This window comes from Stenotrophomonas sp. 86156_Sma, assembly GCF_056481625.1.
This window is the reverse complement of sequence record NZ_CM151157.1, coordinates 3,502,676-3,732,220: the sequence shown is the minus strand read 5'-3', so window position 1 is coordinate 3,732,220 and position 229,545 is coordinate 3,502,676. Positions and strand designations below refer to the sequence as shown.

General features: G+C 66.5%; 197 protein-coding genes, 4 tRNA genes, 2 pseudogenes and 1 riboswitch (2 of these 204 only partly in view). Of the genes and pseudogenes, 120 read left to right on the top strand and 83 right to left on the bottom strand.

The features are described from left to right. The 4 genes from hflC to ACZK33_RS17320 all read left to right on the top strand — a co-directional run. Positions 1-443 carry the 3' portion of a protease modulator HflC gene (gene hflC / locus ACZK33_RS17335; RefSeq protein ID WP_010482785.1) on the top strand. 421 nt of this gene lie to the left of the window's left edge, so the window shows 443 of its 864 coding nt (coding positions 422-864); its start codon lies off the left edge, out of view; the stop codon is at positions 441-443. 68 nt (positions 444-511) lie between these two features. After that, positions 512-697: a DUF2065 domain-containing protein gene (locus tag ACZK33_RS17330; protein ID WP_005410640.1), complete on the top strand. Its 186-nt coding sequence runs from the start codon at positions 512-514 to the stop codon at positions 695-697. A 382-nt stretch (positions 698-1,079) separates the two neighbouring features. Continuing rightward, entirely contained in the window at positions 1,080-2,372 is a 1,293-nt protein-coding gene (locus tag ACZK33_RS17325) for an adenylosuccinate synthase (RefSeq protein WP_014038120.1), read from the top strand. Between the two features lie 117 nt (positions 2,373-2,489). Further along, positions 2,490-3,158 carry a hypothetical protein gene (locus ACZK33_RS17320; RefSeq protein ID WP_423174783.1) on the top strand — a complete coding sequence of 223 codons (669 nt, stop codon included), beginning with the start codon at positions 2,490-2,492 and terminating at the stop codon, positions 3,156-3,158. On the opposite strand, the gene ACZK33_RS17315 is transcribed toward ACZK33_RS17320, so the two are convergent. Together ACZK33_RS17315 and ACZK33_RS17310 are read right to left on the bottom strand one after the other, a co-directional pair. After that, entirely contained in the window at positions 3,094-3,768 is a 675-nt protein-coding gene (locus ACZK33_RS17315) for a M23 family metallopeptidase (RefSeq protein ID WP_423174782.1), read from the bottom strand. The two genes, ACZK33_RS17320 and ACZK33_RS17315, sit on opposite strands and share 65 nt — an antisense overlap. A gap of 4 nt (positions 3,769-3,772) precedes the next feature. Then, positions 3,773-4,735: a L,D-transpeptidase family protein gene (locus ACZK33_RS17310; RefSeq protein ID WP_423174781.1), complete on the bottom strand. Its 963-nt coding sequence runs from the start codon at positions 4,733-4,735 to the stop codon at positions 3,773-3,775. A 235-nt stretch (positions 4,736-4,970) separates the two neighbouring features. On the opposite strand from ACZK33_RS17310, the gene ACZK33_RS17305 reads away from it, so the two are divergent. After that, positions 4,971-7,094, top strand: a complete 2,124-nt coding sequence (locus tag ACZK33_RS17305) for a methyl-accepting chemotaxis protein (RefSeq protein ID WP_423174780.1) — start codon at positions 4,971-4,973, stop codon at positions 7,092-7,094. 63 nt (positions 7,095-7,157) lie between these two features. On the opposite strand, the gene ACZK33_RS17300 is transcribed toward ACZK33_RS17305, so the two are convergent. After that, complete coding sequence (locus ACZK33_RS17300) at positions 7,158-7,955, bottom strand: hypothetical protein (RefSeq protein WP_423174779.1); 798 nt, start codon at positions 7,953-7,955, stop codon at positions 7,158-7,160. Positions 7,956-8,032: 77 nt separating this feature from the next. Then, positions 8,033-8,437 (bottom strand): hypothetical protein, encoded by a 405-nt coding sequence (locus tag ACZK33_RS17295; protein WP_121504627.1) that lies wholly within the window; start codon positions 8,435-8,437, stop codon positions 8,033-8,035. Positions 8,438-8,543: 106 nt separating this feature from the next. On the opposite strand from ACZK33_RS17295, the gene ACZK33_RS17290 reads away from it, so the two are divergent. From ACZK33_RS17290 to ACZK33_RS17280, 3 genes are all read left to right on the top strand, one after another. Further along, entirely contained in the window at positions 8,544-9,266 is a 723-nt protein-coding gene (locus ACZK33_RS17290) for a helix-turn-helix transcriptional regulator (RefSeq protein WP_423174778.1), read from the top strand. 82 nt (positions 9,267-9,348) lie between these two features. Beyond that, the gene (locus ACZK33_RS17285) at positions 9,349-10,716 is read left to right on the top strand and encodes an amino acid permease (protein WP_014038111.1); all 1,368 of its coding nucleotides are present in this window, start codon (positions 9,349-9,351) and stop codon (positions 10,714-10,716) included. 103 nt (positions 10,717-10,819) lie between these two features. Next, the gene (locus ACZK33_RS17280; protein WP_005418291.1) at positions 10,820-11,230 is read left to right on the top strand and encodes a VOC family protein; all 411 of its coding nucleotides are present in this window, start codon (positions 10,820-10,822) and stop codon (positions 11,228-11,230) included. 92 nt (positions 11,231-11,322) lie between these two features. On the opposite strand, the gene gcvP is transcribed toward ACZK33_RS17280, so the two are convergent. After that, positions 11,323-14,190 carry an aminomethyl-transferring glycine dehydrogenase gene (gcvP, locus tag ACZK33_RS17275; RefSeq protein WP_049443034.1) on the bottom strand — a complete coding sequence of 956 codons (2,868 nt, stop codon included), beginning with the start codon at positions 14,188-14,190 and terminating at the stop codon, positions 11,323-11,325. A 62-nt stretch (positions 14,191-14,252) separates the two neighbouring features. Further along, a riboswitch (glycine riboswitch) is annotated at positions 14,253-14,355 on the bottom strand. 299 nt (positions 14,356-14,654) lie between these two features. Here gcvP and ACZK33_RS17270 point away from each other — a divergent pair. The 3 genes from ACZK33_RS17270 (at position 14,655) to ACZK33_RS17260 (ending at position 17,393) form a co-directional block, all read left to right on the top strand. Beyond that, the gene (locus ACZK33_RS17270) at positions 14,655-15,881 is read left to right on the top strand and encodes a multidrug effflux MFS transporter (protein WP_049421272.1); all 1,227 of its coding nucleotides are present in this window, start codon (positions 14,655-14,657) and stop codon (positions 15,879-15,881) included. 141 nt (positions 15,882-16,022) lie between these two features. Then, on the top strand, positions 16,023-16,919 hold the full coding sequence (locus ACZK33_RS17265) for a siderophore-interacting protein (protein WP_423174777.1): 897 nt from the start codon (positions 16,023-16,025) through the stop codon (positions 16,917-16,919). A gap of 81 nt (positions 16,920-17,000) precedes the next feature. Continuing rightward, positions 17,001-17,393 carry a hypothetical protein gene (locus tag ACZK33_RS17260; RefSeq protein ID WP_423174776.1) on the top strand — a complete coding sequence of 131 codons (393 nt, stop codon included), beginning with the start codon at positions 17,001-17,003 and terminating at the stop codon, positions 17,391-17,393. Positions 17,394-17,512: 119 nt separating this feature from the next. Here the strand turns inward: ACZK33_RS17260 and ACZK33_RS17255 are convergent, their stop codons facing one another. The 4 genes from ACZK33_RS17255 to ACZK33_RS17240 form a co-directional block, all read right to left on the bottom strand. Further along, positions 17,513-19,477: a M2 family metallopeptidase gene (locus ACZK33_RS17255; RefSeq protein ID WP_423174775.1), complete on the bottom strand. Its 1,965-nt coding sequence runs from the start codon at positions 19,475-19,477 to the stop codon at positions 17,513-17,515. Positions 19,478-20,096: 619 nt separating this feature from the next. Further along, positions 20,097-21,746, bottom strand: coding sequence for a phosphoethanolamine transferase (locus ACZK33_RS17250; protein WP_423175136.1), 1,650 nt, complete (start codon positions 21,744-21,746; stop codon positions 20,097-20,099). Then, on the bottom strand, positions 21,743-22,510 hold the full coding sequence (locus ACZK33_RS17245) for a phosphatase PAP2 family protein (RefSeq protein ID WP_071229549.1): 768 nt from the start codon (positions 22,508-22,510) through the stop codon (positions 21,743-21,745). The genes ACZK33_RS17250 and ACZK33_RS17245 overlap by 4 nt, the downstream gene beginning before the upstream one ends. A 111-nt stretch (positions 22,511-22,621) precedes the next feature. Continuing rightward, the gene (locus tag ACZK33_RS17240) at positions 22,622-24,325 is read right to left on the bottom strand and encodes an ArnT family glycosyltransferase (RefSeq protein ID WP_423175137.1); all 1,704 of its coding nucleotides are present in this window, start codon (positions 24,323-24,325) and stop codon (positions 22,622-22,624) included. 130 nt (positions 24,326-24,455) lie between these two features. Here ACZK33_RS17240 and ACZK33_RS17235 point away from each other — a divergent pair, with 130 nt between their 5' ends. Next, the gene (locus tag ACZK33_RS17235) at positions 24,456-25,169 is read left to right on the top strand and encodes a response regulator transcription factor (RefSeq protein WP_071229551.1); all 714 of its coding nucleotides are present in this window, start codon (positions 24,456-24,458) and stop codon (positions 25,167-25,169) included. Then, a complete protein-coding gene (locus ACZK33_RS17230; protein WP_032129860.1) occupies positions 25,156-26,442 on the top strand; it encodes a sensor histidine kinase in 1,287 nt (428 codons plus the stop codon). The genes ACZK33_RS17235 and ACZK33_RS17230 overlap by 14 nt, the downstream gene beginning before the upstream one ends. 266 nt (positions 26,443-26,708) lie before the next feature. Here ACZK33_RS17230 and ACZK33_RS17225 read toward each other — a convergent pair whose 3' ends face one another. Then, entirely contained in the window at positions 26,709-27,098 is a 390-nt protein-coding gene (locus tag ACZK33_RS17225) for a VOC family protein (protein ID WP_032129859.1), read from the bottom strand. Between the two features lie 133 nt (positions 27,099-27,231). On the opposite strand from ACZK33_RS17225, the gene ACZK33_RS17220 reads away from it, so the two are divergent. After that, positions 27,232-28,482, top strand: coding sequence for a DUF819 family protein (locus ACZK33_RS17220; protein WP_049421249.1), 1,251 nt, complete (start codon positions 27,232-27,234; stop codon positions 28,480-28,482). A gap of 204 nt (positions 28,483-28,686) precedes the next feature. Here ACZK33_RS17220 and ACZK33_RS17215 read toward each other — a convergent pair whose 3' ends face one another. Further along, positions 28,687-28,911: a YbdD/YjiX family protein gene (locus ACZK33_RS17215; protein WP_005410613.1), complete on the bottom strand. Its 225-nt coding sequence runs from the start codon at positions 28,909-28,911 to the stop codon at positions 28,687-28,689. After that, positions 28,911-30,992: a carbon starvation CstA family protein gene (locus ACZK33_RS17210; protein WP_032129857.1), complete on the bottom strand. Its 2,082-nt coding sequence runs from the start codon at positions 30,990-30,992 to the stop codon at positions 28,911-28,913. The genes ACZK33_RS17215 and ACZK33_RS17210 overlap by 1 nt, the downstream gene beginning before the upstream one ends. 215 nt (positions 30,993-31,207) lie before the next feature. Here ACZK33_RS17210 and ACZK33_RS17205 point away from each other — a divergent pair, with 215 nt between their 5' ends. Continuing rightward, a complete protein-coding gene (locus tag ACZK33_RS17205; protein WP_032129856.1) occupies positions 31,208-32,059 on the top strand; it encodes a pirin family protein in 852 nt (283 codons plus the stop codon). Between the two features lie 128 nt (positions 32,060-32,187). On the opposite strand, the gene ACZK33_RS17200 is transcribed toward ACZK33_RS17205, so the two are convergent. From ACZK33_RS17200 to ACZK33_RS17185, 4 genes are all read right to left on the bottom strand, one after another. Beyond that, on the bottom strand, positions 32,188-32,646 hold the full coding sequence (locus tag ACZK33_RS17200; protein ID WP_032129855.1) for a hypothetical protein: 459 nt from the start codon (positions 32,644-32,646) through the stop codon (positions 32,188-32,190). 196 nt (positions 32,647-32,842) lie between these two features. Next, complete coding sequence (gene aqpZ / locus ACZK33_RS17195; protein ID WP_032129854.1) at positions 32,843-33,562, bottom strand: aquaporin Z; 720 nt, start codon at positions 33,560-33,562, stop codon at positions 32,843-32,845. Positions 33,563-33,683: 121 nt separating this feature from the next. Beyond that, on the bottom strand, positions 33,684-34,547 hold the full coding sequence (locus ACZK33_RS17190) for a pirin family protein (RefSeq protein WP_032129853.1): 864 nt from the start codon (positions 34,545-34,547) through the stop codon (positions 33,684-33,686). 669 nt (positions 34,548-35,216) lie between these two features. Further along, positions 35,217-37,280: a 3-hydroxyacyl-CoA dehydrogenase NAD-binding domain-containing protein gene (locus ACZK33_RS17185; protein WP_423175138.1), complete on the bottom strand. Its 2,064-nt coding sequence runs from the start codon at positions 37,278-37,280 to the stop codon at positions 35,217-35,219. Between the two features lie 235 nt (positions 37,281-37,515). Here ACZK33_RS17185 and rpoE point away from each other — a divergent pair, with 235 nt between their 5' ends. From rpoE to recO, 9 genes are all read left to right on the top strand, one after another. Continuing rightward, positions 37,516-38,136: an RNA polymerase sigma factor RpoE gene (gene rpoE / locus ACZK33_RS17180; protein ID WP_010482816.1), complete on the top strand. Its 621-nt coding sequence runs from the start codon at positions 37,516-37,518 to the stop codon at positions 38,134-38,136. Further along, positions 38,133-39,017, top strand: a complete 885-nt coding sequence (locus ACZK33_RS17175; protein ID WP_423175139.1) for a sigma-E factor negative regulatory protein — start codon at positions 38,133-38,135, stop codon at positions 39,015-39,017. The genes rpoE and ACZK33_RS17175 overlap by 4 nt, the downstream gene beginning before the upstream one ends. Before the next feature lie 74 nt (positions 39,018-39,091). Then, entirely contained in the window at positions 39,092-40,627 is a 1,536-nt protein-coding gene (locus ACZK33_RS17170; RefSeq protein ID WP_423175140.1) for a DegQ family serine endoprotease, read from the top strand. A gap of 180 nt (positions 40,628-40,807) precedes the next feature. Continuing rightward, entirely contained in the window at positions 40,808-42,601 is a 1,794-nt protein-coding gene (lepA, locus tag ACZK33_RS17165; protein WP_032129849.1) for a translation elongation factor 4, read from the top strand. Between the two features lie 54 nt (positions 42,602-42,655). Further along, positions 42,656-43,450: a signal peptidase I gene (gene lepB, locus ACZK33_RS17160; RefSeq protein ID WP_032129848.1), complete on the top strand. Its 795-nt coding sequence runs from the start codon at positions 42,656-42,658 to the stop codon at positions 43,448-43,450. Between the two features lie 52 nt (positions 43,451-43,502). Next, positions 43,503-43,886: a DUF4845 domain-containing protein gene (locus tag ACZK33_RS17155; RefSeq protein WP_010482821.1), complete on the top strand. Its 384-nt coding sequence runs from the start codon at positions 43,503-43,505 to the stop codon at positions 43,884-43,886. Further along, a complete protein-coding gene (gene rnc / locus ACZK33_RS17150) occupies positions 43,876-44,556 on the top strand; it encodes a ribonuclease III (RefSeq protein WP_032129847.1) in 681 nt (226 codons plus the stop codon). Before ACZK33_RS17155 ends, rnc begins: the two co-directional genes overlap by 11 nt. After that, the gene (era, locus tag ACZK33_RS17145; RefSeq protein WP_010482823.1) at positions 44,553-45,449 is read left to right on the top strand and encodes a GTPase Era; all 897 of its coding nucleotides are present in this window, start codon (positions 44,553-44,555) and stop codon (positions 45,447-45,449) included. The genes rnc and era overlap by 4 nt, the downstream gene beginning before the upstream one ends. A gap of 18 nt (positions 45,450-45,467) precedes the next feature. Next, positions 45,468-46,187, top strand: coding sequence for a DNA repair protein RecO (gene recO / locus ACZK33_RS17140; RefSeq protein ID WP_032129846.1), 720 nt, complete (start codon positions 45,468-45,470; stop codon positions 46,185-46,187). A gap of 706 nt (positions 46,188-46,893) precedes the next feature. Here recO and ACZK33_RS17135 read toward each other — a convergent pair. Continuing rightward, positions 46,894-47,622, bottom strand: coding sequence for a response regulator (locus tag ACZK33_RS17135; RefSeq protein WP_032129364.1), 729 nt, complete (start codon positions 47,620-47,622; stop codon positions 46,894-46,896). A gap of 127 nt (positions 47,623-47,749) precedes the next feature. Between ACZK33_RS17135 and rlmD the strand changes: the two genes are divergently transcribed. The 9 genes from rlmD to ACZK33_RS17090 all read left to right on the top strand — a co-directional run bounded on the left by rlmD (position 47,750) and on the right by ACZK33_RS17090 (position 55,082). Then, a complete protein-coding gene (gene rlmD / locus ACZK33_RS17130) occupies positions 47,750-49,084 on the top strand; it encodes a 23S rRNA (uracil(1939)-C(5))-methyltransferase RlmD (RefSeq protein ID WP_125895832.1) in 1,335 nt (444 codons plus the stop codon). A gap of 33 nt (positions 49,085-49,117) precedes the next feature. Further along, on the top strand, positions 49,118-49,603 hold the full coding sequence (locus ACZK33_RS17125) for a CYTH domain-containing protein (protein WP_049421258.1): 486 nt from the start codon (positions 49,118-49,120) through the stop codon (positions 49,601-49,603). A gap of 114 nt (positions 49,604-49,717) precedes the next feature. Further along, positions 49,718-50,413 (top strand): DsbA family oxidoreductase, encoded by a 696-nt coding sequence (locus tag ACZK33_RS17120; protein ID WP_049421259.1) that lies wholly within the window; start codon positions 49,718-49,720, stop codon positions 50,411-50,413. Positions 50,414-50,576: 163 nt separating this feature from the next. Then, positions 50,577-51,584 (top strand): beta-N-acetylhexosaminidase, encoded by a 1,008-nt coding sequence (gene nagZ / locus ACZK33_RS17115; RefSeq protein WP_032129343.1) that lies wholly within the window; start codon positions 50,577-50,579, stop codon positions 51,582-51,584. Further along, positions 51,584-52,138, top strand: coding sequence for a hypoxanthine-guanine phosphoribosyltransferase (locus ACZK33_RS17110; RefSeq protein ID WP_005410592.1), 555 nt, complete (start codon positions 51,584-51,586; stop codon positions 52,136-52,138). The genes nagZ and ACZK33_RS17110 overlap by 1 nt, the downstream gene beginning before the upstream one ends. A gap of 82 nt (positions 52,139-52,220) precedes the next feature. Then, positions 52,221-52,967, top strand: a complete 747-nt coding sequence (locus tag ACZK33_RS17105; RefSeq protein WP_010482830.1) for an S-methyl-5'-thioinosine phosphorylase — start codon at positions 52,221-52,223, stop codon at positions 52,965-52,967. Positions 52,968-53,055: 88 nt separating this feature from the next. Further along, positions 53,056-53,262, top strand: coding sequence for a cold-shock protein (locus ACZK33_RS17100; RefSeq protein WP_005410590.1), 207 nt, complete (start codon positions 53,056-53,058; stop codon positions 53,260-53,262). Positions 53,263-53,364: 102 nt separating this feature from the next. Then, positions 53,365-54,633, top strand: coding sequence for an FAD-dependent oxidoreductase (locus ACZK33_RS17095; RefSeq protein ID WP_423175141.1), 1,269 nt, complete (start codon positions 53,365-53,367; stop codon positions 54,631-54,633). Between the two features lie 179 nt (positions 54,634-54,812). Next, positions 54,813-55,082: a hypothetical protein gene (locus ACZK33_RS17090; RefSeq protein WP_032129345.1), complete on the top strand. Its 270-nt coding sequence runs from the start codon at positions 54,813-54,815 to the stop codon at positions 55,080-55,082. A gap of 1 nt (position 55,083) precedes the next feature. Here ACZK33_RS17090 and pdeM read toward each other — a convergent pair whose 3' ends face one another. Genes pdeM through ACZK33_RS17070 form a run of 4 tightly spaced genes read right to left on the bottom strand, consistent with a single transcriptional unit; the run spans position 55,084 to position 60,773 of the window. After that, positions 55,084-55,725 (bottom strand): ligase-associated DNA damage response endonuclease PdeM, encoded by a 642-nt coding sequence (pdeM, locus tag ACZK33_RS17085; protein ID WP_032129346.1) that lies wholly within the window; start codon positions 55,723-55,725, stop codon positions 55,084-55,086. Further along, positions 55,715-58,174, bottom strand: a complete 2,460-nt coding sequence (locus ACZK33_RS17080; protein WP_478453631.1) for a ligase-associated DNA damage response DEXH box helicase — start codon at positions 58,172-58,174, stop codon at positions 55,715-55,717. Before ACZK33_RS17080 ends, pdeM begins: the two co-directional genes overlap by 11 nt. Beyond that, complete coding sequence (locus tag ACZK33_RS17075) at positions 58,171-59,778, bottom strand: ATP-dependent DNA ligase (protein WP_423175143.1); 1,608 nt, start codon at positions 59,776-59,778, stop codon at positions 58,171-58,173. The genes ACZK33_RS17080 and ACZK33_RS17075 overlap by 4 nt, the downstream gene beginning before the upstream one ends. Continuing rightward, the gene (locus tag ACZK33_RS17070; protein ID WP_423175144.1) at positions 59,775-60,773 is read right to left on the bottom strand and encodes a ligase-associated DNA damage response exonuclease; all 999 of its coding nucleotides are present in this window, start codon (positions 60,771-60,773) and stop codon (positions 59,775-59,777) included. Before ACZK33_RS17070 ends, ACZK33_RS17075 begins: the two co-directional genes overlap by 4 nt. Before the next feature lie 113 nt (positions 60,774-60,886). Between ACZK33_RS17070 and ACZK33_RS17065 the strand changes: the two genes are divergently transcribed. Continuing rightward, positions 60,887-62,524: an acyl-CoA dehydrogenase family protein gene (locus ACZK33_RS17065; RefSeq protein WP_423175145.1), complete on the top strand. Its 1,638-nt coding sequence runs from the start codon at positions 60,887-60,889 to the stop codon at positions 62,522-62,524. A gap of 308 nt (positions 62,525-62,832) precedes the next feature. Here the strand turns inward: ACZK33_RS17065 and ACZK33_RS17060 are convergent, their stop codons facing one another. The 3 genes from ACZK33_RS17060 to ACZK33_RS17050 form a co-directional block, all read right to left on the bottom strand. Next, complete coding sequence (locus ACZK33_RS17060; protein ID WP_014647982.1) at positions 62,833-63,243, bottom strand: hypothetical protein; 411 nt, start codon at positions 63,241-63,243, stop codon at positions 62,833-62,835. A 156-nt stretch (positions 63,244-63,399) separates the two neighbouring features. Next, positions 63,400-63,741, bottom strand: a complete 342-nt coding sequence (locus ACZK33_RS17055; protein ID WP_004153024.1) for a hypothetical protein — start codon at positions 63,739-63,741, stop codon at positions 63,400-63,402. A gap of 124 nt (positions 63,742-63,865) precedes the next feature. Then, a complete protein-coding gene (locus ACZK33_RS17050) occupies positions 63,866-65,041 on the bottom strand; it encodes a thiolase family protein (protein ID WP_010482849.1) in 1,176 nt (391 codons plus the stop codon). A gap of 183 nt (positions 65,042-65,224) precedes the next feature. On the opposite strand from ACZK33_RS17050, the gene ACZK33_RS17045 reads away from it, so the two are divergent. Beyond that, entirely contained in the window at positions 65,225-68,065 is a 2,841-nt protein-coding gene (locus tag ACZK33_RS17045) for a S8 family serine peptidase (protein ID WP_182266504.1), read from the top strand. A 44-nt stretch (positions 68,066-68,109) separates the two neighbouring features. Here the strand turns inward: ACZK33_RS17045 and ACZK33_RS17040 are convergent, their stop codons facing one another. Then, positions 68,110-69,207: a Glu/Leu/Phe/Val dehydrogenase dimerization domain-containing protein gene (locus ACZK33_RS17040; protein WP_423175146.1), complete on the bottom strand. Its 1,098-nt coding sequence runs from the start codon at positions 69,205-69,207 to the stop codon at positions 68,110-68,112. A gap of 278 nt (positions 69,208-69,485) precedes the next feature. Here ACZK33_RS17040 and ACZK33_RS17035 point away from each other — a divergent pair, with 278 nt between their 5' ends. Next, complete coding sequence (locus ACZK33_RS17035) at positions 69,486-70,562, top strand: HDOD domain-containing protein (RefSeq protein ID WP_032129353.1); 1,077 nt, start codon at positions 69,486-69,488, stop codon at positions 70,560-70,562. A 3-nt stretch (positions 70,563-70,565) separates the two neighbouring features. On the opposite strand, the gene ACZK33_RS17030 is transcribed toward ACZK33_RS17035, so the two are convergent. The 3 genes from ACZK33_RS17030 to ACZK33_RS17020 all read right to left on the bottom strand — a co-directional run bounded on the left by ACZK33_RS17030 (position 70,566) and on the right by ACZK33_RS17020 (position 73,471). Further along, a complete protein-coding gene (locus tag ACZK33_RS17030; protein ID WP_423175147.1) occupies positions 70,566-72,131 on the bottom strand; it encodes a phospholipase D family protein in 1,566 nt (521 codons plus the stop codon). Between the two features lie 93 nt (positions 72,132-72,224). Next, a complete protein-coding gene (locus ACZK33_RS17025; RefSeq protein ID WP_423175148.1) occupies positions 72,225-72,923 on the bottom strand; it encodes an RNA pseudouridine synthase in 699 nt (232 codons plus the stop codon). Positions 72,924-72,970: 47 nt separating this feature from the next. Further along, positions 72,971-73,471, bottom strand: a complete 501-nt coding sequence (locus ACZK33_RS17020; RefSeq protein ID WP_423175149.1) for a M48 metallopeptidase family protein — start codon at positions 73,469-73,471, stop codon at positions 72,971-72,973. A gap of 63 nt (positions 73,472-73,534) precedes the next feature. Here ACZK33_RS17020 and ACZK33_RS17015 point away from each other — a divergent pair, with 63 nt between their 5' ends. Further along, entirely contained in the window at positions 73,535-74,092 is a 558-nt protein-coding gene (locus ACZK33_RS17015) for a DUF2058 domain-containing protein (protein WP_032129357.1), read from the top strand. A 170-nt stretch (positions 74,093-74,262) separates the two neighbouring features. Next, entirely contained in the window at positions 74,263-74,529 is a 267-nt protein-coding gene (locus ACZK33_RS17010) for a DksA/TraR family C4-type zinc finger protein (protein ID WP_423175150.1), read from the top strand. 147 nt (positions 74,530-74,676) lie between these two features. On the opposite strand, the gene ACZK33_RS17005 is transcribed toward ACZK33_RS17010, so the two are convergent. The 3 genes from ACZK33_RS17005 to ACZK33_RS16995 form a co-directional block, all read right to left on the bottom strand. Continuing rightward, positions 74,677-76,028, bottom strand: a protein-coding gene (locus ACZK33_RS17005; RefSeq protein WP_423174462.1) for an IS3-like element ISStma2 family transposase whose coding sequence is annotated in 2 segments (ribosomal slippage) — positions 74,677-75,581 and positions 75,581-76,028 — 1,353 coding nt in all. Because the reading frame shifts where the segments join, the coding sequence is not laid out codon by codon here. A gap of 444 nt (positions 76,029-76,472) precedes the next feature. Then, entirely contained in the window at positions 76,473-77,066 is a 594-nt protein-coding gene (locus ACZK33_RS17000; protein ID WP_080291803.1) for a mechanosensitive ion channel family protein, read from the bottom strand. A 35-nt stretch (positions 77,067-77,101) separates the two neighbouring features. After that, complete coding sequence (locus ACZK33_RS16995; RefSeq protein WP_049398314.1) at positions 77,102-77,281, bottom strand: hypothetical protein; 180 nt, start codon at positions 77,279-77,281, stop codon at positions 77,102-77,104. A gap of 126 nt (positions 77,282-77,407) precedes the next feature. Here ACZK33_RS16995 and ACZK33_RS16990 point away from each other — a divergent pair, with 126 nt between their 5' ends. The 3 genes from ACZK33_RS16990 to ACZK33_RS16980 are packed head-to-tail and all read left to right on the top strand — an operon-like array spanning position 77,408 to position 79,408. Next, the gene (locus tag ACZK33_RS16990; protein WP_032129359.1) at positions 77,408-77,986 is read left to right on the top strand and encodes an RNA polymerase sigma factor; all 579 of its coding nucleotides are present in this window, start codon (positions 77,408-77,410) and stop codon (positions 77,984-77,986) included. Beyond that, on the top strand, positions 77,983-78,516 hold the full coding sequence (locus ACZK33_RS16985; protein WP_032129360.1) for a hypothetical protein: 534 nt from the start codon (positions 77,983-77,985) through the stop codon (positions 78,514-78,516). Before ACZK33_RS16990 ends, ACZK33_RS16985 begins: the two co-directional genes overlap by 4 nt. Positions 78,517-78,526: 10 nt before the next feature. Next, entirely contained in the window at positions 78,527-79,408 is an 882-nt protein-coding gene (locus ACZK33_RS16980) for a DUF4097 family beta strand repeat-containing protein (protein ID WP_049421040.1), read from the top strand. Between the two features lie 49 nt (positions 79,409-79,457). On the opposite strand, the gene ACZK33_RS16975 is transcribed toward ACZK33_RS16980, so the two are convergent. From ACZK33_RS16975 to ACZK33_RS16965, 3 genes are all read right to left on the bottom strand, one after another. Further along, a complete protein-coding gene (locus ACZK33_RS16975; protein WP_005410566.1) occupies positions 79,458-79,640 on the bottom strand; it encodes a hypothetical protein in 183 nt (60 codons plus the stop codon). An 11-nt stretch (positions 79,641-79,651) separates the two neighbouring features. Further along, positions 79,652-79,903 (bottom strand): YkgJ family cysteine cluster protein, encoded by a 252-nt coding sequence (locus tag ACZK33_RS16970; protein ID WP_005410565.1) that lies wholly within the window; start codon positions 79,901-79,903, stop codon positions 79,652-79,654. 271 nt (positions 79,904-80,174) lie between these two features. Continuing rightward, positions 80,175-81,536, bottom strand: coding sequence for an Hsp70 family protein (locus ACZK33_RS16965; RefSeq protein ID WP_071228695.1), 1,362 nt, complete (start codon positions 81,534-81,536; stop codon positions 80,175-80,177). A gap of 191 nt (positions 81,537-81,727) precedes the next feature. Here ACZK33_RS16965 and ACZK33_RS16960 point away from each other — a divergent pair, with 191 nt between their 5' ends. Further along, the gene (locus tag ACZK33_RS16960) at positions 81,728-82,063 is read left to right on the top strand and encodes a zinc ribbon domain-containing protein YjdM (RefSeq protein ID WP_010482882.1); all 336 of its coding nucleotides are present in this window, start codon (positions 81,728-81,730) and stop codon (positions 82,061-82,063) included. A gap of 6 nt (positions 82,064-82,069) precedes the next feature. Here the strand turns inward: ACZK33_RS16960 and ACZK33_RS16955 are convergent, their stop codons facing one another. Next, positions 82,070-83,224, bottom strand: coding sequence for a tetratricopeptide repeat protein (locus ACZK33_RS16955; protein WP_423175076.1), 1,155 nt, complete (start codon positions 83,222-83,224; stop codon positions 82,070-82,072). A gap of 228 nt (positions 83,225-83,452) precedes the next feature. Between ACZK33_RS16955 and ACZK33_RS16950 the strand changes: the two genes are divergently transcribed. The 4 genes from ACZK33_RS16950 to ACZK33_RS16935 all read left to right on the top strand — a co-directional run bounded on the left by ACZK33_RS16950 (position 83,453) and on the right by ACZK33_RS16935 (position 86,318). Then, entirely contained in the window at positions 83,453-84,055 is a 603-nt protein-coding gene (locus tag ACZK33_RS16950) for an HD domain-containing protein (protein ID WP_049421037.1), read from the top strand. A gap of 50 nt (positions 84,056-84,105) precedes the next feature. Next, positions 84,106-84,279, top strand: a complete 174-nt coding sequence (locus ACZK33_RS16945) for an oxidoreductase-like domain-containing protein (protein ID WP_049398321.1) — start codon at positions 84,106-84,108, stop codon at positions 84,277-84,279. After that, positions 84,276-84,893, top strand: coding sequence for a DUF998 domain-containing protein (locus ACZK33_RS16940; RefSeq protein WP_423175077.1), 618 nt, complete (start codon positions 84,276-84,278; stop codon positions 84,891-84,893). The genes ACZK33_RS16945 and ACZK33_RS16940 overlap by 4 nt, the downstream gene beginning before the upstream one ends. A 78-nt stretch (positions 84,894-84,971) precedes the next feature. After that, a complete protein-coding gene (locus ACZK33_RS16935; RefSeq protein WP_275943022.1) occupies positions 84,972-86,318 on the top strand; it encodes a virulence factor family protein in 1,347 nt (448 codons plus the stop codon). 922 nt (positions 86,319-87,240) lie between these two features. Here ACZK33_RS16935 and mprF read toward each other — a convergent pair. Then, on the bottom strand, positions 87,241-89,805 hold the full coding sequence (gene mprF / locus ACZK33_RS16930; protein ID WP_423175078.1) for a bifunctional lysylphosphatidylglycerol flippase/synthetase MprF: 2,565 nt from the start codon (positions 89,803-89,805) through the stop codon (positions 87,241-87,243). A 192-nt stretch (positions 89,806-89,997) separates the two neighbouring features. Here mprF and ACZK33_RS16925 point away from each other — a divergent pair, with 192 nt between their 5' ends. Next, the gene (locus ACZK33_RS16925; RefSeq protein WP_005410556.1) at positions 89,998-90,345 is read left to right on the top strand and encodes a RidA family protein; all 348 of its coding nucleotides are present in this window, start codon (positions 89,998-90,000) and stop codon (positions 90,343-90,345) included. 149 nt (positions 90,346-90,494) lie between these two features. On the opposite strand, the gene rnfB is transcribed toward ACZK33_RS16925, so the two are convergent. From rnfB to ACZK33_RS16875, 10 genes are all read right to left on the bottom strand, one after another. After that, the gene (gene rnfB, locus ACZK33_RS16920) at positions 90,495-90,908 is read right to left on the bottom strand and encodes an Rnf electron transport complex subunit RnfB (RefSeq protein WP_080291848.1); all 414 of its coding nucleotides are present in this window, start codon (positions 90,906-90,908) and stop codon (positions 90,495-90,497) included. Positions 90,909-90,934: 26 nt separating this feature from the next. After that, positions 90,935-91,525 (bottom strand): HAD family hydrolase, encoded by a 591-nt coding sequence (locus ACZK33_RS16915; RefSeq protein ID WP_075677000.1) that lies wholly within the window; start codon positions 91,523-91,525, stop codon positions 90,935-90,937. Between the two features lie 78 nt (positions 91,526-91,603). Further along, positions 91,604-93,688: a methionine--tRNA ligase gene (gene metG, locus ACZK33_RS16910; protein ID WP_423175079.1), complete on the bottom strand. Its 2,085-nt coding sequence runs from the start codon at positions 93,686-93,688 to the stop codon at positions 91,604-91,606. Positions 93,689-93,789: 101 nt separating this feature from the next. Further along, on the bottom strand, positions 93,790-94,233 hold the full coding sequence (locus ACZK33_RS16905; RefSeq protein WP_014038046.1) for a DUF2147 domain-containing protein: 444 nt from the start codon (positions 94,231-94,233) through the stop codon (positions 93,790-93,792). A gap of 225 nt (positions 94,234-94,458) precedes the next feature. Beyond that, positions 94,459-95,810 (bottom strand): IS3 family transposase gene (locus tag ACZK33_RS16900; RefSeq protein WP_423175080.1). Its coding sequence is split into 2 segments (ribosomal slippage): positions 94,459-95,363 and positions 95,363-95,810, totalling 1,353 coding nucleotides; the frame shifts between segments, so codons are not numbered across the junction. Positions 95,811-96,032: 222 nt separating this feature from the next. Next, positions 96,033-96,437, bottom strand: a complete 405-nt coding sequence (gene gloA2 / locus ACZK33_RS16895; RefSeq protein ID WP_049463208.1) for an SMU1112c/YaeR family gloxylase I-like metalloprotein — start codon at positions 96,435-96,437, stop codon at positions 96,033-96,035. Beyond that, complete coding sequence (locus ACZK33_RS16890) at positions 96,434-97,504, bottom strand: serine hydrolase domain-containing protein (RefSeq protein WP_423175081.1); 1,071 nt, start codon at positions 97,502-97,504, stop codon at positions 96,434-96,436. The genes gloA2 and ACZK33_RS16890 overlap by 4 nt, the downstream gene beginning before the upstream one ends. 16 nt (positions 97,505-97,520) lie before the next feature. Then, positions 97,521-99,461, bottom strand: a complete 1,941-nt coding sequence (locus ACZK33_RS16885; protein ID WP_423175082.1) for a DUF885 domain-containing protein — start codon at positions 99,459-99,461, stop codon at positions 97,521-97,523. A 94-nt stretch (positions 99,462-99,555) separates the two neighbouring features. Then, entirely contained in the window at positions 99,556-100,341 is a 786-nt protein-coding gene (locus ACZK33_RS16880) for a queuosine precursor transporter (RefSeq protein ID WP_049437362.1), read from the bottom strand. Further along, positions 100,338-101,033 (bottom strand): DUF502 domain-containing protein, encoded by a 696-nt coding sequence (locus tag ACZK33_RS16875; protein ID WP_005414135.1) that lies wholly within the window; start codon positions 101,031-101,033, stop codon positions 100,338-100,340. The genes ACZK33_RS16880 and ACZK33_RS16875 overlap by 4 nt, the downstream gene beginning before the upstream one ends. 76 nt (positions 101,034-101,109) lie before the next feature. On the opposite strand from ACZK33_RS16875, the gene ACZK33_RS16870 reads away from it, so the two are divergent. Continuing rightward, positions 101,110-102,426: a hypothetical protein gene (locus ACZK33_RS16870; protein WP_423175083.1), complete on the top strand. Its 1,317-nt coding sequence runs from the start codon at positions 101,110-101,112 to the stop codon at positions 102,424-102,426. 7 nt (positions 102,427-102,433) lie between these two features. Here ACZK33_RS16870 and ACZK33_RS16865 read toward each other — a convergent pair whose 3' ends face one another. Continuing rightward, a complete protein-coding gene (locus ACZK33_RS16865) occupies positions 102,434-102,886 on the bottom strand; it encodes a DUF4442 domain-containing protein (RefSeq protein ID WP_088026717.1) in 453 nt (150 codons plus the stop codon). Between the two features lie 223 nt (positions 102,887-103,109). Between ACZK33_RS16865 and ACZK33_RS16860 the strand changes: the two genes are divergently transcribed. Further along, a complete protein-coding gene (locus ACZK33_RS16860) occupies positions 103,110-103,562 on the top strand; it encodes an REP-associated tyrosine transposase (protein ID WP_049421051.1) in 453 nt (150 codons plus the stop codon). A gap of 52 nt (positions 103,563-103,614) precedes the next feature. On the opposite strand, the gene ACZK33_RS16855 is transcribed toward ACZK33_RS16860, so the two are convergent. The 3 genes from ACZK33_RS16855 to trxA form a co-directional block, all read right to left on the bottom strand. After that, on the bottom strand, positions 103,615-105,237 hold the full coding sequence (locus ACZK33_RS16855; protein ID WP_049398692.1) for a CHASE2 domain-containing protein: 1,623 nt from the start codon (positions 105,235-105,237) through the stop codon (positions 103,615-103,617). Then, positions 105,234-106,934: a FecR family protein gene (locus tag ACZK33_RS16850; RefSeq protein WP_423175084.1), complete on the bottom strand. Its 1,701-nt coding sequence runs from the start codon at positions 106,932-106,934 to the stop codon at positions 105,234-105,236. Before ACZK33_RS16850 ends, ACZK33_RS16855 begins: the two co-directional genes overlap by 4 nt. 107 nt (positions 106,935-107,041) lie before the next feature. Next, positions 107,042-107,899 (bottom strand): thioredoxin, encoded by an 858-nt coding sequence (gene trxA, locus ACZK33_RS16845; protein WP_423175085.1) that lies wholly within the window; start codon positions 107,897-107,899, stop codon positions 107,042-107,044. Positions 107,900-108,024: 125 nt separating this feature from the next. Between trxA and ACZK33_RS16840 the strand changes: the two genes are divergently transcribed. The 8 genes from ACZK33_RS16840 (at position 108,025) to ACZK33_RS16805 (ending at position 114,918) form a co-directional block, all read left to right on the top strand. After that, positions 108,025-108,627, top strand: a complete 603-nt coding sequence (locus tag ACZK33_RS16840; RefSeq protein ID WP_154264112.1) for a DUF998 domain-containing protein — start codon at positions 108,025-108,027, stop codon at positions 108,625-108,627. Between the two features lie 105 nt (positions 108,628-108,732). Further along, positions 108,733-111,375: a leucine--tRNA ligase gene (leuS, locus tag ACZK33_RS16835; protein WP_032128983.1), complete on the top strand. Its 2,643-nt coding sequence runs from the start codon at positions 108,733-108,735 to the stop codon at positions 111,373-111,375. A gap of 136 nt (positions 111,376-111,511) precedes the next feature. Then, positions 111,512-112,096, top strand: a complete 585-nt coding sequence (locus tag ACZK33_RS16830; RefSeq protein ID WP_032128984.1) for an LPS-assembly lipoprotein LptE — start codon at positions 111,512-111,514, stop codon at positions 112,094-112,096. A gap of 9 nt (positions 112,097-112,105) precedes the next feature. Next, positions 112,106-113,143, top strand: coding sequence for a DNA polymerase III subunit delta (holA, locus tag ACZK33_RS16825; RefSeq protein ID WP_423175086.1), 1,038 nt, complete (start codon positions 112,106-112,108; stop codon positions 113,141-113,143). Between the two features lie 3 nt (positions 113,144-113,146). After that, the gene (gene nadD, locus ACZK33_RS16820) at positions 113,147-113,812 is read left to right on the top strand and encodes a nicotinate-nucleotide adenylyltransferase (protein ID WP_423175087.1); all 666 of its coding nucleotides are present in this window, start codon (positions 113,147-113,149) and stop codon (positions 113,810-113,812) included. Between the two features lie 58 nt (positions 113,813-113,870). Continuing rightward, on the top strand, positions 113,871-114,281 hold the full coding sequence (rsfS, locus tag ACZK33_RS16815) for a ribosome silencing factor (protein ID WP_005418109.1): 411 nt from the start codon (positions 113,871-113,873) through the stop codon (positions 114,279-114,281). A 64-nt stretch (positions 114,282-114,345) separates the two neighbouring features. After that, the gene (gene rlmH / locus ACZK33_RS16810; protein WP_478453621.1) at positions 114,346-114,819 is read left to right on the top strand and encodes a 23S rRNA (pseudouridine(1915)-N(3))-methyltransferase RlmH; all 474 of its coding nucleotides are present in this window, start codon (positions 114,346-114,348) and stop codon (positions 114,817-114,819) included. A 22-nt stretch (positions 114,820-114,841) separates the two neighbouring features. Beyond that, positions 114,842-114,918, top strand: a tRNA-Asn gene (locus ACZK33_RS16805). A gap of 132 nt (positions 114,919-115,050) precedes the next feature. Here ACZK33_RS16805 and ACZK33_RS16800 read toward each other — a convergent pair. After that, entirely contained in the window at positions 115,051-116,472 is a 1,422-nt protein-coding gene (locus tag ACZK33_RS16800; RefSeq protein WP_423175088.1) for a basic amino acid/polyamine antiporter, read from the bottom strand. Between ACZK33_RS16800 and ACZK33_RS16795 the strand changes: the two genes are divergently transcribed. Next, positions 116,471-117,694, top strand: coding sequence for a hypothetical protein (locus tag ACZK33_RS16795; protein WP_423175089.1), 1,224 nt, complete (start codon positions 116,471-116,473; stop codon positions 117,692-117,694). The genes ACZK33_RS16800 and ACZK33_RS16795 overlap by 2 nt on opposite strands. A 76-nt stretch (positions 117,695-117,770) precedes the next feature. Here the strand turns inward: ACZK33_RS16795 and ACZK33_RS16790 are convergent, their stop codons facing one another. The 3 genes from ACZK33_RS16790 to ACZK33_RS16780 form a co-directional block, all read right to left on the bottom strand. Continuing rightward, the gene (locus tag ACZK33_RS16790; protein ID WP_032128988.1) at positions 117,771-120,605 is read right to left on the bottom strand and encodes a TonB-dependent receptor; all 2,835 of its coding nucleotides are present in this window, start codon (positions 120,603-120,605) and stop codon (positions 117,771-117,773) included. Between the two features lie 191 nt (positions 120,606-120,796). Then, positions 120,797-121,447 carry an energy transducer TonB gene (locus tag ACZK33_RS16785; protein ID WP_285303054.1) on the bottom strand — a complete coding sequence of 217 codons (651 nt, stop codon included), beginning with the start codon at positions 121,445-121,447 and terminating at the stop codon, positions 120,797-120,799. 216 nt (positions 121,448-121,663) lie between these two features. Further along, entirely contained in the window at positions 121,664-122,401 is a 738-nt protein-coding gene (locus tag ACZK33_RS16780; protein ID WP_006382138.1) for an SIMPL domain-containing protein, read from the bottom strand. A 131-nt stretch (positions 122,402-122,532) separates the two neighbouring features. Here ACZK33_RS16780 and ACZK33_RS16775 point away from each other — a divergent pair, with 131 nt between their 5' ends. From ACZK33_RS16775 to tldD, 4 genes are read left to right on the top strand one after another with little or no spacing between them, the layout of a single operon-like run. Then, a complete protein-coding gene (locus ACZK33_RS16775) occupies positions 122,533-123,141 on the top strand; it encodes a Maf family nucleotide pyrophosphatase (protein ID WP_032128990.1) in 609 nt (202 codons plus the stop codon). Continuing rightward, positions 123,134-124,621: a ribonuclease G gene (rng, locus tag ACZK33_RS16770; protein ID WP_010482960.1), complete on the top strand. Its 1,488-nt coding sequence runs from the start codon at positions 123,134-123,136 to the stop codon at positions 124,619-124,621. The genes ACZK33_RS16775 and rng overlap by 8 nt, the downstream gene beginning before the upstream one ends. Before the next feature lie 30 nt (positions 124,622-124,651). Beyond that, positions 124,652-128,506: a YhdP family protein gene (locus ACZK33_RS16765; RefSeq protein ID WP_423175090.1), complete on the top strand. Its 3,855-nt coding sequence runs from the start codon at positions 124,652-124,654 to the stop codon at positions 128,504-128,506. A 60-nt stretch (positions 128,507-128,566) separates the two neighbouring features. After that, the gene (gene tldD / locus ACZK33_RS16760) at positions 128,567-130,012 is read left to right on the top strand and encodes a metalloprotease TldD (RefSeq protein ID WP_049398683.1); all 1,446 of its coding nucleotides are present in this window, start codon (positions 128,567-128,569) and stop codon (positions 130,010-130,012) included. Between the two features lie 41 nt (positions 130,013-130,053). Here tldD and yjgA read toward each other — a convergent pair whose 3' ends face one another. Beyond that, entirely contained in the window at positions 130,054-130,641 is a 588-nt protein-coding gene (gene yjgA / locus ACZK33_RS16755; RefSeq protein WP_369353856.1) for a ribosome biogenesis factor YjgA, read from the bottom strand. Between the two features lie 68 nt (positions 130,642-130,709). On the opposite strand from yjgA, the gene pmbA reads away from it, so the two are divergent. Both pmbA and ACZK33_RS16745 read left to right on the top strand, forming a co-directional pair. After that, positions 130,710-132,077: a metalloprotease PmbA gene (pmbA, locus tag ACZK33_RS16750; RefSeq protein ID WP_121504581.1), complete on the top strand. Its 1,368-nt coding sequence runs from the start codon at positions 130,710-130,712 to the stop codon at positions 132,075-132,077. Positions 132,078-132,164: 87 nt separating this feature from the next. Continuing rightward, positions 132,165-132,536, top strand: a complete 372-nt coding sequence (locus ACZK33_RS16745) for a DUF4870 domain-containing protein (protein WP_423175091.1) — start codon at positions 132,165-132,167, stop codon at positions 132,534-132,536. Between the two features lie 92 nt (positions 132,537-132,628). Here the strand turns inward: ACZK33_RS16745 and ACZK33_RS16740 are convergent, their stop codons facing one another. From ACZK33_RS16740 to ACZK33_RS16720, 5 genes are all read right to left on the bottom strand, one after another. Then, a complete protein-coding gene (locus ACZK33_RS16740; RefSeq protein ID WP_423175092.1) occupies positions 132,629-133,507 on the bottom strand; it encodes a polyprenyl synthetase family protein in 879 nt (292 codons plus the stop codon). Further along, positions 133,497-133,757: an exodeoxyribonuclease VII small subunit gene (locus tag ACZK33_RS16735; RefSeq protein WP_005410522.1), complete on the bottom strand. Its 261-nt coding sequence runs from the start codon at positions 133,755-133,757 to the stop codon at positions 133,497-133,499. Before ACZK33_RS16735 ends, ACZK33_RS16740 begins: the two co-directional genes overlap by 11 nt. A gap of 36 nt (positions 133,758-133,793) precedes the next feature. After that, complete coding sequence (tilS, locus tag ACZK33_RS16730) at positions 133,794-135,092, bottom strand: tRNA lysidine(34) synthetase TilS (protein WP_478455099.1); 1,299 nt, start codon at positions 135,090-135,092, stop codon at positions 133,794-133,796. Between the two features lie 693 nt (positions 135,093-135,785). Next, a complete protein-coding gene (locus ACZK33_RS16725; protein ID WP_423173764.1) occupies positions 135,786-136,331 on the bottom strand; it encodes a WG repeat-containing protein in 546 nt (181 codons plus the stop codon). Continuing rightward, positions 136,328-138,034 carry an alkaline phosphatase gene (locus tag ACZK33_RS16720; protein ID WP_032128997.1) on the bottom strand — a complete coding sequence of 569 codons (1,707 nt, stop codon included), beginning with the start codon at positions 138,032-138,034 and terminating at the stop codon, positions 136,328-136,330. Before ACZK33_RS16720 ends, ACZK33_RS16725 begins: the two co-directional genes overlap by 4 nt. A gap of 154 nt (positions 138,035-138,188) precedes the next feature. Between ACZK33_RS16720 and ACZK33_RS16715 the strand changes: the two genes are divergently transcribed. Further along, positions 138,189-139,523, top strand: coding sequence for a dicarboxylate/amino acid:cation symporter (locus ACZK33_RS16715; RefSeq protein ID WP_046988032.1), 1,335 nt, complete (start codon positions 138,189-138,191; stop codon positions 139,521-139,523). A gap of 296 nt (positions 139,524-139,819) precedes the next feature. Here ACZK33_RS16715 and ACZK33_RS16710 read toward each other — a convergent pair whose 3' ends face one another. Then, a complete protein-coding gene (locus ACZK33_RS16710) occupies positions 139,820-140,593 on the bottom strand; it encodes a C40 family peptidase (RefSeq protein ID WP_005414115.1) in 774 nt (257 codons plus the stop codon). Between the two features lie 131 nt (positions 140,594-140,724). Continuing rightward, positions 140,725-141,303 (bottom strand): C40 family peptidase, encoded by a 579-nt coding sequence (locus ACZK33_RS16705; protein WP_423173765.1) that lies wholly within the window; start codon positions 141,301-141,303, stop codon positions 140,725-140,727. 73 nt (positions 141,304-141,376) lie between these two features. Here ACZK33_RS16705 and ACZK33_RS16700 point away from each other — a divergent pair, with 73 nt between their 5' ends. The 4 genes from ACZK33_RS16700 (at position 141,377) to gorA (ending at position 145,812) form a co-directional block, all read left to right on the top strand. Beyond that, positions 141,377-141,859 (top strand): FKBP-type peptidyl-prolyl cis-trans isomerase, encoded by a 483-nt coding sequence (locus tag ACZK33_RS16700; protein ID WP_049398704.1) that lies wholly within the window; start codon positions 141,377-141,379, stop codon positions 141,857-141,859. 99 nt (positions 141,860-141,958) lie between these two features. Next, the gene (locus tag ACZK33_RS16695) at positions 141,959-143,203 is read left to right on the top strand and encodes a DUF418 domain-containing protein (RefSeq protein WP_423173766.1); all 1,245 of its coding nucleotides are present in this window, start codon (positions 141,959-141,961) and stop codon (positions 143,201-143,203) included. Positions 143,204-143,206: 3 nt separating this feature from the next. Next, a complete protein-coding gene (locus ACZK33_RS16690) occupies positions 143,207-144,457 on the top strand; it encodes an NAD(P)/FAD-dependent oxidoreductase (protein WP_329894401.1) in 1,251 nt (416 codons plus the stop codon). Next, positions 144,454-145,812: a glutathione-disulfide reductase gene (gene gorA / locus ACZK33_RS16685; RefSeq protein WP_423173767.1), complete on the top strand. Its 1,359-nt coding sequence runs from the start codon at positions 144,454-144,456 to the stop codon at positions 145,810-145,812. The genes ACZK33_RS16690 and gorA overlap by 4 nt, the downstream gene beginning before the upstream one ends. A 72-nt stretch (positions 145,813-145,884) precedes the next feature. Here the strand turns inward: gorA and ACZK33_RS16680 are convergent, their stop codons facing one another. Further along, positions 145,885-146,790, bottom strand: a complete 906-nt coding sequence (locus ACZK33_RS16680) for an IS110 family transposase (RefSeq protein WP_478453614.1) — start codon at positions 146,788-146,790, stop codon at positions 145,885-145,887. Between the two features lie 413 nt (positions 146,791-147,203). Here ACZK33_RS16680 and ACZK33_RS16675 point away from each other — a divergent pair, with 413 nt between their 5' ends. The 3 genes from ACZK33_RS16675 to ACZK33_RS16665 all read left to right on the top strand — a co-directional run bounded on the left by ACZK33_RS16675 (position 147,204) and on the right by ACZK33_RS16665 (position 149,227). Next, positions 147,204-148,124 carry a DMT family transporter gene (locus tag ACZK33_RS16675; RefSeq protein WP_423173769.1) on the top strand — a complete coding sequence of 307 codons (921 nt, stop codon included), beginning with the start codon at positions 147,204-147,206 and terminating at the stop codon, positions 148,122-148,124. Next, entirely contained in the window at positions 148,031-148,459 is a 429-nt protein-coding gene (locus ACZK33_RS16670) for an MGMT family protein (RefSeq protein WP_423173770.1), read from the top strand. The genes ACZK33_RS16675 and ACZK33_RS16670 overlap by 94 nt, the downstream gene beginning before the upstream one ends. A gap of 93 nt (positions 148,460-148,552) precedes the next feature. Continuing rightward, positions 148,553-149,227, top strand: coding sequence for a rhomboid family intramembrane serine protease (locus ACZK33_RS16665; protein WP_005410509.1), 675 nt, complete (start codon positions 148,553-148,555; stop codon positions 149,225-149,227). Between the two features lie 281 nt (positions 149,228-149,508). Here the strand turns inward: ACZK33_RS16665 and ACZK33_RS16660 are convergent, their stop codons facing one another. The 8 genes from ACZK33_RS16660 to ACZK33_RS16625 form a co-directional block, all read right to left on the bottom strand. Then, positions 149,509-151,092 carry a phytoene desaturase family protein gene (locus ACZK33_RS16660; RefSeq protein ID WP_336684131.1) on the bottom strand — a complete coding sequence of 528 codons (1,584 nt, stop codon included), beginning with the start codon at positions 151,090-151,092 and terminating at the stop codon, positions 149,509-149,511. A 77-nt stretch (positions 151,093-151,169) separates the two neighbouring features. Beyond that, positions 151,170-151,664 carry a VOC family protein gene (locus tag ACZK33_RS16655; RefSeq protein WP_032128230.1) on the bottom strand — a complete coding sequence of 165 codons (495 nt, stop codon included), beginning with the start codon at positions 151,662-151,664 and terminating at the stop codon, positions 151,170-151,172. Between the two features lie 127 nt (positions 151,665-151,791). Further along, a complete protein-coding gene (locus ACZK33_RS16650; protein WP_125893991.1) occupies positions 151,792-153,798 on the bottom strand; it encodes a M13 family metallopeptidase in 2,007 nt (668 codons plus the stop codon). A 308-nt stretch (positions 153,799-154,106) separates the two neighbouring features. Further along, positions 154,107-156,209, bottom strand: coding sequence for a M13 family metallopeptidase (locus tag ACZK33_RS16645; protein WP_049398732.1), 2,103 nt, complete (start codon positions 156,207-156,209; stop codon positions 154,107-154,109). 190 nt (positions 156,210-156,399) lie between these two features. Next, positions 156,400-159,252 (bottom strand): TonB-dependent receptor plug domain-containing protein, encoded by a 2,853-nt coding sequence (locus ACZK33_RS16640; RefSeq protein ID WP_121504576.1) that lies wholly within the window; start codon positions 159,250-159,252, stop codon positions 156,400-156,402. Between the two features lie 186 nt (positions 159,253-159,438). Beyond that, a complete protein-coding gene (locus ACZK33_RS16635; RefSeq protein ID WP_423173771.1) occupies positions 159,439-161,466 on the bottom strand; it encodes an alpha/beta hydrolase family protein in 2,028 nt (675 codons plus the stop codon). A gap of 168 nt (positions 161,467-161,634) precedes the next feature. Next, positions 161,635-164,442 carry a TonB-dependent receptor domain-containing protein gene (locus ACZK33_RS16630; RefSeq protein ID WP_049460709.1) on the bottom strand — a complete coding sequence of 936 codons (2,808 nt, stop codon included), beginning with the start codon at positions 164,440-164,442 and terminating at the stop codon, positions 161,635-161,637. Between the two features lie 342 nt (positions 164,443-164,784). Continuing rightward, positions 164,785-167,574 (bottom strand): TonB-dependent receptor plug domain-containing protein, encoded by a 2,790-nt coding sequence (locus tag ACZK33_RS16625; RefSeq protein ID WP_329893969.1) that lies wholly within the window; start codon positions 167,572-167,574, stop codon positions 164,785-164,787. 214 nt (positions 167,575-167,788) lie between these two features. On the opposite strand from ACZK33_RS16625, the gene apbC reads away from it, so the two are divergent. Both apbC and dcd read left to right on the top strand, forming a co-directional pair. Further along, positions 167,789-168,643, top strand: coding sequence for an iron-sulfur cluster carrier protein ApbC (gene apbC / locus ACZK33_RS16620; protein WP_026347084.1), 855 nt, complete (start codon positions 167,789-167,791; stop codon positions 168,641-168,643). 77 nt (positions 168,644-168,720) lie between these two features. After that, entirely contained in the window at positions 168,721-169,293 is a 573-nt protein-coding gene (gene dcd, locus ACZK33_RS16615) for a dCTP deaminase (protein ID WP_010483020.1), read from the top strand. A 96-nt stretch (positions 169,294-169,389) separates the two neighbouring features. Here the strand turns inward: dcd and ACZK33_RS16610 are convergent, their stop codons facing one another. From ACZK33_RS16610 to ACZK33_RS16600, 3 genes are read right to left on the bottom strand one after another with little or no spacing between them, the layout of a single operon-like run. Further along, positions 169,390-169,557 (bottom strand): LiaI-LiaF-like domain-containing protein, encoded by a 168-nt coding sequence (locus ACZK33_RS16610; RefSeq protein ID WP_005418011.1) that lies wholly within the window; start codon positions 169,555-169,557, stop codon positions 169,390-169,392. Between the two features lie 15 nt (positions 169,558-169,572). Continuing rightward, on the bottom strand, positions 169,573-169,995 hold the full coding sequence (locus ACZK33_RS16605; RefSeq protein WP_010483023.1) for an HIT domain-containing protein: 423 nt from the start codon (positions 169,993-169,995) through the stop codon (positions 169,573-169,575). After that, positions 169,992-170,663 carry a dienelactone hydrolase family protein gene (locus ACZK33_RS16600; RefSeq protein WP_154264097.1) on the bottom strand — a complete coding sequence of 224 codons (672 nt, stop codon included), beginning with the start codon at positions 170,661-170,663 and terminating at the stop codon, positions 169,992-169,994. Before ACZK33_RS16600 ends, ACZK33_RS16605 begins: the two co-directional genes overlap by 4 nt. A gap of 203 nt (positions 170,664-170,866) precedes the next feature. On the opposite strand from ACZK33_RS16600, the gene rimO reads away from it, so the two are divergent. Both rimO and ACZK33_RS16590 read left to right on the top strand, forming a co-directional pair. After that, on the top strand, positions 170,867-172,228 hold the full coding sequence (rimO, locus tag ACZK33_RS16595) for a 30S ribosomal protein S12 methylthiotransferase RimO (RefSeq protein WP_049398716.1): 1,362 nt from the start codon (positions 170,867-170,869) through the stop codon (positions 172,226-172,228). Next, positions 172,225-173,061, top strand: coding sequence for a DUF3025 domain-containing protein (locus ACZK33_RS16590; RefSeq protein ID WP_423173772.1), 837 nt, complete (start codon positions 172,225-172,227; stop codon positions 173,059-173,061). Before rimO ends, ACZK33_RS16590 begins: the two co-directional genes overlap by 4 nt. 158 nt (positions 173,062-173,219) lie before the next feature. Here the strand turns inward: ACZK33_RS16590 and greB are convergent, their stop codons facing one another. Beyond that, positions 173,220-173,726: a transcription elongation factor GreB gene (greB, locus tag ACZK33_RS16585; RefSeq protein WP_032128239.1), complete on the bottom strand. Its 507-nt coding sequence runs from the start codon at positions 173,724-173,726 to the stop codon at positions 173,220-173,222. 78 nt (positions 173,727-173,804) lie between these two features. Continuing rightward, entirely contained in the window at positions 173,805-175,310 is a 1,506-nt protein-coding gene (locus tag ACZK33_RS16580) for a helicase HerA-like domain-containing protein (RefSeq protein WP_279912817.1), read from the bottom strand. 122 nt (positions 175,311-175,432) lie between these two features. Here ACZK33_RS16580 and ACZK33_RS16575 point away from each other — a divergent pair, with 122 nt between their 5' ends. Then, entirely contained in the window at positions 175,433-177,037 is a 1,605-nt protein-coding gene (locus ACZK33_RS16575; protein ID WP_071228772.1) for a transglycosylase SLT domain-containing protein, read from the top strand. A 24-nt stretch (positions 177,038-177,061) separates the two neighbouring features. Then, on the top strand, positions 177,062-177,409 hold the full coding sequence (locus ACZK33_RS16570) for a ribonuclease E inhibitor RraB (protein WP_032128242.1): 348 nt from the start codon (positions 177,062-177,064) through the stop codon (positions 177,407-177,409). Positions 177,410-177,500: 91 nt separating this feature from the next. Here ACZK33_RS16570 and asd read toward each other — a convergent pair whose 3' ends face one another. Further along, positions 177,501-178,343, bottom strand: coding sequence for an archaetidylserine decarboxylase (gene asd / locus ACZK33_RS16565; protein ID WP_006381472.1), 843 nt, complete (start codon positions 178,341-178,343; stop codon positions 177,501-177,503). After that, complete coding sequence (locus ACZK33_RS16560) at positions 178,340-178,990, bottom strand: SCO family protein (protein ID WP_423173773.1); 651 nt, start codon at positions 178,988-178,990, stop codon at positions 178,340-178,342. Before ACZK33_RS16560 ends, asd begins: the two co-directional genes overlap by 4 nt. 122 nt (positions 178,991-179,112) lie before the next feature. Between ACZK33_RS16560 and prmB the strand changes: the two genes are divergently transcribed. The 10 genes and pseudogenes from prmB (at position 179,113) to ACZK33_RS16510 (ending at position 190,190) form a co-directional block, all read left to right on the top strand. After that, entirely contained in the window at positions 179,113-180,042 is a 930-nt protein-coding gene (prmB, locus tag ACZK33_RS16555) for a 50S ribosomal protein L3 N(5)-glutamine methyltransferase (RefSeq protein WP_032128243.1), read from the top strand. Beyond that, on the top strand, positions 180,039-181,142 hold the full coding sequence (aroC, locus tag ACZK33_RS16550) for a chorismate synthase (protein ID WP_423173774.1): 1,104 nt from the start codon (positions 180,039-180,041) through the stop codon (positions 181,140-181,142). Before prmB ends, aroC begins: the two co-directional genes overlap by 4 nt. Beyond that, positions 181,135-182,172 (top strand): 2-hydroxyacid dehydrogenase, encoded by a 1,038-nt coding sequence (locus ACZK33_RS16545; RefSeq protein WP_423173775.1) that lies wholly within the window; start codon positions 181,135-181,137, stop codon positions 182,170-182,172. The genes aroC and ACZK33_RS16545 overlap by 8 nt, the downstream gene beginning before the upstream one ends. A gap of 92 nt (positions 182,173-182,264) precedes the next feature. Then, entirely contained in the window at positions 182,265-183,293 is a 1,029-nt protein-coding gene (locus tag ACZK33_RS16540; RefSeq protein WP_012511725.1) for an aspartate-semialdehyde dehydrogenase, read from the top strand. A 148-nt stretch (positions 183,294-183,441) separates the two neighbouring features. Continuing rightward, positions 183,442-185,496 carry a FimV/HubP family polar landmark protein gene (locus ACZK33_RS16535; RefSeq protein ID WP_423173776.1) on the top strand — a complete coding sequence of 685 codons (2,055 nt, stop codon included), beginning with the start codon at positions 183,442-183,444 and terminating at the stop codon, positions 185,494-185,496. Positions 185,497-185,522: 26 nt separating this feature from the next. Next, positions 185,523-185,885, top strand: coding sequence for a VOC family protein (locus ACZK33_RS16530; RefSeq protein WP_423173777.1), 363 nt, complete (start codon positions 185,523-185,525; stop codon positions 185,883-185,885). A gap of 32 nt (positions 185,886-185,917) precedes the next feature. Continuing rightward, entirely contained in the window at positions 185,918-186,688 is a 771-nt protein-coding gene (gene truA / locus ACZK33_RS16525; protein ID WP_049398724.1) for a tRNA pseudouridine(38-40) synthase TruA, read from the top strand. Then, complete coding sequence (locus ACZK33_RS16520; protein ID WP_019660598.1) at positions 186,685-187,341, top strand: phosphoribosylanthranilate isomerase; 657 nt, start codon at positions 186,685-186,687, stop codon at positions 187,339-187,341. Before truA ends, ACZK33_RS16520 begins: the two co-directional genes overlap by 4 nt. Positions 187,342-187,966: 625 nt before the next feature. Further along, positions 187,967-188,285 (top strand): annotated as a pseudogene (locus tag ACZK33_RS16515) (hypothetical protein). Positions 188,286-188,333: 48 nt separating this feature from the next. After that, complete coding sequence (locus ACZK33_RS16510) at positions 188,334-190,190, top strand: C40 family peptidase (protein WP_423173778.1); 1,857 nt, start codon at positions 188,334-188,336, stop codon at positions 190,188-190,190. 48 nt (positions 190,191-190,238) lie between these two features. Here ACZK33_RS16510 and ACZK33_RS16505 read toward each other — a convergent pair whose 3' ends face one another. Beyond that, entirely contained in the window at positions 190,239-191,126 is an 888-nt protein-coding gene (locus ACZK33_RS16505; RefSeq protein ID WP_329810636.1) for a LysR family transcriptional regulator, read from the bottom strand. Between the two features lie 97 nt (positions 191,127-191,223). On the opposite strand from ACZK33_RS16505, the gene trpB reads away from it, so the two are divergent. From trpB to glmM, 5 genes are all read left to right on the top strand, one after another. Further along, positions 191,224-192,441, top strand: coding sequence for a tryptophan synthase subunit beta (gene trpB, locus ACZK33_RS16500; RefSeq protein ID WP_014647880.1), 1,218 nt, complete (start codon positions 191,224-191,226; stop codon positions 192,439-192,441). Beyond that, positions 192,438-193,118 carry a hypothetical protein gene (locus ACZK33_RS16495; protein WP_423173779.1) on the top strand — a complete coding sequence of 227 codons (681 nt, stop codon included), beginning with the start codon at positions 192,438-192,440 and terminating at the stop codon, positions 193,116-193,118. Before trpB ends, ACZK33_RS16495 begins: the two co-directional genes overlap by 4 nt. 1 nt (position 193,119) lies before the next feature. After that, positions 193,120-193,929, top strand: a complete 810-nt coding sequence (trpA, locus tag ACZK33_RS16490) for a tryptophan synthase subunit alpha (protein WP_478453604.1) — start codon at positions 193,120-193,122, stop codon at positions 193,927-193,929. A 219-nt stretch (positions 193,930-194,148) separates the two neighbouring features. Then, positions 194,149-195,024, top strand: coding sequence for an acetyl-CoA carboxylase, carboxyltransferase subunit beta (gene accD, locus ACZK33_RS16485; protein ID WP_005410473.1), 876 nt, complete (start codon positions 194,149-194,151; stop codon positions 195,022-195,024). After that, on the top strand, positions 195,024-196,385 hold the full coding sequence (gene glmM / locus ACZK33_RS16480; RefSeq protein ID WP_423173780.1) for a phosphoglucosamine mutase: 1,362 nt from the start codon (positions 195,024-195,026) through the stop codon (positions 196,383-196,385). The genes accD and glmM overlap by 1 nt, the downstream gene beginning before the upstream one ends. A gap of 79 nt (positions 196,386-196,464) precedes the next feature. Here the strand turns inward: glmM and ACZK33_RS16475 are convergent, their stop codons facing one another. The 3 genes and pseudogenes from ACZK33_RS16475 to ACZK33_RS16465 all read right to left on the bottom strand — a co-directional run bounded on the left by ACZK33_RS16475 (position 196,465) and on the right by ACZK33_RS16465 (position 200,366). Next, entirely contained in the window at positions 196,465-197,322 is an 858-nt protein-coding gene (locus ACZK33_RS16475) for a polysaccharide deacetylase family protein (RefSeq protein ID WP_032128254.1), read from the bottom strand. Continuing rightward, a complete protein-coding gene (locus ACZK33_RS16470) occupies positions 197,315-198,460 on the bottom strand; it encodes a glycosyltransferase family 4 protein (RefSeq protein WP_423173781.1) in 1,146 nt (381 codons plus the stop codon). Before ACZK33_RS16470 ends, ACZK33_RS16475 begins: the two co-directional genes overlap by 8 nt. A 20-nt stretch (positions 198,461-198,480) precedes the next feature. Beyond that, positions 198,481-200,366: pseudogene (locus ACZK33_RS16465) on the bottom strand (DUF3413 domain-containing protein). A 195-nt stretch (positions 200,367-200,561) separates the two neighbouring features. Here ACZK33_RS16465 and ACZK33_RS16460 point away from each other — a divergent pair. From ACZK33_RS16460 to pnp, 27 genes are all read left to right on the top strand, one after another. Next, complete coding sequence (locus tag ACZK33_RS16460; RefSeq protein WP_032128257.1) at positions 200,562-201,497, top strand: isopenicillin N synthase family dioxygenase; 936 nt, start codon at positions 200,562-200,564, stop codon at positions 201,495-201,497. Positions 201,498-202,353: 856 nt separating this feature from the next. Further along, positions 202,354-203,109 carry a triose-phosphate isomerase gene (gene tpiA, locus ACZK33_RS16455; protein WP_423173783.1) on the top strand — a complete coding sequence of 252 codons (756 nt, stop codon included), beginning with the start codon at positions 202,354-202,356 and terminating at the stop codon, positions 203,107-203,109. A gap of 31 nt (positions 203,110-203,140) precedes the next feature. Then, entirely contained in the window at positions 203,141-203,578 is a 438-nt protein-coding gene (gene secG, locus ACZK33_RS16450) for a preprotein translocase subunit SecG (protein ID WP_010486424.1), read from the top strand. A gap of 51 nt (positions 203,579-203,629) precedes the next feature. Continuing rightward, positions 203,630-203,714, top strand: a tRNA-Leu gene (locus ACZK33_RS16445). Between the two features lie 111 nt (positions 203,715-203,825). Continuing rightward, positions 203,826-204,182 (top strand): NADH-quinone oxidoreductase subunit A, encoded by a 357-nt coding sequence (locus ACZK33_RS16440; protein ID WP_008265012.1) that lies wholly within the window; start codon positions 203,826-203,828, stop codon positions 204,180-204,182. After that, positions 204,173-204,727 carry a NuoB/complex I 20 kDa subunit family protein gene (locus tag ACZK33_RS16435; protein WP_005410463.1) on the top strand — a complete coding sequence of 185 codons (555 nt, stop codon included), beginning with the start codon at positions 204,173-204,175 and terminating at the stop codon, positions 204,725-204,727. The genes ACZK33_RS16440 and ACZK33_RS16435 overlap by 10 nt, the downstream gene beginning before the upstream one ends. A 33-nt stretch (positions 204,728-204,760) precedes the next feature. Next, the gene (locus ACZK33_RS16430; RefSeq protein ID WP_005410462.1) at positions 204,761-205,510 is read left to right on the top strand and encodes an NADH-quinone oxidoreductase subunit C; all 750 of its coding nucleotides are present in this window, start codon (positions 204,761-204,763) and stop codon (positions 205,508-205,510) included. Continuing rightward, the gene (locus ACZK33_RS16425; RefSeq protein WP_423173784.1) at positions 205,507-206,814 is read left to right on the top strand and encodes an NADH-quinone oxidoreductase subunit D; all 1,308 of its coding nucleotides are present in this window, start codon (positions 205,507-205,509) and stop codon (positions 206,812-206,814) included. Before ACZK33_RS16430 ends, ACZK33_RS16425 begins: the two co-directional genes overlap by 4 nt. Before the next feature lie 97 nt (positions 206,815-206,911). Continuing rightward, positions 206,912-207,439, top strand: coding sequence for an NADH-quinone oxidoreductase subunit NuoE (nuoE, locus tag ACZK33_RS16420; protein WP_006381132.1), 528 nt, complete (start codon positions 206,912-206,914; stop codon positions 207,437-207,439). 4 nt (positions 207,440-207,443) lie between these two features. Next, positions 207,444-208,784, top strand: coding sequence for an NADH-quinone oxidoreductase subunit NuoF (nuoF, locus tag ACZK33_RS16415; protein WP_006381131.1), 1,341 nt, complete (start codon positions 207,444-207,446; stop codon positions 208,782-208,784). Next, entirely contained in the window at positions 208,781-211,015 is a 2,235-nt protein-coding gene (gene nuoG, locus ACZK33_RS16410) for an NADH-quinone oxidoreductase subunit NuoG (RefSeq protein ID WP_006381130.1), read from the top strand. The genes nuoF and nuoG overlap by 4 nt, the downstream gene beginning before the upstream one ends. Then, positions 211,012-212,106 (top strand): NADH-quinone oxidoreductase subunit NuoH, encoded by a 1,095-nt coding sequence (nuoH, locus tag ACZK33_RS16405; RefSeq protein WP_006381129.1) that lies wholly within the window; start codon positions 211,012-211,014, stop codon positions 212,104-212,106. The genes nuoG and nuoH overlap by 4 nt, the downstream gene beginning before the upstream one ends. A gap of 3 nt (positions 212,107-212,109) precedes the next feature. Next, positions 212,110-212,598: an NADH-quinone oxidoreductase subunit NuoI gene (nuoI, locus tag ACZK33_RS16400; protein WP_006381128.1), complete on the top strand. Its 489-nt coding sequence runs from the start codon at positions 212,110-212,112 to the stop codon at positions 212,596-212,598. A gap of 9 nt (positions 212,599-212,607) precedes the next feature. After that, entirely contained in the window at positions 212,608-213,264 is a 657-nt protein-coding gene (locus ACZK33_RS16395) for an NADH-quinone oxidoreductase subunit J (protein WP_032128645.1), read from the top strand. Beyond that, a complete protein-coding gene (gene nuoK / locus ACZK33_RS16390) occupies positions 213,261-213,566 on the top strand; it encodes an NADH-quinone oxidoreductase subunit NuoK (protein ID WP_005417921.1) in 306 nt (101 codons plus the stop codon). Before ACZK33_RS16395 ends, nuoK begins: the two co-directional genes overlap by 4 nt. A 7-nt stretch (positions 213,567-213,573) precedes the next feature. Next, a complete protein-coding gene (gene nuoL, locus ACZK33_RS16385) occupies positions 213,574-215,751 on the top strand; it encodes an NADH-quinone oxidoreductase subunit L (protein ID WP_423173785.1) in 2,178 nt (725 codons plus the stop codon). A 23-nt stretch (positions 215,752-215,774) separates the two neighbouring features. After that, positions 215,775-217,283, top strand: coding sequence for an NADH-quinone oxidoreductase subunit M (locus ACZK33_RS16380; RefSeq protein WP_032128647.1), 1,509 nt, complete (start codon positions 215,775-215,777; stop codon positions 217,281-217,283). Between the two features lie 15 nt (positions 217,284-217,298). Then, positions 217,299-218,759 (top strand): NADH-quinone oxidoreductase subunit NuoN, encoded by a 1,461-nt coding sequence (gene nuoN / locus ACZK33_RS16375; protein WP_032128648.1) that lies wholly within the window; start codon positions 217,299-217,301, stop codon positions 218,757-218,759. Between the two features lie 127 nt (positions 218,760-218,886). After that, a tRNA-Met gene (locus tag ACZK33_RS16370) sits at positions 218,887-218,963 on the top strand. Between the two features lie 82 nt (positions 218,964-219,045). Next, a tRNA-Met gene (locus tag ACZK33_RS16365) sits at positions 219,046-219,122 on the top strand. A gap of 356 nt (positions 219,123-219,478) precedes the next feature. Then, positions 219,479-220,069, top strand: a complete 591-nt coding sequence (gene rimP, locus ACZK33_RS16360; protein ID WP_423173786.1) for a ribosome maturation factor RimP — start codon at positions 219,479-219,481, stop codon at positions 220,067-220,069. Positions 220,070-220,073: 4 nt separating this feature from the next. Next, positions 220,074-221,585 carry a transcription termination factor NusA gene (gene nusA / locus ACZK33_RS16355; protein ID WP_005410449.1) on the top strand — a complete coding sequence of 504 codons (1,512 nt, stop codon included), beginning with the start codon at positions 220,074-220,076 and terminating at the stop codon, positions 221,583-221,585. Between the two features lie 92 nt (positions 221,586-221,677). After that, positions 221,678-224,323, top strand: a complete 2,646-nt coding sequence (gene infB / locus ACZK33_RS16350; RefSeq protein WP_032128650.1) for a translation initiation factor IF-2 — start codon at positions 221,678-221,680, stop codon at positions 224,321-224,323. 129 nt (positions 224,324-224,452) lie between these two features. Continuing rightward, positions 224,453-224,836: a 30S ribosome-binding factor RbfA gene (gene rbfA, locus ACZK33_RS16345; protein WP_005410447.1), complete on the top strand. Its 384-nt coding sequence runs from the start codon at positions 224,453-224,455 to the stop codon at positions 224,834-224,836. A gap of 104 nt (positions 224,837-224,940) precedes the next feature. Further along, the gene (gene truB, locus ACZK33_RS16340) at positions 224,941-225,852 is read left to right on the top strand and encodes a tRNA pseudouridine(55) synthase TruB (RefSeq protein WP_423173872.1); all 912 of its coding nucleotides are present in this window, start codon (positions 224,941-224,943) and stop codon (positions 225,850-225,852) included. A gap of 173 nt (positions 225,853-226,025) precedes the next feature. Then, on the top strand, positions 226,026-226,286 hold the full coding sequence (gene rpsO / locus ACZK33_RS16335) for a 30S ribosomal protein S15 (protein WP_005410445.1): 261 nt from the start codon (positions 226,026-226,028) through the stop codon (positions 226,284-226,286). Positions 226,287-226,437: 151 nt separating this feature from the next. Then, positions 226,438-228,546, top strand: a complete 2,109-nt coding sequence (gene pnp / locus ACZK33_RS16330) for a polyribonucleotide nucleotidyltransferase (protein ID WP_032128652.1) — start codon at positions 226,438-226,440, stop codon at positions 228,544-228,546. A gap of 134 nt (positions 228,547-228,680) precedes the next feature. On the opposite strand, the gene ACZK33_RS16325 is transcribed toward pnp, so the two are convergent. Continuing rightward, a protein-coding gene (locus ACZK33_RS16325; protein ID WP_423173787.1) for a tetratricopeptide repeat protein crosses the window boundary here: on the bottom strand, positions 228,681-229,545 show its 3' portion. It continues 122 nt past the right edge of the window; 865 of the gene's 987 nt are visible here — the last part of the coding sequence; its start codon lies beyond the right edge, outside the window — the gene reads right to left on this strand; the stop codon is at positions 228,681-228,683.

Here is a 229,545-nt window from a genome sequence, read left to right as displayed (position 1 = left end):
TGATCGCCGAGCAGCTGAAGGGGATCAACGAAGCGGTGGCCGGCCTCGGCATGCAGATGATCGACCTGCGCATCAAGCAGGTGGACCTGCCGACCGACAGCCAGGTGATCAATGATGTGTACGAGCGCATGCGCGCCCAGCGCAAGCAGGAAGCGGCCAAGCTGCGTGCGGAGGGCGAGGAGCAGTCGTTGACCATCCGCGCCCAGGCCGACCGTGACAGCACCGTGCTGATCGCCGAAGCCGAGCGTGATGCACAGCGCCTGCGCGGTGAAGGCGACGCCGATGCGGCGCGCATCTACGGCAAGGCCGGCTCGGCCGACCCGTCGTTCTATGCGTTCTACCGCAGCCTGGAGGCCTACCGTGGCTCCATGACCGACGGCAACGGCGTGATCGTGCTCGACAAGAACGACCCGTTCCTGCAGTACCTGAAGAACGACCGCTGAGGTCGCAGGGCAGTACCCCACGGGGCCCGGCCAGATGCCGGGCCCCGTGCTTTTTCCGGAGTCCCCCCATGAAAGATCTGTTCGCCGCCGTCTGCCTGGTGGCGGTGCTGGAAGGCCTGTTCCTGTTCGTCGCCCCGTTCGCCTGGAAGCGCATGGCCGAGCGCCTGCTGGACCTGCCCAGCCCAGCCCTGCGCAGCTTCGGCGGGCTGGTGCTGCTGGCCGGCCTGAGCCTGCTGTGGTGGGCGCGGCATTGAAAGGGTAGTGCCGGCCGGTGGCCGGCAACCTGGGATTGCCGGCCAGCGGCCGGCACGACCGGGAGGTGCCTGACCGGCCGGTACATGCGTGACCCGGCTCTGGTAGATGCCAACCTTGGTTGGCATTGCCGGCCAGCGGCCGGCACGACCGGGAGGGGCGGCTGACCGGCCGGTGAAGCCGTCCGTCGGAAAGGTGGCACCCGACCCCGGAAACCCGGATAATGCACAAAAGCCGGACGGGCCTCCCCGTTCGGCTTTTTCCGTGTCTGGGCCTTCCATCGCCGGCTGCTCCCCGTTTGGAGCCGCCCTCCAGGTGCTGGCCAGCCCCGCCACGGTTCAACCGTCCGCGGCCCCGATGGCCGCAACATATGAGGAGCCCGTCATGGGTCAGTCTGTCGTAGTGTTGGGTGCCCAGTGGGGCGATGAAGGCAAGGGCAAGATCGTCGATCTGCTCACTGAGGAAATCGGCGCCGTCGTGCGCTTCCAGGGCGGCCACAACGCCGGCCACACCCTGGTCATCAACGGTAAGAAGACCGTCCTGCACCTGATCCCGTCGGGCATCCTGCGTGACGATGCGCTGTGCCTGATCGGCAACGGCGTGGTGATCTCGCCGGCCGCGCTGCAGAAGGAAATCGCCGAGCTGGAAGCCTCCGGCGTGGAAGTGCGTTCGCGCCTGAAGATCTCCCCGGCCGCGCCGCTGATCATGCCGTACCACATCGCGCTGGACCAGGCGCGCGAGCGCGCTGCCGGCGGCAAGGCGATCGGCACCACCGGCCGTGGCATCGGCCCGGCCTACGAAGACAAGGTGGCGCGTCGCGGCATCCGCATCGCCGACCTGCATTACCCGAAGCAGCTGGAAGAACTGCTGCGCACCGCGCTGGATTACCACAACTTCGTGCTGACCAAGTATCTGAACACCGATGCGGTCGATTTCCAGAAGACCTTCGACGAAGCGCTGGCCTTCGGCGAATACGTGCAGCCGATGAAGTCCGACGTGGCCGGCATCCTGCACGACCTGCGCAAGCAGGGTAAGCGCGTGCTGTTCGAAGGCGCGCAGGGTGCGCTGCTGGACATCGACCACGGCACCTACCCGTACGTCACCAGCTCCAACACCACTGTTGGTGGTGCACTGGCCGGTTCCGGCGTCGGCGCCGATTCGATCGACTACGTGCTGGGCATCGCCAAGGCCTACGCCACCCGCGTCGGCGGCGGCCCGTTCCCGACCGAGCTGGACGACGAAGTCGGCCAGGGCATCCGTGACCGCGGCGCCGAGTACGGTGCCTCGACCGGCCGTCCGCGTCGCTGCGGCTGGATGGACATCGTCGCGCTGAAGCGCGCCGTGGCCATCAACGGCATCAGCGGCCTGTGCATCACCAAGCTGGACGTGCTGGATGGCATGGAAAAGCTGAAGGTCTGCATCGCCTACGAATACAACGGCAAGCGCACCGAGTACGCGCCGCTGGACGCGCAGGGCTGGGAAGACTGCACCCCGGTGTACCTGGAGTTCCCGGGCTGGAGCGAGAACACCCACGGCATCACCAACTGGGACGACCTGCCACCGGCCGCACGTGCCTACCTGCGTTCGCTGGAAGAGCTGGCCGGTTGCCCGATCAGCATCGTCTCCACCGGCCCGGACCGCGACCACACCATGGTCCTGCAGGATCCGTTCGCCTGAGGTAGCGCCGGGCGCTGCCCGGCGTAGGTGACAGGAAGAGCCCCGCGAAAGCGGGGCTTTTTCGTTACTGTGTCGGCACGGCCAGCAGGGAAATGACGTGATGACCCGGATGTCAGCGTGAAGGGCGTAACGGTGGTGCGGATCACCCTGTGGGTGCTGTGGAGCCTGTGGGCGCTTGCCTGCGCGGTGCTGGTGCTGGGAGCGATCGCCAACCACATGGCCTCACGCACGCAGGTGCTGCCTCTGGTGCTGAGCCCGGGTGCGACGGCCGAGGTCACGGTCTACCGCTTCATCGATGACCAACTGCGGCTGCGCCTGCGTTACGCGGATGACGGTACTTCCACGACGATCGATCCTGAAGTGCGCCTGCGCGTGGAAACCCCGACAGATCAGACCGACTTCCGCGCCGAAACGCGTTCGGGCGTGCCGGGTTCCGGCATCACCCGCGCGCTCGAGTCGGTTGAACCTGCTGGATTTGCCGCCTCGTATTTCGGTTATGGCCGGGGGGATGCGCTGCCGCGCGGGCGTTCGTGGCTGCGGGTGACCGTTCTGGAGGTCGAGCCCGCGCTGGCGGGGCGCGTGGCCTCGGTGGAACTGCTACCACCGATGGACGTGCTGAAGCTGACCGACCTGGACTACGCGTGGCTGTGGCCGTTCTTCTTCTGGAAGGTGGCGGCGTTGTTCCTGCTGATTCCGGGCGCTGCGCTGGTGGTATTCACCATCACCTTGCGGCGCTGGCAGCGTCGGGCGTCGATGCCGCCTGTTTCAACAGCGGATACGGATTGATCGACTCTCCCTTCCACCACTGTTTTTCCGGGCCCAGCACGTGCACTTCAAAGTGCAGGTGCGGGGCCTCGGCGCTGGCGTTACCGGTGCTGCCCACGTAACCGATCACCTCTCCGCGCTTGATCACCTGCTTCTCCGCCAGGCCATCGGCGTAGCGCTGCAGATGCGCGTAGTAGTAGCACCAGCGCCCGCTGGGCTCGAACTGGTAAATCGTCAAGCCGCCGCGCTCGCTGTCGAACAGTTTTTCAACCGTTCCATCGGCCACCGCCAGCACCGGCGTACCGGTATCGGCCATGATGTCGATGGCATCGTGTACGCGGCCCTCGCTGCGTGCATCGGTGAACGTATCGCGCAGCTGGGACGCATGGATACCCTGCACCGGCAGCAGCAGACCGGATGGTGCATCCGCAGTCTGCGCGGCCGACGGCGCGGTGTTGGCGGGTGGGGCTGTTGCGGGTGTCGCTACAGATTCCTTCGCCGGCGCCGCTGCCAGTGCCGATTGCGCTTGCGGCAGCGGGGCGGGTACCGGATCACCCGCATCGCGGTGCAGCCACCAGCCTGCACCCAGCCCCAGCAGAACGCCCAGCACGATCAGTTGCGAAAGGCGCATCGGCTCACTCCTGCATCACCACGGGTACCGAGGTATCCACGGCATCGGCCACGCGCAGCGCATCCCAGTTGGTCATGCGCACGCAGCCATGCGATTCGGTCTTGCCCACATGGCCGGGTTCGGGCGTGCCATGCAGGCCGTAATGCGGCTTGGACAGATCGATCCAGACCCGCCCGACCGGATTGTTCGGGCCCGGTGGCAGGGTGGCCTTCTTTTCGCCCCTGCGGGCATCCCAGAACAGTTTCGGGTTGTAGTGGAACGGCGGGTCGCGGTAAACGCCCAGGATCTTCCATTCGCCGATCGGTAACGGGTCGTGCTGGCTACCCGACGACACCGGCACCTGTGCGATCACCTTGCCCTGCGCATCCAGCAGCTGCAGCGTGGAATCGGATTTGTCGACCACGATCTTCGCCGCCTTCGGCAATGCGGCCAGTGCGATGTTGGGTACCTGGATGCGGCTGCCAGCCTTGGTCAGGTCCACGCCGGGATTGAGCACTTTCATCAGCTCAGGGGAGGCATGGAAGCGCTCGCCGAGGGCTTCTTCCACACTGCCGTAGCCCAGCGATGTGAGCTTGGCCTGGGCGGCGGGCCCTTTCGGAGTGGCCTGGAACGGACCGGCGACATCCTCAGCAGTCAGCGTGTAGCTGGCCAACGGCCCAACGGTATCGGCCTGCAGGGCCTTCCAGGTGGTGTCGTCCAGTTCACCCGTTACGTCCAGCCCATGCGCTGCCTGGAAACCCGACACCGCGCGTCGCTGGTTGCTGCCCACTTCGCCATCGATCTGGCCAGGGGAGAAATTCGCGCGATCCAGCAGCACCTGGGCGTGCAGGGCGGAGTGGGGTGCCACATCCGGCCCGGCTTTCTCGGCAATGGGGGCAGGTAGTTCGGGCGGCGTCGCCTGCGCGAAGGCTGGCGACGCCAGCAGCGAGAGAGCGAGCAGGGTGGATCGGGACACGGGCAAGGGCATTGGGATCTCCAGCAGGTCACGCCACCACCTTGCCCGCAGCCGCCGCCGAGCCACCGTGAAAGGGATCTGATGCCCGCATGAGCAGCCATGGGTATTGCAGCTGTGTCCAGCGCGCAGGTGCTGCTGCGCCGGGGGCTCACCAAGGTGAACGGTGGCCGACGCCGTCGACGGATGGCGATCAAGATTGCCTGCCGGGCCGCCGATAAGGGCGCATCCCCCCGTTTTGGATACCCCCATGAACTACTTGAGGAACGTCAGGGTTGCCTGGCGTCTTGGGCTGGGCTTTGGCCTGTTGCTGCTGCTGGTTGCCGCCGTGGTGGCCACCGGCGCCACCGCCAGTGTCGTGCAGAAGCGCGCGATGCAGCAGGTGGTCGACGTCAGCGTAGCCAAGGTGCGCCTGTTGTCGCAGATGCTCGATGCCAACAACCAGATGATGGTGGTGCGTCGCGAGATGCTGATCCGCCAGGGCGACGACCGTGGCCACGACGAGCAGCGCATCGCCGATCTGGTGAAGCGCTACGAGGCCAGCTGGACCGCCTATCAGGCGCTGCCCAGCGACGCCGACGGCAAGGCCATTGCCGAAACCATCGCCGCCAAGCGTGCCATTGCGCGCCCGCTCAACAAGCAGACCAGCGAACTGATGGAGCAGGGCGACTACCCGGGCGCCGTGGCGCTGACCCTGGGCCCGGTGCAGGAAGCGGCAAACGGCTGGAACAAGGCGCTGTCCGATGGCGTGGACTTCGAAGAGAAGGAAAGCCGTGATGCCGCCGCCGAGGCGATCCGCCTGGGTGAGCGCAGCCTGCTGCAGCTGCTGGTGCTGGGCGGCGTCGCGCTGCTGGTGGGCATTGGTGCCTCGGTGATGATCGGCCGCAGCCTGACCGGTCCGCTGGCCCGCGCGGTGAACCTGGCCGAGCGCCTGTCCAAGGGACAATTGGACCAGGAGTTCCGCCTTGGCGGCCGTGACGAACTGACTCAGCTGGGCGAGGCGATGGCCAGCGTCCGGCAGAGCGTGCAGGCGGCGATCGGCGCACAGCTGCAGATGGCTGAGCAGCATGAGGCGGGCGCGATCCGCTATCGCATGGACGCCACGGCGTTCCCCGGTGACTTCGGCCGCATGGTGCAGGCCACCAACAGCCTGGTCGAATCGCACGTGCAGGTGGAGCTGCTGATGGCCGAAGTGATGCAGCGCTACGCCATCGGCGACCTCAGCCGCGACCTGCCCGACTACCCCGGCGAGAAGGGCACGCTGACCCGTACGTTGGCCGCGGTGAAGCAGAGCCTGATGGCGATCAACGCGCAGATCGATGAACTGGCCCGCGCCGCACGCGCTGGTGATTTCAGCATGCGTGGTGATGCCGCTGCGTTCCAGTTCCAGTTCAAGGCGATGGTCGAGCACCTCAACGGCATGATGGCCAGTTCACAGGCCAGCATCGCCGATGTTTCCGACGTGCTGCGCGCGATCTCGCACGGCGACCTGACCGCACGCATGGATGGCGAGTACGACGGCGTGTTCGCACGCATGCGTGACGACGCCAACACCACCACCGCACAGCTGACCGGCATCGTGCGTGGCATCCAGGTGGCTGCCGACAGCATCAACAACGCGGCGCAGGAACTGGCCGCCGGCAACAACGACCTGTCGCGCCGTACCGAGCAGCAGGCAGCCAATCTGGAAGAAGCGGCCGCATCGATGGAGGAACTGACCTCCACCGTGCGCCAGAACGCCGAGCTGGCGCGTCAGGCCGACAGTGAAGCGCATGCGGCCGGTGCCGCCGTGCGCGAGACCGAGCAGGCGATGGCACAGATGGCCTCGGTCATGGGTGAGATCGACCAGTCCTCGGCACGCATCTCGGAAATCTCCACGGTGATCGACGGCATTGCGTTCCAGACCAACATCCTGGCGCTGAATGCTGCGGTGGAAGCGGCGCGTGCAGGTGAGCAGGGCCGTGGATTCGCCGTGGTCGCCAGTGAAGTGCGCACGCTCGCGCAGCGTGCCGGTGTCGCCGCCAAGGAGATCAAGGAGCTGATCGAAGACGCCGCTGCCAAGGTGAAGAGTGGCCTGGCAGTGACCGTTGAATCCGAAGCCGCGATCGCGCGCGTGGCACAGGCAAGTTCGCGCACGACCCAGCTGATGAGCGATATCGCTGCGGCCAGCAAGGAACAGGCCGCCGGTATCGAGCAGGTCAACCAGGTGGTGGTGCAGATGGACCAGGTGACCCAGCAGAACGCCGCGCTGGTGGAAGAAGCCACTGCCGCCAGCCGCGCGCTGGAGGAACAGGCGCATGCATTGACCACGTCGGTGTCGGTGTTCAAGGTGGAAGGCGACACAGCTTCGGTTGTGCCGCGTCGCGCAGCCTGAGCTGCTGCGCGGTAAGCGTTGTGGTGCCGGTCACACCATGGGCGTCCATGGTGTGACCGGATGTCAGTCCACGACTTTGCTGATATGTCCGTTCTCAATCTTCCAGATCACGTCCTTGGCCGTACTCACGAACAGTGGCGCGCGTGCCCAGAGACTCCAGTAAACGTGGACCTCGGTCGGCGTTGGATCGAGTAGGTGGGTCACCATCATGGCACCCTTCCGCGGTGGACGCTGCAGCGTGATGCAGGAGAGGGTGTAAGGCCGGCTGGAAGTGATCTTTTCATCCGCGATTTCCACGCGATGGCTTCCCCCCAGAGGCACCGCTGCAGGATCGAATGTGCCGGGAAGCAGGTAGACACTCCAGGCATTTGCCGTGCCGTCCACGTTCGGTAGCACGACCGTGTTGTAGTTCTTCGAGCACGCTTGAAACTTGCTGCTCAATGCCAGTGCACGCGCAGCTGCCGCGCCGGCCTCATAAGGCGATAGTGGCTCGGGTGGCGACAGGGTCTGTACAGGACCGGCAAGCGTTCCCTTGTCGTCGGTGACTACCCGATACAGCACGCTACTGTCACCTCCGAGGATACTGACGACATAGCGGTTGTCGCGTTGTTCGGTGACCCATCCAGCAACGCGGTCATCCTTGCGCATTCCCTTCGCTACGAGTGCGTCGGTTGCGCGTTCGGCGGCAAGATCATGTTCGAACAATGACCGGCCGAGAGATTCGATCCGCGCAATATCGGCGTCCGCAGTCGCGGTCGCAGCCTGACGGGATTCGTGGGGTGGGTCAGAGGCGGTGAACGCATGCGCAGCGGGTGCCATCGATAGCAGGGCTGCCAAAGCTGTGGAGCATTGGACATTCATGGATGATTCCTCTTTGCCGCGTCCAGCGGCTTGGAGAAGTATGGCTGATCTGCGGGCGTCAATCCCGATTGACGGGCTCAGCTGCTGGCGCGGGTACGTGCCGCCTTCTTCGCCGCCACCTTTCGCGCGGTCTTCCTCGCCGCACGGGTCTTCGCCGCTTTCTTCGCGGCAGCACTACGCGATGCAGGGGTGGTGGCCTTCTTCGCCACCGTCTTCTTTGTTGCCTTCTTCGTGGCCGTCTTGCGGGCCGGCGCCTTCTTCGTAGCAGTCTTCTTGGCAGCCACCTTCCTGGTGGTGACCTTCTTTGCCACCTTGCGCCCACTGCCACTGCGCTTGCCGCCGCCGTCCTGCTTGTTCACAGTGGCCCATGCTATGCGCTCTGCGGTGCTTTCGCTGGCACCGCGCTCGCGCTCGCTCTCTTCGATGTGCTCGGCCTGGCGCTTCTGCTTTTCGGTATAGGCGGACTTGTCACCGCGGGGCATGGCCGGTTCTCCGGTGGGGGCTGGCCCCACGGTGGGCCTGGCGGCGTTAAGCGCAAGTCCCGCAAGGGTGATCGCACCGGCAAGGGGCCTCGGCTATGCTTGTGGCATGCGAGTCGAGCCCGCCGACATCGAAGCCCTGTTCGACGCCATCCCGGATGTGCTGTTCTTCATCAAGGACCTTCAGGGGCGTTACACCCACGTCAACCAGACCATGCTGCGGCGGCTGGGGCTGCGCGCGCGCAAGGACGTGATCGGGCGTACCGCGGCCGAGATCTACCCGACCGGCCTCAGTGCGGACTACGTCGACCAGGACGCCCGCGTGCTGTCCGGTGAGGTGATCGAGAACCTGATGGAGCTGCACCTGTTCGCCAACCGCGAACCGGGCTGGTGCCTGACCTGCAAGCGCCCGCTGGTGGTCGATGGGGCCATCGAGGGCCTGATCGGCATATCCCGCGACCTCGGCCAGAAGGACAGCCTCGGCACCCAGTACGAGCAGCTGCGGCTGGCGCTGGCCCACCTCAACGCGCACTACGCCGATAACGTGCGCATGCAGACCCTGCTGGACATCACCGGTTTCTCGCTGTCCAAGCTGGAGCGCAGCTTCCGCAAGGTGTTCCAGATGACCCCGCAGCAGGTGCTGACCCGGCTGCGGATCCAGATGGCCATGCACCTGCTGCATGGCGACGACAGCATCGCCTGCATCGGCCAGGCCTGTGGTTTCAGCGACCAGAGCGCCTTCACCCGCAAGTTCAAGGCTGAAACCGGTTTCTCGCCGCGTGCCTATCGTGCCCGTATCGGTGGGAACGTCGGCGAGCCGGCGCTGGCCTGAGCCGCCTGCTGCGCTGTGCCTATCCCCGTGGGCACGGGACAGGGTAAGGTGTCGCCCCTGTAGCCCGCCGCCAGCCCCGCCGATGCCCAACTCGATTCCGACCGCTTCGCCGTCCCGCCTCGGACATTCGCTCAAGCCCCGCCAGCTGATCATGATGGGCCTGGGCAGCGCCATCGGCGCCGGCCTGTTCCTCGGCTCGGGCGTGGGTGTGCAGGCGGCCGGTCCGGCGGTGCTGGTTTCGTATCTGGTGGCCGGCGCACTGGTGATCATCGTGATGAACGCGCTGGGCGAGATGGCGGCGGCCAAGCCCACCAGCGGCGCGTTCTCGGTGTATGCAGCCGACGCCATGGGCGCTACCGCCGGTGCCACCGTGGGCTGGCTGTGGTGGGTGCAGCTGGTGATCGTGATCGCCGCCGAAGCCGTGGGTGCAGCCGGGCTGCTGGCCACGGTCTGGCCGGCGATACCGGTACCGATGGCGGCGTTGGCCTTCATGCTGTTCTTCACCGCGATCAACCTGCTCGGAGTGAAGAACTTCGGCGAGTTCGAATTCTGGTTCGCCATCCTCAAGGTGGCGGCAATCCTGGCCTTCATCGCCATTGGCGTGGCGCTGCTGATGGGGTGGCTGCCGCAGGTGACCTCGCCGGGCCTGAGCAACTTCACCGAACACGGTGGCTTCGCACCGAAGGGCCTGGCCGGGATCGGTGCGGCGCTGCTGGTTGTCGTTTTTGCCTTTGGCGGTACCGAGATCGTGGCCGTGGCGGCGGCCGAAACCGAAGACCCCGAACGCAGCATTGCCCGTGCCATCCGCACCGTGGCCTGGCGCATCCTGGTGTTCTACATCGGCTCGCTGAGCGTGATCATCGCCGTGGTGCCGTGGACCAGCGAGGCGCTGAAGTCGCCGTTCGCCGCCGTGCTGGACATCGCCCGCATCCCGGGCGCCGGTACTGCCATTACCCTGATCGCCGTGATTGCGCTGCTGTCGGCGCTCAATGCCAACCTCTACGGCGCCTCGCGCATGATGTATTCGCTGGCGCAGCGTCGCGAAGCGCCGGCCGTGCTCGGCTGGACCGACCCGCGCCAGGTGCCGGTGATCGCCGTGCTGGCCAGCGTGCTGTTCGGCTTTGCCGCCACGGTGATGGAACTGCTGTTCCCGGACCGGGTGCTGCCGGTGCTGCTGAACATCGTCGGTTCCACCTGCCTGCTGGTGTGGACGCTGTCGCTGGTCTCGCAGCTGGTGCTGCGCCGGCGCGCGGATCGACTGGGTACCCGCCTGCCGTTCCGCATGGCCGGCTTCCCGTGGCTGACCTGCTGTGCACTGGCGATCCTGGCGCTGATCTTCGGCCTGCTGCTGAGTGAGTCGCACACCCGCCTGCAGTTCCTGTCGATGGTGGCGTTGACGGCCACGATCGCCGCCAGCAGCGCCATCGCACGGCGCATGCGCGAGGCCTGATTGAAGCTGCCGGCCAGCGGCCGGCACTACCACGGGGGCTGCACATCCGTCGTGCCATCCTGATTCGGTGGGCCGTCATCGGCCCGTCGACCAGGAGTACCGCATGCTGCGCAGCCGTCCCTTCCTGATGTTCACCGGCCAGGCCGAGGCCGCGCTGGCCCTGTACGCCGAAGCCTTTGCCGATTTCCGCCTGCTGGCCCTGCAACGCCACCCCGAGGGCGCCGGCGCCGGCGTGCCCGGACAGGTCCGCCAGGCCATCTTCCTGCTCGGTGGCACCCACTACCTGTGCTTCGACAGCCTGGACGTGCACGATTTCACCTTCTCGCCGTCGATCTCGCTGTTCGTCGAGTGTTCCGGCGCCGAGCAGTTCGAACGTGCCGCACGCGTACTGGGCGAGGGCGGCCATTGGTTGATGCCGGTAGGCGATTATGACTTCAGCAACCGCTATGGCTGGGTGCAGGACCGCTTCGGCGTGTCGTGGCAGTTGAGCCTGGGGCAGATGCCGGACCCGTGATCGGATGCTTGTGGGTGTGGACCTGGAGCCACACGCCCTTATGAAAACGGCCCGCTTGCGCGGGCCGTTTTCTTTACCGATGCAGTGAGGAATCAAGCCTCGACTTCATCATCCTTGTAGGCATCGACCGGGATGCAGGCGCACATCACGTTCTTGTCGCCGTACACGTTGTCGACGCGCGCCACCGGCGGCCAGTACTTGCTCTGCTTCAGGCTGGCCAGCGGGAAAGCGGCCAGTTCGCGCGGGTAGGCGTGGGTCCACTCGCTGGCGGTCACTGCGGTGGCAGTGTGCGGCGCGTTCTTCAGCGGGTTGTCCTCGCGGTCCAGGCGGCCGTCTTCGATCGCGGTGATTTCCTCGCGGATCTGGATCATCGCGTTGATGAAGCGATCCAGTTCGTGCAGCGATTCGCTCTCGGTCGGCTCCACCATCAGCGTGCCGGCCACCGGGAAGCTCAGGGTCGGGGCGTGGAAGCCGAAGTCGATCAGGCGCTTGGCCACGTCCTCGGCGCCGATGCCGCTGGTCTTTTCCAGCGGGCGCACGTCCAGGATGCACTCGTGTGCCACCAGGCCGTTGCGGCCGGTGTACAGGGTCTTGAAGTGCGGGGCCAGGCGCTTGGCGATGTAGTTGGCGTTGAGCTGCGCGACCTGGGTGGCCTTGCGCAGGCCGTCGCGGCCCATCATCGCGATGTACATCCAGCTGATCGGCAGGATCGAGGCGCTGCCGAAGCTGGCCGCGCTGACCATGCCGACCGGGCCGTTGTCACCCAGCTTGCCGGGCAGGAACGGGGCCAGGTGCTCCTTGACCGCGCACGGGCCGACGCCCGGGCCGCCGCCGCCGTGCGGGATGCAGAAGGTCTTGTGCAGGTTCAGGTGCGAAACATCCGAACCCCACTTGCCCGGCTTGGCCACGCCGACCAGGGCGTTCATGTTGGCACCGTCGGTGTACACCTGGCCGCCGTGCTTGTGGATGATCTCGCAGATCTCCACCACCTCTTCCTCGAACACGCCGTGCGTGGACGGGTAGGTCATCATGATCGCGGCCAGACGGTCGCTGTACTTCTCGGCGTTGAGGCGGATGTCCTCGACGTCGACGTTGCCGTTGGCATCGGTCTTGGTCACCACCACCTTCATGCCGCACATCTGCGCCGAGGCCGGGTTGGTGCCGTGCGCCGAGTCCGGGATCAGGCAGATGTCGCGGTGGTCTTCGCCGCGCGAGCGGTGGTAGGCGCGGATCGCCAGCAGGCCGGCGTACTCGCCCTGCGCGCCGGAGTTCGGCTGCAGGCTGACCGCGTCGTAGCCGGTGCATTCCACCAGCATCGCTTCCAGCGTGTCGATCAGTTCCTTGTAGCCCAGCGCCTGGTCGGCCGGCACCAGCGGGTGGATCTGCGAGAACTCCGGCCAGGTCACCGGGATCATCTCGGCGGTGGCGTTGAGCTTCATGGTGCACGAGCCCAGCGGGATCATCGTGCGGTCCATCGCCAGGTCCTTGTCGGCCAGCGAGCGCAGGTAGCGCAGCAGTTCGTGCTCGCTGTGGTGGGTGTTGAACACCGGGTGGGTCAGGAATGCGGACTGGCGCAGCAGGCCGGCCGGCAGCGCATCGGCGGTGCTGGCATCCAGCGCATCGACGTCGGCCTGCGCACCGAACACGGCGGCCAGCGCGACCACGTCGGCGCGGGTAGCGGTCTCGTCCAGGCTGATGCCGACCGAGTCGCTGTCGATCGCGCGCAGGTTGTAACCGGCGGCGCGGGCCTTGGCGTGGATCTCATCGGCGTGCACGCCGGTGACATGCAGGGTGTCGAAGAAGTCGCCACCGACCTGCACGCCGGCCTTGCGCAGCGCCGCGGCCAGGATCGAGGCCAGGCGGTGGGTGCGGCGGGCGATGCGGGTCAGGCCTTCCGGGCCGTGGTAGACGGCATACATCGAGGCCATCACCGCCAGCAGCACCTGTGCGGTACAGATGTTGGAGGTGGCCTTCTCGCGGCGGATGTGCTGCTCGCGGGTCTGCAGGGTCAGGCGGTAGGCCGGGTTGCCCTGGGCATCGACCGAGACGCCGATCAGGCGGCCCGGCATCGAACGCTTGTAGGCGTCACGGCAGGCCATGAACGCGGCGTGCGGGCCACCAAAGCCGAACGGCACGCCGAAACGCTGGCTGTTGCCGACCACGATGTCCGCGCCCCATTCGCCGGGCGCGGCCAGCAGGGTCAGGGCCAGCAGGTCGGTGGCCACGGCCACCAGGCCCCCGCGTGCGTGCACGGCATCGACCAGCGCCTTGTAGTCTCCGACCTGGCCGAAGGTGTCCGGGTACTGCAACAGCAGGCCGAAGGCTTCCGCTTCCAGTGCTTCGGCCGGGGTGCCGACGCGCAGCACGATGCCCATGGGCTCGGCGCGGGTACGCAGCAGTTCCAGCGTCTGCGGGTGCACGGCGTCGTGCACGAAGAAGGTGTCCGACTTCGACTTGGCCGAACGCTTGGCCAGCGTCATCGCTTCAGCCGCGGCGGTGGCTTCGTCCAGCAGCGAGGCGTTGGCGATTTCCATGCCGGTGAGGTCGGCACACAGGGTCTGGAAGTTGATCAGCGCTTCCATGCGGCCCTGCGAGATTTCCGCCTGGTACGGGGTGTAGGCGGTGTACCAGGCCGGGTTTTCCAGGATGTTGCGCAGGATCACGTTCGGCGTGTGGGTACCGTAGTAGCCCTGGCCGATGAAGCTGCGCAGCACGGTGTTCTTGTCGGCGATCGCACGGATCTTCGCCAGTGCCTGCACTTCGGTCATCGATTCCGGCAGTGCCAGCGGCGCCGGCGACTTGATCTTGGCCGGTACGATGGCATCGGTCATCGCATCCAGCGATGCGTGGCCGACGACGTCGAGCATCTGCGCGATCTCGGCATCGTTGGGGCCGATGTGGCGCTCGACGAACGCATTGTGGTGCTCGAGCTCACGCAGGGAAGGGGTGTTCTGGGACATGGCGAAGGATCCGTCAGGAAAGGGCACACGCACGGGCACAAGCCGCCGGTCGGCGGTCTGCGGGGCGCCCCTCTGTCCTTTTGCCTGAGAGTTTAAAAGCGCGGCGGACCGCAGCTTCGTGCCCCTTCGGCGCCGGATCGAACCGGTCTCTCCAGAGTTCTGTTACGGGTGGTATCGGGCCTGAGCGATTACGGGCGTTGCGCCTTCGGCAGCGGTGTTCCGCTTCTCCCACCGTGTTGCCCGCTGATTATAGCCCGTTGCGGGCCCGCCGGCCGCCTCCAGGCATGGCCGCCGCGCCTGAATGGCCGATGGCCCGGCCGTGCGTTTTGTGCACCGCTGCATGGCATCGGGCGCAATCCCCACCTATGATGGGCGGATACCCGAATTCATCTGGCGCCGTCCCTGCAGAAGGGGACCGGCGCCCGCCGTGCGTGCCGCGCATGGCCCTGCCGGACGCCTTCCCCATGACCGCCGCTGTTGCTCCCTCCACCCGCCGCATGGCCCTGCTGCTCGCCGGTCTGGCCATGTTCGGTCCGTTCTCGATCGACACCATCTTCCCGGCGTTCCCGCAGCTGGCCCAGCGCCTGGCGGTGGACGAAGTGGCGGTGCAGCAGACCATCAGCGTGTACCTGCTGTTCTACGGCCTGATGAGCCTGGCGCACGGCCCGCTGTCCGATGCCTGGGGCCGCAAGTGGGTGATCCTCGGTGGCCTGGTGGTGTTCGTCGGCGCCTCGGTCGGCTGCGCGCTGTCCACCGACCTGACCACGCTGCTGGCGTTCCGCGCGCTGCAGGGCCTGTCGGCGGGTGTCGGCATGATCGTTGGCCGCGCGGTGATCCGCGATCTCTACCATGGCCACGACGCGCAGCGCCTGATGAGCCAGGTGTCGATGCTGTTCGGCATCGCCCCGGCCATCGCACCGATCATCGGTGGCTGGATCCTGCTCAGTGGCGCCGGCTGGCCGCTGATCTTCTGGTTCCTGGTGGTGTTCGGGCTGGTCCTGCTGGCGGCCACTGCGCGCTACCTGCCGGAGACCCATCCGGTTGAAGCGCGCGTGCCGTTGTCGCCGCGCACGTTGATGCGTGATTACCTGCGCATCGGCTTCAACCCGCGCTTCCTGCGCCTGGCGCTGGCCGGCAGCATCGGCTTCGGTGGCATCTTCCTGTACATCTCCTCGGCGCCGGTGTTCGTGATGCAGCACCTGCATCTGGGCGAGGGCGGCTTCGCCTGGCTGTTCATCCCCACCATCGGCGGCATGACCACCGGCTCGTTCCTGTCCGGGCGCATGGCCGGGCACACCACGCCTACCCGCCAGGTCGCCATCGGTTTCGGCCTGTGTGCGCTGTCGGTGCTGTTGAACGTCGGCTACGTGGCGCTGGCCCCGCAGTTCGTGCTGCCGTGGGCGGTGCTGCCGATCTTCCTGGGCGGCATGGGCATGGCGCTGATCTTCCCGATCCTGGCGCTGGCGGTGCTGGACATGTACCCGCACCAGCGCGGCCTGGCCTCGTCGCTGCAGGCCTTCGTGCAGCTGATGATCAGCACCGTGGTGGCCGGCGTGGTATCGCCGCTGCTCAGCGCCAGCCCGCTGCACCTGGCGTTGGGCCAGGCTGCGTTCTTCGGTGCTGGTTTCGTGTTCTGGTACTGGGAACACCAGCGTGAACGTGCGGCGCAGGCAGTCTGCACGGGTCACTGAGCAGCGTGCAGGGGTAGGGCAGGCCGCGACGCCGGCAGCGCTTGCGACGGGAAACCACCGGACTAGGCTGGGCACTCCAGCCAGCCAGTGCACGGGTGCACGACAGCCAGCCAATCCGATGTCGTTGCATGAGGTTCCCCCATGGCTGCGCAGCAGACCTACCGCCTGTTCGAGGTGGCGCTGAAGGAGCGCCGCGTTCTCTCCCCTTCCCTGGACCGCATGGTGTTCACTGGTGCCGACGTGGCGCGGATGAAGACCGAAGGCCCGGACCAGCGGATCAAGGTGTTCTTCCCCTTGCCCGGCCAGGACCTGCCGCAGGTCCCCAGCGGCGAGGACTGGTACCCGCGCTACCGGGCGCTGCCGGATGATCAGCGCCCGCCGATGCGCACCTACACCATCCGCCAGCTGCGCGCCGAGCAGGGCGAGGTCGACGTCGATTTCGTCATTCACGGGGTGACCGGACCCGCTTCGCGCTGGGCCATGCATGCACGGCCGGGAGACCGCGTGGTGTTGCTGGCCCCCGATGCCGACTGTGCCGAGAGCAGCGAAGGCTGGGAGTGGAAGCCACCGGTCGGTGTCGGCCAGGTACTGCTGGTGGCCGATGAAACGGCGTTACCTGCGGTGGCGGGCATCCTCGAAGAGCTGGCGGCCATGCCTGATCCGCCGCGCACGCTGGCGTTGCTGGAAGTGGCCCAGGCCGGCGATGCGGTGCCGTTGAAAGCGCCGGGCACCGCCGAGCTGGTGTGGTTGCCGCGTGGGCAGGCCGCCTATGGCCAGCCGCTGCTGCAGGCGGTCCAGGAACGGCTGTCAGCGACCTCTAGCGTGGCTGCTGGCGATGCGCTGGAGGAGATCGACGTCGATACGCAGATCCTCTGGGAGCAGGCCGACACCTGCGTGGCCGGGCCGCTGTACGCCTGGGTGGCGGGCGAGGCGGGGGCGGTGATGGCGATCCGCCGCCACCTGGTGCGCGATTGCGGGCTGGACCGCCGCGCGATCACCTTCATGGGCTACTGGCGGCACGGCAAGGTGCTGGACTGACCATACTGGATCGAGCACGCGTGAAGCAGCGCTGCGGGCGGGGTGCGTTATCCTTGCGCCCCCTCGCAGCGGTACCGCACCATGTCCACCAGCTCCAAGATCCGCCGCGACCAGCGCCGTCGCCAGGAAAAGCAGGCCGCCAACAAGGCAGCCGCGCAGGCCTCGCCGGTGGAGCCGCATGCCGAACTGCGCGATGCGCAGCGCACCCTGCTGGCCGGTGTCGTGCGACGTGATGGTGAATGGGTGCTGGGCATGGACGGCCGCATCGCTGGCCACAGCGAGAGCGCTGCCCAGGTGCTGGCGCTGATAATGCAGGCCGGTGAACTGCACGAGCGCAACGGCACGCCGGTGCGCCTCATTTACTCCGATGCGCTGCGCGATGCCGCGCAGGCCGAAGCGAAGGAGAAGGGCCAGACCTTCGAGGAATTCAAGGCCGAGCTGGCCGCAGCGATGGCCGCGAAGAAGAACAGCTGACAGGCATTTCGGTAGAGCCGGCCGGTGGCCGGCTGCCCGTTGGGCCATCATCGCGGAGTTGCCGGCCAGCGGCCGGCACTACCGGAAAGGGGCGGATCCTCGCGGATCCGCCCCTTTTTTCATTTCGCCGCCGGGGCCGCGTTGGCCTGCCAGCCGCACATCTGGCCTTCGTTCTGCTGCTTCAGCCACTCGTTGACCGGGGTGAAGTACTCGATCATCGGGCCGGCATCGAGCTTGTCGGTACCGGTCAGCTCCTTCAGCGTGGCCTGCCACGGCTGGCTGGCACCCTTGCTCAGCATCGCCCAGTACTTCTGGCCGGCTTCCTTGTTGCCGTAGAAGGTGCACTCATGCAGCGGGCCCTTGTAGCCGGACGCGTCGCACAGGCCCTTGTAGAACTGGAACTGCAGGATGCGCGCCAGGAAGTAGCGGGTGTACGGGGTGTTGCCCGGCACGTGGTACTTCGCGCCCGGATCGAAGAACTCTTCGCCACGGGTGCTGGCCGGCGCCACGCCCTGGTACTTGGCCTTCAGGTCCCACCACGCCTTGTTGTAGTTGTCGGCGGTGATCGAACCATCGAACACGCCCCAGCGCCAGCGGTCGATCATCAGCCCGAACGGCAGGAACGACACGCCCGACAGCGCCATGCGCATCTGGTTGTTGATGACCGCTTCGCGGCTTTCGGTCGGCGCATCAACCAGGCCGATCGAGCTGAGGTACTTGGGCGTCATCGCCAGCACGATGGTGTCGCCGATCGCTTCATGGAAGCCATCGTTGGCACCGCCCTGGAACAGCGGCGGCAGCGGGTTGTAGGCCAGGTCGTAATAGATGTGGCCCAGCTCGTGGTAGATGGTGGTGAAGTTCTCTTCGTTCGGCTTGATGCACATCTTGGTGCGCACATCGCCTTCCATGTTCATGTCCCAGGCACTGGCGTGGCAGACCACGTCGCGGTCATCGGGCTTGATGAACTGGGTCTTTTCCCAATACGACTGCGGCAGCGACGGCATGCCCAGCGACACGTAGAAGTCCTGGGCGCGCTCGGTCATCTGCTTGGCGGTACGCAGTTCGGCCTCGCGCTGTGCCTTGTACTGCGCCGCTACGTTGGCATCCTTGCCGGCCTTGGCCAACGCCGCGCTCAGGTTGGTCTGGTACTGCTTTTCAAGCGCTGCAGTGATGTCCAGGCTGCCGGCACCCGGATACGGCTCCAGCTGGTCCCACAGATTCGACCAGTCCTGCTGCCACATGTTGCCCAGCAGGTGTGCGGCGATCAGGCCATTGCCCACTTCCGCCTTGTCCTTGCCGTAGGTCTTGTCCAGCTTGCCGCGTGCGTAGCAGTGCAGCTGCTCGTACATCGGCTTGACCTGTTCCCACAGGCGGTCGGTTTCCGGGCCGATCTGCTCCGGCGGCATGTCGTAGCCGCTGCGCCACATCTGGCCGGCATCGGTGAAGCCCATGCCCTTGGCGCCTTCATTCACCAGGCCGACGAACTTCTGGTAGTCGCCGCGCATGTTCTTGGTGGTGCTGTGCCAGCCCTGCCAGGCATCGAGCTGCTTGTCGTAGTCGCGGCTGCGCGCCAGCACCTGCTCCAGCTCGCCCAGTTGGCGGCAGGAGTTGGGATCGTTGGCGTCGGTGCAGTACTTGCCTGCACCGTAGCTGCCTTCCATGCGGGTGGCGATCTGGGTCAGCTCGGCCAGCTTGGCCGGGTCACGCGGCGCCGGCATCGAGGACATCAGCTTCAGCAGGTGGATCGCGCGCTTGCTGTCCTCGCTCATCGGCTTGCCGTCGAACTTGGCGGCCTGTTCGATCCAGCTGTTGAGCTGGGTCAGCGAGCGCTCGTTGGCCTTGGCCGCGATGCGTTCCGAATCACTGTTGATGTAGGTGGAGGACAGCCACTGCGCCGAGGTCATCTCCGGGTAGGCGGCCTTGAATTCGGCATTGATGCGGGCCACGAACTGGTCGGCGGTTTCGCCGGCCGGGGCGCTGCTGCTGGCGGTATCGGTGCCTGGCGCAGCTTCCTTCTTGCAGGCGGCCAGGGCCAGCGTGGCGGCGGCGATTGCCGAGGCCAGCAGGAGATGACGGTGTTTCACGGGCGGTCCTTGGGTGGTGAACGACGGCCGAAGGCTAGTGGGCCGTCGCTGCCACCGCAAGTGGCGGAAGTCGGCCGGGCGGCGCCCGGCACCCGCAGAGGTCTTCAAGCAAGGGCAACGTCAACTTCAAAAGCGGGGATTCCGTGGGGTGGCGGGGCGGTGTCGGAGTGCGGGGACGCCGCAAGTACGTCCGTGTAGGCTTGGCAGCCGCATCCATGCGGCTGACACCCCGCACTCCGACACCGCCCCACCTCTGACAGATCGCGGCGGCTGTTGGTGGGTGTCGACCTTGGTCGACACATCTGTCAGATATCGAAATGAATCTGGGGTCAGATCCGGTTTCCTCCGGAAAACGGATCTGACCCCAAGGCCGTTCCATCAGATCGCGGAAAACTGTCAAAGGCGGGGTGGGTCCGGTTGCGGGGGCGTGAGCGCCATGGATGGCGCGACCGAGCCTACAGGGATGTATTTACGGCGTCCCCCGCAACCGGACCCACCCCGCCAACCCACGGATAGCCAGCTTCTGCTTCTGCTGTTGCTGTTGCTGTTGCTGTCGAGGCTGCCGGCCAGCGGCCGGCACTACCGCGGGTGCAGGGCTGCAAGCCCTGCCGAACAACCCTCAACCCTCGCAGTTGGCGAACACGTCGCGGTCGCGCTCGTACAGCGAGGTCTTTACCTGCATCAGGCCCAGTACCGACGGGAACAGGTTGTCATGGTCCGTGTAGGCCGCCGAACGCTTGCGCACGCACTGCAGGTCCAATCCGCGGCTGCTGGCAAAGCCCTGCGAGAACCACATCGTCATCGGTACCCGGGTCTGCTCGGCCGGCGCGATGGCGTAGGGCACGCCATGCAGGAACAGGCCCTTCTCGCCCAGCGACTCGCCGTGGTCGGACAGGTAGATCATCGCCGTGTCGTAGTCCTGCATGCCCTGCAGCGTGCCGATGGTCTTGGTCAGGAAGTGATCGGTGTACAGCACGGCGTTGTCGTAACTGTTGGTGATCTCTTCGCGCGAGCAGCGGCCGATGTCGCGGGTATCGCAGGTGGGGGTGAAGCGGCGGAACGCGGGCGGGTAGCGCTCGAAGTAGGCCGGACCGTGGTTGCCCAGCTGATGCAGCACCACGACGCGGTCGCCCGGCTTTGCACGTACCTGGGTGGCCAGGTCCTGCAGCAGGATTTCATCCATGCAGCGGCCGTCAGCGCACAGGCCCGGGGTGGTCGCATCGGACAATGACTGGAAGTCCAGGCCTTCGCACACGCCCTTGCAGCCGGACTGGTTGTCACGCCACAGCGGCGCGATACCGGCACGGTTCAATACGTGCAGCAGCGACTGGTGCGCGCGGATCTTCTTCTCGTCGTAGTCGTGCCGGCCCCATGGCGAGAACAGGCACGGCAGTGAAACCTCGGTGCTGGTGCCGCACGAGTGCATGTCCGGGAAATTGATCACGCTGGCCTGCGCCAGTTCCGGGGTGGTGTTGCGGCCACCGTTGAGCCCCCAGTTCTGCGCGCGCACGGTCTCGCCCATGACGATCACCAGCAGGCGCGGCTTGCTGGCCGGCGCGCGCGGGGTGGCCTTGGCATCGGTGCCGATCGGCAGCTTCGGTGCGCGCTGCACCGGGTTGTCGCCACGCAGTGCACGCGGCATGCCCAGCAGCACATTGGCCGGGGTGGCGAGGTAACGCACTTCGCGCTGGTTGCGCATCAGTGCCGAGACATCCTGGAACGAGATCAATGCGCCGCCCACCGCCGTCACTGCCGCCACCACCAGGAAGCCGACGCGCCAGAGCAGGCTGCGGCCCCAGCTGCGGCGGCGCAGCTGCACGCGCCACAGCACCGCCATCGGCAGCACTGCCAGCAACAGCACCGGCCACACCAGCGATATGGTCATCAGCTCGCGGCTTTCCTTGGGATCGGTCGCCAGCACGTTGCGCAGCATGTCCGCATCCAGGTAGATGTGGTAGCGGCTCATGTAATGCGCAGCGAATGCGGTCACCAGCAGCAACAGGCTGATCACCACCTTGGCGTTCCAGCGCCAGACCAGAATGCCCAGCAGCACGCCGTGCGCACCGAGCAGCAACAGCAGCAGCGACAGCGCGTAGCGCAGGCTGCCCGGATGGCTGGCCATCGCGCTGTGCCAGAACAGGCCGTTGCCGGCCACTGCGAAGAACAGGCTGGTCAGTGCGATCAGTGCTTCGGTGGACAGCTGCGGCCGCCAGCGGCGAAGGTCCGCCAACGCGGGAAGGCGGGCGGGGCGTTGGACCGATGCACTCATGCGTTTGCCTCCTGGCGGTGGGGACGGTCCAGCTGACGGCGGGCCAGGACGCGTTTGACGATCAGATACAGGCCCAGCGAAAGCAGCCAGCAGATCAACGCAGTAGCAACGTCATGCGAAAGGAAATGCGCGCCCCGCAGTTGCTGGCTCACGCCGAATACCAGGCCGGTGCCAAGGCCGATCCACAACCCGGCCCAGCGCCATGAAGGGCGCCACAGCAAGGCGAAAAAGTACAGGGACAACCATGCATAGCCCGCGCTGGCGTGGCCGGCCGGGAAGCAGGCCTGTGCGGCCATGCCTGCGGGGCGTGCCGTGAAAAGCCCGATGAACGGCTGGTGGCCACCGTAGCGCAGCAGGTCCCAGGGGCATTCCATCGGCACCAGCGACTTCAGCAGAGAGATCACACCCGTGCCCAGGGCCATGGCAATCACGACATAAAGCAGCGCCCACCGCAGGGTGCGATCGCGACCCTTTCGCCAGTGGTGGAAGCACAGCAGGATCGCCACGAGCGCAGCAGCCGTGCTCAGCCACTTGCCGGCCTTGTGCACCACCGTGCGGGTGACCCAGGCGTCCTGTAGCGCCCAATGGCCACCCTCAAGGCGGAACAGGTGATCGGCGACCCATTGGTCGCCGCCGAAACCCATCAGCAGCGTAAACACGGGCAGACCGATTGCGACAGGCAGCCAGAGGTGAGTTACGGCGAATTTTGACGCCAGTGGCGATGTCGCAAGCGGCGCTACCGAATCAAGGGGACGGACGGGCATGCTGGGAAAGGGCGGGTCGGGAATCCGCGGCCATGCTCGTCACCTGGATGTCGGAGAAGGGTCGGACGCTCGTTCGTGCCGGGTTAATGCTTGCCCGGCACGGGTCAGCGTTCAGTCTTCTTCAGCGGTCGCGCCGGCCCGTTCGGCGTGGCATTCCGCGTCCCACGCGGTACCGGGAAGCAGTTGCCAGCGATTCCTGTTGGCAATACCGATATCGATCACCTTGCCCGGGTCCACGCACGGGCTCATCGCATCGTCCAGCACCAGCAGCCAGCGCTTGTCCGGTGCCTCGGCCAGCCACGGGCCGGCGTCGTGCCACTGCTCGGCCCAGGGCCGCTTGAAGCCGAACTCGCGCACCGGCCGGTCGGCCTGCAACAGGTTCTGCTCGCGCCAGGCCACCAGCGCCAGTTCGGCGTCGGGTCCGATCCGCGCGCCCACCCGGCGCATGAGTGCCGACGCCGAAGCGAAGGGGTCCAGTGCAGGCATCAGCACCAGGCCGTAGAGCATCCACAGCATGCCGTGGGTCAGCAGTACCAGCGTCGCGGCACGGCGTACCCGCAGCCACACGATCAGCGTGGCCAGGGCAATGGCGAAGGTCAGCAGGCCATCGCCCAGCACCGGCAGCAACGTCTCGGGCATGGCGCGGCGTTGCAGTTGCGCCAACGCCCATGGGTGCTCGGTCATCAGCATCACGCCGAGTATGCCGGTGGCCAGCATCAGCACCACGCTGTAGCCGAACAGGTAGCGGCGCACGCACACGCGGCGCAGCAGGCCGGGCAGCAGCGGCGCTACGGCCAGTGCCATCGCCGGCAGCATCGGCAGCAGGTACACCTCGCGCTTGCCCGGGCTGGCACTGAAGAACACCAGTACCAGTACGGCCCAGCCCAGCAGCAGCCACTGGCGGCGATCGCCACGACGGATGCGGCGCCACCAGGGCTTGAACAGCATCGGCAGCAGCAGGCTGCCCGGCAGCCACAGGGTCAGGATCACCTGCAGGTAGTACCAGGCCGGCTGCCGGTGGTGCCAGGCATTGGCGTAGCGGGTGCCGGTCTGCTTGAACAACAGCTCGTGCGCGTAGGCCTGCAGTTCGGCGCTGGGCGTATGCAGCAGGGCCCAGCCCAGCGGCGCCAGCCACACGCCCACGCCCAGCAGGAACGCCGGGATCAACCACAGCAGCGTTGCCGGGTGCGGACCCTCCACACGGTGCCCGCGACGGCGCTGGTACAGCCACCAGCCGAACCAGGGCAGCACCAGCAGCAGCGGCAGGAAACCCACGCCCTTGGTCACCGTGCCGACACCGGCGGCGAAACCGGCCAGCCACAACGCGGGCAGGTTGCGACGTTCGCACAGGTGCCGCATCAAGCCCCACAGGGCGACGGTGGTCATCCCCACCAGCACCATGTCGATCTGCGCACGCTTGGCCATCAGCCCGAACTGCAGGGTGCAGAACAGCGCCGCGAGGGCATAGATGGAATGCCGCGGCGACCACAGCCGCCGTGCCAGATCCGACACCAGCCACAGACTCAGCAGGGCGCCCAGCAATGATGGCAGCAGGAACGACCATTGCCAGCTGCCGACCACCTCGTAGGCGGCCGCCTGCAGCCACATGAACACCGGTGGTTTCTCGGCATACAGCTCGCTGCCACGATGCGGCAGCAGCCATTGCCCGCTCTCGACCATGGTCCGTGCGGCCAGCACGAAGCGCGGCTCGTCCGGTGGCTGCGGCTGCCGAAGGCCGATGCCCGCTGCCAATGCAGCAATGATCAGCAGCCACAACAGGGGCAGGCGCCAACGGCGGGGCAGGGCTACGGGCACGGCAGGCTCCGGGAGCAAAACGGCCATTCTGAGGTGGCGGGGGTGGGAAAAGCGTCAGAAGGGGGCGGGACGACCGCATTCCGACATGGGCAGCGCTACCATGGTACGAACTTCCGTGGATGTTTCGTGCATGCGTCTGTTGGTGATCGAGGACAACCGCCAGCTGGTGGCCAACCTGTTCGACTATTTCGAGTCGCGCGGGCATGTGCTGGACGTGGCCCCGGATGGCATCACCGGCCTGCACCTGGCCGGCAGCCACCCCTACGATGCGGTGATCCTGGACTGGATGCTGCCGCGCATGGAGGGACCGGAAGTGCTGCGCCGGCTGCGTGCCGAGCACGCGTCGGAGGTGCCGGTGATCATGCTGACCGCGCGCGATGAACTGCCGGACAAGATCGCCGGTTTCCGCGCCGGTGCCGACGACTACCTGACCAAGCCGTTCGCCCTGCCCGAGCTGGAGGTGCGGCTGGAAGCGCTGCTGCTGCGTGCGCAGGGCCGCAACCCGCGCAAGCGCCTGCAGGTGGGCGATCTGGTGCTGGATCTGGCGACGCTGGAGGCCCAGCGTGAGGGCCAGGTGCTGCACCTGTACCCGGCCTGCCGCAAACTGCTGGAAGTGCTGATGCGGGCCAGCCCGGGTGCGGTGACGCGACAGCAGCTGGAGTTCGCCCTGTGGGGTGACGAGCCGCCGGATGGCGACCTGCTGCGTTCGCATGTCTACGAGTTGCGTCGCAGCGTTGACGGTCCGTTTGCCGAGAAGCTGATCCACACCCTGCCGCGCGTGGGTTACCGGTTGGCGGTAGTGGAGGGTGCCGACGCCGTCAGGAATGCTGATGAGGGCGCGTAAGCCGGGGCCGTTGTACCGGCGCGTGGTGTGGTGGTTGCTGGGCTATCTGGCGCTGCTGTCGATCGCGGTGTTCAGCGTCGGCAACTACGTGCACGAGCACGCCGAGCATGCTGCCTGGCGCGCGCTGCTCAACTCCGAGCTCGACAGCATCGTCGAGCATGTCGAGCACGAACCGCACTATCGCTGGCAGGATTCGGACACGCTGAGCCTGTACCGCTTCGACGCGGTCAACCTTCCCGATAGCCTGCGTACCCTGCATCCAGGGCTGCACGACGGCGTAATGGTCAAGGGCCGCGAGACGGCGGTGATGGTGCGTGAAACCCAGTCGATGGGACGGGTCGCGCTGGTACTGGACATCTCCGACTTCCATGACCTGGAACAGTTCGCCACGCGCTGGGTGATGCTGGCCGGGGTGATCATGATCTTCGTTACCGTGCTGATGGCTTCGTTCGGCATGGAGCGGATGGTGCGTCCGCTGAGCCTGCTGGCACAACACATCGCCGCGCTCAGGCCGGGCGTGCAGGGGCAGCGCATCGAGGTCGACCCGCGCGGCAGCTCAGAGCTGCACACCATTGCCAATGCGTTGAACGATTACCTGGACCGCAACGAGCAGTTCGTCGAACGCGAGCGGGTCTTCATCAGCACCGCCAGCCACGAATTGCGCACGCCGATTGCGGTGATGACCGGTGCCGCCGAACTGGCGCTGGAGCAACCGGGCCTGCCCGAGCGTGCGCGCCAGCAGATGCAACGGGTACTGCGCACCGCACAGAGCGTGGAGCAGCTGATCGAACTGCTGCTGGTGCTGGCGCGTGATCCGGCGCGACTGGCGGCGCGTGCCGAGCGCATCGCGCTGGACCAGCTGCTGCCGGAGATCGTCGACGACCATCGCCACCTGCTGGGCGACAAGGACCTGAGCATCGGCATCCAGGCCGCACCGGTGGACATCGTCGCGCCGCTGGCGGTGGTGCAGGCAGCGATCGGCAACCTGCTGCGCAACGCCATCGAGAACAGTGGCCGTGGCCACATCGAATTGCGCCTGAGTTCATCGGCGGTGCTGACCCTGCAGGACCCGGGACATGGCATGAGCCCGGAAGAGATCGCGGCGATCCATGCGCGGATGGCCCGTGGCGAACGCGCCGATCGTGGCGGCGGCATCGGACTGGATCTGATCGCGCGGCTGTGCGAGCACCTGGGATGGACCCTGCAGTTGCAGCCCTGCGAGCCGCGTGGCACACGTGTCACGCTCGATTTCAGTGCCTCGCGACCGCGCTGATCCGGCCGTTCGTGTAGATGCCAACCTTGGTTGGCATGCCGTTCGTCGACCAAGGTCGACGCCTACCCAGGCGGTGGCTGGGCGTGCTCTGGTAGATGCCAGCCCTGGTTGGCATGCCCCGGCGGTGGCTGTCCGTGTCCTGGTAGATGCCAGCCCTGGTTGGCATGCCCTGGCGGTGGCTGGGCGTGCTCTGGTAGATGCCAACCTTGGTTGGCATGCCGTTCGTCGACCAAGGTCGACGCCCACCCAGGCAATGGCTGTCCGCTTCAACGCCCGTTCGGTCGCGCCACGTGCTGGTCGATCAGGATCACGTTGCCGTCGGGATCAGCCAACTGCAGGTAGCCGGTCCCCTGGCCATCAGGATCGGTGCGGACCGCCAGTTCGATGCCCCTGGCATCCAGCTCTGCCTGCAGCTCACGCACATCCTGGAAGTGGGGCAGTTCCTGCTTGTGCTGGTCCCAGCCGGGGTTGAAGGTCAGCAGGTTGCCCTCGAACATGCCCTGGAACAGCCCGATCACCGTGCCGTTGCTGCGCATCACCAGCCAGTTCTGTGCCGGATCGCCGCCGGTGACCGAGAAGCCCAGGGCTTCGTAGAAGGCACGGGAGGCCGCGAGATCCTTCACCGAGAGGCTGACCGAAAAGGCACCAAGCTGCATGAGTGGGCTCCCAGACGGGATGGGGGGTGTCGGCACTGCAGCATGACCGGGCGTGAAGACAATGTTAATCTCGATCTGCGCCGCCTTATGCGGCGCTTTTTTTTCTCCGCTCTTTCGATCGACAGAGGATCCCATGCCGACCGAACCCGCTACTGCCCTGATCAGCAACGACATCGTTGGACTGGGCCTGATTGCCGCCACCCTGGCCCTGATCTTCTGGGCCGCCAGTGGTCCAACCCCGCTGCTGAAGAAGATCTTCGCCTGGGTGCCGGCCCTGCTGCTGTGCTATTTCATCCCCGCCGTCTACAACACCGCCGGTGTCATCGATGGCCACAACACCTCGCTGTACAACCCGGTCGCGCGTGACGTGCTGCTGCCGGCCGCGCTGGTCCTGCTGACCCTGTCGATCGACCTGAAAGGCGTCATCAAGCTCGGCCCGAAACTTCTGATCGTGTTCTGTGCCGGTACCGCCGGCATCATGCTCGGCGCCATCGTTTCGTTCCAGCTGATGAAGCTGATCCATCCGGAAACCGTGGCCGGTGATACCTGGGCCGGCATGGCGGCGCTGGCCGGCAGCTGGATCGGTGGCGGCGCCAACATGGTCGCCATGCGCGAGGTGTTCGGCACCGATGCCACCACCTTCGGCCAGTTCGCGGTGGTTGACGTGGCCTGTGCCAGCCTGTGGATGGCGATCCTGCTGTTCCTGGCCAACCGCGCACAGCAGATCGACACCCGCAATGGTGCCGACACCCGTGCCATCGACGAGATGAAGGCGCGCATCAGTGCCTACGAGGCGCAGAACGCGCGCATTCCCAGCATGACCGACCTGATGGTGATCGTTGGCGTGGCACTGGGCGGCGTCGGCCTGGCCCATGCCATCGCCGCGCCGCTGGCGGGCTGGTTCAAGGCCAATGTCAGCTGGGCCAGCCAGTTCAGCCTGGACAGCCAGTTCGTCTGGGTGATCCTGCTGTCCACGGCGATGGGCCTGGGCCTGAGCTTCACCCGTGCCCGCCGGCTGGAAGCGGCCGGTGCGTCGCGGCTGGGCACGGTGTTCCTGTACTTCCTGATCGCCTGCATCGGCATGCAGATGAACCTGCTGTCGCTGCTGGATCGGCCGTGGCTGTTCCTGCTCGGCGCGATCTGGATGGCCACGCACGTGCTGGTGCTGTGGGTGGTGGCCAAGCTGCTGCGCGCGCCGCTGTTCTTCTTCGCCATTGGTTCGCAGGGCAACATCGGCGCAGCCGCTTCGGCCCCTGTGGTGGCGGCGGCGTTCCATCCGACGCTGGCGCCGGTCGGCGTGCTGCTGGGTACGGTGGGTTATGCCACCGGCACGGGCCTGGCCTACGTCACCGGCCTGATCCTGAAGTGGATGGCCACCGGCTGAGTTCGGACCGCCCTGGCGTCATGCTTCCGTAGATCCACGCCATGCGTGGATGCATTTCATGGGTCTCCATGAACAAGGAAGGGGTCAGATCCGTTTCCCGGAGGAAACGGATCTGACCCCGGACTCAACTCGATATCTGCCAGGCTTCATCCACGCATGGCGTGGATCTACTCAACGTCATTCGAGAGCTGTTGAACCGGACCCTCAACAGCAGCGGCCACCGTTGCGTCCGCCATAGCGCGCTTCCTGGCGCTCGCGGAAGAACGTCTTGTAGTCCATCGGCTCCTGGTCCGGATGTTTTTCCAGCATGTGCCGGACGTAGTTGTCGTAATCAGGAATGCCACAGCACAGTCGTGCGGTCTGCACCAGGCGCCGCCAGATGCGGCGGTGCGCCTGGTACTGGCCGGCGGGAACCAGTTGGGTACTCATCACAGATCCACCATTTCATGCGGCTTCAGCGCCACGTACGGGGTCTCGCGGTCAGTGCGCTGCGGATTGCGGCGGGCCGCCAGGATGGTCTTGATCGAATACACCAGCACCGCGCCCACCACCAGCAGGAACAGCGCGGTCAGGCCGGTGTTGACGTAGGCGTTGACCACGATCTGCTTCATCTGCGCCACCGACTTGGCCGGTGCAGTGATGGTGTCGCTGGCGAGCGCGGCCTGGAACTTGTGTGCCTGTGCCAGGAAGCCCTGTGCCGGATTGCTGTCGAAGATCTTGATGAAGCCGGCGTAGGTGGTGCAGATCAGCAGCCATATGGCCGGAACCGCGGTGACCCACGCATAGCGGTCACGCTTCATCTTGAACAGCACCACCGTGCCCAGCATCAATGCGATGCCGGCCAGCATCTGGTTCGAGATGCCGAACAGCGGCCACAGCGTCTGGATGCCGCCGAACGGATCGACCACGCCGGTGTAGAGCAGGTAGCCCCACAGCGCCACGCAGCCGGCGGTACCGATGATGTTGGCGGTCCACGATTCGGTCTTCTTCAGGGCCGGCACGAAGTTGCCCAGCAGGTCCTGCAGCATGAAGCGGCCCGCACGGGTACCGGCGTCCACCGCGGTGAGGATGAACAGCGCTTCGAACAGGATCGCGAAGTGGTACCAGAACGCCATCATCGCGTCGCTGCCACTGGGAATCGCTTCGTGCAGGATCTGCGCGATGCCTACCGCAAGTGTTGGCGCGCCACCTGCACGATGCAGGATGGTGGGTTCACCAATGGCCGCCGCGGTCGCGGTCAGCTGCTCGGGGGTGATGGTGAAGCCCCAGGTGTTGGTGATGTAGTGAGCGGCCGAGGCCGCATCGGCACCGATCACCGCCGCCGGGCTGTTCATCGCGAAATAGATGCCCGGATCGATGATCGAGGCCGCCACCAGCGCCATCACCGCGACGAACGATTCCATCAGCATGCCGCCGTAGCCGATGTAGCGCATGTGCGCTTCATTGGCCAGCAGCTTCGGCGTGGTGCCGGAGGAAATCAACGCGTGGAAACCGGAGACCGCACCGCAGGCGATGGTGATGAACAGGAACGGGAACATGCCGCCCTTCCATACCGGGCCATCGCCGCTGGCGGCGAACTGGGTCAGTGCCGGCATCTTCAGTTCCGGCATCACCACCAGGATGCCGATGGCCAGCGCGATGATGGTGCCGATCTTGAGGAAGGTCGACAGGTAATCACGCGGGGCCAGCAGCAGCCACACCGGCAGCACCGAGGCGACGAAGCCGTAGCCGATCAGCATCCAGGTGATCTGGGTGCCGGTGAAGGTGAAGGCCGGGCCCCAGACCGGATCGGCGGCGACCTTGCCGCCGTACCAGATCGCGGCGAGCAGCAGGATCAGGCCAACCACGGAGATCTCGCCGATCTTGCCGGGGCGGATGTAGCGCATGTACACGCCCATCAGGATCGCGATGGGCATCGTCGCAATCACCGTGAACATGCCCCACGGGCTTTCGGCCAGTGCCTTGACCACCACCATCGCCAGCACCGCCAGAATGATGATCATGATCAGGAACGCACCGAACAGCGCGATGGTGCCGGGCACCTGGCCCATCTCTTCTCTTACCAGGTCACCCAGCGAGCGGCCATTGCGGCGGCTGGACAGGAACAGGACCATGAAGTCCTGCACCGCGCCGGCCAACACCACGCCCACCACCAGCCACAGCAGGCCGGGCAGGTAGCCCATCTGCGCGGCCAGCACCGGGCCGACCAGCGGGCCGGCGCCGGCAATGGCGGCGAAGTGGTGGCCGAACAGCACGTGTTTGTTGGTCGGGACGTAGTCCAGGCCATCGTTGTTGATCACCGCCGGGGTGGCCCGGGTCGGATCCAGCTGCATCACCTTGTTGGCGATGAACAGGCTGTAGAAGCGATAGGCGACGAGGTACAGCGACACCGCCGCGACGACGATCCACAGGGCATTGATGTGTTCGCCGCGGCGCAGCGCCACGGTACCCAGACAGAACGCGCCGAGCAGAGCGAGTACCGCCCAGCCCAGTTTGGAAAACCCTTTCATGAGGTGCTCTCTCCCGGAAAGACAGACAAAGAGTCCTGCTTGCCCACGACAGGGTCAATTGGCACAGGACGAATCGGCGGTAGTACTTTGGTCGTACGGCGGCTGCGCTGACGTGCAGCGAACATCAGGGATGGAACAATCGGTTGCGGAGCCATCCATTGGCCTACGGCCGTGTGGCGTCCATCTTCAGTGGCACCCATCCAACAGGAGTCGCCATGAGCTTTCCCGAACCGGTCCGCGTACTGCGCACCATCCGTGGCATGCCCACCTCCGACGGTGCCGGCGTGCGCCTGACCCGCGTCATCGGCGGCCCGACGCTGCCCGACCTGGATCCGTTCCTGCTGCTTGATGAGTTCGGTACCGACCGCGCCGAGGACTACATCGCCGGCTTCCCGGAACACCCGCACCGTGGTTTCGAGACCGTCACCTACATGCTCGACGGACGCATGCGGCATCGCGACAACCACGGCAACGAAGGCCTGCTGACCCCGGGCAGCGTGCAGTGGATGACCGCTGGCCGTGGCCTGGTGCATTCGGAGATGCCCGAGCAGGAAAGCGGGCAGATGCGCGGGTTCCAGCTGTGGGTGAACCTGCCGGCGAAGGAGAAGATGACCGAGCCGAAGTACCAGGAATTCGCACCCGAGCGCATTCCCGTGGTGCACCCGGAGCCGGGCGTGGAGGTGAAGGTGATTGCCGGCAGCGTGGACGGCACCGATGGCCCGATCGTGCAGCCGGCCACCGATCCGCTCTACCTCGACATCACGCTGGCGCCCGACCGGGCCTGGACCTATGCGCTGCCGGAGGGGCACAACGCGTTCGCCTACGTGTTCGAAGGTGCGATGACCGTGGGTGAGCAGGACGCCGCGCGCGACGTTGCACGCCAGGAACTGGCGGTGCTGGGCGGTGGCGAGCAGTTGCACCTCTCGGCCGGCAGCGAAGGTGCGCGATTGATTCTGGTGGCCGGCCGTCCGCTGCGCGAACCGGTGATGCGCCACGGGCCGTTCGTGATGAACACGCGGCAGGAACTGATGCAGGCCTTCGTCGATTTCCAGGAAGGCAAGTTCTGAGGGAGCGCCGGCCGCTGGCCGGCAGCAGCCTCGGACAAAGGCGGATCGGGGTGCCGGCCAGCGGCCGGCACTACCGTCGGATCGGCTCGCATTGCGGGGATGCTGCCAGGCAGTCATCCCCGTCACCTTCAGCGCCCCGCGGCCACGGCCGACGGAGTCAGGCTCATGCCCTGCGCCAGCTGCTGCAGCGAGCCCAGTTCCTGCGCGCTGTCCGGATACAGCGAAATCTGCGCGTAACGCCCTTTGTCGAGCTTGACCACACTGATGCGACGCTCGGCATAGCCCGGCGGCTGCTGGCCACCAAGATCTGGCTGGTACCAGTACAGCGATTCACCGCCGAAGCTGCCCTTTTCCTGGCGCAGCGAGCGGTTCAATGGAAGGTTGGGATCGCGCGCACTGAGCATCAGGCTCAGTACCTCGCGGCCATCGCCGGTGCTGGCGCGGCAGACCAGGAAATCGGCCTGTGCCTGCTGTTGCCACTGCAGGCCGCTGCTGGCCGGCAATGAAGGACATTCGGTGGGAGCCTGCGCGGCGGCCTGGGCCACCGCGAACAGCAGGCTCGACAACACTACAGGCGCGAACTTCATGCATCCCCCAAGGTGGTGTGTCGTTGGCTCCGCCGGATGGACCGGCAGCCTTGGCATCCCATCCCCGGATGCCGCCCCGGCCGGCATGTGCACGGACGGTCAACTCAACCTTAACGGAACGTGAGCGATCGCACAAATCGCGGTTACACGCGTAACCATTGCGGCCGATGGTCGGCCGCAATGGTCCGCACGGGCCTCAGCGGTCGTTGCCGATCCACTTGTAGATGATGCCGCCGATCGCGCCGCCCAGCAGCGGGGCGACCCAGAACAGCCACAGCTGGCTGACCGCGCCGCTGCCGGCGAAGAAGGCCACCGCCGTGGAACGGGCCGGGTTCACCGAGGTGTTGGTGACCGGGATGCTGATCAGGTGGATCAGGGTCAGCGACAGGCCGATCGCCAGCGGGGCGAACCCGGCCGGTGCCTTGCCGTGGGTGGCGCCCATGATCACGATCAGGAATACGGCGGTCAGCACCACTTCGCACAGGAAGGCCGCGGCCACGCTGTAGCCGCCGGGGGACAGCGCGCCGTAGCCGTTGCTGGCGAATGCACCGGCCTGGCTGCCATCAATGGCGAAGCCGCTGGCGCCCGATGCGATCTGCAGCAGGATGAAGCCGGCCAGCAGGCCGCCGGCGACCTGGGCGATGATGTACGGGATCAGGTCCTTGGTCGGGAAACGACCGCCGGCCCACAGGCCGACACTGACCGCCGGATTGAAGTGCGCGCCGGAGATATGGCCGAACGCATAGGCGCCGGTCACCACGGTCAGGCCGAAGGCGAGCGCCACGCCGAGGAAACCGATACCCAGCGGATTGCCGTCACCGCCGAACTTGGCGGCCAGCACGGCACTGCCACAGCCACCCAGAACCAGCCAGAACGTGCCGAGGAACTCGGCGGACAAGCGTTTACCCATGCTCATGTGTTGCACTCCTTTGACGGTCGAAAGTGTGATTTATGTCACATTTCAATGGTCAGCGGGTGACTGTAGTGTCAACGCCGGGTGCAGGGATACACCTTCGGATGTGTGCAACACGCGATGTTCAGTACTGCGGCAGCGGGATGAATTCCTTGTCGTCGCCCGGAATGGTGCCGAAGCGGCCGGCCTCCCAGTCGTGCTTGGCCTGTTCGATACGTTCCTTCGAGCTGGACACGAAGTTCCACCACAGGTGACGCGGGCCATCCAGCGGCTCGCCACCGAACAACATCGCCTTCACCGGCGTCTTTGCGCGCAGGCGGCCACGCGCACCAGCCTCGGGGATCACCAGGTGCTGGGCAGGGATGTCCACGCCATCCAGCTGCGCGTCGCCTTCGAGGATGTACAGCGCGCGTTCGCGGTGGCCGTTGTCGATATCGATTTCCGCATCCGGGTCGAGGTCGATCGCCACGTTGAGCGTATCGGCGAATACCTTCACCGGCGATTCTTCGCCGTAGGCGCGGCCGGCGATGACGCGCAGCCAGGCGCCGTTGCGGCGCTGCTCGGGCAGGGTGGCAGCGGCGTGGTGGTAGAACGCCGGTTCGATTTCCTCGTGCGACTTCGGCAGCGCCACCCAGGTCTGCATGCCGTGGATGGGGTTGTCATGGTCGCGGTCCGGCTGCGGCGTACGCTCGGAATGGGCGATGCCGCGGCCGGCGGTCATCCAGTTGACGTCACCGGGACGGATCACCTGATCCGAACCCAGCGTGTCGCGGTGGCCGATCGCGCCCGACCACAGGTAGGTGACGGTAGCCAGGCCGATATGCGGATGCGGGCGCACGTCGATGGCGGTGCCGGGGTGCATGAGTGCCGGGCCCATCTGGTCGACGAACACGAACGAGCCGATGCTGCGGGCCTGCAGGGTCGGGACGGCCCGGCGGACTTCGAGGCCGCCGATGTCGTGCACGCGCGGGGCGATGATGGTGGTCATGCGGGCGTTCTCGCTGGCAGGGATCAGGTGATCAGCATCGCATGCAGCTGTGACGGGGACATGCCCCGTATGGGTAACAGGTTGTTCCGTAGAGTCGAGCTTGCTCGACTGGGGTTCCAGCCAACGGCGCAGCCCCTCGTGGCTGTGGGTTGGTCGCTGAAGGCAGAAGCAAGATCAAAAGCTGCGCTTGGCCGGGCGGGTGGGTGGCGCAGGGGACGCTGCAAGTACGTCCATGTAAGCTCGATCGCCGCATCCATGCGGCTCACGCCCCTGCGCCACCCACCCGCCCGGCCTCTGACAGTTTCCGTGTGCGTCCAGCCACGGAGAAGAAAAAAGAAAATCAAAGTCAAAATCAAACGCCGGTCGCTTCGCTCGCATCCACGCATGGCGTGGACCAAGCGTGTCGACCAAGGTCGACACCTACCAGCTCCCGAAGGTCACTGACCGTCACCGGGAAACTGTCAGGGGTGGGGCGGTGTGGGCTTGCAGGACCGTTGGCGCCATGGATGGCGCCATCGAGCCCCCATGGACGGGTTTACGGCGTGTCCTGCAAGCCCACACCACCCCGCCCAACAAACAGAAAAGCCAGAGCCGGCTGTTGCTCCGGCTCTGGCTTCGGCTGTTGCTGTTGCCTCTGCGGGTGCCGGGCCGCAGGCCCGGCCGATCAACTCACACCACCGGTTCGCGCAGGGCGGGGTTGTCCCAGCCGGGGCGCGGTGCGAAGCGGTCGCCATGGCGCTGCTGCAGCGCCTTCAACCGCTCGACGATCGCGTCGGCACCCACCGCGCGGATGTGCTGGATCGGACCACCGCGGAACGGTGCGAAGCCGGTGCCGAAGATCACGCCGGCATCCAGCAGGTCCGCATCGGCCACCACGCCTTCGTGCAGGCAGGCCACCGCTTCGTTCAACAGCGGCAGGATCAGGCGGTCCTCCAGATCGGCCGGGGCCTGGTAATCGCTGGCCACGTCCGGCTTCTTCGGCTTGCCGTTCTCCCAGGTGTAGATGCCCTGGCCATCCTTCTTGCCGCGCTTGTCCGGTTCCACCGTCTGCAGCGCGGCCGGAATCTGCAGGCCCAGGAACGGTGCCAGTTCGCGGCCGACACCGGCGGCTACGTCCAGGCCCACGGTATCGATCAGTTCGATCGGGCCCATCGGCATGCCGAACTTCACCGCCGCCCTGTCGATCACCGGGCCCGGGATGCCTTCGGCATAGGCGGTGGCGGCTTCCAGCATGTACGGGAACAGCACGCGGTTGACCAGGAAGCCCGGGCTGCCGGCCACCGGCACCGGGAACTTGCCCAGTGCCTTGCAGAACGCGGCCAGGCGACGTTCGGTCTCAGGCGCCATGCCGTCGTGATGGATGATTTCCACCAGCGGCATCTGCGCGACCGGGTTGAAGTAGTGCAGGCCAGCGAACTGTGCCGGGCGCTGGATGTGGTCGCGCAGCTCCACCAGCGGAATCGATGAGGTGTTGGTGGTCAGCAGCGCATCCAGCTTCATCTTCGGTTCCAGCGTCTGGTACAGCGCACGCTTGGCTTCCGGGTTCTCGATGATCGCCTCGATCACCAGGTCGGCCTCGGCCACGCCGTTGCCTTCCAGGTCGGCACGCAGGCGCGCGGCCACCGCGGGACGCTTGCTCTCGTCGCGTACCTTCTTGGCGAACAGCGCCTGCGCGCGCTCCATGGCCGGGTCGATGAAGCGCTGCTCGCGGTCCTGCAGGGTGACCTCGAAGCCCTTGTAGGCGGCCCACGCGGCGATGTCGCCGCCCATCACGCCGGCGCCGACCACGTGCACGTGGCGGATGCTGGAGTCACCACCGCCGAGGCCCTTCAGGCGCTCGGTCAGGAAGAAAATGCGGATCAGGTTGCGCGCGGTCGGCGTGCTGGCCAGCTTCACCACGGCACGCCGCTCGGCATCCAGGCGTGCCTGGATCGGCTTGCCGCCGCTGCGCTGCCAGGTGCTGATCAGCGCGTAGGGCGCCGGGTACTGGTCCTTCTTGGCCTTGCGTGCGACCTGCTTGACCATCTGCGGCGCCAGCAGCGTGCGGGCCAGCCAGGTGTTGGTGGCCCAGGCCGTCGCGCGCTGCTTGAACGGGCGGGTGGTGCCGGACAAGGCCAGCGCGACGGCGGTGTCGAGCACCACTGCCGGTGCCACCACCTTGTCGACCAGGCCGATGCTGCGCGCGGCCGAGGCCGACAGGGTGCGGCCGGTCAACATCATGTCCATCGCCGCCGGTGCGCCGACCAGTTGCGGCAGGCGCGCGCTGCCACCCCAGCCCGGGAAGATGCCCAGCTGGGTCTCCGGCAGGCCGATGCGGGTGCTGCTGTCATTGGAGGCCACGCGGTAGCGGCAGGCCAGCGCCAGCTCGGTACCGCCGCCCAGGCAGTGGCCGTGAATGGCTGCCACGGTCGGGCAGGGCAGTTCAGCCAGCTTCTGGTAGGTGGCCTGGCCACGGCGGATGGCATCGTTCACGGTGCCGCGGCGGTCGAACTCCTGGAACTCCTTCAGGTCGGCACCGGCAATGAAGCCGGCCTTCTTCAGCGACTGGATCACCACGCCCTTGGGCGGGTCCAGTGCAATGCGCTCGAGCAGGTCGCCCAGTTCCAGCAGCACGTCCTGCGACATGGCGTTGACGCTGCTGTCCTGACGATCCAGGGAGAGAACCACCACGCCGTCGTCGCGGATCTCGGGGTGCCAGTGGCTGAAGCGGAGACCATCGAAGCCTGAGAGCATGGACGTTCCATCCGGTTGTGTATGGAGAAGCGGCTATGATCCAGAGGTTGTTTCCCCCGCGTCAAATCCCAATAGCAGGGGAGTGGCGACCCCGGATCCATGGCCGTGGACCGGGACGCTAACGGAACGGTGGTTAAAAGCTGGTGCGGCGCCAGGTGATCGGCGACTGAACTTTTCCCGGGATTGGCAGTCTCATTGCCCGACGTCGGTTGGGCTGACAGGAGTGCGGCCCCTCATGGCCGATGTTGATACACCTCAGGAGCTGGATCTGGAACTGGTCCGGCGCGTGCAGCACGGCGAGAGCGCCGCGTTCGATGTCCTGGTGCGCAAGTACCAGCATCGCGTGGTGGCCCTGGTCGGTCGCTACATCGCCGACTGGAGCGAATGTCAGGACGTCGCCCAGGACACTTTCATCCGTGCGTACCGCGCGATCGGAAGTTTCCGCGGCGATGCCCAGTTCTCAACCTGGTTGCATCGAATCGCCGTGAATACCGCCAAAAACTACCTGGCTTCACACAATCGCCGGCCGCCGACCGATGACATCGACATCGGTGACGCCGAACAGTTCGACAGCGGGACGCGCCTGCGCGACACCGATACGCCCGAACGCGAGTTGATGCGCCAGGAACTGGAACAGACGGTGATGAAGGCCGTCAATGCGCTGCCGGAAGAACTCCGGTTGGCGATCACCCTGCGCGAGGTGGAAGGCCTGAGTTACGAAGATATCGCGCAGAAAATGGGGTGCCCGATCGGCACCGTGCGTTCACGGATCTTCCGGGCGCGCGAGGCGATCGACACCGAACTCCGGCCGCTGTTGGACATCGGCAGCGCCACCCGTGAGAAGAGCCGCGTATGACCAGTAATCCGTTCAACGAATCGCAGAACCACCAATCGCCCGCCGGGCAGCGCCTGGACCAGCGCCATCGCGAACAGCTGTCGGCCCTGGTCGATGGCGAGCTGGGCGCCGACGAAGCGCGCTTCCTGCTGCGCCGGATGGAGCACGACCCCGAGCTGGCCGGCTGCCAGGAACGCTGGCAGCTGCTGGGTGACGTGATGCGCGGGCAGACCTCGGCGCTGGCGCCGGCCGGCTTCAGCGCGGCCGTGGCCGCCGCCATCGCTGCCGAACCGGCGCCGCAGGCCGAGCCGCGCCGCGAGGTGCGCCGCAGCGGTTGGCGGGCCTGGGGCGGTGGCGCCGCACTGGCCGCCTCGGTGGCGGCGGTGGCGCTGTTCATGGGTGGCGAGAAGCTGAAGGAAGCCACCCCGGGCGAGCCGTTGGCACCGCAGGTGATCGCCAGCCAGGCCGAACTTGCGCCCGCGCCGACGACGCCGGCTCCGGTAACCGAAGCCTCGGTGGATACCGCCGCAATGGCCGTGGCCGGTGTACCGGCAGTGGCCATGGCCGCGGCCAGCCGACGCCAGGACACCCGTCGCGCCAGCGCTACCCGCAGCCAGCAGGCCGCGCGTGCCGCCCAGCGCGAGGACATGCCGCAACGCGCTGTGGCCGCTGCACAGGCGCCGCTGACCCCGACCGTGCCGGCCGACAATGCCAGCCGCAACATGCCGTTCGGTGAGGTTGGTGGCCTGCAGGCGCGACCGTGGCCGCGCTCCAGCCTGGCGCCCGCTGCCGGTGGCGCGCTCAATGCGAGCTTCCCGGCCCACGCCGGGGGCGCCGCGTTCTACCCGTTCGAGCCGCGCCTGCAGGACGACCTGCCGGTGCCGCCGCGCCCGCGCGACTGAGCCGGGCGCTTTCACGCCCCGCCGTCGGCGGGGCCCGTATTCCTCTTTCCATCCGATCCGGAGGTTGCCGTCCGATGACTCCCCGACTCCGCACGCAGGCCATGGGCCTGCTGGCCCTGACTCTGCCGTTGGTGGCCTGCGCGCAGGCCCCGGCTCCGGCCGCCCAGACCCAGGCCGCGCCGGCCGCCGCGCCGCGGGCCCCGGCCCAGCCGCTGGTCACGGGCCTGCCTGACTTCACCAATCTGGTCGAACAGGTCGGGCCTGGCGTGGTCAACGTCGACACCACCATCGTCCGCAACAACCGCCAGGCCTCGCGGGGCCCGATGGGCGGCGACGATGACATGCCGGAGTTCTTCCGCCGCTTCTTCGGCCCGGATTTCCCGATGCCGGGGCAGGGCCCGGGCGGTCCGAACGGTGGCCCCAGCATCAAGGGCCGCGGCATGGGCTCGGGCTTCATCATCTCGCCCGATGGCTATGTGCTGACCAACTACCACGTGGTGGCCGATGCCAGCGAGGTGAAGGTCAAGCTGGGTGACCGCCGTGAGTTCACCGCGAAAGTGGTGGGCAGCGACCAGCAGTACGACGTGGCACTGCTGAAAATCGACGGCAAGAACCTGCCGACCGTGCGCGTTGGCGACTCCAACTCCCTCAAGCCGGGTCAGTGGGTGGTCGCGATCGGTTCGCCGTTCGGCCTCGACCACTCGGTCACTGCCGGCGTGGTCAGCGCCCTCGGCCGCAGCACAGGTGGTCCGGACCAGCGCTACGTGCCCTTCATCCAGACCGACGTGGCGATCAACCAGGGCAACTCCGGTGGCCCGCTGCTGAACACCCGTGGCGAAGTGGTCGGCATCAACTCGCAGATCTTCTCCGCCTCGGGCGGCTACATGGGCATCAGCTTCGCGATCCCCATCGACCTGGCGATGAGCGCGGTCGAGCAGATCAAGAAGACCGGCAAGGTCACCCGTGGCCAGCTCGGCGCGGTGGTGCAGGAAATCGACGGGCTGAAGGCGCAGGCGATGGGCCTGCCGGACAGCCGCGGCGCCCTGGTCAACCAGATCGTGCCGGACTCGGCTGCAGCCCGGGCCGGGGTGAAGATCGGCGATGTGATCCGTTCGGTGAACGGCGCGCCGGTCAACAGCTGGTCCGACCTGCCGCCGCTGATCGGCGCGATGGCACCGGGCAGCCGGGTCACCCTGGGCGTGATCCGTGATGGCAAGCCGCGCGACCTCAGTGCCACCCTGACCGCACTGACCGAAGACGGGCAGGCCGGTTCGCGTGGCCCTGCCACCGGCGACAGCGATGCGGCTCCGCAGGCCGGCGCCAATGCCCTGCTGGGGCTGGACGTCAGTGACCTGACCGCACCGCAGCGCAAGCAGCTGGGCCTGGAATCGGGCGAAGGCGTGCGCATCACCGGGGTCAAGGGCCAGGGCGCGCGTGATGCGGGCCTGTCTCCGGGCATGGTGATCCTGCAGGTGGCCAGCACCCAGGTCGGCAGCGTGGACGCGCTGAACCGTGCGCTTTCCAGCTACAAGAAGGGCGACGTGGTGATGCTGCTGGTGCGCACCGGCAGCGGCAACAGCGCGTTCGTCGCGGTCAAGGCCGGCCAGTAAGGCCTGCCGGGGCCGCTTCGGCGGTCCCGGCTTTTCCCCCGAAGCCCCGCCCTGGCGGGGCTTCGGCCATTCCGGGCCCGGTCCGATGAGGCCGTTTTCGCGGGCGGGCGCCGGGCATGCGATAATCGACCGTTACCCTGACGACGCCGCGCGCCGCCGCCACCTATGTCTTCTGATTCGATGCGGAACATCCGCAACTTCTCCATCATCGCCCATGTCGACCACGGCAAGTCCACGCTGGCCGACCGCATCATCCAGCTCTGTGGTGGCCTGCAGGCCCGCGAGATGGAAGCGCAGGTGCTCGACTCCAACCCGATCGAGCGCGAGCGTGGCATCACGATCAAGGCGCAGTCGGTGTCGCTGCCGTACCTGGCCAAGGACGGGCAGACCTACCATCTGAACTTCATCGACACCCCCGGCCACGTCGACTTCTCCTATGAAGTCAGCCGCTCGCTGGCCGCCTGCGAAGGCGCGCTGCTGGTGGTCGATGCGGCCCAGGGCGTGGAAGCGCAGTCGGTGGCCAACTGCTACACCGCCGTGGAGCAGGGCCTGGAAGTGGTGCCGGTGATCAACAAGATCGACCTGCCCACCGCCGACATCGAGCGTGCCAAGGCCGAGATCGAGGCCGTGATCGGCATTGACGCCTCCGACGCCGTGCCGGTCAGTGCCAAGACCGGCCTGAACGTGCAGGACGTGCTGGAAGCGATCGTGCATCGCATCCCGCCGCCGAAGCCGCGCGACACCGACAAGCTGCAGGCGCTGATCATCGACTCCTGGTTCGACAACTACCTGGGTGTGGTCTCGCTGGTGCGCGTGATGCAGGGCGAGATCAAGGCAGGTGACAAGCTGCAGGTGATGTCCACCGGCCGCAACCACCAGGTCGACAACGTCGGCGTGTTCACCCCGAAGCGCAAGGTGCTGCCGGCGCTGCGTGCAGGTGAAGTGGGTTGGGTCACCGCCAGCATCAAGGACGTGCACGGTGCGCCGGTCGGCGACACCCTGACCCTGGCCGGCGACCCGGCACCGAAGCCGCTGCCGGGCTTCCAGGAAATGCAGCCGCGCGTGTTCGCCGGCCTGTTCCCGGTCGATGCCGAGGACTACCCGGACCTGCGCGAAGCGCTGGACAAGCTGCGCCTGAACGATGCCGCGCTGCGTTTCGAGCCGGAAAGCTCCGAGGCGATGGGCTTCGGCTTCCGCTGCGGCTTCCTCGGCATGCTGCACATGGAAATCGTGCAGGAGCGCCTGGAGCGCGAATACAACCTGGACCTGATCAGCACCGCGCCGACGGTGGTGTATGAAGTCCTGAAGACCGATGGCTCGATCATCAACATGGACAACCCGGCCAAGCTGCCGCCGGTGAACCAGGTCGAGGAGATCCGCGAGCCGATCATCCGTGCCAACGTGCTCACCCCCGAGGAGTACATCGGCAACATCATCAAGCTGTGCGAAGAGAAGCGCGGCAGCCAGATCGGCATCAACTACCTGGGCAGCCAGGTGCAGATCAGCTACGAGCTGCCGATGGCCGAGGTGGTGCTGGACTTCTTCGACAAGCTGAAGTCGGTCAGCCGGGGCTATGCCTCGCTGGATTACCACTTCGTGCGCTTCGACGCAGGCCCGTTCGTGCGCGTGGACGTACTGATCAACGGTGACAAGGTCGATGCACTGTCGCTGATCGTGCACCGCAGCCATGCCGACCGTCGCGGCCGCGAACTGTGCGAAAAGATGAAGGACCTGATCCCGCGCCAGATGTTCGACGTGGCCATCCAGGCCGCCGTTGGCTCGCAGATCATCGCCCGTACCACGGTCAAGGCCATGCGCAAGAACGTGCTGGCCAAGTGCTATGGTGGCGACGTTTCGCGCAAGAAGAAGCTTCTGGAAAAGCAGAAGGAAGGCAAGAAGCGCATGAAGCAGGTCGGCCGCGTGGAGATCCCGCAGGAAGCGTTCCTGGCCGTGCTGCAGATGGACAACAAGTAAGCCCGCACCGGCCCTGCGGGGCCGGTCGTCTGGTGACGTTGCAAAGGACCCTGAATGAAACTGTTTGAGATCCTCCTGGTCGTGCTGACCCTGGCCTCGGGCCTGATCCTGCTCGCGGACAAGCTGTACCTCGCCAAGCGTCGCGCCCAGCGCGCGGGCCTGCTCGATTCCGAGCCGGTGCTGGTGGACTACTCGCGTGCGTTCTTCCCGGTGCTGGCGATCGTGCTGATCGTGCGCAGCTTCATTGCCGAGCCGTACAAGATCCCGTCCAGCTCGATGATGCCGAACCTGCTGATCGGCGATTTCATCCTGGTCAACAAGTTCTCCTACGGCCTGCGCCTGCCGATCAGCAACACCAAGTTCGTGCCGGTGGGTGAGCCCTCGCGTGGTGACGTGGTGGTGTTCCACTTCCCCGGTCATGGCGAGAACGATCCGGCCAAGGGCGAGAACTTCATCAAGCGCGTGATTGGCGTGCCGGGTGACACCGTGGTCTTCGAAGGCGATGGCGTGATCCTCAACGGCGAGCCGCTGAAGTACGACAACAAGGGCATCTACGCCGGCCACAAGGGCCAGGGCGAGGGCGCCAACCTGCTGGTCGAGCACCTGCCGGGCCGCACCCACACGGTGCTGGAGACCGACTATCCGCGTGGCCAGGGCCAGTGGACCGTGCCGGCCGGCAAGTACCTGGTGATGGGCGACAACCGCGACAACAGCGACGATGGCCGTTTCTGGGGCCTGCTGCCGGAAGAGAACCTGCGTGGCAAGGCGTTCCTGATCTGGCTGAACTGCCAGGGCTGGTTCTGCAAGGATGGCTTCGAGCCGTCGCGGATCGGCTCGAGCATCAACTGAGCGGGCACCAACTGAGTATTTTCACATCCAACGCGTATCTGGGGAGAACGCAATGAAGACGATGAACACGCAGCGTGGCATGACCCTGACCTCGTTCCTGACGGTTCTGATCGTGGTTGGCTTCTTCCTCTACATCGGCATGAAGCTGTTCCCGATGTACCAGGAGTACTACGCGGTGCGCTCGGCGATGAAGAGCCTGGCCAACGAGCCGGGCGTGGGCAGCATGGAGCCGGCGCGCATCCAGGATCTGTTCTTCAAGCGCCTGTACATCAACTATTCGGACAACGTGAAGCCGGCCAACGTGAAGTTCGACCGTCGCGACAATGGCTGGACCCTCAAGGTCAACTACGAAGTGCGCCGTCAGCTGATCGGCAACCTCGATGTGGTTGGCAAATTCGATTCTTCCCAGGACCTGACACGAAGCGGTGCCCAGTAAATTCATCCAACGTGGCGACCTGATCGGTCATGCCTTCAGCGACCCGGCCCTGCTCAAGCAGGCGCTGACGCATCGCAGTGCCGGTGCGCCGCACAACGAGCGCCTGGAGTTCCTCGGCGACAGCATCGTCAACATGATGGCGGCCGAGGCGCTGTACCGACGCTGGCCCAAGGCTGACGAAGGCGCGATGACCCGTGCCCGTGCCGAGCTGGTGCGTGAAGGCGCGCTGGCGGTGATCGGGCGCACCCTGGAACTGGGCGAGCGGCTGACCCTGGGCCCCGGCGAAATGAAGTCCGGTGGTCATCGCCGCGATTCGATCCTGGCCGACGCGGTGGAAGCCGTGGTGGCCGCGATCTACCTGGATGCCGGCTTCGAGGCCTGCCGGGCGGTGGTACTGCCCTGGTTCAGCGCTTCGATCGAGGCACTGCCGGCTTCCGGTCGGCCCGAGAAGGACCCCAAGACCCGCCTGCAGGAATGGCTGCAGGCCCGACAGAAGGCGTTGCCGCAGTATGAACTGGTGTCAGAATCCGGTGACGACCACGCCAAGCACTTCCGGGTACGCTGCAACGTAGCCGACCCGGCCGCCAGCACCGAGGGCGAAGGCGCCTCGCGGCGGCTTGCCGAACAACAGGCGGCTGCAGCCGTCCTAGAACAACTGGATTCCAAGTGAGCGAACAAACTTCCCATCATTGCGGCAGCGTGGCCGTCATCGGCCGCCCGAACGTGGGCAAATCGACCCTGACCAATGCCCTGGTCGGCGCCAAGGTCAGCATCGTTTCCAACCGCCCGCAGACCACGCGCCATCGCCTGCTGGGCATCGCCACCTATCCGGAAGGCCAGCTGGTGCTGGTCGACACCCCCGGCCTGCACAAGGTGCAGAAGCGGGCGATGAACCGGGTGATGAACCGCGCCGCGCGCGGCTCGCTGGAAGGCGTCGATGCCGGCCTGCTGGTGATCGAAGCCGGTCGCTGGGACGAGGAAGACAGCCTGGCGTTCAACGTGCTGCGTGACGCCGGTATCCCGGTGGTGCTGGTGGTCAACAAGATCGACCGGCTGAAGGACAAGGGCGCGCTGCTGCCGTTCCTGCAGGAAGTCACCGCCGGCCGCGATTTCTCGTCGGTGCATCCGATCTCGGCGCAGAAGCGCAACGGCCTGGAAGCACTGGTACGCGACGTACTGGCGTTGCTGCCGGAAGCGCCGCCGATGTTCGGCGAAGACGAGATCACCGACCGCAGCCAGCGCTTCCTGGCTGGCGAACTGGTGCGTGAACAGCTGATGCGCCAGTTGGGCGAAGAGCTGCCGTATGCCACCACCGTGGAAATCGAGCGCTTCACCGAAGATGGCAACCTGCTGCGCATCGGTGCGGTGATCTGGGTCGAGCGCGAGGGCCAGAAGGCGATCGTGATCGGCAAGGGTGGTACCCGCCTGAAGGAGATCGGGGCCAAGTCCCGCCTGCAGATGGAGCGCCTGTTCGGCGCCAAGGTGTTCCTGGAGACCTGGGTGCGCGTGCGTGAAGGCTGGTCCGACGACGAGGCCGCACTGAAGGCCTTCGGTTACGAGTAAGCCGTTGCAGTCGCTTCGATGATGATCGAGGACGACACCGGCTTCGTGCTGCATGCACGGGCCTATCGCGAGACCAGCCTGCTGGTCGAAGTGCTGAGCGCGCAGCATGGCCGGATCGGCCTGCTCGCGCGTGGCGTATCCACCGCCAAGGGACAGGTGCTGCGCGCGGCCCTGCAGCCGCTGCAGTGGATCCGCTTCAGTGCCCAGCAGCGGGGCGAATTGGCCCAGCTGCGGGGTGCCGAGGCACTGGATGCTGCCCCGCGCCTGGTCGGCCAGGCGATGCTGGCCGGCTTCTATCTGAGTGAATTGACCCTGCGCCTGGCCCCGCGCCAGGACCCGCTGCCGGAGTTGTACCTGGCCTACGGCGAGGCACGCGCGCGGCTGGCCGTGGGCGCCGGCCTGGCCTGGACCCTGCGCCGGTTTGAACGCGAGCTGCTGTCTGCGCTGGGCCTGGGTTTCGATCTGGACAGCGCCAGCGACGGCCAGCCGATCGACCCGGCCGCGCGCTACGAACTGGACCCACAGGAAGGCGCGCAGCGCCTGCTCAGCGAGCGCGGTGGGGAACGCCGGGCGGCCGCGACGGGTTCTGCGCTGCTGGCGCTGGCCGCCGATGAAGAGCCCGATGCCGCCGACCTGGCCAGCCTGCGCCTGCCGATGCGGCGGGTGCTGGCCCATCACCTGGGGCCGCGCGGCCTGAAGTCCTGGGAAATGCTCGAGCAGCTCGCGCCCAGGCGTTGAGGGGGGGCGGCAGGGCTTGCAGCCCTGCACCTGCCGAATCAACGTCAACTGCAAAAGCTGGCTATCCGTGGGATGGCGGGGTGGGTCCGGTTGAGGGGGCCGCTGCAAGTCCCCCTCCGGGGCCCGGCCCAGCCGCTGGCGGCTGTGCGTTCAGGCGCTTGCGAAGCAGTGCTTCGCAAGCAAAGCGCCCTCACCCATGTAAGCTCGGTCGCCGCTTGCTCGTGTGCGCAGTCCTGCGCACACGGCAAGACCAGGGTTGGGCGTCCTGCCCAGCCCGCCCGAGGCATGCCTCGGGCCCATGCGGCTCACGCCCCCGCAACCGGCCCCCCCCCCCCGCCTTCGACAGTTTCTCGCGAGCTGTCGGAACGGCACTCTGCTCTGGTGGGTGTCGACCTCGGTCGACACAGTAGAGCCACGCCATGCGTGGATGCGTTTCGATTTCAATTCGAAATATTTGATTCCGATTGAGATTCATCCACGCATGGCGTGGATCTACTGGCCACCGGCCAACTATCGAAGGCGGGGCACTGTGGGTTTGCGGGGTGTGAGCCGCATGGATGCGGCGACCAAGGCTACATGGACGTACTTGCGCCGTCCCCGCAAACCCACAGTGCCCCGCCATCCCACGGAATGCTGCTTTGGCCTTTGACGTTGCCCTGGCTTGAAGGCTTCGGCAGGTGCAGGGCGCAGCCCTGCCGAACAACCCTTAATGCAGCAGGGCAGCTACCGCGTCGCGGAATCCCGCCTGGGCCTGCCCGGACTCCGGCGCATGATGCAACTGGCGCACCGCCCGGCCCAACCGCGCCGCGCCCACGAAGCCACAGCTCGCCTGCAGCCGATGCAACTGGCTGCGCAGCTGGCGCTCGTCATGCTGGTCCACCGCCTGCTCGACCGCATCGCGTACGCCCGGCAGCTCGGCCAGGAACAGCTCGCGCAGCGCGATCAGGTGGTTGCGCTGGCCATTGAGCGCGGCCAGTGCCGCAGTCTCGTCCCAGTCCTGTACCTGCAGCTCGACCGCGGCCGGCGCCTGGGCCATGACGATCCCGGCCGGACTGTTGACCAGGGCGCGGCGCACCGCCTTCAGCAGCTGGTCGCGGCCCAGCGGCTTGACCAGCGTGTCGCTGAAACCGGCCTCGCGCAGGCGCGCATGGATCGAGGTATCACCGTCGGCGGTATGCGCCAACGCCGGGGTGTCGGGATGTGAACGGCGCAGTTCGCGCAGCAGCTGCGCGCCGTTGCCGTCAGGCAGGTTGACGTCGATCAGCCACAGGTCATGCGCGCCGGGCTCGGCGCTGGCCAGGGCACTGGCCAATGAGTCTGCGGTGTCCACGTCCGCCGGTAACGTTTCCAACGCCGCCTTGAAAAAACCGCGGCTGATGATGTCGTCCTCGACAAGCAGGAAGCGGGGCCGGCTGGCCCGCGGGGTCATCTGCATCAGGGCTGCCTCCATGTCAGCTGTTGCAATCATCAAGCACAGCGGCGGCGGGCGCAAGCGGGTCCGGACCCTGCCGGTCAGGATCTGCGACAATACGCCCCCATTTTTGCCCGCAGCCTGTTGCCACGTGGCCCGATCCCGCTCCCGCATCGACCGTACCCCGTTCCAGACCGAGATCCTCGACCTCAGCCATGATGGTCGCGGTGTCGCCCGCCGTGAAGGCGAGGGCGGCAAGGTCACCTTCGTCAGCGGCGCCCTGCCGGGCGAGGTGGTCATGGCCGAACAGACCGCCCGCAGCCGCCATTTCGACGAAGCGCGTACGGTGGAAGTGCTGCAGGCCTCGCCGCAGCGCGTCACCCCGAAGTGCCCGCACTTCGGCACCTGCGCCGGCTGCGTGCTGCAGCACCTGGACGAAGACCAGCAGATTGTCGCCAAGCAGCGCGTGCTGATGGACAACCTGGAGCGCATCGGCCACGTGAAGCCGGGCACCGTGCTGGCGCCGCTGGTCGGTGAGAGCTGGGGCTACCGGCGCAAGGGTCGCTTCTCGGTGCGCCGGGTCGAAAAGAAGGACAAGACCCTGGTCGGCTTCCGTGAACAGGATCCGCGATTCGTCGCCGACCTCAGCCAGTGCCTGACCGTGATCCCCGAGATCGGCACCAAGGTCGAGGCGCTGTCCACCTTCATCGAATCGCTCGATGGCAAGCGCGACATCCCGCAGATCGAATTCATCGCTGGCGACCAGGCCGTGGTCCTGACCGTGCGCCACCTGCAGCCGCTCAGCGATGCCGACCGCGTGGCCTGGGCCGCCTTCGGCCAGCAGCATGGCTTCGTGATCTACCTGCAGTCCGGTGGCGTGGATACCGTGCAGCCGCTGGACGGGCAGGGCGTGCCGCTGTCGTTCCGTCTGGCGCCGTGGGATGTCGAACTGGCGTTCCGCCCGCTGGACTTCATCCAGGTCAATGCCAAGCTCAACGAGAAGATGATCGCCCACGCCCTGGACCTGCTGGAGCCGGGTGAGGACGAGCGTGTGCTGGACCTGTTCTGCGGCCTGGGCAACTTCACCCTGCCGCTGGCGCGCCGCGTGCGCGAAGTGGTCGGTGTGGAAGGTGATGCTGGCCTCGTCGCGCGGGCCCGTGAGAATGCCGAGCGCAACGGCCTGACCAACGCCCAGTTCTTCAGCGCCGACCTCACCCAGGACCAGCGCAGCACGCCGTGGATGCGCCAGGGCTTCGACAAGCTGCTCTTGGATCCGCCGCGCTCGGGCGCGATCGAAGTGCTGCAGCAGCTGCCGCTGAAGCAGTTCAAGCGCATCGTCTACGTCAGCTGCCACCCGGGTTCGCTGGCACGCGATGCCGGCTATCTGGTCAACGAACAGGGCTTCACCCTGGTCAGTGCCGGTGCCATGGACATGTTCCCGCACACCGCACACGTGGAAAGCATCGCGGTATTCGAGAAGCGCTGATCGGCTGTCATGCCCATCGCGCATAATGGCGCGATGGGCATCGAAATCGAACGCAAATTCCTCGTCAGCAGTGATGGCTGGCGCGCCGCCGCGCACCGGGTGATCCCGATGGCGCAGGGCTACATCAACGACATGGGCGCGCTCGACCGCGGCACCCAGAACGCCTCGGTGCGCGTGCGCATCGAGGGCGACCACGCCGCGCTGAACCTGAAGTCGCGCACCATCGGCCACACCCGCCAGGAGTTCGACTATCCGATCCCGGTGGACGATGCTCGCGCACTGCTGGCGCTGTGCGTGGGCGGCCTGATCGACAAGCGCCGCCATCTGGTCGAACACGCCGGCCTGACCTGGGAGGTGGACGAGTTCCTCGGCGACAACGCCGGCCTGGTAGTGGCTGAGGTTGAGCTGGACAGCGCTGACCAGGCCATCGACCTGCCGGACTGGGTGGGTGCCGAAGTCACCGATGATGCCCGCTACTACAACGTTGCCCTGGCCAGCCACCCGTATTCAGAGTGGTGAAGCCGCCAAAAAGGGGACGGAGGGGATTAAGTCGTCTTTACCCCATCTGTGCGGAAAACGACTTAATCCCCTCCGTCCCCTTTTATCGAGGGTGTCGGCCCCCATGTGGAAAGGATGAGAATCGACATCTACTCCGACGTGGTCTGCCCCTGGTGCTGGATCGGCAAGCATCGTTTCCAGCAGGGCGTGCAGTTGCTGGGCGCCAACGCGCCTGAACTCGATATCCACTGGCAGCCGTTCCAGCTCGACCCGGATGCTGACGCCACCCCGGTGCCGCTGCGCGAGGCCTATGTGCGCAAGTTCGGCGGCGTTGAGCGTACCGAACAGATCCTCGGCCAGACCCAGACCACCGCGCGGGCCGAGGGCCTGCCGATGGACTTCAGCCAGGGCCAGGTGCGGGTGACCACGCTGCCGGCGCACCGGGTGTTGTGGCTGGCGGGCGAGCACGGCGTGCAGGATGCGGTGGGCGAAGCACTGTTCCGCGCCCACTTCGAGCACGGTCAGAACCTGGCGGCCCCCTCGGTGCTGATCAAGGCGGGCGCGGCAGGCGGCCTCGACGCGGGTGAAATCGCGCAGATGCTGGCCTCCGACCGCGGCCTGGCCGAGGTCGAAGCCAAGCTGGCGCAGGCTCATGCATTGGGCGTTTCTTCGGTGCCGACCTTCGTCATCGATGGGAAGTGGGCCATTTCCGGGGCGCAGCCCCCGGAGGCCTTCGCCAACGCCCTGCGCCAGATCGCCGCCGAGCAGGGCGCGCCTGCGGCCCCGGCTGACGGCGACGAGGCCTGCGGTCCGGACGGCTGCAAGGTCTGACCGGATCCGAAAAGGGGACGGAGGGAATTAAGACGTATCCAGCCCGTAGGGGCCGATTGCGGCGTAATCCCCTCCGTCCCCTTTTTCTGACCACTGCGCCTGTCGGCCGGTTCTGCGACAATGCGGCACTGCGCCATGCGGGCGCGCGTTGTGGAGATCGACCATGCTGCTGATCGGCGTTGCCGGCACCGAACTGACCGCCCAGGAACGTGACTGGCTGCAGCACGATGCCGTGGCCGGAGTGGTGCTGTTCAAGCGCAACTTCGCCTCGCGCCAGCAGGTGACCGATCTGAGCGCGGCGATCCGCGCTGCCGCGCCGCGCCCGCAGCTGATCTGCGTGGACCAGGAAGGCGGCCGCGTGCAGCGTTTCCGCGAGGGCTACAGCGAGTTGCCGCCGCTGCAGGACATCGGGGCGATGTACGCCACCGACCCGCAGCAGGCGCTGGCCCTGGCCGAGCAGCACGCCTGGCTGATGGCCAGCGAAGTGCGCGCCAGCGGCCTGGACCTGAGCTTCGCGCCGGTGGTCGACCTGGGCCGTGGCAACCGCGCCATCGGCAACCGCGCCTTCAGTGAAGATCCGCAGGTGGTGGCCGCGTTCACCGCCGCCTACGTGCGCGGCATGCATGCGGTCGGCATGGCCGCCACGCTCAAGCATTTCCCCGGTCACGGCACCGTGCTGGAAGATACCCACGTGGATACCGCGATCGACCCGCGCGCGCTGGACGAGCTGCGCGCCCAGGATCTGGTCCCGTTCCAGGCCGGCATCGCCGCCGGTGCCGACGCGGTGATGATGGCGCACGTGATCTATCCACAAGTGGCACCGGAACCGGCCGGCTATTCGCCGCGCTGGATCCAGGACATCCTGCGCGGCGAGCTCGGGTTCCGCGGCGTGGTGTTCTCCGATGACATCGGCATGGCCGCCTCGCACAGTGCGGGCGGCGTGCCGGCGCGCGTGCACGCGCATCTGGATGCCGGCTGCGACGTGGTGCTGGTCTGCCACCCGGAACTGGTCGATGAAGCCCTGCACGCCGTGCAGGGACGCTCCCTCAATACTGCTGCGCTGCTGGGCCTGCTGGGCCGCGGCGCGCTCGGCTGGGACGGCCTGCTGGCCGATGCCCGCCATGGCGACACCCAATCCCGTCTGCTTGAAACCCTTGGAAGAACCGTCTGATGCCCAACCTCACCATTTCCCAGGCCCTGGCCCAGGCTGACCTGCTGGTCGACCGCCCCACCATCGACAAGGCCATCGCTGGTATCGCCGACGCCATCGCGCGCGATTACAAGGGCGAGGTGCCGCTGTTCCTGTCCATCATGCACGGTGCGCTGCCGTTCGCCGGCCAGCTGGCGCTGGAACTGGGCGCGCGCGGCCAGGACGTGCAGTTCGATTACCTGCACGCCACCCGTTACCGCGGTGAAACCACCGGCGGCGACCTGGTCTGGAAGCACAAGCCGGCCACCTCGCTGTTCGGCCGCCGCGTGCTGCTGGTCGACGACATCCTCGACGAGGGTTACACCCTGCAGGGCGTGCGCACCTGGTGCCTGGAACAGGGCGCGACTGACGTGCGCATCGCCGCGATGACCGTGAAGAAGCACGACCGCGCACTGCCGGACGTGACCGCCGATTACGCGGGTATCGAGCTGCCGGACCGCTACGTGTTCGGCTTCGGCATGGACGTCAACGAAACCCTGCGCTGCGTGCCGGCCATCTACGCGATGAAGGAATAACGGCGTAGCTGCCCACAGCGCGTCTTCTTCCATCGCCGGCATCCTCGGGTGCCGGCGTTCGTCTTTTCATGGAGTGCTTCGAATGCAACAGATCGCCCTGGCCGTGATTGGCGGTACCGGTGTCTACAACCTGGCCAAGCTTGACGACGTGCAGACCCACGAGGTCGACACCCGTTTCGGCCGCCCGTCCGGCCCGGTGCGCGTGGGCACGCTGCTCGGCCATCGTGTGGCGTTCCTGGCGCGGCATGGCGAGGGGCATTCGCTGCCGCCGCACAAGATCAACTACCGCGCCAACCTGGCCGCGCTGCAGCAGCTGGGCGCGCAGCGCGTGCTGGCGTTGAACACGGTCGGTGGCATCACCGAACACTTTGGTCCGCGCGTGCTGGCCTGCCCGGACCAGATCATCGACTACACCTGGGGCCGCATCAGCACGATCTGTGAGGAAGAAGGTACCGACGTGGTCCACGTTGATTTCGGCCACCCGTACACACCAATGCTGCGCAGCAAGATCCTGGCGGCGGCCAAAGTGACCGGCGTCACGGTCCATGACGGTGGCTGCTACGGCGCAACGCAGGGGCCGCGCCTGGAAACCATCGCTGAAATCGCCCGTATGCGCCGCGACGGCTGCGATCTGGTGGGCATGACCGGCATGCCGGAAGCCGCCCTGGCACGCGAGCTGGGGCTGGATTACGCCTGCCTGGCGATCATCGCCAACTGGGCTGCCGGCTGTGGTGATGGCGAGGAGATCACGATGGCCGAAGTGCTGGCCAACGTGCAGGCGGCCGGCAACGGACTTCCGGAACTGGTGGGCGAATTGGCACGGGGGTGATTGTCTTCCCCGAGCAAGCTTTGCATACTCAGCTTGTGCGCGGGTTCAGCGTACACCACCCATTCATTGCATAAGGTCTCGCATCACCATGCCGAACGGTACCGTCAAGTGGTTCAACGACGCCAAGGGATTTGGCTTCATCTCGCCGGAGGATGGCAGCGCCGACGTGTTCGCGCACTTCTCCGCCATCAACTCCAAGGGCTTCCGCAGCCTGCAGGAAGGCCAGCGTGTCACCTATGACGTGACCCAGGGCCCGAAGGGTGCCCAGGCTTCGAACATCACGCCGGCCGAGTGATCCACTCGACAGTGCGTTGAAAACCCCGCTTCGGCGGGGTTTTTTTTGCGCGGATTGCCCGCGACCCGCTCGCGATCCACCCGCCTCGGGCACAATGCGGCCATGACGGAACGACTGCGCATCGCCGTGATCGGCTACGGCACCGCTGGACAGGCAGTGTCCATCCTGCTCACCCGTGACGGCCACGAGGTGGAGATCTTCGAACGCGTGCCCACGCCGGGGCCGGTGGGTGCCGGTTTCCTGCTGCAGCCCAGCGGCCTGCAGGTACTGTGGCAGATGGGCCTGCTTGATTCCGTGCGCGCACATGCCGCGCCGGTGCACCGCCTGTATGGCGACACGCCGTGCGAGCGCGCGGTGATGGACATGCGCTACGAGGGACTGGATGCGCGCCTGCACGGCCTGGGCATGCAGCGCGGGGCCTTGTTCTCGCTGTTGGACGAGGCGCGCGCAGGCGAGGGCCAGCTGCATGCCGGTACCACCATTACCGAGGTGGATGCCGAACACGGCCGTCTGCGCGACAGCGACGGGCGCACGCATGGCCCGTTCGACCTGGTGGTGGTCGCCGATGGCGCCGCGTCGACGCTGCGCGGCACGATCGCCGGCGGTGCCGGGCTGGACCGCGTGTATCCGTGGGGGGCGCTGTGGTGCCTGCTGCCGGCCGAGGACTGGCCGCACGTGCAGGAGCTGCGGCAGCGTTACGTGGCCGCGCGCAAGATGATCGGACTGCTGCCGGTCGGCACGCGCCCCGGTGATGACACGCCGCGCCTGAGTTTCTTCTGGAGCCTGCCACGCGCCGACTTCGAACGCTGGCAGGCCGATGGCATGACGCCCTGGCTGGATGAACTGCATGCACTGTGGCCGCAGGCCAGTGCGCGCTTCGCCCATCTGCGTGATGCCGGCCAGTTGGCGCGCGCGGTCTACCGTGATGCGGTGATGACGCGCTGGCACCACGGCCGCATGGTGGTGGCCGGTGATGCCGCGCATGCGATGAGCCCGCAGCTGGGGCAGGGCGTGAACATGGCGCTGTTGGACGCGCTGGCGCTGCGCGATGCGGTGCGCACCTATGGCGGCAGCACGGTCGCGCTGCAGGCCTACCAGGCGCAACGCAGGGCACACGTTGCGGTGTACCAGCGCTGGAGTCGTTGGCTGACGCCGCTGTTCCAGTCCGACCGCGACGCCTGGGCGAAGGCGCGTGACGTGCTGCTGGGCCCGATGGGGCGCCTGCCCGGTGGCCGTGGCCACATGCTGCGCGTGCTCAGTGGCACCCAGCACGGCTGGTTCGGTGCACTTGCACTGGATCCGGCGTTCGTCGACGCACTGGCCATCGCAGCGGAGATGCCTCGTATCAACGCGATCACGGCCAATGCGTGAAGCGCGTCGTCACCTGAATTAACGGTTGCCTCACCGCCGATATGCGAGAAGTAGGTTGCACGCGATTGCGCGTCGCCCGTTTTCCTTTCCGTGATCAACATCGCGCGTGGCCCGGGCGGCGCTGCCGTTGCGGCCTGTTGCGGCCCGGATGTGCCGCTGATGTTGAAGAGGAGGACGCCATGTTGTTCGCGGTCGAGGAGCTGGAATCGGAAATCTGCAAGCTGCGCGGATTGCTGCAGATGCTGCACGAGGACCAGCCCGACGTACTGGAGGACGTGTTCGAGTTCCATGTCGGCAGCCTGATCAGTCATGCATCAGCGGAGCACCACGCGCGCATCCGCACCTGCGCGCAGGAAATGCTGGCGGCGATCCAGGCGTTGCCGCGACGACGTGAGGGTGACACGCCTGATTTCCAGTTGATGCCGCAGCTGGGCATTCGTCCGGCCTGATTCAAGCCACCGGCAGTTGCACCAGGCCGTTTTCCACGCAGGCGACCCTTTGCTCGCCGCGGGCGGGCACGGGCACGATGCCGGCAGTGAACGCGGAGAAGGCCGGCAGCACCGTCATCCGCTCACGCAGCCAGAACGCGGGGAAGCGCCGTCGCAATGGCGGCAAGGCGACCTGCGGATGCAGATGCCCGGCGATCACATGCAGCTCTGCATCGGGCATCGGCTCATGGCGAAGCAGGAACGGCTGCAGCCGTACTTCATCGTGGATCTGTACCTGCAACTGAGCATGCGGCAGCTGGCGGTCGTGATTGCCACGCAGGACATGCACGTCCAGCGAAGCATTGCGTTCGCGCCATGCAAGCCATTGCTGGTACCACGCAGCGCGATGCGCCGGTCCATGCAGGATGTCACCCAGAATCCACAGCTCGCGACAGGCATGCCTGTCCAGCAGCCCCTGCAGGCGTTGCAGGTCTTCGCCGGTGCCGCCGCTGGGCAATGCGATGCCGGCGCGGCGGAATACATCGGCCTTGCCCAGGTGCAGGTCGGCGATCAACAGCGCCTGCCGCGCGGGCCAGTACAGCGCACGCGCGCCAAGCAGAATCAGCGATTCGCCGGCGCGCAGCAGCGGCAGTTCATCGGCCATGGCGGCGCTCCAGCTGCTGGGCCGCGCGTTGCACGCGGGTGCGCCAGTCCTCGTTGCTGAACTGCCCGCGCAGGCGTTCGGCCCATAACGGGAAGCCCAGTGGCGTGAGTGATGTCGGGTGCTGCACGGAGAGGACCTGCATGCCGATCCTTGCCAGGACCTGCTGTAGTCCAGGCAGATCCAGGCTGTCGTGCAGCACTTCGCGTTCGGCCAATGCCAATAGCAGGTGGCCGGGGTCATGCTCGCGCAGTACGTCGTAGAGCAGGCCTGCCGAGGCCTGCAGCTGGCGCAGCGACCGCGGCATACCGCCGGGCAGGCTGGGGACCAGCAGGCCCGCTACGCGTGCGATGCCACGGAACTGGCGACGCGCCAGCTCGCCCAGGTTCACCGCGGCACGCAGATCGTCCAGCAGCTGATCGGCGGTGAACAATGCTCGCCATTGCGCCGCATCCAGTTCGATCGCCTGCGCCGGTGCCAGCACCAGGCCATGATCGTTCACCGCGTAGCCGATGCTGTTGCGCTGCCGGCGGGTACAGCGCAGTGCCAGCAAGGCGGCCAGCGCCTCGTGCACGTGACGGCCGGCCAAAGGGTAGACGAACAGGAACTGGCCGTCGCGGCGCCGCACCTCTTCCACCAGCAGATGCTCTGGGCCGGGAAGCGCCGACAACTGCTGCTGCAGTGCCAGCAAGGAGGACAACCAGCGTGATTCGGCACTGTCGTCGGCGCCGGACAGTACCCACTCCAGCTCGCGGCCGAGCGGCATCGACAGTGGCAACTGGCCTCCCTGCCAGCGCGGCACCACACCATCACCGCGCCCTCGTGCCAGCCGCACGAAGGCGGTCATGTCGCGCAGCTGCACCAGTTCCAGCAGGCGCCCGGCGAACTGGAAACGGTCGCCGCGACGCAGGCGGCTGGCGAACTGTTCCTCCACCGCGCCCAGGCCACCACCGCGCAGGAACTGCACGCGCACGCTGCCATCGCTGCTGATGGTGCCGATCGACAGCCGATGTCGCAGCGCCTGGCGAAGGTCGTGCATGCGGTACCGGCCATCGGCATCACGCACGACCTTGTGAAAATCGGGGTACTGGGCCAGGGCCTGGCCACCCTGCACGATGAACGTCAGCACGGCCTGCCACTGGTCTTCGCCGAGCGACGCAAAGGCATGGGTACGCCGTACCTGCGCCAGCAGCGCATCGCTGTCGAAGCCACCGGCCAGGGCGCGGCTGACCGCATGCTGGGCCAGCACATCCAGCGACAGCGTCGGCGGCCGGCGTGCTTCGACCACGCCTTCGGCCAATGCACGGCGCACTGCGGCGTACTCGGCCAGTTCCAGCGCATGGCTGGGCACGCACAGGATGGAACCGCTGGCACCCGGGCGGTGACGCGCACGTCCCGCGCGTTGGCGCAGGCGGGCCACGCCCTTCGGGCTGCCCAGCTGCAGTACCTGCTCAACCTCGGGGAAGTCCACGCCGAGGTCGAGGCTGGAGGTGGCAACCACGCAGCGCAGCGCGCCCGCGCGCAGGCCATCCTCGACCTGCTGGCGCAGCGCTGGATCCAGCGAGCCGTGGTGCAGCGCAAGCGTGTCCGGGGCTTCCGGCCAGACCGCGGCCAGCGCCTGATGCCACAGTTCTGCCTGCGCACGGGTGTTGGTGAACAACAGGCTGCTGCGTGCCCGCATCAACGCGTCCAGCACCCGCGGCAGCTGCGCCAGGCCCAGATGCCCGGCCCACGGAAAACGTTCGCCGGGTTCCGGCAGCAGGCTGCGCACGCTGATCGCGCGCGGGCGCACGCCCTGCACGATCGGCGCGTCGGGCTGTCCGGGCAGCAACACGTCGCGCGCCTCATCCAGGTTGCCCAGCGTGGCCGAAAGCCCCCACAGCTGCACTGCAGGCGCAGCATCGCGCAACACCGCCAGGTTCAACTGCAGCAGCACACCGCGCTTGTTGCCCAGCAGCTCATGCCATTCGTCCACCACCACGCAGCGCAGCTGGCGCATGCGCGGCAACGTATCCGGATAGCTCAGCAGCAGCGCCAGTGATTCGGGCGTGGTGACCAGTACGTCGATGCGGCCTTCGCGGGCCTGGCGCCGCTCGCGGTTGCTGGCGTCACCGCTGCGCAGGCCGACACGCCATCCCAGTCCCAAGCCGTCGACGACGGCCTGGAGTGCGCGTGCGGTATCACTGGCCAACGCGCGCAAGGGCGTTACCCACAGCACCTGCAATGGGCGCACCGCACTGGCGCGGCGGGGCGAGGGCGGTGGATCGATCAGCGCCTGCAGCAACGGCCCGCCGAACATCGCCAGCGTCTTGCCGCTGCCCGTGGGCGTATGCAGCAACCCGGATTCGCCGGCCACGTAGTGGCGCCACATCGCGCGCTGGAAGGGCAGTGAGCGCCAGCCGCGTGCCGCGAACCAGTCTTCCAGCCGGCGCAGTGCCTGGCTGCGGGTCATCGCGCCAGCGCCTGCAGGCTGGCCAGCTGATCGGCTTCGCTGGCAGGCTTGTCGTGGCGCCAGCGCAGGATGCGCGGAAAGCGCACGGCGATCCCCGACTTGTGCCGGCTGCTGCGGTTGACCGCTTCGAAACCCAGCTCGAACACCTGTTCGGCGCGTACGCTGCGCACCGGCCCGAAACGCTCGCGGGTGTTGGCGCGGATCCAGCGGTCAAGCGCGAGGATCTCCTTGTCGTCCAAGCCCGAATACGCCTTGGCCACCGGCACCAGCGTGTCGCCGTCCCAGACGCCGAAGGTATAGTCGGTGTACAGCGTGCTGCGCCGCCCATGGCCAGCCTGTGCGTACAGGAGCACCGCATCGATGGTGAGCGGATCGACCTTCCATTTCCACCAGTCACCGCGGCGTCGCCCAGCCAGGTAGGGCGAGCCGCGTCGTTTCAGCATCAGCCCTTCCACGCCACGTTCGCGTGCCACATCGCGCATCGCCGCCGCCTGCGCCCAGTCGACGGCGGCAACGTCGGGCGACAGCTGGATCCGCACATCGTCCAGTGCACCGATGACCGCGGCAAGCCGCGTACGCCGTTCCTGCAACGGCAGCTCACGCAGATCCGCGCCATCGTGCTCCAGCAGGTCATAGGCGAGCACGCGTACCGGCGTGTTGCGCAGAGTCGCTGCTCCTGGCTTGCGACGCTGGATGCGGGTCTGCAGGGCGGTGAATGCGCGCGGCAGGTTGGCGGTCTCGTCCCAGGCCAGCAGCTCTCCGTCCAGCACGCAGCCCTCCGGCAACGCCATCGCGGCGTGCTCGATCTCGGGGAAGCGGCCATCCAGTCGTTCCTCGCCACGGGACCACAGCGCGACTTCGCCACGCCGGCGCAGCAGCTGCAGGCGTATGCCATCCCATTTCCATTCCAGCAGCCAGTCGTCGATCGCGCCGAGGCGTTCGGCAGGATCGCCTTCCAGAGGGGAGGCGAGGAAGAAGGGGTAGGGCTGCTGGCGGTCGGACGGCAGCTCGTCCGGTGACAGCAGTTGAGCCAGCAGCCCGGGCGAGGGGACCCACTCGCCGAGCATGCGCTGGGCGATGCGTGCGATGTCCAGGCCGGACCATTCCGCCAGTGCCTGCTGTACCAGTCGCTGCGAAACGCCAACGCGCAGGGCGCCGGTCAGCAGCTTGTTGAACACCAGGCGTTCGCTGCTGCACAGCTGCCGCCACCCGGCGACGACCGCAGCGCGGCGTACTGCCTCGGGTTGGTTGGCCACGGCCAGCAGATGCTGTTCGATCCAATCAGCCAACGGGCGGTCGGCGGCTGGCTGCGATGGATCATCCAGCAGCAGGGTCAGCGTTTCGGCCAGGTCACCCACCTGCGCGTAGCTGTCTTCCACCAACCAGGGAGGCAAGCCGGATTCTTCGGCAATCCAGCCGCGCAGTTCGCCGCTGGCGGCGATCTTCCGGCGTGCGCCGCCCACCTTGCCACCGCTGAGCAGGTACAGCGCCCACGCCGCATCATGCGCGCCTGCCTGGCGGAAGTAATCGACCAGCGCTGCGCGCTTGTCCAGGGTGGCGGTGCTGCGGTCCAGGCGCTGGTAGAGCGCAGCGAAAGCCTTCATTCCTCGCTCCCGAAATCGGTGCGGAAGGCTTCGGCCGCCACGCCGCGCTCGCGCAGGAACGGAATCAACGCATCGGTATTGCCATGGGTAGCGATCACCCGCTGCGCGCCTGTCTGTTCGATGGTCTGCAGCAGTGCTGGCCAATCGGCGTGATCGGAAATGACGAAACCGCGATCGACATTGCGGCGCCGCCGATTGCCGCGCAGCTGCATCCAGCCGGAGGCGAAGCCCAGCTGGTGGCGGCCGAAGCGGCGCATCCAGGGCGTACCCGCAGCCGACGGCGGCGCGAGGATCAGCTGGCCGGCGGCATCAGGCTGGCGGCCCTGCTCGGCCACGGTGAGCGTCTCCAGCATCGGCACCCCGGCCTGCCGGTACACCGCCACGCCATTGGCGATGGCGCCGTGCAGCCAGGCTGGTCGATCGTCCAGCGGCAGCAGCTCGGCCAGCACCCGCTGTGCCTTGCCCAATGCGTAGCACAGCAGGATCGCGGCTTCGCCACGTTGTTCGCATTCGCGGCGCCACGCCACGATCTCTGCAGCCACCGCCGGCGTGTCTGGCCAGCGATAGATCGGCAGTGCGAACGTAGCTTCAGTGATGAAGGTATCGCAGGGCACCACTTCGAACGGTGTGCAGGTCGGATCAGGCTGTCGCTTGTAGTCGCCGGAGGCTACCCATACCTGCTGCCCGTCGTCGATGCGTACCTGTGACGAACCGAGTACGTGGCCGGCCGGATGCAGCGATACCTGCACCTGCCCCAGGCGGAACGGCACCCCCTCGGCATGCGCCTGCACCGGCACGTCACCCAGGCGCCAGCGCAGGATCGGCAGGCTGCCTTCGCTGCAGTGGTACTCCCCCATGCCCAGGCGGGCATGGTCGCCGTGGCCATGGGTGATGACCGCGCGCGCTACCGGTCGCCACGGGTCGATATGGAAATCGCCGGCGGCGCAGTACAGCCCCTCCGGGCGCAGCACCACCAGATCGTCGTTGCCTGCCATGCGGTCACTGTGGCCTGCGTCTCGTGCAGAGGGTGAGAACCGGCCTGAACACGGGCTTGGCAGGCGATGCGGCACAATCGGGCCGCAGACCTCTTGCCGTCAGGATGGACCGGATGAGTGGACCCAGCTTCAGCAGCAACGCACCGTATGAAACCCATGTGGTGTTGAACCAGCCGCCGCCGTTCGCAGGGCGACAGTTGTGGACCGACGACGTGGCGCTGATGGAGGCCGTACAGCGCGAAGGCGCCGCCAGCTTCGCGCCGCGACTGGGTGTCTATGGTGCACTCGCCGGTGATGAACTGTACCGGCTCGGCTTCGATGCCAACCGTGATCGTCCGCGGCTGCGCACGCATGATGCACAGGGCCATCGCATCGACACCGTGGAGTTCCATCCGGCCTATCACCAGTTGATGGACACGGCAAAATCGCACGGCGTCGCTGGATTGTCCTGGCATGAGCCGCAGCCTGGCGCGCACGTCGCACGTGCTGCGTTGAGCTACCTGCATCACCAGGCCGAGGCGGGCACCAGCTGCCCGTTGACCATGACCCATGCGGCGGTGGCGGTACTGCATTCACAGCCGCATCTGGCCGAGTGGGCGCGCAAGGCCGCTGCGCCGGTCTATGACCCGCGCGACGTGCCGGTGGCGGACAAGGCCGGCATCACCCTGGGCATGGGCATGACCGAGAAGCAGGGCGGCTCGGATGTCCGTGCCAACAGTACGCGCGCCGAACCGATTGATGGCGAGCGTTACCGTCTGGTCGGCCACAAGTGGTTCTTTTCCGCACCGATGTGCGATGGCTTCCTGGTGCTGGCGCAGGCGCCGGGAGGCCTGACCTGCCTGCTGATGCCGCGCCGGCTGGCCGATGGTGACCGCAATGCGTTCCGGTTGATGCGGCTGAAGGACAAGCTCGGCGATTGGGCCAACGCTTCCAGTGAGGTCGAGTTCTGCGGCGCACAGGCATGGCGTGTGGGCGAAGAGGGGCGCGGCGTGGCCACCATCATCGGCATGGTGATGATGACCCGCCTGGACTGCATGCTGGGTGCAGCGGCGGAGATGCGCATGGCGCTGGCGCAGGCGCTGCACCACGCACGTCATCGACGTACCTTCGGCAAGCTGCTGGTCGAGCACCCGCTGATGACCAACGTGCTGGCTGATCTGGCGCTGGAGTCGGAAGCGGCCACGGTGTTGGCGATGCGGATCGCGCGCGCGGTGGATCGCGCCGGTGTGGATGCCAATGAAGCCGCGATGGCGCGGTTGGGGACGGCGCTGGGCAAGTACTGGCTGTGCAAGCGCGCGCCTGCCTTCGTCAATGAAGCGCAGGAATGCCTGGGCGGTGCGGGCTACGTGGAGGAGTCGATGCTGCCGCGCCTGTACCGGCAGGCACCGTTGAATTCGATCTGGGAGGGCAGCGGCAACATCCAGTGCCTGGATGTGCTGCGTGCGCTGGCGCGTGAACCGGAGGCGATGGCGGCGCTGCGCGGTGAGCTGGCATCGGTGGCTGACCGTGATGGGCGCTATGCAGCGGCATTGCAGCGTTGGGCAGCGGCACCGCCACCGGAGGAAGCGCAGGCGCGGCTGTTCTGCGAGCGCACTGCGCTGCTGCTGCAGGCGGCGCTGCTGCTGCGTGCGCGCAGCCCGATGGCGGAGGCATTCGTGCGTAGCCGGCTGGAAGGGGAGCACGGGCTGGCGTTCGGGACGCTGCCGGCGGGGGTGGAGCTGACGGCGATGCTGGCGCGCGCGCTGCCGTAGGAGGCGGCCAACGGCGGAGCCCCTCGTGGTGGGCGCTGATACTGATGGGTGGGCCGCGCGGGTAGATCGCGCAGGGGGCGCTGCAAGTACGTCCATGTAAGCTCGGGCGCGCCATCCATGGCGCTTACGCCCCTGCGCAACCTACCCGCGCGTCCGTGGACACTTTCCGTACGCGTCCAGCACGGAATCAACAGAAAGAGCAGAGAGCGAAAAGCAGAAAAGCCGCGGCAGTGCCGCGGCTTTTCCTGTGCAGCCGAGCCGATGCTCGGCTGGTCGGTAGCGCCGGGCCATGCCCGGCGAACGAACCGTTAGTGCTTGGCTTCTTCCTTGGCGGCGTTGGCCTTGGCGTCATTGGCGACATCGCGGGCCTTGTCGGCGACCTTCTGTGCGGCGTTCGCAGTGGCGTCGCTGGCATGTGCGGCGGCATCGGTTGCGGCGTCCTTGGCCTTGTCGGCGGCGTTGGCGGTGGCGTCTGCAGCCTTGTCCAGCGCCTGCTGGGTATCGGCGGCGGCCTGCTCGGACGCGGCAGCGGTCTTGTCGGCGGCGTCGCGGGTGGCTTCGGCGGCCTTGTCCACGGCGTCACGGGCGGCAGCGCCTGCGCTGTCGGCAGCCTGCTGTGCGTCCTGCTTGGCCTGTTCGGCTTCCGGGCCCTTGCAGGCGGCCAGGGCCAGCAGCAGGGAGGCGGCCAGCAGGGTGGTGGTGATCGGACGAATCTTCATGGCGGTCTCCGGTACTGCAATGGATGGGGACGCCAGCCTATTCATGCCGTTGTGAAGACGGGGTCGCGATGCAGCGGCTCAGTCGCGCGCATTCGAAAAAGAAAAAGCCGCTGGCGAACCAGCGGCTTTTCCAGAACAGCGTGAAGAAAGAAGTTATTACTTCTTGGCTTCTTCAGCAGCGTCCTTGGCCTTCTCAGCGGTGCCTTCAGCAGCCTTGGCAGCGTCAGCAGCGGCGCCGGCAGCGGCGTCGGTGGCAGCAGCGCCAGCCTGGGCAGCAGCGTCAACCGAAGCGTCAGCAGCGGTGGCGGCGGTGTCAGCGGCCTGCTGGGCAGCGTCGGCGGTCTGGGCGCCAGCAGCGGCGGCCTGGTCGGCAGCAGCCTGGGCTTCGGTGGCGGCTTCGTTGGCCGAAGCAGCGGCGTCCTGGGCAGCTTCCTGCTTCGAGCAGGCGGCCAGGGCCAGAGCCAGGGACATCGCGACCAGCAGCTTGTTGATGCTCATTGTGTGAATCCTCGTCGTTAGAATTAGGCAACGCGCATGCTGCGCGCCGACAACATGATGACAAGCCAAGATTGGGTGTCAAGCGATCCCGCATTCATTTTTGCGAAATCATCGTTAAATCTTTTTAAATCAATTCGATGGCGATTGCGGTTGCTTCGCCGCCGCCGATGCACAGGGTGGCAATGCCGCGCTTGCCACCGCGCGTGCGCAGGGCGTTGACCAGGGTCACCACCAGGCGTGCACCGGAGGCACCGATCGGATGGCCCAGTGCGCAGGCGCCGCCATTCACGTTGAGCTTGTCGTGCGGAATGCCCAGTTCGCGCATCGGCGCCATCGCCACCACGGCGAAAGCTTCATTGATCTCGAACAGATCGACCTGGTCCAGCGACCAGCCGGTCTTGTCCAGCAGTTTGTGCAGCGCGCCGATCGGGGCGGTGGTGAACCACTCCGGTTCCTGCGAATGGGTCGCGTGGCCGACGATGCGGGCCAGCGGGGTGATGCCGCGAGCGGCTGCATCTTCCTCGGTCAGCAGGACCACTGCAGCAGCGCCGTCGGAGATGCTGGAGGAACTTGCGGCGGTGACGCTGCCGTCCTTCTTGAAGGCCGGGCGCAGGGTCGGGATCTTGGCGATGTCCGAGCGGCCCGGCTGCTCGTCGGTGGTGACCTCGACCTCGCCCTTGCGGGTGGCGACCTTCACCGCGACGATTTCATCGGCGAACGCACCGTTGGCCTGCGCCGCCTGCGCGCGCTTGACCGATTCGATGGCGTAGGCGTCCTGCTCTTCGCGGCTGAACTGGTATTTGTCCACGGCGCATTCGGCGAATTCACCCATCGCCTTGCCGTCATAAGCGTTGACCAGGCCATCGTGGGCCATGTGATCGACCGCCTGGAAGTTGCCGAAGCGGTTGCCGGTGCGCGAGTTCGGCAGCATGTGCGGCGCGTTGGACATCGATTCCATGCCGCCGGCGACAACGATGCTGGCCGAACCGGCCTTGATCAGGTCATGACCGAGCATGATGGTCTTCATGCCCGAGCCGCACACCTTGTTCAGCGTGGTGGCACCGGTCGACAGCGGGATGCCGGCAGCGATCGCCGCCTGGCGGGCGGGCGCCTGGCCGAGGTTGGCCGGCAGCACGCAGCCCATGAGGACTTCGGAAACGTCGCTGGCCGGGATGCCCGACTGTTCCAGGGCGGCAGCGATGGCGGCCGCGCCGAGGGTCGGGGTCGGCACGCCGTTGAACTGGCCGAGGAAGGAGCCGATGGCGGTGCGCTTGGCGGCGGCGATGACGATGTTGGACATGGCAATCTCGTTGATGCGTAAGCAATGTTCGGAAAGGAGACCGGGGGCCGTTGGATGTGCCCCGGTTTCCCGGCAGACTGCGTGGGGGTCGACCCAAGTATAGAGGGTCGGGGAGGGCCGCCGCTGGGCGCGGCCGCACGCCTGCCGGGATGAAGGCAGGACAACGTTCATGGGAAGGAATCGATGGAACGCACGATGATGGTGAGGTCTGCCCTGGGAACCGCGCTGGTGGTAGCGCTGACGGCCTGTGGTGGAGGTGGCGGGGGCGGCAACGTGCGCATCGATACCCCGCCACCACCGCCGCCACCGACTACCCCGCCACCGACGACGCCGCCCCCGGTCAAACCGCAGGAGCCGGCCTTCGACGCGCATCTGTCAGTCACCAATGCGCGCGCCGCACAGGCTGCCGGCCTGACCGGCCAGAACGTGCGCATCGGCATCGTCGACTCCGGCGTGCAGCGCAATGCGGTGGCGTTGAATGGCCGGGTGCTGGCCAACCTCAACTACATCGATCCGGCCAGGAACAATCTGGGTGTCGATGATGTGGTCGGCCACGGCACCGCCGTGGCCAGCCTCGCCGCCGGCGCGGCAACGGGCTCCTGGCCGGGTGGCATCGCGCCAAAGGCGCAGATCGTGTCGGCACGGATCATTGCCGACAAGCCGCCCGTCGATGACGGCAGCGGCAAGGGCAATTCCTTCAGCGGCCCGCTGGGCGTGGCGCAGGTCCACCAGGACCTGATCAGCTACAACGTGAAGGTGATGAACAATTCGTGGGGCGGCCTGTACTGGACCGATCTGCCGACCACCGCGCAGGTGGCCGCCGAATATCGCCCCTTCGTGATCAACCATGGCGGGCTGGTGGTGTTCGCCGCGGGCAATGACGGCCGCAGCGAGCCGAGCAGCCTGGCCGCACTGCCCAGCCAGCAGGGCGTGGCCGGCACGCTGCCGGCTGCCGACCTGGAGCGCGGCTGGCTGGTGGCCACCGCCGTGGATCCGTATGCGCCCGGTACGCTGGCCAGCTATGCCAATGCCTGTGGCCAGGCGGCCCGCTACTGCCTGGCGGCGCCCGGCAGCGCGGTCTACCCCGATGCCAACGGTGGCAGCTACTACTGGAACTACGGCACGTCATTCGCGGCGCCCTTGATTTCCGGTGCGGCGGCGCTGGTCTGGGAGCGCTTCCCGTACTTCAGCAACGATCTGGTGCGGCAGACCCTGCTGGGCACCGCCAAGGATATCGGCGCGCCGGGCGTGGATCCGGTGTTCGGCTACGGCCTGCTCGACATCGGTCGTGCGATCAACGGTCCGGGTCGTTTCGACTGGGGTGATGTGGTCGCCAACGTGGATCTGGCCTCGACCGGCTCGGCGTGGCGCAACGATATCGTCGGCAGCGGCGGGCTGGTCAAGCAGGGCGGGGGCACCCTGGTGCTGGCCGGCAACAACAGCTACACCGGTGCCACCCGCATCGAACGCGGCATCCTGTCGCTGCAGAACGGTGGCGTGATCCGTTCCAACGTGACCATCCTCGGCCAGTCAGATCCGGATTCGACCGGCCTGCAGTTCAATGGCGGCACGCCCCGCGTGATCGGCAATGTGGTCAACGGCAGCAGCGTATTCCTCACCACCGGCAACACCACCGGCACCATCGAGGGCAACTACACCCAGCAGGCCGGCGCACAGTTGATGATCGCACTGGGCGCCAATGCGCTGCAGGTCACCGGCAATGCCGCGATCGACGGTGGCGTGCGCGTGCATGGCTTCGTTTCCGGCTACGTGCCACAGAACGGCAGCCGGCAGGACCTGATCCATGCGGCAGGCGGACTCAGCGGCACCTTCAGTACGCCGGCTACCTCCAGTGGCCTGCAGGGGCTGTCATTGCTGCAGAGCAGTTATGGCTATGACAGCAACAACGCGTGGTTGAACCTGACCCAGGTCAGCGTCACCGCAGCGGCCAGCGGGCTGGGGGCGTCCGCCCAGGCGGCAGCACAGCGCCTGGAAGGTGCATTCGCAGCGCTGGACAAAAACACAGGCCTGCAGGGATCGGCCTTTGGTGCAGCGGCCGGTGCCCTGCAGTGGACCGGCGGTGGCCCGCAGGGCCTGGCCGCCAGCCTGCAGAGCCTGTCCGGTCAAGCGCATGCGCGAGCCGAAGCAGCGACCTTCGACAGTATCGACATGTCGCGGCGTGCGATCGCCGAGCGCTTTGATCGTGTACAGGCCGCACCGCGCCTGCGCGGGAGCTGGCAGAGCGCGCTGGGTGAGGCGGGGCAGGGCAGCTTCGCCGGCAACGCTGCCGACAGCCGGGGCTGGATGGCCGGCCAGGATCTGCCACTGGGCAGCAACGGCCTGATGGGCGTGGCGTTTGGCGAGACCCGCAGCACTGGTGGCAGCAGTTTCGGCGGTGATCGTGGGCGTGATCGCCAGGCGCAGGCACAGTTGTATGCCGGCTGGAATCTGGGACGTGGCTACGCGCTGGCCCAGGTGGGGAGCGGACAGTTCACCCGCGCGCTGGATCGTCAGCTGCTGCTCGGTGCGGGTGCCTATGGCGTCTCCGCGCGGTACGGCGGCCGTTTCAGCAGTGCCAGCGTGGAGGGCGGGTACCGGCTGGGGCGTGCGGGCGCATCGATGACGCCCTACGTCGGTGCCAGCACCACGCGTGTGGAGACCGACGCCTTCAATGAACTCGGCGGCTTTGGTTTCGGCCTGCGGGGCGATGCCAACCGCGTGCAGCGCAGCCAGATGCTGGCCGGTATCCGCGGCGAGCGCGGCTGGGGGCGTTGGACGCTGCGTGGGCATGCCGAATGGCAGCAACGGCTTGATGGTGCGGATGCGGACTGGCAGGCCAGCTTCGTCGGCGTCGATGCCTGGGCGCCGTTGGCGGGCTGGAACGCGCCGCGCGGCAGTGCGCTGATCGGCGTGGCGCTGGAATCGTGGTGGGGCCGCAATGGGCGCCTGAGCCTGGGCTTCGACCAGCGCGTTGGTGGCGAAGGTGCGCGGCAGGCCGCCTTGCGCTACAGCACCGGCTTCTGAAGGACAGCTCGCGCCGGGTCATGCCCGGCGCGACATCGGCAGGTTCAACCGCCGCGCAGGTTGCCCAGGCGCGGGGTGCTGCGGCCCAGCGGCATCTTCAGCTTGCCGATCGACAGGATGCGGCTTTCGGCGATGCGGTCGGCGGCACGCTGCGGCGCGATGTTCTCGCGCTGCGACAGTTCGAAGATGCGGGTGAGGTTGTGGTAGATGCTGCGGATCAGGCGCATTGCGCGTTCGCGGTTGTAACCGTCGATCTCCAGCGACACGTTCATCACGCCACCGGCGTTGACTGCATAGTCCGGCGCATACAGGATGCCGCGCGCATGCAGCTCGTCGCCGATTTCCAGGCTCGACAGCTGGTTGTTGGCGGTGCCGCAGATGATCTTCGCCTTGATCCGCGGCAGCGTGTCGGCGCTGATCGCACCTTCCAGCGCGCACGGTGCGAACACGTCGGCGTTCACCTCGTGGATCTCATCCGGCTTGACTGCTTCGGCGCCGAAATCGCTGACCGCGCGATCAACCAGCGCGCTGTCCAGGTCGGTGACGTACAGCTTGGCACCGCGGTCGCGCAGCAGCTTCACCAGTTCCATGCCGATGTGGCCCAGGCCCTGCACGGCGATGCTGGTCTTGCCCACTTCCTCATGGCCGAACTTGAAGCGCATCGACGCCATCAGTGCCTGCAGCGCACCGTAGGCGGTGAACGGGGCGGGATCGCCGGAGCCACCATGGACCTGGTGCACGCCGGTCACGAACTGGCTTTCCAGGTAGATGTTCTCCATGTCGTTGACGTCGGTTCCGACGTCCTCGGCGGTGATGTAGCGCCCGCCCAGCGAATCGACATAGCGGCCGAAGGCACGGAACAGCACCTCGGTCTTGTCCACTTTGGGGTCGCCGATGATCACCGCCTTGCCGCCACCCACGTTGAGGCCGGCCAGTGCATTCTTGTAGGTCATCGTCCGGCTCAGCCGCAGCGCATCGGCCAGCGCCTCGTCGGTGCTGGCGTAGGGGCGCATGCGCACGCCGCCCAGGGCCGGGCCGAGGGTGGTGTTGTGGATGGCGATGATCGCCTTCAGGCCGGCGTCGTGGTTGTGGCAGAACACCACCTGTTCGTGGCCGGTGGTGGCGAGGGTTTCGAATAGCATGGCGTCTCCGATGGCGCGATCAGCGGCGAACTGCAGCGAACGGCCAGTGAACGGTAGGGTCCCAAAACAAAAAAAGCGACGTCGTCGGTGCAGGGGGACGGGTCGCGCGGCGCCATTCTAGTCCATTCCCCCGGCCGGTGCCGTCGACATCGGTGGCCTTCCGGTTAAAGAAGATGAAAGTTCGGCCGATGCTGCGACGACGGCGGGTGGCCGGATTCGCGTGAAGAGGCAGGGCGGTCAGTGACGGCAAGGGCACCACAACGACAGGGCGGGCGGCGATGACGCCGGCCTGGTGGCGATCACTGCGTGGCTGGCTGGCGCGCTCGACCGGGACGGCACCGTCCCGGTTGGCGGCGGCGTCGCGGCAGGCGGTGGCGGCGGCTGCGGCCAGCCTGCAGGGCGAGGCTCTGCCCTCGGCCGAGATCGCTGCACATCTGCAGCGTGGCCTGCATGCACTGGCCCTGTACCCGCGCCTGGCCGGTGAATCCACGGCGGTGCAGGCCGCGGGGTTGGGCGAGGCGGTGGCGCGCGCGCTGCAGGACCGGGACTGGGCGGCCCGTCAGCTGCCGCGCCGCCCGCAACTGCTGCCGCAGCTGATCCAGACGGTCAACGACGATGCTGCGTCGGCGCGGGTGATGGCGGCGATCATCGGCCAGGACCCGGTGCTGACCGGCAACCTGCTGCGCATCGCCAACAGCCCGGCCTACAAGGTGCACGAGCGCCCGGTGGAAAGCCTGCAGCGGGCGGTGACGCTGGTCGGTACCGAAGGCGTGCGACAGATCATCAGCGCAGTTCTGGTGCAGCCGGTGATGCAGGTGCAGTGCGAGGTGTTTCCGCAGTTCAGCACGATCATCTGGGAGCACGCACTGCTGGCCTCGCGCGCAGCCGCTGACCACGCGCGCACGGTCACTTTCGGCGATGCCTTCGCCGCCCAGTGGCTGGGCCTGGTACAGGGGCTGGGGGCCGCACTGGTGATGCGCCAGCTGCTGCAGGAAGCGCAGGCACGCGATGAAACGGTGGAACCGGCGCTGGCGCTGCAGCTGCTCCAACAGTGGTCGCTGCCGTTGGCGCAACGCGTGGCTGCGGCCTGGGAGCTGCCCGAGCCGGTGCACCAGGCGCTGGCGCCCGAGGCGGATGGCCCGCTGGCCGACAGCCTGCGCCTGGCCAGCGCGGCCGCAGCGGCCAGCCTGCTGTGCCGGCACGGACATGCCAGCCAGAGCCGCATGCTGGCCCTGCTTGAACAGTTGCCTTCGGCGCCGCCGCATGCCCTGCGCTGGATCTGGCGGCGCCTGCATGGGCGCAGCGTGGAAACACGGGATGACGCCGGACAGGAAGAGGCGGGTCCTGCGCCCTGAGCGCTACAGCTGCGATTCCACCGGCAGCCAGCTGATCACCCGCGCGGTCCAGCGCTTGCCCAGGCTGGCACCGGGTTCGGCCTCCACCCAGTGCGGCGGTGGCTGCCGCTCCAGCCAGCGCAGGTCATCATCGCGCCCCAGCGCCAGCCACCAGCTGTGCTCCGGGCCGGCCAGGCGCAGGTACTCGTCGCGCAGCTGTGCACCGAGCGCCGGGTCATCGAACAGCACGCCCATTTCGGTATTGAGGTAGGCCGAACGCGGGTCGAGGTTGAACGAACCGACGAAACCGCGGCGGTCATCGACCACGAATGCCTTGGTGTGCAGGCTGGCGCCGCTGCTGCCGAACAGGCTGGCATCCAGCTGGCCGTGTGCCTTCAGTTCGTACAGCTGCACGCCGGCCCTCAGCAGCGGCACCCGGTAGCCCATGTAGCCGCCGTGTACCGCTGCCACATCGTTGGCGGCCAGTGAGTTGGTCACCACGCCCACCTGCGCGCCGCGTGCGGCCAGCGCCGACAGCGCCTCGACCCCATCGTTGCCGGGCACGAAGTAGGGCGAGATCAACAGCGCACTGCGCCGCGTGCTGCGCAACTCGTCGCTGAGACGGCTGACCAGCCAGCCGCGGCGATCGTCATCGCGGTGCTTCATCGGCGGATCGGAAGCGATGCGCACGTTCGCGCTCCAGTGCAGCGGTTCCGGGCTGGGCCGCTGCAGCGCGCGCGACTCGGCCACGCGTTGCAGGTAGGGCTGTGCCTTGGCATGCATGGCATCCAGGTCCGACTGCCGTACCAGCTGCTGCAACTGTGCATCGGTATACGAGGCCAGTGCGGAAATCGGGATCGCCGTGCTGCTGTTCCAGTAGTCGTCGAAGATCTGGTTGGCCTGCTGCACGGCGGGGCCGGCCACCACCAGGTCCAGGTCCTGGAAGTTCACATCGTCGCGCGCGCTGAAGTATTCCTCGCCGATGTTGCGGCCACCGACGATCGCGATGCGGCCGTCGGCGATCCAGCTCTTGTTGTGCATGCGGTGGTTGACGCTGAAAGCGCGTTGCACCAGTTCCAGCGTGCGCGCGATGCCGCTGCGGTTGCGGAACGGGTTGTACAGGCGGATCTCGATGTTCGGATGCGCATCGAGTGCCATCATCAACGCGTCCTTGTCCTTGGCGTTCATGTCGTCAAGCAGGATGCGCACGCGCACGCCGCGCTCGGCGGCGTCGTACAGCGCCTTGGCCATCAGATGGCCGATCAGGTCGTCGTGCCAGATGTAGTACTGCAGGTCCAGGCTGCGGCCTGCGTGCGCGGTGATCATCGCGCGCGCGGCGAAGGCATCCATGCCATCACTGAGGAACGCCACGCCGGACTGCCCGGGGCGTGCGTCCTGCAGTGGCACGATCTGCTGGTCGATGCGGGTCTGCGCCGGCTGCAGTGGCAGCACATGCGAGGGTGCGCCCTGTGCCCGCGGGGTGAGGTGGTCGGCCAGCAGCAGCCCGGACAGGACCAGCAGCAACATCGCGGCGAGGATGATCGCAGCGACGCGCAGCAGGCGTCGCCACAGGGGCTTGGGCAGGCTCATGCCCCGATGGTAGATCCACGCCGTGCGTGGATGAAAGCCAATAGACCCGCTGCAGTAGATCCACGCCATGCGTGGATGGCAGGGACTTCGCGGTCAGAAGCGCTCGTCGCTGCCCAGATAACGCCACTGCCCCGCAGGCAGCGGTCCCAGTGCCACGCGGCCAATCCGCAGCCGACGCACGGCCGCGACCTGCAGGCCGGCAGCGGTGACCGCCACGCGCAGGCCCTTGGCCGTCAGGCCCTTGCCGGCGAAGCGCAGGCGCTGCTCGCTCTGCCAGCTGACCTTGGCGCCGCCCGATTCCTGCTGCAGCCGCGCCATCAGCCACGGGCCGCGCTCGGGACCGCCTTCGGCCACTTCGATCAGGTATTCCTGTTCGGTGCGGCCCAGATTGCGCTGCAGATGGGCCAGCGTGGCCGGGTCCTGGCTGACCACCACCAGGCCGTTGTCGCTGGCCGGAAGCGAGGCGGCCAGCTGCAGGCCGTGGAAGTGACGCTGAAGCGGACGGATGTCGCTGGCATCAAGTTCGCTGCGGCTGTCACTGCTGACCAGCGCACACAGGGTTTCAGCGGCAACGCCTGCCGGCTTGTGCAGCAGCATGCTGACCCGCTCGGCCTTTTCATCGCTGGCCTGCTCGGCCACGACGATCACCGCGCTGTCATCGACCGGGCGCTGCGGCTGCTCGACCACCTCGCCATTGACGCTGACCCAGCCGCCTTCGATGTAGCGCCGCGCTTCACCGCGCGGGATGCCGAGCAGGGCGGACAGGCGTTTGTCGAGACGGATCGGTTCCATGGCGGAAAGGTCAGGCAGGGGGCGCGCAGTGTAGCCGCTGCGGCCGGTCAGCGCTGGCCGCGGTTGGCCAGCTCGGTCAGGTACAGGCGGGTATCGAACTCAAGCTGCAGGTACTCCGGCTCCATGTGCTGGCACAGCTGGTAGAAGGCCTTGTTGTGATCGGCTTCCTTCAGGTGGGCCAGTTCATGCACCACGATCATGCGCAGGAACGCCGCTGGTGCTTGGCGGAACACGGTGGCGATGCGGATCTCGCGGCTGGCCTTGAGGCGACCGCCGTGCACGCGGGAGATGGCGGTATGGGTGCCCAGCGCATGCTTGATCACTTCCAGCGTGTTGTCGTAGCAGACCTTGTTGAGCGGCACCGACTTGCGCAGGTAGCGGTCCTTCAGCTCCTGCGTGTAGTCGTACAGCTGGCGGTCGCTGCGCACCTCGTGCGGATCGGGATAGCGCTGCTGCAGCCAGGGGCCGAGCTTGCCCTGCGCCAGTAGTTCACTGACCTGGGCGATCAGGGGTTCGGGATAGCCGGTGAGGTACTTCAGGACTACCATGCAGGGGCGGCGGGGCGTCGGTAGAATGGGGACATCCAAGATTACACGCGGTACGCATCGACCATGGCAAAGCCCAACGCGCTGCAGGAACAATTGCTCAAGGCCGGCCTGGCCAAGAAGTCGCAGGCCAGCGCTGCCGCGAGCGCGCAGGCCAAGGCCCGGCAGGGCAAGGCCGAATCGACCTCGGCCGATGTCCAGCGCGAGGCTGAACGGGCCCGCGCCGAGAAGGTCGAGCGCGACCGCGCACTGGCCGCCGAGCGCAATGCCCAGGCCAGGCAGGCTGAACAGAAGGCCCAGGCCCGGCAGATCATCACGGCCCATGCCGTGCCTCACAAGGGCGACGACGAGTACCGCTTCAGCGATGGCGCGGCGATCCGCACCCTGCTGATCGACCCCAAGCTGCGCAAGGCGCTGTCGGTGGGCGTGCTGGTCATCGTTGCCCACGGCGAGGGCTACGCCCTGCTGCCGCGCGCCGCTGCCGAAAAAGTGCGTGAACGCGCCCCGGAGGCGATCATCGTCGACCACGGCCAGCCGGGCTCGACCGCCGAGATCTCCACCGGCAATGCCGAGGACGACGCCTACTACGCGCAGTTCCAGGTGCCGGACGACCTGGTCTGGTAAGCAAAAAGGGGACGGAGGGGATTAAGCCGCAATCGGCCTGATCGGATCCGTCCTCTTTCTGCTCGGCCTGCTGAAGGCCCACCGGGCATGGCTCGGCTCGCCACAGGTCTGCGCCTTTGTGCGCAGGTGTATCGTCCCCATATCAGGCGACACACCTGCGGAGGATGGCCATGGCCACCGGTTGGGCGGGAGACGGCGCGGTCCAGGACCAGATCGACGCCACCGTCGACGACGCGATCGCCCGCGCGCGGCGCCAACTGCGCGAGGGCCCGGGTCTGGAACAATGTGAGGAATGCGACGCGCCGATCCCGTTGGCGCGGCGCCAGGCCGTGCCCGGGGTACGGCTGTGCGTGGCGTGCCAGCAGGCGCATGACGACGAAGCGCAGGCGCATGCCGGCTACAACCGGCGTGGCAGCAAGGACAGCCAGCTGAGGTAAGGGGTGTTTTATTGCAGGGCTGCGCCCTGCACCTGCAGAAGCAACGTCAACATCAAAGGCTGGCATTCCGTGGGTTGGCAGGGCGGTGTCGGAGTGCGGGGACGCCGTGAACCCGTCCATGAAGTGACCCCCGAGACTTGGACGGGGTCAGGCGGCCGATTGGGCCTGCTCCCGGTACTTTATCGGGCTCAGACCTTTCAGTTTCAGTTTGATGCGTTCTTCGTTGTAGTACTGGATGTATTCCACCAGCCCAGCCTCCAGACTCTCGAGGCTGTCAAAGCTGTTCAGGTAGAAGAATTCCGACTTCAGCGTTCCAAAGAAGCTCTCCATCGCCGCATTGTCCAGGCAGTTGCCGCGCCGGGACATGCTTTGCTTCAACGAGTGCTTTTCCAGCATATGCCGGTAGTTTTCATGCTGGTACTGCCAGCCCTGGTCGGAGTGGATCATCGGGCGCTCATCCGGGGAAAGCTTCTTGATGGCCTCCTCCAGCATTTGGCCCACCAGATCAAATACGGGCCGACGCTTGATCTGATAAGCCACGATTTCACCGTTGTAGAGGTCCATGATCGGCGACAGGTACAGCTTCATGCCCTGCACCTTGAACTCGGTCACGTCAGTCACCCATTTCTGGTTGGGGCGCTCGGCATGGAACTGGCGATTGAGGTCATTGCCAACCACAACATTGGCCGCCCCCTTGAAGGCCTGGTAGCGCTTCACACGCACCCGCGATTTCAGCCCCATCTCCCCCATCAGGCGCTGAACCCGCTTGTGATTGGTCCGATGGCCCTGATTGGCCAATTCCAGCGTCACCGTGCGATAGCCATAGCGCCCTTGGCTTTGATCGTAGATTGCACGGATGCGCTCGCACAGGGCTGCCTCATCCTGATCCGGATGGGCCAGGACATGGTTCTGGTAATAGAACGTACTGCGTGACAGCTCAGCTGCTTCGAGCAGAAGCGACAGCGTATGAACCTGCCTCAATCCTTGGACGGCTTGCGCTTTGCGTCCTGCGCCGCCTGCTCTTCCCGGATCAAGGCATCGAGTTTTTTTAGGTAGTCGGTCTCCGCACGCAGATAGGCGACTTCCTTGAGCAGCTCATCGCGGCTCATATCTTCAGGTGGCTTGGACGAACGGGTCTTTTTCATCGGCTTTCGGGGCGGCGGCGGAGGGGGTGCCAACGCTTGGGCACCGCCTTGAGCATACAGGCGCCGCCATCGCCCCACCGCGCCGGCATCGCCAATTTGAAAGTAGGTGGTGGCCTCCCGCCCGGACATGCCGTCCTGGCTCATTTTCTCCAGGACAGCCAGCTTGAACGGGAGGTCATAGGACCGGGCCTGGCGATGAAATCCCCGCCAGCCATGCAGCCGATAGGTCGCCACCCAGCGCCTGACCGTGGAGAACTCCAGGCCGTGGCGACGGGCAATGGCTTTGACCGATGTGGAGGTCTTGCAGGCCTCTTTGGCGACCTGCAGTTTGAAACGCGCGTCGTATTTGTTCATGTATCCCTCGGGGTTGGATCTGGTGTCCAACTCCCGGGGGTCACTTCACCATGGGGGCTTGGCCGCGGCATCCATGCCGCGGACACCCCGCACTCCGACACCGCCCCGCCTCTGACAGATTTCCGCGATCTGTTGGAACCCGCTGCTGATGCCGACCGTTGGTCGGCACGGGGTCGGATTCAATTTTGACTATCGATATCTGACAGATGTGCCGACCAACGGTCGGCACCCACCAACAGCGCGCGGAATCTGTCAGAGGTGGGGCGGTGTGGGTGGGCAGGACCGTTGGCGCCATGGATGGCGCCATCGAGCCCCCATGGACGGGTTTACGGCGTGTCCTGACCACCCACACCGCCCCGCCATCCCACGGAATGCCGCTCTTGATCTTGCTTCGGCTTCGGCCTCTGCAGGTGCAGGGCGCAGCCCTGCAAAGAAGAACCTCCCTCAGCCGTCGCCCTGGATGCCGCCGGGGGCCTGCGCCGGGTCGCGCCAGCGGCGCACCGTGCGCTGGAAGAACAGGTTGTTCGGCAGCTGCAGCACCGTGCCCTCGTGGCCGTCGCCGGTCTCCTGCAGCGTGGTGTAGATCAGGTTCACGTCGATCACCCGGCCCTTCAGGCCCGGCTTCTCGCCGTTTTCCAGCACCTCGATGTAGTCGTGCAGGCGGAACGGGCGGGTGGTGAAGATCAGCAGCGTGCAGAAGATGTTGGACAGCACGCTCCACGCCGCGAAGAAGGCGACGGCGCCTACGGCTGCGAAGCCGGTGAACGCGGTCCACAGCACCGACGGCTTCGCGCCGAGCAGGCTGAGGATGTACAGCAGGGCACTGAAATAGACCACGAAACTGGTGATCCGGCGCGCGCCCATCACCATTTCCGGCGGCAGCGTGTAGTGCTCGGCAAAGCGGCGGATCAGGCGACGGGCGAGCACGCGCAGGAGCCATGCGACCAGCAGCACCAGTACGATCTGCAGCGCGACGCCGGCGTAGTTCAACCACGGGTGGGTCCAGGCGGGCAGGTGATCCTTCAGCGACAACATCATGGGGCGAAAACAGGCGGCGGGAACGGCCCCTGATGTTACCCGGCGCGTGCGGGGGATTCGACCGCCGGGTTCCAGGCCACGCACACCAGTTCCTGGCGGTGCTGCTGCAGGCAGGCGCGGCCATTGTCGGGACGCAGCTGCAGTGACAGGCCCAGCGCCTGCAGCAGGACACAGGCGGTGATCACCAGCAGGGCGGCGCAGGATGGGCTGGACATGGCAGGACTCCTGTACGGCAATTTCGCGAAGGACCTTTCATGGATGCAGCAGCCACCCAAAAGGTTGCATGCCATCGATCATCGATCGGCTCTAAACCTTTTCCCGGGTCGCCGCATCCAAGCGATATGCTCGACACCACCATGCCCGCGCCGCCTGCCGCCAACGACGCCGTCGATGAACCCGCCCTGGTGCGGGCGGCGGCCGCCGGTGATACCGCTGCCTATGAACTGCTGTACCGGCGCCACGCGCCCCGTGTATTCGCTGTGCTGTGGCGGCTGTGTGGCGGCCAGCAGGCACGCGCCGAGGACGCGCTGCAGGAAGCGTTCCTGCAGGCGTGGAAGGCGCTGCCGGGCTTCCGTTTCGAGAGCAGCCTGTCGACCTGGCTGCACCGGCTGGGCGTCAACGCGGCACTGATGGAGCTGCGCGGACGTGCCGGCGGGCAGGATCACGACAGCCTCGACGAAGTGGACGGAGGGTTGCAGGAGCTGGCAGTGCACGATCGTTGCGCCGGCACCGAACGCGACCTCGAACGGGCACTGTCGACACTGCCGCCACGGGCACGTGCGGTACTGGTACTGCACGATATCGAAGGCTGGAAACACCAGGAAATCGCCGAACAGCTGCAGATGGCCGTCGGCAGTTCCAAGGCACAGTTGCATCGTGCGCGCGGCCTGTTGCGCGCACGGCTGGGAGACATGACATGAGTACACACGACCACGATTCCGACCACGATCTGCTGGCCCGGCTGCGCGCGCTGCCGACCGAACGCGGCGTACCCACCGATGGCTGGGCACGCCTGTCGGCGCAGCTGCCGCCGCGTGAACCGCAGGCGGCACCTGCGCCGGGCGACAACGTGGTGGCCCTGCCAGCGCGCTCGCGGCGTCGCTGGTGGCTGCCGGTCGGTGCGGCATTGGCGGCCAGCCTGGCGCTCTACGCGGTGGCACCGTGGCGGCATGCGCAGCCGGAGGTGCCGGTACCTTCAGCGCTGCAGCTGCAGGCGGCGGCGATGACCGAGCAGTACCAGCAGGCCGTCGCTTCGCTGCCCGATGGACGGGCGCCGGAATGGCAGCCGGCGCTGCACGAACTGGATGAAAGCGCAGCGCAGATCCGTGCCGCCTTGGCGCAGGACCCGCGTGCGCCGCACCTGCTTGGCCAGCTCAAGCGCACCTACGCGCTGCGGCTGGAACTGACCCGGCAGGCGGCCTATGCCGCCGAGTCCGGCTTGACGACCTGAGGAGACCCCCATGACCCGAACCCTGATTTCCTGCTGTGTCGCGCTGCTGCTGGCCCCTGCCGTGGCGCTGGCCGACACCCGCATCGACGAGCGCCACACCCTGGCCGCGGGCGGTCGCATCGAGCTGAGCAATGTGGCCGGCAAGGTGACCGTGCGTGGCTGGGACCGCAATGACGTGCAGCTCACCGGCACGCTCAGCGACGGCCTGCAGCTGCGTCAGGAGAAAAGTGCCAACCGTGTGCGCTGGGAGATCGAATACCCGCGCCGCAGCAGCAATGGTGGCGCGACGCTGGTACTGAACGTGCCGCGCTCGGTGGAGCTGCTGCTGAGCACGGTCAGCGCCAGCCAGGACATCAGTGGCATCGATGTGCGACGGCTGCAGGCCGACACGGTCAGCGGCAGCCTGAGCGCGGCTGGCCGCAGTGGCGACAGCAAGCTCAACACGGTCAGTGGCAGCGTCAGCGCACGCCTGCAGACGCCGAAGCTGGACGTGAACACGGTCAGTGGCCGGATCGAGGCCGGCGGCGGCGTGTCCGGTGATATCGGTGCGCAGACGGTGTCCGGCCGGGTCGAGGTGGACGCCGGGCGCGTGCAGCGGCTGGCGGTGGAGACCGTCTCGGGCAGCATCGATCTGGCAGCGGCCGGGTTGGCTCCCGGCGGCCGCATCAACGTCGAATCGGTCAGTGCCTCGGTCACGCTGAGCCTGCCGCGCACGGTGTCGGCACAGCTGTCGGTGAACAGCTTCAGCGGATCGATCAACAGCGATGCCGGGCAGGTGGAGCGCCCGCGCTATGGGCCGGGCAGCCACCTCGATACGCGTCTGGGCAGCGGTGACGGTGACATCCGCATCCAGTCGCATTCGGGCAGTGTGCGGGTACGCCTGGACCGCTGAACGCGATCCGGCAGGCCGCGGCGGCAGCGCCGCCGCGGTCGATACTGGGTCAGCTGGCTTTCTTCAGCGCCCAGGTGGTGCCGAGGACTTCGATCTTGCCACCGGCCTTGCGGAACGCTGCCAGGTCCGAAGCGATCGAATCGCTGCTGACCACAGTGCTGGCGGCCGCGCCCTTGCGTTCGCTGCGGATGCTGTTGCTGGCCTTCGCGGGGGTCTTTGCCTTGCGGGGCATGGTTGCTCCTGTCAGGTGGAAGGGGAGGAAAGCGCCCAGGCATCGGCCTGGCGCAGGTAGTCCTGCCGCTCGCGGCGGCAGTCATCGCCGCCCATCGAAAACTGGCGGCAGATCGCCGGGCGCTGCGAATAGATCGTGCAGCGCAGGTGATAGGGATCGATCGCCGCGCACCAGCCTTCCTCGTTGCGCGCCATCACGGCACGGCCGTGGGTGTCGCGTGACAGGAACTGGCCGGGCACGTGGTCGCCGGGCTGCAGCAGCACGGGCAGCCGGCAACAGACCGCGTCACAACGGCGGCAGTCGATGGGTGCAGGTGCTGCGTCAGGTTGTAAGGCCACAGGGGCCTGGCGGGTGCCCAAAGCGGGTCTCGATGGCGGCTCAGGTGCTGCGCGGACCATGAACGAGCCAGGAAGGCATGGCCGCTAGGCCCGCGGGGCGGGCCAGGCTGCACTGTGGACACACACCGGCGTGGCCGGCGGAAGGTGCAGCGTGGTTCTAGCCGACCAAGAGTAACTTAGACCGCGTAACGTTTTGTTAATCCTGGCTGGCTGCCGCCAGCGCAAGGCCCTGGACCACGCCCAGCGAGGGCTCGCCGTGGACCATGCGGGCCCCCGGGAAGGCCTCGGCCACGGCCTGGCGCAGGTAGCCGGCACGGGACATGCCACCGGTCAGGAACACCGCGTCCGGGTCGCCGCCGATGTCGCTGCGGACCTGGGCCAGCAGCTCGCGGATCTGCTCCAGGTAGCCATGGGCGGCGGCGGCCAGGCCGTCGGCGCTGCTGTCGGCATGCAGGTCGCGGGCGATGTAGTCCAGCGTGCTGCGGTGCTCGCTGGCGGCGCTGAGGGCAATCTTGGCGCGTTCGACATCGCGGTACAGGCGGGCGGTATTGCCGGTGTCCTGCAGGGCCTGCAGGCGCGCGCCCCACGGGTCGTCGACGTGATCGTATTTGTGCTGGCGGAAGTCGCGCTGGCGCGTCATGTCCTGCACGGTGGCGGCTTCCACGTAGTGGTGGGCGGGCACGCGGGTGATGCCGCGGCCGAACAGCGGCATGTAGCTGGACAGGCTCAGCGCCAGATCGATGTCGGTACCGCCACGGGCGATACCCCAGGCGCGGTGGATGCGCGGCGCAGCATCGCCACCAACCTCGGCGTGGGCGATATCGGTGGTACCGCCGCCGATGTCAACGATCACCGCCTGGTGCCGCTCGCGGCTTTCGGCGTGGTAATGCATGGCCGCCGCGGCCGGTTCCTCGAGGAAATCGATCTGGTCGAAACCGGCCTGGGTGGCGGCTTCGCGCAGGATGTCCAGTGCCTGATCGTTGCCGGCCGCGCCGATCGAGCTGCGGAACTGCACCGGGCGGCCGAGCAGGGCGGCACGCAGCGGCTGGCCAAGCTGGGCGCTGGCGGTCAGGCGGATGTGCTCGAGGATGTGCGCGGCGATGCCGGTGATGGTCTGCTTCGCGCGCGGGTGCAGGTTGTAGCCCAGCATCGACTTCGGGCTCTGCACCAGGTTGCCTTCGTGTTCCTCGAAATAGGCTTCCAGCGCGTCGTCGCCGTAGACCGCGTTCTGCAGCAGGTCGCTGGCGCTGCGCTCCTTGCCGGCGCGGGCTTCCATCCATTCCCGGCGCAGTGCGCGCAGGGCTTCGCGGCGCAGCGCCTGCGGCGTGCGTTCCTGGCCGGCGGCGCGGGCCGCGCGCGCGGCGCTGTCGATCATCTGCTGCAGCTCGTGTTCCTGGCCGGCGTCGAGCTGGAAGTCGTCCGGGTCGGGCACCACGCCAGGGAAGTACACGCTGGTGCGGAACTGCTCGGCGTCGCCGAAGCGGATCGGCAGCAGTTTCCCCTCATGCACGATGGCGGCGGCGGAGTTGCTGGTACCGAAGTCGATGCCGAGGCGCATGGGGAGTTCCGGGGGCGATCAGGGGCCGCGCACTCTGCTGCAGTTCGTCGCCGACTGCAAGTTCCTGCGGCCTTCTGTTCTGGGTGGGGGTTCCGGATCGGGTCATGCGAGCCGCCGGGCGCTGGCCGGAAAAGGGCAGGGAGGCAGGCGGTTACAATGGCGGCTGTTGATTCACTTTGAGGTACTTGCTGATGTCTTCTGCCCCCGCCTGCCCGCAGTGCACCCTGGAAAACACCTACGCCGATGGTGCGCTGTGGATCTGCGCCGACTGCGGTTTCGAATGGACCGCCGAGGAAAGCGCCGGTTCCACCCTGGTCGTGCGTGACAGCAACGGCAACACCCTGCAGGCCGGCGACACCGTCACCGTGATCAAGGACCTGAAGGTCAAGGGCTCCTCGATCCCGCTCAAGCAGGGCACCGTGATCCGCAACATCCGCCTGGTCGAGGATGACGCCGAGCACATCGAAGGCAACTCGGACAAGATCAAGGGCCTGGTCCTGAAGACCTGCTTCCTCAAGAAGGCCTGATCACCTTCAGCGCTTGGCCTGCTGCTGCGCGCGCCAGCGGGCCAGGCTGTCCAGCTTGGCCTGGTAGCGCGCCTGCTCCGGCGCGCCCCCCAGTTCCTGCGCACGCAGCAGTTCGCGATCGGCGCGCTTGAGCTGGCCAGCCAGGAAATAGACGCGTGCCAGCCCGAAGTGGAACTGATGCGCGGTGTCATACAGGCGCACGGCCTGCCGGTAATAGCGGATCGCCTGGTCCAGCTGGCCGGCACGTTCGGCCTTGGCGCCGAACATGTACTGCGCGAACGGGTCTTCGCGCTGCACCGACTTCAACCGGCGCTCAAGTGACTGCGCCTGCGCGGTCAAGCCCAGGCTGCGGAACAGCGCGGAGGCATTGGTCAGTGCGGCATCCTGGCGGCCTTCCAGCTGCAGCGATCGGTCCAGCGCCTGCCGCGCCGCCTCGTTGTTGCCTTCGCGGTGGTCGAGCACGCCGAGGTTGTTCCACACCGGAGCGAACCCGCTGTCCTGAGCCAGGGACGCGTCGAAGAATGCACGCGCGCCGACGAAATCACCGTCGGCGAGGCGCTCCGCACCCCGGTTGTTGTAGAAGTGCGCCAACGCCCGCGCACGGCTGACGGGAACCGGGCCGCGGCGGTCATAGAGCACATTGCGGTCCAGATCGACGGTACCGAAACGCCCACCGACGTCGACACCGGCGTTGACGTGGCCGACGCTGTAGACCACGCCCGCGTCCTGGTCCTGGTACCAGGACACCACCTGCCCGACTTCCTGCACGCGGGCCTGGATGCCAGCCTCCCGCGCAAGCGTCACGAACAGCAGGGTGAAGGCCAGGCAGTTGGCGCGGCGGTGCTGCCAGATATCGCTGACGGTGTAGGTCGCATTGGCGTCGTACTGCAGGTCCAGCCCGTGCTGGTCGAAGATCATCTCCACGAGCGCCTGCAGCCGCTGGTCGCGGGAGTAGCTGCGCTGGATCACCTGCTTCTGGAGCATCGCACGCAGGTCCGCGGGAATGGCGAACACTTCTTCCGGGGTCGGCACACGTGCGGCCGACACGGTGATGGTCGGGGTCGTCACCACATCGGCGGGCGGTGCCTGGTCTGCGCCGAAGGCGGGAGCACAGAAGGCCAGCAGCGAAAGAGTGAGGCAATGGGCGGCAGAACGGTACATGACGGTTCCCGGCAGCGGCGGGCGCTCCCGCCTGTGGCGAGTGTATGCCCATGGATGTCCGGCTGCAGCGACCGTTGGTCGGCGCCGCGTTCATCCACAACCGGTGTGGACCAGCGCTCGACAAAGCTGTGGACAACTGGCTCCGGGCCCCGCCTGGCAAGCGTTGTGAGTGCGTGGTGAAAAAACCGCCAGCTTGCCCGGCGCCGGCACAGGCGGGATGATCCGGTCATGGACTTCTCACCGCTGACGCTTGCCCCGGCGCAGTGGCAGGCGCTGCAGGACAGCTATGCAACGCCGCCACGGGCCTACCACCACTTCGGCCATGTGCGCGCGGTGCTGCAGCATTGCCAGGATGTCGCCGACGGCCCCGGCTGGAAGCAGCCGGCCGAGATCTATCTGGCCGTGCTCTATCACGATGCGATCTACCAGGCGGGGCGCAAGGACAACGAGGCGCGTTCGGCGCAGCTGGCTCTGCAGGCGATCACACAGGCGCCAGAGCTTGCCACTGTCGACGCCGCTCGCGTGGAGCAATTGATCCTGCTGACCGCCCGCCACGGCGCGCTTGGTCCGGAGGATGTGGATGCCGAGGCGGCGCTGTTCCTGGACTGCGACATGGCGATCCTGGCCGCGCCGGAACCGGTGTTCGCTGCCTATGACCGTGGCGTGGCCGAAGAATACAAAGGGGTGGTGCCGGGCTTCCTGTACCGTGCCGGCCGTCGCCGCTTCCTGCAGGGCCTGCTGCGCGCTCCGCGGATCTTCCTCAGCGAGTTCTTCCACCAGCGCCTGGACGCGGCCGCCCGTGACAACCTGCGACGTCAGCTGGGCGTTTGAGCCGGCCCGGTACACTGGCGACCTGTTTCCAATGATTGCCGTTTCCGACCGTGTCCGTCCCTGATCCCGATCCCCGCCCGCTGCCACCGGAAGAACCCGGCCCCAACGAATGCTGCGGCAGTGGTTGCCCGCTGTGTGTGCTGGACCTGTATTCCGATGAGCTGCAGCGCTACCGCAAGGCGCTGGCCGAGTGGAAGACGCGGCATCCAGAGGCCGCACCATGAGCCGTGCACGCCCGGCGGCGGTGCTGGCGCTGGTGGCACTGGTGCTGTTCGTGGCCACCGCGCTGTGGACCCAGGTCGCGCGCAGTGATCTGGACTGGGTGCGGGCGACCTTGAGCCTGTACCTGCACGGGCCGTGGGGGCTGGCATTGCGCGCTGCCTACTGCCTGCTGGCGCTGGCCATTGCGGCGCTTGGCATTGCGCTGTATCGCGGCAGCATCGGCCCGCGGCGCAGTGCGGCGGCACCATTGCTGTTCACGGTTTCCGCGCTGGGGCTGGCGACGGTCGCCATCGGCGACAGCTGGCTGCCTGAAGCAACACCGCTGCTGGCACCGTTCATCCATGGGCTGGCAGCCAACACGGCGTTCCTGTGTGCCAGCGTCGGCATGCTGCTGCAGGCCTGGTATCTGCGCCGCGAACCGGGTTGGCAGTCCGCTGCGGGCCTGCTCTGGGGCTGGGCATGGCTGGCCTTTGTGCTGCTGTGGCTGCATGTGCTGTGGCGTGGTGGTCCACCGCGTGGGCTGGGACAGAAAGTGGTGATCGCGGTGATCGTTGGCTGGCTGCTGTATCTGGCGATGGCGCTGCACCGTCGCAGCCGTCGGGCCGCAGCCCACTGAATCCCCAACGGCCTGCGCCGGTACGTGCCGTGCACGCGGCGGCGGCGTATCGTGTGCGCATTCCATCGGGGATGCGATATGAAGCGTGCAGGGCTGGGCAGGGCAATGGGTGTGGTACTGGCGCTGGCCGCGCTGCCGGCAACGGCGGCCGTGACCCCGCAGCAGTTCAGCCATGGGCGGTTCGAGCAGATTCCGGTGCACATGCCATCCGGCACGCCGCAACGGGTGGTGATCTGGTTCCACGAACCCACGGCCGGTGGTGACACCAGCCGCCTGCCGATCGAGGCCCTGCGTGCCGATGGCGCGCTGGTCGCGGCAGTGGACATTGCGCACCTGCGCGGTGTGCTCAAGCGCGAGGGGGACCCGACCTGTTCGTTCGGTTCCGGTGACGTCGAGAATTTCTCACGTTGGCTGCAGGCCTCGCTGCATCTGCCCGGCTACCACCTGCCGCTGGTCGGCGGTGATGGCGAAGGTGCCGAGATGGCCTATTCGCTGGCAGCGCAGGCCGATACCCAGGTGTTCGCCGGTGTACTGACCACCGGCTTCTGCCCGGACCACAACCACCAGCGCATGGTCTGCGGCGATGGTGTGAAGCACGACAGGCTGCAGCCGGCCGAACTGAATTTTCCGTGGTTGAGCGCGGCCGGTGACCGCGGCTGCAAGGTCGGCCAGGCCAGCGCGTTCGTGCAGCAGGTCGCGATGGCACGCGAGTTCAAGCGCACCGCGCGCGGTGATGCGTCACCGGGCCTGGTGGCTGCGGCACGGGTGATCGGCGCGCAGGCCGGCGTCAGCCTCGCACCGCCGCCTGCTGCACTGAAGGGCCTGCCCGTGGTGGAAATGCCGGCGACCGGCAGCGGCGATACGCTGGCGGTGTTCGTCTCCGGTGACGGTGGCTGGGCTGGCCTGGACAAGAACGTGGCGTCGTCACTCAACGAGCATGGCGTGGCGGTCGTCGGCATCGATTCGCTGCGCTACTTCTGGAGCGAGCGCACACCGAAGGGCTTTGCGGGCGACCTGCAGAAGATCATCGACCACTACCGCCAGCAATGGCACCGCGACAAGGTGATGTTGATCGGTTTCTCGCAGGGCGCCGACGTGCTGCCGGCCACCATCAACCAGCTCGACGTCGGCACCCGTGAGGCGCTGGAGCGCATCGTGCTGCTGTCGGTGGGCAGGAAGGCCGACTTCGAATTCCATGTCAGCAACTGGCTGGGCGGTGGCGGCGACGGCCTGCCGATCGCACCGGAAGTGGCCAGGCTGCCGGCGGAAAAAACGCTGTGCGTGTACGGCGACAAGGATGAGGACGCGCTGTGCCCGGATCTGCCGGCCAATGACGGCGTGAGGAAGGTGAAGCTGCCGGGCGATCACCATTTCGGTGGCGATTACGACCGCCTCGCCGAAGTGATCCTGAAGGGCGGGGTGTAGCGTTTGGTAGACGCCGATCTTGGTCGGCGCTGGGGCTGAAGGTGCCGCGGGATGAGCGTGTCGACCAAGGTCGACACCTACCAGGCGCATGTAGCGTCGAGCCACGCCCGACGGCTGTTGGTAGACGCCGACCTTGGTCGGCGCCGGGGCTGAAGGTGCCGTGGAATGAGCGTGTCCACCAAGGTCGACACCTACCAGGCGCATGTAGCGTCGAGCCACGCCCGACGGCTGTTGGTAGACGCCGACCTTGGCCGGCGCTGGGGCTGAAGGCACCGCGGGATGAGCGTGTCCACCAAGGTCGACACCTACCAGGCGCATGTAGCGTCGAGCCACGCCCGACGGCTGTTGGTAGACGCCGACCTTGGCCGGCGCTGGGGCTGAAGGCACCGCGGGATGAGCGTGTCGACCAAGGTCGACACCTACCCGGCGCATGTAGCGTCGAGCCACGCCCGACGGCTGTCGGTAGACGCCGACCTTGGTCGGCGCTGGGGCTGAAGGTGCCGTGGAATGAGCGTGTCGACCAAGGTCGACACCTACCAGGCGCATGTAGCGTCGAGCCATGCTCGACGGCTGTTGGTAGACGCCGACCTTGGTCGGCGCCGGGGCTGAAGGCACCGCGGGATGAGCGTGTCGACCAAGGTCGACACCTACCAGACGCATGTAGCGTCGAGCCACGCTCGACGGCTGTTGGTAGACGCCGACCTTGGTCGGCGCCGGGGCTGAAGGTGCCGTGGAATGAGCGTGTCGACCAAGGTCGACACCTACCCGGCGCATGTAGCGTCGAGCCACGCCCGACGGCTGTTGGTAGACGCCGACCTTGGTCGGCGCCGGGGCTGAAGGTGCCGTGGAATGAGCGTGTTCACCAGGGTCGACACCTACCGGGTGGCAGGTAGCGCCGGGTCATGCCCGGCGGATCGCGGCTTCAATTCCGCCGCGGATCCAGCGAGATCAGGCGCGTGGCATCCAGCAGCGCGGCCGGCAGATGCATGCCGCCGGGCGCGGCGAGATAGCGCGGCCGCCACTGCGGATCGAACTTCGATTTGAAGCGGCGCAGGCCACTGAACCCGTAGAAGCGTTCGCCGTGCCGCGCCAGCAGACCGGCCAGTCGGTTCCAGCGACCGGCCAGCCGATGCTGTGCCAGCCCGGACAACGGTGCCATGCCCAGCGAGAAACGCGCATAGCCCTGCGCGCGGCCCCACAGGAACAGTTCGATGAAGAGGAAGTCCATCGTGCCCTTCGGTGCTTCGTTGACGTGGCGCATCAGGTCGACCGACAGCTCGGCGCCGGCCGGTGCCTGCCACAGGTTGGCGAACGCCACGATCTGGCCCTCGGCTTCGACCAGCGCGACCGGGAAGCGCACCAGGTAGTCCGGGTCGTAGCTGCCCAGCGAGAAGCCCTTCTCATCGCCGGCCTTGTCTTCCAGCCATGCGTTGGAAATTGCGTGCAGGCGCGGCAGCAGGCTGGGAATTTCCTCCACCGGTGCCACGCGGAAAGACAGGCCACCGCGCTTGCCCCGGTTCCAGGCCTGGCGCAGATCGGCGCGTTCGCGGCCTTCCAGGCCGAAGTCATGCAGCGGCACCATCGCTTCCTCGCCCAGCTTGACCAGGCCCAGGCCCAGGTCGAGGTAGGTCTGCCAGTAGGTCTCGCCCACTTGGTAGAACACCGGGCGCAGGCCCAGCCGGTCGGCTTCCTCGCGGAAGCGCCAGATCAACGCGCGCGCCACGTCAGGCGGGCCGACCGGATCGCCCATCGCGATCAGCGAACCGCCGTAGCGCTGCATCATCACGAAGCCCTGTTTCGCGTCATCGCGCAGCACCGCCTTGTCGGCGGTCAGTACCAGGCAGGCCTGGGTATCGGTGGCACCGGCCAGTACCGGCGCCAGCGACTGCAGCGTGGCTTCGTCGGCGGGTTGCAGCGGGCTGCGCGTGCTGTGCAGCAACCGCGCCAGGCCGAACATCACCAGCGCGATGGCCACCACCAGCAACGCACGCAGCGCGCGCGGCGCGTTGCCGGACACCGCGAACTGCCACCACAGCTCGTTCTGGTACTCGACGTGGCTGTAAGTGAAGAACAGCAGCCAGGTGACCGCGACCAGCACCAGGCCGAGGTTGCGCAGCCACGGCCACGACCAGGCTTCATCCAGCAGTGCGCCCTGGCGGTAGAACTCGCGGCGCGCGGCCCACAGCGCCATCGCCGCCAGCACTGCGGAAACTGCGATCAGCCATTGGCCACCACGCAGCCACAACGGCAACGGGGTGACCACGCACACCACCATCGCCAGCATCCACGCCGCATGGCTGCGCCGGGCCAGGCCCTGGCCGATCAGCAGCAGCGCGACCCCGCTGAGGCTGCCGATCAGGTGCGAGGTTTCCAGGATCGGCAGCGAGGCGTTGACCAGGTGACGGCGCGGCGTCGGCAGCGTGCCGTCGATGACCAGCGCGGCGCCGATGCTGAACACCGCCAGCGCGATGATCTGCGGCAGCCACGGGCGCAGCGCGTTCCAGCCGGCACGCGTTGCTCCGGCGCTGGCCTGCAGCGGCTGCCGCAGGGCAGGCGCAAGGGCGAGCAGGGTGGCCAGCACCAGCGGCAGCACGTAGTAGGTGACGCGATAGATCAGCGCCGCCGCCAGCACCGCTGCCGGTGCCACCTGCGGCAACAGCTTCAGCAGGCTCCACTCGAACACACCCAGGCCCGCGGGCACGGTGGAGACCAGGCCGGCCAGCACTGCCACCAGGTAGAGCCCGACGAAGCCTGGCAGACCGGTGGGCGTGGAGTCCGGCAGCAGCACGTAGAACGCGGCACTGGCCAGCACCAGTTCGATCACGCTGAGCACGGTGACACCGATCATGGTGCGGCGGTCGGGCAGCCACAAGGCATGACCGAATACGCTGAACTGCCGTCCATCGCGGCCGACCAGCAGCACCGTGGCGAGGTAGGCGAGCAACGCGACGATGCCGACGATACGTACCGCATTGGGATCCAGCGGCAGCGCCAAGGCTGCGGCAGCCGGTTCCATGCACAGCGCCACACTGATCAGCAGCCATGCACCGAACACGAAGCCGAGCGTGCTCATCAGCACCACCTGGCCGATCTGCGCCAGGTCCAGGCCGGCGCTGCGGTAGCCACGCAGGCGCACCGCGCCGCCGGTCAACGCGGCAAAACCCACGGTCTGGCCCAGCGTGTGCGCAAGGAACGCAGTGATGCCGATGCGCGCGGGGTGCACGCGGATGCCGCTGCGACGCAGGCCGATGGCATCGAAACCGATCAGGCAGGCGTAACTGGCCAGGCCGAGTACCACGGTGAGCGCGATCTGCGTGCCGCTGAGCTGCCGGAACGCCTGGCGGATGGCGCGATAGCCGTGCTCGTCGAACTCGTTGGCCAGGCCGTGCAGGGCCAGGGCGAGGATCAGCAGGGGGATGACGATGGTGGCAACCCGCTTCCAGGTTGGCGTGGAAGAGGCGGTGGTGGAGTCGACGGGGGCGGTCATCGGCGCAAGGGTGCGGCAGGAGGGGCGAGGGCGGTGTCAACGCGGGCGTGGCGCATCGTGCGCCTGTCATCGTCATTTGACCAGTGGGACCGTCGGAGTCCGGTAGTGACGTGTCGCGGAGGATGCCCGTGCACCCACCGTCGACCGGTTTGGAGGACAATGCAGGCCTGATCAACCGCAGGAGCCACGCCCATGATGGAGCGTTACGACGTCGGACCGCGCATGTCCGAAATGACCGTATACAACAAGGTCGCCTATCTCTCCGGCCAGATTCCGGAAGACACCAGCCAGGACATCACCGGCCAGACCCGGCAGGTGCTGGCAGAAATCGACAAGCTGCTGGCGTTGGTCGCCAGTGACCGCCAGCACGTGCTGCGCGCCGAGGTGTTCCTGGCCGACATGGCCGACTTCGACGGCATGAACAAGGCGTGGGATGAGTGGGTGGTCGAGGGTGCGACCCCGGCGCGTGCCACGGTCGAGGCCAAGCTGGCCCACGCTGACTGGAAGGTCGAGATCGTAGTGACGGCGGCGGTACCGTAACGGCAGGCAAGGTCAGGTCCCACCAGCGGAGGGTAGAGTCGACGGTTAGTCGACTATCGCGCGCAGCGCGGGGTTTTGCGCCGCCGGAACGAAGAGCAGTCGCAACCGTCGACTCTACCCCGCCGCTCGACTGCCGGTTGGTCTGGTGGCTACGTTGGCACCAGCTCGATGCAGTCCACCGGGCACGGTGGAATGCACAGCTCGCAACCGGTGCACAGATCGGCAATGACCGTGTGCATGTACTTGGCGCCACCGACGATGGCATCCACCGGGCAGGCCTGGATGCACTTGGTGCAGCCGATGCAGTCGGCTTCCACGATCAATGCCACCTGCGGCGCCTTGTGCTCGCCGCGCGAACGATCAAACGGAATGGCGGGTACGTCCAGTACCTGCGCCAGTGCGCGCGCGCCAGCGTCGCCGCCCGGCGGGCAGCGGTCCACGCCTGCCTCGCCGCGCGCCATGGCCTGCGCGTACGGGCGGCAGCCGTCGTAGCCGCATTGCCCGCATTGGGTCTGCGGCAGCAGGCGGTCGAGGCGTTCGGTCAGGGGAGGAATCAGGCTCATGCGTGGCGAAGGCTGCGCGTTGGGGGTTACTTCAGGGGTTTGCCACGGAACCAGCGCTCGTGGGCCAGCGCCAGCATCGGCTTGTCCTCGGAACTGTCACCGTAGGCATGGATGCGCACGTAGCGCGACAGATCGAACTGGCGACGGATGTGCTCGACCTTGCGCGGGCCGCAGTCGCCTCCGGCATAACGACCGGTCAGGCGGCCGTCCTGGCTCTCCAGCCGGTTGCAGATCAGCTGCAGGCCCAGCTGCTCGCACCACGGCCGCAGGTACAGGTCCAGCGAGCCGGACACGATCACCACGGTATGCTGCTGTTCCTTGTGCCAGCGGATCTGCTCGAGCATTTCCGGGCGCACAACCTCGGGCAGGAACTCACGCGAGAAGCCTGCCGCCAGCGTGGTGATGTCATCGCTGTGGCGGTCGCTGAAGGTCAGGCGGGTGACGCGTGCGCGGATGCGTTCGGCCGAGATCAGCTTCAGCTTGTATGCGGCCAGCCACGGGCCGACCTTCCACCACGCCTGCGCCAGCTGTTCGGCGGTGGCCACGCGGCGCAGGAAACGGCCATAGGTATCGCAGGTGGTCACGGTGTGGTCGAAGTCGAACAGCGCCAGTTCCATTCCGTTGCTTCCCATCGCGTTGCCTCCGCTGGCCGGTGCTGCCGGCGGGCGCGGCGGTGGCCACGCCCGCTGCGGGCATCAGCGGACCGGCATGCCCGGCTGCGCGCCGCTGTCGGCGTCAAGCAGCGCCAGCGCGCCGCCGTCGAAACCGGCCGACAGGATCATGCCCTCGCTCAGGCCGAAGCGCATCTTGCGCGGGGCCAGGTTGGCGATGAACACCACGCTGCGGCCGACCAGGGTTTCCGGCTCGCCGTAGCTGCCACGGATGCCGGAGAAGATCTGGCGCTTGCCCAGTTCGCCTGCGTCCAGTTCGAAGCGCAGCAGCTTGTCCGAGCCTTCCACGAACTCGCACACCAGCACCTTGCCGATGCGCAGGTCGAGCTTGGCGAAATCGTCGATGCCGATGTAGGCCGGAGCGTCGCCGCCCTTGGTTTCGTCCTTGGCCGGTGCCGGTGCGGCCGGCTTGACCGCTTCGGTCTTGGCGGCGGGAGCGGCGGCAGCGGCGGCCGGCTGCAGGGTGTCCTTGGAGGCGTCGATCATGGCGTCAATCTTCTTCGGGTCGATACGGGTGAACAGCGGGGTGTACTCGGTGATGCGGTGGCCCAGCAGCGGCTGTGCCAGCTCGGTCCAGTCGTTCACCGGCGCAGCCAGGAAGGCTTCGGCCTGCGCGGCGGTGGCCGGCAGCACCGGCTTCAGGGCGGTGACCAGCACGCGGAACAGGTTCAGGCCCTGGCTGCACACGGCCTGCAGCTGTGCGTCGGCACCTTCCTGCTTGGCGATGACCCACGGCTTGACGTCGTCGATGTAGCGGTTGGCTTCGTCAGCCAGGGTCATGGTCAGGCGGATCGCCGCGGCCGGGTCATTGCGCTCGTAGGCTTCACGGATCGGCGCCAGGCCGTCGACGAAGCGCTGGTACTGCGCCGCATCGGGCAGCTGCGCGGCCAGCTGGCCGTCGAAGCGCTTGCTGATGAAGCCGGCGCAGCGGCTGGCCAGGTTGACGAACTTGCCGACCAGGTCGGCGTTGACGCGGGCGATGAAGTCACCCAGGTTCAGGTCGAGATCGTCGACGCCACCGCCGGACTTGGCGGCGTAGTAGTAGCGCAGCGCTTCCGGCTCCAGGCTGGCATCGAGGAAGGTACGCGCCATCACGAAGGTGCCGCGCGACTTGCTCATCTTGGCACCGTCCACGGTCAGGTAGCCGTTGACGTGCAGGCGGGTCGGCGCGCGGTGGCCGGTACCGTGCAGCACCGCCGGCCAGAACAGGCCGTGGAAGTTGACGATGTCCTTGCCGATGAAGTGGTGCAGCTCGGTGCTGGTGCCGGCGCGCAGATGCGCTTCGAAGTCTTCGCCGAGCTTGTCGCACAGGGTCTGGAAGCTGGACAGGTAGCCGATCGGAGCATCCAGCCAGACGTAGAAGTACTTGCCCGGCTGGCCGGGAATCTGGAAACCGAAGTACGGTGCGTCGCGCGAGATGTCCCACGCGCGCAGGCCACCTTCGGCATTGAGCCACTCACCCAGCTTGGCCTTCACGCCCGGCAGGGCGACATCGCCGGCCAGCCATTCGCGCAGGAATGCATCGAAGTGGCCCACCTCGAAGAAGAAGTGCTCCGAATCGCGCATTTCCGGCGTGGCACCGGAGATGACCGAACGCGGCTCCTTCAGGTCGGTCGGCGCATAGGTGGCGCCGCAGACTTCGCAGTTGTCGCCGTACTGGTCGGGGCTGCCGCAGTTCGGGCAGATGCCCTTGACGTAGCGGTCGGGCAGGAACATGCCCTTGGCCGGGTCGTAGAACTGCGCCACCGAGCGGCGGCTGATGTGGCCGGCCGCTTCCAGCTTCAGGTAGAACTGCTCGGTCAGCGCCTTGTTGGCCGCCGAATTGGTCGAGTCGTAGTGGTCGAAGGCCACGCCGAAGGCGGCGAAGTCACGTTCGTGACTGGCCTGGATGTTGGCGATGAAGGTTTCCGGGGTGACCCCGGCCTTCTCCGCGGCCAGCATGATCGGCGTGCCGTGGGTGTCGTCGGCGCAGACGAACCAGGCCTTGCCGCCACTCATTCGCCGCGCACGCACCCAGATGTCGGCCTGGATGTAGCCGACCAGGTGGCCCAGATGCAGCGGGCCGTTGGCGTAGGGCAGGGCGGTGGTGACGAGCGCGGTACGGGTCATGGTCGCGGGGTGAAGCCGAGGGGAACCGCAGAGTATCGCATGCCCGCAACGACGTGACCCGGCCGAAGCCGGGTCACGGGGATGAAGCGGGGCCTGGGGGCTTATTCGCGCTGCCAGGTCTGCGCGCGGCAGATGAAGGCAATGCAGCCGGACACGTCCAGCTTGGTGCCGCCGGGCTGCAGTTCCATCTTCGACTTGTAGGTCTTGCCGTTGGCCGGGTCGAGGATGGTGCCGCCGGACCACTTGTTGGCGCCGTCGGCCTTCAGGTTCCAGAGAATGGTCATGCCCTTCACCGGCTTGTTCTTGTTGGCGCCTTCACAGCCGTCGCAGACCGGGTTCGGGCCCTTGTCCGAGTGCAGGATGTCGACCACCTTGCCGGTCAGCGTGCCATTGGCGGCCTCGGTGATCTCGACGATCGACTTCACCTTGCCGGTCTTGTCGTCGATGGTCTTCCAGCGGCCGGCGGCGCCGTCGGCGGCCTGTGCCGACAGGGCGGCCAGGCACAGCGGCAGTGCCAGCAGCAGGGTCTTGAAGGTGTTGCGCATGGTCCCCTCCCAGGGTTCATTCCGGCACGCTGCCGGCATGGGTCGACTGTATACCCATTCGGCGGGGTATGGGGAAGGGGGGCTTTGCAGGGCTGCGCCCTGCACCTGCGGGGGCAACAGCAACTGCAACAGCAACAGCGGGCTATCTGTGGGATGGCGGGGTGGGTCCGGTTGCGGGGGACGCCGTAAACCCGTCCTGAAGTGACCCCCGAGACTTGGACGGGGTCAGGCGGCCGATTGGGCCTGCTCCCGGTACTTTACCGGGCTCAGACCTTTCAGTTTCAGTTTGATGCGTTCTTCGTTGTAGTACTGGATGTATTCCACCAGCCCAGCCTCCAGACTCTCGAGGCTGTCAAAGCTGTTCAGGTAGAAGAATTCCGACTTCAGCGTTCCAAAGAAGCTCTCCATCGCCGCATTGTCCAGGCAGTTGCCGCGCCGGGACATGCTTTGCTTCAACGAGTGCTTTTCCAGCATGTGCCGGTAGTTTTCATGCTGGTACTGCCAGCCCTGGTCGGAGTGGATCATGGGGCGCTCATCCGGGGCAAGCTTCTTGATGGCCTCCTCCAGCATTTGACCCACCAGATCAAATACGGGCCGACGCTTGATCTGATAAGCCACGATTTCGCCGTTGTAGAGGTCCATGATCGGCGACAGGTACAGCTTCATGCCCTGCACCTTGAACTCGGTCACGTCAGTCACCCACTTCTGGTTGGGCCGCTCGGCATGGAACTGGCGATTGAGGTCATTGCCAACCACAATATTGGCCGCCCCCTTGAAGGCCTGGTAGCGCTTTACGCGCACCCGCGATTTCAGCCCCATCTCCCCCATCAGGCGCTGAACCCGCTTGTGATTGGTCCGATGACCCTGATTGGCTAATTCCAGCGTCACCGTGCGATAGCCATAGCGCCCTTGGCTTTGATCGTAGATTGCACGGATGCGCTCGCACAGGGCTGCCTCATCCTGATCCGGATGGGCCAGGACATGGTTCTGGTAATAGAACGTACTGCGTGACAGCTCAGCTGCTTCAAGCAGAAGCGACAGCGTATGAACCTGCCTCAATCCTTGGACGGCTTGCGCTTTGCGTCCTGCGCCGCCTGCTCTTCCCGGATCAAGGCATCGAGTTTTTTTAGGTAGTCGGTCTCCGCACGCAGATAGGCGACTTCCTTGAGCAGCTCATCGCGGCTCATATCCTCAGGTGGCTTGGACGAACGGGTCTTTTTCATCGGCTTTCGGGGCGGCGGCGGAGGGGGTGCCAACGCTTGGGCACCGCCTTGAGCATACAGGCGCCGCCATCGCCCCACCGCGCCGGCATCGCCAATTTGAAAGTAGGTGGTGGCCTCCCGCCCGGACATGCCGTCCTGGCTCATTTTCTCCAGGACAGCCAGCTTGAACGGGAGGTCATAGGACCGGGCCTGGCGATGAAATCCCCGCCTACCATGCAGCCGATAGGTCGCCACCCAGCGCCTGACCGTGGAGAACTCCAGGCCGTGGCGACGGGCAATGGCTTTGACCGATGTGGAGGTCTTGCAGGCCTCTTTGGCGACCTGCAGTTTGAAACGCGCGCCGTATTTGTTCATGTATCCCTCGGGGTTGGATCTGGTGTCCAACTCCCGGGGGTCACTTCATCCCTGGGGGCTTGGCCGCGGCATCCATGCCGCGGACACCCCCGCAACCGGACCCACCCCGCCTTCGACAGGTTCCGGCGATCTGTCGGTATCGGGCTGTGGGTGGGTGTCGACCTTGGTCGACACGGTAGATCCACGCCATGCGTGGATGGGACTTTCCGTGGGAACGGGGGATCAACCGACTTCGTACAGCTCCAGCGGCAGGTCGTCGGGGTCGGCGAAGAAGGTGAAGCGGCGGCCGGTGTATTCGTCCACGCGGATCGGTTCGCATACCACGCCATGCGCGGCCAGGCGCTGGATGAAGGGTTCCAGCCGGGCGACGCGGAACGCGAGGTGGCGCAGGCCCTGGGCTTCCGGGCGGCTGGGCCGGGGTGGCGGCGAGGGGAAGGAGAACAGTTCCAGCTGGCCACCGTCGGGCAGGGCCAGGTCCAGCTTCCAGGAATCGCGCGCGGCACGGTGGTTCTCGGCCAGCACGCGCAGGCCGAGGATGCGCACGTAGAAGTCCTTCGAGCGTGCGTAGTCGCTGCAGATCAGTGCGGCGTGGTGGATGCCCAGCAGGGCGTCGGCATCGCGGGTCATTGCAGCGTGTCCAGCCAGCGCTGGGCGATCTTCAGCGCCAGCGGATAGGGTTCGGGGTCGTTGCGGTTGGTCAGCACGATCACGGTCAGGTGCTTCTCCGGGTGGCGCACGATCACGTTGCGGAAGCCGATGCTCTCGCCGCTGTGCCATTGCACCGGGCCATTCAGGCGCCAGCCGAAGCCGTAGTGCGGCACGTCCGGTTCGGGTGTTGCGGTGGCCGGGCTGAACATCGCGCGGCGCGAGGCTTTCGACAGCAGGCGGTCGTCATACAGCGCCGCATCCCAGCGGGCCAGGTCGTCCAGCGAGGAATAGATGCCGCCATCGCCGAGCACGGCGCTGGTGGTGCTCTGGTCGGTGCGTTGCCAACGGCCATCGATCCAGCTGTAGCCATAGGCGCGTGCAGCGACCGTGTCCTCGCCGTCCTGGTGGGCCACGGTATGCGCCATGCCCAGCGGGCGGAAGATGCGCTGCTGCAGAAAGCTCGCGAAATCCTGGCCGGAGGCGCGGCCGACGATCATTGCCAGCAGTGCATAGCCGCTGTTGCTGTAGCGATACTGCGTGCCGGGTGCGAAATTCAGGCGGTCCTCGTGCGACAGCAGGGTCAGCACGTCGGCGTCATGCACCTGCCGAGGGTCAGCCGGGTCCATCAGGTCTTCGTAGTCGAGCAGACCACCGGTGTGCGAGAGCAGTTGGCGGATCGTGATGGCCGCTGCAGCCGGCGGCAACTCGGGCAGCCACTGCCGGGCCGGCTGGTCGAGCCCAAGCCGGCCATCCTCCACCAGCAGCAGTACCGCCGCAGCGGTGAACTGCTTGCTGACCGAGGCCAGCCGGAAGTTGCTGGCTGCGGTGATCGTGGTGCCGTCCTCCAGCACCGCCAGGCCGTAGCCGCGGCGGAATACCGGTTGCCCGTCGTGCAGTACCAGCACGGCGGCGCCGGGTACCTGGCCATCGTAGGCCTGCATCAGGCCGTCGATGCCCGCATCCGGTGGGGTCAGCACCGGTGCGGCGGAGGTGGCCAGCGGCAGCAGGCCCAGCACGGCGGCGAACAGGGCGACGGCAGGGCGCATGGCGGCTCCGGAGGGGTCAGGGTGAAGGCGCGGGTGTGGCGCTGGCCGGCTGCGCCATCCAGCGCTCCATCTTGCGGTCCAGCACGTCCAGCGGCATCGAGCCATCCTTCAGCAGTTCGGCGTGGAAGCGGCGCAGGTCGAAGGCGGCACCCTGGCGTGCCTTGGCCTTGTCGCGCAGGGCGACAATGGTGGTCAGGCCGGCCACGTTGGACAGCGCCTGGCCGGGCTGGGCCATGATCCGCTCGACTTCGGCGTTGGCGTCATCGCTGCTCATGTCCACGGTCTTCTGCAGGTAGGCCACGGCCTGCTGCTTGCTCCAGCCCTGGGCGTTCACGCCGGTGTCGGCCACCACACGGGCAGCGCGCAGCAGGCGCGAATACAGGTAGCCGATGCGGTCGTAGGGATCGGTGTAGATGCCCAGGTTCTCACCCAGTGTTTCGGCATACAGGCCCCAGCCTTCGACGAAGGCGAGATCGCCCCCCAGGCGGCGGAAGCGCGGCAGCTTGGCCAGCTCCTGCTGCAGGCCCAGTTGCACGTGGTGGCCGGGGATCGCTTCATGCAGGTACTGCACCGGCACGTTCCAGCGCTTGCGGCTGGGCAGGTCGCGGGTGTTCACGTACAGCACGCCCGGTTGCCCGGCCGCAGACGGCTGGTAGGCCGCTGCTGCGGCGGTCAGTGCACGCTCCGGTTCCACCGCGCGCACGTCCAGCGTGGACTTGGGCAGGGTATCGAGCACCTGCGGCAGGCGTGCGTTGACCTGCTGCTGCACCTGGCGATAGCGGTTGATCAACGCATTGGCGTCGCTGTACTGGAACTGGCGGTCGTTACGCATGCTGCGCAGCAGCTTGGCCGGCGTGCCGCGCAGCTTGGCGTCCTTCATCACCGTGGTGATCTGCGCCTGCAGTTCCTGCACGCGCTGTTCGCCCAGCGCGTGCAGCTGCGCGGCGGTCTGGTCGCTGGCCGTGGTCTGCACGATCAGGTTGGCGTACCAGGCCTGGCCATCGGGCAATGCGCCCAGGCCGCTGCTGGCGCGGGTGGCCGGCAGGTACTCGGTGGCGATGAAGCCGCGCAGGGCACGGTAGGCCGGCATGATGCGCAGTTCGATCATGCGCTTGTATTCGGCGCTGATGCGGGCCTTGTCCTCGGCCGCGATGGTGTTGGGCATGGTGCGGATCGGCGACCAGAAGATGCTCTCTTCGGCGGTCGGCTTGATCACTGCATCCAGCTGCGGCAGCACTTTTTCCATCAGGTCGCGTGGCTGCACCACGCCGGCCTTCATGCCCTGGCGCATGTTGTCGATGGCCTGGTCGAACAGCTCGGGAATGCCCAGCGAACGGCGCGACCAGGTGTCGTAGTCCTGCACGGTGTTGAACGGCTGCGCGCCGGCACCTGCACCGAGGATCGCCATGATGCTGCCGACGTTGTAGTACTGGCTGATCGGCATCATCCAGCTCGGGTAGCGCTCGGCGGCCAGCGAAGCGCGCGCGTCGCGCACGAAGATCTCGTAGCTGAGCAGGTCCTGGCCCTGCAGGCCGTCGCTGCCGAGTTTCTCGACCTTGCCCAGCCACTCGGTGGTGAAGTCGTGCGATTGCTGGCGCCACGCGGCGGACAGGATGTTGGGCAGCTGGTCGTTGTAGCGGGCCTCGCCCTGGAAGGTTGCCTGCAGCGGATTCAACCGCATCGAGGCATCCCAGTATTCGTCATACAGGCGCTCCAGCTGCACCTGCTTGGGTACGGCGCGGGCCGGTGCGACCGGACGCGGCGTGGCGCGGCGCGCCGAACTGCCACGGGCCGGCGCGGTAGCGCGGGCAGGCCGGGCCTTGGGCTTGGCGGCCTGGCGGGTCTGCGCGGCGGCAGGGCGGCTGGCCTTCTTTTTCGCTGCTTCGGCCGACGGCACGGCGCTGAACAGGAACAACGCGGCGATGGCGGCGGCCAGGGCGCGGGTGGGATGCGGCATCAGGAGCTTCCGTGGAACACAGACCGTGGAGCTTGCACGATCCGGCCGCGTACGGCCAGCGTGAAGGCGCAGTCAGCTTTTTGCTGCTGGGGCTTCAGTCAGCCGCAGCGGCGGCGCGCAACGATGCGGCTCGCTCGGCACCCAGATAGCGGGTGATGGCACGCCGCATCAGGTACAGCAACGGAATCAGGGCGATCGCAAAGCCCATCTTGTAGATGTAGTTGACGCTGCTGACCGCCAGGAACAGCGAGGTCGGCCAGTGTTGCGGGCCCAGCACGAAGGCGATCCAGATCACCACGAAGCTGTCCACCACCTGCGAGATCGCGGTGGACCCGGTCGCACGCAGCCACACGTGGCGCTCGCCGGTGGCCTGGCGGATGCGATGGAACACCGCCACGTCGATCAGCTGGCCGAGCAGGAAGGCCACCAGCGAACCGGCGATGGTCCACATGCCCTGGCCGAACACCGCTGCGAATGCCGCCTGGTAGTCCGGCACGCCGTGGCCATCCATTGACGTGACCCACCAACTGGCCGGCGCCAGCGAAATGGCCGCGAAGGCGAACAGGAAGCCGTAGCCGATCAGCACCACCGCCAGCCACGAGATGAAGCGCACGCCGCGCTTGCCGAAGAACTCGTTGATGGTGTCGGTCATGATGAACACCACCGGCCACAACAGGGTGCCGGCGGTGAAGCTGAGCGAGCCGGTCTGGCCGAACAGGTTCCAGTTCAGCGGAGCGATGCCCAGGGTGTCTTCCAGCGCGAAGATCTTCACCCCGATCAGCTCGGCCAGCACCGCATTGCCGCAGAAGAACGCGGCCAGCACGATGAACAGCAGGACCGCGCGGTCCTGCAGCGGGCGCTCGATCGGCGCCGGGGTCATTCGGTGCGTTCGCCGGTGCGTTCGCCGGCACGGGTGAACGGCACGCTGGACGGCGCCACGGCACCGCCGGAAATGATGAAGCTCATGGCCTGGTCGACGGTCCAGTCGGTCGGCGTCAGCAGTTCCACCGGCACGATTTCCAGGTAGCCCGAGGTCGGGTTCGGCGTGGTTGGCACATACACCGCGGCCAGCTCACGGTCGGTGCCGTGTTCCTTGATCACGCGGGTGACCAGGCCGACCGATTTCATGTCGCGGTGCGGGAAGTCGATCAGCACCACGCGCTGGGTGCTGCCCGGCTCGGTCTGCAGCATGTCCAGCAGCTTCTTGGCGCTGTCGTAGATGATGCTGGCCAGCGGAATGCGCTTGATGACCGCGCCCACCCAGCGCAGCAGGCGCTGGCCGAGCACGCGGCGGCTGGCCACGCCCACCGCCAGGATCACCAGCAGGGTGGCCAGCAGGGCGATGGTGTCCTGGATCCATTCGGCGCGGACCCAACCGAGGTAGTGCGGGAAGCTTGTCGCGATCTGCTCGGACAGCGGTACCACCAAGGGGCTGGAAATGCCCGACAGCAGCACGAACACGAACTTGACCACGACCCAGGTCAGCCAGATCGGCAGCAGGGTCAGCAGGCCGGTCAGGAACAGGCGCTGCAGGGAGGGGCGGGGGACCAGGGCGGGGGCTTCGAGCGACATGCGCGCATTGTAGCGGTCACTGCCGGTCGATTACGCTGGGGAATCGACTGTGGCAACGGCACATGGAAGGGAAGCTGTGTTGAAGATTCTGCGCGGACTGGGCTGGACCCTGGCAGGCCTGCTGGTGCTGGCCATCGTGGTGTGGTGCGCTTCGCGCATGTGGCCGGTGCCCGAATCGCGGCTGCAGGCGCAGCAGCGACTGGAAGCACGCCTGCCGGCGACTGGCCACAACGGTTATGCCCTGTTGTGGACGCTGCCGTTCGACGATCTGGATGCCCGCCAGCGCGAGCAGGCGTTGGCCGAGGACGTGCGCCGTTGGGAGGCCGACCTGCGGGGCAGCAGCGGCGGCCAGACACACCTGGTGGCCAACCATGCCGAGCTGCGCTCGCGGCCCGGTGCCAGTTGCGGGCCGGCCGCCAGCGGCTGCCTCGCCCAGGTCCGCGCGGACCCGCAACGCTTCGTGGAGGCCCATGTCGGGCACCAGCAGTTGCACGCGCGGCTGGATCAGCTCGCCGAAGCGGACTACTTCATGTCGCCGTTCCAGCCGAAGGGCGAGGGCATTCTGGTTCCGTTGCCGACCTATGGCCTGGTGATGGACGCCACCAGTGCGCGCGCGCTGGCCTATGTGCAGGGCGATATCGACGGTGCCCTGCGAGGCGCCTGCCGTGGCCTGCAGCTGGGCCGGCGGCTGGTGCCCGGCGGCAGCTATCTGGTCGAGAGCATCATCGGTGCCAGCCTGGTGCAGGCCAATGCCCAGCTGCTGGCCGACATGCTGGTCGAACTGCCGGCCGACCACCCCTTGCCGACGGAGTGCGAACAGGCCATGCAGCCGCTGCGGGCCGAGGAACAGAGCCTGTGTCGTGCCATGCAGGGTGAGTACGCGATGAGCCGGGCGGCGATCGAGAGATCGGCGCGGGAGTTCGGCGGCGTGCTGGTGCTGGATCGCAGCAGCACCCTGGCCCGCGCGGCCGGCAATCTTGGCTGGGCCTGTGGCGCGGCAGCCACATCGGCGCTGGAAGCGGATCGCCCGTTGCCAGTGCCGGCGCCACCGCAGCATGACTTCGGCTGCCTGTCGAACGTCATGGGCTGCGTGCTGACCGATATCGCCGCGCCGATCTATCCTGCCTATTCGTCACGGCCACAGGATGCCGCGGCGATGGTGCGGCTGCTGGGGGCGCAGCGTTGGCTGCGGCAGCAGACGGATGATCCGGTGGACGCACTGCAGCGGCTGCCGGTGCAGTTCCGCTCGCCGGTGCGGGCGCCGCAGCTGTCGGCCGACGGCCGCCACCTGCAGGTGCCGCGTCGCTCTCCAGCGCGCAGCGCTGAAGAGAACCCGTGGCTGTCGGTGCCGTTGCAGAAGGAATCGGCTTCGACTGCGGCGGGACGCGACTGAAGCGCGCTCAGCGTGCGTGCGGCTTCAACCGCAGGTAGACCTGCTTGCGCACCTGGGCGACCACCTCGCCGCTTTCATCGACGACATCATTGCTGAACCACCTCAGCACTTTGTCACCAGTGGCGGCTTCGGCGCGCAGTTCGTCCAGCAGTGCGTCGTCGATGCGGAACGAGGTACGCACGGTACCGCGGCCGGGCTTGAGGAAATCGATGGCGCCGGCACGGTCCCACACGTAGTAGTCGCGGCCGAGGATGTGCAGCAGGCCAAGCATCCAGAACGGATCGGTCATCGCAAACAGGCTGCCGCCGAAATGCGTGCCGACGTAGTTGCGGTTCCAGGGCCGCATGCGCAGTTCGACGTCGATCTGCCGGTAGTCCGGCGAGACCCGGGTGACGTGGATGCCGGTGAACAGGAACGGCGGCCAGAGATTGATACCGAAGCGGAACAGGCGGGCGTTCATGCGGGTCCGGGGGCGCAGGGCGAGGCGCCCAGTCTAACCATTCGCATGCGTATGTTGCACCCCGGGCGAGCGTCCGCACAATTCGGGCATGGTCCGGCGAATTGTAGAGTCGAGCTTGCTCGACTGCTTTCAAGGGCAGCAGCGAATACGCTCGACGCCATCCGATAGCTATTTCAGGGTTTTCCCGATGGGTACGGCTCGGTCCCCGGTCCATGCTGTTTACATGCCCAGCCCTGCCTTGTTGCGCGGTCGATTTTCCGCAATCGGATGCTTCTACGTAGTCACCACTGTCACTGCGGGTCGTCGACGCATCTTTGCAGATACGCGACACGCGGCGACCCTGATGGACGGCCTTCGTGACAGTGACCGCCGTGGACTCACGCGATCATTTGCCTGGGTGGCAATGCCCGATCATCTGCACTGGGTCATGCAGCTGCGTCAAGGAACCCTGGGACGATGCATGCAGTCACTGAAGTCCAGAGTGGCCATTGCAGTCAATGCGCACTCCGATGAAGAACTGCCGGTGTGGCAGCGGGGCTACTACGATCATCTGATCCGGAATGAGGAGGATGTTCGGCAACAGTCACTGTATGTACTGGCCAACCCCGTGCGCGCGGGCCTGACATCGCGGCTGGGAGACTATCCGCTTGCGTGGTGTCGCTGGCCGCTGGAATGAGGCGGAGGCAGTCGAGCAAGCTCGACTCTACAGGTGGTGTGCATGTCCTGCTTCATGCGCCGTCGATGACATACCCGTCGCGGCCGTTGGCCTTGGCCTGGTACAACGCGGTGTCGGCGCCTTCGACGAAATGGTGTGGTTGCAGCGTGCCGTCGGGTACGCGGGTGAACACGCCGATGGTGAGGGTGACGCCTGCTTCGCTGCCGTCACCGGGCGCCGGCAGTGCACGCACGCAGGCGATCAGGTCCTCGATGACCTGACGCGCGCCCTCGGCCGGGGTATCGGGCAGCACCAGTGCGAACTCGTCGCCACCGTAGCGCGCGGCCATGTCGCGAGGGCGTCGCGCATGCGCACCGATCAGGCGTGCAACATCGCGCAGCACGCGGTCGCCGACCTGATGGCCGTGGCGGTCGTTGTGGCGCTTGAAATGGTCAACGTCGATCAGTGCGAGGCTCAAGGACTTGCCACTGCGTCGCGCGGCATCGCATTCCTGTTGCAGCGACTGCTCGAAACGCAGGCGATTGCCGAGACCGGTCAGCGCATCGCGGTTGGCCAGGCGGTGCCAGGCCGAGACGCGCCAGGTCGCCCAGGCCAGCAGCACCAGCAGGATGCCCAGCATGGCGCTGGCCGGTGCCCACCACAGGTCACCGGCGCGCAACAGCAACCAGCTCAGCAGCGGTGGAAGCGGCAGCGAGCACAGCGCCGCGAGCCATGGCAGGCGCAGGCCGAGCAGGATCACGCACAGTGCCACCAGGACGCCACTGATGGCGTGCTGCCAGAGACGGGGCAGCAGGTCGATCTGCTTGTGCTGCAGCAGCATCGAAGCGATGTTGGCCTGGTACTCACTGCCGCTCATCCAGAACTCGCGGGTGGTCGGGGTCAGCAGCCGCGGTGCGATGCCGCTGGCGGTCATGCCCACCACGATGCGGCGGCCGTGCAGCATCGCCATGTCCACGTGACCATCCAGCACATCGGCATAGGACACCTGCGGCAGGCGTTCGGGCGGTCCGGCATAACGCACCCGCACGTAGTCGTTGCGCCGCCATTGATAGGGCGAACCGATCTCCGGGTCGGGGTCGGGCAGGCCGTGCACCGCGCCCGCCGGCAGGTCGGCCAGCGCCAGGCCCAGTGCTGGCCAGTGGGCCTGGCCGATGCCGGCACGCAGGTACACGCCGCGCGCGACACCATCGCCATCCACTTCCACATCGGTGTGGCCGATCGCTGCGGCACTGGCCGCGATCTGCGGAATCGGCAGCATTTCTTCGGCCATGCGGTCGCCGGCGGCCGGTGCCGCGAGTACCGGCAGCACCACCCGGCCGTTGCGGCGTATCGCGGCGGCCAGTTCATCGTCCTGGCGGCTGTCGCGACGATCAGGTTCGGACAGCATCAGGTCCAGTGCGACGCGCTCGGCACCGGCATCGGTCAGCCGGTCGAGCAGGCGGGCATGGATCGAGCGGGGCCAGGGCCATTGGCCGATGCGCTGCAGGCTGCCCTCGTCGATGGCCACGATCAGCACGCTGGGGTCGGGGCGGTAGTCCCAGTTGCCGACCATGGCGTCGTAGGCCGCTTCGTCCTGTCGCCACAGCCACTGGCCCTGGCTGGCGATCACCGTCAGCACCCCGGCCAGCAGTGCCAGCAGGATCCGCTTCGGCCACGGCAGCGGCGAGCGCCTCATAACAACAGCAACAGCAGCAGGGCACCACCACCGGCGCCGTAGCACAGGCGGCAGGGCAGCTTGATCTGCTGGGCCGGTGAGTACTCACCCGCATGACCATCGTCGTCGATGTACTGCACACGCACATGCAGGGTGCCGCTCCACGGCCGCTTGAAGCTGACCTGCGGCTCGCTCACGGTCTGGTCGACCAGGGGCGCCCTGAAGTCGCCACGACGGTCCACCTGCACCCGGTACTGCTGGCCTTCGCTGCCGGCCTGCCAACGCAGGGTCAGTTCGCCATGCGCGGCCTCAGGCGGCTGCAGGGCAGGGTCGACCGGTTCATTGCTCAGTTGCAGGGGCAGGGCCTGGCCGTAGCGGCCCTGATGGCCGTTGCCGTCGCGCGACGCCACCCGCCAGAAGTACTCGCCGGGCGGCAGCGGCTGCGCCAGGCGCAGGTCGGTACCTGGGGTGCTCTGTTCCTGTAGTGGCTGCACGAAGCTCGGCTCGGTGGCGATCTGCAGCACGCTGCTGCGCGCGCCCGGCGCCTGGCTCCAACGGAAGCGCGGGCGGTCGCTGTTGACGGTCTGCCCATGCAGGGGGGCCACGGTGAGCGGCGGCGGGGGCTGGTCGCTGAGTTCGAAATCGGCGCTGGCGTCGAGGCCTTCCACGCCCTGTGCATCCACCGCGCGCAACAGGATGCGCAGCTGGCCGGGGGGCAGGTCACCAATCGCCAGCCGGGTGTCGGCGGTGGTGGCGGCAAACAGCAGGATTTCCGGCGTCGCTGCCTGTACCACTTCCACGCGGTAGCGCGCGGCGCCGTCGACGGGGTCCCAGGCAAGCAGGGTCGGCAGGGCCGCCAGGCGCACCTCGTCGCTACGCAGCTGCGGCGCTGGAAGAAGGGCGGAGACAGCGTCCGGTGCGGCATCGGCGCTGCTGCTGCGGCTGGCCTGTCCAGGCTGGACCAGGCGCTTGCCGTGGGTGTTGCCGACCTGGACCTTGCCCTGCAGTACTTCGGTGGCAGCCACCTGGCCGGTGTCACCGGCGCTGACCCGGAAGACGGTGCCGCGCACGCTGCTGGTCGCCGTAGGTGCATCGATGATGTAGCGCGAGGCCGGGCCACGGGCAGGTGTCACCCGATTGCTGGCGCGGCCCTGCTGCAGGCGCAGGCGGGTATCGACCATGCCGGTGTGGCCGTAGCGGCTGAGCTGGTCCAGGCGCAGCCGGGAGTACTCGCGCAGCTGCAGGCGCGAGGCGTCAGCGAATTCAAGCGTGACGCTGGAGTCGCCTTCGGTCTGCACGGTGTCACCGATGCGAAGTTGTTCCCCGGCGAGTATCGCGCGCGAGGCGCTGCCATCGGCACCTGACAGTTCGACCTTGCCGCGCACCGACAGCACGCGGGCAGGTGCCGGTTCGATGCGCAGCCAGCTGATCGGGAAGCGCAGCAGCTGCCCCGGCGGCAGCTGGTAGGGGTTGTCGATGCGGTTGTGCTGTTGCAGCTGCTGCCAGCGCACCGAGGGCTTGAGGTACAGGCCTCCCAGATCCCACAGGGTATCGCCGGGACGGACCCGGTAGTTCCAGTCCTGGGCGGCGGCCATGGCCGGCAGGAAGAGAAGAGCGCAGAGCAGCGCGCCCTGGAAGCGCATGGCGAACGACAGCGAGCGGACGAAGGTCACAGTTTGCAATCCCGGCAATGCGGGGGCGCAGCTGCAAGACCCCATGGCCCCGACCTCATCCCCCCGAACGGATCGTGGCGACCGTACGGCCGCCATCCCGCGCATTATTGCCCGCGTTCAGTGCAGGGATTCTGAACGAAGTGGGTTCCCGTTCAGAACAGCAGGGAGGCCATCCGGCGGCGATACTGGCCGACCAGGTCCTCGTCGGAGATCACATTGAAGGCGTCGATCAGGGCCTTGCGCGGCAGTCCTTCCTCGAAGGCGCGGTCGATCCGCAGCATTTCCAGGAACTGGGCGAGTGCGGCTTCATCGTGGCCACCGAGCAGCAGCTGCACGCCGCGCAGGTGACGGGCCTTGAGGTCCTTGCCATCGGCGGCGATGCGCGCGTCCAGCACTTCGGCGGCCGGGGCGTCCTTCAGGGCCGAGGCGAAGGCCAGCCGGGCGCGTGCACGCACGGCACGGTCGTCGGTGGCCAGGTTGGCGGGCAGGCCATCGATCAGCAGACCGGCTTCATCCACGCCACCGATCTGCAGCAGGGCCAGCGCCAGGTCGAGCTTCAGCTCGTCCTTGTCCGGCTCGGCGGCGATCTGCGCGCGCAGCACGTCCACCTGCGCCTGCGGGTCCAGCGGCGCTTCGTCTTCGGCGACGGCGTCGCCGATGTCGGCCGGCACGATGCCGTGCTGGGCCAGGAATTCACGCAGCTGGCCTTCCGGGATGGCCCCCGGGAAGCCGTCCACCAGCTGGCCGCCCTTGACCAGGAACACGGTCGGCACCGAGCGGATCTGGAAGGCGGCGGCGATCTGCTGTTCCTTGTCGACGTCGACCTTGGCCAGTTCGAAGGCGCCGTTGTACTCGGCAGCCAGCTTTTCCAGCATCGGCCCGAGGGTCTTGCACGGCCCGCACCAGGTGGCCCAGAAGTCGACCAGCACCGGCGTCTGCAGCGACTTCTGCAGGACTTCGGCCTCGAAGGTCGCAGTGGTGGCGTCGAATACGTAGGTCGTCTCGGTCATGGGGGGAAGCATCGTTTGGCGTCTGGAGACTGATTCTATGGTGACGATCGATGCCGGTCTCAACCCGGGTTCTAGTAAATGCCTGACAATGCCGCCTTCCTGTCGCCGTCCTTTCCGGAGCCTGCATGTCGTCCCTGTCCCCGTTGCTGCGCCTGTCCGGTCTGGTCGCCGCACTGCTGTTCATGCTGGCGGTGCTCGGTTTCGGCGCCGGCCTGGAAGGCTACGCACAGGCTCGCCACCCGGTGGCGCTGCTGGGAGCACAGGGGGTGCCGCATGCGCTGGCCTTCAATCTGCTGGGCTTCGTGCTGCCGGGCCTGCTGGCGGTGGTTGTGGCCGAGTGCCTGCGCCGTGGGCTGTCGGCAACCGCCGGCTGGGCGCCCCGGGTGGGCAGCCAGATGCTGCTGCTGGCCGGGTTGGCGTTCGCCGCGATGGGGCTGCTGCCGCTGGATGTGGATGACCTGCACGGGCCGGCCAGCCAGCTGCATGCCAGTGCCTGGATGATCTGGGTGCTGGGTTTCGTTGCCGGGACCCTGTTGCTGGGCACGTCGCAGTTGCGCCAGGCGCATGGCCGCGCGCTGGGCGCAGTGGCGCTCGCCTGTGGCGTACTGGCCGCGCTGGCGGCGTTTGCCCTGCAGGGCGTGTTGGCGGCACCGCTGGCACAACGGCTTGCGTTCGCCTGCTGGACGGCCTGGCTGGCCCTGGCCCTGCCGTTGTCGCGGCCGCGCTGAGACCAGCCTCGAGCGCTCGCGGAGCCGGCCTTCAGCGGGCGGGATTGGAGACGTTTGCCGCACTGCGGTACGCTGTACCGCTTTGCCGCCGCATCCGCGTGTTCCATGACCAGCGCTGAAACCAACGCCTACGACCCGCAGCAGGTTGAATCCGCCGCCCAGCAGTACTGGGACGCCACCCGTGCCTTCGAAGTCGACGAGACTTCGGACAAGCCGAAGTACTACTGCCTGTCGATGCTTCCGTACCCGTCCGGTGCGCTGCACATGGGCCACGTGCGCAATTACACGATCGGCGACGTGATCAGCCGCTACAAGCGCATGACCGGCCACAACGTGCTGCAGCCGATGGGCTGGGACGCGTTCGGCCTGCCGGCGGAAAACGCCGCGATCAAGAACAAGACCGCACCGGCGGCCTGGACCTACAAGAACATCGAGCACATGCGTGGCCAGTTCAAGGCCATGGGCTATGCCGTTGACTGGTCGCGCGAGTTCGCCACCTGCCGCCCGGACTACTACGTCCACGAGCAGCGCATGTTCACCCGCCTGATGCGCAAGGGCCTGGCCTACCGCCGCAATGCGGTGGTGAACTGGGACCCGGTCGACCAGACCGTGCTGGCCAACGAGCAGGTGATTGACGGCCGCGGCTGGCGCTCCGGCGCCCTGGTCGAGAAGCGCGAGATTCCGCAGTGGTTCCTGCGTATCACCGATTACGCCCAGGAACTGCTGGACGGCCTGGACGAGCTGGACGGCTGGCCGGATTCGGTCAAGACCATGCAGCGCAACTGGATCGGCCGCTCCGAGGGCCTGGAAATCCAGTTCGACGTACGTGACGTTGACGGCGGCGTGCTGGATCCGCTGCGCGTGTTCACCACCCGTCCGGATACCGTGATGGGCGTGACCTTCGTGTCGATCGCCGCCGAACATCCGCTGGCGCTGCATGCGGCGAAGAACAACCCGGAACTGGCCGCGATGCTGGCCGACCTGAAGCAGGGTGGCGTGTCCGAGGCGGAACTGGAAACCCAGGAAAAGCGCGGCATGGACACCGGCCTGCGTGCGCTGCATCCGGTCACCGGCGAGCCGGTGCCGGTGTGGGTCGCCAACTTCGTGCTGATGGGCTACGGCACCGGCGCGGTGATGGCTGTGCCGGGTCATGACCAGCGCGACAACGAAGTGGCCAACAAGTACGGCCTGCCGATCAAGCAGGTGATCGCACTGAAGGATGCGCGCACCGAAGAAGAGCGCACCTGGGATGGCAGCCGCTGGCAGGACTGGTACAGCGACAAGAGCCGTGCCTTCGAGCTGGTCAACTCGGCCGAGTTCGATGGCCTGGATTTCCAGGGTGCCTTCGAAGCCCTGGCCGAACGATTCGAGCGCAAGGCCCAGGGCCAGCGCCGCGTCAACTACCGCCTGCGCGACTGGGGCGTGAGCCGCCAGCGCTACTGGGGCTGCCCGATTCCGGTGATCTACTGCGCCAAGTGCGGTGCGGTGCCGGTGCCGGAAGAACAGCTGCCGGTGGTGCTGCCGGAGGACGTGGCATTCTCGGGTACTGGTTCGCCGATCAAGACCGATCCGGAATGGCGCAAGACCACCTGCCCGGACTGCGGCGGCGCGGCCGAGCGCGAGACCGACACCTTCGACACCTTCATGGAGTCGAGCTGGTACTACGCCCGCTACACCTCGCCGGGTGCCCGTGATGCCGTCGACAAGCGCGGCAACTACTGGCTGCCGGTGGACCAGTACATCGGTGGCATCGAGCACGCGATCCTGCACCTGATGTATTTCCGCTTCTACCACAAGCTGCTGCGCGACGCGCGGATGGTGGACAGCAACGAACCGGCGCGCAATCTGCTGTGCCAGGGCATGGTGATTGCCGAGACCTACTACCGCCCGAACCCGGATGGCTCGAAGGACTGGATCAACCCGGCCGATGTGGAAGTGCAGCGCGACGAGCGCGGCCGCATCACCGGCGCGACCCTGATCGCCGACGGCCAGCCGGTGGTGGTCGGTGGTACCGAGAAGATGTCCAAGTCGAAGAACAACGGCGTGGACCCGCAGGCGATGGTCGACAAGTACGGCGCCGACACCGTGCGCCTGTTCTCGATGTTCGCCGCGCCGCCGGAACAGTCGCTGGAGTGGAACGAAGCCGGTGTGGATGGCATGGCCCGCTTCCTGCGCCGCCTGTGGGCCCAGGTGCAGAAGCATGCTGCCGATGGCGCCGCTCCGGCGCTGGATGTTGCAGCACTGGATGCCAACCAGAAGGCACTGCGCCGCAAGACCCACGAGACCATCGGCAAGGTCGGTGACGACTATGGCCGCCGCCACAGCTTCAACACCGCCATTGCCGCGGTGATGGAACTGATGAACGCGCTGGCCAAGTTCGAGGACGGCAGCGCGCAGGGGCGCGCGGTGCGCCAGGAAGCGCTGCAGGCCATCGTGCTGCTGCTCAACCCGATCACCCCTCACGCCAGCCATGCCTTGTGGCAGGTGCTGGGCCATGGCGAGACCCTGCTGGAAGACCAGCCGTTCCCGCAGGCCGATGCCGGTGCGCTGGTGCGCGACGCACTGACCCTGGCCGTGCAGGTCAACGGCAAGCTGCGTGGCACCATCGACGTGGCAGCCGACGCCGCGCGCGAGCAGGTCGAGGCGCTGGCCCTGGCCGAGCCCAACGCGGCCAAGTTCATGGAAGGCCTGACGGTGCGCAAGATCATCATCGTGCCGGGCAAGATCGTGAACATCGTCGCCGCCTGATGTACCCCGTACCGGCCACCCGCGTGGTGGCCGGTACCATTCCGGTGCAGGGCCCGGCGTTTGATGGCCCTGCATTCACGCGGCTTCGGGCACGCTGTGTGTTGCCGTGATCGCCCGGCTCCGCCAGACTGTCTCCATGACCCGAATCCTGCTTGCCCTCGTTCTTGTCCTCGGCCTTGCCGGCTGCGGTTTCCATCTGCGCAACAAGCTGATGCTGCCGACCGACACGGCACCGGTGAAGGTGGTTTCCACTGCGCCGTACAGCGAACTGGTCAAGCTGCTCAACCGCAGCCTGCTGGCCTCCGGCGCCAGGCTGGCCGATGAGGACAGCAAGGAGCCCAGCGCCCAGCTGCAGGTACTGTCCGAGCGCTGGGGCGACCTGCCGATCGCCATCGACTCGCAGGGCCGTGCGCAGGAATACAGCCTGCGCTACGCGGTGATCTTCATCTTCCGTCGTGAAGACGGCAGCGAACTGGTGCCGCAGCAGGTGATCGAGCTGTCGCGCGACTACGTGTCGCCGCCGACCGACGCCACCGGTACCACCACCGAACGTGAAATCCTGGCCAATGAACTGCGCCGGGAAATGTCCGCCTCGATCATCCGCCGCATCGACAGCGTGGTGCGTGCCGAGATCGAGAAGGGCGGCAGCCTGTCGGCGCCGAAGGACAAGCCGATCGAAGGCGCGGTACCGGCCGAGCCGGTCCCCGCAGCCAAGCACTGAGCCGCGCGCATGGAACTGCGTCCGGAGCAGCTGGCCAGCCAGGGCGCTGATACCGCGCTGGCGCCGGTCTACCTGATTGCCGGCCCGGAAACCCTGCGCGTGCTGGAGGCGGCCGACGCCATCCGCGCGCGTGCGCGCGCCTCGGGCATTGGCGAACGTGAAGTGTTCGACGCCGAAGGGCGTGATTTCGACTGGAACCAGCTCGACGCCAGTTTCAATGCCCCCAGCCTGTTCAGCGCCCGTCGCCTGGTCGAGGTGCGCCTGCCCAGCGGCAAGCCGGGCAAGGACGGTGCCGAGGTGATCAGCCAGTTCTGCGCCAATCCGGCGCCGGACGTGGTGTTGATGATCACCGCCAACGAATGGAGCAAGGCGCACCAGGGCAAGTGGGCCGAAGCGGTCAACCGCATCGGCGTGCTGTCGGTGGCGTGGGCGATCAAGCCGCACGAACTGCCGGACTGGATCGAGCGCCGCCTGCGTGGCAAGGGCCTGCGCGCGGACCCGGCCGCCGTGCAGCGCCTGGCTGAGCGGGTGGAAGGCAACCTGCTGGCTGCCGCCCAGGAAATCGACAAGCTGGCGCTGTTGGCCGATGGCCAGCCGCTGGATGTGGAGCGCATGGAGTCGCTGGTGGCCGACGCCGCCCGCTATGACGTGTTCCGGCTGGTGGAGGCGACATTCTCCGGGCAACCGCCGGCGGTGCTGCGCATGCTGGCCGGCCTGCGAGGCGAGGGTGAGGCGGTGGCTGCGTTGATGCCGATGGTGATCCGCGAGCTGCTGGCCGGTGCTGGCCTGGCCCGGGTGCAGGCCCGGGGTGGCAACCTGGCTGCCGAAATGAAATCGCGCGGCATCTGGGAATCGCGGCAGGCGCCGTACAAGCGCGCGCTGCAGCGGCATCCGGAAAGCAAGCGCTGGGAGCGCTTCGTGGCTGAAGCGGGACTGGTCGACCGTATCGCCAAGGGGCGCGCCGACGGCGATGCCTGGCTGGCGCTGGAGCGCCTGCTGGTGGCTGTGGCCGAACCGCGTGCCGTGCGCCTGCTGGCGCGGGCCTGAGCAATGAGCCTGCGGATCTACTACGGGGGCACCTTTGATCCGGTGCACCTCGGGCACCTGGCGATCGCGCGGGCTGCCCGTGACGAACTGCAGGTTGCCGTGCGCATGCTGCCGGCGGCCGATCCGCCGCACCGTGCCGTGCCCGGCGCCACGGCCGAGCAGCGCTGCACCATGCTGTCGCTGGCCATCGGCGACGAACCGGGCCTGCTGCTGGACCGGCGCGAGCTGGATCGCGCGGTGCGTTTCCCCGGTCGGCCGTCCTACACCGTGGACACCCTGCGCGAGCTGCGCGGCGAGCTGGGGCCGAGCCGGCCGCTGGCCTGGCTGGTCGGCGCCGACAGCCTGCTTGGCCTGTCCCGCTGGCACGAATGGGAGGCGTTGTTCGGGCTGGCTCATTTCGTGGTGGCGGAGCGCCCGGGTAGTCCGTTGCAGGCCGCGGTGGATGGCGAGCTGGGCCGGGCGCTGGAAGGGCGTTGGGCCGACACCGAGCAGGCCCTGTTCGCCAGCCCGGCCGGGCGCATCCTGCGCCTGCACCACCCGCTGCGCGAGGAATCGGCCAGCGCCGTGCGCTCGCAGATCGCCGCCGGCGGCCCCTGGCGCGCCCTGCTGCCACCCGGCGTGGCGGACTATGTGGCTGCACACGGGCTGTACCGCCCGGGCAGGCCGTGAATGGCGCAGCGGCGCCATCCCCGTATAATCGCCCCCACGTTTATCGAGTCGATCCACTTTGAGCAACCAGACCCAGCCCCAGACCATCAAGGTCGATCTGCCCAGCCCGCCGCCGTCCGTGCCGGAACTGCTGGCCAGCGTCCGCCAAGCCACCGAAGACCTGAAGGCCAAGGACCTGGTCGAGATCGACGTGCGCGGCCGGTCCAGCGTTGCCGACTACATGATCGTCGTTTCGGGCACCTCGACCCGCCACGTCAAGTCGATTGCCGACGAAGTCGTGCGCTTCGCCAAGAACATCGACGTGATGCCGCTGGGCGTGGAAGGCGAGCGCGAAGCCGAGTGGGTGCTGGTCGACCTGGGCGACGTGATCGTCCATGTGATGCTGCCGCGCGTGCGTGAGTTCTACGCCCTCGAGCGCCTGTGGACCGTCGGCGACCAGCCGCCGTCCAGCGACGACGAAGTGGCCTGAGCCACGCGTTGATGCATCCCTTCGACGGCGCCGATGGCGCCGTCGACGTTTTGGAGGACCGTTGATGAAAGCCCGCCTGATCGCCACCGGTGAACGCGCCCCCAGCTGGGTGGCGCAGGGCTTCGCTGAGTACCAGAAGCGGCTGTCGCACTGGCTGCCGTTCGAGCTGGTGGAAATCGAGCCCGGCCTGCGCGGCAAGGGGCGTGATCCGCGCCGCGCCACTGAAGACGAAGGCAAGCGGGTGATCGCTGCGCTGCCGAAGAATGCCTATGTGGTGGCGCTGGACGTGCCGGGCCGCCAGCTCAGTTCCGAACAGCTGGCGCAGCGCCTGGAACACTGGCGCGGGCAGGAAGGAAGGGACCTGGCGTTCCTGATCGGTGGCCCGGAAGGGCATTCGCCGGAGGTGTCCGCGCTGGCCGATGAGAAGTGGTCGATCGGCCCGCTGACGCTGCCGCACATGCTGGTGCGCCTGGTGGTGGCCGAGCAGCTGTATCGGGCTGCCGCAATGATTGCCAATCACCCCTACCATCGCGCGTGAAGAGTGGTTATACTAGTCGTCTGCCCGAATAGCTCAGCCGGTTAGAGCACTTGACTGTTAATCAGGGGGTCGTTGGTTCGAGTCCAACTTCGGGCGCCACCTTGAAAAACCTGCATCGCGAGATGCAGGTTTTTTTTTGCGTCTTTGTAGGGGCGAGCTTGCGTGACTGCTGTTGTGGAGCCGGGCCATGCTCGGCTGCTGCGGATGAACCAGCCGAGCCTGGGCTCGGGTCTACAGCGTGAGATTGCCTCGCCAGAACGCCACCAGCGTAGCAACCGCCACAACCAGGATCGCAGCGAACAGTACCCCTTCCCAACGCGTAAATACCTGTTCGCCGCGTTGGTGCCGGGTCAATGCGAACAACGCCACGCCGGGCACGTACAGCAGTACCGACAGCAGCAGGTTGTCCAGCCCGCCGGCATACACCAGCCACAGCGCATAGGCGCTGGCCAGCAGTGCGACCACGAAATCGCGCCAGCGCACGCCTGGTTCACCGGCATAGGCCTGCCCACGCCAGGCCAGCTGTACGCCGAATGCCGTGGACAGGAAGTAGGGCACCAGGCTCATCGACGCGGCCAGCAGCACCAGCCCGGTATAGCTGCCGGAATTGACCAGCACCAGCAGCAGGAACAACTGGATCAGCCCGTTGCTCAACCACAGTGCATTGGCCGGCACGCCGCGCGCGTTCTCACGCCCCAGGAAGGCCGGCATGGTGCCGTCACCTGCGGCGGCATAGAGCACTTCGGCGCACAGCAGCACCCAGGCCAGCAATGCACCGAGAACGGAGATGATCGAACCGATGATGATCACCGTCGCGCCCCATTCGCCGACAATGGCGCGCAGCACATAGGCCATCGACGGATTAGGCAGTCCGGCCAGTTCCGCCTGCGACAGCACGCCCATCGACAACAGGCTGACCAGCACCAGCAGCAGCCACACGCCGAGGAAGCCGATCACCGTGGCGCGACCCACGTCGGTACGGCGTGCGGCGCGCCGCGAGTAGATGCTGGCGCCCTCGATGCCAATGAACACCCACACGGTCACCAGCATCATGCCGCGCAGCTGCTGGCCGAGGTCGCCGAGTGCAGGCGCGCCGAGGAAATCGGTGCGGAACACGTCCATGCGGAACGCGCCGGCGGCCAGGACCAGGAACAGGGCGATCGGCAGCAGCTTGGCCACGGTCACCAGGCCGTTGACGATGGCTGCAGTGCGCAGGCCACGCAGCACCAACAGGTGTACGGTCCACAACAGCAATGACGATGCGGCCACGGCGGCCGGGGTATTGCCTTCGCCGAACACGGGCATGAAGTGGCCGAGGCCACTGAAGATCAGCACGAAGAAGCTGGCGTTGCCGAGCACCGAGGCGACCCAGTAGCCCCACGCAGCGGAGAAGCCGATGTAGTTGCCGAAGCCTTCGCGCGCATATGCGTAGATGCCGGTATCGAGATCAGGCCGGCGGTTGGCCAGGGCCTGGAACACGAAGGCCAGCATCAGCATGCCCGCGCCGCTCAGGGCCCAGCCGATCAGCGCCGCGGCCGGGCCGGCGCTGCGCGCCACGTTCTGCGGCAATGAAAAGATGCCGGCGCCGACCATCGAGCCGACCACCAGTGCAGTCAGTGCGGCCAGGCCAAGGCGTTGCGACGAGGGGGGCATGCTGCATTCTCCGTTGTGCGTCATCTGCCACCACGGGCTGGGCCCGGGCGTTACCACCGGCGCGCCACCACTATATGGCGATCTGGGTCTTTCTCAATCGTTGAGACGCAACATTGTCATTGTGTGTCTTCCACCCAAAGGTATCCACCGGATGACGAAAACACGGGCTTATCTCACTGTCGACGGAACTCTGTCGGTCACGGCCGCATGGATTGCCAAGCGTCGAAACGAGAACAATGGTGCACCGACCGGTGACCGCTTCTTCTCCACCCATCGCCTGGGCCATCGCCGGCCGGTCAAGCATGTCATGAAGGGAGGCTCGAGTTTCTTTGCGTACATGGACGGGCTTAAGGGAGGGCAGGCGGCGGGAGGTGAGTCGTTGCAGCACCTGCTATTCAAAGAGGCCCTTGGCAAACTCGCCCACGTTCGGCTAAAGCTGTCTGTTCCGTCTGAACAAGGCCTGCGTCGATGGCGAGAGTGCAGGATCGAGATCACACGGGTCGAGACAGAGTGGCAGGTGCCAGGCGAAGGTGGATACCGAGCGGATCTGTATATCGAGTTTTCCAGCGAGGACGCGCTCGCGATCAAGTGGGAGGGGCGGTTCCTCCTAGAAGTCAAGCGCTCGCACGCCGTGGATGCCGCGAAGCAGGAGGGCTGCAGACGACTGGGACTTCCCGTCGTTGAAGTGGATATCGACTCAATGGACATGTTTCGTTATGCGACGCCGGAAGAACAAACCACCGATCACGAGGAAGAGAAATACCGGAATCGGATCAAGCGGATGCTCGAGGGTGACAGCGGCTTCCTGCAGGCGGTTGTATTGAGCAACCCCAGCAGCAAGCCATTCCTCGAGGCGCAGGTGCTGGAACTGAAGTCTGACATTGCGCGGCTGCAAGGCCGCACCGCGGACCTGCGCTTGCAGGTGGAAGGCGGGCACAAGCGATGTGTGGATCTGGAAAATTTACAGACTCGCGTTTTGGCAAGGGAGAAGCTGCTCGATGGGGAGCTTGCAGACTCGCATAGAACCATTGAGGTCCAGCGTAAGGAGAATGGGGCGCTGGGCAAGGAAAACGCGACACTTCGCGAAACGGTGCGCCGGCAATCAGCGCAGCTGGTCTCGGAACAGCGTACGCGGCGTCGGTTCGAGTATGCGTTGTATGTCGTACTGGTCCTCGCTGCGATGTGGGTTGGTGTCAGGGTAGGGAGCTGGTTGACTGGCTGAGTCCACATCCGGGCACCCCGGAAAAGCAAAGGCCCGGGCGTGTGCCCGGGCCTTTGCGGGTGACGCTGCAGCAGGATTACTTGAAGGTGTACTTGGCACCGACGGTGAAGTAGCGACCGATGGCACCACTGAAGTGCAGCGGGTTGTAGTTGACACCGCCGTAGGTGGACGGATCCAGCGGCGCAATGCGATCGAACACGTTCTGCACCGAGGCGTTCAACTCGAAGGCTTCAGTGATGTTCCAGCGGCCCGACAGGTCGAAGGTGGTGAACGAGGAGATCTTCTTGACGTCCGTTCCGTCTGCATACGCGAACAGATAGGAGCCGTTCGGACCACGGAAGTCCTTGTTGTCCATCTTCGAGATGTAGTTGGCAACGCCGCTGACGCTCCACGGACCCTGCCTCCAGGTGGTGCCGAAGTTGATGCGGTCCTTCGGGGTGCCGATGCAGTTGGTCACGTCGCAGTTGCCGTGAGTACCCGCGTAGTCAACCGTCACGTCGGCATCGGTGCGCTCGAACTTGAGCACATGGCTCCACTGCAGGTCCATCTCCAGCTGGCCCGGGCCGATGTCGAAGGTCTGGCGGATATCGGTATCGATACCCCGGACCCGGGTCGATGCGGCATTGATGTACTGCGTGTTGACTGCCAGGATGCTGCCGGTGCCGGGCACGCCGTTGAGCAGGTTGCTGTCACGCAACACGTTGCCGGCGGCAATGGCTTCGGAGGTGCTGCCCTGGGCAATTTCGTTGGTGCGCTTGATCTGCCAGGCATCGATGGTCAGCGAGGTCGTGGACGTCGGCTGCAGGACGATACCCACCGAGTAGCTCTTGGACTCTTCCGGCTTCAGATCCTTGTTCGGGCGGGTGATGATGGCCACCGGCAGGGCACCGCAGTCATCCCCGGTGGCACCCGGTGCCGGGTTGCCGTTCGGGCAACGTACCGGATCGGACGCGTTGGAGAACGCTGCCAGGCCACCATCGCCGTTCTCGGCCGGGTTGGGTGCCCGGAAGCCTTCGGCGTAGCTGCCACGCAGTGCGATCCAGTCGGCCGGGGTCCACTTGATGCCGATCTTCGGCGTGGCCTTGCCTTCACCGCTCTCGTACTTGTCGTAGCGAACCGCACCGGACAGTTCCAGGGTTTCCAGCACGGGCGCAGACAGCTCAACGTAGCCTGCGTACACGTTCTGGGTGCCGTCGTAGGCCGAGTAGCCCAGGCCGATGATCTGGCCCTTGTCGGTGTAGGTCTGCGGGGTCAGGCTGTTGCTGGTCTTGCGCCATTCGGTACCCAATGCCAGGCCCAGCGGGCCACCCTTCAGGTCCATCAGGCTGCGCGACACGGTGAAGTCGAACATGTCCAGGCTGGACTTGGCGCGGGCGCTGATATCCGGCGAGATGAAGTCGTACAACGCCTGCGAGTTCATGCCCGCGTTGTCACCGATGCGCCAAACACCACCGGCGCAGTTCGGGTTGGCCAATGCGCAACGTACGTTGTCGTAGTTGAGAAAGCCGGTGCGCTTGTTGACCAGATCAGTGCCCGAGTGCAGATAGGCGGTGTCGTAGCTCCAGTCGCCCCAGTTGCCCTTGACGCCGACCAGGAAGCGGGTGAACTCATTGGTGTTGTTGGTCACGCGGGGACCGACATCCCACGCCGAATAACGCAGGCGCGAGGCCTGGCCGGGAATGGGATTGTCAGGATGATTCGGGCCCAGCACCACTGCGCCCGGGCCACTGTTGCCGTTGACCGGGCCTTCGGGGAAGCCCCAGCTGCCGGATACGCCGGACGGGGTGTTGCTGAAGGTGGTTTCTTTCTTCGAGTAGCCGATTTCGGTGTAGATCTCGCCACCTTCACCAAACGCGAAGCTGGCACGGCCAAACACGTTGACGTACTTCTCTTCCGGGGTCAGATCGCGATACAGCTGGTTCGGATCCCACAGGCAGCCCTGCGCCTGTGCAGTAGCCTCGGTCTGGCCGGGAATGGTGGTCAGGCCAGCACAGCCCGGCAATGCGACCAGGAAGGCAGGATTGTCCTTGGTCACATTGCGATCGTCATACACCGAACCGTTCGGACCAACACCGCCGCGGGTCTTGCCGCTGAGGAAGGCGCCGCCGAGGAACTGGGCGTTGTTGCCATAGCCCCACGGGCGGGTATCGCCGGTACCGATCCACTTGCGGTTCTTGCGATCACTGATCTTGATCGCGTCGGTCTTTGCCACATCCAGGCTGAAGAAGGCATTCCAGCCGTCGGTGGCCAGATCGCCGGTACCGGCGGTCAGGGTCGCCTTCTTCGCGTCGCCATCGCTGTCGCCAGACAGGCCGTAGGAGCCCCGGAGGATCGCGCCCTGGAAGTCGCTGCGCAGGATGATGTTGACCACGCCGGCGATGGCGTCGGAACCATAGATCGCCGAGGCGCCGTCCTTCAGCACTTCCACGCGTTCGACGGCGTCGAGCGGGATGGTGCTCAGGTCGGTGAAAACCTTCTGGCCGTCATCGGCCAAGCCGTAGGTGGCCATGCGGCGACCATTCAACAGGACAAGGGTCGAACCCGCGCCCAGGCCGCGCAGCGAGATGCCGGCACCACCGCCGGCAAAGCCGTTGCCGAAGGTCTTGGGAATGGAGCCGGAACCGTCGGCGGTCAGTGTCTGCAGGTACTCGGCAACCGTGGTCTTGCCCGTACGGTCGATTTCCTGGCGGGTCACCACCTGCACCGGGGACGGTGTTTCAGTGTTGGTGCGCGGGATGTTCGAACCGGTGACCGTGATGCGGTCCAGGTTGGTGGCCTTTTCCTGCGCGAAAGCGGAGGTGGAAGCCACGGCGCCAACCAGCAGCAGCGTGCCGCCGGTAAGGATATGGGTGATGGACGATGCCAGGGTGGTGCGGCGGCGGCTGGCGGGCCGTTGGATCAGGTGTTTCACAGCTTCTCTCCTAACTGGAAAACCGTAGCGTTGAGGGCTGTCTCCGGAAGATTCCGGGACGGACCAATCTAGGTTTCCGACAGGTGACGAAGTCGTGAATTTTTGCTTAATCAATAACAGTTGATCCTGTTCCGTCCGTACCCGCCCGGACGGAAGCGCCGGCCCGGCAAGCAGCCGGGCCGGCGATCACCTCAGTCCGGCAGCGAAAACTGCACCGGCACCATGCCGATGGCCGGCACGGCCACGCCATCACGCTGGGCCGGCTCGAAGCGCCAGTGCCTGAGCACCTGCTGGCGTGCGGCCTGGTCCAGGCTGCGCGAGCCACTGCTGCGCTCGATGCTGACCACCGCCGGCTGCCCGTGGGAGTCCACCTCTACCCGCAACAGCACCGTCCCCTGCTCGCGGTTGCGCAGTGCAGCCAGCGGGTAGGCCGGCGGCGGGGCGCTGCGGTACTGCAGCTGGGCGCCGGCCAGAGGCGTGGAGGTATCGATGCTCGGTGCCAGCTGGGGCGGGGCCGGTTCGGCGGCCGGCAGTGCGATGCCCTGGGTCTCCTCCACGGTCGCGGTGGGTGCAGGCAGTGGCGGTGCTACCGGCTGCGTCCGGGGTTTCGGCACCACCTGGACGATCTCTCTCGGCGGGATCGGAACCGGCGGCGTGGGCGGTGGCGGGATCTTCTCGATCAGCCTGACCGCAGTCTTGTCACGTGGGACCTGCACGGCCTGGTAGGTCGCCGGGATCAGCAGCAACAGGAAGGCCAGCAGATGCAGGGCGATGGCCGCGCTCCAGGCGGCAACGCGGGCGGGGTCGAAATGCGGGGATGCAACGGGATACGTACGAACCATGGTCCACCTCCATGCCAGTGACGAAGTCCTCAACGCACCAGGGCCCGTGGCGGGGTTGCCGCACGCGGCTGGCAGTCCATCAGTAGCGCGACAGGGCGGCCACTGCCTAGAGGCAGGGGGGCGATCGTTGGGCTGGCCTTCAGCCAACGCCGGCTGCGGGCATGAAAAAGGCGGACCCCCTGCGGGATCCGCCTTTGTCGGCAATGGCGAACGGGATCAGCGACCCAGTTCGAACACCACGTCCAGGTTGACCGAGACGGTCGATTCACCCGGTGCGACCGGGGTGGCCTTGTCCATCGCCGCGCCGGCCGACATGGCTCGCATCATCGGCATCGGGCGGTAGCCGCCGCCAGCGTTCTCGGAAATGCTGACGATGCGGCGCACCTGCAGGCCCAGCGACTTCGCATAGGTCTGGGCGCGGGCCTGGGCCTTCTTCAGTGCAGCCAGGCGGGCTTCGTCATAAACCGGTTCCGGCTGGTCGATCTCGAAGCTGGGGCCGTTGATCTGGTTGGCGCCCTGCGCAGCCAGTGCGTCCAGCACCTTGCCCAGCTTGGCGATGTCGCGCACCTTCAGGCTGACCGTGTTGCTGGCTTGGTAGCCGGTGATCTTCGGTGCTTCGTTGTCGGCATAGCGGTACTGCGGATTGAGGCTGACGCCACTGGTCTGCACGTCGCGCTCGGCGATGCCGGCGGCCTTGATCGCGGCCAGTACCTTGTCCATCTGCTGGGCGTTCTGGCGCATGGCGCTGTTGCCATCGGCGGCCTGGGTGACCACACCGGCCGACAGGGTGGCCACGTCCGGCACGCGGGTCGCCTCGGCATTGGCCGAGATGTTCAGCAGGGTGCCTTCGGCCGGGGCGGCGATCGACGGCGACGACGGGGCAGCATGGGCGGTCATCGAGGTTCCAAGGGCGAGGGACAGGGCGAGCAGCAGCGGGGTGGCGGTCAGGCGCATGGAGAACTCCTTGTTGTGCCGTTGAGGGTGGTGTCGTAGCGATGAACGCGCTGTGAGCCCGTTCGGGGTTGCGCACGTTCCGGGACGGGTTGCCGACGATTCAGGTGGCGGCCTCAGGTTATGCTGTGCCGATGCTCTATCTTGCTTCCCGCTCCCCCCGACGCAACCAGCTGCTGGCCCGACTCGGACGCCCCTTCCAGGCCCTGGACCTGGAGGTCGTCGAGCAGCGCGCGCCCGCTGAAAGCGCCGAACAGTATGTCTGCCGGGTCGCCGCCGACAAGGCGCGCGCCGGGTTGGCCCGGGTGCTGGCCGATGACCCGCAGGCGCGCGTGCTCGGCTCGGACACCGAGGTGGTGCTGGATGGCGACGTGTTCGGAAAGCCCACTGACGCCGCCGATGCGCGGGCGATGCTGGCGCGCCTTGCCGGGCGTACCCATCAGGTGATGACCGCCGTGGTGGTGGTCGGCGCGGACGGGCTGGACAGCGAACTGGTCATTTCCGAAGTGACCTTCGCCCCGATCGACGCTGCCGACATCGCCGCCTACGTGGCCACCGGCGAGCCGTTGGACAAGGCCGGGGCCTACGCCATCCAGGGCGGGGCCGAGCGCTGGATCGAACATCTTTCCGGCAGCTACTCCGGCGTCATGGGGCTGCCATTGCTGCATACCGATCGTCTGCTGGCGCGCTGCGGCGTGCCGGCCACAACTGCCGATGCCGCCAGGGAGGCTGCCGATGTCTGAGGAAATCCTGGTCAATGTGACCCCGCGCGAAACCCGGGTCGCGGTGATCGAGAACGGCATGCTGCAGGAACTGCACATCGAGCGCGGTTGGCGCCGGGGTGTGGTCGGCAACATCTACAAGGGCAAGGTGCAGCGGGTGATGCCCGGCATGCAGGCGGCCTTCGTCGAAGTCGGGTTGGAGCGTGCCGCGTTCCTGCATGCCAACGACGTGGTGCGGCCGGCGCCGGTGGCCAGTGCCGATACCGAGAACACCACGCTGCCGCCGCCATCCAGCGTGCCGATCGTCGAGCTGCTGCGCGACGGCCAGGACATCGTGGTGCAGGTGGTGAAGGACCCGATCGGGACCAAGGGCGCACGCCTGACCACCCAGATCAGCATTCCCTCGCGCTACATGGTGCTGCTGCCGCAATCCAAGGTGGTGGGCGTTTCCGCACGCATCGAGGATGAAACCGAGCGCGCCCGCCTGAAGGCGCTGGTGACCGAACTGTCGGCGCAGCACGGGGGCTACGGCTACATCGTGCGTACCAATGCCGAGGGCCAGCCGGCAGAGGCCATCGCCGAGGACATCGCCTACCTGTCGCGCGTTTGGAACGTGGTCGAGCGTCGTGGCCGCGAAGCGGCCTCGTGCAGCAACATCTATGAAGACCTGAGCCTGCCGCTGCGATCGGTACGCGACCTGATCCGCAAGGACGTTGACAAGGTGAAGGTGGACTCCAAGGAGACCTTCGCGCAGTTGCAGGCCTTTGTTGCCAAGTACATGCCGGTGCTGGCCGAGAAGATCGAGCTGTACAGCGGTGATCGCCCGATCTTCGACATGTTCGGGGTGGAGGACGAGATCGGCCGCGCGCTGGACAAGCAGGTGCCGCTGAAATCCGGTGGCTACCTGGTGATCGACCAGACCGAGGCGATGACCACCATCGACGTCAACACCGGTTCGTTCCTCGGCCAGCGCAACCTGGAAGAGACGGTGTTCCGCACCAACCTGGAAGCGGCACAGGCGGTGGCACGGCAGCTGCGGCTGCGCAACCTGGGCGGCATCATCATCATCGATTTCATCGACATGGACGATGCCGAGCATCGCCGCCAGGTGCTGCGCACCCTGGAAAAGGCGTTGGCCCGCGACCATGCCAAGACCACGGTGTACGACTTCTCGCCACTGGGCCTGGTGGAGATGACCCGCAAGCGCACGGTGGAAAGCCTGGAGCGCCAGCTGTCGGAAACCTGCCCGCAGTGCAGCGGCCGCGGCAGCATCAAGACCACCGAGACGGTGACCTACGAGATCTTCCGCGAGATCACCCGTGCCGTGCGCCAGTTCGATGCCGCGCGCCTGCTGGTGATCGCGTCGACCAAGGTGGTCGCGCGCATCACCGACGAGGAATCCGCGGCGGTAGCCGAGCTGGAGGAATTCCTCGGCAAGAGCATCCGCTTCCAGGCGGACGAGCAGTACCTGCAGGAGCAATTCGATGTCGTTCTGCTCTGATCCTCGCCGGCCGCAGGCCGGCGGTGGCCGATGAGCGCGCCGCCGCGCCTGCGACTGCGAAGGATCCGCCGTCATTTCATTGCCGCCTGCGCGGTGGGCCTGGTCGGGCTTGCACTGCTGGTGGGCACCCTCAGCCAGCTGCTGCCGCTGGCCGAGCGCCATCCCGACAGGATTGCCGCCTGGCTGAGCGAGCGTGCTGGCCAGCCGGTGCGTTTCGACCAGCTGCAGACCGCCTGGACCCGGCGTGGTCCGCTGCTGCAGCTCAAGGGCCTGCGCATCGGCGCCGGCCAGGGCCTGGCGATCGGCGAGGCCGAAGTGCTGGTATCGATGTACAGCGGCCTGTTGCCTGGCCGGTCGCTGACCGAGCTGCGCCTGCGTGGCCTGGCGCTCGACCTGCAGCAGGGCGAGGACGGTCGCTGGTCGGTACGCGGCCTGCCGCAGGCCGCCAATGGCGGGGACCCGCTGGATGCGCTGCGCCGGCTGGGCGAGCTGCAGGTGATCGGAGGCCGCCTGGGCGTGCATGCGCCGGGGCTGGGAATCGACACCACGCTGCCACGCATCGACGTGCGCCTGCGGGTCAATGGCGACCGCCTGCGTGTAGGCGTGCGTGCCTGGGCCCAGACCGAAGCGCTGCCGTTGACGGCGGTGCTGGACGTGGACCGCGTGCGCGGCAATGGCCAGGCCTGGCTGGGCGCCGATCCGGTCGATTTCCATGCTTGGTCGCCGCTGCTGGCGGCCGGCGGTGTGCGCCTGCGCGAAGGCAAGGGCGAACTCAACCTGTGGCTGACCCTGCGCGATTTCGCGCCGGTGGCGGTGACCACCGATTCGGACCTGCGTGATGTCCGCATCGATGGCGCACCGATGCCCTCGATGGCGGCTCCGCAGCTGCAGCTGCAGCGGTTGCAGGCACGCCTGCGCTGGCAGCGCCAGGCTGATGGCTGGGCGTTGCAGGTGCCGCGCCTGCGCCTGAAAACCGAAGAGGGCGAGCAGCAGCTCGATGGCCTGCAGCTGCAGCTTGGCAAGCAGCTGCGGGTCCGTTCTGGCGAAGTGCAGGCCGGCACCGCGCTGCGTGCGCTGGCCCTGAGCGATCGTCTCGAACCGGGCCTGCGTCGCTGGCTGTTCCTGTCCAGGCCGCAGCTGGAGGTGCGCGAGTTGCAGCTGGCGGGCGATCGCGATGGCCCGCTGTGGGCGCAGGGCGAACTGCAGTCGCTGGGCTTCGCCAGCGTGGGCAATTCGCCCGGCCTGCGCGGCCTGGGCGGGCGCTTCGAAGGCGACGCGGATGGCTTCAGCCTGCAGTTGCAGCCGCAACGGCAGCTGCAGTTCGATTGGCCGACCGGCTTTGGTGTGCGTCATGACCTGCATCTGGCGGGACAGGTGGTGGGCTGGCGCGATGAGGGCGGTGGTTGGCGTATCGGTACTGCGGCGATGCGCGTGGAAGGCACCGACTATGCGGCCGACGTGCGCGGCGGGGTCTGGTTCCAGGGGGACGGTACGCGGCCGTGGCTGCAGCTGGCGGCCAAGCTGGACGACGTGCCGATGACTGCGGCCAAGCGCTTCTGGATCCACTCCAAGATGAGCAAGGGCGCCACCGACTGGCTGGACATGGCGCTGGCCGGCGGCCAGGTGCGCAATGGCATCGGCCTGGTCAGTGGCGACCTGGACGACTGGCCGTTCGACAACAACGATGGCCGCTTCGAGGCCACCGGCCATATCACCAACGGTGACATCCGTTTCCAGCACGATTGGCCGTTGATGAGCCAGGTCGACGCCGATATCGCCTTCATCGGCCCCGGCTTCGACATGCATGGGCGCGGCGATCTGGCCGGTGTGGCGGTGCAGAAGTTCGAGGCGGGCATTCCGGATTTCGGGCAGCAGCCGCTGTATGTGCGCGCCGATGCGCAGAGCGAGGCGGGCAAGCTGCTGGCGATGCTGCGGCAGAGCCCGCTGCACAAGGATTATGGCGACACCCTGGACAACCTCACTGCTGCCGGCCCGGCGCATGTGACCTTCGATCTGCTGCAGCCACTGCACCACGATGAAGGTGGCGGCCACCTGCAGGGGACGGTTGATCTGGCCGGCGTGAAGCTGGTCGACAAGCGCTTCCAGCTCGCCTTCGACAACATGCAGGGGCAGGCGCGCTACAGCAATGGCGGTTTCGATGCCGAGGCACTGTCGGTGCGCCACCTTGGCCAGGACGGTCGCCTGAGCCTGCGTGCCGGTGGCTACGTGCACGACAGCAGACTGGCCTTCGAATCGCAGCTGTCGGCCACGCTGGATGCTGGCGTGCTGATCGACCGCGCGCCGGAGATGGCCTGGCTCAAGCCCTACATCACCGGAACCTCGCCGTGGACCATCGCGGTCAGCCTGCCCAAGGTCGCTCCAGGGGCGCCTGCGCCGCCCAGCGAGCTGCGGTTGAGCTCCGATCTGGTCGGGACCCGGCTGGACCTGCCGGCGCCGCTGGACAAACCGGCTGCCGAGCCGTTGGCGACCACCGTGGCTGCACAGCTGCCGATGGGGGCCGGCCGCATCGACGTTGCGTTCGGCCAGCGCCTGGCGCTGGCCGCACGCAGCCACAACAACCAGACCGGTGTGCAGGTGACGCTGGGCAGCGACCATGTCGACCGCGAGCCGCCGCCGAGCGGATTGACCGTCAATGGCCGCAGTCCGACCCTGGACGCTCTGGAGTGGATCAGTCTGGCGCGGGGTGGCAGTGATGACGACGCCATGCCGCTGCGTGCGGTGGACGTGCAGGTCGGCCAGTTGAAGCTGATCGGTGGCGTGTTCGAGCAGACCCGGTTGCAGCTGCGCCCGGGCGCGCAGGCACTGGATGTGCGCCTGGACGGCCCGTCGCTGGCCGGGCGCCTGACCGTCCCCAATGCAGACGGCGGCACCATCAGTGGCCAGCTCGACCGCGTGCACTGGCAATCCCTGCCGGCGGCTCCGGGTGCATCGGCCGCACCGGCACGGGTACAGGCCGGCGCCAACGACATGGACCCGGCCAAGCTGCCGCCGTTCGCGCTGGACATCGCCGACCTGAAGTTCGGCAAGGTGGTGCTGGGTCAGGCGGTACTGCGTACGCGGCCGCTGGCCAATGGCCTGAACGTGGACGAGCTGCGCTTCCGTGCGCCCGACCAGGAGATCGACATCAGCGGTCGCTGGCTGGGCCGCACCGGTGGTGCCCGCACCGAGCTGACCGCACAGGTGCGCAGCGAGGACCTGGGCGGACTGATGCAGAACCTCGACTACGGCGGCCAGCTGCGTGGCGGTTCCGGCCAGGCGCAGCTGCAGGCCACGTGGAGTGGGGGGCCGTCGGACTTCCAGCTGGGCAACCTGCAGGGCCGCCTGGACCTGCACGCGCGCAACGGCCAGCTGCTGGAGCTGGAACCGGGCGCCGGCCGGGTGCTGGGCCTGCTCAGTGTCACCCAGCTGCCGCGGCGCCTGATGTTCGACTTCCGCGACTTCTTCTCCAAGGGCTTCGCGTTCAACCAGATCGACGGCAGCATGCAGTTCGGCCAGGGCATGGCACGCACCGACAAAGTGCTGATCGAAGGCCCGGCAGCCAACATCACCATCCGCGGCCAGGCCGACCTGCGCAACCAGCAGTTTGACCAGACCATCGACGTCAACCCGCGTGCAGGCAATCTGCTGACCGTGGTGGGTGCGGTCGCCGGTGGCCCGGTGGGGGCGGCGCTGGGCGCGGCCACCAATGCGGTATTGTCCAAGCCATTGGGCGAGATTGGCGCCCGTACCTACAAGGTGACCGGTCCATGGAAGGAACCGAAGGTGGAAGTGATCGAGCGCAGCCGCGACAAGGCTCCGCCACCCGTACCGGCACCGGCGCCGGCGATTCCGCCGACCGTCACCGGCCTGCCGCGCTCGCGTTGAGCGCGGCTTTCCTGTTCACGGGGCTTGCCTGAGCGCCCCCGCATCCCCAGATCGAGAACCATGACTGATATCGCCCTGACGCTTGCCCAAGACCGCCTGCTGCGCCCCGGCGGCCTGGATACCGCTGGCCTGGAGCGCACCTTCGGCCAGCTGCTCGGCCCCGGTGTGGACTTCGGCGACCTTTATTTCCAGCATGCCCGCCGCGAGAGCTGGAGCGTGGAAGACGGCATCGTCAAGGACGGCGCCCATTCCATCGAGCAGGGCGTGGGCGTGCGGGCGATTTCCGGCGAGAAGACCGGCTTCGCCTACTCCGACGACATCCATGCTGATGCACTGCTGACGGCGGCGCAGTCGGCGCGTGCGATCTCGCGTGAAGGTGGCGCCCAGTCCGGGCGGTCGCTGCTGCGCGGCAACGCGCGCGCGCTGTACCCGGCGCTGGACCCGATCGATGGCATCGGCAACGAGGCCAAGGTCGAGGTGCTCAAGCGCCTGGATGGCTACCTGCGCGCCGCCGACCCGCGCGTGAAGCAGGTGATGGTGAGCCTGTCCGGCGGCGTCGATACGGTACTTATCGCCCGCAGCGACGGTGTGCTGGGCGCTGACGTGCGCCCGCTGGTGCGCCTGAACGTGCAGGTGATCGTCGAGCACAACGGCCGCCGCGAGTCCGGCTATGCCGGCGGTGGTGGCCGCTACGGGTATGAGGAGCTGTTCGCCGACGGCCGCCCCGAGGCCTTTGCCCGCGAGGCGCTGCGCCAGGCGCTGGTGAACCTGGACGCCGTTCCGGCACCGGCCGGGGTGATGCCGGTGGTACTGGGCCCGGGCTGGCCCGGCGTGCTGCTGCACGAAGCGGTCGGCCATGGCCTGGAAGGCGACTTCAACCGCAAGGGCACCAGCGTCTACGCGGGCCGCATCGGCGAGCGCGTTGCCGCCCCGGGCGTGACCATCGTCGATGACGGCACGCTGGACGGACGTCGTGGTTCGTTGAACATCGACGATGAGGGCCACCCGAGCCAGTGCACCACCTTGATCGAGGACGGCATCCTGGTGGGATACATGCAGGACAGTCTCAACGCACGGCTGATGGGCATGGCGCCGACCGGCAACGGCCGCCGTGAATCATTCGCGCACCTGACCATGCCGCGCATGACCAACACCTACATGCGCGCCGGCCAGCACGACCCACAGGAAATGATCCGTTCGGTGAAGAAGGGCCTGTACGCAGTCAACTTCGGTGGCGGTCAGGTCGACATCACCAGCGGCAAGTACGTGTTCTCGGCCACTGAGGCCTACCTGATCGAGGATGGCCGCATCACCACGCCGGTGAAGGGTGCGACGCTGATCGGCAACGGTCCGGAAACCATGCAGAAGGTGCGCATGGTCGGCAACGATCTGGCCCTGGACGAGGGCGTGGGCATCTGTGGCAAGGACGGGCAGAGCGTGCCCGTGGGTGTCGGCCAGCCCTCGCTGCTGATCGAGGGCATCACGGTCGGCGGTACCCAGGCCTGAGCCGGGCGATGGCCAGCGCCACCGCCCAGGCCGGCGCGGACTCAGTCCTCGTCGGCTTCGTCGCTGTCGACGGGGTCGGCGTCTTCGGCGCTGGCCTTCAGGCCCAGTGCGGCCGGCAGCATCAGCGCGCGCAGCACCTGGAAGATTTCGCGGTAGGCGCGCGGCGGCTTGTTCTTGGCCTTCTCGGCCTGCGCATTGCGTACCAGCGTGCGCAGCTGCTGGCGGTCGGCCTGCGGGTAGTCGTCCAGCAGTGCAGCCAGCGCCTTGTCACCCTCGGCCAGCAGGCGCTCGCGCCAGTCTTCCGCGCGGTGCATCATCGCCACTTCGCGGCGGCCGGTTTCGCTGTTGGCGTCCAGCGCATCGCGGATCGCATCCAGCGTGGCGTCTTCTTCGCGGCGCATGTGCTTGGCCAGAAACGCCAGCTGGCGCTTGTGGGCGATGTGGGCGGTGATGCGCTTGCACTCGGCGATATGCGGCAGCAGGTCTTCCGGGATCGGCAGGCGTGCCAGCTGGGCCGGGGTCAACGACACCAGCTTCTCGCCCAGGGCCAGGACGTCGAGCGCGTCGCGCCGGTTCTGGCTGCGGCTCTTGTCGTGGAATTCACCGGTTTCTTCGTCGCGTCCGCGCATCGTTCCTACCTGATCTCAAAAAAAGTCGCCCGGCGTGATGCCGGGCCCAACCCGTACAGGATAAAGCATTGAACGTGATCGCCCCTGAAGTCGCTGTCGGCGACGACAGCCTGGCCCGGCTGGAACGGCTGGCCGACCTCTCCCAGCAGCTGCTCGACCGCGCCCGTGCGCTGGGCGCCAGCCAGGCCGAGGTCAGCTGCAGCGAGGATCGTGGCCTGGAGGTCAATGTCCGCCTTGGCGAGGTGGAGACCGTGCAGTCCACCCGTGACCGCGGTATCGCCGTCACCGTCTATTTCGGCCAACGCAAGGGCAGCGCCAGCACCGGCGACCTGAACGAGGCCAGCCTTGCCGCCACGGTCGAGCAGGCCTGTGCGATCGCCCGGCACACCGAAGATGACCCGGCTGCTGGCCTGGCCGAGGCCGCACTGATGGCCACCGATTTCCCGGATCTGGATGCCTGGCACCCCTGGGCGCTGCAGGCCGACGAGGCGGTGGACCTGGCCCTGGCCTGCGAGAACGCAGGCCGTGAGGCCGATGCGCAGATCCGTAATTCCGACGGCGCCTCGGTTTCGAGCATGCAGAGCCTGTCGGTGTACGCCAATTCGCATGGCTTTTTCGGCCGTGAGCGTGGCACCCATCATTCGGTGGGCTGTGCGCTGATCGCCGGCCAGGGCGATGGCATGCAGCGCGATGGCTGGTACACCAGCGCGTTGGCCCGGGAGGACCTGGAAGACGTGGGCCTGGTCGGCCGTCGTGCTGCCGAGCGCACCGTCGCCCGCCTGCAGCCTCGCTCGATGGCCACCGGCACCATGCCGGTGCTGTTCGCCCCGGAAGTAGCGCGCAGCCTGGTTGGCCACCTGCTGTCGGCGGTGTCCGGCGGAGCGCTGTACCGCCAAGCCAGCTTCCTGCTGGACAGCGTTGGCCAGCAGCTGTTCCCGGACTGGATGCAGATCGAGGAACTGCCCCACCTGCGCCGTGGCCTGCGCTCGGCCGCCTTCGACGGTGACGGCGTGGCCACGCGTGCTTCGGCCCTGGTCCGTGACGGCGTGCTGCAGCGCTATGTGCTGGGCAGCTACTCGGCACGCAAGCTGGGGCTGCAGACCACCGCCAATGCCGGTGGCGTGCACAACCTGCAGCTGGCCGCCAACGCGGGCTCCCTGCAGGACATCGCCCGGCAGATGGGCGATGGCCTGCTGGTGACCGAATTGATGGGGCAGGGCGTGAACGGGGTGACCGGCGACTACTCGCGCGGTGCCGGCGGCTTCCGCGTCGAGAATGGTGAGATCCAGTACCCGGTGGATGGCATCACCATCGCCGGCAACCTGCGCGAGATGTTCAGCAGCATCGAAGCGGTCGGCAGTGACGTCGACCCGCGCTCGCACATCCGGACCGGTTCGATCCTGCTGGGGCGGATGACCATCGCCGGTAATGATTGATGGCGTCGATGGCGTAAGCTATGCCCGCCTGACGCAACCAGCTTGGTGCTGGTGGGTCAAGACCACCCAATGAAAAGGAGTTTTGTCGTGAGCGAATTCGATAACGTCCCGCCGCCGCCGGCCACCACCGACGTGCCGGCCGACCAGCGCACCATGGCCCTGGCCGCGCACCTGCTGGGCATCTTCACCGGCTTCATCGGCGCGCTGATCATCTGGCTGATCAACAAGGATGACGCGGGCAAGGCCTTCGTGACCGACCAGGCCAAGGAAGCCCTGAACTTCCAGATCACCGTGACCATCGCCATGGTCATCAGCATGATCCTGACCATCGTGATCATCGGCGTGTTCCTGGCCCCGATCGTGGGCATCATCAGCCTGGTGTTCAGCATCATCGCCGCGGTCAAGGCGAACAACGGCGAAGCCTACCGCTACCCGTTCGCGCTGCGCCTGGTCAAGTAAGATCGGCCACATGCGGAACTGAAAACGCCCGGCATTGCCGGGCGTTTTCATGTGCGGAGAGTGACGGGCGGTACCCGGCGAGCGCGCAGCACTCAATGATCGCGTTCGACCGCCAGCGTCGCCAGCGCGCGCAACGCATCGGCTTCCTCGCCATGGCCGGCCAGGATCGACTGCATGCGTGCGGCGAGTTCGTGCAGCTGGGCCTTCGCACCGTCCATGCCAAGCAGGGCGGGGAAGGTGCTCTTGTCCTGCGCCTGGTCCTTGCCGGCGGTCTTGCCCAGTTGCTCGGAACTGGCCTCGACATCGAGGATGTCGTCGCGTACCTGGAAGGCCAGGCCGAGTGCGTCGGCGAAGCTGTCCAGCTGGGCCAGCTGAGGTTCGTGGGCCTGGCCGCACAGCGCGCCCATGCGCACCGCCGCACGGATCAGCGCGCCGGTCTTCAGGGCATGCATGCGGGTCAATGCCGCCAGCGTCTGCTGCTGGCCGGTGGCATCGATATCCAGCGCCTGGCCACCACACATGCCAGCGGCGCCGGACGCGTGGGCCAGGGTCTGCAGGCAGGCCACGCGCAGCGTGGCAGGCAGCGGTGCATCGGCCAGCAGACCGAAGGCACGCGTCTGCAGTGCATCGCCTGCCAGAATCGCGGTGGCTTCGTCGAAGGCGATGTGGGTGGTCGGCTTGCCGCGACGCAGCGCGTCGTCATCCATTGCCGGCAGGTCGTCATGCACCAGCGAGTAGGCGTGGATGAGTTCGACGGACATGGCGGCCGCATCCAGGCTTTCCGGCTGCGCACCGAACAGGTGGCCACTGGCGTAGACCAGCAGCGGGCGCATGCGTTTGCCACCGCCCAGCACCGAATAGCGCATGGCCTGGTGCAGGCGCTGCGGTGCTTCGGCAGGCGAGGGCAGCGCGGCGTCGAGCTGGCTTTCGATACGGTCGCGCCAGCGCGCGAACAGAACCTCAGCCGTCATGGCTGGGCGGATCGAAAGGCTCGGATGCTTCCGGCTGCGCCGGATCGCTGAGCAGGCGCACGCGCAGCTCGGCCTGCTCCAGCGCCTGCTGGCACTGGCGATACAGACCGACGCCACGTTCGTAAGCACTGAGCGAAGCTTCCAGGCTCAGCTCGCCGGTTTCCATCTGCTCCACCAGCTGCTCCAGCGATTCGAGCGACTGCTCGAACTGGGCGACCGGGGAGGCGTTTTCGGGGGACTTCTTGGCCATGCGGCAAGTGTGGACGGGCCGCGCGCGGGGGTCAATTCACCAGCCGCCCGGGCGCCATTGCAACTGTGCGCCATGCGCCTGCAGCCAGGCCTGCAGCGGTGCGGCGACGACCACGTCGGCGGCGGCCAGCAACTGCGGGCCATCAAAGATCAGCGGCAGCTGCGCGCGCCGCCAGGGGGCGAGGTGTTCGCGTTGCAGGCACTCCTTCAATGCGTGCGAATGCTGGCGACCGGGCAGCAGAATGCGCTCACCGCCCACGCGTGCACGGACCTGCAGCGGTCGATCGAAGGCCGGGGTGCCCTGCAGGCGCAGCTGTCCGCCATCGGGCAGTGCCAGCGGTGCGCGTCCATCCCATTCGGCCTGCCACTCGTGGGGAAGCGCAGGCAGCCGGGCCGGCAGCAGGTAGGCGTGGTCGCGCCACTGTTGGATCGCGTGATCGTGCCAGCGCACCCGCGCCTGGCGATCGTTGTCGGCCGGCAGCAGCTCGTCCAGCGCCTGCTGCAGCACGGTGGCCGGCAGCGGTGCCGCGTCGTGGCCGGCCACCCAGGCACGCAGCACGCGTGCGGCACGGCCCGTTGAGACCTGGCGAAGCAGCTGCAGCGACAGCACGCGTGGAGCGACTTCCAGGTGTGCGATCAGCTCGGCGTCTTCCTCGTCAAGCAGTTCGCGGGTCTGCCCGCAGTGCGTTGCGCTGCCCGCCATCGCCGCAGCGGCATGCGGCCAGCGCTGGCGCAACAGTGGCAGTACCTGCAGGCGCAGGAAGTTGCGATCGGCGTGGTCGTCGGCGTTGCTGGGGTCTTCGATCCAGTGCAGTGCATGCTGGCGGGCGTAGTCGAGGAGTGCACTGCGTGGCACTGCCAGCAGCGGTCGCCATAGAGGCTTTTCGCCAAGGCGGCTGTGCGTGGACATCGCCGCCAGGCCATCGACGCCGGAAGCGCGCAGGGCGCGCAACAGGAAAGTCTCGGCCTGGTCGTCCTGGTGCTGTGCGAGCGCCAGGGTTTCGCCGTCGCGCAGTTCGGCCGCGAACGCGGCGCGTCGTGCCAGTCGCGCGGCACCCTCGGTGCCCAGGCCTGTGCCGTTCTCGACCTGCACGCGGTGCACGGCCAGTTCGATGCCCCTGGCATCGCATTGCTGCTGGCAGTGCAGCACCCAGTCATCTGCATCGGGCTGCAGCCCGTGGTGCACGTGCACCGCGCGCAGCGCCGTGCCGGAAGCTTGCGCGCAGCACCACAGCCAATGCAGCAGCACGGTGGAGTCGACACCACCGCTGTAGCCCACCAGCAGCGGCGCATCCAGCGGAACGAGGGCAGGGAATTCACTCACGCCGGCAAGTATAGGGTTGGTCGGCAGGGCTGCGCCCTGCACCCGCAGACGCGCAAGCAACGGCAACGGCCGAAGCAACAGCGGAAGCGGGTTTCCTGAGGGTTGGCGGGGTGGGTCCGGTTGCGGGGGCCGCTGCAAGTCCCCCTCCGGGGCCCGGCCCAGCCGCTGGCGGCTGTGCGTTCGGGCGCTTGCGAAGCCGTGCTTCGCAAGCAAAGCGCCCTCACCCATGTAAGCTCGGTCGCCGCTTGCTCGTGTGCGCAGTCCTGCGCACACGGCAAGACCGGGGTTGGGCATCCTGCCCAACCCGCCCGAGGCATGCCTCGGGCCCATGCGGCTCACGCCCCCGCAACCGGACCCACCCCGCCTTCGACAGAATGCCGCGATCTGCCAGAACGGCGTCGTGCACCGCTTTGGTAGGTGTCGACCTTGGTCGACACAGTAGATCCACGCCATGCGTGGATGACTCATTCGATATCTGACAGATGTGTCGACCAAGGTCGACACCTACCAACAGCCGCGGAGATCTGTCAGAGGCGGGGCACTGTGGGTTTGCGGGGTGTGAGCCGCATGGATGCGGCGATCAAGGCTACATGGACGTACTTGCGCCGTCCCCGCAAACCCACAGTGCCCCGCCATTCCACGGAATGCACGCTGTTGCTTCGGCCGTTGCGTCTGCAGGTGCAGGGCGCGGCCCTGCCGAAAAACCTACTTCACCCGACGGCCCGAGCGGTTGATCCGGAACCGCTCTCCGCCTTCCATCGGCGTGTGGCCATCGGCATCCGGCGTGCCGCGCCGGCAGCCATTGCAGACTTCGGCCACGCCATCCTGGAATGGCCAACCGAAATCGAAGGTGCCGGGCACCGCCTGGCGGAACTTCAGATCGAAGTAGGCCACGCGGTTGCCGACGCGGGCGCGCAGCAGGCCTTCCTGCGGTGTTTCCGGACCGTTGTCCCAAGTCAGTACCGGCAGGCTGCGGCCCTTGCGGTTGACGTAGTGGAAGCCCTGGTCGGCGTACACCACGGCCAGGCCGTGGTCGTCGTAGTTCAGGTCCTTCAGCGTGTCGGCGCTGATCTTCGGCCGGTGATCGACCACCTCGCAGTTGGGCAGCGGCCACAACCCGTGTTCGTCGGTCAGCAGCTTGCACGCCGGTGCCTGTGCCGCTGCATTGGCACTGGCCAGCACGCCAAGCAGGACCAGCGACCGCGCGAAGCGGCCGCTGGCAGGGGCAGGGTGGGCCTGCCTCACGATCACTTGGCCTCGGCCTTGCGCTCGAATGCGGTCGGCGCCGGCAGCTGTACCGGCACGCCCTTGTCGTCGCAGGTGCCGGCCTGGCACAGGCGCTCGCGCAGGGCCGGGGTGGCCTGCACGATCATGTGGTAGATCGCGTTCTGTTCCAGCGTGCCGCGGATCGCCTTGCTGCCCGGGCCGCGTGCCCAGATACCGACGTCTTCGCCGCCGTGCGACTCGGACTTCATCGGCACCAGTGCTTCCTGCATGTAGTCCGGATGCTCGGTGTCGACCTCGCGCAGGTTCGGGCGGCCGTTGGCCGGTTCGAAGCTGCTCGGGTTGTGCGGGTAACGCTTCGGACCGGCCGGCTGCTGGTTGCTGCTGCCGGTATGGCCCGGGCCATTGGCGTAGCTCAGCGTGGTGTACGGCTGGCCGGTGCCGTCCAGCGCGTAGTCCAGCTTGCCGGCGCCGTCTTCGCCGCCCTTGTCCTTCACCTTGCCCAGGATCGGGTTGCCGCGCGCCGGGTAGCCGACGAAGTTCAGGGTGTGCGAGTGGTCGGCGGTGACGATGATCAGGGTATCGTCGGCCGAGGTCAGTTCGTTGGCCACGCGCACCGCGTCGGACAGGGCCACGGTCTCGGTCAGCGCACGGTAGGCGTTGCCGCTGTGGTTGGCGTGGTCGATGCGCGCGCCTTCGATCATCAGTACGTAGCCTTCCTGGTGCTTGGCCAGATTCTTGATCGCGGCGGCAGTCAGTTCGGCCAGGCTCGGCTCACCGCCCGGATCCTGCGGGCGCTCGTACTCGTAGCGCATGTGGTCCGGCTCGAACAGGCCAAGGATGGCCGGCGCATTCGCGGCGGCGGCCAGCTGCTTGCTGTTCCACACGTAGGCACCCTGAGGATGCGCCTGCTGCCATTCCTGCACCAGGCTGCGGCCGTCCAGGCGCTGGCCGACCTTGTCGTCGTACTCGGGATCGCGCTCTTCCACGGTGGTGAACTCACCACGACCACCGCCGAGGGCGACCAGCGGGCCACGGCCATAGCGCGAGGTGGACAACAGCTGCTGGGCGATGTCCTTGCAGCCGGCGGCCTTTGCGGCTTCGGTCAGGTCGGTGTCGTTTTCCCAGTTGCGCTCGGGCGAGTGCGCGTAGGTGGCGGCCGGAGTGGCATGGGTCAGGCGTGCGGTGGACACCACACCGGTGGCCAGGCCGGCGCTGTCGGCCAGCTGCAGCCAGGTCAGCAGGCCCTTGGACAGGCTGTCGGCGCAGTCGGTGCGGCTGCCGGCGCTGACGCCGATCGCGCCCATGTGGGTCTTCACGCCGGTGGTGATGGCGGTCATGGTGCCGGCCGAATCCGGGGTTTGCGAATCGGTGTTGTAGGTCTTGCTGAACGCCGTGGCCGGGAAGCGCTCCCAGGACAGCAGGTTCTCTTCACCCGAGCCGCCCTTCTGCTGGCCTTCGTAGATGCGCGAGGCGGCCACCGTGGTCAGGCTCATGCCGTCGCCGAGGAACAGGATGACGTTCTTGGCCTTGCCGGACATCGCGCCGTTGGCGGCGGCCTGGGCGGCGCCGCTGCGGTACCACCACTGCGGGGTCTCGCCGGCCGGATGGGCAACGGGGTCGACGGCGACCTTCAGGCCGGCCGGGGCGGACGCGGGGGTGGTGCTGGCGCAGGCGCCCAGCAGCAGGGTGGTGGCGCAGGCGGCCAACAGGGAGACGGAACGGCGCATGGACGCTGGGATCTCACAAACTGTAACGGGACGTTCATTATGCCCGCCCTCGCAAGGCACGCCGATGACACACTGATTTGCCGGCCGGGCGGTCGTTCCGCGGGCCGCCTTGGGCTATCGTGCCAGCATCCCTTCCTTCCCCTCTGGATTGCCTATGAAGCTGGTCTCTGCCTGGCTGCGGATTCCATTCTGGCAGCGCGTGGTCGGTGGCTTCGTGCTCGGCGCGCTGGCCGGCTGGGCGCTCGGCCCGGCCGCGGAAACGTGGTTCGGCCCGCTCGGCGAGCTGTACGTCACCCTGATCAAGATGATCGCCGTGCCGCTGGTGTTCTTCGCGGTCATCAACGCAATCTCGTCGCTGCACGGCCAGAAGTCGGTCGCCGCGCTCAGTGGCCGCACCTTCCTGTGGTTCGTGATCACCGCCGCGTTGGCGGTGTGCGTCGGCCTGGGCGTGGGCACCGTGCTGCAGCCCGGCGCCGGTGGCCTGCAGCTGTCGATGGCCAGCAACTACGTGCCGCGCGAAGTGCCCAGCGTGGTGCAGGTGCTGCTGGACGTGGTGCCGGCCAATGTCTTCTACGCGCTGTCCGGCATCGGCACCAAGGTCAATGCGGCCGGTGAAACCGTGCTGGCTGCCGGTCGCGGCTCGATCCTGCCAGTGATCTTCTTCGCTGGCCTGGTGGGCTTTGCCATCGTCAAGCTGGGCGAGAAGGTGACCGAGGCGCGCAAGCTGGTCGGGCAGATGAGCGACATCATGATCCAGGTGACCCGCTTCGTGCTGGAAGTCACCCCGATCGGCACCTTCGGCCTGATTGCCGGCCTGGTCGGCAGCTACGGTTTCGAGAAGCTGCTGCCGCTGGGCCACTTCGTGCTGGCGCTGTACGTGGCCTGCGCACTGCACATCGTGGTGGTCTACAGCGCACTGCTGCTGGCGCACGGCCTGAACCCGCTGAAGTTCTTCCGTGGCGCGGCGCCGGGCATGCAGGTCGCCTTCGTCAGCTCGTCCAGCTTCGCAGCGATGCCGGTGGCGCTGCGCTCGATCACCCACAACCTGGGCGTGAACAAGGACTACGGTTCGTTCGCGGTGCCGCTGGGTGCCAGCATCAAGATGGATGGCTGCGGCGCGATCTACCCGGCGCTGTGCGCGGTGTTCATCGCGCAGTACAGCGGTGTGCCGCTGACCCCGGAGCAGTACGTGGTGGTGCTGATCGCCTCGGTGCTGGGCAGCTTCGGTACGGCCGGCGTGCCGGGTACCGCGGTGATCATGGCCACGGTGGTGCTGAGCGCAGCCAACCTGCCGCTGGAGACCATCGGCTACCTGTATGCCATCGACCGCATCCTGGACATGATGCGCACGATGACGAATGTGACGGGCCAGATGCTGGTGCCGGTGATCGTGGCCAAGGAAACCGGACTGCTTGACCAGGCGGTGTATGACAACCCGTCCAGCAATGTGGGTGTGGATGATCCCGACCCGACACCGCCACGCGGCTGAGGTTGCGTGGAGATGAAAGGCCCGCCCTGAACGGCGGGCTTTTTGTTTTGGAGCTGACTGGCGCGGTGCCGATCAGGGTAGGTCCCCGGTAGATCCACGCCATGCGTGGATGGCCGCAGTGCCGACCAACGGCCGGCACCCACCGGGGCAGGTGGCGCAGTGCCGGCCAAGGTCGGCACCCACCGGGGCAGGTGGCGCAGTGCCGGCCAAGGTCGGCACCCAGTGGGGGCGCAAACAAAAAAGCCGCTGCAGGGCAGCGGCTTTCTCGTGTCAGGCGGCGCGGTGGCGCCAGCGGGTCAGAGATCGACCCGGCGGGCCTGCATGAACTTGTTGCCCCAGTAGCCGCTGAGCAGGGTGTCCACGCGGACGTCCTTGCCGGAGCTCGGTGCGTGCAGGAAGCGGCCATCGCCAACATAGATGCCGACGTGGTCGACGCGGCCCTTGCGGCCGAAGAACACCAGGTCACCGGCAGCCAGTGCGGTGCGGTCGTTGATCAGTTCGGCGTTGTCATCGTGCGCCATTTCGCGGGAGACGCGCGGCAGCTCGATACCCAGGGCCGAGCGGAACACGTAACCGACCAGGCCGCTGCAGTCGAAACCGCTGTCCGGGTTGCTGCCACCCCAACGATACGGGGTGCCCAGCAGGGTCATCGCGCGGCGCAGCAGCGATTGCACCTTGCCGTTGTCGGCGGCGGTGCCGACAACGCTGCCATTGGCGGCGCTGCTGGTGTCGTAGTTGGCGAGCAGGCGGCTGAGATCACCGGCCACCACGGCCGAGCGGTCCATCAGCGGAATGGTGTCGTTGGCAGCCAGGTGCGGCAGCAGGGCGGCCAGCGTGGCGCTGGCGGCGGCATCGACGCGGCTGCGCTGCGGAGCGGCAGCCTCGGCCTTGGCGGCCGGTCGGGCGGTGCTCTCGGCCACCGGGGCCGGGGTCACATCGGAACGGTTCGGAGCAGTCTGCGACCAGGCCGGAAGGCTGGTCAGACACAGTGCCAGGCCAAGCAACAGCGGGCGGGCACTACGTGAAGATACGGAAGTCTGGCCTTCGCTTTTCAGGTCGTCAGTCGTCACGCGTCGGTCACAGGAAAAAAACGATGGGGCATCATGCCCTGTAAAAGCGGCAATAAGTTAAAAATTCCGTTAGTAAATCGTTAGTTTCACGGTGATGTGCGTCACAATTTTGAACATATCGCCTGTTCATTTTAGCGAAGGACACGTTTCGCCCCGGTGTAGTGGTCCTTCCAGTACGGACCGCTGAGCGAGTCCAGCCGGACCGTGCCACCGGTGCTCGGCGCGTGCACGAAGCGCCCTTCACCCACATAAATGCCGACATGGGTGACGCTGCCGCGGCTGCCGAAGAACACCAGGTCGCCGGTGGCCAGGCGCTGCGGGTCGATCTTCGGGCCCTGTACCGCCGCCAGGTCGCGCGAGGTGCGCGGCAGTTTCAGGTCCAGCATCTCGCGGTAGACGTAGGCCACCAGGCCGCTGCAGTCGAAGCCGGAGTCGGGGGTATTGCCGCCATAGCGATAGGGGGTGCCGACCAGGCTGATGGCGCGCATCAGCACCGAGTTGGCCGCCTCGGGATTGTCCGGCACGGTCTTCGGCCAGTTCGCGGTCGGCGGGGGCGGCGCGGGTCGGGTGGCCATGCCGCCGCCGCAGGCGGTCATCAGCACGGGCAGGGCCAGCAGCAGGGCCGGGGCGAGGAGCCGGCGCAGGCCGGACGAAACTGGCGTGATGTGCATGATCTCCGGATAATGCGCCACCTTAGGATTGGCCGTCATGATGGCGGCGTCCCCGCCGGGCGACAACCCGCCCCAACCCGCTTGCCTCCGGCAGATCCAGACAGAGTTGCGCATGAAGATCGAAAAAGACCGCGTTGTCCGCTTCCACTACACCGTTTCCGAAGTCGGCCAGGAGCCGATCGAATCGTCCAAGGACCGCGGCGAGCCGCTGGCGATCCTGATCGGCCACGGGAACATCATCCCGGGCCTGGAAAACGCCATGATGGACAAGGAAGCCGGCGCGACCTTCAGCGTCGACGTCAACGCTGCCGATGCCTACGGCGAGCGTCGTGAGGGCCTGTCCCAGCGCGTGCCGAAGAAGCACTTCGGCAACACCAAGCTGGCTCCGGGCCAGCAGGTCGTGCTGCAGACCAACTTCGGCCCGCGTGCGGTGACCGTGCAGAAGGTCGGCATGAGCGTCGTCGACGTCGACCTGAACCATCCGATGGCCGGCAAGGACCTGCACTTCGACGTGGAAATCGTCGATGTGCGCGAAGCCGGCAAGGAAGAAATCGACCACGGCCACGTCCACGGCGACGGCGGTCACCAGCACTGATCGCAGCGCGATCGTGATGGCAGCAACGGCCCGCTTCGGCGGGCCGTTGCGTTTGTGGAACACGGCGCGGCCATCCATGGTGCGCAGGCCGGCGGCATAATGGCGGACCTGCCCGACGGACGCCCTGTGAACGCCGCTTCTCCTTCCCTGCAGCCGGTGGCTTCCGGCGAACGCATCGCCGTGCTTGACGTGCTGCGCGGTGCTGCGCTGCTGGGCATCCTGCTGATGAACATCGAGGCCTTCAGCGGGCCGCTGGACCTGGCGTTCACCGGCATCGACGTGCATTGGCAGGGCATCGACTACTGGGCCGATGCCTTTGTCTACGTGTTCGTGCAGGGCAAGTTCTTCACCCTGTTCTCGTTGCTGTTCGGTGCCGGCTTCGCGGTGATGGTGCAGCGCGCTGAGGCCGCCGGGCGCGACTTCACCCCGTTCTACCTGCGCCGCAGCGCTGGCTTGCTGCTGATCGGTCTGTGCCATGCACTGCTGGTCTGGTCCGGCGACATTCTGGTGATGTATGCACTGATCTCGTTGCCGCTGCTGGCCTGCCGCGAGGCGCCACGCAGCTGGCTGCCGTGGATGGGGCTGATGGTCTACCTCGGCGGTGTGGCGATGATGCTGCTGGTCGGCGCGATGGTGTCGATGGCTTCGGCCGAAGATGTGCAGGGCATGCTTGCTGAGGCGCAGCGGAGCATTGAGCTGCAGCGGCAGGTGTACGGGCAGGGCAGCTGGGCGCAGGCCAATGTGCAGCGCCTGAGTGAGTTCGGTACGTCCATGGGGGCGCTGCTGATCACCGGCCCGGAAGTGCTGGGCATGTTCCTGATCGGCAGCTGGTTCGCCGGCAGTGGCGCGCTGGCGACGCCGGAGCGCTTCCCGCGCCTGTACGCGTCGCTGCGCTGGATCGCACTGCCGCTGGGCCTGCTGGTCACGCTGCTGGGGGTTGCCTGGAAACCCTACCTGGCACCGGGCGCCTACAACCTTCCGGTGACGGCGGCGATGGGCCTGGTGACCATAGGCGGCCTGCCGATGTGCCTGGGCTATCTGGCGTGGATCGTGCATTGGCGCACGCGGCTGGCCTGGCTGGCGCCGGTGGGGCGCATGGCGCTGACCCATTACCTGGCGCAGTCGCTGGTCTGCACGCTGCTTTTCTATCACTACGGACTGGGATGGTTCGAGGTGATGCCGCGCAGCGTGCAGCTGCTGTTCGCACTACTGCTGTTCGCTGTGCAGGTGGGCATTTCGCACGCGTGGTTGCGCCGCTTCCGTTTCGGGCCGATGGAATGGCTGTGGCGTGCGATGACCTACCGGCAGTGGCCGCCGATGCGGCGCGGGGCCGGGCAGGGCTGATCGATGCAGGGCGCGCGCGAGGATGTGATCGTGGTCGGCGCCGGTGCCATTGGACTGGCCGTCGCGCTCGCGCTGCGCGCACAGGGCCGGCAGGTACGCGTGATAGACCGTGGGCGTGTCGGCGGCGCGACCTCGCATGGCAACTGCGGCACCATCACCCCCAGCCACGCGCCGCCGCTGCCAGCGCCTGGCGTACCGTTGCGCGCGCTGCGCTGGATGCTCGATCCGCGTGCGCCGTTGTACGTGCGTACGCGACTGGACCCTGCATTGTGGCGCTGGCTGCTGCAGTTCAGCGCACGCTGCAATGCCCGCGACTGGCTGCAGGCCACGCGCGCCCGCGCTGCGCTGCTGAATGATTCCCGGCTGCGCCTGGCACAGTGGGTGCAGGTGCATGCGCTGGACTGCGAATTCGATACCCGCGGTCTGGACTACGTGTTTGGCGATGCCCGCAATTTCGATCACCACGCCGCTGAGTGTGAGGCACTGAACGCGCAGGGCATCGCCACGGCGCGCATCGACGGCGCCGACTATGCGCGCGACAATCCGGCGTTCCATGATCGCCTCGCCGGTGCGATCCACTTTCCCGGCGATGCGCAGCTGCGTCCGGACCGCTATACCGCTGAACTGGCGCGCGTGCTGCGCGCGCAGGGCGTGGTGATCGACGAACAGGTGGACGTGCAGGGATTCAGTGACGATGCGCAGGGCGTACGCGTGCAGGCCGGCCTGCAGACCGTGCGGGCGCGTGAGCTGGTACTGGCCACTGGCCCGTGGTCGCGCGACTGGGCACGGCAACTGGACCTGCGCGTGCCGATTCAGCCCGGCAAGGGCTATTCGCTGACCTGGTCACGACCGGAGCAGGTGCCGCAGCGTCCAGTCGTACTGAAGGACCATTCCGTGTTCGTGATTGCCTGGCGCGATGCGTTGCGCCTGGGCGGCACCATGGAATTCGCCGGTGCCGACCCGCAGCTGCGCACGCGCCGCCTGCAGGCCCTGCAGCAGGCCGCCGACCGCTACCTGCGCGCGCCGCGCGGTGCGCAGCTGCAGGAGCAGTGGTGCGGGTGGCGCCCCATGAGCGTGGACGACGTGCCGTTGATCGGCCGCGCGCCTGCGCATCCTCACGTCTGGCTTGCAGCGGGGCATGGCATGCTCGGCATCAGCATGAGCGCCGGCACCGGCCAGCTGATCGCCGATCTCGTCTGCGGCCGCACGCCAGCGATCGATCCTGCCCCTTACCGACCCGAGCGATTCCGATGAGCACTGCACCCTATGATTACGACCTGATCGTCCTTGGCGGCGGCTCCGCCGGCCTGGCTGGTGCGATCCGTGCCGCGCAGCATGGCAAGCGCGTGGCAATGCTGGAGCCCGGTGAGCTGGGCGGGACCTGCGTCAATGTCGGCTGCGTGCCGAAGAAGGCGATGTGGCTGGCGGCCGACCTGCATGAGCGCATCGGCCTGGCCAGTGCGATGGGCTTCGATGTTCAGGCGCGCCCGGCGCTGTCGTGGAAGGAACTGGTGATCCATCGCCAGGCCTACATCAGCAACATCCACACCAGCTACCACAAACGCCTGGATGAGACCGGCGTGGTGCGCATTCCGGCGCGCGGCCATCTGCTCGATGCGCATACCGTGGCCTGCAGTGATGGCGTGCGTTACAGCGCCGAGCACATCCTGATCGCCACCGGCGCGCACCCGCTGCGTCCAGATATCCCCGGCGCGGAACTGGGCCTGGTCTCCGATGATTTCTTCGACCTGCGTGCGGCGCCGGCCGAGGTGGCGATCATCGGCGGTGGCTACATCGCGGTGGAGCTGGCCGGCCTGCTGCAGGCACTGGGCAGCAAGGTGAGCCTGCTGGTGCGTGGCCAACGGCTGCTGGATCGCTTCGATTACGAGCTGACTGATCAGCTGGCCGAGAACCTGAAGCAGCAGGGCGTGCGCATCCATTTCGGCTATCGCCTGCGCGAACTGCAGCGCGATGGCGAACGCGTACGTGCGTTCGGCCATGACGGCCCGCTCGACAGCGTGTTCGACGCGGTGTTCTTCGCCACCGGCCGCCGCGGCAACAGTCGTGATCTGGGCCTGGAAGCGCTCGGCATCGGCATTGGCGAACACCAGCAGGTGCAGGTGGACGAATGGCAGACCACCAGCGTGCCGAGCGTGCACGCGGTGGGTGACATCGCCGGCAAGGTCGGCCTGACCCCGGTGGCGGTGGCTGCTTCGCGACGGTTGATGGATCGCCTGTTCGGTGGTCGCCCGCAGTCGAAGATGGATTACGAGAACGTGGCCAGCGTGGTGTTCTCGCACCCGCCGCTGGGCGCGGTGGGCATGAGCGAAGTAGAAGCACGTGCACGTTTCGACCAGGTGAGCGTTTACCACAGCCGTTTCCGACCGATGCTGCAGGCGCTGGCCAACGGTACACAGCGCAGCCTGTTCAAGATGGTCTGCGCCGGCCCGGAAGAACGCGTGGTAGGTATCCACCTGCTGGGCGAAGCGGCCGACGAGATCCTGCAGGGTTTCGCGGTGGCGGTGAAGATGGGCGCGACCAAGGCCCAGTTCGATGACACCGTGGCGATCCACCCGACCTCGGCTGAGGAAGTGGTGCTGATGCGCTGACCTGCGGTTGCTGCAGAGCCGAGCCCATGCTCGGCCGTCGCTCTTTGTAGAGTCGAGATCCTATGTTCGTGGTCAAGCCTGCTGGAAGCAGGCTTGACCCACCTTCAGCATGGCCGGATCGAAGTCCCGGCCGCTTTTGAAGACACCCCAGGCGATCCTGGCCAGCTTTCTGGCCAGGATGTTGAAGACGGCGGTGCTGGGGTGACCGCGTTTTGACAGCTCGTCGTAGAGCGGTTGCCCCCGACGACACCGCTTGAGCCCCATGGCGGCCATGTAGAGCATCTGGCGCAGCACTGGCGCGCCCTGTTTGGACAGCCGACGCCGTCCCGTTCTGCCGCCAGACTCGTTAGGCCGGGGATCCAGGCCGGTGCAGGCGATCCACGCGTTGGCGTTGGCCAACGGCCAGCGCGTCATGTAGTAGATCAGGTGAGCGGCGACGGCAGGGCCGACACCAGGGACGGTCAACAGGCGCTTGTAGAGCGTGCCATGCTCTCCATCGCGACCCAGGCGCTGCAGTTCGCTTTCCAGCTCGGACAGCGTCCCAGCCAGAGCGCAGAACAGATCTGACAGCTCCCCGGGGGCACTTTTGCTTACCCCGAAGGATTGCTCCAGGCGCGCGCGTGTCTTTACCAGCGTCTGCCGCTTGCGCAGCAAATCGTGCATCTGCTGCTGCTCGTCGGTACGCGGTACGTATTCACGCAGGCGATCGTTCTCCTTCTTCACGTACCGGGCGATCGCTTCGGCGTCCATGGCGTCCGTCTTGCCACGCGAGCCCGTCGCCCGGCCGTAGTGCTTGATCAGACGTGGATTGATCACATAGACAACGTGGCCTGCCTGGCCAGCCATCCGAGCCAACAACTCGTAGTACCGCCCCGTCGCCTCCATGCCAATCCGGCATCGCTGGGGCAAGGTGTTGAGCCACTGGGCTATGCCGGCCCGGGTGTTGGCGATCCTGTCGCCGGCCTTGCGGTCGGCCACTGCCGGTACGAACTCCTTGGAGTCCACGTCCACGCCAATATCGAGAGAATCAGACATTTGTACGGCTCCCAGCTATCTTTAAGGGGCTGGGGTGGTACCGCACCGACGTTAGCTTGCCTACATCGACGATCCCTTTGGGGGCCGTACGATCCTTTATCGACGTTCGTGTGCGGGATGGGGATCGCTCGACTCGTCTGTCGGCTAGTATCCGCAGATGCATGCTTGACGGTCCCTCCACCCTGGCTCCTACATACCTCGTAGGAGCCGGGAGGAACATACAAGCCATGCTCGACTGCGGTGGAAAGACAGTCGAGCATGGCTCGACTCTACAAGGCGGGCACCGGACGCCCCCGTGCGACAATGGGCGCCCCCACGCTTTCCCGGGCCGCTCCGAGCGGCCCGCCGTCGTCCTGATGTCCAATCCCGCTTCCCGTATCGCCACCGCCTCCCCACGCATTGCGCTGGGGGGTATCGGCCTGGCAGCGATCGGCGCCATCGCTGCTTCCGGCAAGGCGATCATCGTCAAGCTCGGCCTGCGTCACGGCGTGGATGCCACCACGCTGCTTGCCCTGCGCATGCTGATGGCGCTGCCGCTGTTCGTTTTGATGGCGCTGTGGGCCGCGCGTCGGGCCGAACCACTGTCCTGGGCCGACCGTGCCCGCGTGCTGTGGCTGGGTTTCACCGGCTACTACCTGTCCAGCCTGCTCGACTTCCAGGGCCTGCAGTACATCAGCGTGACCCTGGAACGATTGATCCTGTACTTGAACCCGACCCTGGTGCTGCTGATCAACGTGCTGCTGGCGCGCCAGCAGCCGGGACGATGGCAGATCGGCGCGCTGGTGCTGAGTTATCTGGGCGTGCTGCTGGCGTTCGGCCATGACCTGCAGCGCGAGGGTGGGCAGATCATCGTTGGCAGCCTGCTGGTGCTGGGCAGTGCGCTCAGCTATGCGCTGTACCTGTTCGGCAGCGGGCAGGTGGTCGCGCGTATCGGAGCGGTGCGGCTGACCGCTTACGCCAGCTGCGTGGCCAGCGTGCTGGTGCTGCTGCATTTCGCGGTGACCCATCCGCTGCCGTTGTTGTGGCAGGCACCGGCGCCGGTGCAGTGGTTGTCGCTGGTCAATGCCACCGTGTGCACGGTGCTGCCAGTGCTGGCGATCATGCTGGCGGTGCAGCGCGTGGGTTCGTCGCTGGCCGCGCAGGTCGGTATGCTGGGCCCTGTTTCCACCATCGTGATGAGCCTATGGCTGCTCGACGAACCGATGGGGCCGGCGCAGATCGCCGGCACCGTGCTGGTGCTGATCGGCGTTCTGCTGGTAACCCGCCTGCGGCGCTGACGCCTGAGCAGGCGCGCGCGCGCATCCTGGCGGTGATCCGCGCGATCCCGGCGGGGCAGGTGATGGGCTATGGGCAGGTGGCGCTGCGCGCGGGCCTGCCCGGGCGTGCGCGCCTGACCGCGCGCATCTTGGGCCAGAACGACGACCCGGACCTGCCTTGGCACCGCGTGTTGCGCTCGGATGGGCGCATTGCCATGGAGGAAGGTTCGGCTGGTTGGCGCGAGCAGTCACAGCGGTTGCGCGCCGAGGGCGTGCGGGTGGAGAACGGCCGGGTGCGGATGCCGGCGGCTGATCCGGCGGCGGCACTGGATGCCGCTGTGTGGGGGCCGGGCTGAGCACCGCTGGCGACTGAACAGGCCGCGCCTGCCGGTCGCCAACAAGACACGGTGCTGCGGCTATGATGGAGGCCGTTCCATGCCGGTGCTCCCATGTTCCCGCGACTGCCTACCGTCACCAAGGCCCTGCTGATCGCCAATGCGATCCTGTTCCTGCTGCAGCAGCCGTTCCTGCTCGGCATGCAGACCTTCGAGCCGTTCATGCTGCAACCCCTTCAGCAGGGCTTCGACGCATTCTCGCCGGGCGGCAACTTCCAGCCCTGGCAGCTGCTGACCTACGGCTTCCTGCATGGCAGCTTCGGCCATCTGTTCTTCAACATGCTGGCGGTCTTCATGTTCGGCGCGCCGCTGGAGCAGACCTGGGGCGAGAAGCGCTTCCTGCTGTATTACCTGGTGTGCGTGGCCGGTGCCGGTGTCTGCCAGCTGCTGGTGGGGACGCTGCTGGAAAACCCGGCCACGGTGCTGGGTGCTTCCGGTGGCGTGTTCGGCCTGCTGCTGGCCTACGGCATGCTGTTCCCCAACCAGCGGGTGATGCTGCTGTTCCCGCCGATCCCGATGAAGGCGCGTACCTTCGTGATCCTGTTCGGTGTGGGCGAACTGGTGCTGGGCATGACCGGTTGGCAGCCGGGCGTGGCCCACTTCGCGCACCTCGGCGGCATGCTGTTCGGCTGGTTGCTGATCCGCTACTGGCGCGGGCAGCCGCCGTTCAACAAACGCCGCCCGCCTGGCCCGCCGAAGCGCCCGAACCATCTGCGCAGCGTGAAGTGAGGCGCGATGCGCCTCGCTTCACGCGGGTAGGTGCCAACCTTGGTTGGCACGCTTTGAATGGGATCATTTGACGCTGTAGGTGCCGACCGTTGGTCGGCACGCCTTGTCCCACGCGGGTAGGTGCCAACCTTGGTTGGCGCGCTTTGAACGGGATCATTTGATGCTGTAGGTGCCGACCGTTGGTCGGCACGCTTTGCTGCCTCGCGCCAACCAAGGTTGGCACCTACCAACAGCAGTTGATGCAGGCGACGGGGTACACGCGCCTCCACGATGGCGAGGCTCTACAGATCCTGCAACACCACCTGCGCGGCATTGTGCCCGGGCGCACCGGTGACACCACCGCCGGGATGGGTGCCCGAGCCGCACAGGTACAAGCCGGGCAGGGCGCCGCGATAGCCGGCCTGGCCGACCATCGGCCGTGCCGAGAACAACTGGTTGGCACTGAGCGCACCGTGGAAAATGTCGCCGCCGACCAGGCCGAAGGTGCGTTCCAGATCCAGCGGCGACAGCACCTGCCGACCGAGCACGCTGCCGGCAAAGCCGGGCGCATACCGTTCGACGGTGGCAATCATCAGGTCCGCCACAGTCTCACGGTGATCATCCCAGTGGCGCCCGTCGGGCAGTACCGGCGCCACGTGCTGGCAGAACAGGCTGGCCACATGCTGCCCGCGCGGCGCCAGTGAATCATCCAGCGTGCTCGGAATCAGCATCTCTACGATCGGTTCGCGCGACCAGCCTTCGCGGCGCGCATCCAGCCAGGCGCGGTCCATGTAGTCCAGGCTGGGGGCCATGATGATGCCGGCGCTGAGGTGATCGCCGGGGCCGGGCAGGGCACGGAAGTCCGGCAACCGCGACAGCGCCACGTTCATGCGGAAGGTGCCGGAACCGCAGCGCCAGTTCGTCATGCGTTCGCGTGTGGCAGCGGGTACCTGCGTCGGCTCCAGCAACTGTTCGTACAGCAGCTTCGGATTGACGTTGGCCACCACCGCGCGTGCGCGCAGGGTTTCGCCGTTGACCAGTTCCACCCCCACGACGCGGCCTTGTTCGGTCAGTACCTGTTGCACACCGGCATCCACGCGAAGTTCGGCCCCGGCCTCGCGCGCCGCGCTGGCGATGGCCTGGCTGATCGCGCCCATGCCGCCGATCGCGTGGCCCCACGCACCCTTTACGCCATTGCACTGGCCGAATACGTGGTGCAGCAGCACGTAGGCACTGCCCGCTGTATACGGGCTTGCGTAGTTGCCGACGATGCCATCAAAGCCGAACAGCGCCTTGATCGGCTCGCTCTCGAACCAACGGTCCAGGTACTCCGCCGCCGACAGCGTGAAAAGGTCCAGCAGTTCCTGCCGCAGTGGCGCATCCAGCGCCGCCAGTTCGCGGCCGAGTTTCCCCATCTGCCATAGTGCGGGCAGCGCACGCCAACCGCCTGCTACACCCAGGTCGGGCGGCGCGCGCAGGGCCCATGCGCGCAGTACGTCGGCGAAGATTTCCAGGCGTGCCTCGTACGCGGGCAAGCGCTGCGCATCCCGCTCGGAGAACTTCGCCACTTCGGCCTGAGTGCGGCCAGGTGCCGACAACAGATAGCGGTCGTCGGGCAATGGCAGGAAGTTGTTGGCCGGGCGCGCGACGATGCGCAGCCCATGCGCATGCAGCTGCAGGTCGTCGATCACCTTCGGCTGCAGCAGCGAGACCGTGTACGAGGCGACTGAATTGCGGAAGCCGGGATGGAATTCCTCGGTGACTGCAGCGCCGCCAAGAACGCCGCGACGTTCCAGCACCAGCACCTTCTTTCCGGCACGTGCCAGATAGGCCGCGCAGACCAGGCCGTTGTGGCCACCGCCAACGATGATCGCATCCCAGGTCATCTGCACCTCGGAAAAAGGGGACGGAGGGGATTAAGTCGCAATTCGCATGGGGTCACCGGCAATGGGGAAAAAACGACTTAATCCCCTCCGTCCCCTTTTTTGATCGCTGCTTCGATGGTGGCGATGTCGATCTTCTTCATCGGCATCATCGCGTTGAATGCGCGCTTGGCCAGTGCCTTGTCCTGGCTGGTCACCGCTTCGATGAGCATGCGCGGGCTGATCTGCCAGGAGATGCCCCAGCGGTCCTTGCACCAGCCGCATTGGCTCTCCTGGCCACCGTTGCCGACGATCGCATTCCACAGGCGGTCGGTCTCGGCCTGGTCCTCGGTCTGGATCTGGAAGGAAAACGCTTCGCTGTGCTTGAACGCGGTGCCGCCGTTGAGGCCGACGCAGGGGATGCCGCAGACCGTGAATTCAACGGTCAGTACGTTGCCTTCCTTGCCGTCCGGATAGTCACCGGGGGCGTGATGCACGGCGGTCACCGCGCTGTCGGGCAGGATACTGGCGTAGAAGGTGGCGGCCTCGAGCGCGCCGTTGTCATACCAGACACAGATCGTGTTCTTGTGTGCCATGTCGGGGCTCCACGTTGGGCGAAGCCGCAGCGATAGCATGCGCGGTGTTAATCCGGGATCGTGCTGCACCTGCAAAAAAAGGAGGGCGCCCGAAGGCGCCCTCTGCGTTACCCGTGTGGCAGCTGGATCAGCGCCAGACCTTGATCTGCTCGGCTTCACTGCGCTGCATCGGCTGGCCGGCCTTGCAGCTGAAGGTGGCGCCGAAGGCCGGCAGGTTGGCCAGCGTGCCGTTGCTGCGCCACAGGCCCGGTGCACGGATGTCGGCGGTCAGGCGACGTACGGCCTCGTTCGGCGCCAGCTGCTGCGCCCACAGCGCAGACCAGGCGCGGAAGAAGCCCTGCTGCTGGGCCTGCTTGGCCTTCGGCTCCTGCGCGACATACGCCGCCCAGGCCAGTTCCAGACCGGCGATGTCGGCCAGGTTCTCTTCCTGGGTGAGCGTGCCGTTGACCTTGGCACCCTTCACGCCCGGGAAGTCGTAGGCGCTGTACTGCGCGGCCACGCGGTTACCGAGCAGGGTCCAGGCGGTCTTGTCGGCCGGGGTCCACCAGCTGCGCAGCTCGCCCTTGGCGTCGACCAGCGCACCCTTGGCATCGATCGCGCGGGTCAGCTCATGGCCGACCAGGCCACCGAAGCTGCCGAACTTGTCGGCAGCGTCGGCCTTGGCGTTGAACACCGGGCCCTGCAGGATCGCGGCGGTGACGATCAGGCGGTTCTGGGCCAGATCGTAGGCCAGCGACGGCTGCTGCGGCAGCACGTCCCAGCGACGGTCGGCATTGCCCTTGCCGATGCGCTTCATTTCCTCGCGATGGCGCCAGGTCGAAGCAATCAGCATGTTGCCACCGAACGAACCGCGGCCCATCGGCTGCACGCTGTAGTCGAGGTCGCGCAGCGGGGTGCCAATCTCGATCTTCAGCGCAGCCAGCTTGGCCTGCGCTTCGGCCTTGGCTTCGGTGCTCATCCAGCTGTTGTTCTTGACCGCCTCGATCTGCACTTCGCGCACCTTGTCGACGATCCACGCCGCCTGGCGACGATCTTCGGCGGACAGGTAACGGGCAGCGTATTCGCGACCGACCATCGGGCCAGCGGCCACGTTGATCGCCTCCAGCACGTCTTCCCAGCGCTGCGGCGGCAGGGTTTCGCCACGCAGCACGCGGCCGCGGAATTCGAACTCGGCGTCGCGGTAGGCCTTGGACAGGTACGGCGCCATCGAGTCGCCCACGCGCCAGCGCAGGTAGGCCTTCCACTGGTCCGGCTTGAGCTTGGTGACCATGCCGTCGAGCTGCTTGAACAGGCCCGGGTCGGCCAGCGAGACCAGGTCGTCATCCACGCCCTGTGCCTTCAGGAAGGCATCCAGCTGCAGGTTGCGGTAGCGGCTGTTGAGCTCCTTGGTGGAGATCGGCGCGTAGTTGTTGAACGGGTTGTTGATGCCGGCCAGCGACTGCGCATTGCGTGCCAGCTCGGTTTCCAGCGCGATCACCGCCTGCGACTCGGCATCCAGCTTGGCCGCCGGGGTGCCGGTCAGCGCCAGGATCTGCTTGACGTAGTTGCGGTAGCGCCCCATCAGCGCCACGGTGTCGGCGTCGGTACGGGTATAGAACGCCGGATCCGGCAGGCCCATGCCGCCCTGCATGAAGTAGCCGATGTGACGGTCCAGTGCTTTCAGATCGACGTCGGGGCCGAAGTTGAATGCCACCGGGATGCCGACCTGGTGCAGTGCGGCGATCGAGGCCGGCACATCCTTGGCCTTCTTGATGGCGTTGATGCGGGTCAGCAGCGGGGCGATCGGGTTGGAGCCGTCTGCTTCCACGGCCGCTTCGTCCAGGCCACTGGCCCAGAAGTCACCCAGCAGCTTCTGCACGTTGCCCTGCGGCGCCTTCATCGCTGCGTCGAGCAGTTCACGCTGCTGCTGGCGGCTGCGGTCGACCAGCTGGCCCAGCGCGGTGGTGGCGCCGGTCTGCGGCACCGGGTTGGCCTTCAGCCAGCCGGCATTGGTGGCGTCGTAGAAGTCGCTGCACTGGGCACTGACAGCCGGGGCACGCGCGGCCTTTTTCTTGGCGGCGAAGGCATCGTGGGTCGGGACCAGAGTCGCCAGGCTGATGCCCAGGGCGATGGCAAGCGGACGGAAATTGGGCATGTGGAACGAATCCGTGATGGATTGAGGGCGCGCGCACTATAGCAAGCCGCGCATGGGCGCGGCATGCACGCATCACGGCGCATCCGCCGGGCATGGCCCGGCGCTACCGGGTGTGTGGCATCGACATCGCATGCACGCATCACGGTGGCTCCGCCGTGCCGTGCGCCGACCAAGGTCGGCATCTACCAACGGCGTGGGCCTGCAAAGGCGCAGCAGATCCACGCCATGCGTGGATGACGGGCGCGGCAAAAAACAAAGGCCCGGGAATTCCCGGGCCTCTGCAGGTCTACCTTGGCATCAGCCAGGGCTTACCAGATCACCACCTGCTGCTCGCCGGCGCGGGCCATCGGCGAACCGGCCTTGCACTGGAAGGCCGCGGCAAAGGTCGGCAGGTTCGACGGCGCACCCATGGCGCGGAACTGCGCCGGCGCGTGCGGGTCAGTGGCCAGGCGGACCTTGGCGTTTTCCGGGGTGTACTTGGTGCGCCACACGGTGGCCCAGTTGAAGAAGAAGCGCTGGTCGCGGGTGAAGCCATCGACCTTTGCATCTTCCTTGCCGGCGGAGGCCTTCTGCAGGGCGTCGTAGGCGGTAGCCAGGCCGCCCAGGTCGGCGATGTTCTCGCCCAGGGTCAGGTGACCGTTCACGGCCTGGCCGTCGACCTTGTACTGGTCGAACTGCTTGACCAGCTTGCCGGTCAAGCCTTCGAAGTTCTTCTTGTCAGCGGCAGTCCACCAGTCTTCCATGTTGCCGGTCGGCCCGAAGCGTGCACCCTGGTCGTCGTAACCGTGGGTCATTTCGTGGCCGATCACCGCACCGATGCCGCCATAGTTCAGTGCGTCGTCGGCCTTCGGATCGAAGAACGGCGGCTGCAGGATGGCGGCCGGGAACACGATCTCGTTCTGCAGCGGGTTGTAGTAGGCGTTGACCGTCTGCGGGGTCATGCCCCACTCGGTCTTGTCCACCGGCTTGCCGATCTTGGACAGGTTGAACTTGTAATTGAACTCACTGGCCGCGCGCACATTGCCCAGGTAGCTGTCGCGCTGGGTCTGCAGGCCCGCCCAGTCACGCCACTTGTCCGGGTAACCGATCTTCGGAGTGAAGGTTTCCCACTTGGCGATGGCCTTGGCCTTGGTTTCATCGCTCATCCAGCTCAGGCCCTGGATGCGTTCCTTCAGCGAGGCGGCCAGGTTCTTCACCAGCTCTTCCATCTTCGCCTTGGCTTCCGGCGAGAAGGCAACCTTCACGTACAGCTGGCCGAAGGCTTCACCGGCGTCGTTCTCGATGGTGCCCAGCACGCGCTTCCAGCGCGGCTTCTGTTCCTTCTGGCCATTGAGGGTCTTGCCGTAGAACTCGTAGTTCTCCTGCACGAAGGCATCGGCCAGGTACGGCGAGGCGCTGTCCACGGTGTGGAAGCGCAGGTAGGCGCGCCACACCGACGGATCGGTATCGCCCAGCGCCTTGCTCACTTCCTCATGGAAGGCCGGCATGGCCAGCGAGAACTTCTCCGGCGCGGCTACGCCCTGCGACTTGAAGAACTCGGTCCAGCTGAAGTTCGGGGTCAGCTTGTCAGCGTCGGCCAGGGTGACCGGGTTGTAGTACAGCTCGACGTTGCGCGACAGCTCCACGCGCGACTTGGAGGCCTTGGCCAGGCGGGTCTCGAACTTGACCACGTCCTCGGCCTGCTTGGCAGCGTCGGCAGCGGCGACGCCGGACAGCTCCAGCACCTTGGCGACGTGCGCCTGGTAGGCCTTCAGCTTGTCGGCGTTCTTGGCATCGGTGTAGTAGGTGCTGTCCGGCAGGCCCAGGCCGCCCTGGCTGGCGTAGGCCAGGTTCACGGCCGAGTTCTTGAAGTCGGCTTCAGCGCCGAAGCCGAACAGGACGTTGTCACCCTTGGCCGCGCTGCTGCGCAGGTAGTCGGCGATGGCAGCCTTGTCCTGCAGGCCGTCGATCGCGGTCAGGTCGGCCTTCAGCGGCTCGATGCCCTGGGCATTGATCTTGGCTTCGTCCATGCCGGTGGCCCACAGGTCGCCGACGATCTTCTCGATATGGTTCGGGTTCTTGACCTGCGCGACCTGTTCAGCCAACTGGTGCTGTACGGCCACCGAACGCTCGTCGAGGATGGTGAACGCGCCCCAGCTGGTGCGGTCGCCCGGAATTTCATTGGCGGCCAGCCACTTGCTGTTGACGTAGTCGCCGAAGGCGCCACAGGCGTCCTTGCTGGCATCCAGATCGCTGGGCTGGAAGGCGTTGTAGGCCGGCAGCTTGCTCTCGTCCAGCGTGTAGTTGGTGGCTTCGGCCGCGGCCGGCGTGGAGGCGGTGGCATCCTTGGCCGGGGTTTCGTTCTTGCCGCAGCCGACCAGCGCGGCCGAAACGGCCAGGGTCAGCAGCACGATCTTGGGAGTACGGGTCACTTTGATGGCCTCCAGGCCGAGTGAGTCAGGGAAGGGCCGCGGGGACGGCCGTGGGCCGAACAATACGCCGCCGGCTTGCCCTGCAAGGGTGTCGAAGGTCATGGCCGGGCGCAAGGGGGCCGCTTCGTGGGCCGGAAAAGACAGACCCGGCAAAAGCCGGGTCTGTCGGGGTACTGCGATAAGGCGTGGATCAGAACTTGTACTTCAGACGCACGAACGGGGTGCGGCCGTAGTAGTCGTACTGGGTGGCGAAGGCCGGTACGTTGCCGTAGCGGGAATCGGCGACACCGATGGAAACCAACGGCGGGGTCTTGTTGAAGATGTTGCTGACGCCCACCAGGATTTCCCAATCGGCCTGCGCGTAGCTGACCGAAGCGGTGTGGTAGATGCGCGAGTCGGCCACGATGTCACGATAGGAGTTCGGACGACCCTGGTAGGTGAACACCGGGCTCAGATCGATGTCTTCGGTCTTGTGGATGTAGGTGGTCAGCCAGTTGTACGACCAGTCACCGCGGGTCAGGCTCAGCGCCAGGTTGCCCACCACCTTCGGACGGCCGATGTCACCCAGCAGCTCCGAGGATTCCAGGCCGCTCGCAGCTGCGCTGGAGAACACTTCCTGGGTGTCTTCGATCGTGTAGGTGACCTGGGTCTCGGCCGAGAACTTGCCGAACGAGAAATCGTGGTCGAAGTTTGCGGTCAGGTCGTAGCCACGGGTGCGCTGCTTGTTGATGTTGATGAACTTGTTCTGGATCTGGGTCACCGCATACGGCTGGGTAGCACTGGCCGGATTGCGGGTCAGCAGATCGCAGTAGCTGTTCGGGTACACCGTGCCGCCGTAGCAGCCACGCATGACGTTGGTGCTGCCCAGCTGCGCGATTTCATTGCTCACTTCGTAGTCGAAGTAATCGATGGCCACGCTCAGGTTGGCGAAGGTCGGGGTGAACACGATACCGGCGGTCTTCGCACGCGAAGTTTCCGGAATCAGCGAATTACCACCGCCCTGGCGGTACACCGTGCCGCTGCTGCCGCCGCCGGCATAGTCGGCCGGGATACCTGCGGCCGCACAGTTGGCCTGGTAATTGGTATTGGAGCTTTCACCCCAGCGTACGCACGGATCGTTCGCCTGCTGGAAGAAACCAGTCTCGTTGCCAAGGTACAGCTCGTACAGGCCCGGCGCGCGGTAGGAGGTGCCGATCGAACCGCGCAGACGCAGCGACGGAATGACCTGCCAGTTCAGGCCGACCTTCCAGACATTGTCCGAATCGGCAACGTTGTCGTACTTGAACACGCGACCCGAGGCGTTCAGGCTCAGCGATTCCACCGCCGGCAGGCCCTTCAGCAGTGGCACGTCGAACTCGACGAAGGCTTCCTTGACCTTGTCGTTGCCCTTGGTCACATCAGCCGAGGACGAGCCCCAGATGTCGCCAGTGCGGGACAGTTCGCTCGGCTGGTCGTTGAGCGAGTAATAGCGGTATTCCAGGCCGCCCGCAAAACCGACCGCACCGGCCGGCATCTCGAACAGGTCGCCGCTGACGATGGCGTTGATGGTAGCCTGCTTGTAAGTGGTCTTGCCCCAGTCCCACGCACCGAGCTTGTCGACCAGCTCGTCGACCTTGCGGCCGCTCAGGTAGTCCGGGTCGAAGTAGTTCACCGCCGGCGGCGCGTCGGTGTAGTCCAGGTCGCCGCTCTTGGAGGCCTGGATGGCCAGATTGCCGTACTTGCCACTGGAGTGGCTGAAGTTCGCGTTGACTTCCCACGCCCAGGTGTCGGTGCCCTTGAACAGGCCGTCAAGCTTGGTGGCGGCGTAGAAGTAATCGACGGTGACATCCTGCTGGGACTTGAACAGCATCACCGGGTTGGCGACGATCTCGGTACCCGGGATGTAGGCATACGGGAAGAACTGGCGCCAGGAGAACGTCTCGGTTTCGCGACGGTTGAACAGGAACTGGGTCTTCCAGTTGACCGAATCGAAGCCGAAGTCGGTGGCCACGTAGGCGGTCTTCCGCTCCTGCTTGTTGATGATGTGGCCCTGGCCCCAGCGCGCGAAGTTCACCGGCTCATCGAAGAAGGCCTGGCCGCGCGCGTAGCTCTGGGTCTTGCGCGGGCGGTAGCCCGGCAGCGGGCCGACAGTGGTGCCATCACCCGACGGCACATAGCGGGTGCTGCCGATGTCGACCACGTTGTGCAGCATGTTGACGCAGTTGGCCAGCGGCGTACCGGCATTGAGCGAACGATCTTCGCGGTCGATGCGGTTGCCGTCGGCGTCCTTGACCAGGTCGTTGCTGCAGTTGAGGAAGTCGCGGTCGCCACGGGTCAGCTCGTTGTGCTGATACCACTCGACGGCAGCGATGATGCTGCCCTTCTCGAAGTTCCAGCCATTGGCCAGCGACGCCGAGAACACTTCACCGCCGCCTTCGGTCGGGACGCGGCCGGTAACGGTCAGCTCCGGGCGCTCGATGTTCTTCTTGGTGATCAGGTTGACCACACCGGCCACGGCGTCGGAACCATAGATCGAGGACGAACCGTCCTTCACGATCTCGGCACGCTGCAGGATGGCGGTGGGAATGACGTTCAGGTCGAAGGCGCCGACGGCGCCACGGGTACCGGCCGGGCCGGGGCGCTGGCCATCGAGCAGCACCAGGGTGCGGTTGGCGCCCAGGCCGCGAAGCGACACGGTCTGTACGCCGGTGCCGCCGTCCACGACGAAGCCGCCGAACTGGTGGGTGATCTGGGTTTCGGCCGAACCGATGGCCGACTTCTGCAGGAACTCGGCCACGTTGACCTGGCCCTGCTTCGCGTTGGTTTCGGCGTTGATGGTGAACACCGGCGAAGTGGTCTCGTAGTCCGCACGGCGGATCAGGGAGCCGGTGACTGTGACCTTGTCAAGATCGGTTGCGCGGGTGGAAGTGCTTGAGCTGCTTGACGCCTTTGCTTCCTGCTGGGTGGATTCCTGGGCCAGAGCCGGTGCGACCTGCAGGCAGGCCAGCACAGCAAGAGTCAACGGGACGCGGCTTGGCTTAGATTGGCGGTTGGCGTTGCGCATTTCGGTTTGATCCCCACTTGTTATGCTTCGGTTAATGGAGTGTATGAGTCGTGTAAAGTAAATGCAACATGAATATTAAAATCTCTTAACTTGCTGTTGTTATAGGGAAATTCAGTATTTGGGGCATGAAAAAGCCCCTGCCTGGCCGGCAGGGGCTTGGTGAAAGCGAGGGTGCCCGGGGAGGGATCAGAGGCCGCCGGGGCCGCAATCCTTGCTCAGGTAGTCGGCCATGAGCGTCAATGTCGTCCGGAAGTGCGCGGGGTACCACGGCATGCTGTGCGGCATGTCGGGGATCAGCTCGAACCGGGCTGGGACCTTGCCCTGTACGCCGTTGTAGAAGTTCCTCGCATGGAAGGACGGCGTGCGTACGTCACGGTCGCCGACGAAGGTCAGCAGAGGAATCGTGGCCTTCGCAGTGTTCTGCATCGGGTCCATGCCCTTCACCGTGCGCCCCTGCAGAATGCGTTGCAGGCGGTTCTGGCTCCAGGAGGTGCCCAGCCGGCCAAGATCGGTGACCGGGGCGCCAGCGATGGCGCACTGGTAGGGGGAGGGGCTGCGCACTGTCGCGGCGGCAGCCGCGAAGCCGCCGTAGGAATAGCCGAAGATCGCGATGCGGTCCTTGGCGGCGATGCCCTGTGAGACGAGCCAGGCGGCGCCGTCATCCTTGTCGTCCTGCATCTTCTGGCCCCACTCGGCGTCACCTGCCAGCCAGAGCTTGCGGCCAAGGCCGGCGCTGCCGCGGTACTGAGGGCGCAACACGGCGTAGCCGCGCGAAGTGAAGAACGGCACCCAGCCTGATGCATCCCAGCCGGTGTAGTCGCGTGCCCACGGCCCGCCGTGCGGATGAACGAGTGCCGGCAGCGGGCCGTCGCCCTGCTTCCAGCCCGGCGGGAGATCCAGAATCGCTGGAATCTGCAGCCCATCGCGTGCGGTGTAGGTCACCCAGCGTTGTTCACCGATCTGCTTGCTGTCCACCCAGGGGCGCTCATTGCCGAGTGGCACGACATCCTTGCGATCGGCCAGGATGAAGTAGCTCTTCGGGTTGCGGTTGCTTTCCGTGGTGAACAGGACGCGCGAAAGGTCGTCGTTGTAGCCGGTGATGTAGATGCTCAGGCCGGGATAGGCTTTCTGCAGGCCCTCCTGCAGGGCCTTCATCTGCGGATCCACGTACACGGCCTGTCGTTGCGGACCGTCGATATAGAAGCCGAGGACCTGGTTGAAGTTGCTCTTGCGCGTGCCCAGGATCAGTGAACTGATCGAGAAGGACGGATGGGCGGCCAGAGGCTCCTTGTCGAACTCCTTTTTGGCAGGATCGTACAGTCGCGCCTGCACCAGATCCGAGAACTGGTCGGTCAGCACGTACAGCTTGCCGCTGTCATCGTCTATGCCGACGACTTCCACCGTATAGCGTTCGCTCAGTCGGGTGGTCAGGGGGGCGTGCACTTCGAACTGGCCGGCGCTGTTCTTGATCAGAATGCGTTGTTCGAAATCGTCGGAGCCGGCGGATTCGACCTGGGTCTGGGTAAGGACTTCACCTGTGCGGGGATGGAACAGGCCGGGTGACGTGCGGGAGCTGCCCTTGAACAGCAGTTCGGTCTGGCCCGTGCGCAGGTTGAAGCGGTAGTAGTTGGCCTGCAGCGTGGCCTCATTGAGCTGGCTGATGATGACCCTGTCTGCATCCAGCGGCAGCCCATGGACGAGCGAGGCGGTACCCGCAAGTTCGAGGCAGCGAAGGGTCTCGGGGCTGACCCCGAGCGTGCGGGTGTTGTTGGCGAACGCCTCGTCGAACTTGGTCTGGGTGGCGTCGGTGAGGTAGGCCTTGGTCAGGAAGGTCTTGGTGGCTCCCGTACTGTTGCCTTCACCGCAGCCGCCGAGTTTGCCTGTCCATTCCTGGCGCCCGATGACGAGGTTGCGTCCCGCCTTCAGTGCGCTTGCCGCGATGAACTTCATCCGGTCACCGGATGGCGTGATGGCGACCGGACCGGCGCCGAGGTTATCCAGGTTCCAGTTGGCCAGGGCGGTATCGCTGTTGTCGCTGCCGGGCGCGGCGACGATCGCGACCAGCTGCTTGCCGTCGGCGCTCATGGTGACCGACTGGATGGTGGGGATCTTGGCGAAATCCTCGGCTGGCAGAGGGCTTGCGAGGGCAGGGGCAATGCACAGCGCCGCCAGTGCGGCGGCGCCAAGGCGGGCGGGGGACAAGCGCAGTTCCATGGTCGGCAGGGTCCTTGTGGCGGGCACATCAATATGACCTGAAGATGAACGAAGACGTGAATCCAGTCAACTTGGCGTGAATGCCCGGGCGCGCGTCACGCCCTGGAGGGACGGCCAGCAAAAAAAGACCCCGCCGGGGCGGGGTCTTTGGTGCGGCAAGGGCCTGGATCAGTGATCGCCGAACTCGTACTTGGCCTGCACATAGATGGCACGCCCGTAGGCGTTGTACAGGTAATTGTTGTACGGCTGGCCGCTGGTGCCGGCGAAGCTGAAGCGCTGGTTGTCCGGCATCTTGTTGAACACGTTGTTGACCATCAGCGACAGGGTCAGGTTGTCCAACGCACGGTAGTTCACGCTCAGGTTGTAAGTGGTGTAGGAGCCCCACTTGCCTGCCTTGTAGCCGGAGCTGTGGACGTAGTCGTAGCCATTGCCCACGTACGCCATGTAGTTCGGCGTCTTGCCAATGTAGTTGGCGTACAGGGTGGTGGTCCACTTGTCCTTGGCCCAGCCGACCGAACCATCGGCGCGCACCTTGGCGTACGAGTCGTACACCCACATCGCGTACGGGTCACGCAGCAGGTCCAGGAACTCATCGCCCGGTTGCGGCTGCAGTTCGCGCTTGAGCATGTCGGTGTAGTTGCCCGAGAACTGAAGCGAACCGAAGCGGCCCATGTCGTGCACGTACTTGAAGCTGGCGGTCAGCGCTTCCAGGTTCTGGCGGGCGACGTTCATCTTCGGGGTATAGATCTCGTCCAGCACGCCGGACGCATCGCGGGTGATCCAGTCGTTGACGTTCTGGCAGCTGGCCGAGGTGTTGTTGGCCTGGCCGCCACGGCAGTAGTACTCAGCCAGCAGCAGCTGGTCGGAGCTGAGCGTATCGACCTCGTTCTTGATCTTCCAGTTGTAGTAGTCCACCGACAGCGACAGGTTGTTGATCGGTGCCCACACAACACCTGCATTCCAGACGTCGGCGGTGATCGGTTCCAGGTCCGGATTGCCGGCGCGGGTGCCGAACACCGAGACGCTGTCATACGGGCAACCGGTGGTGTTGGCCGGGTCGTAGCCCAACTGGCCGCAGCGGTAGTAGTCGGTGGAGCCGTTGGCGTAGTAGCCGCTACGGCCCTGGAACGCGTCGGACAGCGTCGGAGCGCGGAACGCCGTACCGTACTTGCCGCGGAACAGCAGGCTTTCGATCGGACGGAACTCGACGCCGATGCTGTAGGTGGACTTGTCGACGGTGTTGCTGCCGATCTTGAAGGCGTCGTAGCGACCGGAACCGGTCACCGTCAGCATGTCATGCAGGGGCAGGCGCAGTTCGCCGGTCACCGCATAGTTGCTGCGGTGGCCAGCACCGGAGACCGCCGTGGTGCCCCAGACGCTGCCATCCATCAGGCCCGGATCGGGGCTGTAGTCCCAGCCTTCGCTTCCACCTTCAACGACCACGGCCAGGCCGGCGTCGCCGCCGGGCAGCTTGAACAGTGATCCATTGGTGACCTGTGCACGGGCCAGGTTCTGCCAGGTGCGGCTCTGGCTGTAGCTGTAGCCGGTGAAGGTCTGGAAGTCACCGGCCGGCAGCGGCGCGTAGAAGGCTTCCCAGTTCGGGCTGTAGATGTCGTAGCCGGTGCTGGTGGTTCCCAGCACCGGGCCGAGCACGCGCTGTTCGAAGTAATCGTTGATCGGGTCATTCCAGCGCACGAAATTGCGCTCGGTCAGCTTGTACTCGCCGCGGGTGAAGCTGAGGCTGTAGTCCCAGTTGCCGGCCGTGCCGCGGCCGCCCAGCGTCACCTGATAGGCCTTGTTGCGGTCGGTGTTCATGATGTCGCGGTAGCCGGCGCCGCCGATGTCTTCCGGGGCGAACACGCGCTGCAGGTTCATGTACTGGCCGCTGGCCTGGTCGTAGAAGCGGCCCCAACCGGAAGAGGTGCCCCACCAGGTGTAGCCGGAACCCGTCGCGTACTTGACCTCTTCCAGGCTGTACAGCGCATCGCCGAACAGCTGGAAATTGTCATTCACGTCGAAGGTGGCAGAGCTGTAGATCTGCGCGCTTTCCTTGCCGTTCTTGATGGTCTTGTAGCCGGTGCCATAGGTCGAGCCGCATGCCTGGCCGGTGGGCCGGGTGCCGAGCACGGTGGTGCCATCGAACTGCCCGGCGACGTTGGCGCACAGGTTCGGGTCCATCATCGCGTAACGGTTGTTGTTGGCCGGCAGCAGCACCAGGAAATCGTTGGAGACGTACTGCGGGCTGTAGCCGTCGGGATTGTTGACCTTGGTCAGATCGCGTTGGTAGCCCCAGATCGGGCTGGTCTTTTCGTACTGCACGTTGACCAGCGCGTGGAAGCGGTCATCGACACCATTGAAGCCGCGGGCGCCGCTGAAGCGGAAGCTGTTGCCGCCGCCTTCGCTGTAGGCGCCGCCACGGACGTTGAGGACGCCACCATCCATGCGTTCCTTGAGGATGATGTTGACCACGCCAGCGATCGCATCGGAGCCATACAGTGAGGACTGGCCGCCCGGCAGGATCTCGATGCGCTCGACGATGTCGATCGGAATGCCGCTGATGTTGTTGAACGTATCGCCGCCGTTGTACAGCGCCGGATATGAAAGCATCGGGCGGCCGTTGATGAGGTACTTGGTGTAACCCGGGCTAAGGCCGAACATGCCGGCGGCTTCGGCGCCCTGGGTGAACGAGGCCGAGGTCTGGCCACCCTGCAGGCCGCCAGTGGACAGCGAGGACTGCTGCAGGACATCGGCAACGCTGGTGAAGCCGCGGGTCTGGATGTCCTCTGCGGTCACGGTCAGGACCGGCGTGTGGTTCTCGATCTCGGTCTGCGGAATCAGCGAACCGGTGACCGTCACGCGGTCAAGCTGGGTCGGTGCATTGCCGCTTTGCGCCAGGGCCGTGCCGGAGGCGAGCAGTGTGCCGAGCAGGGCGAGCGTCAGTGGGTGGCGCGAGAGTGTGGAACGATGGCGAGACATGGAAAATCCCCGTAGTTAGCGATGTCTTGGCTACCGGCTTCCGTGTCGGCTTAACGATCTGTTCAGTTGCATTCCATTCAGGCGGACCGTAACACGCACTTAACGCAGGGAACACACGATCGTCATTTCGTCAATCGGGCTTTTGCCTGAAAAATGGCGATATATCAATGACTAACGCCAATTGTTTTGGAGTGTTTCAAAAGATGGCGATATGAAGGGCATTCTTTCGTAGTGCATTTGCTGCTTCTGCATCAATGCTTTACCGAAGGCTTCCTGGAACCAAAAAAAAGGCCCCGCCGAAGCGGGGCCTGGTCCAGACACGAAGTCCGGAAAACGACGGGATCAGAAGTTGTACTTGACCTGGGCCGAGATCTGGCGGCCGTAGACGCTGTAGAAGCCGTCATTGAACGGGGTCGATTCGTTGCCCGGGTAGTTGTAGCGCTGGCCTTCCGGCAGCTTGTTGAACACGTTGTTGACCATCACCGACAGGACCAGATCTTCCTGTGCCTGGTAGTTCATGCTCAGGTTGTACGTGGTGTACGAACCCCACTTGCCGGCCTTGGCGCCGGAGGAGTGGACGTAGCCGTAGCTGCGGCCGGTGTAGGCCAGGTAGTTCGGGGTGCTGCCGACGTAGTTGGCGTACACGGTGGTGGTGAACTTGGCGATGTTCCAGGCCACCGACAGATCGCCGCGGACCTTGGCGAAGTTGTCGTAGTACCACATGTTGTACGGATCGCTCAGCAGATCCAGCTTGGCGGCACCCGGCATCGGCTGCACTTCACGCTTCAGCATGTTGGTGTAGTTGCCGGAGAACATCAGCGAGCCGAAGCGGCCGATATCCTGCTGGTACTTGGCCGCCACGGTCACCGCTTCCAGGTTCTGGCTGGCAACGTTGAGCTTCGGCGTGTACACGCGGGTCAGGTTGCCACCGGCATCGCGGGACACCCAGTTGGTCACGTCACCGCAGCTGGCCGAGGTGTTGTTCGGCAGGCCGTTGTGGCACTGGTACTCGGCCAGCAGCAGCTGGTCGCTGCTGAGGGTCTTGACCTCGTTCTTGATCTTCCAGTTGTAGTAGTCGGCCGACAGCGAGAAGTTGCTGACCGGGGCCCACACCACGCCTGCGCTCCAGACGTCGGCGGTGATCGGCTTCAGGTCCGGGTTGCCGGACTTTTCGCTGTACACCGAGGTGTTCTTGTAGAACGAGCAGGCCTCGTCACGCAGGCCGTAGCCCAGCTGGCTGCAGCGGTAGTAGTCGTTCTGGCCGGACGAGTACGAACCGCTCATGCCCTGGAAGGCATCGGACAGGGTCGGCGCGCGGAAGGCGGTACCGTACTTGCCACGCAGCAGCAGGCTCTCGATCGGACGGAATTCCAGACCGATGCTGTAGGTGGCCTTGTCGACGGTCTTATCGGCGATCTTGAAGGCGTCATAGCGGCCCGACGCGCTGACGGTCAGCTTGTCGTGCAGCGGCATGCGCAGCTCGCTGGTGACCGCATAGTTGCTGCGGTGGCCGGCACCGGCGACGGCGGTGGTGCCCCACACATTGCCATCAACGAACGCCTGGTCCGGCGAGTAGTCCCAACCTTCGCTGCCACCTTCCAGCACGACGGCCAGGCCAGCGTCACCGCCCGGCAGGCTGAACAGCGAGCCGTTGGTCACCTGCACGCGGCCCAGGTTCTGCCAGGTCTTGCTGCGATGGGTACCGTAGCCGGTGAAGCTGGCGAACTGGTCCGGAGTGATCGGCGAGTAGAAGGCCGCGTAGTCCGGGTTGTAGATGCCGAAGCCGCCAGCCGAGGTGCCCAGGCGCGGGCCCAGCACGGTCTGGCCGAAGAAATCTTCGATCTTGTCCTTCCAGCGCACGAAGCGGTTCTGGTCCAGGCGGTACTCACCACGGGTGAAGCTGGCGCTGTAGTCCCAGTCGCCGACCATGCCCTTGCCGCCCAGGGTGACCTGGTAGGCACGGCTTTCGTCGGAGTTCATGATGTTGTTGTAGTGGCCCGGGCCGATTTCTTCCGGCGCGAAGGCGCGCTGCAGGTTCACGACCTTGCCCAGGCCCTGGTCGTAGAAGCCGCCCATGACCGACTTGGTGCCCCACCACAGGGCGCTGGAGCCGGAGGTGAACTCGGTCTTTTCCTTGCTGTACAGCACATCGGCGAACAGCTGGAAGTTGTCGTTCACGTCGAAGGTCATCGACGAGTAGAACTGGCCGCTGTTCTTGCCGTTCTTCAGGGTCTTGTAGCCGGCGCTGTACACCGAACCGCAGGACTCGCCCGACGGGCGCTGGCCGACCACAGTGGTGCCGTCATACAGCCCAGCGACGTTCGCGCAACGGCTCGGGTCCATCATCAGCAGCTTGTTGTCAGCGTTGGTGATGACGGCGAAGTCGTTCGACGGAACCTGGGCGGTGTAGCCGACCGGGTTGTTCTGGCGGGTGATGTCGCGCTGGTAGCCCCAGATCGGGCTGCCGTTCTCGATCTGCACGTTGAACAGTGCATGGAAGCGGTCATCGAAGGCGTTGATGCCCTTGGCGGCGCTGAAGCGGATGTTGCTGCCACCGCCTTCGGTGTAGGTGCCGCCACGGAGGGTCATGGTGCCGCCGTCCATGCGCTCCTTCAGGATGATGTTGACCACACCGGCGATTGCGTCCGAGCCGTACAGCGAGGACTGGCCGCCCGGCAGCACTTCGATGCGCTCGACGATGTCGATCGGAATGCCGCTGATGTTGTTGAAGGTTTCGCTGCCGTTGTACAGCGCCGGATACGAGAGCATCGGGCGGCCGTTGATCAGGTACTTGGTGTAGCCCGGGTTCAGGCCGAACATGCCGGCAGCTTCGGCGCCCTGGGTGAACGAACCCGAGGTCTGGCCACCCTGCAGGCCGCCGGTGGTCAGCGACGACTGCTGCAGCACTTCAGCAACACTGCTGAAGCCGCGGGTCTGGATGTCTTGGGCGGTGATGGACATCACCGGGGTCTGGGTTTCAACCTGGGTCTGCGGGATCAGCGAACCGGTGACGGTGATCTTGTCCAGGTTGGTCGCCTTGTCCTGGGCCATTGCCGGGGCGGCGGCCATCAGAGCGGAAATCAGGGCGACGGCGAGCGTGTTGCGACGTGCGGTGTTGCTTACGTAGTTCATGTAGTTCCATTGGAGAGCAAAAACAAAAACGGCACTGCGCATGCGCCATCGCGCGGGCTGGAAATGCCAGCTCCGCAGCCCAAAACAGTGCGGGTCGAACGTAACATGAACTTAACAATCTGTGCACGAATCTGTAGCAATCCTGAATTTCAGTCAGGTTACGTCCAGCTTGTATGATGCTCGGTTATTCCCCCTGACCCCGCCGGTGCTCGTTGTGAACAGTTCTCCCCGCCGTCCCCATGCAAGCCAGGTCCAGAAGGGACTTACGCCGCATGCCCGCATCCGCAACGTGATCGCGGTTGGTTCGGGCAAGGGCGGCGTCGGCAAGTCGACCACTGCGGTCAATCTGGCCGTGGCCCTGCAGCAGCTCGGCGCACGCGTGGGCGTGCTTGATGCGGACATCTACGGGCCGAGCGTGCCGGCCATGCTGGGCCTGTCCGGTCGCCCGGAAAGCCCCGACAACAAGAGCATCGAGCCGCTGCGTGCGTTCGGCGTGGACACCATGTCGATCGGCTACCTGATCGAAGAAGACACGCCGATGATCTGGCGTGGACCGATGGCCACCTCGGCGATGACCCAGCTGTTCAATGACACCCTGTGGGATGACCTGGACTACCTGCTGATCGACCTGCCACCGGGCACCGGTGACATCCAGCTGACCCTGACCCAGAAGATCCCGCTGGCCGGCGCGGTGATCGTCACCACCCCGCAGGATATCGCCACGCTGGATGCGAAGAAGGCGCTGAAGATGTTCGAGAAGGTCGAGGTGCCGGTGCTCGGCATCGTCGAGAACATGGCGGTGCATACCTGCAGCAGCTGCGGGCATGTCGAGCACCTCTTCGGCGAGGGCGGCGGCGAGCGCATGGCCGCGCAGTACGGCGTGCCGTTGCTGGGTTCGTTGCCGCTGCAGATCGGCATCCGCGAGCAGGGCGATTCCGGTACCCCGATCACCGTGGCCCAGCCGGATTCGGTCCCGGCCCAGGCCTACCGCCATGCCGCCCAGCGCCTGATCGAGGAGGTTGGCAAGCGTCCGCGTGCCTCGATCCCGATCCTGTCGTCGCTGCTGTAAGTGCCAGGGCAGGGGCCGCCGGCGACGCCCGGCCCCCTGCTAGAATCCTCGCGCCCCCTCGTACCCCAGGACAAAGCATGAGCATCAAGAGTGACCGTTGGATCCGCCGCATGTCCGAGCAGCACGGCATGATCGAGCCGTTCGAGGCCGGGCAGGTCAAGCAGGCCAACGGCGAGCGCATCGTCAGCTATGGCACCTCCAGCTACGGCTACGACGTGCGCTGCTCGCGCGAGTTCAAGGTGTTCACCAACATCAACTCGACCATCGTCGATCCCAAGCACTTCGATCCGGGCAGCTTCGTGGATATCGTCGGCGATGAATGCATCATCCCGCCCAACAGCTTCGCGTTGGCGCGCACCGTGGAGTACTTCCGCATCCCGCGCGACACCCTGGTGGTGTGCCTGGGCAAGAGCACCTACGCGCGCTGCGGCATCATCGTCAACGTGACCCCGCTGGAGCCGGAGTGGGAAGGCCACGTCACCCTGGAATTCAGCAACACCACGCCGCTGCCAGCGCGCATCTACGCCAATGAAGGCGTGGCGCAGATGCTGTTCTTCCAGGCGGCCGCCGATGACATCTGCGAGACGTCGTACCGTGATCGTGGCGGCAAGTACCAGGGCCAGACCGGCGTGACCCTGCCGCGGACCTGAGCGGCGCGCCATCGCATGACGAAAACGCCGGGCATGCCCGGCGTTTTCATGGGTGCGGCCACACGCTGCGCTCGCCGGGCATGGCCCGGCGCCAGCTTATTTCCCGCGACCGAACAGCATCGCGATGCCCACGCCCACCAGTGCCACCGGCCACCAGGTCAACAGCAGCTTGGACAGGTTCAGGTGCGTCCAGCCGAGGTTGCTGGCGAGCATGAACAGGCCGATCAGGATCAGCAGGACGGCGGCAACGAGGTTGAATCGCATCGGGTCGGCAAACGCTCAGGACTGGGCTGGATATCCTAGCCGTTCCTTCCAGTAGGCGACATGCTGGTCCAGCGCACCCGGCTCGTAGCGGTGCGCGGGGCCACTGCCCCAGACCGGGCCCGGCCACGCGGGGTCGCCGTCATGGCGGCCGATCACGTGGAAATGCAATTGGCGCACGATGTTGCCCAGCGCACCGATATTGATCTTCTCCACCCCGTCGGCGCCCTTCAGGGCCTTGCAGGCGCGGTTGAGCTCGGTGCGCAGCTTGTCCTGCTGCTCGCCGTCCAGCTCGATCCACTCGGTCACCCCGGCCAGGCGCGGTACCAGCACCAGCCAGGGGAATCGTTCGTCGTTCATCAGCCGCACTTGCGACAACGGTCCTTCCGCCACCAGCACGCTATCGGTGGCCAGGCGTGAATCGAGTTCGAAATCGCTCATCCAAGATGCTCCGAGAAGAAGTCCAGGGTGCGTTGCAGCGCCAGGGTGGCGCTGTCTGGATCATACGCATGTCCGACCTCCCGGTTGAAGGCGTGGTCGGCCGGATAGACGAAGGTGGCCATCTGCGGCAGCTTCTCGCGATGGGCCTGCACGGCCTCCGGCGGGATGCTCTTGTCCTGGGCACCGAAGTGGAAGATCACCGGGGCCTTGGGTGTCTCATCCAGGAACTGGACGTTGCGCGCACCGTAGTAGCTGACCGAGGGCAGGCCCAGACGCAGGGCCGACAGCATCGCCACCGTGCCGCCCCAGCAGTAGCCCACCGTGCCGACCTTGCCGTAGGGGGCCAGCCGGGTCGCTGCGGCACGGACCACCTCCAGCGCCTTCTCCATGCCCAGTGCAGTCACCCGTTCCAGGCCCTGCTTCACGCCGTCGGCGTCGTAGGGCAGGGCATCCGGATCGGCTTCTGTGCCGTCAATCAGGTCGAAAAAGGACGGCGCCAGCACCGCATAGCCTTCGGCCGCGAAGCGCTCGGCCACGCCGCGGATGTGCGGGTTGGCGCCGAAGATTTCCTGCACCACCACCAGCCCGCCACGCGGGGTGCCTTCCGGCAGGGCGTGCCAGGCCCGTACCGGGCCGTGATGCGTATCCAGGGTGATCCACTCGGCCATCGTTTCCATCTCGTTGCGGGGAACAGAACCGCATTGTCGGCGCTGCGTGGGTTAGCGCGGTGTCAGCGGCTGTGCGGGATCGGGCGGCTGGCCATTCAGAGCGCGGCCGCCAACCCCGGTATACTGGCGCCCTTTCAGGCCCCGGCCCCCAGGAACCCCTGCCACGACGGCAGGGGCCCAGGCCCCCAGAGTCCCGCGATTCCATGTCCCAGCTGAACCCCAAAGTCGGCTTCGTCAGCCTTGGCTGCCCGAAGGCCCTTGTCGATTCCGAACGCATCCTTACCCAGCTCCGCTCGGAAGGCTACGACATCGTGCCGTCCTACGATTCGGCCGACGTGGTGGTGGTCAATACCTGCGGCTTCATCGATTCGGCGGTGACCGAGTCGCTGGACGCGATCGGCGAGGCGATGAACCAGAACGGCAAGGTCATCGTCACCGGCTGCCTGGGCAAGCGCCCGGAGCAGATCCGCGAGGCGTACCCCAACGTGCTGGCGGTGTCCGGCCCGCAGGACTACCAGAGCGTGATGGAAGCGGTGCACGAAGCGCTGCCGCCCAAGCACGATCCGTTCGTGGACCTGGTGCCCGACTACGGCATCAAGCTGACCCCGCGTCACTATGCCTACCTGAAGATTTCCGAGGGCTGCAACCACAAGTGCAGCTTCTGCATCATTCCGTCGATGCGCGGCAAGCTGGTCTCGCGCCCGGTGGATGAAGTGCTGCGTGAAGCAGAGCGCCTGGTGCGTGGTGGCGTGCGCGAGCTGCTGGTGGTTTCGCAGGACACCTCGGCCTATGGCGTGGACGTGAAGTACGCCGAGAAGATGTGGCGTGACAAGGCCTACCAGACCCGCCTGAAGGCGCTGTGCGAAGGCCTGTCCGAGCTGGATGCGTGGGTGCGCATGCACTACGTCTACCCGTACCCGCACGTGGACGAGGTGGTGCCGCTGATGGCCGAAAACCGCATCCTGCCGTACTTGGACATCCCGTTCCAGCACGCCAGCCCACGCATCCTGCGCCTGATGAAGCGCCCCGGCGCGGTCGAGAAGACCCTGGAGCGCGTGCAGAACTGGCGCCGTATCGCGCCGGACATCACCGTGCGTTCCACCTTCATCGTCGGCTTCCCCGGCGAGACCGAGGCCGAATTTGAAGAGCTGCTGTCGTTCCTCGACGAAGCGCAGCTGGACCGCGTCGGCGCGTTCGCCTATTCGCCGGTCGAGGGTGCCACCGCCAACGACCTGCCGGATGCGGTTCCGGAGGAAGTGAAGCAGGAGCGCTTGGCCCGTTTCATGGAAAAGCAGGCGCAGATTTCCGCTGCGCGCCTGGAGGCCAAGATCGGCACCGTGCAGCAGTGCCTGGTCGACGCCATCGAAGGCGATATCGCGGTGGCCCGTTCCAAGGCCGATGCCCCGGAGATCGATGGCCTGGTGCACATCCAGAATGCCGACCAGGTGCCGTTGCGCGTGGGTGAGTTCGTCGACGTGGACATCACCGAGAGCGACGAGCACGACCTGTACGGTGACGCGCTGCCGGCCGCCACCCGCCCGGCATTCGATCTCAAGATGCTGTGACCGCGGCGACGACCGCGGCCGGTGACGGCAGCAGCGTCCGCCGTTTCGTGCCGCCGCCGCGTGCGGCGGTCGATCCACAGGTGTTCGGGCACCCGGTGTTTGCCGGATTGCGCGACGTTCGTGATCTGTTGGAAGGCCCGGCGTGGCCGTCCATTGCAGCGCTCGAGGCACGCCTCGCGCTACCGGGCAAGCAGCTGGCCGAGCAGGATGCCACGCTGCTGGCCGACGGCCTGCACTACGAAGCCCGCATCGCACAGGGCCGCATCGCCACCCGCGCCGACAACTGGCATGACCTGTTCAACGCACTGGTGTGGGCCCACTACCCGCAGCTCAAGCAGGCGCTCAATGCGCAGCAGTGCCGGCATATCGAGGCGATGCCGCCGGGCCAGCGCAACCGCGCGCAGGCGGCACTGACCCAGTTCGACGAAACCGGCGTGATCGTGCGTGTGCGCGATCACACGCTGCTGGCTGCCTGGGATGTGCACGACTGGTGTGCGCTGTTCGAATCGAGACACTGGCTGAGCGGCGACATCGCCATCGCTACGGTATTCGGGCACGCGCTGATGGAGCAGGCGCTGCTGCCGGGCCGCCGGCTGGTGGGCAAGTGCGTGGTGGTGCACGGCAAAGCCGATGTCACCTGCGTTGACGCAGTGACCGCGGCCATCGCCGAAGGCAGGGCAGTGACCGATCCCCTGCAGTTGCGTCCGCTGCCGTTGGCTGGAGTTCCGGGCTGGCACGAGAGACAGGACGCCGACTTCTATGCAGATGCCGAGTACTTCCGCCCGTTGCGTGCCGGCCGCCAGTATCCGCCGCCGTTGCACGGGGCTATGTAGAGTCGACTGTCAGTCGACTGCTCTTCGTTCCGAGGCCGTGAACGCCTGACAGATGGCTTCGGCGAGTCATCAACCGCGATTGAGGATCGTGGTACGTTTGCGGTCCGGCTGCGGAGGTTTGTGCCGCGCTTCGCGCGGTAGTCGACTGACAGTCGACTCTACAACGGCTCGTATTCCACCCCGATCACCGCAAAGGTGAACTGGCCGCCGGGCAGCTCCACCGAGAATTCATCATCCAGCCGCTTCTTCAGCAGTGCGCGTGCCAGTGGTGAATCGATGCTGATCCAACCCAGGCCTGCGTCGGTCTCATCCGGGCCGACAATGCGATAGCGGCTGGTGTCGCCACTGTCCACGTTCTCCAGTTCCACCCACGCACCAAAGAACACCGCCTGCGGATCGGTCGGCGTGGTGTCGACCACGCGCAGCGATTCCAGCCGCTTGGTCAGGTAGCGCACGCGGCGGTCGATTTCACCCAGCTGCTTCTTGCGGTAGGTGTACTCGGCGTTCTCGGAGCGGTCGCCTTCCGCGGCAGCGGCGGCCAGCGCCTTCACCACCTCCGGGCGGCGCACACGCCACAGCTCATCCAGTTCGGCCTTCAACCGGGCGTGGCCGGAGGCGGTGATCAGGGCGGTACTCTTTTCTGCAGGGGGACGCCAACGCGACATGTGGTGCGACTTCTTTTCAGGGGAACGATGGGGCCGGATCCTTTCCGCAGGAAAGGCCTCCGACCCCGGGAGGGCAGGTCAGCGTTTGCCGCCGAAGATGCCCCCCAGCAGGCCGCGCACGATCTGGTTGCCCAGCTTGGTGCCAACGGTACGCGTGGTCTGCTTGGCCATGGTCTCGATCATGCCCTGGCGGCGCTTGGTGCCGAAGATCGCATCCTTGATCGCCTGGCCGAAACCGCCTTCCTGCGCTTCGTCCTGCTCGCGGCTGCGGGCGGCGGGAGCCTGCGCCTGCTCGACTGTTTTCTGCGCACGCTGGGCCAGCAGCTCGGCGGCCGATTCGCGGTTGATCGCGGTGTCGTAGCGGCTGCCGACCGGGCTGCCGGCACGCACCTGGGCGCGCTCGGCCTCGGTGATCGGCCCCATCCGGCAGCGCGGCGGTGCGATCATCGTCTGCTGCACCGGCATCGGCACGCCCTTGTCCTGCAGCGTGGAGACCAGTGCTTCGCCGGTACCGAGCTGACTGAGTACCTTGGCCACGTCCAGCTTCGGATTCGGCACGAAGGTCTCGGCAGCGGTCTTCACCGCCTTCTGGTCGCGCGGGGTGAACGCACGCAGTGCGTGCTGCACGCGGTTGCCGAGCTGGCCGAGGATGTTGCCCGGTACGTCGTCGGGGAACTGCGAGCAGAAATACACGCCGACGCCCTTGGAGCGGATCAGGCGCACCACCTGCTCGATGCGCTGCACCAGCGAGGCCGGTGCGTCGTCGAACAGCAGGTGGGCCTCGTCGAAGATGAAGACCAGCTTCGGCTTGTCCAGGTCGCCCACCTCCGGCAGCTGCTCGAACAGCTCCGACAGCAGCCACAGCAGGAAGGTGGAATACAGCTTGGGCTTGAGCACCAGCTGGTCGGCGGCGAGGATGCCGATCACGCCGCGGCCGTCGTGATTGACCCGCATGATGTCGGCCAGTTCCAAGGCCGGTTCGCCGAAGAAGTTCTCGCCGCCATCCTGTGCCAGGCGCAACACCGAGCGCTGGATCGCAGCGATCGACTGCGCGCTGACCAGACCGTACTCGGTGGAGATGTCCTTGCGTTCCTCGGCAACCAGGCCGAGCAGGGCGCGCAGGTCGTCCATGTCCAGCAGCAGCAGGCCGCGATCGTCGGCCAGCTTGAATACGATATCGAGCACCCCGGCCTGGGTGTCGTTCAACTCGAGGATGCGTGCCAGCAGGGTCGGGCCCATTTCGCTGACCGTAGTGCGCACCGGGTGCCCGAGCTTGCCGTACAGGTCCCAGAAAATGGTCGGGCTGGCGGCCGGCGCGTAGTCGGCCACGCCGATCTCGGCGGCGCGCTTGAGCAGGTTCTCGGCACCGGTGCCGGGCACGGCCAGGCCGGACACATCGCCCTTCACATCGGCCAGGAACACCGGCACGCCCAGCCGCGAGAAGCCCTCGGCCAGGGTCATCAAGGTCACGGTCTTGCCGGTACCGGTGGCGCCGGCCACCAGGCCGTGGCGGTTGCCGAGTTTCGGCAGCAGGGTGACGGCAATATCGTCGGTGATGCCTTTGCCGAGCAGAATCGGATCCATGGTCCAGCCCTTGTGGTGAATAGCCCAATGTTAACCGCCGGCGGTGACGGGCCGAAGGTCGGCTTGCCCGGACCTTGGCGGCGCCGCTACTCTGCCTGCCTGTTTCGCACACAGTGCCATCAATGCCCGTTCCTGTCCTGATTTCCCGCGGTTGGCCGCTGCTGGCCCTGGCCGGCCTGGTTTCCCTGGCGCCCGACGCCCATGCGCAGCGGGTTTCGGCCCGGGACAAGGTGAAGGTGGATGCGCTGCAGCAGCGCATGACCGCCGCCGAGAAGCGCTACAGCGATGCGCTGCTGCTGGTCGCCAATGCCGACCCCAAGGGCAGCAACGAGGCGGACGCCGCGCTGGAGGACATGGAAGATGTCCTCAACGACTGCGTGAAGCAGAAGGGTTGCCAGATGGGCACCCTGCTGGCCAGCTACAAGCGCCTGCTCAAGCATGATGCTGATGCCGCTGCCAGCGATGACGTGGCCGATGAGGGTGGTGACCGCCTGGAAGCCGACCCCGACCATATCGGCCCGCTTACCGCCGATGTGCCGGAGGCCGCGCGCGCTGCAGCGCTGCTCAACGACAAGCGGCATGCCTTCGACACCATGGTCGAGTACAACCCCGCCGTGCAGGCCGGCATCCGCCGCTGGTTGACCGACATGCGCCCGGCGCTGCTGACCAGCTACGAGAACTACCAGAACCTGCGCGCGGTGATGTGGCCGGAGTGGGAAAAGCGTGGTCTGCCGGAGGCGCTGCTGTTCGGCATCATGGCCAAGGAGTCCAACGGCCGTGTGCATGCCTCCTCGCGTGCCGGCGCCGCCGGGCTGATGCAGTTCATGCCGGCCACCGGCCGCCGCTTCGGTCTGGGCCCGGACGGCACCGGCTTCGACACGCGCTTCGATGCACGCAGCGCCGCCGAGGCCAGCGCCAGTTACCTCAACGAGCGCCTGCGCGAACTGAACAACAACGTGGAAATGTCGGTGGCCGCCTACAACGGTGGCGAAGGCCGCGCCGCGCGCGTGTTCAAGCAGAGTGGTGGCCAGAGCTTCTGGACCGACAGCGTCTACAACCAGTTCCCCGGTGAAACCAAGGACTACGTGCCGATGGTGATCGCCGCGGCCTGGATCTTCCTGCACCCGCAGCAGTACGGCGTGGAGCTGCCGAAGATCAGTGCGCAGCCGGCCACGCTGCGCCTGGCCAAGTCCACCACCATCTACGAACTGACCATCTGCCTGGGCAGCCACGGCACCCGTGATGGCTACATGCGCGCGCTGCGCAATCTCAACCCGCGCTATGAGGCCGATGGCTGGATTCCGGCCGGCACGCTGATCAACGCCACCACCCGCATTGCCGGCCTGTACCAGCGCAACTGCGTCAGTGGCCCGCGTGCCGACCTGGCCCGCACCCTGATCACCGCCGATCTGAACGCGGCGATCAAGCGCCCGACCGCCGCCAGCTACACCGGCAGCGTGGCCGTGGGCGGCGTGGTGCCGGTGGCCGACGCCGCGGCCTCCACCAGCGTGCCGACCACACCGGTCGCTCCGGTAGCCACGCCGCGCCCGGCGGCACGGCCGAAGCCGGTGCGCAGCCACAAGGTGGGCCGGGGTGAGACCCTGGGCGCCATTGCCGCGAAGTTCCAGTGCGACGTGCCGACCCTGGCCCGCGCCAACGGCCTGAAGGCCCCGGCCTACAGCCTGCGCCACGGCCAGACGCTGAAGCTGCAGGGCTGCGACAAGTAATCCCCCACGACCTCTGGAACCCACATGGATCTCGAAGACACCCGCAACCTGTTCGCCAACCTCCGCGAAAACACCGACTGGGACATCAACGGCCCGTTGCTGTGGGGGTACTTCTTCGTGCACTCCACTGCTGAGCCGTTGCAGGCACTGGCAGAGCACCTGCAGGCGCAGGGCTACACCTTCGTGGAACTGTTCGAGCAGGAGCCGGAAGAGGGCGACGCGCCGTTCCACGTGCTGCACGTGGAGCGTGTGGAGATCCACGACGAAGCCTCGCTGGACCGCCGCAATCAGGAATTCGCTGCCCTGGCCGCGGAAAAGGGCGTGGAAGACTACGACGGCATGGACGTCGGCCCGGCCCCAGCCCTGCAGTAACGCGCGTGCCGGTAGTGCCGGCCGCTGGCCGGCAATGCTCGTCGCATTGGATCAACGGAGATGCCGGCCAGCGGCCGGCACTACCGAAGCCTCAGCGCAGCTTCGCCAGCGCCTGGCCCAGCTGCACCGGGCTTTCAGCGCCCAGCTGCGGGGCGAACTCGGCCACGCCCGGCGGCAGCAGCACGATCACGGTCGAGCCGTAGTTGAAGCGCGCCATCTCGGCGAAGCGCTCCAGCTGGATGCCCTGGCCGCGGTAGTCCTTGCGGGTGATGCGGTCACCGTAGGCCGGAATTTCTTCGCCGCTCCACACGGTTTCCACGCCGGACACCAGCAGCGCACCGACCATCACGCTGACCATCGGGCCGAAGCTGGTGTCGAAATGGCAGACCAGGCGTTCGTTGCGCGCGAACAGGCGCGGCACGCCGTTGACGGCGGCCGGGCCGACGCTGAACAGGCGGCCCGGCACGTGCACGGTTTCGCGCAGGGTGCCGGTCCACGGCATGTGCACGCGATGGTAGTCGCGCGGCGACAGGTACACGGTGGCGTACAGGCCGTCGTTGTACGGCTTGGCATCCTCGTCACTGCCCAGCAGTTCGGCGGCGGTGAACGACTGGCCCTTGGCCTGGAAGATGCGGCCGGCTTCGATCCTGCCGAGCTGGCTGATGCGGCCATCGGCCGGCATCACCAGGCTGCGCGGATCGGCATCGGCCACGCGCGCGCCCGGCTTCAGCGCACGGGTGAAGAACTGGTTGAAGGTGGCATAGCTGCGCGGGTCCGGGTTGGCCGCTTCGTCCAGATTGACGTTGAACTTGCGGGTGACCGTGTCGATCAGCCAGCGCGACACGCGCGGATCGTCCGAGTACGCCAGCGAACGCGCCATCGAGGACAGCAGGCGGTGGGGCAGGGCGTACGTCAGGGCGGTGGTGAGGCTCATGGGGCGGTTTTCTCGGTCAGCTTCTGCAGGTCGCGGGCAATGGCCGGCGCGTTGAACGGGGGGCGCACCAGGCCGGCAAGGCGGCCCTGCGGGTCGAGCACGGCCAGGCTGGCCGAATGCTCGACGGTGTAATCCTCGGGATTCTCGTCGAAGTGCTTGCCCGGCACCTTCTGGAACACGAAGCCCAGCGAGGTGGCGAAGCGCTCCAGCGAGGGAACGTCGGCGGTGGCGGCCAGGGTGTCCTTGTGGAAGCCGTGCACGTACTCGCCCAGGCGGGTGGCGCTGTCACGGTCCGGGTCGACCGAGATGAACAGCACGCGCGGGCGCAGGCTGTCGGGCAGGGCTTCCCACTGGTTCTGCACGCCGGCCAGCTCGGCCAGGGTGGTCGGGCAGACGTCCGGGCAGAAGGTGAAGCCCAGGAACACCAGGGTCCAGTGACCCTTCAGTTCGCCCGGGATCAGGCGGGTGCCGTCGGACTGGGCCAGATTGAAGTCGGGCAGTTCGCGCGGCTGCGGGTACAGCGTGATCGCTTCGGTGGCCGGGGCATTGGCCGGCGGCTTCGGCGCGAACACCTGCTGGGCGGCCAGCAGGCCGAGACCCGCCGCCAGGGCGATCAGCAGGATGATGCCGGCGTTGCGATTGAACATGGGAGCCCCCGCGCGAAGTGGGCTCCATCATACCGGCTGCGGCCCGATCGTTTCTGCCGCAACGGATGCCGCCGCGGGCGTCAGCACCTATAATCGGGGGCCACTTTGCCCGCAGTACCGCCATGACCGCTGAAACGGCCGCCGAACTCCACACGATCATCGATCTGATCCGCTACGGCACCAGCCGTTTCAACGAAGCCGGACTGACCTTCGGGCACAGCTACGACAACGCGCTGGACGAGGCCACCCAGCTGGTGCTGCACAGCCTGCACCTGCCGCACGACCTCGGCCCGGCGTACGGCCAGGCGCGCCTGCTGCAGGAAGAGAAGGTGCGTGTGCTGGAACTGTTCCAGCGCCGCATCGACGAACGCATCCCGGCCGCCTACCTGACCGGTGAGGCCTGGTTCGCCGGTCTGAGCTTCAAGAGCGACAAGCGCGCCCTGGTGCCGCGCTCGCCGATCGCTGAACTGATCGAGTGCGGCTTCGAGCCGTGGTTGGCCGGCCGCGATGTCAGCCGTGCGCTGGACCTGTGCACCGGTTCGGGCTGCATCGCCATCGCCATGGGCCACTATTACCCGAACTGGGAAGTGGACGGTGTCGACCTGAGCGACGACGCGCTGTCGCTGGCCGAGGAAAACAAGGAACGCCTGCAGGCGCACAACGTGACCCTGCTCAAGTCGGACCTGTTCAACGGCCTGACCGGTCGCCACTACGACCTGATCGTCACCAACCCCCCGTACGTCACCAACGACGAGACCGATGCCCTGCCGCAGGAATACTCCTACGAGCCGGAGATGGGCCTGCGTGCCGGCGACGACGGCCTGGACCTGGTGCTGAAGATCCTGCGCGATGCGCCGCTGCACCTGAGCGAAGACGGTCTGCTGATCTGTGAAGTGGGCGAATCCGAGCAGCACCTGATCAAGCTGCTGCCGGAAGTCGACTTCGCCTGGATCGAATTCAAGGTCGGCCAGATGGGCATCTTCGCGGTCGAATGCCGCGAGCTGATCGCCCACAGCGCGCGCATCACCGAACTGGCGGCGCAGCGCCCGTGAGTTCCAATTCGTTCGGCAAGCTGTTCACCGTCACCACGTTCGGCGAGTCGCACGGGCCGGCCATCGGCTGCGTGATCGATGGCTGCCCTCCGGGGCTGGCGCTGGACGCGGCCGAATTCGCCCACGACCTGCAGCGTCGCGCTACCGGCAAGAGCCGGCACACCTCAGCGCGCCGCGAGGCGGACGAGGTCGAGATCCTGTCCGGCGTGTACGAGGGCCTGACCACCGGCACGCCGATCGCCCTGCTGATCCGCAACACCGACCAGCGCAGCAAGGACTACGCCAACATCGGCCAGCAGTTCCGGCCGGGCCATGCCGACTACAGCTACTGGCACAAGTACGGCATCCGCGACCCGCGCGGTGGCGGCCGTTCTTCCGCGCGTGAGACCACCATGCGCGTGGCCGCCGGCGTAGTCGCCAAGAAATGGCTGGCCGAGCGCTTCGGCGTGACCGTGCGCGGCTACCTGTCGCAGCTGGGCGAGATCACCCCGGCCGGTTTCGACTGGTCGGCGGTGGAAGACAATCCCTTCTTCTGGCCGCACGCCGCACAGGTGCCGGAACTGGAGGCGTACATGGATGCGCTGCGCAAGTCCGGTGATTCGGTCGGTGCGCGCGTGGACGTGGTGGCCGACAACGTGCCGCCAGGCTGGGGCGAGCCGATCTACGGCAAGCTCGACGGTGACCTGGCCGCCGCGCTGATGAGCATCAACGCGGTGAAGGGCGTTGAGATCGGCGACGGTTTCGCCAGCGCCTCACAGAAGGGCACCGAACACCGTGACCTGCTGACCCCTCAGGGGTTTGCCAGCAACCACGCTGGCGGCATCCTCGGTGGCATTTCCACCGGCCAGCCGGTGGTCGCGTCGATCGCGTTGAAGCCGACCTCCAGCCTGCGCCTGCCGGGCCCGTCGCTGGACACGGCCGGCAACGTGGTCGAGGTGGTCACCACCGGTCGCCACGATCCCTGCGTCGGCATCCGCGCCACTCCGATCGCCGAGGCGATGGTGGCGATGGTGCTGATGGACCAGGCGCTGCGTCATCGCGCGCAGTGCGGCGATGTCGGCACGATCACCCCGCGCATTCCCGGGCAGATCGATGGCTGACACGCGGCCGACCGTGTGGGTGAGCCAGCCGCTGATCGACGCGGCCATCGCGCCGCTGCGCGATCGCGTGCAGCTGCGCAGCACCGACACCGTCACCGCGTGGTCGCCCGACCAGATCGCCGAACAGCTGGCCAGCGCCGACGGCGCCATCATCACCCTCAACGAGCGCATCGGTGCGGCCCAGGTGGCCGGCGCCGCTCAGCTGCAGGTGATCGCCAATGTCGGTGTCGGCTACAACAACCTGGACGTCGACGCGCTCAGCGCGGCCGGCATCCTCGCCAGCAATACCCCGGACGTCCTGACTGAAACCACCGCCGATCTCGGTTTCGCTCTGTTGATGGCCACCGCGCGCCGCATCACTGAATCCGAGCGCTGGCTGCGCGAAGGCCAGTGGCAGCAGTGGTCGTTCCAGACCATGCTCGGTGCCGACATCCACGGCAGCACGCTGGGTATCCTCGGCATGGGCCGCATCGGCCAGGGCATCGCCCGCCGCGGCGCGCATGGTTTCGGCATGAAGGTGCTGTACCACAACCGTTCGCGCCTGCCGGCCGACACCGAGGCCGCTGTCGGCGCTTCGTATGTGGATCTGGATACGCTGCTGGCGCAGGCCGATCACCTGCTGCTGGTGCTGCCGTATACCCCGGCCTCGCATCACCTGATCGATGCCGCCGCACTGGCGAAGATGAAGCCGTCGGCGACGCTGGTGAACATCGCCCGCGGCGGCCTGGTCGATGAGATCGCGCTGGCCGATGCGCTGGCCAACGGCCGCCTTGCTGCAGCGGGTCTGGATGTGTACGAAGGCGAGCCAAAGGTACGCCCCGAACTGCTGGCGCTGCGCAACGTCGTGCTCACTCCGCACATCGGCAGCGCCTCGCTGGCCACGCGCACGGCGATGGTACAGCTGGCCGTGGATAATCTGGTTGCCGGGCTCGGCCTGGACGGCGGCCCGTCGCGCATGCCGAGCGCGATCAACGCTGACGCGGCGATGGCCGCGCGCGTGACTCTGGGCAAAAAAACCGGGAAACGATAGGGAACCTCCGCGCGCCCCGCTTGAGGAGGTTCCCCGAACCCAGCTGTCGTGCGTGTTTTTTCCCCATCCCCGTTTTCGTGAGAGTTTCCCCCATGAGCAATGCACAGCGCAGTTTCCACGTCGCCGTCGTCGGTGCCACCGGTGCGGTCGGCGAGACCATGTTGTCGATCCTGGCCGAACGTGATTTCCCGGTCGGTACCCTGAGCGTCCTGGCCTCCGAGCGTTCGGCCGGTGGCGAGATCGAATTCAACGGCCAGAAGGTCAAGGTCCAGGACTTGGCCACCTTCGATCCGAGCGGCGTCGAGATCGCCCTGTTCTCGGCCGGCGGCAGCGTGTCCAAGGAATACGCACCGAAGTTCGCCGCCGCCGGTGCGGTGGTGATCGACAACTCCTCGGCCTTCCGCTACGACGATGACGTGCCGCTGGTGGTGTCCGAGGTCAACCCGGAGCAGGTCGCCAACCGTCCGCGCGGCATCATCGCCAACCCGAACTGCTCGACGATGCAGATGCTGGTGGCGCTGGCGCCGCTGCATCGCAAGTACGGCATCGAGCGCATCAACGTCTCCACCTACCAGTCGGTGTCCGGCGGTGGCCGTTCGGCAACCGAGGAGCTGGGCAAGCAGACCGGCCAGCTGCTGAGCTTCCAGGAAATCGATCCGCAGCGCTTCCCGGTGCAGATCGCCTTCAACCTGATCCCGCACATCGACGACTTCCAGGACAATGGCTTCACCAAGGAAGAGATGAAGCTGATCTGGGAGACCCGCAAGATCCTCGGTGACGACAGCATCCTGGTGAACCCGACTGCAGTGCGGGTGCCGGTGTTCTACGGCCACTCCGAGTCGGTCGCGATCGAGACCCGCGACAAGGTGACCGTCGCAGAAGCGCGCGCGCTGCTGGAGCAGTCGCCGGGCATCGAAGTGGTGGATCGCCACGAGGCTGGCGGCTATCCGACCCCGGTCACGCATGCGTCGGGCACCGACGCGGTGTACGTTGGCCGCATCCGTGAGGATCTGTCGCACCCGCGCGGCCTGAACCTGTGGATCGTGTCGGACAACGTGCGCAAGGGCGCGGCGTTGAATGCCGTGCAGCTGGCCGAGCTGGTCGCCGCCGAGCAGCGCTGATCACAGCGGTTGCCTCATCGGTAGTGCCGGCCGCTGGCCGGTATTGCCGTGATGGGGGCGTGCGTGTATGCCGGCCAGCGGCCGGCATTACCGAAGGTCTCCCATCGGTGGGTGCGGACCCCGGTCCGCACGCTTTATAGTGTCGCCCATGAATAAACGGGCCAAGGGCGCAAAGCGCCCGCTCACCTATCTGTCCGCCGCACTGCTCGCCCTGGCCAGCAGTTCGGCGCTTGCCCTGGGGTTGGGCGACATCCGGGTCCTGTCCAAGCCGGGCCAGCCCCTGCTGGCCGAAATCCCGGTGGTCTCGGCGGATCCGTCCGAACTGGAAAACCTGCGCGTGGCGCTGGCCTCACCGGTCACCTTCGAACGTGTCGGCCTGCAGCGGCCTACCGGACTGGTCAGTGAACTGCAGTTCGAACTGACCCGCGACACGCAGGGCAGGGCGGTGGTGCGCGTCACCTCGCAGGCGCCGGTGGAGACGCCGTCGCTCAGCTTCCTGATCGAAGCCGACTGGGGCCAGGGCCGCCTGGTGCGTGAGTACTCGGCACTGGTCGATGCGCCGCCCAGTGCGTTGGCCGTGGCCGAGCCGGAAATCGTCGCGCCGGCCGGTACGCTCTCCAATACCATCGTGCGCGAACCTGCACCGGCTTCGGTGCCAGCAGCAGAGACGCCCACGACGCCGCCACCAGCGGTGGCGCCAGCACCGGCACGCCCGCGTGCGGCCTCCGCGCCAGTTGCTGCACCGGCGGCCGATGGCAGCATCACCGTGCAGCGCGGGCAGACCCTGTCGGAGATCGCCAGTGCGGTGGCACGTGGCAACCAGGTCAGTCGCGACCGCGCGATGATCGCCCTGCTGCGTGCCAATCCCGAAGCCTTCATCCGCGGCAACGTCAACCTGCTCAAGCAGGGTGCGGTGCTGCGCATGCCCGGCAGTGATGCGCTTGCTGCGGTCGACGCTGCCGAAGCGGCGACGCTCGTGCGCGAGCATGCCGCGCAATGGCGGCAGGCACGTACCGTGCCGCAACCGGTGGGCATGGCCGCACCGGTTGCCAAGGCGGCAGCCACGAACGCTTCTTCCCCGGCTGCGGCCAATGGGGCACGACTTGAGATCGCCCCGGCGCTGGCGTCCGACGCCGCGCACGCGGGCACAACCACCGGCACCGCTGCCGGCAGCGAGGGTGACATGCTGGGCAACGAACAACTGCGCCAGGCGCGTGAGGACATCGCCACCCGCGATGCCGAGATCGGCGAGCTGAAGCAGCGCGTGGCCGACCTGGAAAAGCTCAAGGAACAGCAGCAGTCGCTGATCGCGATGAAGGACAACGACCTGGCCGCCGCGCAGCAGCGCCTGGCGCAGGCACCGGATGCCCGCGATGCGGCAACGCCGTGGTACTGGCTGGGGCTGCCGGTGCTGCTGCTGGCGGCGGGCGCCGCCTGGCTGCTGCGTCGTCGCAAGCCGTCGCCGCTGCCGCCGCTGCGTGAGGAAGACGATGCCGCCGGCCTGGCCGCAGCGGTGCCAGCGGGTGCGGCGCTGGATACGCTGGCCGAGCAGTCCTCGTGGTCATCGGCTGTTGCCGGCAACGGCCGCCAGGAACCGGCGATGCCCGACTGGGCGACCGAAACCGAAGTGCACGACGTAGTGGTCGCCGAACCCGTCGTCGAGCACGCGGTACGGGCCGACTGGCAGGCCGACACGCTGCGCGACGAGGACGCGGTGGCCTTGCCCGAAGCGGTGACCGATCTGCCGCGCTGGGACGATTCCGTAACCACCGCCGACGAGGCTGTCGTCGCCGCGCCGCTGCAGGACGAACGCGTTGTACCGCAGGCGCCGGCCGACGTGGCGGTGCCGGACTACGCACTGCATGCCGAACAGCAGCCGCAGTTCCGCGGCGTGTTCGATCTGCCGGCCGACGCGCATGACAACGAGGCGCCGGCGGATGCCGCTCATCCCGAAGCCATCGACGGCATCGACCATGGCAGCATCGAGGCCTCTCATTCCGACGACATCGCGTCGAGCGCGGCCGCGCCTGCCGGCGACGCCGGCTGGTCGCCACGTGCCGGTCAGGAGCGCCTGGAACTGGCCATTGCCTACCTCGATCTGGGCGACGCGCAGACGGCGCGCACCCTGTTGCTGGAAGTCGCCGAAGGCGGTGACCTGCACAGCCAGGCCCAGGCCCGCGAACTGCTGGCCCGCCTGCCGTGACCGAATCTGCCGACAAGGACCTTGCCATGAGCCGCGAACGCCGCATCGACTACGTTGAATTCGCGTCCAGCGACCCGGCTGCCAGCCGTGCCTTCTTCGAGAACGTGTTCGGCTGGTCGTTCGTCGACTACGGCAGCGACTACACGGCGTTCGACGATGGCCGCGTGCAGGGCGGCTTCTTCCGTGGCCAGCCGCAGCGGGCCAGCGACAGCGGTGCACCGCTGCTGGTGCTGTATGCCGACGCACTGGCACCGGTCGAGGCCGCCGTGCGCGACGCCGGCGGCGAGATCGTGCGCGCGGTGTTTTCCTTCCCCGGTGGCAGCCGCTTCCAGTTCGTCGAGCCCGGTGGCAACGAACTGGCGGTCTGGTCCGAACGCGATCCGGCCTGAGCGCCGCCCCATCCGCAACATCGAGGTAGCACATGCGTTATGCGCTTGGCGTCGAGTACGACGGCAGCGATTTCAGGGGCTGGCAGAACCTGGGCGAGGGTGGTCCCAGCGTGCAGGCCAGCCTCGAGCAGGCCCTGTCATCGGTGGCTGATGCGCCGCTGCAGGTGGTCTGCGCCGGCCGCACCGATGCCGGCGTGCATGGCCAGTGCCAGGTCGTGCATTTCGATACCGACGTGGTGCGCGATCCGCGCGCCTGGATGCTCGGCACCACCACCCGCCTGCCGCGCTCGATCGCAGTGCGCTGGTGCGTGCCGGTGGCAGATGATTTCCACGCCCGCTTCTCCGCGCGTGCGCGCCGCTATCGCTATCGGCTGCTCAACCGCGAGGTACGGCCGGCGCTGGACCGGCAGACCCTGAGCTGGGAGCGCCGTGCGCTGGACGAGACCCTGATGCACGCCGCCGGCCAGGCATTGCTTGGCGAGAACGACTTCAGCGCGTTCCGTTCGGTGCAGTGCCAGGCGCTGCATGCGCGGCGTGAACTGCAGTCGTTGCAGGTCAGCCGTCATGGCGAAGTGATCGAAGTCGCAGTACGTGGCAATGCATTTCTTCATCACATGGTCCGCAATATCGTCGGATCGTTGATCCTGGTGGGCAGCGGCGAAAAACCGGTGGAATGGATCGCCGAACTGCTGGCCGGGCGCGACCGCACCGTAGCTGGTCCCACCGCACCGCCGCAGGGCCTGGTGTTCCTTGGGCCCCTGTACCCCGACAACTGGCATCTGCCCGCCGAGGTCACGCTATGAGCCGTTCCTACTACCGTACGCGCATCAAGTTCTGTGGAATGACCCGTGCCGGCGACGTCCGCCTGGCCGGTGAGCTGGGCGTGGACGCAGTGGGTTTCATCTTTGCCCGCGAGAGCAGCCGCCGGGTTGCACCGGCCGAGGCCCGCGCGATGCGCCAGGCGATCGCGCCGATGGTCGACGTGGTGGCGCTGTTCCGCAACAACAGCAAGGAGGAAGTGCGCGAGGTGCTGCGTACGGTACGTCCGACCCTGCTGCAGTTCCATGGTGAGGAAGACGAAAGCTTCTGCCGCAGCTTCAATATGCCGTACCTGAAGGCGATCGCCATGGGCGGCCGTGAAGAGGTCAACGCCCGCACCCTGCAGCTGCGCTACCCCAGCGCTGCCGGCTTCCTGTTCGACAGCCACGCCCCGGGTGGCGGTGGCGGCACCGGCGTGGCGTTCGACTGGGGCCGCGTTCCGACCGGGTTGCACCGGCCGTTCCTGCTGGCCGGTGGCCTGAACCCTGAGAACGTCTACGATGCCGTGCTGGCGACGCTGCCGTGGGGCGTGGACGTCTCCAGCGGTATCGAGCTGGAGCCGGGCATCAAGGACGGCTACAAGATGCGCACCTTCGTCGAAGAAGTGCGTCGCGCGGATTGCACCGTTCTGGAGTGATCCGCGTCACCTGAGGGGTCACCCGGAATGTCATCGTCGACGGTGCATTCCGCCGTGCCGTGAAGGCGGGCGAATCCTGAATGCGATGAGTATCACGCTTTCGGGTAATTCAGGTTCCAGCGCCAAAAAGTCGACACCCCCCGAACATCTGATCGGACACAATGCGCCCAGCCTGTCTTGGCTGGGTGCGATGCCGCGTGCGTGTCGCTGGCCGCGCCCCTGAGATACGCCTTACCTTTCGAACGAGGACGCAATGGATATGCCCCATCTCTCTTCCCGCCGTATCCGCCTGGCCCGCCTGACGCTCGTGCCCAGCCTGCTGCTTGCCTTGGGCGCGTGTGCGGCCGGTGACTCATCCGCCCCGACCGCATCGGCACCGGCCGCTGCCGCACCGGCAGATGCACCTGCCACAGCACCGGCCACGGTTCCGGCGGCAGCACCGGCAGCCGACGGCCTGGCTGCGCTGATCCAGGCCAGTGGCGTGAAATGCAGCAACGCCAGTACAGGCAGCGGCTGCACGGCGGGCGATGTGGACAGCGGTGATTTCTACGATGTCGAACTGTCGCCGGACTGTGGCGACCAGGGTTTCTTCGCTGGCGTAGCCGATGCCAAGGGCGTGGAGACGTTGAGTGCGGTGCCATCCACCGGCAGCAAGGCCAGCGTGACCGCGAAGCTGTCGAAGGGGCAGCTGGTCTGCGTGCAGGGCATCGGACGCACCGGACAGAATCCGCTGTTCTATTACGTCGTTGCGGTTCCCGCTGCGACGGTCGGCAAGTGCAAGGGCAACACGTTGTGTGACACCTATGGCGACAGGCCGATCACTGGCCTGGCGACCACGGGGGCGCGAGGCCTGCCATGCGGCGGCGCCGGGACGTTACGCCGGGAACTGCGCACAGGGCTGGGTCAGTGCGGACGTGCTCGACGTGTTTTCCAACGGAATGTAATCACCGCCAGGGGAGCGGTCCAATCAACCACTGGCAAAGGAACAGCTCATGTCGGATCCAAAAATCACCCGGCTGGTCAGCAGCGTAGGTACCACGCGCACGCTGGAAATGGACGATGGCAGTGTCGTCGAACGATCAGGCGGCAGCGTCTCGTGGCGCAACAACAATCCTGGCAATCTCAAGTTTGAATTCGCCGGCAGCGCGGACAAGACGGTGACCAATCCGCGTACCCGCGAGCAGGCGCTGGAATCGGCGCAGGGGCGCTACAAGGGCGTGGTCGATCTCGACCAATGGGGCAACGCGGTTTTCGAAAGCTATGAAGCCGGCCGGGTGGCGAAGATCCAGCTGCTCGAACGCCGGTTCGGCGACAAGACCGTGGAGGAAATGCTGCCGAGCTACTCCACCAAGGATTACAGCGGCACCACCCACCACAAGGAGCAGGCGGCCACCATCTATGCCGAAGGCGATCGCCAGGGTGTCGACCTGCGCTCGAAGACCGTCGGCCAGATGAGCGTGCGCGAGCGTGAAGTGCTGGCCGACGGCATCCGACGTTTCGAGGGCTGGCAGCCGGGTGAGGTTGCCACGCAGCAGCCTCCTACGCGCACAGCGGCGGCTGCGCCCGTGCAGACCCAGACCCAACCGCAGGTACAGACGCCTTCGGCGGCGGCGCCCGCTGCGGGCCAGGCCGCGGCTGCAGTCGGCAGTGCCGCGCTCTACAACGAGGCCTATCAGCATTTCATGGCCTCAGGCCGCCAGTACGAATACGGGCGCCCGGACCATCCGCGCCCGGGTCGCGACAGCAGCCGGCTGGAGCGTGACCTCGATGGTGACGGACGCTTCGGCGTGGATTGCTCGGCGTTCGTATGGCGCGGCCTGAAGAACGCGGGTTACGACGTGCGGGGCGAGAACGCTGCGGGGTTCACTACGTCGATGCTGTTCAATGGTGCGAACACCACGGCTTACGCACGCGAGCATTTCGATGTGACCTCGGCTGCCGAAGCACGCAAACCGAACGGATCGCTGAAGCAGGGCGACATCCTGATGTTCTCCTCGTCGCAGGGCCAGCATGTCGGCATTTTCAAAGGCTACGACGCGCAGGGAAACATCCAGTTCATCGGTTCACAGGGAAGCACCGGGCCGGCCGAAGTCACCATCCGGCCGGGCGGGTACTGGGATGGCGGAAGCACCCGCATCGTTGGTGCGCTGACACCGAAGCCGGAATTCCAGGTGCGCGCGCCGCTGCACGGCAATGGCGAACCTGCGCTGTCCCGGCCAACCGCCACCGTGCAGCCGGCTGCATCACACGCGGCGGCCAGCGAGGTGATGAAGCAGGGGCAGCGTGGCGCCGACGTGCAGGCGTTGCAGCAGACTCTCAACCAGCTCGGTGTGCGTGATGCGCAGGGCCATCGGTTGTCAGAGGATGGTCGTTTTGGTGATCACACCCGCGAAGCGGTGATCGCGCTGCAGAAACAGCAGGGGCTGGTGGCCGATGGAATTGTCGGTCGCCAGACCGCTGCCGCGCTGGCGGCGGGCCGTGCGCAGGGCCATGAACCTGCAGCGGCTGTACCGAAGGGGCCGTCGCTGAACGATGCATCGCATCCGGACCACGCACTGCACAACGCCGTCCGCAGCAAGCTTCCCAGCGTGTTTTCCGAAGAGGCTGCCGCCAATATCACCCTGCATGCAAAGCAGAACGGAATCGACGCGGCCGACAAGCTGCAGAGCATCACGGTGCAGGATGGCAAGGCGTTCGTGATGGGCACGACGCCGGGCTTCCGCACCGCGGTGGACCTGGCCCAGGCGCCGCCGTCGCTGGAGCAGACCAGTGCCAAGCTGCTGGCAGATCCTTCGCACCAGCAGCAGGTGCATGAGGAGCAGCAGCGGGTCGCGATGGGCGGTCGCTGAGGCCTGTGTTGCCGGCTCCGGGCGGTGAACGCCGCCCGGGGCCTCGTCTCATTGCAGCTGTGCTGCTGCCCAGTCGGCCAGGGCGTCCACCCGTGCATCGGCCGGGCCATCCGGCCGCGCCAGCACCCAGAAGCCGCCGGTGGCGGTAAACCCCCACGGTGCGACCAGCCTGCCTGCTGCCAGATCTTCGGCCACCAGTGGCTCCGGTGCGATCGCCGGGCCCAGCCCGGCCACGGCTGCTTCCAGCAGGTAGTACAGATGTTCGAAAGCGGTGCCCAGCTGCAGCTTCGCGGTGTCCAGATCGTGCGCCTGCGCCCACGCCGGCCACGCCTGCGGCCGTGAGCTGGTGTGCAGCAGCGTTTCCTGCAGCAGCGCCGAGGGCGGTACCTGCCGCAGGCGCTGCGCGGCCGGATGCGAGGGTGCCACCACCACGCCGACCCGTTCCGGCGCCAGCTCACGCACCTGCCAGCCCCGTGGCCACGGCCCCTGCGCCAGCAGCAATACCGCATCCAGTGCCGCCTGTGCCTCGGTGAAGCTGCCATCCAGCGCTGACCATTGCAGGCGCACGCCGGGCAGGGCGGCCTGCAGCACGGGCAGGCGCGGGATCATCCAGCGCGCCAGTACGCTGCCGCTGCAGCCCAGCACCAGTGCTGGGGCCGCCGTCGGCCGGCGCAGCTCGCGCACGCAGTCTTCGATGCCGCTGAACGCCTCGCTGCACGCGGCCTGCAGTCGCGTGCCCGCAGCGGTCAGACGCAGCCCGCGGCCGGCACGCTGGAACAATGCCAGGCCGAGATGATCCTCCAGCAGCTTCAGTTGCCGGCTGACCGCGCCGTGGGTGACATGCAGGTCGTGTGCGGCGCGGCCAACGCCGCCGAGACGGGCGGTGGCCTCGAACGCACGCAGCGCATTGAGGGGAGGCAGCAGGGAACGACTCATGTGAGATTTCCTGACGATATGCGCCAGATAATATCCATTTTCCGGTCACGACCCGTGCGCTAGAGTATCCACCTGTCTCGAACCAGCGGTCGCTTCCATGTCTGCCTCCCCCATTGCCGACTACCACGCCTTCCCGGATGCCCAGGGCCACTTCGGCCGCTACGGCGGCAGCTTCGTTGCCGAAACCCTGGTCGGCCCGCTGCAGGAACTGGCCCAGGCCTATGACCAGGCCCGCCAGGACCCGGCATTCCAGGCCGCTTACGACCGCGACCTGGCCCATTACGTGGGCCGGCCGAGCCCGATCTACCACGCCCAGCGCCTGAGCGATCATGTCGGCGGTGCGCAGATCCTGCTCAAGCGCGAGGACCTGAACCACACCGGTGCGCACAAGATCAACAACACCATCGGCCAGGCGCTGCTGGCCGCGCGGATGGGCAAGAAGCGCATCATCGCCGAGACCGGTGCCGGGCAGCATGGCGTGGCCAGTGCCACCGTTGCCGCGCGCTTGGGCCTGGAATGCGTGGTGTACATGGGCGCCACCGACATCGAGCGGCAGAAGATCAACGTCTACCGAATGAAGCTGCTCGGTGCGACGGTGGTGCCGGTCACCTCCGGCTCGGCCACCCTGAAGGACGCGCTCAACGAAGCGATGCGCGATTGGGTGACCAACGTGCAGGACACCTTCTACATCATCGGCACCGTGGCTGGTCCGGATCCGTACCCGCGCATGGTGCGCGATTTCAACGCCATCGTCGGCCGCGAAGCACGCGAGCAGATGCTGGCCGAGTACGGCCGCCTGCCGGATGCGATCACCGCCTGCGTCGGCGGCGGCAGCAATGCCATCGGCCTGTTCCACGCCTTCCTCAACGATCGCCAGGTCGAGATTGTCGGCGCCGAAGCTGCCGGTGATGGCATCAGCACCGGTCGCCATGCCGCCTCCATCGCGGCGGGTCGCCCCGGCGTGCTGCACGGCAACCGCACCTATGTGCTGTGCGACGACGACGGCCAGATCATCGAGACCCACTCGGTGTCGGCCGGCCTGGACTATCCGGGCGTCGGCCCGGAGCATGCTTTCCTGGCCGATACCGGCCGTGCGCGCTACCTCGGCATCACCGATGAAGAAGCGCTGCAGGCCTTCCACCTGCTGGCGCATACCGAGGGTATCCTGCCGGCACTGGAGTCCAGCCACGCACTGGCACAGGCGATCAAGCTGGCGCGTGAGCGTCCGCGTGACCAGATCGTGCTGTGCAACCTGTCCGGCCGTGGCGACAAGGACGTGCACACCATCGCCGCGCGCGAAGGGCTGGTGCTGTGAGCGCGCTGCTGCGGAACAGCGGGGTGCTTCTGCTGGTGCTGGGCCTGGCCGCGTGCCAGCCGCCGGAACCGCCAGTGCTTGCGCCGGCCGCCAAAGCCACCGCGCAGTCCGCACAGCAGCCGGCCGCCAACGATGACCTCGACCCGATGGCGCGTACGCCGATCGTCGATCCGCCGTCTGCGGAAGAGAGCAACGGCGACAACGCCCCCGCCGTCGCCTCGGTGGCACTGGACCATGCCGGCGAAGTGCTGGTCGGCCAGCACATGGGGGACCTGAAGTCACTGGGGCCCTGGAAGGCACAGGGCGCGAAAGAGTTCTTCGAAGGCGACTGCGAGTACTACGACGGCAGGGGGTTGCCGCCGGGCGTGTCGATGATGACCGACGACGACCGCGTGGTCCGTTTTGATCTGAAGCCGGGCGACGACCTGGAATTGCCGGTTGAACAGCCCGGTCCATTCGGCCTGCGCATCGGCATGACCCGTGCCCAGGCCATGGCGCAGTTCCCGAAGCCGCCGGTATCCAGCCCGCATGCCTACGACGGTGACCAGGGCGAGTACCTCACCTGGCAGGACCCGGGTTCGGACCTGGGTATCCGCCTGGAACTGTTTGAAGGGAAGGTCACCCGGATGTACTGGGGAACCAGCGATGCGATTGAACTGATTGAAGGATGTGCCTGAAATGCCCGTATCCCGACTCGATGCCTGTTTCCTGCGTCTGCGCGAACAGCAGCGCAAGGCGCTGATTCCCTTCATCACCGCCGGTGATCCCTCGCTGGAGGCCACCGTGCCGGTCATGCACGCGCTGGTCGATGCCGGTGCCGATGTGATCGAACTGGGCGTGCCGTTCTCCGACCCGATGGCCGACGGCCCGACCATCCAGCGCAGCTCCGAGCGCGCGCTGGCGCGTGGTGCTGGCAGCCGCTACGTGCTGCAGGCCGTTGCGCAGTTCCGCGAGCGTGACGCTCAGACGCCGGTGGTGCTGATGGGCTACCTGAATCCGGTGGAGATCCATGGCTACGCGGCCTTCGCAACGGCAGCCGTGGAGGCAGGTGTGGACGGCGTGCTGCTGGTCGACCTGCCACCGGAAGAAGCCGGCGAAGCGCAGCAGGCCTTCGATGCAGCGGGCCTGGCACTGGTCCTGCTGGCGTCGCCGACTACCAGCGAGGCGCGCGCGGACAAGCTGCTGGCGCTGGCCCGTGGCTACCTCTACTACGTCAGCTTTGCCGGTGTCACCGGCGCGTCCGAGCGCCTGGACAGCGATGCCGCCAGTGCCCGCCTGCAGGCCCTGCGCGCGCGCGCTTCGGTGCCGGTGGTGGCCGGCTTCGGCATCAAGGATGCCGACAGTGCTGCGGCGATGGCCCGCCAGGCCGACGGCGTGGTGGTCGGCAGCGCGCTGGTGGCGGCGCTGGCCGAAGCGGGCTCGGCTGAAGAGGCCGCACAGCGCGCTCGAACCTTCCTGGCTCCGCTGCGGCAGGCGCTGGACCAGTAACGGTAGCGCCGGGCCATGCCCGGCGGTGCGGGGCGCAAGGGTATCCGCCGGGCATGGCCCGGCGCTACCCGCACGGCGTTGCCGCGCTAAACGTACGTCCCAGCATGGTTTTTTCCAGCTGCCCCGTGGCCGGCAAGGGGGTGCACGGGCGGGGAAAGCGGAGCTAGACTGTCCGCCTTTGCGGCCCTTGGGCCGCCCTGAACGGAAGTGTCCTCCCGCATGAGTTGGCTCAGCAAGTTGATGCCGTCCGGCATCCGCACCGACAACACCCCCAGCAAGAAGCGCAGTGTCCCCGAGGGCCTGTGGGAAAAGTGCAGCAACTGCGGCAGCGCGTTGTACCGTCCGGAACTGGAAGAGAACCTGGAGGTCTGCCCGAAGTGCGGCCACCACATGGCGATCCGCGCACGTGCGCGCCTGGCCGCCCTGTTCGACGCCGACAGCACCACCGAGATCGGTGCGCGCCTGGGCCCGACCGACCTGCTCAAGTTCAAGGACCAGAAGAAGTACAGCGAGCGCATCAAGATCGCGCAGAAGAACACCGGCGAGTACGACGCGCTGATCGCCATGCGCGGCCTGCTCAAGGGCCGTGCGCTGGTGGCCTCGTCGTTCGACTTCGCCTTCATGGGTGGCTCGATGGGCTCGGTGGTGGGTGAGCGTTTCGCGCTGGCCGCCGAAACCGCGGTCGAGATCGGTGCTCCGTACGTGTGCTTCTCGCAGAGTGGCGGTGCGCGCATGCAGGAAGGCCTGTTCTCGCTGATGCAGATGGCCAAGACCTCGGCCGCGCTGGGCAAGCTGCGTGAAGCGGGCCTGCCGTACATCTCGGTGCTGACCCACCCGACCACCGGTGGTGTGTCGGCCTCGTTCGCGATGCTGGGCGACATCAACATCGCCGAACCGCAGGCGCTGATCGGCTTCGCCGGCCCGCGCGTGATCGAGCAGACCGTGCGCGAGAAGCTGCCGGAAGGCTTCCAGCGCTCGGAGTTCCTGCTGGAGCACGGTGCCATCGACCAGATCTGCGACCGCCGCGAAATGCGCGACCGCCTGTCCGATCTGCTGGCAATGCTGGGCCGTCAGCCGGCGCCGGAGGTGGCTTGATGGGAGGCCGCAAGTACTTCGGTACTGATGGCATCCGTGGGCGGGTCGGCCAGGGCGTGATCTCGGCCGACTTCGTGCTGCGCCTGGGCAATGCCCTGGGCCGTGTCCTGGTCGCCCAGCGCGGCCAGGACGGGCGCCGGCCGATCGTGGTGATCGGCAAGGACACCCGCATTTCCGGTTACATGTTCGAAGCGGCACTGGAAGCCGGCCTGGTCGCCGCCGGCGCCGACGTACAGCTGCTGGGGCCGATGCCGACCCCGGCGGTGGCGTTCCTGACCCGCACGTTGGGCGTGGACGCCGGCATCGTCATCAGCGCCTCGCACAACCCGCATTACGACAACGGCATCAAGTTCTTCTCGGCTCAGGGCGAGAAGCTCGACGATGCCACCGAACTTGCCCTGGAAGCGGCGCTGGACGTTCCGTTCACCACCGCCGAATCGGAGAAGCTGGGCAAGGCATCGCGTGCGCGTGAAGCGGTCGGCCGCTACATCGAGTTCTGCAAGGCCAGCGTGCCGCGCGCGTTCGACCTGCGTGGCGTGCGCCTGGTGCTGGATTGCGCACACGGCGCCACCTACCAGATCGCACCGCTGCTGTTCCGCGAACTGGGGGCCGAGGTGATCGGCATCGGTGCCGAGCCCAACGGCGTCAACATCAACGCCGGTGTGGGTTCCACCCATATCGACAACCTGGCGGCCAAAGTCCGCGAGACCCGTGCCGATCTCGGCATCGCGTTCGATGGTGATGGCGACCGTGTGCTGATGGCCGACGACCAGGGCAACCCGGTCGACGGTGACGACCTGCTGTACATCCTGGCCCGCGCCTGGAAGGACGAAGGCCGCCTGCGCGGCCCGGTGGTCGGCACGCTGATGAGCAACTACGGCGTGGAGAAAGCTTTCGCCGATCTGCAGATACCGTTCGTGCGCAGCAACGTTGGTGACCGCTACGTGCACCAGGCATTGGTCGAAGGCGGCGGTGTACTCGGTGGGGAAGCGTCGGGCCATCTGCTGTGCCTGGACCGGGCCACCACCGGTGATGGCATCGTCAGCGCTCTGCAGGTGCTGGTCGCGCTGCGCAACAGTGAGCAGACCCTGCGCCAGGCACTGAAGGGCCTGGTGCGGGTGCCGCAGAAGACCGTCAACGTGCGTCTGGGCAATGTCTCGGCCAAGGCCACGGTGCAGTCTGAAAGCGTGCAGTCCGCGCTGGCCGTGGCGCAGCAGGCCGTAGCCGGCCGTGGCCGCGCGTTCCTGCGGCCGTCCGGTACCGAGCCGGTGGTTCGGGTCACCGTGGAAGCCGATGACGCCACGCTGATGCAGCAGACGCTGGACCGCTTGTCCGCTGCGGTGCGTGAAGCCGCCAGCTGAGGCGACTGCACATCCGTACAAAGAAAACGCCCCGGAATTCCGGGGCGTTTTCTTTTGCGGCGGCGGGGGGATGGCGTGTTCAGGGCCCCGGCACCATCTTCTTCTGGCGTGCCTTGAACCCATTGAACAGCGGCGCGATCAGCGGGTTGTAACTCAGGCGGATGCGCTTGCGCAGCCAGTTGGCCGGGCGGTTGCGGATCGCGAAACGATAGATGCGTTCCGGGTCGCCACCGATCACGTTGCGGCCGAACGGGTGGGTGGTGTGCAGGTAGCGGAAGCCCTGCTCGCGCGCCACTTCGATGTGATCCTGGTCGAAATCACCGTACGGCCAGCACAAGGTATCGGACACGTCGCCAAGCTTGTCCTGCAGGACTTCGCGCGAGATCGCCAGATCCCGGCTCAGGCCCGCGCGGCGCTGCGCACGGTCCAGATCGTCACGGCGCAACCAGCGGGTGTGGGTATGGGTGTGGCAATGCACTTCGAAGGTGCCGGCGGCGATGGCTGCACGTGCTTCGCTCCAGCGCATCATCACATCGTCACTGCGGTCCTGCTCGTAGATCGCCGCTTCGCAGCCGCGATGGTCCGGCGTCGAAGGCAGCGTCGCTCCGGCAATGCCGGCATGCGGACGTTCCGGGCCTTCGCCCATCCAGCCGGTGACCACGAACACCACGGCATGCATGCCGTACTTCTGCAGGATCGGATGGGCATACACCCAGTTGTCCAGGTAGCCATCGTCGAAGGTGATGACGATCGACTTGCGCGGCACCGGCTTGCCGGCCAGGAAGCCGGCGTACTGGTCCAGCGTCAGTGAGGTCCAGCCATTGCCTGCCAGCCACGCGATCTGGCTTTCGAAGTTTTCCGGCGACACGGTGATCATGCCCGGCGAGGGGCTGACATGGTGGTGCATCAGCACCGGAACGGTTCGCGCATCAGCCATGTCCCAGCTCCTTCAGCCACTGGTGGTAGTAGTGTTCGGTGGCTTCACCGTGGCCGTCCGGCGTGAAGCGGTGCGCGCCGTGCATCCAGTCCCAGCCAGCGCGGCCCATCTGCCGCCGCCGTTCCGGGTCGTCCACCAGCAGGCGCAAGGCACCTGTCAGGGCGGCATTGTCTCCCAAACGGGTGAGGATCGCATTGCTGCCATCGATCACCATCTCCGGCACGCCACCCACCCGCGTGGCTACGATCGGTACGCCCACATAAGCCGCTTCCAGGAACACGGTGCCGGCCGCTTCCTTGTGCGAGGCCAGCGCGAAGATGTCGAAGCCGGCCATCAGCCGGCAGGCTCCATCGCGGTAGCCGAGCAGGTGCACCTGGCGCTGCAGGCCGTGCTCGGCGCACATCGCCTGCAGTCGTTCCGTCACGGCCTGGCCATCACCGACGATCACCAGGTGCAGGTCCGGGTTGGCCTTGCACAACGGGATCATCGCCTGCAGCAGGTCGGCATGGCCCTTGGGCTCGCGCAGTACCGCCACGCAGCCGACCACGATGTCCTGTTCGCCGAAACCGAGCTCGGCACGCACCTGCGCGCGCGCGTCCTGCAGGCACTGCCAGGGATCGGCCTTGCGGATCTCGCTCCAGCGCGGCGGAACCGCAATCGGCGGCACGATGCCGATGCGCTCGGCCGGAATGCCACGGTCGGCCAGCAGCTGCTTGACGAAACTGCTGACGGTCAAAACCCGGTGCGGAAGCCCGGTATAGGTCAGCAGCGAATTGACCGGGCTCATCAGGTGGCGCGAGCGCACCACCAGCGGCGTGCCGCCCAGGCGTGCACCGGCGGCGGCGATCAGCGCATCGCGGCGGCTGGTGGTGTTGACCACGTCGTAGCGTTCGCGACGCACCAGTCGCGATACCGACCACACGCCGCGCAGCAGGCGCCCCAGGCCTCCCATGCGCAGCGTATGCACGGTGAAACCGTCGTCGCGTGCCAGTGTGGCCAGGCGCGCATCGGGCTGGCACAGCAACGACACTTCATGGCCACGCGCGCGCATCACCTGCATGTGCCGGAAGATGTAGATCTCCTGCCCGCCCATTCCCTTGGCGGCTTCGGTATGCAGGATGCGCAGCGGACGGTTCATGCAGGATCGGTCCTTGAAGTTCAGCGGTTGCGGAAGCGGGTCAGCGCTTCCCATGCGGAGCGGATGGCGGCGCCGTCCGGTGCCTGCTGCGGCAGCGGACGGTAGTGCCGGTCGAGCGCGGTGGCGTTGCCGAACTTGTCGAACACGTAGATGGCATCGCCATGGCGTACCGCGCGCTGCGACCAGCTCTCCACCACCAGCGCACGTTCGCTGGTGGTGGGCGCGGCCAGCAGGTCCTGGCCAGTACTGAAGTCGCTCAGGGCGTTCTCGCAGCCCAGTGCGTGGCGCATCAATGTCGGCACCCAGTCCTCATGCGAACTGGTGCGCATCTCATGGCCGCTGGCCTGGCCTGGCCAGTGCAGCACGAACGGCACCTGCAGCTGGTAGTCGGAGAAGTTGCCGTTGTGGCCCCAGTAGTTCAGCTTGAGGTCGTTGAACTCTTCGGCATGGTCACCGGTGACCAGCACGATGGTGTTCTCGGCCAGGCCTTGTGCGCGAAGGTCGTCCAGCAGCGAGCCGACCAGGCTGTCGGCGTAGTGCACGGCGGTGCGGTAGCGGTTGAGCTCCGGCGTCGGGTCGTGGTCCGGGCCGAAGGACAGGAAGTCGATCTCCTTGGCCATCGGCGTGGCCACCGGCGGGTAGCTGGCGGGCAGGTGGTAGCCGGCGTGGGTGGAGTCGAGGAACACGAAGCCGAACCACGGGTGCTGCGCGGCCTGGCTGGTGCGGATGTCGTTCTGCAGCGCGGTGACGATGGCTGCGTCACGCTTGTCGGGTGTCAGGGCGGAGGGGCCCTGGTGCAGCTGGTCGCGTACGTCGGCGAAGGCGGTGCGGTCGAACTCCGGGCTGTACAGCGGCGCGCTGCCGTACAGGTGCAGGTCGTAGCCCTGCTGGCCCAGCACCTGGAACAGCTGCGAGCCGCGCTGTTCGTCCAGCATGCTCTGCCAGTAGCCGCCGGGCAGGCCGTAGAGCAGGCCGAACAGGCCGTAGCGGGTGGCGTTGCCGGTGCTGAAATGCTGGTCGTACACGCGCGAAGCCTGTGCCAGTGCCGTCGTATTGGGCATCAGCTGCGGCGTCATGGCGTCCTGGCGCAGCGACTCCAGCACCACCATCAGCACATTCGGCCGATGTGGGTTCTGGCAGCGCAGGGGCTGCCGCGGATACAGCAGCTGCGCATGGCGCGGGTCAGGCAGGCCAGCCTGCTGTTCGCTGACAACGCCCAGTTTGCGCATGAAGCTCTTGGCGGTGATCGGCTGCGCCCAGGGCAGGTAGTTCCACTGCGCGATGACGTCGCGGTCGCCGCGGGCATCGTAGTAGGCGGTGGCGACCTGGCCCCCCCCATCAGAAGAGCGACCACCGCCCAGGCCTGCAGGACCCGGCGGCGGCGGGGCAGGGCGGGCAACAGCTTCCAGCATGCCCAGGCCAGCAGGCCTTCGGCGGCGAAGATGGCGGCGACCAGCAGTCCGGCCTGCAGCCAGGTTTTCCAGGACAACGCGACCTGGTCCTGCAGCGCGCCGCCGAACACCATGTTCACCACCATGGCATTGAGGTGGAACCGATACAGAGTGAAAACCTTCGCATCAACCAGCAGCAGGCACAGCCACAGGCCCTGCAGCAGCACGGCGCTGATGCTCAGCGTGCGCGCGCTGCGCGGCCACAGGCCCAGCAGCAGCGGCAGCAGGCCTGCGAGGGCACCGAAGGCGAGCAGATGCCCCGGCAGAGCGACGGACAGGTAAACCAGGCCGATTGCGCCACCGGGGTTGTCGGCCAGCGGTACGTTGCCGAGCGTGATCGCCATCGCCAGCAGCGCGTTGCCGGCCACGAACAGCGACCACCAGGCCAATCGGCGCCAGTGACGTGCCGGGCCGGAGGGCAGGGAGGTGTTGGCAGAAGGAGCAGCAGGGCGCATGAAGGACGGAGGCGGCAGGTGGAACAGGGGCGGGAGTCCCGGTTGTGACGGAATCGTTAATCCGCGCGCGGGTTGCGCATTGTATCGGTTTGTTTCTTCGTATCGAGTGGCGTCCCCCGGGCGATCTGTCACAATGTTCAGGTGGGCCATGAATGCGCTGGCCCTTCCAGACCCAACGACAAGCCAGGAACCGCTGTGAGCCAGATCCCCACCCTCGACATCACCCGTTTCGACAGCGACCGCGAGGCCTTCGTGGCCGAGCTGGGCGCGGCCTACCGCCAATGGGGATTCGCGGGCATCCGCAACCACGGCATCCCGCAGGCCGACATCGACGCGGCCTACGATGCCTTCAAGGCCTTCTTCGCCCTGCCGGAGGAGGTCAAGCGCAAATACCACGTGGCCGGCAGTGGCGGCGCCCGCGGCTACACCCCGTTCGGCGTGGAGACCGCCAAGGGCTCCAAGCATTTCGACCTGAAGGAGTTCTGGCACATCGGTCGCGAGATCGCCGACGACTCCAAGTACCGCGACGTGATGGCGCCGAACCTGTGGCCGACCGAGGTCGAGGGCTTCCGCGAGCGCGGTTACGGCCTGTACCAGGCGCTGGACAACCTGGGTTCGCGCGTACTGTCGGCGCTGGCCCTGCACATCGGCCTGCCGGAAGACTTCTTCGCCGACAAGACCAACTTCGGTAACTCGATCCTGCGCCCGATCCACTACCCGCCGATCACCACCGACGACATCCCGAACGTGCGCGCCGGCGCGCATGGCGACATCAACTTCATCACCCTGCTGGTCGGCGCCAGCGCCGCGGGCCTGGAAGTGCAGTCGCACGAGGGCGAGTGGGTGCCGTTCACCTCGGACGCGGACACCATCGTGGTCAACATCGGCGACATGCTGCAGCGCCTGACCAACCACGTGTATCCGTCGACCATCCACCGCGTGGTCAACCCCCCGGGCGAGCTGGCCCGCCAGCCGCGCTACTCGGTGCCGTTCTTCCTGCACCCGAACCCGGACTATCTGATCGACGTGCTGCCGTCCTGCATCACCCCGGAGAACCCGAGCCGGTACCCGGAGGCGATCACCGCCCACGGCTTCCTCGAGGAACGCCTGCGCGAGATCAAGCTGAAGTAATGAGAAGTGAGGCCGCCGAAAGGCGGCCTTTTTTTTGCAGGGCTGCGCCCTGCACCCGCAGAGGCCAAAGCCAAAGCCAAAGCGGCTCTGGGTTTCTGCTGGTTGGGCGGGGCGGTGTGGGTTGTCAGGACACGCCGTAAACCCGTCCTTGGGGGCTCGATGTCGCCATCCATGGCGCCAACGGTCCTGCCAACCCATACCGCCCCACCCCCGACAGTTTCCCGGTGACGGTGGGTAAATCGCGATTCCCGGTAGGTGTCGACCTTGGTCGACACGGTAGATCCACGCCATGCGTGGATGAGATCTGTCAGATCCAAGTGGGGTAGGGGGTTGATCTAACCGGTAGCAACCCGGATTGCAGCTTTTGCCTTTGCTCTTGCTCTTCTTTTTTCTTTCCGTGGCGGGCGGAACCGCCGGAATGTGTCAGAGGCCGGGCGGGTGGGGCTGCGCAGGGGCGTGAGCCGCATGGGCCCGAGGCATGCCTCGGGCGCGTTGGGCAGGACGCCCAACCCGGGTCTTGCTCGTGTGTGCAGGACAGCGCACACGAGCAAGCGGCGACCGAGCTTACAGGGGGGAGGGCGCTTTGCTTGCGAAGCACTGCTTCGCAAGCGCCCGAACGCACAGCCGCCAGCGGCTGGGCCGGGCCCCGGAGGGGGACTTGCAGCGCCCCCTGCGCAGTCCCACCCGCCCGGCCAAGCCCCAAATCCAACCGGGCTCTCCGCGACCAACCCAACCCCGCCCCCGCCACGAGGGGCTGCGCCGTTGGCTGAAAATCCATGTAACCGCTTACACGGAAACGGATTTTTGCCGTAACGGGTATCATGACCGGCTGACTTCACACAGGAGCCACCCGCTCATGCGCCGCAAGATCGTCGCCGGAAACTGGAAGCTGCATGGCAGCCGTCAATTCGCCAATGAACTGCTGGGGCAGGTCGCCGCCGGGCTGCCGCTGGAGGGGGTGGACGTGGTGATCCTGCCGCCGCTGCCCTACCTGGGGGAGCTGGTCGAGGACTTCGGCGAGACCGGCCTGGCCTTTGGCGCGCAGGACGTGAGCAGCAACGAGAAGGGCGCCTACACCGGCGAGGTCTGCGCGGCCATGCTGGTTGAGGTCGGCGCCCGCTATGGCCTGGTCGGCCATTCCGAGCGCCGCCAGTACCATCACGAAAGCAGCGAGCTGGTCGCGCGCAAGTTCGCCGCCGCCCAGCACGCCGGCCTGGTGCCGGTGCTGTGCGTGGGCGAGACCCTGGAGCAGCGCGAGGCCGGGCAGACCGAAGCGGTCATCGCCGGCCAGCTGGCGCCGGTGCTGGAGCTGGTCGGCGCGACCGGTTTCGCCAAGGCCGTGGTCGCCTACGAGCCGGTCTGGGCCATCGGTACCGGCCGTACCGCGACCAAGGAGCAGGCGCAGCAGGTGCACGCGTTCATCCGTGGCGAAGTCGCGCGTATCGATGCTAGAATCGCTGATTCACTGCCCATTGTTTACGGCGGTAGCGTGAAGCCCGACAATGCCGGGGAACTGTTCGCGCAGCCGGATGTCGATGGTGGGCTGGTCGGCGGCGCCTCCCTGGTGGCCGCGGACTTCCTGGCCATCGCACGGGCGGCGGCCGCGAACTAATCCTAGAAGTTTTGTCCGAGGGCGGTTTCCAATGCTGATGTTGATCCTCAATGTCGTCTACGTGCTGGTCGCTGTGGCCATGATCGCGCTGATCCTGATGCAGCGTGGCTCGGGTGCGGCGGCGGGTTCGGGCTTTGGTGCCGGTGCCTCGGGTACGGTGTTCGGTGCGCGCGGCGCCTCGAACTTCCTGTCCAAGTCGACCAAGTGGCTGGCTGTCGTGTTCTTCGGCATCAGCCTCTTCATGGCCTGGTATGCCGGTCATGGCAGCCGCCCGGCGGCCGACCAGGATCTGGGCCTGATGTCCGCACCGGCGGCAGTCGCTCCGGCGGCTCCGGCGGGTGAACTGCCGGCCGTTCCGAAGGCCGATGCGGTCCCGGCCGCCCCGGTTCCGGCCGCGAATGTGCCGGCTCAGGCGGAATCTTCGGTTTCTGGTGAAGAAAAGCCTTCGGAAGGCTCCCAGAAAGACTGAAGCCGGTTACAATACGCGGCGCATCGGGAAGATAGTCTGATGTGATCGTTTGCCCAGGTGGCGGAATTGGTAGACGCACTACCTTGAGGTGGTAGCGACGCAAGTCGTAGGGGTTCGAGTCCCCTCTTGGGCACCATTTGTAAGTAAAGCGGGTTCGTCTGGCGCGCAAGGCGCCAGGCAGATTCCCGTCCACTCCCCCATGCCAAAGCGCCTGCAGGCGCGGCGGCAGAGGCAAGAGAGAATCGCTGTGCTGGCCGAATATTTGCCGTCTCTGCTGTTTCTGATCGTTGCCACCGGTATCGGCATTACGCTGATGCTGGTTGGTCGATTCCTCGGTCCCCGCCGCCCCGATCTGGAAAAGCTGTCGCCGTACGAGTGCGGCTTCGAGGCCTTCGAAGACGCGCGCATGAAGTTCGACGTGCGCTACTACCTGATCGCGATCCAGTTCATCGTCTTCGACCTGGAAATCATCTTCATCGTGCCGTGGACCCAGGTCTTCATGGAGCTGGGTGCCCGTTCGCTCATCACCATGGGCCTGTTCGTCGGCATGCTGTTCCTCGGTTTCATTTACGTCTGGAAGAAGGGAGCGCTGGAATGGGAGTGATTCAGACTCTCGATGGCCTCATGAACAACCCCACGCCGGAAGGCCGGGTTGATGACATCCTGCGGCCGGAAGGCGACAACCCGCTGCTGGAAAAGGGCTTCGTCACCACCAGCGTCGATGCACTGCTGAACTGGGCGCGCACCGGCTCGATGTGGCCGATGACCTTCGGTCTGGCCTGCTGCGCGGTCGAGATGATGCATGCCGGCGCCGCGCGCCTGGACCTTGACCGCTACGGCGTGGTGTTCCGCCCGTCGCCGCGTCAGTCCGACGTGATGATCGTGGCCGGTACCCTGGTCAACAAGATGGCCCCGGCGCTGCGCAAGGTCTACGACCAGATGCCGGACCCGAAGTGGGTCATCTCGATGGGTAGCTGCGCCAATGGTGGCGGCTATTACCACTACTCCTATTCTGTGGTGCGCGGCTGTGATCGCGTGGTGCCGGTGGACGTCTACGTCCCGGGCTGCCCGCCGACCGCCGAGGCGCTGGTGTACGGGATCCTGCAGCTGCAGAAGAAGATCTGGCGTACACAGACCATCGCCCGCTGACCCCTTCACCTGACAAGAGCGCGCCAAGCCCCCATGGCAGAGCAAGCATCCTTCATCGACCGACTCTCCGCACGTTTCGCAGGTGCGAAGGTCATCGTGGTCGAACCCCGCGGCGAAGTGACGCTGGAAGTGCCTGCCGCCGAGTGGCACGCCACCGCCCTGGCGCTGCGTGACGAATTTGGTTTCGAGCAGGCCGTGGATCTCTGCGGCGTCGACTACCTCGGTTATGGCTCCGACGAATGGGACACCGCCGACGTGTCCTCGCAGGGCTTCAGCCGTGGCGTCGAAGGCAAGGCCCAGGGCCGTTTCGCGTGGGGCGAGTTCCCCACCGAGGAAAACGGCGCCGACGGTGCCCGCCCGCAGCACATGCCGACCCAGCGCTTCGCCGTGGTCGCCCAGCTGCGTTCGTACCAGCACAACCTGATGATGCACCTGCGCTGCTTCGCCCCTGACGAAGCGCTGCCGGTGGTGTCCTCGCTGACCGGCATCTGGCCGGGCCTGAACTGGTTCGAGCGCGAAGCGTTCGACCTGTACGGCGTGATCTTCGAAGGCCACCCGGACCTGCGCCGGATCCTGACCGACTACGGTTTCGTCGGCCATCCGTTCCGCAAGGACTTCCCGCTGATCGGCAATGTCGAAGTCCGCTACGACGAAGAAAAGAAGCGCGTGATCTACGAACCGGTCACCTCGGTGGAGCCGCGTGTCGGCGTGCCGCGCGTGATCCGCGACGACGCCCGTCTGCAGACCGCAGAAGGTGAGCGCGCGCAGGAGGCAGTGAAGTGAGCCACGTATACCAGGCCGGCGAAGCCTTCGCCAGCAACGCCGCCGAAAGCCGGCAGGAAATCCGCAACTACACCATGAACTTCGGCCCGCAGCATCCGGCCGCGCACGGTGTGCTGCGCCTGATCCTGGAAATGGACGGCGAAACCATCATGCGCGCCGACCCGCACGTGGGTCTGCTGCACCGTGGTACCGAAAAGCTGGCCGAGTCCAAGCCGTTCAACCAGTCGATCGGCTACATGGATCGCCTGGATTACGTGTCGATGATGTGCAACGAGCACGCCTACGTGCGCGCGATCGAGACCCTGATGGGCATCGAAGCGCCGGAGCGTGCGCAGTACATCCGCACCATGTACGACGAAATCACCCGCATCCTCAACCACCTGATGTGGCTGGGCTCCAACGCGCTCGACCTGGGTGCGATGGCGGTGATGCTGTATGCCTTCCGCGAGCGCGAAGAGCTGATGGACTGCTATGAAGCGGTCTCCGGCGCGCGCATGCACGCGGCGTACTACCGTCCGGGCGGTGTCTACCGCGACCTGCCGGACCACATGCCGAAGTACAAGGAATCGCGCTGGCACAAGGGCAAGGCGCTGAAGCAGCTCAATGCTTCGCGCGAAGGCTCGCTGCTGGACTTCCTGGAGAACTTCACCGTCGAGTTCCCCAAGCGCATCGACGAATACGAAACCCTGCTGACCGACAACCGTATCTGGAAGCAGCGTACCGTCGGCATCGGCGTGGTCACTCCGGAACTGGCCCACCAGTGGGGCATGACCGGCGTGATGCTGCGCGGCTCGGGCATCGCCTGGGACCTGCGCAAGAAGCGTCCGTATGCCAAGTACGATGCCGTCGATTTCGACATCCCGCTGGGCAAGGAAGGCGACTGCTACGACCGCTACCTGGTCCGCGTTGCCGAAATGCGCGAGTCCAACCGCATCATCAAGCAGTGCGTGGCGTGGCTGAAGGCCAACCCCGGCCCGGTCATGGTCAAGAACTTCAAGGTCGCTCCGCCCAAGCGCGAGGACATGAAGGACGACATGGAAGCGCTGATCCACCACTTCAAGCTGTTCAGCGAAGGCTATTGCGTGCCGGCCGGTGAAACCTACGCTGCAGTGGAAGCGCCCAAGGGCGAGTTCGGCTGCTACCTGGTTTCCGACGGCGCCAACAAGCCGTTCCGCGTGCACCTGCGTGCGCCGGGCTTCGCCCACCTGTCCTCGATCGATTCGGTCGTGCGCGGCCACATGCTGGCCGACGTGGTGGCGATGATCGGTACCTACGACCTGGTGTTCGGCGAGGTTGACCGGTAATGCCATCCGCCACGCCAACGCCCGCTGCAGGCAGCCGGCGCAAGCCGGCGCCGCAGTTTCTGGAATTTCACGTTATGCATTTCGCTGAGGTCGGCCGATGAAGGCGACAGGTAATTTCGAGGCGGCGCGCGACGTCGACCCGATGGTGGTGCTGAGCGACAAGACCCGCGCTCACATCGATCACTGGCTGTCCAAGTTCCCGCCGGACCGCAAGCGCTCTGCCGTGCTGCAGGGCCTGCATGCGGCCCAGGAGCAGAACGAGGGCTGGCTGACCGACGAACTGATCGCCGGCGTGGCCAAGTACCTCGACCTGCCGCCGGTGTGGGCCTACGAGGTCGCCAGCTTCTACTCGATGTTCGAGACCGAGAAGGTGGGCCGCAACAACGTGGCCATCTGCACCAACATCAGCTGCTGGCTCAATGGCGCCGAGGACATCGTCCGCCATTGCGAGAAGAAGCTGGGCATCAAGCACGGTGAATCGACCCCGGACGGCCGCGTCTACCTCAAGCGCGAGGAAGAGTGCCTGGCCGGTTGTGGCGGCGCGCCGATGATGGTCATCAACGGTCACTACCATGAGCGTCTGACCCTGGAAAAGGTCGACGAGCTGCTGGACGGGCTGGAGTAAGGGCATGGCACATCACCACGAATCCAAGGGTCCGGTCGGCCCCGCGCCGCTGCCGCACCAGGTGGTCTACACCACCCTGCATTACGACACCCCGTGGTCGTACGAAAGCTACCTGAAGACCGGTGGCTACGCCGCCCTGCGCAAGATCCTCGAAGAGAAGATCCCGCCGGAGCAGGTCATCGAGATGGTCAAGGCCTCGGGCCTGCGTGGCCGCGGTGGCGCAGGCTTCCCGACCGGCCTGAAGTGGTCCTTCATGCCCAAGGGCAACATGCAGAAGTACATCCTCTGCAACTCGGACGAATCCGAGCCGGGCACCTGCAAGGACCGCGACATCCTGCGCTACAACCCGCATTCGGTGGTGGAGGGCATGGCGATCGCCTGCTACGCCACCGGTTCGACCGTGGGTTACAACTACCTGCGCGGTGAGTTCCACCACGAGCCGTTCGAGCACTTCGAGCAGGCCCTGGCCGACGCCTATGCAAATGGCTGGCTGGGCAAGAACGTGATGGGCTCGGGCGTGGACATCGACATCTACGGTGCGCTGGGCGCCGGCGCGTACATCTGCGGCGAAGAAACCGCGCTGATGGAATCGCTGGAGGGCAAGAAGGGCCAGCCGCGCTACAAGCCGCCGTTCCCGGCCAACTTCGGTCTGTACGGCAAGCCGTCGACGATCAACAACACCGAAACCTATGGTTCGGTGCCGGCGATCATCCGCAACGGTCCGGAGTGGTTCAAGGGTCTGAGCCTGACCGCCAACGGCGGTCCGAAGTGCTTCTCGGTGTCCGGCTGCGTGCAGAACGGCGGCAACTTCGAAGTGCCGCTGGGCACCAAGTTCCACGACCTGCTGGAGATGGCCGGTGGCCTGCGTCCGGGCCGCACCCTCAAGGGCGCGATCCCGGGCGGCGTGTCGATGCCGGTACTGACCGCGGCCGAGCTGCAGGATCTGCCGATGGACTACGACACCATCCGTGCGCTGGGCTCCGGCCTGGGTTCGGGTGCGATCGTGGTGCTCGACGACAGTGTCTGCTGCGTCAAGTTCGCCTGCCGCATCAGCCAGTTCTTCCACAAGGAATCGTGCGGCCAGTGCACCCCGTGCCGTGAAGGCACCGGCTGGATGCACCGCGTGCTGGAGCGCATCGTCGCCGGCAAGGCCACGATGGAAGACCTGCACCAGCTGAAGGCGGTGGCCGGCCAGATCGAAGGCCACACCATCTGTGCGTTCGGTGAAGCGGCTGCATGGCCCATCCAGGGCTTCCTGCGCCAGTTCTGGGACGAATTCGAGTACTACATCGTCAACGGTCATTCGATGGTTGACGGCAAGAAGGTGGAGGCAGCCGCCGCATGAGCGCGCAACCCGTAAACCCGAACGTGCCACCGGATCACGTGACCATCGAAATCGATGGCAAGTCGCTGGTCGTGCCCAAGGGTTCGATGATCATCCAGGCGGCCGACAAGGCCGGCATTTCGATTCCGCGCTTCTGCTACCACGAGAAGCTGCCGATCGCCGCCAACTGCCGCATGTGCCTGGTGGACGTGGAAAAGTCGCCGAAGCCGGCGCCGGCCTGCGCCACCCCGGTGATGGATGGCATGAAGGTCGCCACCCGCAGCGAGAAGGCACTGAAGTTCCAGCGCTCGGTGATGGAGTTCCTGCTCATCAACCACCCGCTGGACTGCCCGATCTGCGATCAGGGCGGCGAGTGCGAGCTGCAGGACGTGTCGCTGGGCTATGGCCGTTCGGTCAGCCGCTTCAACGAGCGCAAGCGCGTGGTGCCGGACGAGGACATGGGCCCGCTGGTCGCCACCGAGATGACCCGCTGCATCCAGTGCACCCGCTGCGTCCGCTTCACCGCCGACGTTGCCGGTACCTATGAACTGGGTGGCATGTATCGCGGTGAGAACCTGCAGATCGGTACCTTCGACGGCAAGCCGCTGACCACCGAGCTGTCCGGCAACGTCGTCGACGTCTGCCCGGTCGGCGCGCTGACCAACAAGGTGTTCCAGTTCCGCGCCCGCCCGTGGGAACTGACCGCGCGCGAATCGCTGGGCTACCACGACGCGATGGGTTCGAACCTGTTCCTGCACGTGCGTCGCGGCGAAGTGCTGCGCACCGTGCCGCGCGACAACGAAGCGGTGAACGAGTGCTGGCTGTCCGACCGTGACCGCTACTCGCACCAGGGCCTCTACAGCGAAGACCGTGCGGTCAAGCCGCTGCGCAAGGTCAATGGCGAGTGGAAGGAAGTGAGCTGGGCCGAAGGCCTGGCCGCGGCCGCCGAGATCCTCAAGGCCAACCAGGGCGACAACCTGGGCGTGCTGGTGCACCCGTCCACCTCGAACGAGGAAGGCGCGCTGCTGGCCCGCCTGGCCAAGGGCCTGGGCTCGAGCAACATCGACCACCGCATCAACAACCGCGATTTCTCCGACGCCGCAACCGCCGAAGTGTTCGGCCTGCCGCTGGCCGAGATCGAAGGCGCCGACCGCATCGTCGTTCTGGGCAGCAACATCCGCCACGAACTGCCGCTGCTGCACGCCCGCCTGCGCAAGGCGCAGACCACCAACGGCGCGAAGATCCACGTCGTCAACCCGGTGGACTTCGACTTCGCCTTCAGCATCGCCGGCAAGCAGATCGTCGCGCCGTCGAAGTTCGTCGACGCGCTGGCCAACGCCGAGCTGCGTTCGGCGGTGCAGGGCGGCAACAACACCGTGCTGATCGTCGGTGGCATCGCCGAAAACCATCCGCAGGCTGCCGCGATCCGCGCCGCCGCGCGTGACTTCGCTGCTGCGACCGGTGCCAAGCTGTGCCGCATCCCGCAGGGTGCCAACGCTGTTGGCCTGACCCGCGCAGGCGTGCTGCCGGCCGGCAAGGACGTCGCCGCGATGCTGGCGCAGCCGCGCCAGGCGTACGTGGTCTACGGCCTGGAGCCGGGCCTGGACTTCGCCGACGCTCCCGCCGCGCGCAAGGCGCTGGTCGGCGCCAAGGTGGTGGCCTTCAGCCAGTTCGCCTGCGTCTCCACCCGCGACGTTGCCGACGTGATCCTGCCGATCGGTGCGCTGCCGGAAATCGACGCCACCCTGACCAACCTCGATGGTCGCGAGCAGTCGGCGCGTGCCGGCGGCAAGCTGCCGGGCGAGGCCCGTGAGGGCTGGCGCGTGCTGCGCGCCCTGGGCGGTGAGCTGGCGGTAGCCGGTTTCGACTTCACCGACCTGGCCGGCCTGCGCGCCAGCCTGGCCCCGGTGTCGGTCGCCGTTGCCGCCTCGGCACAGCCGGTGGTTGCCGGCGAAGGCCTGGAAGTGGCTTCGACCGCCGCGATCTACCGCACCGATGCGGTGGTCCGTCGCGCCCCGGCGCTGCAGTCGCATCCGCTCAACAACGCCCCGCGCATCGTGCTGAACGCTGAAGATGCCGCTCGCCTGCAGCTGCAGGAAGGGCAGATGGCCAAGGTCGGCACCGATGCCGGCAAGGCCACCCTGCCGGTGGTGATCGACGCCCGCGTCGCTGCGGGTTCGGTCTGGATTGAATCGGGCCACGGCGCGACCGCGCCGCTGGGTGCCGCTCGCGTAACGGTGGTGGCTGCATGAACGAATTGCTGTTGAACGCGGTCGACCCGCTGCACCAGTGGCTGCTTGGCCTTGGTGACATCGGCGCGCTGATCTGGATCATCCTGAAGATCCTGGTGATCACCGTTCCGGTGATCATCTCGGTGGCCTTCTACGTGGTCTGGGAACGCAAGCTGATCGGCTGGATGCACGTCCGCCACGGCCCGATGTACGTGGGCATGGGCATCTTCCAGGCCTTCGCCGACGTCTTCAAGCTGCTGTTCAAGGAAGTGGTCCAGCCGAGCAGCGCCAACAAGGCGATCTACCTGCTGGCACCGCTGATCACCCTGGCCCCGGCCTTCGCGGCCTGGTCGGTGGTCCCCTTCGATTCGCAGATCGTGCTGTCCAATGCCAACGCCGGCCTGCTGTACCTGCTGGCGATGACCTCGCTGGGCATCTACGGCATCATCCTGGCCGGTTGGGCGTCCAACTCGAAGTACGCGTTCCTGGGTGCCATGCGCGCCTCGGCGCAGATGATCAGCTACGAAATCGCCATGGGCTTCGCCCTGGTCGGCGTGATGATCGCGTCGGGCAGCCTGAACCTGAGCAACATCGTGATGGCGCAGGCCGGCAATTCCGGTTTCTTCGACTGGTTCCTGCTGCCGCTGTTCCCGCTGTTCGTCATCTACTGGGTGTCGGGCGTTGCCGAAACCAACCGCGCGCCGTTCGACGTGGTGGAAGGTGAATCGGAAATCGTCGCTGGCCACATGGTCGAGTACTCGGGCGGTGCGTTCGCGCTGTTCTTCCTGGCCGAATACGCCAACATGATCCTGATCAGCTTCCTGATCTCGATCTTCTTCCTCGGCGGCTGGCTGAGCCCCATCCAGGGCTGGGTCAACTTCGGCGACGTCTCGCCGCTGGTCGACTGGATCTGGAAGGGCGGTGCACCGTGGCTGTTCGTCAAGGTGTTCTTCTTCGCCAGTGCCTACATCTGGTTCCGTGCCAGCTTCCCGCGCTTCCGCTATGACCAGATCATGCGCCTGGGCTGGAAGGTCTTCATCCCGCTGGCCATTCTGTGGATCGCGGTTACCGCCGTCATGGTGTTCTTCGGCGTGATTCAAAAGGGCGTCTAAGTGATGAACAGGATTACCCATTACTTCAAGAGCCTGCTGCTGCTCGAACTGCTGGGCGGCCTTTGGCTGACGCTGAAGTACAGCTTCAAGCCCAAGTACACGATGATGTACCCGATGGAGAAGTTCCCGCAGTCGCCGCGCTTCCGTGGCCTGCACGCCCTGCGCCGTTACCCCAACGGTGAAGAGCGCTGCATCGCCTGCAAGCTGTGCGAAGCGGTGTGCCCTGCATTGGCCATCACCATCGACTCGGCCAAGCGCGAAGACGGCACCCGCCGTACCACGCGCTATGACATCGATCTGTTCAAGTGCATCTTCTGCGGCTTCTGCGAAGAAAGCTGCCCGGTGGACTCGATCGTCGAAACCCACATCCTCGAGTATCACTTCGAGAATCGTGGCGAAAACATCGTTACCAAGCCGCAGCTGCTGGCCCTGGGCGACCGTCTCGAGTCCGAGATCGCCGAGCGTCGCGCCGCCGATGCCGCTTACCGCTGAGGTCGAGAGATGGATTGGGTAAATATCGCTTTCTGGGTGTTCGCCATCGCGGCAACGGTTTCGGCCGGTGCGGTGATCAGCGTGCGCAACCCGGTTCACGCCGTGCTCTGCCTGGTGCTGACCTTCTTCTCCATTGCCTGCGTGTGGCTGCTGGTCGGCGCCGAGTTCCTCGGCGTGGCGCTGGTGCTGGTCTACGTCGGCGCGGTGATGGTGCTGTTCCTGTTCGTGGTGATGATGCTCGACATCGACCCCACCAAGCTGCGTGAGGGCTGGGTCCGCTACCTGCCGGTCGGTCTCATTGTTGCCGTGGCGATGCTGGTGCAGATGCTGATCCTGATCGGCGTGAAGGGCAGGGCGGTCAACCCGTTCCCGGCCGACAACGCCGCTGCGGTCGCTGCCGACAGCTCCAACGTCACCTGGCTGGCGCGTACGCTGTTCACCGAGTACCTGCTGCCGTTCGAGTTCGCCGCCGTCATCCTGACCGTGGCCGTGGTTGCCGCCGTGATGCTGACCCTGCGCCGCCGTACCGGCGTGAAGAGCCAGAACCCGGGCGAGCAGACCATGGTCAAGGCTGGCCAGCGCCTGCGCATGGTCAAGATGGGCGCCGAAGCGCCGGTCGTGCACAGCAACAGCAAGCCGGCCGCCGGCGAGGAGACCCAGCCGTGATTACCCTTGGTCACATCCTTGCGCTGGGCGCGGTGCTGTTCGCCATCAGCCTGGCCGGCATCTTCCTCAACCGGAAGAACGTCATCGTCCTGCTGATGTCGATCGAACTGATGCTGCTGTCGGTGAACATCAACTTCGTCGGCTTCTCGCGTCAGCTGGGCGATCCGTCCGGCCAGCTGTTCGTGTTCTTCATCCTGACCGTCGCCGCCGCGGAAGCCGCCATCGGCCTGGCGATCCTGGTGACCCTGTTCCGTACCCGCCGCACGATCAATGTCGGCGAAGTCGATTCGTTGAAGGGCTGATCCACAGATGGAAATCACTCTCTCCAAGAGTCTGTTGATCGCAGTGGTGCTTGCACCGCTGTTCGGCAGCATCATCGCCGGCCTGTTCGGTCGCCAGGTCAAGCGCTTCGGCGCGCAGACCATCACCATCCTCGGCGTCGCGGTTGCCTGCGGCCTGTCGATGTACACGCTCTACCAGTTGCTGTGGGGCGGCGCGCAGCCGTTCAACCAGAACATCTACACGTTCTTCGAAGTCGGCCAGTACTCGGCCCACGTCGGTTTCATGGTCGACAAGCTGACCGCGATGATGATGGTGGTGGTGACCTTCGTGTCGCTGCTGGTCCACATCTACACGATCGGCTACATGCAGGACGACCCGGGCTACCAGCGGTTCTTCAGCTACATCTCGCTGTTCACCTTCTCGATGCTCACCCTGGTGATGAGCAACAACTTCCTGCAGCTGTTCTTCGGCTGGGAAGCGGTGGGCCTGGTGTCGTACCTGCTGATCGGCTTCTGGTTCAAGCGCCCGACCGCGATCTTCGCCAACATGAAGGCGTTCCTGGTCAACCGCGTCGGTGACTTCGGCTTCCTGCTGGGTATCGCCGGCGTGCTGTGGGTGTTTGGCACCTTGGACTATTCGCAGGTGTTCTCGCAGGCCGGCATGCTGGCTGACCCGCGCGCCCAGCTGCAGATCTGGGACGGCACGATCCTGGGCATGCAGCTGCTGAACGAGCCGGTGATCTGGTCGATCGCCACCGTCATCTGCATCTGCCTGTTCATCGGTGCCATGGGCAAGTCGGCCCAGGTCCCGCTGCACGTGTGGCTGCCGGACTCGATGGAAGGCCCGACCCCGATCTCGGCACTGATCCACGCCGCGACGATGGTGACCGCCGGTATCTTCATGGTCACCCGCATGTCGCCGCTGTTCGAGCTGTCGCAGACCGCGCTGAACTTCATCCTGTTCATCGGTGCCACCACCGCGTTCTTCACCGGCCTGATCGGCATCGTGCAGAACGACATCAAGCGCGTCGTCGCGTACTCCACGCTGTCGCAGCTGGGCTACATGACCGTTGCCTTGGGCGTGTCCGCCTACTCGGCCGCCGTGTTCCACCTGATGACCCATGCCTTCTTCAAGGCGCTGCTGTTCCTGGGTGCCGGCTCGGTCATCATCGCGATGCACCACGAGCAGGACATGCGCAAGATGGGCGGCCTGCGCAAGTACATGCCGATCACCTTCGTCACCATGTGGATCGGTACCTTGGCCCTGGTCGGTACGCCGTTCTTCTCCGGCTTCTACTCGAAGGACACCATCATCGAGGCGGCCGAGATCCACGCCCACATGCAGAACAGCTGGGTGGCCACCTATGGCTACTGGGCAGTGCTGGGTGGCGTGCTGGTGACCAGCTTCTACAGCTTCCGCCTGCTGTTCCTGACCTTCCACGGCAAGGAGCGCTTCCGCGACGTGCATGATGATCACGGCCATGCCCATGACGATCACCACGCCGCAGATGCGCACCCTGCTGATGCCCATCATGGGGACGCGCACCATGACGACCACGGCCATGGCCACGGTCCGCATGAGCCGCACGAAACCCCGTGGGTGGTGACCCTGCCGCTGATCCTGCTGGCCATCCCGTCGATCGCCATCGGTTTCTTCAGCATCGGTCCGATGCTGCACGGCACCGACTGGGCCGGCCACCATGCACACGACGCAATCAAGGGCCAGGTCAACACGTTCTTCACCGGCATCGTCGATTTCTACGATCCGGCCAAGAACACCGTTGCCTTCCTGGGCGAAGAGTTCCACGGGCCGGTGGCGTTCGCGCTGCACGGCATGATGCTGCCGCCGTTCTGGCTGACCCTGGCGGGCTTCCTGCTGGCTGCGCTGTTCTACCTGTGGAAGCCGGACCTGTCGGGCAAGGCGCGCAAGACCTTCGCTCCGCTGGTGTCGGTGCTGGAAAACAAGTACGGCTTCGACAAGCTGTGGATCGATGGCTTTGCCGGTGGCAGCGTCAAGCTGGGCAAGGTCGCACGCTGGATCGACAGCAACATCGTCGACGGCGTGGTCAATCTTTCGGCACGTGTTGTGGACGTCGCAGCCGGCGTGCTGCGTCGTACCCAATCCGGTTTCCTCTATCACTACGCCTTCGCGATGATCATCGGCCTGATTGCCCTTCTGGGCGTGCTGATGCATTACCTGCGTTGATGACCTGTACGGAATAAGAAGACGTGTCGAACTGGCCTCTACTCAGTGTCCTCATCTGGCTGCCGATCATCGGTGGTGCCCTGATCCTTGCGATCCGTGATGCGCAGACCGCCCGCTGGGCGTCGCTGGGCGTAGCGGTGCTGACGTTCGTGGCGAGCCTCTCGCTGCTGAGCGGCTACAACGCGGGCATCGACGGTCTGCAGTTCGTCGAGACCCATGCCTGGATCCCGGCGTACAAGATCGGCTACAACCTGGGCGTGGACGGCATCGCCGTGGCGCTGATCCTGCTGACTACCCTGGTCAGCGTGCTTGCCCTGATCGGCGCCTGGAGCGCCATCGACAAGCGCGTCAACCAGTACGTGGCCGCCTTCCTGATCCTGGAAGGCGTCACGGTCGGTATCTTCTCGGCCACGGACGCGATGCTGTTCTACGTGTTCTTCGAGGCGATGCTGATCCCGATGTTCCTGATCATCGGTGTCTGGGGCGGCCCGCGTCGTATCTACGCCGCGCTGAAGTTCTTCCTGTACACCTTCCTCGGCTCGGTGCTGATGCTGGTGGCGCTGATCTACCTGTACATGAAGGGCGGCAGCTTCCAGCTGGCCGACCTGTACGCGCTGCCGCTGTCGGCCAAGGAACAGACCTGGATCTTCTTCGCCTTCCTGATCGCCTTCGCGGTCAAGGTGCCGATGTTCCCGGTCCACACCTGGCTGCCGGATGCGCACGTGGAAGCGCCGACCGCCGGTTCGGTGATCCTGGCCGCCATCGCCCTGAAGATCGGTGGCTACGGCTTCCTGCGCTTCAACCTGCCGATCGTCCCGGACGCGTCGCAGGAATGGGCGTGGCTGGTGATCGCGCTGTCGCTGATCGCGGTGATCTACGTCGGCCTCGTCGCCCTGGTGCAGGACGACATGAAGAAGCTGATCGCCTATTCGTCGATCGCGCACATGGGCTTCGTCACCCTGGGCACCTTCATCGCGTTGTGGCTGGTGCGTGAAGCCGGCAACGCCGATGCCGCCCGCCTGGGCCTGCAGGGCGCCATGGTGCAGATGATCTCGCACGGCTTCGTGTCCGGCGCAATGTTCTCCAGCGTTGGCGTGCTGTACGACCGCATGCACAGCCGCCGCATCGCCGATTACGGCGGCGTGGTCAACGTGATGCCCTGGTTTGCGACCTTCGCCATGCTGTTCTTCATGGCCAATGCAGGCCTGCCGGGCACCAGCGGTTTCGTCGGCGAGTTCATGGTCATCCTCGCGGCCTTCCAGCGTAATCCGTGGATCGCGCTGGGCGCGGCCACCACCCTGATCATCGGCGCCGCCTACACCCTGTGGCTGTACAAGCGCATCTTCTTCGGCGAAGTGGCCAACAGCCACGTTGCCGAACTGAAGGACATCAACGGTCGCGAATGGCTGGTGCTGGGCGTGTTCGCCATCGGCGTGCTGGCCCTGGGCATCTACCCCAAGCCGCTGACCGACCTGATGGAGCCCTCGATCGCGAAGCTGGCGATGCAGATCGCATCCAGCAAGCTGCTGTAATTCCAGGATTTGATGATGACCACCTCGCCGCTGCTGCCATTGACCGCCGCTGACCTGCCACCGCTCGCTCCCGAGCTGGTGCTGATCGGCAGCGCCTTCGCCCTGATGATCCTCGACCTGTTCGTCAGCAACCGGAACAAGATCGTCACCCACCTGTTCTCGCTCGCTGCGCTGGCCGTGGTGCTGTTCATGCTGGCCACCGGCGTTGGCGGGCAGGGGGAGGTCTTCCATGGCATGTTCGTGCGTGATACCGCCGCGGACGTGATGAAGACCGGGATCGTGCTGCTCAGCGGCCTGACCCTGGTCTACGGCTGGCGCTACCTGCGCGACCGCAACCTGTTCCAGGGCGAGATCCCGGTGCTGATCCTGTTCGGCACCGCCGGCATGATGATCCTGGTCTCGGCGGGCAGCCTGCTGATGGTCTACCTGGGCCTGGAACTGCTGGCGCTGTGCTCCTACGCGCTGGTTGCCAGCAACCGTGAGAACGGCCTGGCCTCGGAAGCGGCGATGAAGTACATCGTGCTGGGTTCGCTGGCTTCTGGCCTGCTGCTGTACGGCATGTCGCTGATCTACGGCGCCACCGGCAGCCTGCACCTGGACGTCATCCGCGAGGCCATCCCGCACTCGGAAGAGCGCGTGCTGCTGATCACCGGTGCGGTGTTCATGATCGCCGGCGTCGCCTTCAAGCTGGGTGCCGCGCCGTTCCATATGTGGCTGCCGGACGTGTATCAGGGTGCCCCGGCACCGATCGCACTGTTCATCAGCTCGGCGCCGAAGCTGGCCGCCTTCGGCATGGCCTACCGCCTGCTGGAAATGGGCGTGGGCCCGCTGTCGACCGAACTGCAGCTGCTGATCGCCGGCCTGGCCGCAGTCTCGCTGGTCATCGGCAACCTGATGGCCATCGCGCAGAGCAACCTCAAGCGCATGCTGGCGTTCTCCACCGTCTCGCACATCGGCTTCCTGCTGATGGGCATTGCCGGTGGCGGTTCGCAGGGCTATGCCGCCGCACTGTTCTACGCACTGGCCTACGCCATCATGTCGACCGCCGCCTTCGGCGCGATCATCGCGCTGTCGCGTGCCGGCTTCGAAGCCGAGAACATCGAAGACTTCAAGGGCCTCAATGCCCGCAACCCGTGGATGGCCGGCCTGGTGCTGTGCATCATGGCGTCGCTGGCCGGCATCCCGCCGTTCCTGGGCTTCTGGACCAAGCTGGCGGTGCTGGGCGCGGCCGTCAACGGTGGCCTGCTGTGGCTGGCCATCCTCGGCGTGCTGTGTGCCGTGGTCGGCTGCTTCTACTACCTGCGCGTCATCAAGGTCATGTACTTCGATGAGCCGGTGGGCGAGGCCATGCCGCGCAGCAACGACCGCGTGCTGGGCCTGGTCCTGGGCGTGAACGCGCTGGCACTGCTGGCGCTGGGCCTGGCCTGGAACCCGATCATGGTCTGGTGCCAGCAGGCATTTGCGCATCTTGCATAAAAGTTGACACAAAGCTGCGCGATTCGTGTAATATGCGCAGCCTGAGTTGTCACTGCAGCGGTTCAGCCAGAACATCGTTGCGGTAGCCCTCCTCGAAAGAGCAGGGCAGCAGTTCAAACACTTCCGGTGCGGGGTGGAGCAGTCTGGCAGCTCGTCGGGCTCATAACCCGAAGGTCGCAGGTTCAAATCCTGCCCCCGCTACCAACTTCATATCGGCGCCAACCGGTTTGATGAATGAGGGAAGGCTTGCATGTTTTGAAGCATTCACTCATAATTCCGCTTCTGATGCGGGGTGGAGCAGTCTGGCAGCTCGTCGGGCTCATAACCCGAAGGTCGCAGGTTCAAATCCTGCCCCCGCTACCAAGTAAAGAGATCGCCTTCGAAGTCCTGCTTCGAGGGCGTTTTTCTTTGCGGCTCTGGTTGATCCGCCGGGCCATGCCCGGCGAGCGAAGCGGCCGGTTTCAGGCGGGTCCAAGCCTTGCACCAGCGCGGTGCAGTCGCTATCATCAGCGGCCTAGCAGTACCCCTGAAGGCGGCCTCCCAGCGGGAGTCCGGACCCGGAAGGAGGGCCGCAACCGGCAGGCACTGCAGGTTGCAACCGGAATCCAGTCACCGGAGTCTTTCCGGAAAAGGGGCCCAGCGGGCCCTTTGTCGTTTCCGGGGCGTCATGTTTCCATGCCGGCCAAGGCCGGCACCCAACCAAGAGATCAAGGCAGGCTGTGAGCGACAAGGCAACCGACATCGCGAATCTGCTCGCCCCGACCGTTGTGTCGCTGGGCCTGGAGCTGCTGGGCGTTGAGTATCTGCCGGCCCCCGGCGGTGCGACCCTGCGCCTTTACATCGACGTGCCGCTGGCTGAACAGCCCGAGCGCATCATCAATGTCGACGACTGCGAGCGGGTCAGCCGCGAAGTGTCGGCGCAGCTGGACGTCGAAGACCCGATCAGCGGCAACTACACGCTGGAAGTGTCCTCGCCGGGCGTGGATCGCCCGCTGTTCAACCTGGAGCAGTTCGCTCGCCACCAGGGTGAATCGGCCAAGGTCACGCTGAAGCTGCCGCAGGACAACCGTCGTCGCCTGCAGGGCCGCATCGAAGCGACCGACGAGGCCGCGGACACCATCACCTTCATCGTCGACAAGGCCGAAGTGGTCGTGTCGGCCGACAACATCGACAAGGCACGGATCATGCCCGACTGGGTGGCGCTGGGGCTGGCCCCGAGCAAGCCGACCGGTCCGGCACCGAAGCGTCCGAAGCCGAACAAGAATTCTTCTTCCAACGAGCCGGCGGCAAAGAAGCCGCGCGCGGAGTGAGCCAATGAGCAAGGAACTGTTGCTGGTAGTCGACGCAGTCGCCAACGAGAAGGGCGTGCCGCGTGAAGTGATCTTCGATGCCATCGAGGCCGCCCTGGCCTCGGCAGCGAAGAAGCGCTATCCCGACGAGGAAGTGCTGACCCGCGTGGTCATCGACCACAAGGACGGCAGCTACGAAACCTTCCGCCGCTGGGAAGTGGTGGCCGATGACGTGGTCATGGAATCGCCGGACCGCCAGATCCGCCTGATGGACGCCGTCGATGAAGCCGAAGGCGTGGACGTCGGCGACTACATCGAAGAGCAGATCGAGAACCCGGACTTCGGCCGCATTGCTGCCCAGGCCGCCAAGCAGGTCATCGTCCAGCGCGTGCGCGAAGCCGAGCGCCAGCAGGTCGTGGATGCGTGGAAGGATCGCGTGGGTGAGCTGATCACCGGCGTGGTCAAGCGCGCCGAGCGCGGCAACATCTATGTCGACCTCGGTGGCAACGCCGAAGGCTTCATCCCGAAGGACAAGGGCATTCCGCGCGACGTGCTGCGCGCCGGTGACCGCGTGCGCGGCTACCTGGCCGAAGTCCGTTCGGAACCGCGTGGCCCGCAGCTGTTCATCAGCCGCGCCGCCCCGGAATTCATGATCGAGCTGTTCAAGCTGGAAGTGCCGGAAGTCGGCCAGGGCCTGGTGGAAATCAAGGCCTGCGCCCGCGATCCGGGCGACCGCGCCAAGATCGCCGTGCTCGCCCACGACCAGCGCACCGATCCGATCGGTGCCTGTATCGGCATGCGCGGTTCGCGCGTGCAGGCCGTGTCCAACGAGCTCAATGGCGAGCGCGTGGACATCGTGCTGTGGAACGACAACCCGGCCAACTTCGTCATCAACGCGATGGCGCCGGCCGAAGTGCAGTCGATCATCGTCGATGAAGACAAGCACTCGATGGACCTGGCCGTTGCCGAAGACCGCCTGGCCCAGGCGATCGGCAAGGGCGGCCAGAACGTGCGCCTGGCCAGCCGCCTGACCGGCTGGCAGCTCAACGTGATGACCCAGGACCAGGTCACCGCCAAGTCGGAGGCCGAGCAGGCTTCGGCCCGCCAGCTGTTCATGGACAAGCTGGAAGTGGACGAGGAAATCGCCGGCATCCTGGTGAGCGAAGGCTTCGGCACCGTCGAGGAAATCGCATATGTCCCGGTCGGCGAACTGCTGGCCGTGGAAGGTTTCGACGAAGACATCGTCGAAGAGCTGCGCGCTCGTGCCCGCGATGCGTTGCTCAATGAGGCCCTGGCAGTCGAGGAAGGCCTTGAAGACGGCCAGCCGGCGCAGGACCTGCTGTCCCTGAAGGGCATGGACGAAGCCACCGCGTATGCGCTGGCCGGCCACGGCGTGCGCACCAGTGAGGACCTGTCCGACCTGGCCGCCGACGAGGTCATGGACTTCGGCATCGAAGGGCTGGATCAGGCGCGCGCCGCTGCGCTGATCCTGGCCGCACGTGCCGAGGAGATCGCCCGACTGGAACGCGGCGAATGAGCCGGCAATGAACAGGGCCCTGAGCCGCTCAGGGCGTAGAATCCGCGCCACCTCCAGATGCGGGGGGGCGCCCACAAGATCATAGGATCCGAATGTCGCAGCAAACCACCATCCGCAAGCTTGCCGAACTGGTCAACACGCCGGTCGAAAAACTGCTGGAACAGCTGGCCGGTGCCGGCATGAAGTTCAGCGGTCCCGACCAGGTCGTGACCAGCACCGAGAAGGTGAAGCTCCTGGGCTTCCTTCGTCGTTCGCACGGCAAGCCCGAGCAGGCCCCGGAAGAAACTGATCAGTCTGCAAAGAAGATCACGCTCAACCGCCGGAAACAGCAGGAAGTGACGGTCAGTTCCGGTCGCAGCAAGACGACCGTGAATGTCGAGGTGCGCCAGAAGCGTACCTACGTCAAGGATGGTGCTCGCGCCATGACCCCGGACGAAGAGCGCGCCGACATCCTGCGCAAGCTGGAAGAGTCGCGTGCGCGCAACCTTGCCGAACAGCAGGCCCTGGCCGAGAAGGATCGTCTGCGCGACGAAGCCATCGTCCGTGCTCGTGAGGAAGAGGTTGCGGCCAAGGAACGCGCAGAGGCCGAGAAGAAGGCCGCCGAGGAAGCTGCGGCCGCCGCCAAGGCTGCCGAGGCGCTGGCTGCCAGCAAGCCCAAGCGCGCTCCGATCGATGAAACCGCGCCGCGCCCGCCGCGTGCTCCGGCCGCCGCTCCGGCTGCGCCGCGCAGCGCTCCGCCGCCGCCGCGCAACGACGACCGCAACAACCGCAGCGCGCCGCGCAACGAGCGTGGCCCGGGCGACCGTTTCGCCGGCCAGATGCACCTGTCGGCTGCCGACCGCGCGCGTCGTGGCAACAGCAACAACAGCAACACCCGTGGTCGTCCGGGCGGGCGTAACCAGGCCGGTGGCCGTCGCGACATGTCGCGCGGTGGCAACAATGCAGGTCCGCACGCCTTCGAGCGTCCGACCGCGCCGGTGGTGCGTGAAGTGGCGATCGGCGACACGATCACCGTGGCCGACCTGGCGCAGAAGCTCGCGCTGAAGGGCGGTGAGGTGGTCAAGGCGCTGTTCAAAATGGGCGTGATGGCCACCATCACCCAGTCCATCGACCATGACACCGCCGCGCTGGTGACCGAAGAACTCGGCCACAAGGCGATCCGTGCCAACGACAACGACGCCGAAGACGCACTGCTGGCCTCGACCGGTGAAAACCAGGGCGAAGCCACCCAGCGTCCGCCGGTGGTCACCATCATGGGCCACGTCGACCACGGCAAGACCTCGCTGCTGGATTACATCCGCCGCACCAAGGTCGCCACCGGCGAAGCCGGCGGCATCACCCAGCACATCGGTGCCTACCACGTGGATACGCCGAAGGGCGTGATCAGCTTCCTGGATACCCCGGGCCACGCGGCATTCACCTCGATGCGTGCGCGCGGCGCCAAGCTGACCGACATCGTGGTGCTGGTCGTGGCCGCCGATGACGGCGTCATGCCGCAGACCAAGGAAGCGATCCAGCACGCCCGTTCGGCGGGTGTGCCGCTGATCGTGGCGATCAACAAGATCGACAAGTCCGACGCCGACCCGATGCGGGTCAAGAACGAACTGCTGTCCGAGCAGGTCGTGGCCGAAGACTTCGGTGGTGACACGCAGATGGTGGAGATCTCGGCCAAGACCGGCCTGGGCATCGACGACCTGCTGGACGCCATCTCGATCCAGGCCGAACTGCTGGAACTGAAGGCCGTCGACGAAGGCCGCGCTTCGGGCGTGGTGATCGAATCGTCGCTGGACAAGGGCCGTGGCCCGGTCGCCACCGTGCTGGTGCAGCAGGGCCGCCTGAAGAAGGGCGACTACCTGGTGTGCGGCATCCAGTACGGCCGCGTGCGTGCGCTGTTCGACGAAACCGGCAAGCAGCCGGAGTTCGCCGGCCCGTCCATCCCGGTGCAGGTCCTGGGCCTGTCCGGCGTGCCGGAAGCCGGTGACGACTTCGTGGTCGTTGAGGACGAGCGCCTGGCCAAGGACGTTGCCCAGCAGCGTGAGACCAAGCGCCGTGAATCGCGCCTGGTCGCCACCGCCGGCAGCCGCATGGAAGACATCATGGCGACCCTGGGCAAGGGCGAGGGCCAGCAGGTCCTCAACCTCGTCATCAAGGCCGACGTGCAGGGTTCGGTGCAGGCCCTCAGCCAGGCACTGGTCGCGCTGTCCAACGAAGACATCCGCATCAACGTGATCCACTCCGGCGTGGGCGGCATCACCGAGTCGGACGCCAACTCGGCGGCCGCTTCGAAGGCCACCGTCATCGGCTTCAACGTGCGTGCGGATGCTTCGGCCCGTCGCATCATCGAATCCAACGGCGTTGACCTGCGTTACTTCTCGATCATCTATGACGTGATCGACCAGGTGAAGCAGGTGGCCTCCGGTCTGCTGGGCGTGGAGATCCGCGAAGAGATCATCGGTATCGCCGAGGTCCGCGACGTCTTCCGCAGCTCCAAGCTGGGTGCCGTCGCCGGTTCGATGGTCATCGAGGGCGTGGTCAAGCGCAACAAGCCGATCCGCGTGCTGCGCGACAGCGTGGTGATCTTCGAGGGCGAGCTGGAATCGCTGCGTCGCTTCAAGGAGAACGTCGAGGAAGTCCGCAACGGTACCGAGTGCGGTATCGCGGTGAAGGCCTACAACGACGTCAAGCCGGGTGACCAGATCGAGTGCTTCGAGCGTATCGAAGTGCCGCGCACGCTGTAATGTGGTGTGGCCCGACCAACGGTCGGGCCCCACCATGGACCTGTAGCGCCCGACCTTTGGTCGGGCGACAATCGAATCAAAGGTAGTGCCCGACCGTTGGTCGGGCGACAACTGAACCAAGAGCTCCTCGTGCCCAAGACTTTCCATCGAACCGACCGTGTCTCCGCCCAGCTGCGCCGTGAACTCGGCACCCTGGTGCACAACGCCGTGCGCGAGCACGGGTTGCCCTCGGTGAGCGTGTCCGACGTGGAAATCACCCGCGACATGGCCCATGCCAAGGTATTTGTCACCGCGCTGATGCCGGAACGTTCGGCTGAAGCCGTGGCCGGCCTGAAGGAACTGGGCTACCGCCTGCGCATGGACCTGGCCCGTGCGATGAAGCTGCGCCACGTGCCGGAGCTGCATTTCCACTACGACGACTCGGTCGACCGTGGTGAGCACATCGACAACATCCTGCGCGATCTGCCTGATACGTTGGCCGCTGAGAAGCGTCGCGAGAGCGACGAAGAATAACCGCGCGACGCCGGGCATGCCCGGCGTTGTTGCATTCCGGCTGCGCGATGTCTGATGCAGACCGCGCTGCAGCAGTCGAGCATGGCTCGACTCTACAAACTCCTATCATGACCCGAATTCAGTTCCGCCGCCTGGATGGCATCCTGCTGCTCGACAAGTCGACCGGCATGAGCTCCAACGCCGCCCTGCAGGTGGCCCGTCGCCTGTTCCGTGCCGAAAAGGGTGGCCATACCGGCAGCCTCGATCCGCTGGCCACCGGCCTGCTGCCGCTGTGCTTCGGCGAGGCGACCAAGATTGCCGGACTGTTGCTCGGCTCGGCCAAGGCCTACGACGCCGAGATCATGCTGGGCCAGACCACCGACACCGATGACTCCGAAGGCCAGGTGCTGCTGCAGCGCGCGGTGCCGGCGATCAGTGCCGAGGCCCTGCAGGCCGCGCTGGTGCCGCTGACCGGCAACATCCGCCAGCGTGCCCCGATCTATTCGGCGCTGAAGCAGGGTGGGGAGCCGCTGTATGTGAAGGCCCGCCGCGGTGACGTCATCGAAGCGCCGGAACGCGAGGTGCAGGTGCATGCCATCGAGGTACTGGAGCAGCAGCCGGAACGGCTGCGGCTGCGCGTGACCTGTGGCTCCGGCACCTACATCCGCAGCCTGGCCCGCGACCTCGGTGAAAGCCTGGGTTGTGGCGCCCACATCAGCGCGCTGCGCCGGCTGTGGGTCGAGCCGTTCCGCGAGCCTGCCATGGTCACGCTGGATCAACTGCGGGCGATGGTCGAGGCCGGTGACGAGGCCGGCATGGACGCGCTGCTGCTGCCGCTGGCGGCCGGCCTGGCTGAATACCCGCGGGTCGACCTGGATGCCGACCAGGCCCACCGTTTCTGCGTCGGCCAGCGCCAGCGCGACCTGTCCTGGCCGCATGGCCTGGTGGCCGTGTTTGGCCCGGACGATGCTGTCCAGGGCCTGGGCCAGGTCGATGACAGTGGCCTGCTGGCCCCGCAGCGTCGTTTCAACCTCTGACCTGGGCCGGGCGGTTCAGCCCCGGTCCTTGTCCCGGAAGCCCCCGACCGTTACAATTTCGCGGCCGTTTTCCGGCAGCCTGCCTCGCGCAGGTTTCATCCTCGTAGTCCACGGCGAGCCTGGCGGTGCGCGAAGCGCGTTCCTGCCGGCCACGCATCACAGAGAAAAAAGAAATGTCGATCGACACCCAGAAGGTCATTGAAGACAACAAGCGCAGCTCGGCTGACACCGGCTCCCCGGAAGTCCAGGTTGCACTGCTGACCGCCCGCATCGAACTGCTGACCGGCCACTTCAAGACCCACAAGAAGGACCACCACAGCCGCCGCGGCCTGCTGCAGATGGTCAACCGCCGTCGCAGCCTGCTCGACTACCTGAAGAAGAAGGACGTCGAGCGTTACAAGGCCCTGATCGAGAAGCTTGGCCTGCGTCGCTAAGCAACGAATCCCCCGCGGCGCAGCGATGCGCCGCGGTTTTGTTTTGTAGCACCGCAATCCCCGATTCAGGCCGGAACGATCCGGCCACCCGCTGGCGGCAAGGGTCGCCGACGGTCCAAATTCGCAGACAGCATCCCCAAGGACACCCTCCGTGGCAAAAATCACCAAAACCTTCCAGTACGGCAAGCACACCGTCACGCTCGAGACCGGCGAAGTCGCCCGTCAGGCCAGCGGTGCCGTCATCGTCAAGATGGACGACACCGTACTGCTGGTCACCGCCGTCGCCGCCAAGAGCGCGCGCGAAGGCCAGGACTTCTTCCCGCTGACCGTCGATTATCAGGAAAAGTTCTACGCCGGCGGCCGTATCCCGGGTGGTTTCTTCAAGCGTGAAGGCCGTGCGACCGAGAAGGAAACCCTGATCTCGCGTCTGATCGACCGTCCGATCCGTCCGCTATTCCCGGAAGACTACAAGAACGAAGTGCAGATCATCGCCACGGTCATGTCGCTGAACCCGGACGTGGACGGTGACATCCCGGCCCTGATCGGCGCCTCGGCTGCCCTGGCCCTGGCCGGCACCCCGTTCATGGGTCCGATCGGCGCGGCCAAGGTCGGCTACAAGAACGGCGAGTACATCCTGAACCCGACCGTCAGCGAACTGGCTGACTCGCAGCTGGAACTGGTCGTCGCCGGTACCTCCAACGCCGTGCTGATGGTCGAATCCGAAGCCGCGCTGCTGTCCGAAGAAGTGATGCTGGGCGCCGTGACCTTCGGTCACCGCGAAATGCAGAAGGTCATCAACGCGATCAACGAGCTGACCGTCGAAGCCGGCACCAAGCCGTCGACCTGGGAAGCTCCGGCCAAGAACGACGCGCTGATCTCCGCCCTGAAGGAAGCCATCGGCCCGCGCCTGGGCGAAGCCTTCCAGGTGCGCGACAAGCTGCAGCGCCGCGACGCCATCTCGGCGATCAAGAAGGACGTGGTCGAAACCCTGGCTGGCCGCGTGGCCGCTGAAGGCTGGAACCCGGCCGAGCTGTCGAAGGAATTCGGCGAGCTGGAATACCGCACCATGCGTGACTCGGTGCTGGACACCAAGGTCCGTATCGACGGCCGTGCGCTGGACACCGTCCGCCCGATCGCCGTGAAGACCGGCGTGCTGCCGCGTACCCACGGTTCCTCGCTGTTCACCCGCGGCGAAACCCAGGCCATCGTGACCATCACCCTGGGCACCGCCCGTGATGGCCAGGTCATCGATGCCGTTGCCGGTGAGTACAAGGAAAACTTCCTGTTCCACTACAACTTCCCTCCGTTCTCGGTGGGTGAGTGCGGCCGCATGATGGGCCCGAAGCGCCGCGAAATCGGCCACGGTCGCCTGGCCAAGCGCGGCGTGCTGGCTGTCATGCCGTCGCTGGAAGCCTTCCCGTACACCATCCGCGTCGTCTCGGAAATCACCGAGTCGAACGGTTCCTCGTCGATGGCATCGGTCTGCGGTTCGTCGCTGGCCCTGATGGACGCCGGCGTGCCGGTGAAGGCGCCGGTTGCCGGTATCGCCATGGGCCTGGTCAAGGAAGGCGAGCGTTTCGTCGTCCTGTCCGACATCCTGGGTGACGAAGATCACCTGGGCGACATGGACTTCAAGGTGGCCGGTACCGCTGAGGGCATCTCCGCCCTGCAGATGGACATCAAGATCGAAGGCATCACCGAAGAGATCATGAAGCAGGCCCTGCAGCAGGCCAAGGCTGGCCGTCTGCACATCCTGGGCGAAATGGCCCACGGCCTGACCGCTCCGCGTGAAGAGCTGTCGGACTACGCGCCGCGCCTGCTGACCATCAAGATCCACCCGGACAAGATCCGCGAAGTGATCGGCAAGGGTGGTTCGACCATCCAGGCCATCACCAAGGAAACCGGCACCCAGATCGACATCCAGGACGACGGCACCATCGTCATCGCTTCGGTCAATGCCATCGCTGCCCAGGCCGCCAAGGCCCGCATCGAGCAGATCACCTCGGACGTCGAGCCGGGCCGCATCTACGAAGGCAAGGTCGCCAAGATCATGGACTTCGGTGCGTTCGTCACCATCCTGCCGGGCAAGGACGGTCTGGTCCACGTGTCGCAGATCTCCAGCGATCGCGTCGAGAAGGTCGGCGACGTGCTGAAGGAAGGCGATGTGGTCAAGGTCAAGGTGCTGGAAGTCGACAAGCAGGGCCGTATCCGCCTGTCGATGAAGGCCGTGGAAGAAGGCGACGCCGTCAGCGCCGAGTAATCGACCTCCGGTCGATTACGGTAGGTGTCAACCTTGGTTGACACGCTCCTGGAATCGCTGAAATGAAAAAGCGGGCTTCGGCCCGCTTTTTCTTTGCCTGGAATCCTGTGGATGAGGACCGTTGGTCCTTGCACTTACGCGTCTTCTTCGTCCTCCCCCAGCCACCAGACCTGGCCTGGCTCCGGGTCGCTCATCGGGTGCTCGCGCTGTTCGATGGCCTCCAGCACCCGGCCGGGGGCTGCAGCGACCCACACCGCCATGAGCTTTTCCACCGCAGCCCGGCCCTGTGCGGCCACGCCGAGGTCACGTTCGCGTCTCCATTGGTCTTCATCTGGCGCCTCATCACCATGCTGGTGCGGCGTGCCGTAGCTGCAGCGGCGGCACAGCCGGCGCACGGTAGCCGTCCAGTCCTCGACCATGCCGATGCCGGGCAGGGTAATGGCCTCCAGCGCAGCGATGTCATCGGCCGAATCGCACTGCACGAACACGGTGAAGGTCGCCATGTCCGATGCCTGCAGGCGCTGCATCGCGTTGAACACCGGCACCTGGCGCTCGCCGTAGGCACGCTGGCCGGTCGAGGCGCCGTCGTGCAGCACGATGTCGCCGAAGCGGAAGCCGCTTTCGGGCAGCGGTACGTTGTCGATGCGTGCACGCACCGGATCAATGCGGCTCATGTACACCACTTCGGCGTCGGACCATGGCGCCAGGCGCACGCAGGCCACGCCGAAGTGGCCCTCGATCGGGCCCTCGCCTTCGGGCAGGGTGATGCCACAGCGGGTCCACTGGCGTCGTGCTTCGGCCCAGTCCGCCATGCCGGTGGCGGCGATGCCGGCATTCCAGGCAGTGGCGACATCGAATTCGCCACGCAGCTGCTCCGATTGCAGGTTGTCCTGCAGTGAGGCAGCCCAGTCGCGCAGATACTTGTGCGCCAATCCGCGCATGTAATGCAGGTACGGCACTTCGGGGGCGAGTGCGATCAGCTCGCCGAACAGCGAAACC

Excerpts from the sequence above, each read along its gene's own strand:
- ACZK33_RS17330 (WP_005410640.1), top strand. The coding sequence starts at position 512 with ATGAAAGATCTGTTCGCCGCCGTCTGCCTGGTGGCGGTGCTGGAAGGC.
- ACZK33_RS17325 (WP_014038120.1), top strand. The coding sequence starts at position 1,080 with ATGGGTCAGTCTGTCGTAGTGTTGGGTGCCCAGTGGGGCGATGAAGGC.
- ACZK33_RS17315 (WP_423174782.1), bottom strand. The coding sequence starts at position 3,768 with ATGCGCCTTTCGCAACTGATCGTGCTGGGCGTTCTGCTGGGGCTGGGT.
- ACZK33_RS17310 (WP_423174781.1), bottom strand. The coding sequence starts at position 4,735 with ATGCCCTTGCCCGTGTCCCGATCCACCCTGCTCGCTCTCTCGCTGCTG.
- ACZK33_RS17305 (WP_423174780.1), top strand. The coding sequence starts at position 4,971 with ATGAACTACTTGAGGAACGTCAGGGTTGCCTGGCGTCTTGGGCTGGGC.
- ACZK33_RS17300 (WP_423174779.1), bottom strand. The coding sequence starts at position 7,955 with ATGAATGTCCAATGCTCCACAGCTTTGGCAGCCCTGCTATCGATGGCA.
- ACZK33_RS17295 (WP_121504627.1), bottom strand. The coding sequence starts at position 8,437 with ATGCCCCGCGGTGACAAGTCCGCCTATACCGAAAAGCAGAAGCGCCAG.
- ACZK33_RS17290 (WP_423174778.1), top strand. The coding sequence starts at position 8,544 with ATGCGAGTCGAGCCCGCCGACATCGAAGCCCTGTTCGACGCCATCCCG.
- ACZK33_RS17285 (WP_014038111.1), top strand. The coding sequence starts at position 9,349 with ATGCCCAACTCGATTCCGACCGCTTCGCCGTCCCGCCTCGGACATTCG.
- ACZK33_RS17280 (WP_005418291.1), top strand. The coding sequence starts at position 10,820 with ATGCTGCGCAGCCGTCCCTTCCTGATGTTCACCGGCCAGGCCGAGGCC.
- gcvP (WP_049443034.1), bottom strand. The coding sequence starts at position 14,190 with ATGTCCCAGAACACCCCTTCCCTGCGTGAGCTCGAGCACCACAATGCG.
- ACZK33_RS17270 (WP_049421272.1), top strand. The coding sequence starts at position 14,655 with ATGACCGCCGCTGTTGCTCCCTCCACCCGCCGCATGGCCCTGCTGCTC.
- ACZK33_RS17265 (WP_423174777.1), top strand. The coding sequence starts at position 16,023 with ATGGCTGCGCAGCAGACCTACCGCCTGTTCGAGGTGGCGCTGAAGGAG.
- ACZK33_RS17260 (WP_423174776.1), top strand. The coding sequence starts at position 17,001 with ATGTCCACCAGCTCCAAGATCCGCCGCGACCAGCGCCGTCGCCAGGAA.
- ACZK33_RS17250 (WP_423175136.1), bottom strand. The coding sequence starts at position 21,746 with ATGAGTGCATCGGTCCAACGCCCCGCCCGCCTTCCCGCGTTGGCGGAC.
- ACZK33_RS17245 (WP_071229549.1), bottom strand. The coding sequence starts at position 22,510 with ATGCCCGTCCGTCCCCTTGATTCGGTAGCGCCGCTTGCGACATCGCCA.
- ACZK33_RS17235 (WP_071229551.1), top strand. The coding sequence starts at position 24,456 with ATGCGTCTGTTGGTGATCGAGGACAACCGCCAGCTGGTGGCCAACCTG.
- ACZK33_RS17230 (WP_032129860.1), top strand. The coding sequence starts at position 25,156 with ATGAGGGCGCGTAAGCCGGGGCCGTTGTACCGGCGCGTGGTGTGGTGG.
- ACZK33_RS17225 (WP_032129859.1), bottom strand. The coding sequence starts at position 27,098 with ATGCAGCTTGGTGCCTTTTCGGTCAGCCTCTCGGTGAAGGATCTCGCG.
- ACZK33_RS17220 (WP_049421249.1), top strand. The coding sequence starts at position 27,232 with ATGCCGACCGAACCCGCTACTGCCCTGATCAGCAACGACATCGTTGGA.
- ACZK33_RS17215 (WP_005410613.1), bottom strand. The coding sequence starts at position 28,911 with ATGAGTACCCAACTGGTTCCCGCCGGCCAGTACCAGGCGCACCGCCGC.
- ACZK33_RS17210 (WP_032129857.1), bottom strand. The coding sequence starts at position 30,992 with ATGAAAGGGTTTTCCAAACTGGGCTGGGCGGTACTCGCTCTGCTCGGC.
- ACZK33_RS17205 (WP_032129856.1), top strand. The coding sequence starts at position 31,208 with ATGAGCTTTCCCGAACCGGTCCGCGTACTGCGCACCATCCGTGGCATG.
- ACZK33_RS17200 (WP_032129855.1), bottom strand. The coding sequence starts at position 32,646 with ATGAAGTTCGCGCCTGTAGTGTTGTCGAGCCTGCTGTTCGCGGTGGCC.
- aqpZ (WP_032129854.1), bottom strand. The coding sequence starts at position 33,562 with ATGAGCATGGGTAAACGCTTGTCCGCCGAGTTCCTCGGCACGTTCTGG.
- ACZK33_RS17190 (WP_032129853.1), bottom strand. The coding sequence starts at position 34,547 with ATGACCACCATCATCGCCCCGCGCGTGCACGACATCGGCGGCCTCGAA.
- ACZK33_RS17185 (WP_423175138.1), bottom strand. The coding sequence starts at position 37,280 with ATGCTCTCAGGCTTCGATGGTCTCCGCTTCAGCCACTGGCACCCCGAG.
- rpoE (WP_010482816.1), top strand. The coding sequence starts at position 37,516 with ATGGCCGATGTTGATACACCTCAGGAGCTGGATCTGGAACTGGTCCGG.
- ACZK33_RS17175 (WP_423175139.1), top strand. The coding sequence starts at position 38,133 with ATGACCAGTAATCCGTTCAACGAATCGCAGAACCACCAATCGCCCGCC.
- ACZK33_RS17170 (WP_423175140.1), top strand. The coding sequence starts at position 39,092 with ATGACTCCCCGACTCCGCACGCAGGCCATGGGCCTGCTGGCCCTGACT.
- lepA (WP_032129849.1), top strand. The coding sequence starts at position 40,808 with ATGCGGAACATCCGCAACTTCTCCATCATCGCCCATGTCGACCACGGC.
- lepB (WP_032129848.1), top strand. The coding sequence starts at position 42,656 with ATGAAACTGTTTGAGATCCTCCTGGTCGTGCTGACCCTGGCCTCGGGC.
- ACZK33_RS17155 (WP_010482821.1), top strand. The coding sequence starts at position 43,503 with ATGAAGACGATGAACACGCAGCGTGGCATGACCCTGACCTCGTTCCTG.
- recO (WP_032129846.1), top strand. The coding sequence starts at position 45,468 with ATGATGATCGAGGACGACACCGGCTTCGTGCTGCATGCACGGGCCTAT.
- ACZK33_RS17135 (WP_032129364.1), bottom strand. The coding sequence starts at position 47,622 with ATGCAGATGACCCCGCGGGCCAGCCGGCCCCGCTTCCTGCTTGTCGAG.
- ACZK33_RS17125 (WP_049421258.1), top strand. The coding sequence starts at position 49,118 with ATGGGCATCGAAATCGAACGCAAATTCCTCGTCAGCAGTGATGGCTGG.
- ACZK33_RS17120 (WP_049421259.1), top strand. The coding sequence starts at position 49,718 with ATGAGAATCGACATCTACTCCGACGTGGTCTGCCCCTGGTGCTGGATC.
- nagZ (WP_032129343.1), top strand. The coding sequence starts at position 50,577 with ATGCTGCTGATCGGCGTTGCCGGCACCGAACTGACCGCCCAGGAACGT.
- ACZK33_RS17110 (WP_005410592.1), top strand. The coding sequence starts at position 51,584 with ATGCCCAACCTCACCATTTCCCAGGCCCTGGCCCAGGCTGACCTGCTG.
- ACZK33_RS17105 (WP_010482830.1), top strand. The coding sequence starts at position 52,221 with ATGCAACAGATCGCCCTGGCCGTGATTGGCGGTACCGGTGTCTACAAC.
- ACZK33_RS17100 (WP_005410590.1), top strand. The coding sequence starts at position 53,056 with ATGCCGAACGGTACCGTCAAGTGGTTCAACGACGCCAAGGGATTTGGC.
- ACZK33_RS17095 (WP_423175141.1), top strand. The coding sequence starts at position 53,365 with ATGACGGAACGACTGCGCATCGCCGTGATCGGCTACGGCACCGCTGGA.
- ACZK33_RS17090 (WP_032129345.1), top strand. The coding sequence starts at position 54,813 with ATGTTGTTCGCGGTCGAGGAGCTGGAATCGGAAATCTGCAAGCTGCGC.
- pdeM (WP_032129346.1), bottom strand. The coding sequence starts at position 55,725 with ATGGCCGATGAACTGCCGCTGCTGCGCGCCGGCGAATCGCTGATTCTG.
- ACZK33_RS17080 (WP_478453631.1), bottom strand. The coding sequence starts at position 58,174 with ATGACCCGCAGCCAGGCACTGCGCCGGCTGGAAGACTGGTTCGCGGCA.
- ACZK33_RS17075 (WP_423175143.1), bottom strand. The coding sequence starts at position 59,778 with ATGAAGGCTTTCGCTGCGCTCTACCAGCGCCTGGACCGCAGCACCGCC.
- ACZK33_RS17070 (WP_423175144.1), bottom strand. The coding sequence starts at position 60,773 with ATGGCAGGCAACGACGATCTGGTGGTGCTGCGCCCGGAGGGGCTGTAC.
- ACZK33_RS17065 (WP_423175145.1), top strand. The coding sequence starts at position 60,887 with ATGAGTGGACCCAGCTTCAGCAGCAACGCACCGTATGAAACCCATGTG.
- ACZK33_RS17060 (WP_014647982.1), bottom strand. The coding sequence starts at position 63,243 with ATGAAGATTCGTCCGATCACCACCACCCTGCTGGCCGCCTCCCTGCTG.
- ACZK33_RS17055 (WP_004153024.1), bottom strand. The coding sequence starts at position 63,741 with ATGAGCATCAACAAGCTGCTGGTCGCGATGTCCCTGGCTCTGGCCCTG.
- ACZK33_RS17050 (WP_010482849.1), bottom strand. The coding sequence starts at position 65,041 with ATGTCCAACATCGTCATCGCCGCCGCCAAGCGCACCGCCATCGGCTCC.
- ACZK33_RS17045 (WP_182266504.1), top strand. The coding sequence starts at position 65,225 with ATGGAACGCACGATGATGGTGAGGTCTGCCCTGGGAACCGCGCTGGTG.
- ACZK33_RS17040 (WP_423175146.1), bottom strand. The coding sequence starts at position 69,207 with ATGCTATTCGAAACCCTCGCCACCACCGGCCACGAACAGGTGGTGTTC.
- ACZK33_RS17035 (WP_032129353.1), top strand. The coding sequence starts at position 69,486 with ATGACGCCGGCCTGGTGGCGATCACTGCGTGGCTGGCTGGCGCGCTCG.
- ACZK33_RS17030 (WP_423175147.1), bottom strand. The coding sequence starts at position 72,131 with ATGAGCCTGCCCAAGCCCCTGTGGCGACGCCTGCTGCGCGTCGCTGCG.
- ACZK33_RS17025 (WP_423175148.1), bottom strand. The coding sequence starts at position 72,923 with ATGGAACCGATCCGTCTCGACAAACGCCTGTCCGCCCTGCTCGGCATC.
- ACZK33_RS17020 (WP_423175149.1), bottom strand. The coding sequence starts at position 73,471 with ATGGTAGTCCTGAAGTACCTCACCGGCTATCCCGAACCCCTGATCGCC.
- ACZK33_RS17015 (WP_032129357.1), top strand. The coding sequence starts at position 73,535 with ATGGCAAAGCCCAACGCGCTGCAGGAACAATTGCTCAAGGCCGGCCTG.
- ACZK33_RS17010 (WP_423175150.1), top strand. The coding sequence starts at position 74,263 with ATGGCCACCGGTTGGGCGGGAGACGGCGCGGTCCAGGACCAGATCGAC.
- ACZK33_RS17000 (WP_080291803.1), bottom strand. The coding sequence starts at position 77,066 with ATGATGTTGTCGCTGAAGGATCACCTGCCCGCCTGGACCCACCCGTGG.
- ACZK33_RS16995 (WP_049398314.1), bottom strand. The coding sequence starts at position 77,281 with ATGTCCAGCCCATCCTGCGCCGCCCTGCTGGTGATCACCGCCTGTGTC.
- ACZK33_RS16990 (WP_032129359.1), top strand. The coding sequence starts at position 77,408 with ATGCTCGACACCACCATGCCCGCGCCGCCTGCCGCCAACGACGCCGTC.
- ACZK33_RS16985 (WP_032129360.1), top strand. The coding sequence starts at position 77,983 with ATGAGTACACACGACCACGATTCCGACCACGATCTGCTGGCCCGGCTG.
- ACZK33_RS16980 (WP_049421040.1), top strand. The coding sequence starts at position 78,527 with ATGACCCGAACCCTGATTTCCTGCTGTGTCGCGCTGCTGCTGGCCCCT.
- ACZK33_RS16975 (WP_005410566.1), bottom strand. The coding sequence starts at position 79,640 with ATGCCCCGCAAGGCAAAGACCCCCGCGAAGGCCAGCAACAGCATCCGC.
- ACZK33_RS16965 (WP_071228695.1), bottom strand. The coding sequence starts at position 81,536 with ATGCGCCTCGGCATCGACTTCGGTACCAGCAACTCCGCCGCCGCCATC.
- ACZK33_RS16960 (WP_010482882.1), top strand. The coding sequence starts at position 81,728 with ATGTCTTCTGCCCCCGCCTGCCCGCAGTGCACCCTGGAAAACACCTAC.
- ACZK33_RS16955 (WP_423175076.1), bottom strand. The coding sequence starts at position 83,224 with ATGTACCGTTCTGCCGCCCATTGCCTCACTCTTTCGCTGCTGGCCTTC.
- ACZK33_RS16950 (WP_049421037.1), top strand. The coding sequence starts at position 83,453 with ATGGACTTCTCACCGCTGACGCTTGCCCCGGCGCAGTGGCAGGCGCTG.
- ACZK33_RS16940 (WP_423175077.1), top strand. The coding sequence starts at position 84,276 with ATGAGCCGTGCACGCCCGGCGGCGGTGCTGGCGCTGGTGGCACTGGTG.
- ACZK33_RS16935 (WP_275943022.1), top strand. The coding sequence starts at position 84,972 with ATGAAGCGTGCAGGGCTGGGCAGGGCAATGGGTGTGGTACTGGCGCTG.
- mprF (WP_423175078.1), bottom strand. The coding sequence starts at position 89,805 with ATGACCGCCCCCGTCGACTCCACCACCGCCTCTTCCACGCCAACCTGG.
- ACZK33_RS16925 (WP_005410556.1), top strand. The coding sequence starts at position 89,998 with ATGATGGAGCGTTACGACGTCGGACCGCGCATGTCCGAAATGACCGTA.
- rnfB (WP_080291848.1), bottom strand. The coding sequence starts at position 90,908 with ATGAGCCTGATTCCTCCCCTGACCGAACGCCTCGACCGCCTGCTGCCG.
- ACZK33_RS16915 (WP_075677000.1), bottom strand. The coding sequence starts at position 91,525 with ATGGAACTGGCGCTGTTCGACTTCGACCACACCGTGACCACCTGCGAT.
- metG (WP_423175079.1), bottom strand. The coding sequence starts at position 93,688 with ATGACCCGTACCGCGCTCGTCACCACCGCCCTGCCCTACGCCAACGGC.
- ACZK33_RS16905 (WP_014038046.1), bottom strand. The coding sequence starts at position 94,233 with ATGCGCAACACCTTCAAGACCCTGCTGCTGGCACTGCCGCTGTGCCTG.
- gloA2 (WP_049463208.1), bottom strand. The coding sequence starts at position 96,437 with ATGACCCGCGATGCCGACGCCCTGCTGGGCATCCACCACGCCGCACTG.
- ACZK33_RS16890 (WP_423175081.1), bottom strand. The coding sequence starts at position 97,504 with ATGCGCCCTGCCGTCGCCCTGTTCGCCGCCGTGCTGGGCCTGCTGCCG.
- ACZK33_RS16885 (WP_423175082.1), bottom strand. The coding sequence starts at position 99,461 with ATGCCGCATCCCACCCGCGCCCTGGCCGCCGCCATCGCCGCGTTGTTC.
- ACZK33_RS16880 (WP_049437362.1), bottom strand. The coding sequence starts at position 100,341 with ATGACCCCGGCGCCGATCGAGCGCCCGCTGCAGGACCGCGCGGTCCTG.
- ACZK33_RS16875 (WP_005414135.1), bottom strand. The coding sequence starts at position 101,033 with ATGTCGCTCGAAGCCCCCGCCCTGGTCCCCCGCCCCTCCCTGCAGCGC.
- ACZK33_RS16865 (WP_088026717.1), bottom strand. The coding sequence starts at position 102,886 with ATGAACGCCCGCCTGTTCCGCTTCGGTATCAATCTCTGGCCGCCGTTC.
- ACZK33_RS16860 (WP_049421051.1), top strand. The coding sequence starts at position 103,110 with ATGCCCAGCCCTGCCTTGTTGCGCGGTCGATTTTCCGCAATCGGATGC.
- ACZK33_RS16855 (WP_049398692.1), bottom strand. The coding sequence starts at position 105,237 with ATGAGGCGCTCGCCGCTGCCGTGGCCGAAGCGGATCCTGCTGGCACTG.
- ACZK33_RS16850 (WP_423175084.1), bottom strand. The coding sequence starts at position 106,934 with ATGGGGTCTTGCAGCTGCGCCCCCGCATTGCCGGGATTGCAAACTGTG.
- trxA (WP_423175085.1), bottom strand. The coding sequence starts at position 107,899 with ATGACCGAGACGACCTACGTATTCGACGCCACCACTGCGACCTTCGAG.
- ACZK33_RS16840 (WP_154264112.1), top strand. The coding sequence starts at position 108,025 with ATGTCGTCCCTGTCCCCGTTGCTGCGCCTGTCCGGTCTGGTCGCCGCA.
- leuS (WP_032128983.1), top strand. The coding sequence starts at position 108,733 with ATGACCAGCGCTGAAACCAACGCCTACGACCCGCAGCAGGTTGAATCC.
- ACZK33_RS16830 (WP_032128984.1), top strand. The coding sequence starts at position 111,512 with ATGACCCGAATCCTGCTTGCCCTCGTTCTTGTCCTCGGCCTTGCCGGC.
- holA (WP_423175086.1), top strand. The coding sequence starts at position 112,106 with ATGGAACTGCGTCCGGAGCAGCTGGCCAGCCAGGGCGCTGATACCGCG.
- nadD (WP_423175087.1), top strand. The coding sequence starts at position 113,147 with ATGAGCCTGCGGATCTACTACGGGGGCACCTTTGATCCGGTGCACCTC.
- rlmH (WP_478453621.1), top strand. The coding sequence starts at position 114,346 with ATGAAAGCCCGCCTGATCGCCACCGGTGAACGCGCCCCCAGCTGGGTG.
- ACZK33_RS16795 (WP_423175089.1), top strand. The coding sequence starts at position 116,471 with ATGCTGCATTCTCCGTTGTGCGTCATCTGCCACCACGGGCTGGGCCCG.
- ACZK33_RS16800 (WP_423175088.1), bottom strand. The coding sequence starts at position 116,472 with ATGCCCCCCTCGTCGCAACGCCTTGGCCTGGCCGCACTGACTGCACTG.
- ACZK33_RS16785 (WP_285303054.1), bottom strand. The coding sequence starts at position 121,447 with ATGGTTCGTACGTATCCCGTTGCATCCCCGCATTTCGACCCCGCCCGC.
- ACZK33_RS16780 (WP_006382138.1), bottom strand. The coding sequence starts at position 122,401 with ATGCGCCTGACCGCCACCCCGCTGCTGCTCGCCCTGTCCCTCGCCCTT.
- ACZK33_RS16775 (WP_032128990.1), top strand. The coding sequence starts at position 122,533 with ATGCTCTATCTTGCTTCCCGCTCCCCCCGACGCAACCAGCTGCTGGCC.
- rng (WP_010482960.1), top strand. The coding sequence starts at position 123,134 with ATGTCTGAGGAAATCCTGGTCAATGTGACCCCGCGCGAAACCCGGGTC.
- ACZK33_RS16765 (WP_423175090.1), top strand. The coding sequence starts at position 124,652 with ATGAGCGCGCCGCCGCGCCTGCGACTGCGAAGGATCCGCCGTCATTTC.
- tldD (WP_049398683.1), top strand. The coding sequence starts at position 128,567 with ATGACTGATATCGCCCTGACGCTTGCCCAAGACCGCCTGCTGCGCCCC.
- yjgA (WP_369353856.1), bottom strand. The coding sequence starts at position 130,641 with ATGCGCGGACGCGACGAAGAAACCGGTGAATTCCACGACAAGAGCCGC.
- ACZK33_RS16740 (WP_423175092.1), bottom strand. The coding sequence starts at position 133,507 with ATGACGGCTGAGGTTCTGTTCGCGCGCTGGCGCGACCGTATCGAAAGC.
- ACZK33_RS16735 (WP_005410522.1), bottom strand. The coding sequence starts at position 133,757 with ATGGCCAAGAAGTCCCCCGAAAACGCCTCCCCGGTCGCCCAGTTCGAG.
- ACZK33_RS16720 (WP_032128997.1), bottom strand. The coding sequence starts at position 138,034 with ATGCGCCGTTCCGTCTCCCTGTTGGCCGCCTGCGCCACCACCCTGCTG.
- ACZK33_RS16715 (WP_046988032.1), top strand. The coding sequence starts at position 138,189 with ATGAAGCTGGTCTCTGCCTGGCTGCGGATTCCATTCTGGCAGCGCGTG.
- ACZK33_RS16705 (WP_423173765.1), bottom strand. The coding sequence starts at position 141,303 with ATGACGGCCAATCCTAAGGTGGCGCATTATCCGGAGATCATGCACATC.
- ACZK33_RS16700 (WP_049398704.1), top strand. The coding sequence starts at position 141,377 with ATGAAGATCGAAAAAGACCGCGTTGTCCGCTTCCACTACACCGTTTCC.
- ACZK33_RS16695 (WP_423173766.1), top strand. The coding sequence starts at position 141,959 with ATGGCGGACCTGCCCGACGGACGCCCTGTGAACGCCGCTTCTCCTTCC.
- ACZK33_RS16690 (WP_329894401.1), top strand. The coding sequence starts at position 143,207 with ATGCAGGGCGCGCGCGAGGATGTGATCGTGGTCGGCGCCGGTGCCATT.
- gorA (WP_423173767.1), top strand. The coding sequence starts at position 144,454 with ATGAGCACTGCACCCTATGATTACGACCTGATCGTCCTTGGCGGCGGC.
- ACZK33_RS16675 (WP_423173769.1), top strand. The coding sequence starts at position 147,204 with ATGTCCAATCCCGCTTCCCGTATCGCCACCGCCTCCCCACGCATTGCG.
- ACZK33_RS16670 (WP_423173770.1), top strand. The coding sequence starts at position 148,031 with ATGGCTGCTCGACGAACCGATGGGGCCGGCGCAGATCGCCGGCACCGT.
- ACZK33_RS16665 (WP_005410509.1), top strand. The coding sequence starts at position 148,553 with ATGTTCCCGCGACTGCCTACCGTCACCAAGGCCCTGCTGATCGCCAAT.
- ACZK33_RS16660 (WP_336684131.1), bottom strand. The coding sequence starts at position 151,092 with ATGACCTGGGATGCGATCATCGTTGGCGGTGGCCACAACGGCCTGGTC.
- ACZK33_RS16655 (WP_032128230.1), bottom strand. The coding sequence starts at position 151,664 with ATGGCACACAAGAACACGATCTGTGTCTGGTATGACAACGGCGCGCTC.
- ACZK33_RS16650 (WP_125893991.1), bottom strand. The coding sequence starts at position 153,798 with ATGCCCAATTTCCGTCCGCTTGCCATCGCCCTGGGCATCAGCCTGGCG.
- ACZK33_RS16640 (WP_121504576.1), bottom strand. The coding sequence starts at position 159,252 with ATGCGCAACGCCAACCGCCAATCTAAGCCAAGCCGCGTCCCGTTGACT.
- ACZK33_RS16635 (WP_423173771.1), bottom strand. The coding sequence starts at position 161,466 with ATGGAACTGCGCTTGTCCCCCGCCCGCCTTGGCGCCGCCGCACTGGCG.
- ACZK33_RS16630 (WP_049460709.1), bottom strand. The coding sequence starts at position 164,442 with ATGTCTCGCCATCGTTCCACACTCTCGCGCCACCCACTGACGCTCGCC.
- ACZK33_RS16625 (WP_329893969.1), bottom strand. The coding sequence starts at position 167,574 with ATGAACTACGTAAGCAACACCGCACGTCGCAACACGCTCGCCGTCGCC.
- dcd (WP_010483020.1), top strand. The coding sequence starts at position 168,721 with ATGAGCATCAAGAGTGACCGTTGGATCCGCCGCATGTCCGAGCAGCAC.
- ACZK33_RS16610 (WP_005418011.1), bottom strand. The coding sequence starts at position 169,557 with ATGCGATTCAACCTCGTTGCCGCCGTCCTGCTGATCCTGATCGGCCTG.
- ACZK33_RS16605 (WP_010483023.1), bottom strand. The coding sequence starts at position 169,995 with ATGAGCGATTTCGAACTCGATTCACGCCTGGCCACCGATAGCGTGCTG.
- ACZK33_RS16600 (WP_154264097.1), bottom strand. The coding sequence starts at position 170,663 with ATGGCCGAGTGGATCACCCTGGATACGCATCACGGCCCGGTACGGGCC.
- rimO (WP_049398716.1), top strand. The coding sequence starts at position 170,867 with ATGTCCCAGCTGAACCCCAAAGTCGGCTTCGTCAGCCTTGGCTGCCCG.
- greB (WP_032128239.1), bottom strand. The coding sequence starts at position 173,726 with ATGTCGCGTTGGCGTCCCCCTGCAGAAAAGAGTACCGCCCTGATCACC.
- ACZK33_RS16580 (WP_279912817.1), bottom strand. The coding sequence starts at position 175,310 with ATGGATCCGATTCTGCTCGGCAAAGGCATCACCGACGATATTGCCGTC.
- ACZK33_RS16575 (WP_071228772.1), top strand. The coding sequence starts at position 175,433 with ATGCCCGTTCCTGTCCTGATTTCCCGCGGTTGGCCGCTGCTGGCCCTG.
- ACZK33_RS16570 (WP_032128242.1), top strand. The coding sequence starts at position 177,062 with ATGGATCTCGAAGACACCCGCAACCTGTTCGCCAACCTCCGCGAAAAC.
- asd (WP_006381472.1), bottom strand. The coding sequence starts at position 178,343 with ATGAGCCTCACCACCGCCCTGACGTACGCCCTGCCCCACCGCCTGCTG.
- ACZK33_RS16560 (WP_423173773.1), bottom strand. The coding sequence starts at position 178,990 with ATGTTCAATCGCAACGCCGGCATCATCCTGCTGATCGCCCTGGCGGCG.
- prmB (WP_032128243.1), top strand. The coding sequence starts at position 179,113 with ATGACCGCTGAAACGGCCGCCGAACTCCACACGATCATCGATCTGATC.
- ACZK33_RS16545 (WP_423173775.1), top strand. The coding sequence starts at position 181,135 with ATGGCTGACACGCGGCCGACCGTGTGGGTGAGCCAGCCGCTGATCGAC.
- ACZK33_RS16540 (WP_012511725.1), top strand. The coding sequence starts at position 182,265 with ATGAGCAATGCACAGCGCAGTTTCCACGTCGCCGTCGTCGGTGCCACC.
- ACZK33_RS16535 (WP_423173776.1), top strand. The coding sequence starts at position 183,442 with ATGAATAAACGGGCCAAGGGCGCAAAGCGCCCGCTCACCTATCTGTCC.
- ACZK33_RS16530 (WP_423173777.1), top strand. The coding sequence starts at position 185,523 with ATGAGCCGCGAACGCCGCATCGACTACGTTGAATTCGCGTCCAGCGAC.
- truA (WP_049398724.1), top strand. The coding sequence starts at position 185,918 with ATGCGTTATGCGCTTGGCGTCGAGTACGACGGCAGCGATTTCAGGGGC.
- ACZK33_RS16520 (WP_019660598.1), top strand. The coding sequence starts at position 186,685 with ATGAGCCGTTCCTACTACCGTACGCGCATCAAGTTCTGTGGAATGACC.
- ACZK33_RS16510 (WP_423173778.1), top strand. The coding sequence starts at position 188,334 with ATGTCGGATCCAAAAATCACCCGGCTGGTCAGCAGCGTAGGTACCACG.
- ACZK33_RS16505 (WP_329810636.1), bottom strand. The coding sequence starts at position 191,126 with ATGAGTCGTTCCCTGCTGCCTCCCCTCAATGCGCTGCGTGCGTTCGAG.
- trpB (WP_014647880.1), top strand. The coding sequence starts at position 191,224 with ATGTCTGCCTCCCCCATTGCCGACTACCACGCCTTCCCGGATGCCCAG.
- trpA (WP_478453604.1), top strand. The coding sequence starts at position 193,120 with ATGCCCGTATCCCGACTCGATGCCTGTTTCCTGCGTCTGCGCGAACAG.
- accD (WP_005410473.1), top strand. The coding sequence starts at position 194,149 with ATGAGTTGGCTCAGCAAGTTGATGCCGTCCGGCATCCGCACCGACAAC.
- glmM (WP_423173780.1), top strand. The coding sequence starts at position 195,024 with ATGGGAGGCCGCAAGTACTTCGGTACTGATGGCATCCGTGGGCGGGTC.
- ACZK33_RS16475 (WP_032128254.1), bottom strand. The coding sequence starts at position 197,322 with ATGGCTGATGCGCGAACCGTTCCGGTGCTGATGCACCACCATGTCAGC.
- ACZK33_RS16470 (WP_423173781.1), bottom strand. The coding sequence starts at position 198,460 with ATGAACCGTCCGCTGCGCATCCTGCATACCGAAGCCGCCAAGGGAATG.
- tpiA (WP_423173783.1), top strand. The coding sequence starts at position 202,354 with ATGCGCCGCAAGATCGTCGCCGGAAACTGGAAGCTGCATGGCAGCCGT.
- secG (WP_010486424.1), top strand. The coding sequence starts at position 203,141 with ATGCTGATGTTGATCCTCAATGTCGTCTACGTGCTGGTCGCTGTGGCC.
- ACZK33_RS16435 (WP_005410463.1), top strand. The coding sequence starts at position 204,173 with ATGGGAGTGATTCAGACTCTCGATGGCCTCATGAACAACCCCACGCCG.
- ACZK33_RS16430 (WP_005410462.1), top strand. The coding sequence starts at position 204,761 with ATGGCAGAGCAAGCATCCTTCATCGACCGACTCTCCGCACGTTTCGCA.
- nuoE (WP_006381132.1), top strand. The coding sequence starts at position 206,912 with ATGAAGGCGACAGGTAATTTCGAGGCGGCGCGCGACGTCGACCCGATG.
- nuoF (WP_006381131.1), top strand. The coding sequence starts at position 207,444 with ATGGCACATCACCACGAATCCAAGGGTCCGGTCGGCCCCGCGCCGCTG.
- nuoG (WP_006381130.1), top strand. The coding sequence starts at position 208,781 with ATGAGCGCGCAACCCGTAAACCCGAACGTGCCACCGGATCACGTGACC.
- nuoH (WP_006381129.1), top strand. The coding sequence starts at position 211,012 with ATGAACGAATTGCTGTTGAACGCGGTCGACCCGCTGCACCAGTGGCTG.
- nuoI (WP_006381128.1), top strand. The coding sequence starts at position 212,110 with ATGAACAGGATTACCCATTACTTCAAGAGCCTGCTGCTGCTCGAACTG.
- ACZK33_RS16395 (WP_032128645.1), top strand. The coding sequence starts at position 212,608 with ATGGATTGGGTAAATATCGCTTTCTGGGTGTTCGCCATCGCGGCAACG.
- nuoL (WP_423173785.1), top strand. The coding sequence starts at position 213,574 with ATGGAAATCACTCTCTCCAAGAGTCTGTTGATCGCAGTGGTGCTTGCA.
- nuoN (WP_032128648.1), top strand. The coding sequence starts at position 217,299 with ATGACCACCTCGCCGCTGCTGCCATTGACCGCCGCTGACCTGCCACCG.
- nusA (WP_005410449.1), top strand. The coding sequence starts at position 220,074 with ATGAGCAAGGAACTGTTGCTGGTAGTCGACGCAGTCGCCAACGAGAAG.
- infB (WP_032128650.1), top strand. The coding sequence starts at position 221,678 with ATGTCGCAGCAAACCACCATCCGCAAGCTTGCCGAACTGGTCAACACG.
- rpsO (WP_005410445.1), top strand. The coding sequence starts at position 226,026 with ATGTCGATCGACACCCAGAAGGTCATTGAAGACAACAAGCGCAGCTCG.